Here is a 230,686-nt window from a genome sequence, read left to right as displayed (position 1 = left end):
ATATATGCCTTTTTCGTTCTTATCAAAATATAAACCGGAGGATAGTAGGCCACCGCTATCATTGTCCACATTAGTCCAGATTCCATGCCCAAAACCGCTGCTCAGTTCCTGGATGTCCTGATCATAAACTTCAAAATTAACCGTACGGATATCAATATTCATTTGCCGGGCTACAATGGATCCTGTCTTTAACAGCGATTCTTTTGAGCCGTCGTACCGGACAGGAAAACACTCAGGTGTTGGATATAGCAAGGGCAGGGAAACAATTCCCCCCTCTCCAAATTGCCGGGCCAGCCACAAAAATGCGTTTTCCATCCAGAGACGCGTATCCGGATCTATGGGGCAATCCCCGCTTTTCTTAGGAAAAAGACGAAACATATAAAATAAATAGCTTTAGCAAGATACGATCTTTCATCATTCCATTTTATAATCTTCAAAAGATACCATTCAAATAAAAAATAAAACCTTCAACTCCCCGCAGAAAACTATTTTTGTAGCATGAAGCACCCGAAAATGATCTCCCTTTACTTAACCTGTCTCTTTACCGGTGTTACTATAACAATCGCCTATACCGGTATTGCTCAAACGCCGCCATTTTACAAGGTAACGCCTTTTGAGGAGGAGGGCTATTTTTCCAAAACGGTTTTTCCATTCAACCCGGCGTTTATAAAATCAAAAAAAGTCAAAACCCTTATACTGTACGATCAGGACAAGACCGGACGCGATTATCATTATTCTTTTGATACCAACGGAAGAACAACTGGTTTTATTACCCTGCAGCGGGAGGGCGAACAAACAGATACCGTATTTTATACCGTTTATGGTTATACGGCCACCGGCAATATCGACTATACCGCTCAAATCGATTACCACAACGGGCTCGTAAGAGCCAGTAAATATGCCTACAATGAGGAAGGAACGCTTTCCGTTATCCGGAACTTCACCCTGGACGCAGACATGCCCGGCAGGCCGCAAAAAGGCAGTATCATGAATTACCAAACAGTACCTGGCAGCTATTGGTCCCTTATAAACGGACATGCCCCTGGTGACGCTTTTTACGAAAAGCAAATCGAGGAAAATAATTTTTCATCCCGGCACTACCGGTACTATACGGAAAATGGCGCCAACGCCGTAGAACAGACCGAAATATTTGATTTTAAAAAACAATACCAGGACCGGGACACCTGCAGCAGTCGTAAAACTTTTTATTATAAGAATGGAGTACCGGTACTCCTGTTTCTTCACAGGGACTGCGACGCCAAATTAACGCCTTCCGAATATTATAATTACCAGAATGGTTTACTGACGGGCATACGGGAAAACCCAAACCGGCCGGATCCACGGAATGAGCAATACAGTTACGACAAAAACCAGAACCTGGTCCGGATGGAAAATGAATGGGGCGGACAGATCGTTAGCACATTAACCATGACTTACAATAACGAGGGCTTTTTAACCTCCATCCAGCGCAAGTCGGCATTCGCCAAAGTAGCAGATTATTTTGAAGACCGGTTACTGGAGGTCACGTATACCTTTTATCGCTAAAGCCAGATGCAACATCAAGAATAAAAAGCAGCAAATGCCGGAAATTATGGCTCATTGCATCTGACTGTCACGTATAATCCTGCTCCCTTTGGCCGGGAAACACTATACCGCTGCTCGTTGCGAAAAGAAAGAAAACCGCATAACACTATATTTATATATTTTTTTTATATATTTATACTGCTAATATCCCCCATGAAAAGGCCGTCTCCGGACGGCATCAAATACCTGATCTAAAAAACACCAATATGAAACCAGGAAAACCTTATCTCCAATTTGTACAAACAGTAAAGAAACAGATATTACAAAGCCGCTATCAGGCAGCAAAACTGGTGAATCGCGAGTTACTTTTATTATACTTCAGTATTGGCCGCAGCCTGCACGAAAAATTGACCGCTGCCAGCTGGGGAGATAAAGTGTTGCAGCAAATCGCTGCCGACTTGCAAAAAGAGTTACCAGGTTTGCGCGGTTTTTCTTACAGGAGCCTGAAAAATATGCGGCAGTTTTATGAATGTTATCAGGGGGGTCTAATTGGGCAGTCGTCAACTGCCCAATTACCGGTCTCCTCAAAACAAAAGTCGCGTTCTTCATTAAAAAACACAATTGGGCAGTCGCCAACTGCCCAATTAGATGCTCCGTTTATTGACACCATTTTTACCGCACTTAGCTTCACCCATCATATGCTGGTAATAAACAAATGCAAAGAGTTAAACGAACGGATCTATTATATGCGGCAAGCTGTGGCCCATCACTGGACGGTGATCCTTTTACAACATCATATCGAAAGCCGCCTCTATCACAAGAAAGGGAAGTTGCCTAATAATTTTCAGAAAGCGCTCCCCAAAACAATAGCCGCACGTGCTTTGGATACCTTCAAAGATGAATACCTGCTCGATTTTATTAATATCAGTCCGGAGGATGATGAACGGGTGTTTGAGAGTAAGATCATCAATAATATAAGACAGTTCATCCTGTCCCTGGGAACAGGATTTGCCTTTATGGGCACGCAGTACCGGCTGATGGTTAACGAAGAAGAATTTTTTACTGACCTGCTGTTCTTTAACCGCGTATTGCAGTGCCTGGTGGCGATTGAATTAAAAAAGGGCAGGTTTAAACCTGAATACGCAGGCAAGCTTAATTTTTACCTGAACCTGCTGGACGACCAGGTAAAGCTTCCCCACGAACATAATAGCATTGGCATCATCCTTTGCAAAGAAAAGAATAATAAAGTCCTGGAATATGCCTTTAAAAGCATGCACAATGCAATGGGCGTTGCCACCTACAAAACCAGTAAACAGTTGCCGGCCCGTCTGAGAAAAATATTACCCGACGCTGATGCCTTGAAAAAATTATTGTAGAAAAAACCGGCACCATCTTTATCAAAAGCTAAAAAGCATCCTGACATACTGTTGTCACTTCCCTGTTTTAGCTTCGGTCCTCCAAATAAAACAGCAGCGTTTCGTAACAATTATTTCACACAAATTAAACAAAGTAATTATTTGGTTTATTAGTTTTTTGAATTACTTTTGAGCCGTAGCAAAAAAATCAGGTTACCTTTTTTAAAGAACAGTATTAAGCAATACGCAGGTGCTTTGTCTACAATTACAACACTTTAAGGAAGTAACTACCAACGGGTTGGCACTAACAAACGTTTGAGCTGGAAGCATTTCAAAAAAAATTTGGAAGTAGCTTCAAAACACCGTTAACTTTGCTAACACTGTTAGGTAAATTTATTTTTTATGAGTGTAGCAGAGCGCAAATTGAGAGAAAAAGAAATGATCCGGAAGAAGATCATCGACGCAGCCTTGCAGCTGGTAAAGAATGAAGGCTGGGAATCGTTGTCCATTCGAAAGATCGCAGATGCCATCGAATACAGCGCACCCGTGATCTACGATCATTTCGCCAACAAGGAAGCCATTCTTTTTGAGATTTCGCAGGACGGTTTTAAACTGCTGCTGTCAAATATTCACAAAGCCATCTCAAAAAAGGCGTCGCCACGGGAAGAGCTGAAAGCACTGGTAGATACCTACTGGAAGTTTGCGCTCAAGAACCGGAGCTATTTCAAACTCATGTTTGGCGTAGGCATGCCTTGTTGCGGAGAAGGAAAGATGAAAACAGAATTTGGAGCCTTACAGGATATAATTTATGAAATCATAAAAAAAATAATCGTTGAAAAGAAAACCAATATTGAATCCGCGTGTTATAAAACGCACGCTTTCTGGTCGGCAATACATGGTTTTACTTCAATCATGATCGCAAGAAGCGCTGATGTTCCGCAAACAATGAATGTATCGGTGCTCGATCAAATGGTGGTGAACATTATAGAAAATCTTTAAGCCAAAAAAGACGACAATTCAAATAGTAATTATTTTTTAGTGCATTTCGCTGCGGGATGACAACGGGCAATGGTTGCCACTCCCTAACACGCAGAAATTGCATTATTAGCAGGATCACTGGCCCCGGCAATACCCTGGGCGCCTTTCTCCGGTATGCACCCCGGCAGGATATGTATTTCTTTGACTCAAAAAACAACACTACAGATGAAAGCAAACAACCATACCATCCACACAAGCATTATTGTACCTGCGCTTATTGCGCTTTCCATATCGCTGCACAGCTGCACAAGCGGCTCGGCAAACCCCAGCCCTCAAGACCAGGCACCGGCACTGCCGGTAATGGGCACGCCCGTATCACCCGTAACCGTTTACCAGGAATTTTCGGCTTCGCTGGAAGGAAAGGTAAACGTGGAAGTACGGCCCCAGGTAGACGGCTACCTGGAGAAGATCTACGTAGACGAAGGCGCTTACGTAACCGCAGGGCAACCGTTATTTAAGATCAACGCCCAGTTATATAACGAAGCGCTGAACAACGCACGCGCCAATGTACTGGCTGCACAGGCCAATGTACAAAAGGCACAGGTAGACCTGGACCGTCTGAAACCACTGGTAGATAACGCCGTGATCTCCGACGTACAGCTGAAAACCGCAAAGGCCAACTACAACGCCGCCACCGCCGCACTGGCGCAGGCCAGGGCCATGGTGGGCAACGCGCAGATCAATGTAGGTTATACACTGATCAAGGCGCCCGTAAGCGGTTATATCGGCAGCATCCCGTTCAAAACCGGTAGCCTGGTAGGCCGCGGTGAAACGCAGCCGCTTACCGTGCTGAGTGAAGTGAACACGATGTACGCCTACTTCTCCATGAGTGAGCCCGACTTCATTGCCTTTAAAAACAAGTACGCGGGCGAAACCATTGAGCAGAAACTGAAGAACGTTCCTTCTGTTGAATTGCTGCTGGCCGATAATACCATTTATCCGCAGCAAGGAAAGATCGAACTGGTTCAGGGGCAGTTTGACAAAACCATCGGCGCCATTAACTTCCGCGCGTCCTTCCCCAACCCCAATAAAATATTAAGAAGCGGCAATACCGGCAAGATCCGCCTGCCTCAGCTCTTTAACGAAGTATTGGTGGTACCACAGGAAGCTACGTTCGAGATCCAGGATAAAGTATTTGTATTTACAGTAGACAGCAGCAACAAGGTAACCAGCAAACCCATTGCCGTTTCCGGTAAAACCTCCTACTACTACTTTGTAAACAAAGGACTTTCCAAAGGCGAAAAAATCGTGCTCTCCGGCACCGGTAATTTAAAAGACGGAACGCCGATTCAGCCGCAGATCGTTTCAGCCGACAGCGTGTTAAAGGCGAATCCGATTTAACGGGAAATATTTAGGTTGATCAAAAAGTCTGTTTAATAGAGGTCTGTCATTCTGAACTTGTTTCAGAATCTATTAAGAGACGATTATCAGATGTCGATCCGCCGCGGTGGCCGGCATGACAAACGGGCTTTTTGATCAACCCTTTCAACAAAACTTATTCTTCGCGGCACAGCACACCGCTGTAAAAGCGTCCTGATAAAGCAGCAGCCCCTGCCGCACAGGGATCTTTTACTCCATTATTTACGCACAGCATACTTACAACTCGATATCATGCTAAAGAAATTTATACAACGACCCGTGTTATCCACGGTTATTTCCATTATCCTGCTTTTGCTGGGTATTCTTTCACTCTTTGCGCTTCCTGTTACCCTGTTCCCGGACATTGCGCCGCCCAGCGTACAGGTTACCGCCACCTATCCCGGTGCCAACGGCGAGGTAGTAGCGCGTTCCGTGGCCACTCCGCTGGAAGAAGCCATTAACGGTGTGGAGAACATGACCTACATGACCTCCAACTCCAGCAACGACGGTACCATGACCCTTACGGTATTTTTCAAACAGGGTACCGACCCCGATATTGCTTCGGTAAACGTGCAGAACCGCGTTTCCAAAGCCGTGAATCAGATCCCCCAGGAAGTAGTGCAGTCGGGCATCTCCACCCAAAAGGTGCAGAACAGTTTTATCATGTTCACCGGGCTTTACAGTGAAGACAGTGCCCAGTATGATGAACTGTTCCTGGAAAACTATCTTAAGATCAACGTAATCCCGCAGATACAGCGGATCCCCGGTGTGGCCCAGGCCCAGGTATTTGGCGCCAAGGATTACTCCATGCGGATCTGGCTGAAACCGGACCGCCTGGCGGCCAACAATCTCTCCCCACAGGATGTATTAAGCGCCATCCGGGACCAGAGCCTGGAAGCAGCCCCCGGACGGTTAGGACAGAATAGCGATGAGGTATTTGAATATGTATTGAAATATAAAGGCAAGCTGAACCAGCATGAGGATTACGAAAATATCATCATCAAGGCCAACCCTAATGGTTCCGTGTTAAAGCTGAAAGACCTGGCCCGCGTGGAATTTGGCGCCTTTACCTACAATGCCAATAACCGGCTGAACGGGAAACCCGTTTCCGGTTTTGCGATCTTACAAACCGCCGGGTCCAATGCCAATGAGATCCTTACAGAAGTAGAAAAGCAGCTGGGTGAACTGTATACCACCATGCCCAAAGGCATCAAACCCGTTACCATGTACAACTCCAAGGAGTTCCTGGATGCCTCCATCCACCAGGTACGGGAAACATTGATCATTGCCTTTATACTGGTGTTTATCGTAGTGTTCATCTTCCTGCAGGACTTCCGTTCTACCCTCATACCGGCCATTGCCGTGCCGGTGGCCATCGTGGGTACCTTCTTCTTCCTACAGCTCTTTGGGTTTACCATTAATTTGTTAACGCTCTTTGCGCTGGTACTGGCCATTGGTATTGTGGTGGATGACGCCATTGTGGTAGTGGAGGCCGTGCATGCAAAAATGGAGCATAAAGACATGCCGGTGCGCAAGGCTACGGTGCAGTCCATGAACGAGATCTCCGGCGCCATCATCTCCATTACATTGGTAATGGCCGCAGTATTTGTACCCGTTGGCTTTATGCAGGGCCCGGCGGGTGTATTCTACCGGCAGTTTGCCTTTACACTGGCCATCGCCATCTTAATCTCCGCAGTAAACGCGTTAACGCTCAGCCCGGCGCTTTGTGCCCTGTTCCTTAAAAACCCGCATACACCGGGCGAAAAAGGACATCCGCACGAAAAGAAAGGATTTATGGCCCGCTTCTTTACCGCGTTCAATGCAGGGTTCCGCACCCTCACCAACCGGTATATCGGCAGTTTAAAATTCCTCATCCGCAGAAAGTGGATCGCCATTGCTGGGCTGGTGCTCATCGCCGGGGTTAGTTACTGGCTCATCAAAAAAACGCCTTCCGGCTTTATTCCTACGGAGGACCAGGGCTTTGTGCTGTATGCCGTAAACACACCTCCGGGTAGTTCACTGCACCGCACCCATAAAGCCACCGCGGAAATTGATAAGATCATCAAACAGGAAGAATCGACCAATAACCTTTGGGTTATCGACGGACTGAACTTTATCAGCAGCGCCAGTGCATCTCCTTATGCCGCCGGCTTTATCCGGCTGAAGGATGTGGACAAACGCGGCAAGCTGAAGAACCCGGATGAAATTGCGGCCACCCTTACCCGCAAGGTTACTTCGGTAAAGGACGCCAATACCTTCTTCTTCAACTTCCCTACCGTTCAGGGTTTTGGTAACGTAAGTGGTTTTGAGTTTATGTTGCAGGACCGTACCAATGGTCCGCTGGAAAAGCTGGGCAATACCGCGGGAGCCTTTATCGGCGCGCTGATGCAGCGGAAGGAGATCGCGTATGCATTTACCACGTTTGCCGCCGGCAACCCGCAGTATACCATCGAAACGGATTTTATAAAAGCCAAACAATTAGGTGTATCCGTAAGCGAGCTGATGCAGACCATGCAGATCTATTTTGGCAGCAGCTTCGTATCCGACTTTAACCGTTTTGGTAAATACTACCGCGTAATGGCGCAGGCAGATATTCCCTACCGTAAAGACCCCGCCTCCCTGGATGGTATTTTTGTAAAGAACAACCTGGGCGAAATGGTACCGGTGAAAACACTGGTTACCTTGAAGCGGGTATTTGGTCCGGAAACCGTAACCCGTAACAACCTCTTTAATGCGGTTACGATTAACGGGGTGCCCAAGCCGGGCTTTAGTACGGGGGATGCCATCCGTGCCATTGAGGAAACGGCAAAGACAGCCCTGCCAAGAGGTTACTCGTATGAGTGGACGGGTATTACCCGTGAGGAACGGAGCGCCGGCAGTCAGCAGGTATATATCTTCCTGCTCAGCATCATCTTTGTATACTTCCTCCTGGCGGCCCAGTACGAAAGTTATGTGCTGCCCCTGGCGGTGATCCTTACCGTACCCGCGGGTATACTGGGTGTATTTATGTTCATCGGCTTTGCCGGACTGGAAAATAATATTTATGTACAGATCGGGTTGATCATGCTCATCGGGCTGTTGGCCAAGAACGCCATCCTGATTGTGGAGTACGCGGTACAGCGGCGAAGAAAAGGCATGAGCCTGGTAGCCTCGGCGCTGGAAGCCTCCAGGCTGCGCCTGCGCCCGATATTGATGACCTCCTTTGCCTTTATCGTGGGTATGTTGCCCCTGGTATTTGCAAAAGGCGCCTCCGCCATCGGTAACCACTCCATCGGCTACAGTACCGTAGGGGGTATGCTTACCGGTGTGTTGCTGGGTGTGTTCATCATTCCCGTGCTATACATCATCTTCCAGTATTTGCAGGAAAAGATCGTAGCAAAAAGAGCAGATGATGATGAGGATTGGGAATTGGGATAGTCGTTGCAAACACACTTATGGTCACCCTGAACTTGTTTCAGGGTCCATGTGAGCCGCGCATAGAAGCTGAAACAAGTTCAGCTTGACCCAAATTTTGTTTCGTCACCGTGAGCGCAACGAAGTGGAGCCGAAGGGTCTCACAAATATCGGACGGTATGATAACTCAGAGATGCTTCGGCTACTCCCGCCATGCGGGATTCGCTCAGCATGACGACAGAAAGTAAATAGCATCATAAAAAGTTCTTCAAAAGGATCAAAATCAACTATGAATTATTTAAATATGAAAAGAAGACATACCCTACAATACCTGCTGCCGGTGATCGCATTATTGGTTACGGCGGCATCCTGTAAAGTAGGACAAGCATATAAACGCCCGGAAGTGCCGCTGCCACAGGAATTTCGCGCAGTGGCCACGGCCGATACCAGCAGCATTGCCGATGTGGAGTGGAAGCAGTTCTTTACAGATCCTGCTTTGCAAAGCCTCATCAGCAAGGGTGTTAGCTATAATTACGACCTGCAGATCGCGCTCAAACGCGTAGCCGCATCTGAGCAAACCTTAAAGCAGGCCAAATTGTTGCAGCTGCCCCAGCTTAGCTTTAGCGTAACCGGGCAAACCACCAACCCGTCTAACAACAGTTTAAACGGGTTAAGCATCGGCAGCTTTATCAAAAAGCAGCATGTGGAAGATTTCAATGCCGCCTTTAACCTTACCTGGGAGGCCGATATCTGGGGCAAGATCCGCCGCCAGCAAGAAGCCACCATGGCTGGGTACCTGCAAACCTACGAGGCTTCAAAAGCCGTGCAAACGCAGATCGTATCCAATATTGCACAAGGGTATTATAACCTGCTGATGCTGGATGAGCAGCTGAACATCGCCAAAAAGAACCTGGCATTAACGGATAGTACGCTCCGCTTTACCCAGCTGCAGCGCAACGCCGGTGAGGTAACCACCCTTGCCGTACAACAGGTAGAGGCACAAAAGCAATCCACCGCCCTGCTCATTCCCCAGCTGGAGCAGAACATCGCCATACAGGAAAATGCACTCAGCATTTTAACCGGCAGTCTGCCCGCGGCCGTAGAGCGGGGCAAAGGACTTTTCAGCTCCGATGTGCCGCAATGGTTAACGCCCGGTATCCCTTCCGCTATCGTTAGCCGGAGGCCCGACGTGCGCGCCAGGGAAATGGAGCTCATCACCGCCAATGCAAAAGCCGGTATTGCCCAGGCCAATATGTATCCCAGCCTGTCCATTACCGCGCAGGGCGGGTTAAACTCCTACCTGGCCAATAACTGGTTTAATATACCCGCATCCCTGTTTGGTACCCTGCTGGGGAATGTAACCCAACCTGTGTTTCAGCAGCGCCGGTTAAAGACAGAGCTGGAAACGGCAAAGATCCAGCGGGAGCAATCGGTGCTGGAGTTCCGCCAGTCTGTACTTACGGCCATTGGCGAAGTATCGGATGCCCTGGTGGCCACGGAAAAATTAAAGGAGCAAAAGACCATTGCCAGCAACCAGGCAGATACCTTACAGCTGGCCATAAAAAATGCGCGGCTGCTGTTTAAAAGCGGTATGGCCAATTATATAGAGGTGCTCTCCGCACAATCCAATGTATTGCAGTCGGAGCTCAACCTCGCCAACATACACCGTTTGCAGCTGAGCGCCGCGGTAGATTTGTACCGCTCTCTCGGCGGCGGATGGAAATAGTGCAGCACATCTTCCCTGCCGCCTTGCACCCTTTGCGTAATCATTGCGCCTTTGCGGTAAAAAAGGAAAATGTTTTGCGTTCCAATAAAACAATTGTTTTTATGCAAACAACTGATATTAATAATAAGCGAACAAGGATCGTGCTCATCGCCATCCTTGGCTTACTCACCGCCATTGGTCCGTTTTCCATAGATATGTACCTGCCCGGCTTTCCGGCCATGGCAAAAGACCTGCATACCTCCATCAACACCATTGCCTATTCCCTGTCCAGCTTCTTTATCGGGCTTTGCATCGGGCAGCTGATCAGTGGGCCGTTGCTGGACCGTTATGGCAGAAAGCGCCCGCTCATCATCGGGTTGGTCATTTACATAGCCGCATCCATTGGTTGTGTGCTGGTACGCACACCGGAAGCGTTGATCGTGTTGCGGTTCATCCAGGCCCTGGGTTGCTGCGTATCCATGGTAGCACCACGGGCCATTACCCGCGACCTGTTTCCGCTGGAAGATAATGCCAAGGTATTATCCCTGCTCATTCTTTTATTAGGAGTATCCCCCATCCTGGCGCCCACCTTTGGCAGCTACGTGGTGGCCTATTATCAATGGCAGGATGTATTTATCATCCTGGCGCTGATCGCCGCCGCTACCCTGGCCGCTGTTATTTTCCGGTTCCGGGAAAGCCGCGCGCCGGATGCATCGGTGTCCTTAAAACCGCGGCCCATCCTCAATGCCTTTGGCGGGGTATTAAAAAATCCGCAGTTCTTTACCTATGCCTTCGCGGGTGGCATTTCCTTTGCGGGGCTCTTTGCCTACCTCTCCGGTTCGCCCTATTTGTTTATGGAATATTTTGGCGTATCCAAAACCGCGTATGGTGCCATCTTCGCCATTATAGCGGCGGGGCTTATCGGCAGCAGCCAGTTAAATGCGGTCTTATTAAAAAAATATTCCAGTGAGCAGCTGGTTACCGCATCCATCCTGTTGCAAACGATCATTGGGTTTGTGCTGCTGGCGGGTATTACTAGCGGTATTTTAGGATTGTATGGTACCATCGCCGTTATCTTTCTCCTTTTCTGTACGTTGGGTATCAGTTCTCCCAATACCGCGGCGTTGAGCATCCTGCCTTTTAGCAAGGAGGCGGGCAGTGCTTCGGCTTTATTAGGTGCACTGCAAATGGGACTGGGTGCCCTGGCCGCAGCGCTTACGGGTGTGTTTGATAATAAAACACCAGCCCCCCTGGCCATCATTATTGCCGCCAGCGGGTTGCTGGCGCTGGTGCTATTGCTGGCCGGTCAGCGGTGGGTAAAGCAAACACCTGCGGTGGAGGTGGCAACCTGTTAGGTCTGCCCGCCGCGGTATACAGACCTAACAGGTTTGGCGCATAAAGAGCAGATTTGTTTTTTGAGTGTATCTGTGCAACCAGCGGGATTTATTTCCGCTGGTTTGTTTTTTAGAAACGCGGCTTGGGAGACACCGAATACCAAGGTGCGTGTCCTCACGCACCTGTAAATACTGTTACGAAGGAACACGAACAGCCCTGATTTTTAATAGGCGTCGATTAATATTTGGCTTTTATTTTTTCCACTTTTCTCCCGATCAATCGGGAATGAAAAGTGGAGCAAATCCCGATTGCTATCGGGACTTGTCCGCTCCCGCCCGCCTGTTCTTCGCCAGGTGGCGGGACCAGGAAAATCGGCGCTTCAGGCTTTGGCGACGGGCCACACACATGCCGGGCTATCCGCCGCCGCCATTCCGCTTGATTTTCCTTTTCACTGCCCGGCGGACTATCTTCTAAGAAAGAATACATTCACCTTATTGTTTCTTTTTCATCGGGCGGGTTCTTTCACACGGCTTGGGGGACAGGGAGACCTGGGGGACATGCGGGCTAAACTGATGCTATATGCACCGCAGCTCAAGTGAGTGACACAACGAAGCTGCCATAAGCACTAAAGCCGGGACCATAAAAAATTGCAGACTGGCGCTGACCGCCCCGTCAAGGCTCTGTAAAACCGCAAAGCTCATAAATAACCACTCCCCGGGATTGAATATACGCCGCTTCCAGCAGCTTCATTAAATAATACCATACGGAAAACTCATCCAGCTCCACGCCAACAGCATGCTCCGTTACACCGTTATACAGGACCAGGCTCAGGTCGGACTTCCACTCATCCCAGGTTCGATAGGTAAAAAACTGCTCAATCACCTTGCGGATATCGGCCGGCTCCTCCTCTATAAAATAGGAAGCAAACTGTTGCTGACCGGGTAAGGGCTCGGCTGCAACGGTGCTTAAATCCGGCTGCCGGTCCGGCTCCAGCTCATTTTCATAAATATAATGGGCGGCATCAATGACAGAATCAATGGCCATAAACGCGCAACAGAGGGTAAAGGGCGGCACTTTTGTTTGCCCCTCAAACCGCTCTATAAAAAGGAAGATGTGTAACAGCCATTGGCGAAACTCATGTATATCCCCGGCATGGTAAAAGCAGAGGGCAAATACGCGGTACGGATCGGTGGTGCGCTCCAGGCTCCAGCCCCCGGTGTGAAAGGGATCGGTTGTTTTTAAGGCTTGCATATTATTTTTTTTAGGTGGATGATTCTTTCTTTATGCCGAACTTTCCGTTTGCGAACACCAAATAAATGCAGCACTGACAAACACTTTCGGCAAATCGGAATATATTAAGATCTGTTGCTGTTTTTCTTTTCCACTTTTCCAGTCGATGAAAAGTGGAGCAAAAATCTTGTCCGCCAGGAGGTGAATCCCGCCATTTGTTCTTCGCCGGGGGGCGGGACCAGGGAAACCGGCGCTTCAGGCTTTGGCGACGGGCCATACACTTGCCTCGCTATCCGCCGCCGCCATTTTGCTTGCTTTCCCTTTTCACTGCCCGGCGGACGACCTTCTAAGAGAAAATACGTGCACCTTTTTGATTCTTTTTCATCGGGTGGGCTTTTCTTCCTTTGCTCCGGAACGGGATCACAGCGGCTGTCATCTGCAGGTAACGCAGCATTTCTTTTTTACGTGGCGGATCTTCAGGGCGGCGAAACGGGATTACCCCTCTGCCCCCGCGGATCTACCGTACCCGGAAAAGCCGTTACAATTTCCCCGGCGGCGGTGCTGATGACGGTAAGCACGCTTACCACCCTGCCGGTGGTATCATAGCCCAGCGGTGCGCCCGTATCCCACACGCGTTGCTGCAGGTCGCTATCCGGCATGGGCGCGGGTGGCTGCTGGTAAGCATCCCGTATAGCGGCGGCAATATCGGGTATGGGTAGGGTAAACTTGCTGGCGAGCGGGTGGCGGGGTACTTTATAATAGTGGCGTTCTAAAATATGCGCCAGGGCGGATGCGGTTAGGTACCAGCCTTTGCGCAATAGTTTTTTACGATTCTTTACCGGCAGCTGCCATATAAGCCCCTCCTGCAATTGTTGCAGCCAGCTTTGGGTATCTGCCAGCAGAAACAGTACTTGCAGCCACTGTGCTTCGTTAAAAGGGGTGTTGGTGTTGGGTGCGGGTATAGCAACGGCATTGTTCATAACGATAAGTTTTAGGCCGGGCACCCGCACAAAAAAGGCATGGTGCTCAACTTACCGACTTGAGGCCCTGAGAAGCCTGTACACGGATAAGAGAGCCCACGCCTAGGTCGTGAGCCATTCTGCTTATCATCTCGTGTACTTAGAAATTTCTCAGGTTTCAAGTCGAGATTTAAAGCGAATGCTTCAAATAAGTTTATGAAGTAGTCGCAAAAATATTTTATTCACAACAAATATACATTGTTTTTTCAAATGCGGGGCAAAATCCGCAAAATATTTTTTTATAAGATTTTTATTTGCTTAATGCTTGATCTTAGCGCCGATATATGCAACTACATTAATAAGGAATGGATAGCCCAATGGGAAGGCTCTATGCGTTCTTTTGCAGATGAACATGATGTAGATGAAAAAACAATACGGCAAATAGCAGACTTTAAAAAAACATCATATAAAATCAGCCTTTATACCCTACACAAAATGTGTACGGCAAGAGACTTAACGCTTGAGAGGTTTTTTAGCTTAATTAAGCGGTAGAAAACTGTACCGATATTTATTCTTACGCAGATAATGTAACCAGAAGCCTGCCTCTGCCATTCTTTTAAAACAACCAAACTAAGTATTATGACAGATTATCTAATTCTTGAATATAAAGGAAAGCGATTTACACTTTCCGAATTCATTGAAGACCAGAATAGTTTTGCAGAATCACTATTACAATTCCCTGTTATCAAAAAGGGACAGATTAGTGTCGTTTCGGCAGAAGGAGAAAATCAGGTATCGTTTTCAATAGCAATTACAAAATGTAATCAATTATATCACGCAGGAGGCAGCGCCAAGGCTGCTTTAATCCAATCATATACAAAACTTTTTAAAAGCCCTATTGAATGGAGAGGGGGGTATATTGGGCAACTATATTACAGATCCGAATTTCTTAAAAATGCCATCCTTTCATATAACATCGTGATCGATTATTTGCTTCAAATAATATGGTTTAGCTTCAATTTCTGCGATGAGAATAAAATGATTGATAAAGAAAACTATTCTGCTGAGTTAAGGCGTTGTTCAAAATTGAATGTAAAGACCAAAGCGAAAAAGATCGACAACCTAAAGAGTAGAGATTTTTTAGAAAAGTTTCTAAAAAATTTATATGGCAACAAAGATGTAGACCAGTTAATTAAATGGTCACACAACTTAAAGCATCATGCAAATATTAAAATAAAAGGGCTACAGCCGGACTTGAGTTACAACATAACTTTCCCAAGCGGTATTAAGTTAAGCGATTACATTGGCGAAGACATTGACCTAGATGAAGCTGCTCAAGTATTAAAAAATGTCAACAACCACTTGGCGATGCTCTCAGAATTACTTTTTTCTTGGATTGAGGAAAGATTATAAATTTAAACAACTTAGCAAAGAAGCACGGGAAGCGCATTTCAAAGAGTTGATGGACTTTGAGTTTGAGCTGGAGGAATGATGTTTATTGTCAAGTTATTCTTGAATGTACAAGCTTGAAATAAAAATAATAAAGACCGCTGATAAGAAGCTATCTTTCAAAAGAAGTTAATAGTTACAAAAGCCTAAAATAAAATGAAAGAAAGTACATGGAATGGGTGGGAAGACTTCATTCTTACGTTTATAAACTGGTAAGCCTAAAGAAGGCACAGTAAACCTGTTTAGAGGGCAGCCTTGCGGCCATTAATACCTAAAATTGCCCGATCATTTCCTGACAGGAACACAGAAACGATTGAGAAGAAAATGCTTAATGAACTTAGACTTAGGTGGTCTCGTTTTTTACCGAAAGAGACTATCACAGATCTTGATCTACTGACTATTGCACAACATCACGGCATGGCTATACGTCTACTAGACTCGTCTACCAACGCTTTAGTTGCGCTATAGTTTGCATGTAAAGACAAAGATGAGCGTAATGGACATTTTTATTTTTACAGAGCATATAATGATACCATTTTCGACCCTGTAAAAGATACAAACATTTTCAATCTTCCTTATACAAAAATGCTGAGGCCTAAATTTTCTACACTCATCGAAACTTCAAACTTAAAACCTTTATTTATGATAGGGCATGCTTTAATGTATTCCAGTCAAAGAAATCTTTGTCTCCTATAATTTCAGCTCTAAACTTTTCTTCAGGTTCAATTCCAAAATCTGCGAATGACAATGGCAGATTAATAAGTAACTTATATTCTTTGATGTAGTCTCTTCCTATCCATGCCTCTCCTAATAATGATACTGAATTATAATAAAGAATTATTTGCTCAAAGTTTGATAGCTGAGCTCTTAAAATTTTTATATAAGAATATTTAACACTTTTGCTAAATAAAGGATTTTCCTGATTTGTGACATACCTAACAGTTTGAAATAAATGCCTGAAATAATGCCCTATTTTCGTTCCATGACCAGTAAACGGCTGGTAGACTTGCATAAAAACTGCCCTTTTCCCTTTGTACTCAACTACTAGATCTTCGAGCGAAGGCATAGGTAATCCAGGTCTAGTTCTAGCAATTTCAATTTCAGATGCGATTCTTCTATAATTGCTTTTCTCACGTTCAAGTCTTTCTATCGTTTTAGTAAAAAAATCTTCAGTTATATATCTTGGTGTAATATGAGCGAAAACATCTTGGGTAGTATGACCTATTCCAAAAAAAAATATTAAATATGCAAGATTCGTCAATTCTTCTTTAGTTAATGGAGATACAGGCATATTGGCATCGTGTGTGCTTTCAACAACGAAATAGATATACCTCAACTCAAAATAATATGTTGTAAAAACCTTACGTCCTATTATGATATCTTGAATATTTTGTTCTTCAACATTTTCCCTATGCAATCTAACTAATTCAAAAAATCGATTTTCAAATCTTTCAATTACTGTATCATCAGCTTGCTTAGCGAACTGGCGTCTTTGTTCTTTATTGGCTTCATATTGGATATAAAACGCAGCAAACGTTAATATTGCTGCAATCCATGCTATGACTGGCCCCATAGTCCCTCCAAACGTATCTCCCATTTGACTCCGCACTTCTTGACTAGGCAAATCATAATATCTTGCCTGAATGAACTCGGGTCCAATAAAAAACAGAAGAGAACTTGTAATCAGTAAAAAGACCGCTAATAAAAATAAGATGTTCTTGGATGATAGCTTCATACTAATTTAAATAATGAATGTTGTTTAAAATGATATCCAACGTTTGGGGTATTGCCGAACGCGAAAAATTTTAGCACAAAAGTTCAATCGAAGAACGACGGTAGAATCTTGCACAAATGTCCAATCGAAGCATTTCAGCCCCGCTTTGACAATACCTTGTTAACGACAGGATTTTATAATTCGGAATCTCTTTTTACATTTACCATTTCATCAAAGCCGCCTCTAATTAAAAGTTTTTTCAAAGTTGTTATAAAACGACGCAATTCTCGGTCAAGGATTGAACTATAATCAGGACTTTGTTTATTGAAATCGTTTGGCAGTAGGTTTGAAATTGCGTGATTTATTCCTGTAATAATGGTTGGAAAGTCAATAAATTCAAGTGTGTCATTCTTTATTTGAGTGTCCACACTAATTTGTCTTGGACGTCCTGAGTACTTAAATGATACATTTTCTGTTGTAAATAGTCCTTTTAATTTTTCAAATTGTAAATTCACATCTTGATTAATCCTTTCCGGCACTATTATATTCAGTTTGCATTTTTGATAATGTGTATCGCCTTTTGTAAATCCATTGTTATCAATAATAAAACGGCAAATAGGAACAATTAAATTTTCGTAATAAACAGAGGCTAAAGTCGCTGACGGAAAAAAGTTTATTTCGTCATCGGCACTTGCTAAAAATAAATCCTTTATTGAATTAGCACCTGCGATAACTGTAGCTTCATTTGTCGAATCAAATCTCGCAAGTGTCAAACCATTAAAGTCTGATGGAAGTTTTATTTCCTTGTCTATTAGGAATGCACATTTTGAAGTGCCTAATCTTCCTGTGAATAAACCCAATTCAAATAAAACATTATCTCGCGGCTGAATCATTTCAACCTCTCTGAACATTACTTTGTCATCTTTTGTCCCAATTAGAATCCCGAAGTCGAATTGTAAAGACGCTTTCAGCAGATCTGCTAAAAAATTCTGATTAATTTTAAATACGGCGGTATCCCATACATTGTCATTCCAAATTGTTACTTCAAAGTCTTTCAATAGTACTTCTTTAACAATTTCAGCAGTTTTTAATTCTTCCGAGGAAGAACCGATAAATAATCTTTTTTTTATCATTTGGATAGAATGTTTGTATACAAGTCTAAATAAATTGATTGAAGTTCATTCAAAACTAATTTCAAATTCTTAAGCTTTTCTGAATTATAACGAAATATGTATTCACGCCCATCAACTGAAACAATATTGTCTGAATGAGTTTTATTTTCGCATATACTTTTTAGTTGATTGTATATAACCGGAACTAATTGGTAGAAAGAAAGGCTTTTGTATTTTTCTATTCCTATATCATAACAAACTGCATTAATGTCAAAACTCGACAGTTTTATTTCGTGGTCTGATAATGCTTTTATATTTTTGATAAACCGAATCATTTTTTTAACTCTGCCAGTTGTTTCGTTTCCTCTTTCATTAATTCTCATAATACTTAGGAAAGGAAAGTCGGCGTTTTCTCTTTGGTGTTTTTCTTTATTATAAATTTGAATACCTCTATATTCTCCTTTATCATTAATAACTGATTTCACATCATCATACCAGTTCGCAATAACAATATCAACTTCTCTTTTCAGGCTTAGATTTTCTATTTTTATTGATTTAGGCTTTGATGTATCACAAATACTATAAACCTCAGACAATACTTCTTCGCTTTTAGTTCTATTATATCGTAAATCGTCGAGAGAATTACCTTGATAGGAAGAAGCGTTTAATTCTTTCTCCATTTTGTTTATCGATAATGAATAGTATTTTGCTCTTCGGTCAGAATTTTCAAGTATTTGTCTTATTTCATAATTATCAGCTTGGTAAAATTTTTCTGAAATTGTAAGTAAGTCTATGTCACTATATGCTTTAATGTGCGTATTGGTCATTACTGAGCCTTGATATTTAAAGCTAACCTGCGAAAGCTCTTTCGATAGATGCTCTTTAACTCTTTCTCCCGCATCTTTGCTTTTTTGTGTGTATTCAGGTTCAACACCTTTCATAGCAGTTCTAATAAATACTAGGACATCGCTGTATGATATAGTTGATAGCTCATCGGAGAATGCCTTTGTCAAGGCGCGATGTTCTGGATTTATTCTGTTACGAACAGATTCAGTTAGTTGTCTATAATTCTTTGGCATAGTTGGTTTAAACTTACGGTTAATGGCAGAGTATTATCGGTAGCAAATATTTCGATCTCAAGCTCCTTTATAGGCGATGTTATTGTTGACAGTTGTACATTATATCATCCTAATTGTGAGTTTTGGAAGATAAACCGCTACAGGATTGTCGTCAGATTGGCCACTCGATGATGGATCCAATATTGCCTTAATATGCTCCATCAGTTCATTTTTCGCAGACTCAATCTTGTCCATTACGGTGTACGTGTCAGATATATCAACGGTTATTGTTCGCCCCTGCGAAACATCGAAAGGAATTTTATCACCTTTTCTGATGATTTGAATTGAAGGCTTCTTTATCATATGCCGAATCCCTAATTCATAAAATGCGTTGGGATTACCATAAGAAAGGTCTGCAACACATATTTTACAAGAAACCAAATATTCAAATATTTGCTGACTAATAAGACCTGATTTTTCTATTTTGTCAGCTCTAATAACTTTATAATTAAATTTTGCAAAGGCAGGTTCTATTAAATGTTTCAGCAACATATCGGCATGTCTTCTGACTTCTGTACCCTCATCCCCAATTGGAGTAATATAAAAGCAAATGTTTTCAGAGTCAATCTCTGAACTGCCATTATCAATCTCAGATTGAATTGATATTTCGGGTTGAGATTCGTTCCTTATTGGAGCTCCCTCAAGTCGAATAGTCATCTTTCCAGAGTCATGTTCGATTAGCAAACCACAGTACCTTGCGTTACTAAGAATGATATCCTTTGCTTCGTTAATTCTGTCCTTCGGAATAGAATACCGAGAGTTCAGAATATTGTCAAAAAACTCACCCTCGGGAAGAAATTTTCCATTATAATCTGTATAAAATCGGCTCAGAATTGTGGGTATTGTACTTGCTTTAATTAGGCTCTCTCTCCTTTCGGCTTCTGATTCTGGGGCAAATATTTTTCTTGAAGTTTCCGTAAGCTGGTATGCTTCACCATCTCGAAGTATTAATCCATAAGCCTGTGCCCCCCAAACTAAATATTTAAACGCCGCAGTTTGTGACCCACGACTTAATGCAGCAGCTATTTCGTCCCAAGAAACATTTGAGTCAGCATAGGTTTCATGAATCGGTCTTGCTACATCAAGACATTCCTCTAGGGTCTTTCTTGGCAAGTCTGTATTAGAAATTTGCTTTTTTACCTTTGCAGATTCAATAGCCTTTGTTGCTGTTTTGCTCGCGGCTTTTTTTACAGCGGATTTAGTTCTCTTTGCCATATTAAATACAAATTAGAATAAAGATTGACACGTAGCTACCAACTCATCGTTTACCGCAATTTATAAACGTTTATAATCGCTTGTAAACGCCTAAACACGGCTATTTAATAGCTTTTACTGGTTAAAAAATTATTATTTCCGCAACCGTCGTGGTAGTTGTTCTTTAGCAGTTTTACTTTTCCAAATAGTTGTTTGCTAATATACATATTTTTTTTATTTGACAAAAGCCATCCCCGGCGGTTTGTACAAATATATTCTTCAACAACCGCGCGTTTTTACGGAAAACCGTAAGGGAATTAATTGCTAAGATTTGGAGGAATCGGGCGTGGTGGGCCGGCGTGTACTTGCATTGGGGGACATTAGGACCGGGGGGAAATGGGGCACGCATTTACGTTTGGAGGACGCGGGACACGGGGCGCTAAACTGATGCTCCCGATCGCTATCGGGACACCGCAGCACAAGTGAGTGATCCCGCTTTCAGCGGGATATCGATGCTACCTGTACTACAGCACAAGAGTGCGACGCAAGACCGTTGCCATACGCACTGCAGCCGGGACCATATATATACACCAAGAGAAAAGCATTTTTACGGAAAACCGTAAGGGGGTCGCTGATGGGTAATGCTGATGGCCGTATGGCACTCACATAAAAAATGCAGCCATTTAAAGTCTGCAAAACACACTCAAAAAAAAGTTCCGGAAACCCTTATAAGAACGGCAACCGGAGGTTGTGCGGCGGCGATGCTATGGTGCGGCGATGCGGGGCACCGGGCATTCTATTTTGCTATGAACCGTTTTGTTGAGGCCCTTACCGCTGCGCGCCTGGACGGATCCTATATCAAATTACTCAACCAGCTGTCAAAAACGCCTTTATGGATCTTTGACGATTTTGGACCACCGCCGCTTACCTATGATATGAGGATGACACTGTTACAGATACCGGAAGATCGCTACGCGAATGGCTCGACCACTGTTACTTCCCAATTACCGGTGTTGCCAGCATCTGCCACCACCAGCAACTACTCTTTTGCAATATCCTCCTGTTTTGTTTTTTGCACCACATACAGACGAACTCGAAGAAGTACCTCCATTTTGATCGCTTCCCCCTGGTGAAGTTGACGGTATATAACTTCCAAAACTGGAGGTGCCCTTACCATTAACCGTACTGTAGGTAATCTCTGCACGATTATAGCCAAGATCTCCGTAAACCACCTCCCCATCCTTCAGAATGTATGCCTGAATGGACTGATAGCCCGGCAACGTTGTGACAACACTTAGCTTGAGGTTTGATGGTGTTTTCCCCAGGATATTAAAACTCCATTTACCGGTATTATTTCTTACAGTCCTGCTTTCACCATTTAAATCATTATAAGTTATATGACACAAATCGCAATGAACCTCGTAAGCAAAAACTGTTGGAGTGGGCTCCGGTTGCTTTTGCAAGTCATTGGCTGCTTTCTTACAAGATCCCAGAAAAAACAGCAGCATGAACAGTTTAAAAAACAAGGGCAATGTGCTAACTCTAAATTTCGCGAACATCATAATCATAAGTATTTTTTTTATCGCACGAAACTATGAAATGCGGCAGCTGGCATTTTACGGATTTCCGTAAGGGAGGAGGTATTGCTTTGCAAATGCGGCGGGTGGTGGTGTATATGCATGCATTGATGGGACAGGGAGACCGGGGGGGACGTGCGGGCGATGCTATGGACCGCGCCGAGGGCGCTCCCCCGCTCCGTAGCCGGTTTTGGCTTCCGGAATAAATTCCGGAGTTGTAAAGACGTGGCCAGGCCGATGGCCTTTGATGTGGGTTGTTCCGGTATTGGGGTGCTGGTGCTTAACTGCCGCCATCTGCACTGCAGCACAAGAGTGCGATCCCGCTTTTAGCGGGATACCGCTGCCATCCCGATCGCTGGGACTACAACGGATACAGTAAAAAAAAGCCGTACTACCGGCCCATGTATTTACTTTAGCATTTTTGTTAGTTCTTTTGTAGAAGTAACGGGGAGGATTAGCCTGTTAAAAACAGTGCCCTGGCAACGGGTAAAAATGATTCCCCTTGAAGTGGAATAAGCAATATTTACTACGCTTGTAGCCAGCTCATCATCCACCTGAACATGATCCTCCTGCTCTGTGATTAAGTCCTTAAGATTTTTAACATGAAAGATATATGCAATTTCAAATTTACAGGATGCCTCCATTGAGCTTTGCGCATCCCTGGATTTGGACAACGCTTCACAAACAAATACAAGCAACATTTTTTTTTGATCAATATTAATGCCCGGCTTTAGGGATATATTGATATCAAACTCACTATCACCTGGGGCAGTCGAATGCTGCGGGCTATTGATAGACGCATTTTGTATGCGTATATCTTCAACGCTTAACAGTTCAATATTAAAATTCTTTTCTGTGCTCATCAGATACTCATTTCATCTATCTCTTCATCGGCAAGCGTCATTTTTACTTCTGTAAAACTTAATTGCCTTTCTTCTCTTAACCCGGCTTCAGAAACAAAAACGGTTTTATGAAATGTATTGAATGGAGATTTTACCTGTTCAAAATCAGCATCAACATCACTGGTGCAAACAGCAATGATTGGTGCACCAAATGCTGCCTCAAGTTTGGAAATGGTTTTCATAGTAAAATTATGATTACCATTGATCCACCTGGAAATCTCCGCCTCTTTCTTTCCCATTTTTTCAGCAAGCAGTTTTTGCCTACCTCCAAATTTTTCCTGAAGCAGTTCATGAATGCGATCCAGGATATCTAAGCTATGCTTAGCCTCCCGTTTTGTAAATTCCGGGATGCTTTCTATTCTCTGTTTATAATTTTTTAATTTCATAACTCAACCTCCTTTTTATGAAAACAGTACCTGTCATTTACCAGATCTATTCCCTCCTCAAAAATATATGTCGTTAAAAAGCAGGCAAGTCGTTGGGCAAACAAAAAATGCTTTCTAACGTTTGGACAATCTTTTGGGTCCTGTATAGTTTTTATATCTCCATTTAACAGGATCAATACATTATCTGAAAGACGGATACAATAAAGCCTGATTCCCTGATCATTCTCATTCAACTTTACAATTTCATCAGGAACACCATTTGGTAACGCATCTGCCGGCCCTTCGTTGCGAAAATATCTTCTTAAAGCCCCCCTTTTTCTAATCTCTTCGAGCGCACTATCGATAAAGTCCCGCTCTTCATCATGCTGTACAAATTCCTTCTCATAATATTTTTCATACTCAAAAGCCGCTTCATCATCTATCCTAACAGTATAGACGTCAACGCGTTTACTACATAAGTCTTCAATTAGTTCAAAATAAACGATCAACTTAACTTATAAGTTAAGAACAAATTTAAGGCCATATGGTTAAGATTACCAAAAATTTGTTCATTTTTAATAAATACTAATTTCAATAGCAATCTCAAAGAGAGATCAATTGGCTGCATTGCTAATATACTTATTTTTTATAATTGGTAAAAAATTGATGGTATTTTCTGATACTCAACGGATGCCACCTGCACCGCAGCACAAGAGTGCGATCCCGCTTTTAGCGGGATACCGCTGCTACTGGCACTACAGCCGGGATCATAAAAATTATTTAGCTGCCTGTATATGCTGATTGCTGCCGGGAGTACCTGTAGCCCCTGCCGCATAGCCTAACCCCCGGTTGGGCACTGCAGGTCAGTTTACCAATTCCGTCTGCAATTTGCCGGATATGTATTTTTCAAGTTTTACAATAGCACCTTGGGCATCATAGTAGAACCTGAAACTTTGCAGGTTATTGATTGTTTCGTTAAGCGCCTCAATTTGTCCGTCCTTGTTGTAGGTTACGCTGTAGTTGTAAGGAAGATTTGAACATAAGAAGCAACCTGAATAGGTATAGTTGGTGACACGCCCTAAACGGTCGTAGGTGTACGTGTTTTCCCAATTACCTTTATCCTCCTTTTTGCCATTTGGATTTCGCCAAACGGATACGGTCCTGTTTTTAAGTGCCTCGTCTGTAAACTTACCGGGCAGGTCATAAGGGAAGTTGAAGTGTTTTTTGAAAAAATAAATATCCACAGGCTCCTGGGCTACTTTTATAGTGTCGTAGCTCTGCCGGTAAAAGTTACCATTACTATATTCTGTTTTTTTGAAAATTTTCACCGTTTCCGTCTGGGCAACAGCATGGACGGCCAAAAATGGGATAATTGCCATTAATAAATATCTCATAGTGTGTTGCATAACCTGCGGATTTATTGTAATTGTTAAGGATTTACTGGTTTGTTGTCGCCGTAACAGAATGATCCAATCGCTTTCCTGGTTAAAAATCTTAGGTCTGGTTTTAATTCCTTTTCCAACTAATTTTAGAATGAATTGATCCACGAAAATCATCAACATCCAACCAGTCATAATTTTCATCATTCTTTTTAACAAGAATTAATTTTTCAGTTTTAATACGCTCAATAAAATTTTTCAAATAATTAAAAGCATCTTCAAAATCTTCGTTGTCATAATGATTGAACTCTATATGCGTGTGAATATCAGATTTTCCAAGCGGGTCTCTTAAACCAATTGTAATTTCACAATTATATGTCGCGATCCATATTGAAAATAAATCTGACTCGCTTCTTAGTTCACAATCAAATGAATCATCTTCATAGTACAAAATTTTTCCGGCAAATTCAGGACAACTTCTAATAATAAATTCTTTAACAATATTAGAAAAATCAGACTGGTTCATTTATAGTTCTATTTGTAAATACTGTTACACAAGGTTCAAGGTTTTTATTGTGGCCGAACCGCAAAGCTCATACAAATTTTGCCTCTCTTGTCAGCTCACTTTTATCTAAACCTAAGTCGTTACTGAACCAATCCGTTAATACTTTTTCTATTTCTTTCTTATTAAATGTCCTTGGACTACGTCTTGATTTTAAATAATGCTCCCTTGTCATTTTATCAGCTACCTGTCCAAGCGTTTTTAAGTCAAGTTCGTTGCCGGTTTTATTTGCAAACCAAAATCCTGCAATCGAAAAGACCAATCCTGCAAGTCCTGTTTGCCAATCAAAGAAAAGCGTAACAAAAGCTACCAGAAGTAAAACAGTAAGTATCCCGATCACCCAATATGGCGGCCGCAGGATATTAAGTTTAAACCCTAAATGTGCTTCCAACTTTGTTATTTGTAAGCGTCTGCTTTGTCGTGGGAAAAGATCTGCAAGAGGAAAATTTGTCGGGAGGTTCTTTTTGGCTGTTTGAAGTGTTGATGAAATTGCGTCACGCAATTTATAAAACGCTTGCTGGCTCGTACAATCATCAGTATTGTCAAGTTCAATTTTATTAGCGATGTGGTCACAAAGTTCGCCAAAAGTCGAAATGTGCAATAATTCAGTTTCACCAAACTTAATATCAAATGATTTTTCAACTTTAACGAGTAAATCGCCAATGTCATCCGGGTCGATATTTTTTAGTTTGTAGTCTCTCATGGCATTACCTGGTCGCTTTCCAACTACCGTAACTATTAAACGCTTATAATCGTTTGTAAATACTTAAATACGGATATTCAACACTTACTAAATCCAGTCGCTTTGTAACCGTTCTGGTATCCATGCTTGAGACAACTTTACAAAACGGTTGTTGCGCTAATGTACTTATTTTTTGCAATTGGTGAAAAAGTATCCCGTTGGTTTATATATTCCTTAACAAAGCGTTTTTATGGGGAACAGTAACGGGAAGTATTGCCTTGGCGGGTGGTGTACCTGAGTTGGTGGGACAGGGAGGTTTGCAGACGGCATTTAAGAGATAAAGTAACAAGCAGGCACAGGTCAGAGACCTGCGCCAGTATTGGAACATATGGGCCGTGCCCGTCCGACCGGGTCATCCCCGCCTGAATGAATTCATTCGGGCAGGCGGGCGGACCGATGGATCTCCCCGCTCCGGAGTATGTTTTGGCTCCCGGAATAAATTCCTGAGTTGCAATGATCTGCCGGGTCAATGGCCCTTTATAAAAACCTGTTATTTAGTCCCTATTAGCTCGCTCACAAAGTCCTGCTTATGTTTCCTTATGTAATCCACCTGAATTTGTTGAAGATTTTCTTTTTTATAGAGCGCATAAAAAGCATCATCATAAACATCAAGCGGGTTATTGTCATACGATTTACTAAATCCCTCCGACGATCCATCCTGATATTTCGTTATCCTTGTATTTTCCTTTTGATAGGTATCATTCGCTTTTTGCGTAAGCGCTGCAAATTGGCTGGCCCCCACCCGTCTTAATGCATCCGGCAGGAGTGGGTAAAACTGTCCGCTGGGGTTATAGTAAAACTGGTTATAACCGCCGTTATTCACCTCAGCTTCCAGCAGCCAGATCATATAAATAGCCTGCATCGATTTATTCCAGGTCATAACCGTTTCATATTCTTTTTCATAATCCTTTGGAAGCTGCTCTCCCAGATTATCAAATACTACCTGTAAAAGTCTGTCGTCCGGAACTGTATCAATGATGTTTCCGGTAAGCCCTTTGTAAATGGGCCTATTGTGGAGTGTTTCATAATATTGAAGGATCTGCTTTTCTTCTTCCTTAGACATTTCGTGCCTTCTTTCTTTTGGTTCCGCACACCCAAGCAAGCTAAGCAAAATGCTCATCATTAATACCAGTTTTGATCGCTCCATGTTTATTAGGTTGAAGTTTTTTTGTTTTAAGGCTAAGAGCCCGCGAGCCAGAGTCAGAAAGGCAATACAGCCAGAAATATTGTTTCTAAAAGTCTGCTTCATATCCATGTCCGTTTTTCCCGTAAAATATCAGCCACCGGGCTAATGAATACACAATGTGCAACTTACTTTCCATAGTATCCTCATCTGCATCGGGTGGTAGTCGCTGTTCCTTTAAATGCTTCAATCCATTTTCCTCCGCCAACCTATCAGCAGTAACCATTAACTTATTGCCATAATCCAATGTTTCCGTCGCAAATTTGGAACTCCACGCTTGATATGCAAGGTCTTCGCCCAATATATCAACACAATTCCGAAGAAATTCTCCCCTGAAAACATTCTCATCCTGCCCCATGGCGATGTAAACAGGAACGCCATCCAACTCTTTGGCTAATTCAATTACGTAATATCCTTCATATTCTTTTAAAAAACTTTCCAATAAAGGTTTTTGCTCCAGTTCATCGTATCGACTTCTGATCCAGTTATCAGCTTCTTTATCCCTGCCTACTCTTGGCGCTTTTAAAGCCTCATAACTTGGGATTTGGTTTGCCCGCCACTCCTGTAGCAGTGCTTCTTTGGTTTGCTGCTTTTTGCCTTTTAGCTTATCTATAAGCTTTCGCTTTGGTATTTTATTCTGGGTTACCATTATAAAAACCTCTTCAAATCTTTTTTCAAATCCCGGTTTGGGTTTTCCCATTGGCCGCATGTCCAAGCCCATATTGCAGTGTTTTTTAATGAATGTTTTCGTTTGCTATTTGTTGTCTTGCTAAAATACTATTTTTTGTAATTATATACCGGGATTGGTGGGACGGGGAGACTTGGGAGACAATGGGCAGTGCCTATGGCACTGCCCGCTCCGTAGCGTATTTTGGCATCCGGAATAAATTCCAGCATTGCAATGATCTGCCGGGCCGATGGCCCTGGAATGGGTCGTATGGGTATTGGCATTGGTAGAACAGGGAGGCTTGGGTCCTTGGCGTTACCTATTATTCTTTTACACATTGGCCATTTTAGTATATCCAAATGCATGTTTTTATGGTCTTTTGCATACCAGGTGCTTTTTTGAATATTGATTATTTGTCCTGATTCCGTTCTTTGCAGATAAAATTTGTACGCCTTCTTTTTAAATCCAGGAGGTTTCAAAACCTGGTAAAATACCTTCTTAGACTAGCTTATCAAATTTTTTCTCTGTTGTTGTCTTCATTGTTTACGGGCATTGATCATCATCCTTATTAAGGCTGCCAGCCACCGCTGTAATTACAAAACAATTCAACTGCTATGCAGCAACTTTCTCCTTTATAACAATACCCTATTATCGACCTTTTCTTATCTGGTCCTACTAAACAGTCATCCATTTGCTACCCAATTTCACCCGATCATTTTCTCTTCTCAATTTACCTTGTCGTACTGCCCTGTCAATCACATAACGCAATAAGGTGTCAATCTGTCTCCCCACCTTGGAAAAGCCAAAAGTGCGGGCCAGGTAACGAAGCAGCTCATCTTCTTCAATGCTTAAATTGTTTGTTACAACTTCCTGCAAAGCAACTAAGATTTCTTCAGGGGCTATATCCTCCATATTTCGCTTCTCTATGTCATTGCTACGGTAGTGATCTAACGTTGTGTTGTTGTTCCAATAAAACAGCTGATGATGTGTCGTATGCACTAAATTGATCTCTCTTATAATTTCTTCCAAATACCTGTCCAGCCTTGTACCTGCACGACTGATATTCCATGCCTGTAATACTTTCTTATACAATAAATTCTTACTAATCGGGGCTTCTGCATTAACTAAATATTGTATCTGTTGTTTTATGGTATTACGATTTTGAAACTCAAATATTGTTTCACTACTGGCATTAGGAATAGCAGTTAACGTATAATTTACATAAGGCTTCTGCTTGCTTGCAACATTGATGATTGTCGGTTCCGCTGGCAGAGCTTTAACAGGTTCAAATAAACGCGCTGCAGCCGGTCCGGCGTCAGTTACCTCTTTAATTTCGGCCGCTGTTTGCAACTGCTTTACCCGTTCAACTATTGTATCAATAATTTTACCGGCATTTTCATGCCAGTCAATCGTCCAAATACGATGAAGGTTCCAACCCAATGCCTTTAGTACGGAAGGCATTACCATTTCCCTGTCGTTGGCGGTCTGGGCATTGTAATAGTAATACCCGTCGATTACAATCCCCAGGATATATTGCTGCGGCTTATCGGGATGTACAATACCAATATCTACTTTAAATCCCGAAGTGCCAATATTACATCTAACCTCCAATCCTCTTTCCTGCAGCTTTTTGCTAACAGATACAGATAAATGTTGCTTGCTTAAGGCATCCTGAACATCTTCGGGACGAACCCCTAAATGTCCCTTTTCTGCGAATTGCAAAAATGCTTTCAGTCCCGCTACACCTTCGGCAGATGTACGGTTCATATCAATTTTGTCCGCCTGCAATGTTGCGAACATATGCATTTCATAACGGGCCCGGGTTACAGCTACATTTAACCTGCGCCAGCCTCCATCCCGATTCAATGGTCCAAAATTCATACTCATTTTACCTTCTTCATCAGGTGCATAGCAAACGGAAAACAGAATAATGTCCCGTTCATCCCCCTGCACATTTTCCAGGTTTTTAACAAACAAAGTTTCATCCTTTTCATTTGCGTATTCCTCCAGTTCCGGGTCACTCATAAACAGCTTTTGCAGCTTTTCCTCAATCAGATTTTGCTGTACCTGGCTAAACGTAACAACACCCACACTTAACTTACGTTTTTGCGGGTTGCTGTAATGCGACTGGATGTAGTGTATAATTTCATCTGCCTCAAAGGTATTGGTTCGGGTTTTTCCCTTGTCGTAAAATCCTTCCACATGATGATACTTCACTTTACGGTTTAAATCATCTGACGAAGGGAATGTAAGAAGTTTATTTTCATAATAATTCGCGTTACTAAATGCAATTAAACTTTCGTGTTTGCTGCGATAATGCCGCAATAAATATTTTGAAGGAACAGATAGGGATAAGCAATCATCCAAAATACTTTCCAAATCCTCCACATCCATATTTTCTTCATCCAGTTTTATGGTGCTAAAAAAGGAAGTGGGTGGCATTTGTTTTGGGTCACCAACAATCACTGCCTGTTTTGCTCTTGCCAGGGCACTGACTGCTTCACAGGTTGGAAGCTGTGATGCCTCATCAAAAATTAAAAGATCAAAATGTTTTGTGTTTACGTCAAAATACTGTGCCACTGAAATCGGGCTCATTAGCATACAGGGCGCAATTCGGGGAAGTAACGCGGGTATTTGGTCAAACAGCTTTCTTATACTCAATCCCCTGCCCCTGTTTTTAATAGCTCGTTGTAAAATGCCAACTTCCGAACTTTGCATTGCTTCGGCAGTAGTATCCGGCAGCTGTGCGGCCAATTTTGCCCGCAACTCCTGAATGGTCAGGTATTGAAAGTCTTTCACAATTTTCTTGTACTGCTCAATTTTACTTTCAAACAATGCGGCGTTGAACAAACTTAACGCCTCGTGCTGTGAAATAATTTGTCGTGCAACGGAAGCATGAACCGTAAAATGGAAATAATCTGAAATATCTTCAGCATTGCACCATTGATTTTCGTATGCGTTTATAAGCCATTGCAATTGCAAAGCTTCGCCCTGCTTACAAAGCTGCAGATAGTTCATCCAATTTTTTAAATGCGGGAGGTGCGCCTGTATATGCTGCAGCTGTTTAATAACTTCATTATTCCAGTTTTCTTCCTGCCCGAAACGAATACCCGTAAGTATTTTGTAATTTTCCCTTTGCTCGCTGAAGACTGATGTAAGCCTTATAAAGTCATCAATTGCGGTGCGATTCTTTTGTCGCACCTCATCAGAATAGTGTAAGCCTTTATCCTGCCATGTCTGAACCCATTTATCAAGCGCATTCCGTTCCCAATTGTTTGTTATCCTGCTCAAATGCTTAACTGATGCAGCTTTATTTTCGATATCGGATAGATCTGTTCGTTCATCTTTGTATAAGTTTTTTAACGATTGTTGCACCGTTACAAACCGGCTTTGCTGTAAAAATCGTTTTATTTCCTGCCGCTGGCTATTCAAATCCTGAATGAATGCCGCCTTCTTATCAATATCCGAAACATCCGTCTGCTCCCCTTTGAATAAGTTTTTTAATGCCTTTTGCAGTTCCACGAAGCGGTTTTCCTGTAAGGTTCTTTGCACTTCCTGTAACTGATTATGGCTGACAAAAAACTGATCAACTTCGCTTTTATTGCTAAATGGAGTATTTCGAAAAGCAGATAATTGTTTTTTGATTTTCCTTGTTTGCAACCATTTTGGCAAGAACCAACTTCGCTGGGCCTGTTTCCATTGCATTTCTGCAGCTGAAATGTCTGTATTCAAAATACTGCGGTTATAATCTTGCAAAATCCTATTTAATGCAGATAGATATTGAGCGAATGTCTTGCTCCACTCCTCATATACATTGTAATTTTCACTGTCCGAAAGATAGTGACTAAACTCCGACGGTGTGTCAGGTAAATTATGTATTGTAGCAATCACCTGCGTATATTGCCGGAACGTCTTACTCCACTCCTCGTAAACGCTGTAATTTTCTTTGTCAGATAAATAGCGTATCAGTTCTAAAGGAACGTCAGGCAGTTGTTGAAAAGCCTTTATAACCTCAACAAATTGTTCCCACTCTGTTTTAGACTGGATTGAAAAAGGAAAGTATATTGCCTTAGCCAACGCGGATGATTTACCCTGCACCTCCTGTAAAAGGCTTAATAGTTTTTGTGTCTGCTGTAAGATCGCATCATTTACTGAAGGAGCATACTGCGGTAAAGACAAAGCGGTCAGCGGATTTTCAGAAGGATGAACCAGCAGCTTTAGTATCGATTGAAACTGCGGGAGCCAATCCGTCCATTGCTGCCAGCGTGTTGCGTTTAATTGCTGCAGCGCTGTTTCGGGAATAAAATTATCCGGACTTTTTTTATCGCTGTAATTCTCCAACGCAGTAATACTGTCGTATAAACTCCATCCCGTTTGCTGCTTCTGGTGCAGCACATTTACATATTCACTGATAGATCTTTTTGCAGTATCCAGCCGTTGTGCCTCCTGTTGAAAATCAGCTATCCGGGCATTCTTTACCGTTTCAATTGATGTTGCCAACTGCGCTAATACGTCCGATTTTTTAGATTTATTAGAGTGTAGCTCCAGCGTAAACGGAGCAAGCCCGATCTGCTCCAGTCGCCTGTGTACCACGTCTAAAGCTGCCTTTTTTGCAGCTACAAACAATACTCTTTTTCCACGATACAATGCATCCGCTATAATATTGGTAATGGTTTGAGATTTGCCTGTACCGGGGGGACCGTGTAAAACAAAACTGCTCCCTTGTTGTGCAGTAAGCACGGCCTCCATTTGCGAAATATCAGTTGGTATGGGTAATATTACCGACTGCGATTGAATATTGTCGAAATCACCGGCAGAACGTGGTTCGTGATGCTCATTAAGCTGTAATTTACCATCTACCAAACTCCGCACCATGTCGCTTTTAAGCAGTGCTTCCTGGTGCACTACGATATCTTTCCAAAGTATTAGTTTGCTGAATGAGAAATTACCCAAAACCAACTGCTCCTCTACATCCCAACCCTTCAACTGCATAATGGCCCTGCGCAAAATGCCCATCACTTTTGCCACATCAACCCCTTTTTCATCAGCAGGCAGCTGCTCTAATGCTCCCAGATTCAGTTCGTATTCCTGCCGGAGAAATTCCACGAGCGTAATATTTATCATGGTTTCTTCTTCGCGGCTTTTTAATGTAAACCGGCTATTTACTGATCTCCGGCTTATTTCTACCGGCAATAACAGAATGGGTGCGTATCGCGGTTGTTCCGGCGTTTTTCTGTCAAACCATTTAAGTAGTCCAATTGCCAAATACAAAGTACTTGAACCGTTCTCGTCAATTGCCTGCTTTGCATTTTTATGAATATATATGAGAATGTTATCTAAATCCTGCTGATGATAGTGCGTTAATAAACGACTGTGTTTTAGCTCATCATTTGCTAATTGGTATAATGGCGATGAATGATGAATCGGTTGCGAAAACAAATTATATTTTCGCAATACCTCTGCATTTGGATTAGGAAGAATAGCAAAACTTTTCCCATCGGATAACGTATCTTCCAGGTTATTAATATCTATATCTACCAGCTGAAGCATATTACGGGTCATATGCAAATTCAGCAAATTGTTACGGAGCGATAAATCTAACAGCTTTCGTTCCCATATTTTTTGTTTCGTTTTTGGCATCTTACCCTGCAAGAGCTCGTCCTGATAAATGGTACCGATCTCAAAGTGTTTTTCCATTGCAGCCGTTTCCGTTTGCTTTAACGCCTCCTCATCTAACCGCGTTCCTGTTTCATTTGTCAACAGCGGCAACGGACGTATCCGCAGCGTTCTTGCACGTTTTATATCCACCGAAAGCAAAAAATCCTCTTTTTGAACTAACTGCGCTTCGCCTGCATTGAGCGCATCACTAAATTTGATGTTATTCCCTTTGCACACACTTGTTGCTTCAACAGCTGCCATCTCACGAATGCCTTTTGAAAGCCGCTTGGTAATGGCGGTTTTGTCGTCATTAATAACCTCAGAAAATTTATCATCCTGCAACCAACAACCAACAAAAGCATGTTCACGAACTATTATTAGAATTGGATTTAAGCCAACGGCTTCCAAACAAGCGGCAAATAGCAAACTAAGGTCAATACAGTTTCCGAACTTTTCCTGCTGAATCGTATTCAATAACCGCAACCTTTGCCCGGTTTCCTCATAACCCGGGGGCAATGAGCTGTAAACAATGCCCTCGCGTTGTATTGCGGAATATATAGCCGACATCATCTGCAACACCCGTTCCGGATCATTGCTCTGATAGCCTTCAAAGGCCGTTCTTAATCCCTGCTGCGCTAATATCTCAACCGCTTTTCGCTTGATGTGATAGACGTAGGGATGATTTGGGGTAACATAGGTCGCTATCAATTCGGGCAATACCTGCAACCCGCCAAAATATTCCAGCGGGTGAATATTTATTGCAATCGTTTCTTTGAGCAGGACAACTTCTTTTACAAGCACCTCAATGGCAAGGTTTGCCTTTTCAGTTTCTGAAATCTTGTTGAGAAAATCGCGGTTTACTTTCAACTGCTCAACCGGGATTTTTACATGCTTTTTAGCAGGAACAGATGAAACAGTATAGGTGAAGACTTCAATACAGGGAAGGTCGGCAGTTATTCTTACATCCAATTGAGCAGCGTCTTCATCGGAAGTATTTTCAATTGACAACGACAAAACGGGCTTAATATCGTTCAGATATAACGAGATGTTTAAAAAGGGCAGTGTATGCTTATGTATTAAAAGAGCTGATTGTTCCTGCATGTGTTCTGGCAATTTATTTAAGTTCGTCAAATTTAGATTTCATTGTGGCGTTTCCGTGCGTTAATTTTTTGATGGTCAGATCCTCCGCTTTTTGATTCGCAAGGCGAAGATTGTTATCGGATGAAAGCAAGGCTTCTTTAGTCTTTTCCAAATGCGTAATCGTTTTGTCAATTTCTTCAATAGCTGTTTTGAATTTACGGCTTGCCAGCTCGTAATTTCTTGCAAACCCTTCTTTAAACGTATTTATTTTTTCTTCAAAATTTGCGATATCTATATTTTGATTTCTTATAATTGCAAGTTCCGCTTTGTATTGCAATGAGTTCATGGCGGCATTACGGAGTAATGTAATGATGGGTATGAAAAACTGCGGACGGACAACATACATCTTTTTATATTTATGAGAAACGTCTACAATCCCCGAATTATAATATTCACTCTCTGCCTCTAAAAGCGAAACGAGGATAGCGTATTCGCATTTCTTTTCGCAGCGGTCTTTGTCCAGTTCTTTTAAAAAATCCTCGTTTCTTTTTTTTGTTGCTGTTTCGTCGCCTTCGTTTTTCATTTCAAACATTATTGAAATGATTTCATTGCCTGCTTCATCAGTTTCCCTGTAAATAAAATCACCTTTGCTGCCAGACTTTGAGTCGTTGTCTTTTTCAAAATAAGCGCTTTGAAAAGCTGTTGCACGAAGTTTATTAAATTCGGTCTCACAATGCTGTTCCAGTGTTTCACCTATCATTTTTGTAGATAGCCTTAGCTTCATGTCTTTGACCCGGGCAATCTCATCATCTTTGTATTTGATTATTGCATCCTTATTTTGCAATTCAGTAAAATATTGTTGCTTTAAAGAACTTTCAAGATTTTGTTTTTCCAATTCTTTTGTCTTTAAATCGCTTTTCAAATCATCTCGCTCTTTCTCAACCTTTTGAACAGCTTCGTTCACCGCAAGCTTTTTCTCAACTTCAACATTTTCAATTTTTGATTTTAACTGGGTAATTTCCGCATCTTTCCTGCCTATCTGTTCTGACAACGCCAACTGATTTCTTGCGTTTAATTCAGTGAGCTCTTTGTCTTTCTTTGCAAGTTGTTCCTGTAAAGCATTTCTAACATTGGCTTCGGCTAATTTTACGGCACCTTCTTTTTCCTTTTCAGCAAGCGAAAGCCGGGCTTGTAATTCTTCTTCAAATTGGTGGTTACGGACTTGCTTAATGATATCCGCATATCCTGCTTCATCAACTTTAAAAGCCTTGTTGCAATTCGGGCAAATGATTTCGTTCATGGCGTTAAAAGATTTATTGTTGTTTTGTCCAGACAGCTTAGATACACAGCCATCCATTAAATAAACTGACAACTCGCCGATCGATACAATTATCAAACGCTTATAATCGTTCGTAACTGCTTAAATACAGGTATGCAACAGCTTGTATTAATTAAGAATTTATTCGTTCCGCAACCGTTCTGGTATTTGTTCTTCAGCAGTTACAATTTTCCAAATGGTTACTTTGCTAATATACATACTTTTTTACCTACAAAAAGCCCCTCTCCGGCGGTTTGTACAAATATATTCCTCAGCAGCAGTGCATTTTTACGGAAAACCGTAAGGGAGGTATTGCTTTGCAAATGCAGCGGGTGGTGGTGTATATGCATGCATTGTTGGGACCGGGAGACCAGGGAGACATGCGGGCGCTGCTATGGGCCGCGCCGATGGCACTCCCGCTCCAGAGTATTTTTTGGCTTCCGGAATAAATTTCGGCATGGTAATGATCTGCCGGCCGATGGACCCGGGACGGGTCGTGTGGGTATAGCATTGGTAGAACAGGGAGGTTTGGGGGCGGGCGTTTAAGGAATAGAGTAAAAAGCAGGCACTGATCTGTGATTTGCTTGAATAGAGTTTCCAGATCAGCACTTCAGACATGCCCTATGTTGATTATTCTCTGCCGGATAAGATTTAGTAAATAACCTGCTATATCCTCCGTTTCTTTGTTTGAAAAGACGGGTTTGAAATATTTAATAAACCCAAGCAGTTCATTAAGTTGTAGAATCTTCGCATATTGAAACTCTTCGCTCGGCTTTGAGTTTATCAATACAATAAGATTCCTTAGAGGAATTTTTCTATCACCCCAATGATGCTGATTAACAGGAAAATTATAACTTTCTATGCTCTTGGTAAGTATTTTAAATAGCGCAAAATTTGCTCTTTTTATTTGCTGAACAGGAGAATATAAATTCAAATTATTCAACGATTTTTTACTCCAATTTTTTGTTTCGATGAGAAAAATGCCTGCCGGGGAAACAAGAATATGGTCTATTTGAACTGTATTTATATATTCATTCGTCTGCCGATTATAAATAGGAGCTGAGAATGAAAGAAAACAGTCATTTATCAAAACATACTCGTCTGACAAGCGCTCTAACTCCTTTACGACCTTCTGTTCTCCCATTGCCCCGTAAATAGAAGTATTTATTTCGTCAATGATTCTTTTCTTTCTTTCAAGCTCTTTTAGCGGAATTAAACAGCTTTCATTTACGGCATCCACAAAGCGCGAAAGAATAAATTGATACCTAGCATTTTTTTGCGCATGTACCGAAACTAATTGTCTCATTGAATACGCTATTTTTGAATCAAAGTTGAACTTATTATGATGGATCTTCTTTTTATAATATCGTACTTTTAAGAAATTACGAATCTTTTGAATAAAATTGCTTGGAGTTGAGTTTAATAAATTGTTTACCTTTTGCTCTAACCTCCCAATTTCATTACGCAGCTTATATTCTAATTCATTTTTTTTAGCCTTGATAGACTCATTTAATTGTAAAATGTCCGCGTTGAGAGTGTGTTTTTCCTGCTCTACTAAATATTCGTGATCGGAAATAATCTGTTGTTGGTAAGCAGCATAATTTTTTTGAAAGGTGATTACCTCATTCAAAGAATTAAATTCATTGATATTATTTTGATACAAATGATCTTTGATTGTTGTTAAAGAACCGACTGTATTATAGACCTGACACATTGGGGTTCATCGAGTTTTTATTTACACATGCATTCCCACCTACTTACTCTCAATCGTTTTTAAACATTGAGTTTGAGATAAAATTGCTGCTTGTCCATTGTTTTTTGTTGAAAATGATTTTTTATCCGTAACCGCTCCGGCATCCGTGTGTTGGCTGTTGCTGCTTTCGCTAAATAATTGTTTAGCTAATATAGCTATTTTTCAGAATTATAGCCGGTAGCCGGATGACCGCATTTGCCGCTATTTAGGTTTAGCTTTAGCGCCATGTTCTACCAGTCGCCCGGGTGGCCACAAACAACACTGATGCCGCCTGCACTGCAACATCAATGAGTGTTCCTGTCTACCGGAAGGGTAGGTATGAATAAGGCCGGTCCACACAACACCGGACAGCCGGTTTTGTTGCAATTATTTTCGTTGCAAAAAAATATTGCAACACACAATAGTGCAACAAATAAAATGCAGCAGCGCTACAAACAGCTGTATCAAAAAATGTTGCTGATTCAAGCCATGCTTCCCACCGCGCCGCCAGACTCATTGCAAAAAGCGGCCCTGTTGCATATGGAATTAACCGTAATTGATGCCATGAAACGCTGCTCCCTCACCCAACAGGCATTGACAGCGTACAAACTGGCGGCCTGTGCGGTGCTGGAACAAGCTGCGTTGAGGGCCGGCAAGCTTGTAAAGGGGCTTAATCTGGGAACCTTTTCCCAGACCGGGGCCAATTGGTGAAGCAGATATACTATTTCCCGGTTCCTTCTAAAAGATGGTACGGAAGCACTACCGGCTATTCGCCTATTTTGAATATCCTTGAATAATCGGCAAATTCAGTATTCTTCAAATCGTTTTCGATTACGGCCTTTGCAATATCAAAATCTACAACGCAACAGCCAGCTTCCATTGTTCCGCTACCAATACTGCCGCCATTCACATGCCCGAGTCCGGTCCAACCCAATAACTCATCCAACCGGTTTTCCAACTGGTGTCGCTTATCAAGCTCGGCGTCGGTTCCAAAACCATTAACCCGATACTCAACCTCCAAAGAAATCATTTTGTCATCAGCAAACGCGGCATAGCCTGCTGCTGTTTTTTTATTGATTTCCTTCTGAATTTTCTCCCTGACACCGGAAAAGATTCCCTTTTTAATCAACTTCGTTTGTCCCCGTTGTCCAACTATACCCCAATGAATAATTGCAGCACGCTTACTTTGTTCCCAGGTCTCCCAATAATAAAGCTGATGATCTATAAGTTTATACAGTTTAAGCATATAGTATAAATAGCAGACTTTTATTTCTGAAATTATCTTTCTCTTTGTTTTTTTAAATGGCTTCCATTCGATACAGCCGGCACCAGGCTAATACAATAAATTATCACAAGATAGAAACAAAGAATTTATTTCACCGGATACTTACCAACCGATTCAACACCCTTATCAGTGAATTTTAAAATCTCCGTTGTAATGGGGTACGCGGATTGCCTATATTCTTCTACAACCGTAGGCCCCATCTTCTTTGAAAAAAAGTCAAGATCTTTTTCCGAAAACAGATAGCAAAAATCCCTTACGGGAATCACCGCATAAAAAGGAACTCCAAAATCAGCCCTCAGCTTCTTCTTCATCCCCGAAGCAAAAAGCAAGGCGCCCTTTAAAGTAGTTTGCTCCACATCAATAAAACCCAACTTATGACCTTCCACCATATCTATTTTTATGGATACCCGTTCCAGCAATTTGTTTGCATTTTCATCAGCCTGGGCTGCCAGTAACTCCGATGTTATATTCCATTTATTAAGATCCTCGCCCGACACCCATGTCAGCTCACCAGATTTTCTATGAACATATACTTTGCTAACATTTTCAGTTACCGTTTCATTTAAAAAGTCCTCAAACGCGTAATCGCCGGGGAATAACGAAATATAAATATCATCCTTTACTTCCTCCCAGGAAGCGGGAAGATCCAACGTATACGAGGCCATTGTTTTCACAAAATCTGTTATAACAGCAGTGTCTTTATCCCTGGCGTAGTCCTTCCTCAAATTATCGAGACTGATTTTCAATGTAAGATCATCTTTAGTCACATATACAAGCCCTTCTTCATCAACCGAATCAATTTTCATACCCTGTTTCTCCATTTGTGATTTGAATACTTCAAATACGTCGTCTTTTTTCCTGTTGTGTTTACAGCTAAATAATCCGAATAACATCATTAATAGTATTGTTTTGAAATAGATCATCATAACCAACTCACCTTAGCTTACTGTTAAAAAACATCAACAAAAGGTTATTCATAAGCGGCTGTGTCATTTTTGTTATTATAAATTCCCCGATTCCCAATTCCTCCAACTATTATTCGGAGCCAATACCGGTTCCCAGTAAGAAATATCCTGGTTAGTTAGAACCTTTGCAATCAACTGATAGGTTTCAACGCTACTTGGCGGATTTTCTTTATTATAGGCACTGGAAAAATAGAACTCGTTAATCGTCATCAATTTTGGAATATCGCGCGGAATGTGCCTTCGGATTTCATCATCCGTTACCGCAATGATTGCCGGATCCGTTTCATTAAAATACCGGATAAGATCTCCGAACCCGATCAGTTTTTTGGGATTGTCATAATCTCTTATTTCGATTCCAAATTTTTTATAGTTCCTGTAATCATTATCAAATGGAATGTATCGATCGCGTACTTTTATTTCTCTGGTATTGGGATCAATGAGTTCGAACGTTTCCAAACCATCTCCTTCTTTATTTTGTATTCGCTCATATTCTTCTCCATCTATTAAAACAATTTCGGAAACATTCGATATATAATTCCGCTCGGGATAACGATTAACAGGGTAATCAACACAATTGCCAATATAAGTAAGCTCTGCTCCAGCTACTCCTCCGCGGTTCTGGTAACCATTTTTTTCGAAGACAGCCACCCATCTTGCAGTATCTGCAAACAGATGAATTTTGCTTCCTGCCGTTTCACAATATCCATGTTCAAGGTCGAGAAAGAAGTTGTATTTAATATCCTGCGGGCCGCCTTCCGGAAACCTGCTACTTGGCGTTCCTTCAAAAGCCAGGTCAAATTCTGATAAAATTTCCTCTTCGTTGTATGCCATTAGCGCAGGTTATTTGCTGGTATGCGTAAGCGTTAAGATATGATGCTGAACAGGCTAAAAATCTGAAGGGTGTTTCATGATCGTTCCCACTCAATATGAACTTCGTCTCTACAAAAATAGGCGCTATCATTAAACATATCAGCAAAGTCTTTTTGAACTGCGCTGGAAACAACTGATGGCTGTTGTCCCCGATTGTACAAATCAAAAAAATTTTGATACACATCCTGAAAAGTGTCGTTAGCATCAATCTTGGCGCTCCAGTTTCCCATTAGTTACCAGGTTAAAATTTATTCTATTTTGCTAATATACTGTTTTTATGATTACACATAACTTATTGATTAAATGGTGCTTTGAGTGTATGCTGCAATACCGGAAGGCACCGCCTTTATGAGCAGCCTGCGGCACTCCCTCGCCCGGGAGCCACTTTTGTTCCCGGAATTAATACCGGAGTTGCAATGATCCGCCGGGCCAATGGCACTTTATAAACGGTGATAAGGATACTTACCGGGCGCTCAATGGCCACCAGCCGCCCATATCGTACCAATAAACAGTCGCTCTATGCACCGCAGCACAAGAGTGCGACGCAAGACCGCTGCCATCGGCACTGCAGCAGGGACCATAAAAACAATCCCTCACCCCCGCTAAAAACCGCGTGCGGGTGCTATTTTATTTAATGATACCAAAAAGATGACTTATTTTTAAATACCTGTACAGAACAAGATTGTACCAATAAATCAACACACTAAAATCATTCATAATGAAACGCAGGAAATTCCTTCACTCTTCATTGGCAGCTACTGCCGGTATTGCCACAATGAGCACCACCGCATCAGCCGGTGAGCGACCGGCGGCGCAAAAAGAAATATATGAATGGCGCGAATATGAAATGCGCTTTGGGGTGGACAAGGGCCAGCTGGAGCAATATTTTAAAACGGCGCTGATACCGGCGCTGAACAAATATGGGGTAAAAACAGTGGGCGTTTTTAAGGAATGGAAAGAGACGGAACCGGCGAAATTATATTTGCTGGTTCCCTATGCGTCTATTGACAGCTATTTATTAGTAAACACTAAGCTAAAAGCGGATGCTGATTATATGAAGAACAGTGCAGCGTATAACAGCATACCGGCTGACAAACCGGTATACAGTCGTTTTACCGCTTCCCTGATGACGGCCTTTGATGGCTGGCCTGTGATAGCGGTGCCGCCGGGCGCACCCCGCATATTTGAATTGCGGACCTATGAGGGCTATAGTGAAGACGCGGTAAAAAGAAAAGTGAAGATGTTCCACGACGGAGAGTTCGATATTTTTATGCGGGCAAAACTAAACCCGGTGTTTTTTGGTGAAGTGATTGCTGGCGATAAGCTGCCGCGCATTACTTATATGCTTACCTGCAATAATATGGAGGAACGGGATAAAGGCTGGGGCACCTTTGTGGCGGACCAGGAGTGGAAACGGCTAATCGGAGATGCCCAGTATGCCAATACGATTTCTAAGATCAGCAATGCTTTTTTGGTGCCGACGGCTTACTCGCAGGTGTAGTGGCCTATGCAGGGCAAGGGGCAGGTATAGATCTCTGACTTGTGCCAGGTGGAAACAGGCACCTCCCTTTAAGCAGTATTACTTTTACGCTCTTGAGGCTCGTTCGCAACCAGGCCCACTGCTTTATGCTTAACAGGTCCTGCCAGTACGCATCCCAACAAAAACCCACTCAGAAGACCGCCAATATGTGCAGCATTGTCAATGCCGCCGGTAATACCCATCAATAAATTAAATCCTACAAACACCAGCGTGCTTGTTAAAAATGCTTTCCCAAAATCAGGCGGAAATACTTTTAAAAGCAACAACGCAAGGAAACAGCCATAAAGTCCAAAAATGGCACCTGACGCACCAACGCTAACAGTAGCATCATACCACCAGATACTGGCCATACTACCTATAATGCCTGTTATAAGGTAAACCAACAAAAACTTCGACCGGCCTAAAAGCGGCTCCAAAAAAATGCCGACAAACAATAATCCGTACATATTAGCCAGGATATGCAACAGTCCGCCATGCAAAAAGGTACTGGTAAGTAACCGCCACCACTGCCCATCTGTTGTCAGCGGTCCAAGGTTTGCGCCCCAATGGATCAGGTCCTCAGCTTTGAAAGAAATAAGCCCAAGCCCGGAAAAAACCATAACCAGATAAATCAGAACATTCAGATCAATAATGAGGGGCGTTATAAAAAAACCTTGCCTGGGAATCATTAACTCAAATATATCTCTCAGATCGCTGTCTTTACCTGAGCCGCCGCTTTTAAATTGTTTTAACCGCCGAACGTTGAGCTTGGGAAATAACAGCAATAGCAACCAGACGATTGCTCCTATAGCAAAAGAGCCAAAAACCCAGGGAAGCTTTTTACCGTTCCTGGATGCAAAGGATCCGGTCTTTGCCTCAAAAAAAATATTGTTTCCGGAAGTATTGGAATTTAACTTCTTTAAAGCGTTATTATATTCGTTATGATCATCTGTATTCCCAATCACCTCCAAATAACTAAACTTACTAAAGTCCGTCTGTTCAAAATCGGTTTGCGCCTTTTCCGCAAAAGCCTTGTATTTATCATCCTTCTCCTGCGCACTCAGCCGGTTACTAATGCGCTCGGAATACCTTTTTCCAAGCCAGTATGCATTACCTGGCTTTACAGTATCCGAACCATTTATTAATACCGGCATTGCAACATAGATCAGCATATTAAAATTTTCATTATGTTTCCCCGTTACTGTAGCCGTATTTTGAATGGCGATATGCTCTTTGTCGATATAATAATTCTTAAGCGCATAGTATTTGGTCTTTTCCGATTTTTCGATCTGGCTGATGTTGTCCAGCCGCGTCAGTTTACCGGTTGCTGTAACCAGGTATTGCTGTGCAATAATCGTTGGAAGCGCAATTGCCAATGAAGCCAGGAACTGATAACCAAAGGCAGCGTTATCATTTTTAAAGCTCAAAAGCTTAATCCTCGGTCTTAACCAAATTAAAATGGGTATCCAGGGAAGACCAAAGGGCAGCCAGAATTCGATGATGTCTTCTTTTAACGGTATAGCAGCTTTTATAAATAACAGCCAGTTTAAAAGCGTATATAATAAAATAAACCCGATGCCGATAAATAAAAATGGTTTATAGATGATTCGCAGTTTGTCTGAAAGTCCTTTCATTGATCGTTATAGTTTAATTTTGGGAGTGCGGCTTGACGGCAGAATATGCCAATTCAGTTACAATCACTTATAATCTTCGATAAAATCGTATTTGTTACTGCTGTTATTTGCCGTCACGCTTCTATATTTCAATTGTGCTTCATTCCGTTAAGGTTGATTGCCTTGCTAAAATAGGAATTTTTATGAGACAATAATGAACGACACATCTCTTAATTTTTAAACCTTAGGCACTGCCGATATTTTAAAAGTGATATTTGCTTGGAGCAGCTTCCAGAACAATGATTGCGTGGTTCCGCCCAGTCCCTTCAGTCGCCGGCTCTTCAAAGTAATCAGCAGAACCATCCTATAAATGAACAGCCACTGTATCAAAAACGTACATGTTGTCTTTGCTGTAATTTTGCATTGTTTTGCTTTTCAAACCAATAGATAAATGGCATTTTTGTTGGTACGTTGGTTTGTTGCGCTTACGCTACATATAATATATATATTTACGATGCTGAAAAACTATTTAAAAACCGCCTGGCAAAATTTACGCAATCATAAAGCCTATGTAACCATTAATGCCATCGGGCTGGCAGTGGGCATTGCCGCCTGCCTGCTTGTGTTCTTATTGATCCAATATGAAACCGGCTTTGATAATTTTCATCAAAACAAGGAGCGCATTTACAGGATCGTGTCCGCCATAAAAACCCCGGAGGGGATGAATTATTCACAGGGCAGCGCCTACCCGGTGGCGGGTGCATTACAGCTGGACTTTCCGCAGCTGGAACAGCTGGCCCGGATCTATGCCCGGCGGGATAAGCAGATCACCGTGCTGAACGATGCGGGCAATGCGGCGCAAAAAAAATTTAAGGAACAGGTCTTTTATGCCGACCACGCGTTCTTCAACATGTTCAACTTTCCCTTACTGGCCGGCGATCCCAAAACGGCTTTGTCCGGAACCCATACCGTGGTGCTTTCACAGGCAACGGCAGAAAAATATTTTGGCGACTGGCATACCGCCATCGGCAAATTGATCAAATATGACAACAGTCCCGTTTTTAAAGTAACCGGCATCCTGCAAAATCCACCGGCGAATACTGATTTTCCGCTGCAGGTGGTTTTTTCGTTTAAGTCCGTTTTGCAGGAAGATATTGCTACCGACTGGGCGGCACTGGACGGATCACTGAACACTTTTGTGCTGCTTCCCAAAAGCATGTCGGCCCCGCAGTTTGCTGCCGACCTGAATGCTTTTGTAAAAAGGCATACGCCTGCCGAATATGCCAACCAGGGATATCAGTTACAGCCGCTGGGCAACATCCATTTTGAGCGGGCGTTTGGCACTTTCAGCGGCAAAACCTTTAGCAAAGAACTGATCACGGCTTTAAGTTTGATCGGATTCTTTCTGCTGATCATTGCCTGCATCAATTTTATCAACCTGGCCACAGCACAGGCCGCAAACCGCTCAAAAGAAGTAGGCATCCGCAAGGTGTTGGGCAGCAGTAAAAAGCAACTGATCCTCCAGTTTTTGAGCGAAACCTTCCTGATCACACTGGCTTCGGTGGTCATCGCCATAGGCATTGCGTGGCTGGCATTGCCCTTGCTGAACCAGTTGCTTCAGGTATCTGTAAAGCTCCGGCCGGACCTCTCGTTGATGGCCTTCTTAGGCATTTTGATGGTGAGTGTCACCTTTTTATCGGGCCTCTACCCCGCTATTGTTTTATCAGGGTTTAACCCCATTGCGGTGCTTAAAAATAAAATGACCAGCAAAACGGTGGGCGGTTTTTCCATGCGCCGGGTGCTGGTGGTGTTCCAGTTTGCGATTGCCCAGATCTTAATCATCGGCACACTGATCATCGTAAAGCAGATGGACTTTTTTCAAAACGCCGCTGTGGGTTTTGATAAGGAGGCCATCATTACCGTACCGATGGCCTACGATACCGCAGGCCGCGCCAAAGCGGATGCATTAAAAATACAACTGCAGCAACAGGCCGGTATCAAAAACGTAAGCCAGAGTGCCTTTAGTCCGATGGACCAGGCGGGTTGGGATGATGATTTCATCTTTGACAATGCCACAAAAAAAGCAGGTTTTAAAACCGATTTTAAATGGGCCGATGCGGATTATTTCAACACCTACAACATCCGGTTTATTGCAGGAGCCCCTTACCGCCCGGCCGACTCTATAAACGGGTTTGTGGTCAATGAAATGATGACCAAAAAATTGGGGTTCAAAAATCCGGAAGGCATTATCGGGAAAAAGATCAGTTTCTGGGACGGGGAGATCGCGGCGCCGGTTGTGGGAGTGGTGAAAGACTTTAACGGCTACTCGCTAAAGGAAGCGATGAAACCAATGGTACTGAGCTCCAACAAAATGTTCTACCGGATCTTTAATATAAAAATACAGCCGCAGAACGCCCGGCAAACCCTGGCCACCATCGAGCAGCTCTGGAACCGCACCTACCCGGATTTTATGTATGAATACCAGTTCCTCGATGAAAAGATCGCCGGCTTTTACAAACAGGAACGCCAGATATCCCAGCTGTACCAGTTATTTGCGGGCATTGCCATCTTTATATCCTGCCTGGGTTTGTATGGCTTTGTATCCTTTATGGCGGTGCAGCGCACCAAAGAAGTGGGCGTTCGCAAGGTATTAGGTGCCTCCACGGGCAGCATCATTTACCTCTTCTCAAAAGAATTCACATTGCTGATCGGGATCGCCTTTTTAATAGCGATGCCGGTGGCCTATTACATAATGTACCGTTGGCTGCAAAATTTTGCCTACCGGGTCGATATCGGCGTTGGTATATTTTTATTAACGATCCTGATTGCGGAAATCATTGCCTGGCTTACGGTGGGCTACCGCGCTGTAAAAGCGGCCGTGGTGAATCCCGTGAAGAGTTTGAGAACGGAGTAGGTGATTTTCCGCAGACCGATGCTGCGCTTTTATTCCTGCAGATGGTACAGATGGGTTCCGCTGATAACCGCTGATTTTTCTGTGTGAATCCGTGAGCAATTAAAACAAAGTACATCATCCACCTTTTCTTACAGATCTGCGTAGATAAGTTCGCAGATAACCGCTGATGTTCCTATGAACATCTGTGTAATCCACGAGGAATACACCAAAGAAATGGTTATTGCTTCGCAAGGGCATTCGTCCGCCGCACAGCGAAAGATAAAAGCAAGTGGAATGGCGATTATGACGCCGATGAGCATGCTTCAAAAACAAGACAGAGGGAAGGCGTTCAACCAGGCCTGCAACACAGATTGTATCGGTTCCGCCCAACCATAAATATTCAAACTTTCCAAATTTTTATCGGGCGGAATTCGCCTTGTGGCGGACTTGTTCCGATCGCCATCCCATGTGCGTCAAGTTAAAAGGAGGTCTATTGCCTTACAATGTAGCACGAATACGAGTTTGGGGCCAAAAAAGACCCGATTTTTTGATAGCAAAAGGCGCAGCGCGCCGCGAATCATTGTAACAGGAACGCTCAGAAACTTGCTGTAAGCCGCAGCGCGGCGGGAATCTTTTGGGAGGCGGTGTATATTACCGGTGCGCCGCACCTCCATACATTCCTGTGTTCGGTGCTAATAAATGCAACGCTGCGCTGCAGCTTTCGTATTAGCAAAATAAACTTAACACACATGCGACGCATCGGGATTGCTCCACTTTTGCATCATTGCCGAAAGGATCCGTTCTGTTCTTTTATTGCAAATAAGCCATCAGCGCCATGTGCATAACCAGGGCCTGCTGATTAAGTGCGACTGGTGCTTTAATTTTATTTTCCAGCTTTTGCAATGATGCTACAGTTCCAGGTACTTTGCCGGAACATGCTCCGTTAACCAAACGCCATTATCCGAAAGATAAAATACAAATTCATCCGTATACATTTGCCCGGCAGCTACTTTCAACACAACGGGCTTGCCATGCCGTTGCCCTACTTTAATAGCTGTTTCCATATCGCTGCTCAGGTGCACGTGCTGCCTGTTGCGTTTTTCAAGCCCCGTACTCAGAATGGAAGGAATGGATTGCTTACCCGTACCATGATACAATATTTCCGGTGGTTTTTGATGGCTATAGCCCAGATCAACGGTTATAGAATGCCCCTGGCTTGCCCTTATTTTGTTCATGGCGTCGTTAAAAGCAAGCCGCTTTTTGGAATTGGTTGTTACAACTTCTTTTAGTAGCTCCCTATCAAAAAACATCCCGTAAATACCCGCCTTTTCAATTAATACCTCAACGTCTGCCCAGCCGTTTTCATCCAGCTGAATACCGATGGTTTCCGGTTTATGCCGCAACACCAGGCTCAGGAATTTGCTAACCGTTAAAAGTTGCTTTTCATCGCTCATTGTTCATTGTATTATATGCGATCACCTTCATATTTATCATCAGTTATGCTCAAATTTTTCAAAAAGCCGGGGGCAGATCTTCTTCATACTTTCCGGATCCTCCTCTTTCCATGTAAATTTGAACTGCGGATAATTTCCCTCTTTGGTAGTGAAATGATCGTTATCGATATAATCATATAAATTTTCCCCTGTTTTTTGCCTGAACGCTTCAAGCGCCACATACCAAAAGCTTTCAAATTCATAGTATTCAACATCCTCACGAACCTGGGTAATCAGATTGTCCGGGTTTTGTTTCGCCTTAAGATAGGTATCCTTTCCTCTCGAAATAACCCAGTTTCTAAAATACTCAAACCCGTCATCGGAGCATCCCCCGTTCATAATATAGCCGGCACACCACATTTCAGCGTTATAGGTATCGTAAAGCAGTTTATCCGTTCGCAGGCGAAACCCAATCATTTGCTTTGGCGTTAATTTGCTGATCTCTTTTATCAGGAATTGTTCCTGCTGCTCCTGATTATTTGTGTTTTTTAGTGATTTGTCTATAATGGACCAGTACAGATCCTCATCCAGCATCTCTGCCGTTTTTACCAATTGTGTTGAATCAAAAGATACTATTTGCTGCGCTTGCGCTTCAATTGCGTTTTTGTCTCCCAATGATTGATCTTTCATATTTGTATTATCAGCATTTGCACAACCAGATAGTAGCAAGGGCAGGAATAGGATAACGCTCCGTATAAAATTGCTAAAAGACCGTTTTTTAACGGCACTCTTATTTACAGAGCATTTGAAGGTTGTAGGATTAGCTTTGTTCATATTCGGCAGCTGTTTTTTATTGCGCATTGTTCTTCAATTATTTGGTTACCCCGTATACACAGAATGCGCTAAAATAAGTGTTTTTTACAAAAGGAGAAATTCCGTAGCCGGCAAGTGGTTGTATCGTGCAGCCTGATGCCCACCTACGCAATTTATCATCCCCTGTCCGGCGTTCCGGCTTCCCGTTGCCGCGGAAACACACAAAAAAAACGCTCTATTTAATGTCTCTTTAAAATCTGTTCTGTGCCAGTCTGTGTAAGCAGTGAGCACAGCAGCGCAGGCGCTCTAATATGGATCCGTTGCTTTCCTTATTCATTTCAAGGATTATCCCGCCGGCTCCCACAACTCAATTTTGTTGCCTTCTATATCAAGGATGTGTACAAACTTTCCGTAGTCGTAGGTTTCGATCGCATCCAGCACTGTTACCCCTTCCTTTTTTAATGCTGCTACCAGCGCCTCCAGGTCCTCCACCCGGTAGTTGATCATAAACTCCTTGGCAGAGGGTTCAAAATACTTAGTTTTCTCGGGAAAAGGGCTCCAGAGCGTATACCCCTTTTTCGTAGAATCCGGTTCCTGCAGCCACTCAAATTTTACTCCGTAGGGATCTGTATCAAACCCGAGATGGGTTTGGTACCATTGTTTGACCTTTTACGGGTCTTTGCATTTAAAAAAAATGCCGCCGATGCCTGTTACGCGTTTCATGTTGATGGATTTTTTATTAGATGTTGTAATAACGGAATTGAAGGCAAAGCCCAGGCTGAACGATATCGTCAATACCAGGAATAACCATGTTTTTTTCATTGCTGCTCGTTTAAATCTGTTAAAGACGCTTCCAGTAAGTTTGCTTAATAAAGCCCTTATAGGCAACCCCCACTGCTATATCCCCATACCCCCGGCCCAAACTGCTATGTATCTTTTTAAAATCCGACAATCCATAACCATACCGGGCAAAAACGGAAAAGAACTGAAAGTTTTTGAGCCGGAAGTATTTGTTAAGCGATGTACCCAGCGTTAATCCCCTTGTTTTATCGATATGATAATGCTGGTCCAGTTCCTCTTCATTAATGACCACAAAACAGTTTGACGTAAGTGCGATATAAGGCTCCAGGGAAATATTGTGTTTAAAATTGATGGAGTAACTGAGATCGTAGTCGATCTTATTGGGATTAAGCGTTGCATCTTTTGTTAAGACTACCCCGTTAAACGCCAGCTCCAGCCGGGGCCCTACGGTTGCCGGCTTAAATTTTATACCAAGGTTAAAATCACCATAAGCAATGGCCAATCCAAGCAATGGCCCGTTATGATTGCCCAGCCAATTCCGGGTTTGAGGGTTGTAGCTGTAATGGTTAAAACCCAGCTCTACCCGCAACCCCAGTTTAGAAACCTTCGTACATTCAAAGGCTTTGTACAACCGGCCGCTCATTTTTGGATTGCGGGGTACCATAACTGTATCTGAACTGCAAACAGGGTTTCGCTCATAGTTTTGTGCCCCAGCCCGGGCCGATGTAGTAATAAAAGCAGCAATAAGTAAAAACCGTTTCATTCTCTATGGTTATTTGGCAACCTTATGCCGCATGCGCATTCGTTTGGTTACGGCCCCGGGGGTCGCCTTACTAAGATACTTCATTTTGATAATAGCAAAAATGCGAACCGGTTAAACAACCTATTGCGCGGCCAACTTTAGCAGGCCAGTTCCTCACAATCAAAGCCAGCCTCCCGCAATAACCTGATTACGGAAGGCGCTATTTCCATTGCACTTTCTACCCGTAAAATCTTATCGCAATCATCAAGATCAAAATTCCAGTTTAAAGACGGCAACAGGTCATTTAAAACAGGCTGCAACCGCAGCACATCTTTCCGACGTTGAACTGATGTTTTAAATACATAGATCATCTTGCTGTTTTATCAGGTTTATGATGCCAGCAGGGTAATACCCTTCAGGTCCGCCTTCCCGTTCTTTAAAAATTCATAGGTCATCCGGTCTGCCCGGCAATTTACAAAGCGGATCTTCTTTAAGCTCCTCCCTTTAAAAAAGGTATTGATCAGGGTTGCATCCTGGAAAGTAACCCGTGAAAAGGCACAGTTTTCAAAATAACAATCATCAATGATCCCATCAAAAATAATATCAGCAAGGTAGGTTTCAATAAATGAGGTATGCCTCCAGCCCGCATTTACTATGGTGCTTTTCTCGAGGCCTCCGGATTTAATTGTTGCACCCGAAAAATCAGCACCCGAAAAGTCGCAACCCAGTATATAGCTCCCGGAGAACTCGGCTTCTTTCAAAGAACAGCTTGTAAACTGGTTGTTGGCCAGGTGCGAATGCTGGATACGGCTGCCATTGATATTTGAACCCGAAAAATCGCAATGACGAATATGATTGCTTTTCAGCAGCAGGGCCGACAGATCCGAACCGATGAATTTGCAGCGCTGCATATTGGAGGAACTGAATTTTTCATGCAGGTTTTCCAGGCCTGAAAAATCAGCATCTGACCAGTTACCCCGTGACATGTCCCAATTGCGTTTCTTTTGCTTTTTTCCAGGTTCGCCCGCCCGGGGAACCAGGAATCCGGCAGTTGCCGGCTCTTCGGGTTCTGTGTCCGTATTCATGGATGAGAACTGCTCTGAAAAATAGTTAAGGTCCACCCCTAAAATAACCGCAAGGCGATTCATAGTAATAATATCCGGTACCGATTCTCCGCGCTCCCACTTGCCTACCGCCTGCGGGCTGATGAACAACTGTTCGGCTAGCTGCGCCTGGGAGATATTTATTTTCTTTCTTGCTGTGACTATTTTACCGCCCATGATCTTCGTGTCCATAATTATTCTTGTTTTATTTTTCAACACCACAAAGTTGGCTGCATTCTGCCTCCGTTTCCAAAAAAAAGCCGCTACTTAGGGTAGTAACAACGCTACTTAGGGTTGTTTTTGGCAACGGATGGTGGTTTATATAAAAAAATCGGCCTTCACTGGTTCCACCGCCCTATCACCCGAGGTTTCCCGCCGGTTGGCGGGGATTGTTTACGCGGATCAGTGCGGATGCTCTGTGCCAATCTGTTTAATCGGTGAGCCACCAAGACAAAAACTCCATTCCCGGTTAGCCTGATAGTTCCCCGCACACCTTCGCTGATTAGTTACGCAAATGAGCGCGGATTTCTGTGCCAATCCGTGTAATCGGTGAGCCCTTTTTCTCTCATTGATGCCACAGAGGTACACAGAAAAGACCAGCTCATTCAGCTTTTATACCGCTCCCTTTGCAATTACATTCTACCTCAATCTGCATGACCTGGGATAACCTCACGCACCCGGGCTCATTCCCCCGATCCACACAGGCAGCTCTGCCGGCCGCTAGCACCTGCCGTCTGTGTTTTTCTGTGTAATCTGTGGCTATGGTTTTCCGCATCCAACATTTATTTCGATGCAAAAAATGCAGTAAATTTGCCGCCTTATGGAATTAACAAAGAATTTTGAGCCAGCAGCTATTGAGACCCGGTGGACCGGGCATTGGAAGGAAAAAGGGTATTTTAACAGCACCCCGGATGAACGCCCGGCCTATACCGTGGTCATTCCGCCTCCTAATGTTACCGGTGTGTTGCATATGGGACACACGCTCAATGAAACCGTGCAGGACATTTTGGTGCGCCGTGCCCGCATGAGCGGCTTTAATGCCTGCTGGGTACCCGGCAGCGACCACGCGTCCATTGCCACGGAGGCCAAAGTAGTGCAGATGCTGAAGGAGGAAAAAGGCATTGATAAAAACAGCCTCTCCCGCGAAGAATTCCTCAAATATGCCTTTGAATGGAAAGAAAAATACGGTGGCATCATCTATAACCAGATCGAGCGCCTGGGATGCAGCGTAGACTGGAACCGGGTGAACTTTACCATGGATAACCACTATTACAAAGCCGTTATAAAGGTTTTTGTAGACCTGTATAATAAAGGACTGATCTACCGCGGGGCCCGCATGATCAACTGGGACCCGGCGGCTAAGACCGCCCTCAGCGATGAGGAAGTGGAATACCGCGAGGTACAGAGCAAATTGTATTATGTACAGTACAAGCTGGACGGACAGGATGGCTTTATTACCATTGCCACCACCCGCCCGGAAACCATCCTGGGCGATACGGCCATTTGCGTAAACCCCAATGATGCACGTTACCAGCACCTGAAAGGCGCCTATGCACTGGTACCTCTGCTCAACCGCCGCATCCCCGTTATTTTTGATGATTATGTGGATATGGAGTTTGGTACCGGGGCATTAAAGATTACCCCGGCACATGATATCAACGACTACAACCTGGGATTGAAACATAACCTGGAAGTGATTGACACGCTGAACGAAGACGGTACCCTCAGCGCAGCGGCACAATTGTACGTGGGTGAAGACCGTTTTACCGTACGGAAAAAGATTGTGACAGACCTGGAACAGGCGGGTAACCTGGTGAAGACGGAGGATATTGTGAATAAGAACGGTTTCTCCCAGCGCAGCAATGCCGTGGTAGAGCCCCGCATCTCCACCCAGTGGTTTGTAAAAATGAAGGAGCTGGCCGATCCGGCTTTAAAAGCGGTGGTAGACGGTAACATCAAAATACATCCCGGAGACCGTTTCCTCGCCACCTACAAATACTGGCTGGAGAACGTAAAGGACTGGTGTATCAGCCGCCAGTTGTGGTGGGGCCAGCAGATACCGGCCTGGTATGATGAGGAAGGAAATTGTTATGTAGCGGAAAATGAGGAAGACGCGAAACGCTTAATGCTGAAAGCAAAAGGCGGATCAAGCGTTCAGCATTCAGCATTCGGCCTTCGGCAGGATGAGGATGTACTCGACACCTGGTTCTCCTCCTGGCTCTGGCCCAGTGAGGTATTCCATGGTATTACCAACCCCGGCAATGCCGATATCCGGTACTACTACCCCACTTCTGTACTGGTAACCGGGCAGGATATTATTTTCTTCTGGGTGGCACGTATGGTAATGGCCGGACTGGAATATGAAAAAGAAATTCCGTTTAAAGATGTTTATTTTACCGGTATGGTGCGCGATAAGCAGGGACGTAAGATGAGTAAGTCACTTGGTAACTCTCCTGATTTGCTAAACCTGATTGACACCTATGGAGCCGATGCCGTTCGTTTTGGCATCATGATCTCCGCCCCCGCGGGTAACGACCTGTTGTTTGATGAAAGCTCGCTGGAACAGGGCCGGAATTTTAATAATAAGATCTGGAACGCGCTGAAGCTGGTACGTATGTGGGAAAACAATCCCAACGGCGTTGTTCTTGACGACAGTAGCGGGCCCGACTTTGCTTCTGCCTGGATGCAAAATCGTATTGAACAGGCTAAGGCCGAAATAGAAACCCTTTTCAAAGAGTTTCGCCTTAGTGAAGGATTGAAGACCCTGTATTCATTGATCTGGGACGATTTCTGCTCCTGGTACCTGGAATGGCAGAAGCCCGGACACGGCGCGCCTACCAGCAGCACCAAGCTGCAGGCCACGATTGATTTTTTTGAAGAGCTGCTACAATTGCTGCATCCTTATATGCCGTTTATCACCGAAGATATCTATCACCTCCTGCGTGAGCAAAGCGATGATCTTTCCGTAAAACAATATGCGGCCACACAAGCTACAAACAGTAACATACTGGCGCAGGGCGAGCTGTTGAAGCAGACCATCACCGCCATCCGCGATGCGCGCATAAAGAACAATATTAAGAGTAAGGAACCGGTAAAACTGTTTGTACAAACAGCACAGCCGGATAGCTACACCAGTCTGGCATCGATCCTGGAACGTCAGGCCAATGTGGAAGCGGTTTCGATCACTACAGAAGCCGTTGACAAATGCATCAACGTGCTGGTGGGTAAGGACAAGCTGTTCATTCTTCCGGCAACAGAGCTGGATACCAGTATCCAGAAAGAACAACTGGAAAAAGACCTGGCGTACCTGCAGGGCTTCCTGGCATCAGTGGAAAAGAAACTCGGGAACGAGCGTTTTGTACAAAATGCCAAACCGGAAGTAGTGGAGATCGAGCGCCGGAAGAAAGCCGATGCAGAAGAAAAGATAAAAGCGATCGAAGAAAGTCTGGCGACCTTGTAAGAGTTCCGGCTTCGCGAATACCGGGCTCCAGACCGGTTCAATCCTATTAGAGGTGTATCAAAAATCTTGATACACCTCTTTTGTTTGCCATATACTTAAACCCGCTATTCATATAGCCTTCAGAAAAAATAAAATCCAGCCTGCTATTAAGGATATTCCAGAAATAGAGCTCCTAAAATTGTCTCAAAATCACGCAGGCAGGAGCTGTAGCGGCAAAAAAGGTACAATAATTGCGACCCGGTTGAAGTACTCCATTGTTCACTAAACCCTCGCCCCATGAACAAATTTCGTTTCCTGCTGCTCCTGTTACTGATTTCCGGTAGTTCCCTTCAATTATCGGCACAATGGAAAGGCTTTAGTCTTGGTCCTTATGGGGAATACGCCGTTCCGCAGGGTGAATTTAGCGAAAACTTCAACTGGGGTGTAGGTGTGGGAGGTAATGCCGATATCCGCCTGATCAAAAAGCTGGCTCTTACTGGCTCCGTAGGTTATATGTATTTCCGGGGGGCAGACCGTACCGACGATGCGGGAAATCCCTATCGCGTATATGACCTGAAGGCCGTGCCCATCCGCGCAGGGTTGAAATACCGTTTAATACCGCTCTTATATGTAAAGCTGGAAGCCGGCAGCGCCAAATACAGCGGCAACCATTACGATGGCTCCGCCTTTATCCTGTCGCCCGGTGTTGGCTTACGGGTGTTGGGATTTGATCTTCAGGCCAAATACGAAGCCTGGATGAAAGATGGTACCAAAGGATTTGTAGGATTTAAGGCAGGTTGGAATTTCTGAGGTATCCTCTTCCCGCGTGCATAAGTCATAAAAAACAGTAAATTCAGACCTGAAACGATACCTACGCGCTTCTGCAGACATTTTTATGGTAAAGAATAACAGCTATCCGCTAATCGCTCTGGTACTTATGATTCTTGCAGGGTTATATGCCTGTACCGGCAACCCTGCAAAAAAGAGCATGCTACAGGGGCCTCAATACCCCGGGGATAGTACGAGCACTCAGCTAAAAAATGTCCGGCAATACAATAGCATTGTTTTTAAGAACAAGGCTATAACGCATTGCTCCACTACCAGGCCCAACTGCCTGTCAGACCTTGAATTCATAACCGATGCGCTGAAATTGATCAATCCCACCTACAAGACAACACAACTGGAAGCAACCATTTATCAGGGTACAGCCTTATTCAATAACGCCGGACATGATTCAACAAGGATTACCTGCTACCGGATTAAAACAGAGAATATGGCAGCATTGCAGCAGCTCATTACCCGTTTAGATACAGCGGGCCAGGGCTATGTACGAAAGATGGCGAAAACAGAAGCGCCCATTACCTGTTACTTTACAACGACTCCAAGTCAAATATTACTGATTACCCACATCGGCATTCCGGAATTGCAAAAGCTGAAGAACCAACCACTGGTGACTGCGGTAAAAGAACAGATTGGCAGCCGCTAAAGTGCTCAGAACTTAACTGCTCACTGATTTCCCCGATTTACACAGAAACACTTTGGTATAATACATTTTCTGGGAACATCTGTGTAATCTGTAAGCACCAATAAAAGCGATCATGATCAGATGAAATCCCGCAGTTTCTCATACAAGGTTTTTGTAACACTTTATGCCTTTCGGTTTCCAAGGTTTCAGATACTACGACTCACTGATTTCCCCGATTTACACAGAATACTTTGGTGCTATACACTTTCTGTGAACATCTGTGTAATCTGTAAACACCAATAAAAGTGATCATGATCAGATGAAATCCCGCAGTTTCTCATACAAGGTTTTTGTAACACTTTATGCCTTTCAGTTTCCCAGGTTTCAGATACTACTAAAGTTTCGGATTCTGCTCACTGATTTCCCCGATTTACACAGAAACACTTTGGTATAATACACTTTCTGTGAATATCTGTGTAATCTGTGAACACCAATAGAAGCCCATTTTGCAGCTATAGCCCTTACTTATCAAGACTGAACAAACTATCTACAAACTCGTGCTTATCAAACACCAGCAGGTCTTCCATCTTTTCACCCACCCCAATAAATTTCACCGGTATCTTAAATTGATCGGCAATCGCCAGCACCACGCCGCCTTTTGCCGTTCCATCCAGCTTGGTTATAGCCAGCGCGGTTACGTCGGTAGCAGCTGTAAAATGTTTCGCCTGTTCCAGTGCATTTTGTCCGGTAGAACCATCCAGCACCAGCAATACCTCCTGCGGAGCCGAGGGTATAAATTTCTGGATCACCCGTTTGATCTTGTGCAACTCATCCATCAGGTGCGCCTTGTTATGCAAACGGCCGGCGGTATCAATAATTACCACATCGCTGCCCCTGCTCACCGCGCTTTGAGCGGTATCAAAAGCCACGGCTGCGGGATCGCTGCCCATTCCCTGCTTCACGATCGGCACTCCCACTCGTTCACTCCAGATGGTCAGCTGGTCTACCGCCGCTGCCCGGAAGGTATCCGCAGCCCCCAGCAATACATTCTTGCCAGCCTTTTTAAAATTATAAGCCAGTTTGCCAATGGTGGTGGTTTTGCCCACACCATTTACACCCACTACCAGGATAATATACGGTTTGGCAGGCAGTTCGCTTTCAAAGGTATAGCTGGCACCCGAAGGCGCGTCTACCAGCACGCCCTCGATCTCCTCCTGCAGGATCCGGTTCAGTTCGCCGGTGCCCATGTATTTATCCTTAGCCACCCGCTTTTCCACCCTTTCAATAATACGCACAGTGGTTTCAATACCCACATCTGCGCCTACCAGTGCCTCTTCCAGGCTATCCAGCACCTCTTCATCCACGGTGCTTTTCCCGGCAATGGCCTTACCTATTTTTGAAAGAAAGCCTTCCTTGGTTTTTTGTAATCCCTGGTCTAGTGACTCCTTTTCCTTCTTTCCAAATAATTTTCCAAAAAAACTCATGATTGAAACGTTTATCGCTTGCGGTTTATAGTTTAAAGTTGTTTCTTCAGCAAAGATGCAACATCAAATATAAAACGTCAAACATCAAACAAAAAACAAAAGCCATCCGTTTTAAAAACGAACAGCTTTTAATATTATAATGAAAGCAGGAACTTATTTCTGAGCTAAAAAATCTTTAACTTTCTCTTTGTGCACGATCTGCTCCTTAAAGGTATAGGCACCTGTTTTGGGGCTACGGATCGCACGGATCACCTTCGTCCAGTTTTTAGACTCTGCTGCTGCTTTAGCATCTTTTACCTTCGAGTTCTTTGAAGCTGCTTTTGCCATTTTATATTAATTTGAGAATTTGACAATTTGAAGATCTGAAAATAAATGCACCACATTTCAAATTGGTACACTTTCAAATTTCCAAATTTTATTTAATTTCTTTGTGAACGGTTACTTTCTTCAGAATAGGGTTGTATTTCTTCAACTCTAAACGTTCAGGGTTGTTCTTTTTATTTTTTACGGTAATATACCGACTGGTTCCGGGCCGGCCGCTGGTCTTATGCTCAGTGCATTCCAGAATTACCTGTACCCTGTTTCCTTTTGCTTTCTTCGCCATTGTATAATGCTTTAAACTGCTTTAGTTAGATTTTTTCGCCTCTCGCACGCAATTCTTTCACTACAGCATACAGACCATTTTTGTTGATGGTGCGCAGGGCATCTGTAGATAACTTCAACGAGATCCATTTGTCTTCCTCTACCAGGTAAAATTTCTTCTTTTGCAAATTAGGCAAAAAACGGCGTTTTGTCTTAATATTGGAGTGAGAAACCTTGTGGCCTCCAATTGGGGTTTTACCTGTAACCTGACATACTCTTGCCATAATGAATAAAAATTTAGGAGTGCAAAGGTAAGTATTTCCTGCGGCATTCAGTAACAAAAAGCCAATTATTTTTTAAAAAACTTATATCAAAGCCTTGGAACGGCTTTTTGCACCCTCTTCCGGGTTACCAACTGCCGCCGCAAAGGTAACATCTGTTATCAAAAAGAGCAACTGCAATTGTTTATAAAACTGGGATTCACACAGTTATGCATCATTTTTAGCGTGCTGCATAGATCATCCTTCCAACCGGAAGCCAGGCATGCGCCGCGCCGCACTGCACTGTCGCATTTATGCTCCCGCACAATCCAAAAACGTCCTGCTTACCCGGTACCCGGGGTTTTACAGGAAACCCTTCTCCGAAAAAACCCGGCCCGCCGTTCCCGCAACAAGATGGCTCCTTAATTGTTGTGTTTGTGGCAATTGACTTACAAAAACGATTGCGTATTTGGTTGAAACGGCATTTTGTCCGTTACCGTAATTCAACTAAATTCGCACTCTCACTGATCTTTTAATTTTTTAAATAATACATTTATGGCATACGACGTAATAGTTGTAGGTAGTGGCCCGGGCGGATATGTAGCCGCTATACGCGCTTCCCAACTGGGTTTAAAAACCGCAATTATTGAAAAAGAAAGCCTGGGGGGGATCTGCCTGAACTGGGGATGTATCCCTACCAAAGCCTTACTAAAAAGCGCACAGGTTTTTAATGATATTCAGCATGCACAGGAATATGGCATCGAAGCCTCCGGTACCCCAAATTTTGAAGCCATTGTAAAACGCAGCCGCGGTGTGGCCGATAAAATGAGCAAGGGCGTGCAGTTCCTGATGAAAAAAAATAAAATTGATGTGATCATGGGCTTTGGCACTTTAAAAGCCAAGGGTCAGGTTGAGGTAAAGGGTGCAGACGGAAAAACGACCCTGGTGGAAGGTAAATACATCATCCTGGCTACCGGTGGCCGGAGCCGCGAATTGCCCGCCCTGAAACAGGATGGCAAAAAGATCATCGGTTACCGCGAGGCGATGGTACTGCCCCAGCAACCTAAAAGCATTATTGTGGTAGGAAGCGGCGCCATCGGCGTGGAATTCGGCTATTTCTATAACAGCCTGGGCACAAAAGTGACCATCGTTGAATTTTTACCGCGCATCGTTCCGGTAGAAGATGAGGATATCTCCAAAGAGCTGGAAAAGAACCTGAAAAAGCAGGGCATCACGGTGATGACCAGTGCCGAGGTTACTTCTGTAGATACCTCGGGCAACGGTGTAAAAGCAAAAGTAAAAACGGCAACCGGCGAAGCGATCCTTGAAGCAGATGTGCTGCTGAGCGCTGTAGGTGTGGCTGCCAATATCGAAGGCATCGGACTGGAAACCCTGGGTGTAAAGACGGATAAAGGAAAGATCGTTGTAGACAAATACTACAAAACCAATGTAGAGGGTGTGTATGCCATTGGCGACTGCGTTCCCGGTCAGGCATTGGCGCATGTGGCCTCAAAAGAGGGCATCATCTGTGTAGAGAACATTGCCTTTGGAGAAAAGAAATACAACCACCAGCCGGAAGCCCTGGATTACGGCAACGTTCCGGGTTGTACCTATTGCTATCCCGAAGTAGCCAGCGTAGGCTTTACCGAAAAACAAGCCAAAGATGCCGGTTATGAAGTAAAAGTGGGCAAGTTTCCGTTAAGCGCCAGCGGAAAAGCCAGCGCCGCGGGTCATACCGAAGGTTTTGTAAAAGTGATCTTTGATGCCAAATACGGCGAATGGCTGGGTACCCACATGATCGGCTACAATGTAACCGAGATCATCGTGGAAACCGTTGTAGGCCGCAAGCTGGAAACCACCTACCATGAAGTACTGAACAGCATTCACCCGCACCCCACCATCAGTGAAAGCGTAAAAGACGCTATTGAGGTGGCCTATGGGGAAGCCATTCACTTATAATATTAAAAGATGGGTTTTATGGTCCCGCCCGCTGGCGGGACTTTTTTTATGGGCCGGGCTGCGGTGCAATGCTACGCTGGCCAATGAACAGCCAGTTTGATAATTACTGGGAAGATTGTAACTTTGAAGAACAAACAATAATCGCGATGGACATCTCTTCCTACATAGAAATCCGCCCTGAAATTATGATGGGCAAGCCCGTGATCAAAGGCACCCGCATTACTGTAGAGATGATTCTTGAATCACTTGGCGCAGGCGAATCAGTCGACAATCTTCTTGAATCTTATCCAAGACTGACCAAAGAAGCGATCTCTGCTGCGTTATTTTTTGCAGTTGAAGCATTGAAGACCGAACGCATCTATCCTATTGCGGTATGAAATTCTTAGCTGACGAAGGCGTTGACAGAAGTATCGTAAACTGCCTCCGCAGTTTGAATTTTGATGTATATTATGTCATCGATGAAATACGATCGCTTGATGACGAAACATTGCTGCAAATTGCTGTAGAGGAAGAAAGAATCCTTATTACAAGAGACAAGGACTTTGGCGAGTTAGTATTCCGGCTCAACCAGGTGCACTGCGGTGTTGTCCTATTAAGACTGGAAGGCTGTACAACGCAGGAGCGGGCAAATATAGTATGCTCATTAACAGAAAAACACCAGCATCAATTACCTAATGCTTTTACGGTTATACAAAAAGAGGCGATCCGTATCCGAAAGGTTTAAAATGAGTTTTTTGTCATTTTTATACCCCATCCGCTACAAAAAAAAGCAGGCAAAACCTGCCTGCTTATCCAGTTCACCAATCTAAAAAAAATCAAACTATCTGCCTAAACCAATATTGTAGGCCACCCCTACCCCAATGCTTCCTGCATTGTACTTTTGGGTAGCATTACCAATATTGATCTTCCCGTCATCCCCGGTAAATACCTTGGTGTAATGCGCAAACACATTCCAGTTGCGGTTATGCCATCCTAATTCGGGTTTCAGATAAAACCCGCCATCCGGACGGTTTACATTGCTGTTGCTGGCCACTTTTTCATCGCCGGTAATAAATCCATATCCCAGGTCGGTACCTACATAAATACCCTTTGCCTGTGGATAATAGCGCACCAACGCAGCCACGGGCGCTACTCCGAAACTATTGTTTTGAAGCGTTGTGCCGCCCAGGTCATTGTCTTTACCAAAAAAGTGATTATAACCGGTAGCAATACCCAGGCCCACATGCGGCGTAACCAGGTTCTGATACGATACGTCTACACCCAGGTTTGCCGCAGCATTTTCATTGGGCACTGCTGCGCCTACCATTACACCCACTTTAAGGGTATTCTTCATACTTTGCGCCTGTACAAAACTGATGGATAAGATACCCATCGCTGCTGCTAAAACTACCTTTTTCATAACTATAAGATTTAATCTACATAAATAACAATAAAGCCTCCTGCAGGTTTTCAAAAGAAATGGATCCGGATCAAGTTTTACTGCAGGGCATGTATAGCTATAAGAAAAAACAATACCAACTTTTTATACATACGTATGGCAGTATATTTCTTACTGGTAATTGCAGACTACATGCATCTGTAAATCAAAAGCAACCTGCCGTTGCCCGCTGTTGTAAAGTTTAACCTCCTTTTAGGGCAACCGGCCATAACAATCATTTGTATGCCCTTAAAAATCACCGCATCCCATTTTAAATTTATTTATCTTGTTGGGCAAAAACGAATGATTGTTGCGGATCTTGACCAGCAAAAGCCAGTGAAAAAAAAGAAATGGTACCAGGTGCTCTATTTCCAGGTGATCGTTGCCATCATCATTGGTATTACATTGGGCCATTTTTTCCCAGACACCGGAAAAAAATTAAAGCCCCTGGGTGATGGCTTTATCATGCTCATAAAAATGATCATTGCCCCGGTTATCTTTCTTACCGTAAGCACGGGTATTGCCGGCATGAACGATCTTAAAAAAGTAGGCCGGGTTGCCGGAAAAGCCTTTATCTACTTCCTCACATTTTCAACACTGGCGCTCATCGTAGGATTGATCGTAAGCAATACCGTTCGTCCGGGAGCCGGTATGAATATTGATCACCGTACACTTGATGCCAGCAGCATTGCCAAATACGTATCACAGGCAAAAGACCAAACCCTGGAACATTTTATCTTTGACATCATTCCACAAACCCTCATGAGCCCGCTTTCGGGCAATAACATACTACAGGTATTATTTGCTGCTATTTTGTTTGGCGTGGGGCTGGCATTAACTGCGGAGAAAAGCAAGGTGGTAACCGATTTTTTAAAAGCCGTAACCTATCCCGTTTTTAAGGTAGTAGAAATTTTAATGAAGCTGGCGCCCATCGGAGCTTTGGGAGCCATGGCCTTTACCATCGGTCAGTACGGCATCCGGTCCGTTATGAACCTGGGACTACTGGTTGCCACATTTTACCTTACCTCTGCTTTATTTGTGATCCTGGTGCTGGGAGCCGTAGCCCGATATAACGGCTTCTCCATCTTTAAATTCATACGTTATATCAAAGATGAGCTGTTACTGGTACTGGGCACCAGCTCATCGGAAGCAGCCCTGCCCACACTTATGCAAAAACTGGAAAAAGCCGGCTGCGCTAAACCCGTGGTAGGGCTGGTGATCCCCACTGGTTATTCTTTTAACCTGGATGGCACCAATATTTATATGACCCTCGCAGCCTTGTTTATTGCACAGGCCTGCAATATTCCCCTTACCTGGGAACACCAGGTACTGTTATTGCTGGTCGCCATGCTGAGTTCTAAAGGAGCCGCCGGTGTATCCGGCGCCGGGTTTATAACCCTGGCGGCCACGCTGGCGATTGTACCGGAAGTACCCATCGCCGGTATGACGCTGATCCTGGGCATCGACCGGTTTATGTCGGAATGCCGCGCCCTCACCAACCTTATCGGCAATGGGGTAGCAACCGTGGTAGTAGCCAACTGGGAAAAACAACTGGATAAAGAGCAGTTGCATACAGCACTGAACCCTATGAACACCACCGGTTTTCAGCCGCCCCCGCCCACAGACCTGTAACCCGGGTTTTCGCTGTCCGCCGGGCTTCATCAAATTTTCATAATTGGCCTCTATGTTTGTAACGCAACGCAAGCAGCTGTTGTTCATTAAACAGAGGAAAATGAAAATGAGCCTGGCAATACTGATCCTGCTTCTGACAGCACAATCATTAACGGCACAATCAGGAAAAGTTCATATTCCGGCTAAATCGTTAAAACCGATAAAGCCGGCAGCCTTTCATCATGGATCGGTAGTACGCATGGCAGCGCATACCACGCATGATGGGCGGGTTATCAGCAGCGTAGCATCTTCTAAATCCAATGGGAAAAAGAAGTACCACAAGATTCATTACAAAAGAAAATATTCAGTTGCTCCTAAAAAAGCAACAACATTTGTACCCTAAGATAGCGGGAACAAACAGCCCGATTTCTTTTTAATCAGTACCTTTATATCAGATAGCTTAATTGCTATCTGATATTTTTCTATTATGAAACCCTTTTTTCTTTATCTATTTCTACTGGGAGGTATACTGCCCGTCTTTGCCCGTACAGGAGCGGTCCCCGGCAATAGAACAGAAAAAAGAGCGATCATCATAACAGATACCATTCCACTGCAAAAACAGGATGTTCCGGTTGAAAAAAAAGAGCCACCCGGCCAGCAGAATGTGGCTAAAGGAAAACCCATCAAGGAAGTTCCCAGGGCAAAGAACCAGGCAAAACCCAAAATGGTAACAGCTCCGAAGGTCAAAATGAGGCCCGTGAAGATCATTAAACCAAAAATTAACGGAAAAGGATTAGGCCGATAAAAAGAAACGATACTGTGAAAAAAATATTTATTGCTTTACTATGCTGTACAGGAGCAGGAGCGCTGTTTGCCCAGGATACCACTAAAGTTGGCACGCCGCAGCAGCCCGCCGATACGGCAAAGGAGAAAACAACATTAACGGTTGCCGCGCTCTATGGTTCGGGGATCGACTATTATGGCCAGACCACGGATCAGCGGCTGCCCTACCTGGCGCTCAATGCAACGGTGAGGATCCCCCTCGGGCTTTATCTTTCGGCAACGGGCTTTCATCTATTCGCAGACAGCCTGTTGTTATCCGCTTCGGCCCTGAGCCTGGGATATGGGTTCAATATCACGCCAAAATTATCCGGCGATCTGAGCTTTACCCATAGCTTCTATCCCTCAAAATCTCCCTTCCTGCAGGCTTCCAGTCCCAATATGGCAAGCGGATCACTGGCCTATGATCATTTTCTGAAAACGGCCCTGGAGGCAGATGTGGCTTTTGGTGAGCAGTCCGATTATTTTACCACACTGTCCAATTCCAAATCATTTGACTTCAATCTGTCCGGGGGAAGCGCCATCCTCAGTTTTACGCCGGAGCTGGCCCTTACAGCAGGCACGCAGCAATATTACGAAACCTACCTGACAGAAAAGGAAAACCCGGGCAAGGGAAAAGGAAACGGAAATAGCAATGGAAACGGAAATGGAAATGGAAACGGAAATGGGAACGGAAACGGAAATGGGAACAACAATCCACCCGGCCAAACAACCGAAACCACCATCGATTATCGAAAATACGGGCTGCTCTCTTATAATCTTAAGTTGCCGGTATCCTATAACCGTGCCTCTTACCTTATAGAAGCAGCACTGAAATTATCGCTGCTGGGCAGCAATACCCCTAATAAAGGCAGCACCAACGCTTTTTTTACCTTAAGTGCCTATTACCAGTTTTAAAATAGTTACATGCGTGTACTGATCGTAGAAGACGAACAATCCCTGGCAACGGAAATTGAAGCCGCCCTTCAAAAGAACCATTTTCTTTGCGAAACGGCGCATACGGCAAAAGAAGCATTGGACCGGACGGATACCGGCAGCTTTGATTTTATTTTGCTGGACATAGGCCTGCCCGATAAAGATGGATTCTGGCTCCTGAAAGAGATCCGGAAAGACCACGCCGATACAGCCATCATCATGCTTACGGCACGCGGGGCAGTAGAGGACCGCATCCTCGGACTGGATATGGGCGCGGATGATTACCTCGCAAAGCCCTTCTCCCTGCTGGAGCTGCAATCCAGGATGCAGGCTATTATCCGCCGGAAATTCAAACTCAACGACAGCACCGTGGAACTGGGGGCCTTCACCATTCACCTTAAAAACCGGACCATCCACCACGGGGCTTCAGCAATAACCTTATCCCGGAAAGAGTTCGACCTGCTGAACTACCTGTTGCTTCATAAAAACCGTCCCCTTTCCCGGATGCAGCTCAGCGATCATCTGTGGGGTGATAATGCCGACGATGAATATGATTCCAATTATATTGATGTGCATATTAAGAACATCCGTAAAAAGCTGAATGCTTATGCCGATACCGACTGGCTGGAAACGGTAAGAGGGATCGGCTACAAAATAAAAACCGAAGCATGAGACTGCATACCAAACTTACTTTATTTACCGTAGCGGCCACCATCGCCGTTCTCGGGCTTTTTGTATGGCAGCTTCCCAGGCTTATGCAGAAGATCGCTTCGGATAATACCAACAAGAACCTTCACCAGCAGCGTGAAAAAGTATTGAAAGCCATCGGGCAAAATGGCATCGGTTATTATTTCCAGGGCGACTCGGCCTATGGCAGCTACTCAATGCTCAAAGACGAATATATTTCATTGGAACCTTATACCGAAACAGCCGATCTGACAAAATTGCAAACGGCACAACGTATTATCGATGGCGATACCATCAACTATCGCATATTGATCGATACCTTCGCTGTAAACCATCAGGCCTATCTCCTGGAGATCGGTAAAAAGATCACCTCCATCCAGGAAGACAGTGTAGCCCTGCAAAGAGCGACCATCGGAGTATTGGTCGTGCTCACGCTCATTATGGCATTTATCCAGCTCTTTTACACCCGGTACCTCCTCCAGCCCCTGGGGCGCATCATCCGCACCCGGCTGATCAAAACAAAATTCCCGTTCAGGGAGCCACACCGCCCGCTGGTTACCTCCACCTATGATTTTAAATACCTCGATCAATCCATTTCCCAGCTGATGCAGCAGGTGAACCATGCCTTTGAAAAAGAAAAGGAATTCACCTCCAATGCTTCGCACGAACTGATGACGCCGATCAGCATTATGCAAAGCAAGATCGAGAACATGATGACTGATCCGGAGCTCCCGGCCAACGCCATACCAAAACTGGAAGACACCATGCGGATCATGAAACGGCTCAAAAAGATCGTGAACGCGCTGCTGCTCATCTCCCGTATAGAAAATGAACAGTACGACCGCAACGATATTGTAGCCGTAAAACCGATGATCCGCGAGGTACTGGAAGAACTGCAGCACCGGGCCGATGAAAAAGCGCTGACCGTGGAAGAAAGCCTTACCAACGAAACGATCCTTTACCACGTTAACAAGGACCTCCTCTTTCAACTGTTTTACAACCTCATTCACAACGCCATCCGGTATAACCGGCCCAACGGCCGCATCACGATCAGCGACCGGCATGCAAACGGCGATTATTATCTGTATATTGAAGATACCGGCATCGGTATAGAGGAATCGCAACATGAACGGATCTTTGATCGCTTTAAAAAAAACACTGCGCAACGGGAAGGTTTTGGCCTGGGTCTTTCCATTGTTAAATCCATTGCCGATTACCAGCGCATCAGCATCACCGTGGACTCGGAAAAAGAACGGGGTTCACGATTTGAGCTGCATTTTTCAGCTTCCCACCTTGCACAATAAAACAACGACCGTTTTCATACCGGCACATATCCGCTTTTATGAGCAGCAGTAAATCAGCGTCATAGACGTTATGCATAAAAAGGATATGACTACATTGTAAATACTTCCGGCAGGCGCTTCAAAAAACGGGGCACTCTTTTATGTTCCCCTTCATTTTCCCTTCATCTTGGCCCTTTAGTTTCGTAACCTACAATGTAAATTTCTCAACTATGAAATCCTTATTCTTTATGATGGGGGCAGCTGGCCTGTTGGCATTTGCCTCCTGCTCAAAAAACGGCAGCAGTAATAATGATCAACCCACAAACGGGCAGGCAAAAGTTCAGATGCTGCTAACAGATGCACCCGCTACCTATGATGCCATTTTCCTGGATGTAAAAAGTGTTTCCATCAACAACAGCACCGGTGATGCGGGCTGGGTCAACTACCCGCTGGATCCCAGGTTCAATGCGCCGATCAACATCCTGGATTACCGGAACGGAACCGTGGTTGCCATGGGCGATCCGCTGATCATACCGGCAGGCAAAATTGAACAGATCCGCCTCATACTGGGCGATAACAACAAAGTAGTAGTAGATGGTGTTGAACATGACCTTACAATCCCTTCAGGATCCACCAGCGGATATAAGATCAATTTTCACAAAGAGCTGGCACCCGATGGCGTTTATAAGATCTGGCTGGACTTTGACGCAGCCCGTTCAGTGCATGCGGCGGGTAAAAGCGGCAAATACATGCTGAAGCCTGTCGTAAAAGCCTTTAGCGAAGAAACCAACGGGCAGTTCAGAGGCTATGTAAAACCATTAGAAGCGAAACCCTGGCTTTATGCATTAAAAGGAACGGATACTATTGGAAGCGCCATTCCTGAAGCTGATGGTTTTTTTCATTTCGTGGGGTTAGCAGATGGAGCCTACGCGCTTCATATTGATGCCGACAGCACCAGCGCATACCGGGATACCACCATCAACAATATCAATGTAGTGTTTGGCAAGGTAACGGATATGGGTACGATAACACTTACCAAGTAAACGGTACACACTTAATAGGACCAGGGCTGTGTCATTAGCTGATACAGCCCTTTCTCATTTTTACCACCCTATAGCAGCGCCGGTCTATTGTTCCTTACAACCGCGCTGTATCCTTTCTATTATATTACCCTTTTCATAAAGGATATTATCTTTTTCATTACAGAAACATCCGGCTGGTCAGCCCGGAAGGTGTTTCTTTTGTATTTTTACCGGCAGCGATTGTATACTATTAAATTTACAACAATTACAATGAAAAAGATCTTCCTGGCAATTGCGCTGACAGCAACAACCCTGCTGCACGCACAACCGAAACAATTATTTAAGGAAACGCCCGACCAAAAGGCACAGCGGATGGAATGGTGGACCGATGCCCGTTTTGGGATGTTCATCCACTGGGGCTTATATGCGCTGGCCGCGCGACATGAATGGGTAAAACAATATGAGCGGACCACAACAGAGAACTACCAAAAGTATTTCGATCATTTTAACCCCGATGAGTTTGATCCAAGGAAATGGGCGAAAGAAGCAAAAGCCGCCGGGATGAAATATGCAGTGCTTACCACCAAGCATCATGAAGGCTTTTGCCTGTTCGATTCAAAATACACGGATTATAAAGCCACCAATACACAGGCAAAACGCGACCTGGTAAAAGAATTTGTAGATGCTTTCCGCGCCGAAGGTATTAAGATCGGGTTTTATTATTCCCTTATCGACTGGCACCACCCCGATTTCACTATTGACCGTACCCATCCCCAGCGGCTGGGCGGCGATGCTTCAGAAGCCGACTATGCAGCATTGAACAAGGGTAAGGACATGAGCAAATACCGGCAGTATATGCAAAACCAGATCAAAGAGCTGCTGACCAACTATGGCAAGATCGATATCATGTGGCTCGATTTCTCCTATCCGGGAAAGAACGGCAAAGGTCGTGATGACTGGGGCTCCGCTGAGCTGTTAAAACTGATCCGGAAGCTGCAGCCCGGCATCATTGTAGACAACCGCCTGGATCTTAATGATTACTCAGATGGCTATGATTTTGAAACACCGGAGCAGGTAAAGCCGTCCGAATTGCTCAAGTACAAAGGCAAGTATTGGGAAACCTGCCAGACCTTTTCCGGGTCCTGGGGCTATTACCGGGATGAAAACACCTGGAAAACGCACCGTCAGCTGCTGGACCTGCTGATCACATCCACAGCCAATGGCGGTAACCTGATCCTGAATGTAGGTCCCACTGCCCGTGGCGAGTTCGATTACCGTGCCAACAATGCGCTCGACAGCCTGGCCTACTGGATGCATGCCAATAACAAAGCCATCTACAACTGTACCTATCCTCCGGCGCAATACCAGCTGCCCGAGAGCCTGGATATCAGACAAACTTATAATCCCCGTACCAAAAGGCTTTTCCTGCATCTGTATACCTACCCCTCCAACTACGGCACACTGGTACTGCCCGGTTATGCCGGCAAAGTTGCTTATGCGCAGTTCGCACACGATGCCTCGGAGATCCAATATAAAACAGAGAACGGAGATCTTATTTTAAAACTTCCTAAACAAAAGCCTCCTTACGAAATTCCGGTTGTAGAACTATTCTTAAAGTAAGAACGGGGACAACATATCATGCCTATGGAAAGAGCTGCGTCTTTTTCCATGGGCTTTTTTATACAGTTAACCGTTTGTTCTCACCGTTGTACCTCTCTGACCGGTTGCCGGTACCGCGCTGCCGGAAGAAAGGGCTGGCCACAGAATCCTTCATCCCCGGCATCATCTGTATCCGCTTTGTGATGGTATCACCATCCCTCCCCGTCATCTGCAGATCCAGCAGATCTGTTTTATTGTATATTCTCATACATAAAAGAATATGGTATTTCCGCAGGATTGAACAGCCTCTGAGAAAATAATATTCCTGGACACAGGAGTGTCTCCTGCTCAAAAAAGCGGGGAAGCCCGATACCCGGGTGCCCAATACCGGTAGTTTAAAAAGCGTCTGCAATGGCCAGCGAGATGACCACACGGGTGCCGGCCGGGCGCCCCTCAGCATCTTCAAGATCGATGATCCGCACCGGCTCAAAAACATTATATCCTTTATTAAAAGATTCGATCCGCTTCAGCGTTATGTCAAGCCCATGGGATTTCCGGTTCACCGGCCGCTGTTCTTTCTGTTTTCTTGCAGCCTGCCGCCCCACACCATCGTCCTCGATCACCACCAGAAGCGTGGCCGCATGCTGGCTAACCGCAACCATCAGTGTTCCCGGCCTGTCAGCAGGTAACAGGCCATGCAGGATCGCGTTTTCCACAAAGGGTTGAATGATCATCGACGGTATTTCCACCATATCCGGATCTATCCCCCCGGTTGAAAGGGTATAGGCAAACCGCTGGTCAAACCGCACCTGCTCCAGTTCGATATATATTTTGATCACTTCCAGCTCGTCCCGCAGCAGGATCTTTTTAGCTCTTGAGTTGTCAAGGGTCAATCGCACCAGTTTCGAAAATTTACTGATGTATTGATTAGCGAGGATCCGGTCATTGCAATTGATAAACGAATTGATCGTGTTCAGTGAGTTAAAAATAAAGTGCGGGTTCATTTGCGTACGTAGCGCCTTATGCTCCAGTTCATTGAGCCGGATCTCAAAATCGCTCCGCAGCCGGGCCTCTTTTTTTACCTGCCCGATCCTCCATTTATAGAACAGGCAGGCCAGCGCTGCCAGCAACAACAGTGCGGACAACCGGAACCACCAGGTATTCCAGAAAGCCCGGTTTATCGTAAATACAAGCGGATGAACGGCTTTATACCAGTCTTTACCATTTACCGAGGCCTCCGCTTCAAAACGGTAATCACCGGACGGAAGATTTGTATAACGCGCCAGCCGCTCCTTATATGCATAAATATATGTGGTATCAAACCCCGTGAGCTTATACCGGTACTGCATCGCGCCCGCATGCTCGTAATCCACCGTCAGATAACGGAATACCAGGCTATTTCCCCGGTAGGAAAACCGGAGCCTTCTTCCATCCAGCACATTCAAAACCGAGTCCTCGGCATATACATCCGTAATAAACACCTGCAGGGGATAAGACCGGATCCGAAGTGTTGACGGGTAAAAATGATTAAAGCCGGTTTGTGTGCCTATAAAAAGCTCCCCGTCCCGCGCCCGGTAATATGCAGAAACGCGGTGATTGCTTTGTATAAGGCCGTCTTTTTCATCAAATGAAACCACAGTGCCGGCTCCGGGATGGTAACAGGCCAGGCCCCTGTTGCCGATGATCCAGATATTCCCTTCAAGATCGCGCAAAAGTCCCACAACATACGAGGTTTCGAGACCATCGCTTTTATCAAGCTGTTTTTTTACCTGCAAGGTCTGCGGGTCAATGATATAAACCCCGTAATATCCGCAGGCATAGATATTGCCGTTCAGATCTTCTTCAACGGCAAAGATATTATTATCCCGCTGTGATCCCGGAAGCGCTATAGCATGAACACGGTCCGTTTTTTTATCATAAAAGCTCAGACCACGGCTTTGGGCAAACCACCAGTTATCATTCCTGTCTGCAAAAAAATGTGTGGTATATCCCTGTGTGATGGTACGCAGCTGCGGATGGCCACGAAACGTTTCCAGTTTATTGGTACGCGGATCAAACAGGTAAAATCTTGCGCCCGTTGCCACCAAAAAATTACCATGCCGGTCCGCAACAACGCGGTGAAACTCGCTGCTCACAAGACTATCGCCCCGGCCGGTTATGCTGGTAGGGATCTTATCAAACCCGCCGTCGGGGCGCAGCCGCCCAAACCCGTCGCCAAAAGCCCCGATCCAGATCCGGTTCCTGAAATCCGGCAATACGGCCCGTATGGTACGCATATCCAGGGGGCCTTCATCTTTTCCGTAATAGGAATAAAAACGGCTTACCGGGTCATGCCGGTTCCATTTAATAAGGTAATTGTTGGTACCGATCCACAGCTGTCCTGCAGAATCCTGGTAAAAACAGTTGACCACATTCTGATACTTTATTCTTTTTTCATTGGTAAAACTGCGCACAGCACTGAATGCCGGCTCACTGAGCGTAGTATAGGAAATGCCGTTCCCATGTACCACCAGCGTGCGGTTCCTGGTTACCAGTACCCTGCGCAGGAAGCTGCTATTGACCGAAGTGGCATCACCCGGATCATTGCCGTATTGCTCTACAGACCGGGTTTTCGTATTCAGTATATAAAGGCCATGATAACGGGTTCCCATAGCATAACGGTCCGCATCGATCCGTTCTATTTCGCTCCCATAGCCCACCAGCTTTTTCCCGTTGGCGGTCTTCCAGTTATTCACCAGCTCCATCGTACCGGTATCAATATTCATCAACACCACGCTGTCCCCTGCCAGGCCGCAGGCCAGCCATTCGCTCCCTTTCACCCGGCAGAGGCTCCATGCATTATCATAAGGCAGCTCCCGGATCAGTACCTGCCGGGCAATATCGACCATCAGTGTTTTTGCGCGGATCCCCAGCAACCAGGTATCTCCCTCCACATGGCTGGCGGTAAGCATGTTTGCCCGGGTTGAGATCAGGGAAGAAATACCATACAGCGGCCGCACCCGCTTATGGTGGTCAACCAGAAAGCAGCTGTCTTTTGTGAAAATGAGGATACCCGTACGCGCTTCCCGGATAAGCAGCGCTTTCTCAAGCGGCAGCCGGGAGGGGTTTTCAACGGTGGCAAAACGATTGCTGTTCTCATTTTTATATTGCAGGCCCGCCGGGGTTGCAACCCAGATGGTTCCGGCACTGTCGCATAAGATGGCATTAATGCGGTTATTGAGGAGCCCGCTTTTATTATCCCTTGTGCAGGCAGTCACCGCATATCCGTCAAAGATATTGATCCCCTCATCCGTTGCGATCCAGATACGCCCCATCCGGTCTTCACACAGCTGTATGCCCTGGTCGCTCAGCAATCCGCTGGCAGTATTCAGGTGCCGGAAACTAAGAGGCTGTGCCGTTAACAGTGCAGCAGGGCTGCACAGCAACAGTATAAAAATAAAAAGGCGGAACCTATATATTTTCATGGCAATAAAAGTACTTATTCATTGGAAAAAGAGCAAAAACAGGGGGCCAAATCCGTTAATCCAAATGCACGATCCGTTAAGTCAAAAGCAGGATTTATCGTATTTGTCACATCTTTACATAAATAACGGGAAAATTATGCCCCTTATCAAACAACTGGCATGCTGTTTACTGCTGTTTCTGTGTGTGGGCATTCCTGCTTCGGCGCAACAGGAATCCGCCGACTCCTGGCAAACCGTACGTACCCGCCAGGCCGGTACCATCACGGTATTGTGGGACCGGATTGAACCATTCATTTACCCCGATGCCCGGGGCCGGCTGATGGGGGTAGAATATGAACTGATGGAGGGATTTAAAACATTCCTTAAAAATCATTACCAGGTCAACCTGGAGATCCGGTGGAAAGAGATCGGGAACTTTGCGCAGATCTATCCCCGGATACGGGATACAAAACAAGCCGGGCTCTTCGCCGTTTCTTATTATTCCATTACGGATGAGCGCAAAAAAGAGGTCCGCTTCTCTCCCCCCTATATGCCGGACCTCAACATCCTTGTTACCAACAGCCAGGAGCCAACCTTTGCCACTACCGGGGAATTCAGAAGCCGGATCACCGGCATGCACGGGTATACCCAGCCGGGCACTACCATGGAAACCGACCTGAAAAAGATCCGCGAAAATTATTACCCATCACTCCCTATATCGTATAATACCAAAGATGACTATGCCATCCTGGGCCAGGTATCCGGACAAACCGGGGCCTTTGCCTATGTGCCCGTAAGCATTTATGTAGTGGCCCTGCAAAAGGGATATAAGATAAAACGCCAGCGGCTCTTTGATATTCACCGGGAAGGTTTTGCCGCCATCTATCCCAAAAACAGCGACTGGGAAGAGCCGGTCAGTGAATATTTCAATTCTGCCGAATGTAAATTTTTTGTAAACTCCCTGATCCGGAAATACCTGGGGCCGGAAGTAGCCCCCGTCATCCTTGAGGTTTCGGTACCCCAGGATGACTCGGGCCATACGGCGGATATAGACCTGCTGACCAAGGAACGTGAAATCGTTACACAGCGGCTGACCGATGCAGCCGTAGAGCTGCAACAGCAGCAGTCGATCCGTAATATGACACTGCTGTTGCTGGGCTGCCTCGTCCTTTTTGCCGTGCTGCTATATGGAAGGGTACGGATAAAGCAGCGGATGAACCGGCTCCTAAAGCAGCGCAACCAGCTGATCAGCGTGCAGAACACCCAGATCGAGCAGATGAATCATATGCTGAAACTAAAAGTGCTTCAGACGCGGATGAATCCTCATTTCCTTTTCAACTCCCTCAACTCCATACAATATTTTATTGTAGCCAATGACCGGAAAGTGTCGCTGCAATATATCAAGCGGTTTTCCAGCTTTTTGAGAAAACTGATCCGCTTTGGAGACGAGGTACAGATAACGGTGCAGGATGAAGCAGCCCTTTTAAAAGAATACCTCTGGCTGGAGCAAACCCGGTTTCCCGGGCAACTGGACTATGAAGTCACAACCGATGCGTCCGCAGTAGCGATGCAGGTACTTCCCCTCCTTACGCACAGCCTTGTGGAAAAGGTCCTCTATAACGAGATTATCAGCCACTATGAAAAGGGAACGATCTCCATCATCTTCCGGGCTTCGGACAGCGGCCTGTCTGTAACAGTCAACGGCAAAGGAGCCGGTGCTCCGCGTACTCCTATACCCGGTTCCGAAGATACAACAGGCAGGGCAGACGAAGATACGCTTATCAAACGCGTCCGCCTGTTCAACAAACAGCAAAAACAAAAAATACTGCTTACCCGGGAAGCAGCGGGCAATACCGTAACGGCCCGTATCGAAATACCACAGCCATTGTTCGACCATCCGGAGCTGGCTCAACCCGAAACATAACCAATCTGTAAATCCTGTAAAAATGAAATATAAAGCATTTATTGTGGAAGACGAAGCCCGGAACCGGGAGCTCCTGAAAAGCCTGGCGGCCGAATTCTGCCCGGAAATAACGGTAACCGGCATGGCAGCCACCGTTCCCGAAGCGATCCTGCAAATTGACGAACAGAAGCCCGATATTGTTTTTATGGATATCGAAATGCAGCCCGGTACGGGCTTTGATGTGCTGCAAAAAGTAAGGCACCGGAACTTCCAGGTTATTTTTACCACAGCTTATGACCACTATGCTATAAAGGCTATCAAATTCAGCGCCATCGACTACATCCTGAAGCCCATTGACCTGGAAGAACTGCAGCAGGCCGTGGATAAGGCCGTTCAAGCGATCCGGCGGCAGCAGGAAAACCGGATCGATCTGCTGATGCAGAACCTTAGCCAGCCGGCCGGTGAGAACTTTTCCATCAGCCTGTCTACCGCTGATGGAATCGAGTACGTGCAACTTTCCCGGATCATCCGCCTGGAAGCCAACGGTCCGTATACCACCTTTTTTTTAAAGGATCAGCACAAGATCATGGTAAGCAAGAACCTGAAGGAATATGAACTGCTGCTGAGCGACCATGGTTTTTTCAGGGTTCACAACTCCCATATCATCCACCTGAGGGAAGTGCGCAAAATGATCAAAACCGATGGCGGCTATGCAGTGATGAGCGATGCGTCCATGATTGCTATTTCTCCCAAGAAAAAAGACAATTTCCTCCAACTGATGGCACAACGGCTAGTATAAGCACCACCCGGCGATTCCGTATCTTCGGGGAAACCGGCAGATGAACGGCTTCAACGAACGATTCAGGAGATTGCAATAGTGAAAGAGGCCCGGCATCTCCTCCATCAGGGTGGTGCTATTACCAGCACATCACTCGCCGGAAAGCGCTACTGATCCTTTCTTTACAGGGCCCTTTTCCTTTTCAGCACCACCCGGCGAGCGGAATCGCTTCAGCAACCGGTGGTAATCCCCTGGATTGATCGGCTTAAAGAAATTGTAAAGGATGTTCCTGCCCGCCCAGGTCTTCAAGCCCATATCCTTCATCAATTGGTCCAGGTGCTGAAAATTGAATGGCGCCACACAAAGCCCGCTGAATTCTGATGATATAGGGCGCACTGTTTTTTTCCACCTTTCGATGACCATCTGCTCTTCAACGATGCAGCCCTGTGACGGCAGCTGTATACGGCCACCTACGTACTCTGCCAGCCAGTTAGCCGCAATTTCTGAAGTAAGCGTGGAAAAAAGACTGGAATTAAAACCCACAAAACCAAGCCCCGGAAGCCGCGGGTTAACAATATTCCGGTGCAGCCGGAACTGCCCCCTCTCATCACTGATCAACTGCAGGTATTTTTCATTCAGGAACGGCAGGCTTTGCCGGTACCCGGTTCCCATAACCACCAGGTCCGGCTGTATCCGGGCTCCGTTCTTCAAAACGATCCCATCTGTTGTAAAGCATTCGATTTCCGAATGAATGGCATTGATCCTTCTTGACCGTACTTTTTCATAAAACCCCTCCGGTGCGATCCCCAGGCTGCAGCTGATCTGCTCTTCGATCCGGTGTTCCGGTATCATGCCGCATTTTTTGAGCTGGAACTGTTTCTTTAACAAAAGCTCCACCGCTCTCCACTGTGCCCAAACCAGCGGCCTTCCGATACTATGCAGGATCTTTTGAAAGCCTGTTTTACGGTAAGGAACAAAAAATGCCTCGGAGAAACGGGAAAACAGCAGATACTTAAGATTGATCTTATTGGCAAAAAAACGGGGCACTTTCCACTGAGCTTTGCGATAAAGCAATGTACAGGATGCGCCGGTATCTGCGGCCTGTGTTGCAATGTCGGTAGCCGACTTGGCAAACCCGACTACGGCAACATCTTTACCCTGCAACAATTTGCTGTCCGTAATATCTGAAGAATGCAGGATCGCACCACCCGCGGCAAGGTAATCATCCGTTCCGGGGAATTCCGGAACAAATTTTTCGTGAAAGGTCCCCGTACACACCACCACAAAATCGAAGATATGGGATCCCATGTTCCCTGAACGTTTATCCCTTGTAACCATATGCCACGCTTCTTCTTCATAATGCATGTCTAATACTGTCGTATCACATTGAATGAAAGCATTCAGATCAAAATGCGCCGCATAGTCCAGCAGGTATTGATTCATCTGGTCGCCTGTAGGCCATTCATGATAATGTTCCGGCATAGGAAAGTCTGAATAAGCATATTCATTCTTTGTAGTCTGCGTGGTTACATTGATATAAAAACGGTTCCGGTCCCATACACCGCCAATGGCAGCTGCCTTTTCGAATACCGTTACCTTATATCCTCTTTCTTTAAATGCTTTAGCTGCAGCCAGCCCGCTGATGCCGGCGCCGATGATCCCGATTGTTTGCATATCGTAGTTTTTGCAGGCAGCACTGTTTCCAATGCATATACCCCGTTATAGAATGGATGTAAATTACCCCGCCCGCAACATCGTGCACTGCAGCATTTAACAGAACTGATTTTTGAATTAATAAAACGGCCGCAGCGGACAAGGCACAGGTTGCCGGCGCCCAACGGGCCCGGTCCTATACGCCTTACGCGGAGATCTGTTAAACAGGAACATCGTTTTATTAATTGCAGCTTCTTCCGCCGGCAGGCGCTTCCCATCTTTGTCCTGAAAAATCAATTATTCATATAAAAAAAATCGCATGAAAACGTTCACACATTTTTTTATGACCGCCGTTCTTTTTACTACGCTGGCCCTTGCCGGTTCCTGCCGGAAGGATAAGGAAAGCGCAGCACCTCCCTCACCGGTACTGGGCACCTGGAAGGGATCGGTGACCGGAAAGGGTGACCCAATCCCTATCCGGTTCGACATCCTGGATAACGGAACGGTTATTGCGCAGGCACAATCTGCTCAATTCAGCGGCACCTGGAAATTAACAGCCAATGATTTTGAGGCAGGCTTTGTTGTTGAAAGTATAAAGGCAACTGCAAAAGGAACCCTTTCAGAAGGCAAAAATAAGATAACAGGTACCTGGCTGGAAAACAACAATGGAAAGATCACGGAGCAGCAGCTCACGCTGAGCAAAAACTAACGGTTCCAAACGCAAGCCGGCCCCTTCCGTAAATGCTATATGAGCAGTCTCCGGGCATCGGGAGGGGCCGGCTTCTTTCGTTTTATGAAAGAGGAATTGCCCGGCCTGCCGTTCCGGAAGCAACGCGATGATACGCCTACACTTGCTTCAGTTTCCAGCGCCCCCGCTTAAACAGGATAAAGGATGCCACCGTAATAGCCGCTTCTGATACCGGTATCGCGATGAATACGCCGCGCTCATTCAATCCCAGGTAAATGGCCAGCAGGTAAGCCAGCGGGATCTGGAATAACCAGAAACCGAAGAAATTCACCCAGGTGGGCGTCCAGGTATCCCCCGCCCCGTTGAAGGCATTGATCATGACCATCCCCACTCCATAAAATACAAATCCGCAGGCCATTATATACATTGCCATTTGGGCAATGGACTGTACCTGCGGCTCCGTGGTAAAGAACGATACCAGCCAGTTGCCCAGCAAAAAGAATACAGCGCTTACCAGGAGCATGAATAAGACGTTGAACTTTACCGTGGTCATTACAGAGGCTTCCGCTCTCTTTGCAGCATTGGCACCCAGGTTTTGTCCTACCAATGTAGAAGCGGCATTGCTCATACCCCATGCGGGAAGCATAAAGAACATCATCAGCCGCAGCGCCGTCTGGTATCCTGCAGAGCCTTCATCGCCACCGGTTACGGCAACCAGGCGTGCCAATACGATCCAGCTGCACGATGCGATTACGAACTGAAAGATGCCCGGCACTGCAATTTTTACCAGGGAGCGGATCAACGGAAGGTCCACATAAAAATGAGACAGCCTGATCCTGAACCTGGCTTTACCACCGAAGAGATAATACAATTGATACAGCACCCCCACCGTTCTGCCCGCTGCCGTAGCCATGGCAGCGCCGGTTAACCCAAATGCCGGTATCCATCCCCAGCCGTTGATCAGCAGCGGGCATAAAAGAATATTACAGATATTGGCCACCCAGAGGCTCTTCATGGCAATAGCCGCATTACCCGCGCCTCTGAAAATACCATTGACCAGGAACAACAGCATAATAGAAATGCTGCTGCCCATCATAATAGCCGTAAAATTTTTTCCGTGCTCTGCGGCCGGTCCTGATGCGCCCATCAGCAACAGGATCTCCTTTGCATAAACAATTCCCAACCCGCTTAACAAAGCGGTTATAACCGTAGCGATCAGCAGGGCCTGTGCCCCGGCATGTGCCGCCCTTTCGGGGTCCTTTTCACCAATCCGGCGGGCCACCACAGCCGTTGCCGCCATACTCATCCCGATGGCGATCGAATACATAACAGTGAGCACAGATTCAGTAAGCCCTACTGTTTGTATAGCAAGGCTGCTTTCCTTTAAGTGCCCCACAAAATAAAGGTCCACCAATGCAAAGACCGATTCCATGCTCATTTCAAGCATCATAGGTAGCGCCAGCATCAATACGGCCCTGCGGATGCTGATGGTCGTATAGTCCGCTTCTTCCCCGCTGAACGCCTGTTTCAGAAACAGGAATACACCCGATACCCTGCCGGTATCCTTTTGATCAAAAGCCATAAATTTTTTATTGATTTGAATGAAAACAAAACACCATCCGCAATGACGGAGGTGTCACTTACCAGTATTACAACGGAGATTTCCGACCGTACTTAGTGGAGGAGTACAACAATCGGGGCAGTAACGATTTTCATCAAAGTAGATTTTGAAACGTAAAGATACGTTTTTTGCGGAAATAAGACAGTTATGTAAAACCCGGGCCATCAGCCTTTAACCCATCCCCGGCCTATATTAATGGCTACCCTCCGGCAGGCCGGGTAAAACGCTGAATGCTGATAACAGATGGCTCACATCCAAAAGAAACGGAGGCAGCCCCGGTAACTGCCGGGCCTGCCTCCGTTTGTAAGTCATCAGGTATAGATCAGGAACTGCATTGCCCGTACCCGGGCAAACAGCTCAGCGCATCTTCACCTGAAAAATTTAAATAAACCGATTGATGATATTTTCGTAATACTCCTGCCGGCCGCTGATCACCTCCGGTTCCCCGTTTTGGGCCAGGTCCCTGAGTGCTTCCAGGCTCAGCTTTCCCTCCTCAAAATCTTTACCTGCTCCATTCTCAAAAGAGGCATACCGTGCCGTCCTCAGGCTTCGGTATTCTGATTTTTGCAGGACATTGTCCGCAATGATCAGCGCCCGGGCAAAAGCATCCATACCTCCGATATGCGCGTGAAAAAGATCAGCTGCGTCCGTTGAGTTGCGGCGTATTTTTGCATCAAAATTAATACCGCCCCCGCCAAAGCCACCGGCCTCCAGGATAACCAGCATTGTTTCCGCCAGTTCATTAAGATTGTTCGGGAACTGATCCGTATCCCATCCGTTCTGATAATCGCCCCGGTTGGCGTCTATGGATCCTAAAAGGCCGGCATCTGCTGCCACCTGTAATTCATGCTGAAAAGTATGACCTGCCAGGGTAGCATGGTTAACCTCGATATTTAATTTAAAATCGTTGAGCAGGTCATATTGCCGCAAAAACCCGATCACCGTAGCTGCATCATAATCATATTGATGCTTCGTTGGCTCACAAGGTTTAGGCTCTATAAAGAACACCCCTTTAAATCCCTGCTTCCGGGCATAATCCCTGGCCATATGCAGGAAACGGGCCAGGTGCTCCTGTTCTTTCTTCATGTCAGTGTTCAGCAGGCTCATGTAGCCTTCGCGGCCTCCCCAGAACACATAGTTTTCACCACCCAGTTTTATGGTGGCATCCAGCGCTGCTTTTACCTGCGCACCTGCATGGGCCACCACGCTAAAATCCGGGTTGGTTGCCGCGCCATTCATATACCGCAGATGGGAAAAAAGGTTGGCCGTGCCCCACAATAATTTCACGCCTGTTGCCTGTTGTTTTTCCAGGGCATAACCGGCAATAGCATCCAGCCGACGTTCATTTTCGGCCACATCATTACCGTAGTCTACCAGGTCCACATCATGAAAACAATAGAACGGCAGCGACATCTTGGTCATAAATTCGAAAGCCGCATCCATTTTATCCTTCGCCCTGTCCAGCACGTCTGCCTTCTGGTCCCAGGCAAAAAAATGGGTGGGCCCGCCAAAGGGATCCGCTCCGTTCCCATTAAAAGAATGCCAGTAGGAGCAGGCAAACCGCAGCCACTCCTTTAACGGTTTTCCTGCTACCACGCGGGCCTCATCATACCAGCGAAAAGCCAGGGGATTATCAGATTCCTGCCCTTCGAATTTTATTTGTCCGATACCTTTAAAATACTCGGTCGTTCCTGTAAGTACCTGCATAATGTTTATGATTTATTTTGGAGAATTTGTTGATCCATTTTTTTCAGCCAGTCCTGGTAAATGGTTTCGTAATGCTGGCTTAGTCCCGCTTCGGGGATAATAACTGCGGCCTGGCGGAGGTTTTCAAATGCATTGGCTTCTGTATAAATACCAAACCCGATGCCTGCGCCTATCGCCGCTCCCACGCTGGCATCTGTATGATACAGCTCGAGTGTAAGGCCGGTCACATTCACAAATACTTGCGCAAATACCTGGCTTAAGAACAGGTTGGCTTTTCCTGCCTTGACCACTTTTGCCTGCAGGCCGTTCTGCCGCATAATATCCAATCCGTAGCGGAAGGCAAAAGCAATGCCTTCCTGCACTGCCCGGTATAAATGTGCCGTGGAGTGTTTGTTGAGGTCGATCCCCCCAAAACCCGCCTGAACGATCCTGTTCTCCAGCATCCGTTCGGCACCATTTCCAAAGGGGAAATACAGCAGTCCGTCTGCTCCCGCCGGAACAGTGGCTGCCATTTCATTCATTTGGGCATAAGAATGCTGCGCCCCCGTGCAATCCCGGATCCACCGGTTGCTGATTCCTGCACCATTAATGCACAGCAACAACCCGATGCGCGTTTGACCGGGGAGATGATTTACATGGGCAAAACCGTTGATCCGCGAAAGCGGGTCATAAACCAGCTGATCGGTCACGGCATAGATCACCCCGCTGGTACCCGCCGTAGTGGCAATTTCCCCGGGTTTTAATACATTCAGCGAAAGCGCATTGTTCAGCTGATCGCCCGCTTTATAGGTTATGGGAGTTCCGGCTTTCATGTGAAGCTCCCCTGCTACCGCTGCGCTCAACGTTCCGTGGTTAGAAAACACCGGCTGTGTGGTTCCGAATATACCGGGGTCAAATCCAAAGAAATCAAGGATATCCCGGGAAAGGGCCTGTTCCCTGAAATCCCAGAAAACACCTTCCGACAACATCGAAACAGTGCTGGTAACCGAGTCGCCCAGCCGCAGGGCAATATAGTCGCCCGGAAGCATGATCTTATCGATATGGGCATATACCTCCGGTTCGTGGCGTTTAACCCAGGCCAGTTTGGCGGCGGTGAAATTGCCGGGATAATTCAGCAAATGCTGCAGGCACCGTTCTTTGCCAATGGCTTCCAACGCTGCGGTACCCTCCTGCAGCGCCCGGCTGTCGCACCAGATGATCGCGTCCCGCAACAGGTTTCGCCGGGCATCTGTAATCACCAGCCCGTGCATCTGGTAGGTGATGCCAATGGCTTCCACCGCTTCCAGGCTTTCCCCGGTGCGTTCCCCCAATAGCAGAACGGCAGCTTTTACATCTGCCCACCATTGTTCGGGGTCCTGCTCCGCCCAGCCCTGCCGGGCGGATCGTATTTCACGCTCCACGGTTTCCGGGAAGGAGGCCGAAGCCACTACTTCCCTTGTATCCGCGTCTACAAGGGCTGCTTTTACAGCAGAGGTCCCTATGTCAATCCCCAATAAAAACCGCTTTTTTCTTTCAGCAATCATGGTCCTTTATTTTGCAAACCCTCCCAGACCCGGAAAGGCAGTGCAATATACTATTTTATTTCAAAATGTAATCGATTTCATTTTTATTATAGATTGAAAGAAAAAAAAGTACATTTGCTGGTATGGAGAAACAGGTAACCATTTACGATCTGGCACGTGCGCTCAATCTCTCAACCGCCACCATCAGCCGCGCGCTGGACGACAGCCCGCTGGTAAAATTGCGTACCCGGGAAATGATCCGGGCGATGGCTGAAAAAATGGGCTACCGCCAAAACCTTATTGCCAGCAACCTGCGTAAACAGCAATCCCGTACCATCGGCGTATTGCTGCACGAGGTCAACAGCCATTTTGCCACTTCGGTGCTTTCCGGTATTGAAAAGATCACAACAAAGGAAAGATACGATATCCTCATCGCTCACTCCGGTGAGGACGGAGCACGGGAAATTGCCAATACGCGCAATCTTTTTAACAAACGGGTAGACGGGCTGATCGTATCCCTTGCGATGACCACCTCCTCGATGGATCATTTTAGCCCCTTTTTTGAGCAAGGCATTCCCGTTGTTTTCTTTGACCGTATCATAAAAAAGATGCCCTGCAGCAAAATTGTGATCGACAACCTTAAGGCCGGCTACCAGGCCACGGCCCACCTGCTGGACCAGGGCTACCGGCGCATTGCACATATCACCGCCAGCCTTCAAAGAAATGTTTACGAAGATCGTTTTAAGGGATACAAAAAAGCGCTGGCAGACCACCGGATCCCTTTCGTCCCGGAGCTGGTAGAAACCTGCAGCCTGAACCGGGAAGATACGTTGGAGGCCCTGAACAAATTACTGCTTCAAAAACCGGATGCTTTTTTTATCACGAACGACTTTGCCGCTGCTGTTTGCATGGATGCGCTACAGCAAAAAGGGATCCGCATTCCCGGGGATATGGGGATGATCGGCTTTAACAATGACATCCTCGGCAGCCTGATCAGTCCCAAATTATCAACCATCGACTATCCCGGTTTGTTAATGGGCGAAACAGCTGCCCAGACCCTGATGGAAAAGATCAAAACAAAAAAGAACGGGAAAGCCATCCTGGAAAGCAAGAACATCACTATCCCCAGCACCCTGATCATCCGCGAATCCACGGGAAAAAAGGACCGCCCGGGCAGATCCCGGAAAGCATAGGGTGACGTAACCGGGTGTTCCGGGTACCCCCATCAAAGTTTAAGGCGGGATCGGTTCCCTGCGTGATAACCCCTTAGCCATCTGAACCGATCAATCCCGCAGACCCGCACCTTCCCCGATGGTGTCTGAAAATGACGCGGCATGGCTATCAACCTGTGCAAAAAGATCATTTGTTATACCGGCAGCACGCCACCAAAAAACACACTGCAACCATCCATTTCATGACGCCCAATATGGCAGAAAAACGGGAGATCGGATGTACGCTGTTACCTGGAAGGGGCGGTACTATCTTTTGCAGCTGCACCCGGTAACCTGTTCCGGATGCAGCCCGTAGACATTGGTGTTACGGAGGAAGGCTTTACAGAAATAAGATCAGCACTTCCACCCCCCAAAAATCGCACTGGATAATGCCTGTCCCCTTTTAATGAAAGCAGTGCAAAAAATCACTCCATTGCAATAGTAGTATCGGTTTTCAACAAACGAGCGTAACTGCCGCCGCCCCGCAAAGCCGGAGAAAAGCACTGTGCCCCGCCCGTAGCTCACAGGGGCAAACAATAAGGAGGGCTTAACATATGCCAGCAATATACTCATTGCGCATATCCCGGCAATTTATTAAATTTACGAATCATATATACTAACGCATACTGAAATAATACTTGACAACCCATGTATATAAAACCATTTCCGCTGCTTCTATTCGTTACATTTATGAGTTTATGTGGGGTAAGCAATGCCCAGTTGGCTACCGCTCAAAGAGAAAAGCTGTACCTCCATACCGATAAAAATAACTATCTGCAGGGAGATACGATCTGGTATAAGCTCTATTTAACAGAGGCCCTCTATCATATGCCTTCTGAAAAAAGCGGTGTTGCCTATATCGAGCTGATCAATGCAAATAAAAAGATCGTACAGCGCTATGCGCTTCATGTAACAGACGGCACTGCGTTTGGACAGTTTTCCACTGATAGTCTTTTTGAAGCCGGCAGGTATCTGCTCCGTGCCTATACCCGGTGGATGCGCAATTTTGGAGACAGCCTGCTTTATCAAAGGGAAATTACGCTTAGCAGAAAAAAACAGCAGTGGTTCATTTCCGGTCAGACAGCTGAAATCGAGACCAATGGACGCAAATCGAACATCAGGCTCACCTTTTCATTAAAAGACGCTCAAAACACCCCCCTGCAAAATACCGCTACTCAAATACTGATAACAGATGAAAAAGAGCGCAGCATCCGGCAAAGTACTTTCACAACCGGTAGCGATGCTGCAGCCCGGGTAGATTTTCCCCTTACCCAACAACAGATCCCGCAACGCTTCCATGTCCGCATTGGGGATGATCCAAAGCATCCCTATGCGGCTTTCCGGATTAACCTGAAAAAAGATATCGATCTGCAATTCCTGCCGGAAAGCGGTCACCTTATTGCCGGTGTTGAAAATACCGTTGCGTTCAAAGCCGTGCAGGAAAACGGGAGATCCGCGGCCGTAGCCGGCAGGATTGTTGACCCGTCTAGTACAACCATCACAGAATTCGCCCAGCAATATAAAGGTATGGGTACATTCGGGCTGATCCCTCAGCCCGGAGTGCGCTATACAGCGATACTGGAGAACGGACAAAAATTCCAGCTTCCTGAATCAGAAATCAACGGCACGCTGCTTCACGTTAAAAATAATGCTTCCTCCGGGAATATCGAGTTTATGATAAAAGGGGCCGGAGCAGCGTTGAATAAGCCCTATTTTTTAACCGTTCAGCAAAAGGGGTATGAAATATACAAGACCCGGATCAGCCTTACGGAAACCACACCCGGCGTTTCTATCCAGAGAGCCAGCTTTCTTTCCGGCGTGGCCTCTGCCCGTCTCCTTACGGAAAATGGACAGGTATTGAATGAACGGGCATTTTTTGTGAATCACCAGGACCCGCTCTCCCTGAATATCAGCACCAGCAAAACAGCATACCATAAAAAAGACAGTGTAACATTAAAAATCAACATACGTGATGCTGACCAATCACCGGCAGAAGGCAGCTTTTCCATTGCCGTTACCGACGACCAACAGGTTGAAAAGAACCGGGAAAAAGACCCCAATATCCTGTCCTATCTTTTATTGCAGTCCGACCTGAAAGGCACTATTGAAACCCCGGGCTATTATGTAAGCAATACCAGCGACAGTATTACCCGGGCGGCCGATGCGCTGATGCTGACCCAGGGCTTTATAAAATACAACTGGGACAGTACTACCTTTAAATACGAAGCAGAACCTGAGTTTGTAATCAAAGGCAAGGTGATAAAGGGTATCGGCGGCAAGGCAAAGAACGCCCGGATAGTATTGACCGGTACTCAAAAAGACGGGGAACCGATTATGCTCGTGACCCGGACAAACGAAAAAGGCGAATTTGTATTTAACCAGATACCGCCTTTTGAAGCCTCTTCCTTTGGAGCAATCCTGATGGGAGACGATTTTAAAAAATTTGGAAGAAGTGTTACCTTTTCTAATAAGGCTGATACGGCCAATGTTCAATCCATCATCGTTACCAACAGGGACGCAGACAACGAAGCCACAATTATCAATAATATAAAACTTGCTGCACAGGAAGCGCTTGCCAACTGGGTCAGGGACAGCACCATGATGGAGAACGTAACGGTTACCGCAAAACAGGCGGTGGCTAATTCTCAAAACCGGAATGGCCCGGGAAAGGCAGACCTGGTGATCACTGATGCGGAAATAAAACCTGAATATGGTAAAAAGAAGAACCTGATGGATTTAATTACCGCAAAAGTAAAGGGCTTTCACTATGCCGGAAACGAGCTGTATATGGAGGACCCAACGGGCAGAAAAAGCCGCGTATGGCCCAAGTTCTATATAGACGGGATCGATGCTATGAAAGGGGTTGGAGATGGGTTTGTTTTACTGGATCTTTTAACCAGCTTTACAATGCCGGAAATACGAGGTGTTGAAGTGTTCTTTTCCCGTAACCTGACCGAAGCATATATAAGGCAATCCCTGAACCCAAAAGAACAGATAGATGTCATGAGGGATCTTACTGTTGCTTTTGAGGTTACTACCTATTCGGGCCAGGGGCCTTACCGGAAAGCGGTCATGGGCAAAAGCTACCTGTTTCCGCAACCCTTCCATTACGGCAGAACTTTTTACGCCCCCCGGTACAATACCCCCAGCAAAACAGAGGGCATTACCGACCTGCGCTCCACCATTTACTGGAACGCCAATGTAATGACCAATGAAAAGGGAGAAGCCGTGCTGAGCTTTTACACCGGCGATAACCCCGGCACCTATACCATCTGGATGGAGGGAATGGACTTTAAAGGCAATACAGGCCTGCAAGTACAAAAGATACAGGTGAAGGAATAATAAACCGCTACAGTCCTACATTCAGCTCCTGCCATTTAATAAATCAACCATCAATGCCCTTTCCTTAAGAAGACCGGCGCTTCCACTGGTCTAAGCCCGGGAAGGTGATACCTGATTATGCCCTGTTATCTTAATTGACAGAATGCTCCCCGGTTGAGTATGGCTGATTTCTTCAAAAAAACCCAGAAGACCTGGCCCCGTCACTAATATTAGTGACAGCATTATTACATAAATCATGTTTTTAGATGATTGATGGGCCCTGTCTGTCGATATATTTTTACATCGTTAAATGCATGCAACACAAACGACCTATAATATTTAAGTCCTTAAAACCATCCAGGGCCGCAATAGAATAGGAGTAAAAGTATTTATTATTTAAAAACCATAAAAAGTGAGATATGAAACACGTATCATCTTGTTTATTCCTCGTGCTTGTACTGGTACTATCCAATTGTACCAAACAGAGCCAAACCGATTCAAATTTACCCATTGAAAAAGCGCAACTTGGAAGAACTGCCTTAATATCAAAAGCAACCTTATTTACGGAGCAGAAGGATACGAATGCATCAGTCTCGCCCATACCTCAAAAATTCTTTGATGAAGTAGGCGAGCTTGTAGCCCCTGTTCAGGAAAAATTGAACAGCATTTTAGAGAAAATAGATCCGGAATTAAACAAGGCGTACCAGGAAGATGCAAAAAAACTGGGCACCATAGAACCAGGTGCGGAGAAGGATCGATTGCTCGAGATCATGAATGAAAAATACCATGACTTTATGCTGAAAGGCTGGGCGGAAACAGGAATAGATGAAAAAGCATACAAAGAAAAAATAACCGGTCTGCTGCCTGAAGAACTAAGGGGGTTAATCAGATTTGAAGCTGAATTTTTGATCTTCTATTTTGATATAGCGCGCCCTTATGGTTCGATGACCTGGATGCTACCGCCGGATCATGATAATTACCCTGATCCTGACGAAACGAAACCACCCACCCCACCCACTCCTCCAACCCCACCCTGCACATGGGGAGCAGGAAACATCTATTACCCAAGCATTAATAGTGCAAACGCTTATACCTACAAATTGATGGCATCCTATGCAGCGGCATACGGGATAGGCTCAAATGGCATTTTTTCCAGTGCATTTTCCTACCCTTTGCCATGGGGGCAATCACGCTCTGGCGTTAGTCTTACAGGCAATGTTAACTTTGCAAATGCAGCCTGTACCCAGGTAAAAGTTCATAAAGAAATTATATGGAACGCCGCGGCATATGCCTTCACATTTTATGGGCATGCCAGCGTAGGTACTGCCGAATACAACACGGGGTATAATGCGGAAAATATAACAGTTGTGGTTCCTGTAATCGGGTATTTCAGATTAGAACGCAAAAAGAACATCACAGAAGATTACACCATAACTAAAACCGATTCGAGAGTAAATTTTGGCGCCAGTATAAAAACCACTGCATTTTCTGAAGGCGTGTTTTCCAATGCTGGTGGCAGAAACCAGCTCTATATACCCAAGTGGACGATAACCGAAATGTGCTGCCAATAACCGCATAGAACAAACTGCATATACCGGTAACAAGAGCCCTGAATTTTAGCGGCTCTTGTTGCTTTTTAAAATCCGGGAGCCGGACCGGCTAAATGAGGCCACATTGCTTATATATATACACGGAAAGGGGGTTCGGCGAAAATAAAAAAGAGCAAAGTATCGCTGCTAAGTATTTTCTATTTGGCGGGACCACCAGATTCGAACCAGCGCCCCTCCCGCCCAAAGCGGGATGCACTACCGGCAACAAAAAAAGCCCCTGAAATAAATCAGAAGCTTTTTTATTAAGTCGGGACGACTAGATTCGAACTAGCGACCCCTTGCACCCCATGCAAGTGCGCTACCGGGCTGCGCTACGTCCCGAATTATTTTACCTCCATTATATATGGGGTTACCGGAAGGGCTGCAAATATAATATATTTTCCCATTTTTTGTCAAAAGATGAGCGGAACATTTTTACATTTTCTGTTTTCATTGATTTTTATGACCATGACAGAAGGAATGGGCCCTGTTTTATACCCGAACATGCTAACATATCGTTCATATTCCATTAAAAATCAGAAATTGATCTTATCTTCGCACCTTAATGAAAATGCTCATTAAGCAATCCAAGATCATCGACCCCACCTCTTCTTTTAACGGTCGTACAGCTGATATCCTTATTGTAAACGGAATCATTCAATCCATTGGTAAAAACCTTGTTCAAAGGGGAGCCAGGATACTGGATGCCAAAGGCTTGCATATCAGCCCGGGATGGGTAGATATTTTTGCCGATTTCGCGGACCCGGGGTTTGAATACCGGGAGACACTTGCCAGCGGCGCCCGGGCTGCTGCGGCAGGCGGCTTCACCGATGTTTGCATTGTACCCAACACCAAACCGGCAATCGATCAGAAATCATCTGTTGCGTACATCCGGGCTAAAGCTGCCCATTTGCCGGTAAACATTCACCCGCTGGGAGCCGTTACCCGTAACACAGACGGGAAAGAGCTGGCGGAGATCTACGATATGCGGCAGTCCGGCGCCATCGCCTTTACGGATGGCAAAAACGCGATCCAGTCCTCCGACATTATGGTGAAGGCCCTGCAGTACATTAAGCCGTTTGACGGCGTATTGATCCAGTTGCCAGACAATAAGGATATTCAACCCCATGGGCTGATGAACGAAGGCATTACCTCAACAAGACTGGGCCTGCAGGCCAAACCGGCCATTGCAGAAGAGCTGCTGATCACCCGGGATCTCCGGCTAACTGCATATGCCGGCTCCCGGCTGCACCTCACCGGTGTTACCACCGCAGCTTCATTAAAACTGGTAAAGGAAGCCCGGCAGAAGAAAACAAAAGTAACCGTTTCGGTAACTCCGGCTCATTTGTTTTTTACAGAAGAGGACCTGCAGACCTACGATACGAACCTTAAGCTGAACCCTCCCCTGCGCACAACAGAGGACCGCAAAGCTCTGCAAAAAGGTATCACAGACGGCACTATCGATTGTGTGGCCTCCCACCATATCCCTTACGACACCGATCATAAAATGGTAGAGTTTGAATATGCCAAAAACGGCATGATTGGCCTGCAAACCGCCTATGCGGTACTGAATACCGTATTGCCGGAAGTGCCGCAGCAACGCTGGGTGGAGCTGCTCTCCATCAATCCCCGTAAGATCCTGGGTCTGCCGGTTCCTTCGGTTGAAGAAGGCGCTGCCGCCTCGCTGACCATCTTTAATCCTTCCCTGAAATGGGAGCTGACCGCCGATGCGATCCTTTCGCAAAGCAGGAACTCCGCTTTTACAGGAAGACCGCTCACGGGAAAGCCCCTGGGCATTATTCATAATAACCAGACCAATCTTTTATTTTAGTTCAGAACACATGATTTTAAACGCAACCAGGAAGGGACTCATAACCGGTATTTTAATGATCCTGGCAGGATTGATCCTCCCGGTATTAAAAACGCCGGACAACTCCCCCCTGCATTTTATAGGCTATATTCTTTATGGGACCGGGATCGTTTGGGCCATATATCCTTCCAAAAGCAAAGCCGCATTCGGCTCATTGTTCAACGAAGGATTCCGGTGCTTTATTGTTGCTACCCTGCTGATGGTAATATATACCTGGATATTTTGGACCGCCAACCCAAAGAAAATGGATGAAACGGTAGCAAAACAAAAGGAAGTCCAGCTTAAAACCCCGGGAGACCGGACGCCCCTGGAAATTGACCAGCAGGCAAAAGATACCCGCAAATATTTTATACCGATGGTTATTGCAGGAACGGTTTTTGATTTCCTGCTTATTGGTGTTGTTGTTACGACCGCTGTCGCAGGCACCTTATCTTTGTCAAAGAAAAATTAAAAATGGATATTTCTGTAGTTATACCTTTACTGAACGAAGAGGAATCATTGCCGGAGCTGGCCACGTGGATCGACCGGGTGATGCAGGAAAACCATTTCAGTTACGAGATCGTTTTTGTGGATGACGGCAGTACCGACGACTCCTGGCAGGTGATTGGCGCGCTCCGCGAAAAGAACCCCAACATAAAAGGCATCAAATTCCAGCGCAATTATGGAAAATCTGCTGCGCTGAATGAAGCGTTCCGTGCCACACAGGGCAATGTGGTTATTACCATGGATGCAGACCTCCAGGACAGCCCGGATGAAATTCCCGAGCTGTACCGGATGATCATAGAGGACCGGTATGACCTGGTGAGCGGGTGGAAAAAAGTACGGTACGATAATACAGTTACCAAAAACCTTCCTTCCAAGTTCTTCAACGCCGTTACCCGGAAAGTTTCAAAAATAAAGCTGAACGATTTTAACTGCGGCCTGAAATCCTACAACAAAAAAGTAATAAAGAGCATTGAGGTTTACGGGGAAATGCACCGCTACATACCGGTACTGGCCAAATGGGCGGGCTTTAAAAAGATCGGTGAAAAAGTGGTGGAACACCGTAAACGCAAGTATGGGGTAAGCAAATTCGGATGGGACCGCTTTATTAACGGGTTCCTCGACCTGCTGTCCATTACTTTTGTTGGTAAATTTTCAAAACGGCCCATGCATTTCTTTGGCGTTTGGGGAATGTTGTTTTTCATGATCGGCTTTTTTTCTGCCCTGTACCTGATCATTGCCAAGATCGTCAGCCCGGATTTTTCCATCTCCAACCGCCCTGGCTTTTATATTTCCCTTACAGCTGTCGTTATTGGTGTGCAGCTCTTCATGGCAGGCTTTATCGGGGAACTGATTGCGCGGAATGCACCCGGGCGCAATGCCTATTTAATAGAAGCAAAAACAGGATTGGACTAATATTGTTTCAGGGTTCTCTGTTTAACGTGAGGGGTTTGTTGAACATTGAGCCCCATCCGACCAGGTCACCCGGGCGGGCTTAAACTTTGAACAGGAACTTATGCCGAAAGTAATCATCATAGGGCCAGCACATCCCCTGCGCGGCGGGCTGGCCACCTTCAATCACCGGCTTGCAAAAGCATTTACAGACATGGGGCACGATTGCACGATCTGGTCCTATTCATTGCAATATCCATCCTTTCTCTTCCCCGGCAAAACGCAGTATACCGACGAGCCGGCCCCGGAAAACATTACCATCCATACACGCATCAATTCCGTAAACCCGTTTAACTGGATGCAGGTAGGAAATGCCATTGCCAGGGAGGCCCCACACATCGTAGTGGTGCGCTACTGGCTGCCCGTTATGGGACCCGCGCTGGGAACCATTCTCAGAAGGATCCGGAAAAATAAAAGAACAAAGATCATCTGCATCGCCGACAATATCATCCCCCATGAAAAACGCCCGGGGGATACTCCCTTCACCCGGTACTTTATAAAAGCCTGTGATGGCTTTATCACGATGAGCGAAAAAGTGCTCGCCGACCTGCGGACCTTTACGCAAAAGCCGGCCTTGCAGGTATTGCATCCCCTGTACGACAATTTTGGGGCACCCGTTTCAAAAACAGAAGCCCGCAATCATTTAAACCTGCCCATCGATGAAAAGATCGTCCTGTTCTTCGGGTTCATCCGGAAATATAAGGGGCTGGACCTCTTACTGGAAGCGCTTGCAGACATCAGCCGGCAGCGGTCGGCAGTCGGCAGTCAGCAGCCTCAAATCCCCAATCTTAAATTACTGATCGCCGGCGAGTTTTACGAAGACGAAGCCGGTTATCAAACACTGATCGATACCCTCGGTATCCGCGGACAGCTGATCCTGCGGACCGGTTTTATCCCGGACAGCGAGGTAAGATATTATTTATGCGCCGCCGACCTGCTGGTACAACCCTACCGGAATGCCACTCAAAGCGGGGTAACGCCCCTGGCCTATTATTTTGAAAAGCCGATGATCGTGACCAATGTAGGCGGGTTGCCGGCGCTGGTTCCCCATATGAAAAGCGGGTTGGTGGCGGAACCGGAAGCCGGTTCTATCGCAAACGCCATTATTGAATATTTCCGATTAGGAGAAACCCACTTTATTCCACATCTTCGCAGCGAAAAAGAAAAGTACAGCTGGGATCACCTGGTCAACGCCATTATTGATCTGGCTGATAAATCGACAAAAAAATGATTCACAGAAGTAAAGCGCCTTTGCGGATCGGACTGGCAGGTGGGGGTACCGATGTTAGCCCCTATTGCGATGAATTTGGCGGCGCCATCCTGAACGCCACTATTTCGCTGAATGCCAACGCCACCATTGAGCGGACGACCGATGGCAAAATTACCCTGGAGGCATTGGACCGCAACGAGACCCAAAGCTTTGACCAGGCCCCGGTATTACCGTTAAACGGGCAGCTCGACCTGCTCAAAGGCGTATATAACCGTATACAGAAAGACTATCCCTTTGCAGGCACCGGTTTCCGTTTAAGTACTTACGTAGATGCTCCCGCAGGCTCCGGCCTGGGAACCTCATCCACCCTGGTGGTGGCCATCGTGGGGGCCTTTGTTGAAATGCTGCAGCTGCCGCTGGGCGAATACGATATTGCCCATTATGCCTACGAGATTGAGCGCAGTGATCTGAAACTGGCCGGCGGGCGCCAGGACCAGTACGCTGCCACCTTTGGAGGCGTAAACTATATGGAGTTTTACAGTAATGATAAAGTGATCGTAAACCCGCTGCGCATCCGGCAGCGCTACCTGGATGAGCTGGAAAACAACCTGCTCCTGTACTATACTTCCACCAGCAGGGAATCGGCAAAGATCATTATTGAGCAAAGCAAGAACGTAACGGAAAAGAAAAGTCATTCCATAGAAGCTATGCATCAGCTCAAACAACAGGCCCAGATGATGAAGGAAGCATTACTGAAGGGCCAGCTGGATGAGATCGGCCGGATCCTGGATATCGGCTTTGAGCAAAAGCGGCGTATGGCTGCCGGTATCAACAATGAGCTGATCGATACGATCTATGACACAGCCAAAAAGAACGGAGCCTCCGGGGGAAAGATCAGCGGCGCAGGCGGCGGTGGCTTTATGATCTTTTATTGCCCCGGCAATACCAAATATAAAGTACGGACCAGCCTCGACCAGTTTGGTGGCCAGTATCGCAACTACCAATTTGTAAAGCACGGATTAAAAACCTGGACAGTTTAATTATGAACAATCAAATCAAAGCCCTGGTACAGGCCTCCATCGATGTAAAAAAACAGGTGCTGGAAAGCGAGCCTTTGTTGCAAACCGTGGCCCAGGTGGTCAGCACTATTGTAAACGCTTTCCGGAAGGGCAACAGTGTGTACTTTTGCGGCAACGGGGGAAGTGCGGCAGATGCCCAGCATCTCGCCGCGGAATTCAGCGGCCGTTTTTATAAAGACCGCAAAGCATTACCGGCAGAAGCGTTGCACTGCAATACCTCCTACCTCACGGCAGTTGCCAATGATTATAGTTTTGATGTGATCTATTCCCGGATCATCGATGGCATCGGCAAGAACGGAGACGTACTGATCGGCCTCAGCACATCAGGGAACTCACAAAATATTGTGCGGGCCTTTGAACAGGCAAAGGCCAAGGGCATGACCACCATCGGTTTTACAGGCGCCAGTGGCGGCATCCTGAAAACGACCTCCGATTTCCTGATCAACATCCCGTCTGCTGATACCCCCCGCATACAGGAATGCCATATGCTGCTGGGGCACAGTATTTGTCAATTGGTAGAAGAACAATATTTCGGGTAATCCTGCCTGATTCCTGATGTTCCTTGTTTGATATTCAACTTCAACCCGCTCCCGATGGCTATCGGGATCAAACCTTAAACAGACCGTATGTTACAAAAACGTTTGGAAGGTAACTGGCAAAATGCGCAGGAAGCCATTGTGCTGGCCGGCGGACTGGGCACCCGGCTCCGCGAGGCAGTACCGGACCTGCCTAAGTGCATGGCGCCGGTTGCAGGACATCCCTTCCTGTACTATGTGATCGGTTATCTGCGCCGGCAGGGCGTACAACGGATCATCTTTAGCCTGGGCTACAAACACGAGCTCATTGAAGACTACCTGGAACAGGCCTTCCCGGCATTGCAATACCATTGCTGCATTGAGGAAGCGCCGCTGGGCACAGGCGGCGCTATACAGCTGGCACTGCAGCAGGCCACAGGAGAAAATGTGCTGGTGGTCAACGGCGACAGTTTTTTTGCATTTGACCTGAACGCACTTCAGCAAAACCATATGGCTGCAAAAGCGGTATGCACACTAGCCCTGAAACAGATGCACCACTTCGATCGTTACGGTGTGGTCACCTTAAATGAAACAGGCGCTATTACCAGCTTCAAAGAAAAACAATTCTATGAAACCGGGCTGATCAATGCCGGCACCTACCTCATTAACAGAACGGCATTGCTTCAAAAGCCATTCCCGAAAAAATTTTCCTTTGAAAACGATTTCCTTGAAAAAACGGTCAGCGAAGGCACGCTTTCCGGCACTACCGGCGATGGATATTTTATAGACATCGGTATTCCTCAGGACTACCTCCGGGCGCAATCCGATTTTGCACAAAAGCCCTTCTCACTAAAAAACACAGACAAGAGCTGGACACTATTCCTGGACCGGGATGGTGTGATCAACGAGGAAAAAGATGGCAGTTATATTTTCCATACAGAGGAGTTCCTATTTTACCCCGGCGTACCTGAAGCGATCGGGAAATTTACACAGTATTTTAAACATGTGATCATTATCACCAACCAACGGGGCATTGGCAAGGGACTCATGGATGAAAAGGCGCTGCATGCCATTCATCAATTGCTCAATGAGGAGGTAAAGAAAAACAACGGTCATATACCCGCCATCTATTACGCCACAGCCGTTGACTCCCGGGACTTTTTCCGGAAACCCAACCCCGGCATGGCTTTGGAAGCCGTTAAGGACTTTGCGGACATCGACCTTTCCAGGTCCATTATGGTAGGAAATAATATTTCAGATATGCAGTTCGGAAGAAATGCGGGCATGTATACCGTGTTCCTCACCACTACCAATGAGCCCCGGCCACTCCCCGATTCCCTTATTGACCTGCAGTTACCGGATCTGAAAACCCTGGCGGAACAGCTTCCCTGATCACAGGTGCAGGTAGTACGGTTGCAGGAGTGCTTTAAACTCCGGTGTGTATTCATTTTCTTTGCGGATCACGATCCGTTCCTCCCGGAAACTACGCTTCCTGAGCGCGCCCTCTACCATAATCCGGAACGCCGGGTGCTTTTCTGTCTGGTGCACGTAGCAGCAATGGTTGATGAACAATCCGGATATTTCCAGCCGCCCGAACAGTTCCTGCGCTCTTTTCACCGGCAGCAGCAGGAAAAAACGGCCATCGGCGTCCAGCTGCTTCCGGATAAAAGACAAAAGCTCCGGCAGGGATAATGCGTCACTATGATGGGCGATATTTTTATTCAGCTGCCCGCCCTTAAGGTCACCTTCATAAAACGGCGGATTGCTGACAATAACGTCATAGGTACGGTCAAAGGCATACTCCAGCACATTGCCCTGTATCAGCCGGACCCCGGCATGGAAGCCACTCTGGGCAATATTCTCCCCCGCCTGTTCATGATCGGCTTCCTGTATCTCAATAGCGTCGATCAGCCTGCTCCCCGCCTGCGCAATCATCAATGCCAGTAGTCCTGTTCCCGCCCCAACATCCAACACGGTTTCCGCTGCTTCCGGCATATGGCTCACCACCCAGGCCCCGAAAAGACAGGCGTCCGTGGTCACTTTCATCGCGCAGCGGTCCTGGTAAATCACAAACTGCTTAAAACGGAAATACGGGTTCGGCATACGCAAAGATGAAGAATATTATCTATTATATTTGTGCTTATATTATAAGCACATAAACAGAATTACAAGCAATCTGTTTCTTAAGAAAAAGTTTCCGATAACGAACTCTAAAAATGGAATTTGAACTATTAAAAAGCGATCTCCTTAAATCTTTTGAAAAAAAAGTAACCGTATCCGTTAGCAGATGCTTCAAAGACCTTTCTGAAACCGGTTTCACCATACAGGACTTTAAGCATTACCTGCTGGCAGGCGCCGTGGCCTCTTCTCAAATTGAAGGCAGTACATTAGATCTGGACAGCTTTTTTGTAAGTAAAGCAAATCATAAAAATACCCGGGAAGTCCGGGAAATTGAAAATTTAGTAAAAGCATACCAGTACGCAAAGCGCTACGGGCTTACACAAAAAGGTTTGCTGACCTGCCTTGAAATCCTCTCGGGAAGCTTTACACATATTACAAAAGGACAAAAAGGAAGATACCGGAAAACGCAGGTGGGCATCCGGGGCTGGCAGGGGCTGGTTTACATGGCTATTGAACCCGAAAATGTGCCGGATGAAATGAATAAACTGTTTGCTGACATCTCTGTACTGCTTGAAAAAAACTTAACGTTAAAGCAGGTGCTTTATTATTCGGCCTATATTCATTTTATCTTTGCCAAGATACATCCTTTTGCAGACGGCAACGGCCGGGCAGCCCGCTTACTGGAAAAATGGTTCCTCGCGGCCCATTTAGGTACAGCCATCTGGAGCATCCCCTCTGAAAAATATTACTACGACAACCGGGCAGCCTATTATAACGGATTGAACATTGGTATTGATTACTATGAAACGTTGAAGCAATTGGATCGCATACTACCATTCCTGTCTCTTTTACCAAAAGCTGTTTGTTATAAACCCGTTGATTAATGAAGCGCAGTATACAGAAAGTCATCATCGTTGGCCAGGGCATCAGCGGCACTTTTCTTTCCTGGTTCTGCTACCAGGCAGGCATCGATTTTATCGTCATTGATGAGGCCAATACCCACGCTCCTTCCAGGGTAGCCGCCGGCATCATCAACCCCGTTACCGGGCGACGGGTAGTGAAGGTCTGGCTCGATGACGTGATACTTCCTTTTGCAGAAACAGCCTACAAGGCGATGGGTACATTCCTCAACCTGCCGGCCATCACCCGCACCGTCCTCATCGACTTCTTCCCCAACCCGTTCATGAAGGAAAGCTTCCTGAAAAAGCTCGCTCAAAAAGAAGACTATATTTCGCTGCTGGAAAACGAGGCGCCTTATGCAGCTTCCTTTAACTATGAATTTGGTATCGGGCTTATTGACCCTGCTTATATCGTGCACCTGCAGCAATTGCTCCCAGCCTGGCGTACATTTTTAAAACAGCAGCGCAGGCTGGTGGAAGAGCCGCTCGATTTTGAACAGCTCCGGGCTGAAGCCGGCGCCGTTCATTATAAGGATCATACCGCAGACAGGCTGCTGTTTTGCGATGGCGCAGCAGGGTCGGCCAACCCTTATTTTTCCCGGCTTCCCTTTGCACTCAACAAAGGGGAAGCATTGATCATCGAAGCTCCGGAGTTGCCCGCCGGTCACCTGTATAAAAAATCCATGCTGCTGGCACCCATCGCCGAACCGGGGATCTTTTGGGCCGGCACCAATTATATATGGGATTTTAAAGACGAGGCTCCTACCGCAGATTTCCGGCAATCCGCAACGCATACATTAGAACAATGGCTGAAAGTCCCTTTTAAGATCATCGACCACAAAGCGTCGGTACGCCCGGCTACTGTAGAGCGCCGGCCCTTTGCCGGCTTTCACCCGGTGTATACCAATATCGGCATTCTCAACGGCATGGGCACCAAGGGCTGTTCCCTGGCTCCTTATTTCGCACACCAGCTGATGGAGCATCTCCTATATCAACGTCCGTTGCAACCAGAGGTGGATATCAGCCGTTTTAAGGGCATCCTAAGCCGCCCGCTGCAATAAATAATATGCCGCCGCGTATGGTTATTTCGCAGCAGCCGATGTAAAACCTGGAACAAAACTGCTGCCAATTTTCCGTTTACAGGCAATACCAGCCCTGCCGTTTCCGGAACCTGCCCCATCTGTTCAGCAAACAAGCCGCCTGGCGGTCAAACAAATAGATGACTGCTGATCAGTAAACGAAGTTCCGGAATTAATCATTTGATTAAAAATTTTGTTTAAATTATTTTTTCTTCCCAACTTTGTCCTGAAATGGCAAAAAAGAAACAACAGGAAGCCCTGTCTTCCGAGGAAAAAATAAAGGAAGCTGCCCGTAAAGTATTTATGGAAAAGGGCTATGCGGCAACCCGTACAAGGGATATTGCGGAAGCCGCAGGTATCAACCTCGCCCTGCTGAACTACTATTTCCGCAGCAAAGAGAAGCTATTCGAATTAGTGATGCAGGAAAAACTGAGCAGCTTCTTCGGGTTGCTGCTTCCCGTGCTCCGGGATCCCCAATCCTCGCTCGATGACAAGATCCATACCATTGCAGACCGGTACATCAGTATGCTGGCAGATAACCCAGACCTGCCGCTCTTTGTGCTGAATGCCATGCGCAATGCTCCCAAAAAATTTGCCGCGCTATTAAAAGGGGTTGATCACGTGTTGGACTCTGCATTCGCCAAACAGCTGAAAGAGCGAAACCCGGATGTTGCGCCCGAGCATCTCTTCATCAACATCCTTTCGCTCTGCGTTTTCCCCTTTGCCATGCGCCCGGGCCTGGAAGTGATCTCCCCCGAGATCGGAACACAGTTCCACGTGCTTATGGAAGAGCGGAAAAAGCTGGTGCCAAAGTGGATGCGCGCGATGCTGAAAGTAAAATGATTCAATCAAACCGTAAATATAAAAGCATGAAATGGTGGACATCCTGTCTTATACTGCTGCTCCCCCTGTGGAGCCCGGGGCAGTCGCTCAGTCTGGATGACTGTTACCAGCTGGCAAGGGAAAATTTCCCTGTCATAAAAAAACAGGACCTGCTCCGGCAAAGCACCCGTTACTCCATCGAAAACACGACCCGCTCCTGGCTACCCCAGCTATCTGTCAGCGGACAGGCTACCTATCAGACGGATGTTACAAAGATCCCGGTTGCAATGCCCGGTGTGCCAGAGCTCAGTAAGGATCAGTACCGCATACAGGGCGAGGTAACGCAGGCCCTATACGACGGAGGTGTTGCGAAAACCCAGAAGGCACTTTTAAAAACCGGGGAGGCCCTGCAACTGCAACAAATTGAAATTAGTTTTCAATCGGTAAAGGAACGGGTAACCCAGTTATTCTTTTCCATCCTGTTGCTGGATGCGCAATTGCAGCAGCAGGAAATTTATAAAAACAATATTGTTTCTTCCCTTGAAAAAACAAAAGCGGCTGCCCAAAACGGAACCGCTGCGCCGGTCAGTGTAACCGAATTAAAAGCAGAACTGATCAAAGCGGATATGGGCACAGCCGAGATGATTTCTGATCAGCATGCCATCCGGGAAACACTTGCGCTGTTTATCGGGGCTCCGGTTCCGGCCCGCCTGGTGCCGCCCGATCCTCCGGGTCCTGACACGGCCATTCGCCGCCCTGAGCTCGGACTTTTTGACCTTCAGAAAAAAAATGTTACGCTACAGGAAAAAGCGCTCACAACAGGCTGGGCACCCAGGATCGCTGCTTTTATGCAGGCAGGCTATGGCCGTCCTGCGCTCAATATGTTGAAAAACACATTCGATGCTTTTGCTGTTGGCGGCATCCGGTTCAGTTTTCCCCTGGGTAGTTTATACACCTACCAGAACAATAAAAAAATAATGGAGCTCAACCGCAGAGAGCTGGATGCAGACCGGGAAACATTCCTGTTAAATACAAGGGCTGCTTTAACAAAAGAAACCAATGCGATAAACAAATATACAAAGCTGCTGCAGCAGGATAGCGAGCTCATTGCCTTAAGAACACAGGTCACCCAATCCGCCATGGCCCAGCTGGAGAATGGCGTCATTACCACACATGAGTACATCACCCAGCTTAATGCCGAGCACTTGGCAAGGCAGCTAAAAAATCTGCACCAGGTACAATTGCTGAACGCCCGGATCACTTACCAAACGATTTCCGGGTACTAAATAATACGAATATGAAATTACATTTTCTTTGTAGCTTTCTTTTGATCCTTCTGGCCTGCAACGGCAACAAAAAGGACTTCGACGCGGCGGGCAATTTTGAAGCGGACGAGGTCATTGTATCGGCAGAGCAGGCGGGCACACTTCTTCAATTCGGGATCCGGGAAGGCGAGCCGCTGCTATACCGGCAGGTAGTTGGCCAGATCGATGTGGCCCTGCAGCAGCTCCAGCGCGAACAGACCCAGGCCACCATCCGCGCGCTCCGGCAGCAGGTAGTGTCTCCCGAACAGGAGATCGGGGTAGCACAACGACAGCTGGCCGCACAGGAAGCGCTTTTACAAAACCAGCAGCAAGAACGTCACCGGTTGCAAAACCTTGTAGCTGCGGCCGCCGCACCTCAAAAACAGCTGGACGATATGGAAGCCCAGATCATCCAAACGCAAAAGCAGATGGCCGTTACCCGGCAGCAGATCAGCCTGTACAGCTCCAATGCAGCAACCAGGAACAGGGCCATCCTCAGTGAACGGGCGCCCCTTGAAAAAGCAAAAGCCCAGACAGAACTGCAGGTTGAGCGGGGACAGATCATCAACCCCGTAGCCGGTATGGTACTCACCAAATATGCATTACAGGGAGAAATGACCACGATCGGGAAGCCCCTGTACAAAATTGCCAACCTCGATACGCTGACACTGAGAGCCTATATAACCGGCGATCAGCTGCCGGCCCTTAAAATACAGCAGCCGGTTACCGTTCGTATCGACAATGGAAACAAGTCCTACAAAAGTTATAAAGGCATTGTAAGCTGGATCAGCGACAAAGCGGAGTTCACGCCCAAAACGATCCAGACCAAAAATGAACGTGCCAACCTGGTGTACGCCATAAAAGTGACGGTCAAAAATGACGGGTATCTAAAGATCGGCATGTACGGCGAAGTTCTGTTTCATGAAAAAAAATAATTTATATACCAGCCTGTCACCGGATCCCGGAGATACCCCCATTATAGCCGAGCACATAAGTAAAAGCTATAATAAGGGAACGGCACCGGCATTATCCAACGTATCCCTGACTGTAAAAAAGGGGGAACTCTTTGGCCTGATCGGGCCCGATGGCGCAGGGAAGACAACATTGTTCCGCATTCTTACAACCCTGCTGCTGGCCGACAGCGGACAGGCCCGGATATCCGGGTACGATGTCGTAAAAGATTTTAAACAGATCCGCAGCACCGTGGGGTATATGCCTGGCAAATTTTCACTGTACCAGGATCTGACGGTTCAGGAAAACCTTACATTTTTTGCTGCGCTTTTTGGAACAGAAGTGGCAACACAATACGAACTGATCAGGGACATTTACGACCAGATCGAACCATTCAAAAATCGCAGGGCCGGCAAACTGTCGGGTGGCATGAAGCAAAAGCTGGCACTCTGCTGCGCACTGATCCACAAGCCGTCGGTATTATTCCTTGATGAACCGACAACCGGTGTGGACGTGGTATCGCGAAGAGAGTTTTGGGAAATGCTGCAAAAACTGAAGCGGCAGGGCATTACCATACTCGTATCCACGCCCTATATGGAAGAAGCCGTGTTATGCGATCGTATAGCCCTTATCCAGAACGGGCAGCTCCTTAACATAGATACGCCCTCGCAGATCACCGGCACATTTCCCGCAGCGCTATACGCCGTTAAAGCAGCTTCTATCTATACGCTGTTAAAAGACCTCAGGTCCTGGAACCAGGTAGAAAGCTGTTATGCTTTCGGAGAATGGCTGCATGTAACGCTCCGGCAGCACACCGGGGATGCCCGGGCCCTTATCCGGGAATATGCGGCAGCAAAGGCACATCAGCAAGTAACCGTTCAACTCATTGCGCCCACAATCGAAGATAGTTTTATACGGCTGGCCACAACAAACCCATTACAGCATGGAACTCCTAATCAACCATAAATCAGCATCCCCTGCAGACAACAATGCCGTTATTGAATGCCGGGACCTTACCAAGAAATTTGGAAATTTCCTGGCGGTGGACCGGATCAGCTTCAGTGTGAAGCCGGGTGAGATCTTTGGCTTCCTGGGTGCGAACGGCGCAGGGAAGACCACGGCAATGCGGATGTTATGCGGTCTCTCCTACCCCAGCTCCGGCCACGCCACCGTAGCAGGCTTTGATGTATACAGGCAGCAGGAAAAGATCAAGCGGCACATCGGCTATATGAGCCAGAAGTTTTCCCTGTATGACGATCTTACCCCCCTGGAAAATATACAGTTCTTTGGCGGTATCTATGGTGTTCCGGCCAGGGTCATAAAAGAACGGAGCCGTGAGCTGGTGCGATCGCTGGGCCTGGAAAAGGAAGCCACCAAGCTGGTAAGCGGCCTGCCGCTGGGCTGGAAGCAAAAACTGGCATTTGCCATAGCGTTGTTCCACCAGCCCCGGATCGTTTTTCTGGATGAACCTACCGGGGGCGTCGATCCGGTAACCCGCCGCCAGTTCTGGGATATGATCTATGAAGCGGCCGAAAAAGGGGTAACCATTTTTGTAACCACTCATTACATGGATGAAGCAGCTTATTGCAACCGGGTAACTATTATGGTAGACGGGAAAATAGAGGCGCTGGATACGCCGGCCAGCCTGATGCAGCAGTTTGCCTGCGATAACATGGATGAAGTATTTTACAGACTGGCCCGAACGGCCCGGCGCAAGGATCCTTAAAAGTTACAGGCCCGGCTCCGCAGCAGCCGGTGCCGTTGTTCAATAACAAGAAGATGAAACAGCTACTCGTTTTTATCCGCAAAGAATTCTACCACGTCTTCCGCGACAGGCGCACCCTCCTCATCCTGTTTGGACTGCCCCTGGTACAGATCCTGTTGTTTGGCTATGCGCTTACCAGTGAAGTCAAAAATGTGGACCTTGTTGTTATCAATACTTCCGGCGATCTCCTGGCTCAACAGCTTACTGCCCGGCTACAAGCATCAGCGCTTTTCAATGTGCAGGAAAAACAGCTGTCACCTACTGAAATAGAAAACGAATTCAAAAAAGGACATATCAAAGCCGCCCTGATCTTCCCTTCCGGGTTCAGCAACGATCTCATCAAAATACAGCGGGCCGGGTTCCAGGTACTCACAGACGGGTCCGAACCCAATATTTCAAAAACCATTACCCGGTATCTCAGCACCATTGTACAGGATTTCCGGCAGGAACATTCAACAGCGGCATTGGCCCCGTTTACCATTGTACCGGAGCTGCGCATGCTATACAACGAAGAAGGTAATGGCTCTATCAATTTTGTACCGGGCGTACTGGCACTCATCCTGATGATCGTTTGCACCGCACTGACCTCTGTAGCGGTGGTCCGGGAAAAAGAGACCGGCACGATGGAAATACTGCTGGTATCCCCCTTCAGACCGGCAATGGTACTGGTGGCCAAAGCAGTTCCGTTCCTGTTGCTGTCGCTGGCGAACTTCTCGGTCATTCTCCTGCTGGCCGTTTATGTTTTAAACGTTCCCCTGGCAGGAAGCCTGTTGCTCCTTTTCGTGATCACGCTCCTCTTCATTGCTACCAGCCTCTCCTTCGGACTGCTGATCTCCAATGCCACAAGCTCGCAGCAGGTAGCGCTCCTTATATCCATGATGGGACTGATGCTGCCAACGATCATTTTTACCGGGTTCATTTTCCCGCTGGAGAATATGCCGCTGCCCTTTCAATGGATCTCCAACCTGGTTCCTGCCAAATGGTATTACTCCGCCGTAAAATCAGTAATGCTTAAAGGCCTGGGCTTAGCCTATGTATGGAAGGAGATGAGTGTCCTTTGCCTAATGACCATCCTGCTGTTGACCATTACCGTAAAACGGTTCCAAATCAGATTAACATGAGAACGCTCCGCTTTATATTACAGAAAGAATTTCGCCAGATGTTCCGTGACAAGACCATCCTGGCGATGATGTTTATGCTGCCGGTGATCCAGTTAGGCATCCTGCCGCTTGCCATGAACCTTGATGTAAAGAATATCAACCTTGCAATCGTTGACCAGGACCACAGCACCTATGCGCAAAAGCTGATCTCCAAAATAGGCGCATCCGGATATTTCAGGATCGTAACCGTAGCCCCCGCCTATAAACAGGCCCTGTTTACCCTGGAGAACGGCACTGCTGATATCATCCTGGAAATACCGGCATCCTTTGAGCGCAATCTCGTAAGAGAAGGCCGCCAGCCGCTGAATATAACAGCCGATGCCATTAACGGTACCAAATCCGGGATCGGCTCCTCCTACCTGCTCACCGTTATCAGGGATTTTAACCGGGACATCCGGCTGATGAGCAACGGTCAGCCGGTGGCATCTCCTGCAGGGATCGAGATCGCCTCTACTGCCTGGTTCAACCCCTATGAGCGGTTTACCTGGTACATCGTTCCCGGCGTACTGGTATTATTGCTGACACTGGTAGGCGGATTTCTTTCTTCGCTGAACATCGTACGGGAAAAAGAGATCGGCACCATTGAACAGATCAATGTGACCCCAATAAAAAAATGGCAGTTCATTTTAGGAAAACTGATCCCCTTTTGGGTTGTTGGCATGATCGTACTGACCATCGGGCTGCTGGTGGCCCGGCTTTTTTACGGGATCGTTCCGGTGGGAAGTCTTATCCTGTTGTACCTGCTTGCCGCTGTTTACCTGGTGGCCCTGCTGGGCTTTGGCCTGCTGGTATCCACCATCAGCAACAATCAGCTACAATCGATGTTTATTGCTTTCTTTTTTATTATGATCTTTGTTCTGATGAGCGGCCTCTTCACTTCTGTGGACAGTATGCCGGCATGGGCAAGGTCTGTAGCCGCCTTTCTGCCCATTACCCATTTTATGAAAGCCGTCCGTATGATCATCCTGAAAGGAAGCACCCTCGGCGATATATCCCCGATCCTTATTTATGAGTCATTATTTGCCATTGGCCTCAATGCCCTGGCCATCTGGAATTACCGGAAAACGCAATAGCTCAAAAGCACTACTGCGCCGTGTTGCTGATCCAGATCCTGTTAAAATACAGCGGCCCCATGGTGCCGCTGGCTGTTTTAAAAGAGACCTGGTAAAATCCTGCCTTCGGAAAATGCAGCTGCCCCAGGCGGGTGTCTGCAAATTCATCAGTATAGCTCGAATGCGGTTCTGCCACTACGGTACCGGATGGTTTCAGTTGCTGTTCCAGGTGCTGCCCGCTAACAAGCACCTCGATACCTACGGACTCCTTTGAGTGATTATGATAAGACAGGTCTACCTGGTAATTACCTGCCTGCGGTATATATACTTCCCAGGCCAGGGTGCCTTCCCTGTCCACAACAAGGCGCGTGGGGCGAAGCCCGTCGTAACGGGCCAGTTTAAAACCCGGCGGATGCTCCCATACATTGGTGGCCGTCAGCGCAAAACCGCCAAACGTAGATTCCGGTACCATCTCCCCGTCCAGCGTCACGGGTTCGGGGTACTGCAGCACCACCACGGATACAAAAGGATCCGCAGCCGCTGCCGGTAATTGGATATGCGTTAAAGGCCCATTCTGTGTAAACCGCAGCGGCCTCTTACCCGAGGCAGTAATAAGCTCCGCCTTCTCCGGCCTGGATAAAATACCAGAAACACGCAGTACTTTATCCAGTGGCCAGTTATATACATGCAGGTACACCAATTGTTTATTCTTTACTGTTTTGGTAGTGATCCTTCCCCAGTCGTGCTGCCCCGCCCGCAGCTCCAGTCCCGTGCAACCGTAGATGGCCTCCCCGTTCCTGGAAAGCCACCGGCCCATATCTTCCAGGCGGCGTACCCCTTCGTAAGGAACCGACCCGTCTGCACGCGGTCCTATATTCAGTGTAAAATCGCCGTTGAGGCTTACATTGCCAATTAAAGACTGCAGCAACTGGCTGGTAGACTTCCATTCGTTTTCCTGGCCATAATATCCCCAGGAATGGGCGATGGTACCCGAGGTTTCCCAGGGGTGTGCCGTATAAACAGAACCAAATTCATTATCGCCCTTCGACTCAAAATCCACACCGGGATCAGAAGCCGGCAAACCGATCCGGGAATTGATCAAACAGTTCGGCTGCAGCGTTCTTATCAGGCGAACCACCTGGTCCAGTTGCTCCTTCTTCACCACGGTTTTATCATAACCCATCCACATATCAAACCAGAACATCGCAATATCCCCATAATTGGTCAGCAATTCCCTCAATTGTGGAATTACTTTCTCCTGCCAGTATTTATTGTAGTCCTCATCCCTGATCCCCGTTAGTTCCTTATTATGATCCCATCCGTAGGGATGATCCCAATCTACCCAATGCGAATAATAAAAGCCCAGTTTGATACCATGCTTCTTACAGGCCGCAGCCAGCTCTTTGATCACATCCCGGTTGGTGCCGCTTAGTTTGGTAAGATTATAATCGCTCACCTTACTGTTCCAGAGCGCTACTCCATCATGATGCTTGGAAGTGATGGTGATGTATTTCATCCCGGCTTTTTTTGCCAGCAACACCCATTCTTCAGGATTGATGCGGCTCCAGTCGAACCGTTTGGCAAGGGTACCATACTCTTCTTTTGAAATACGGTTCCGGTAACGGATCCACTCTGCATAATTGTTGCTGTACCGCAGGCGCTCTCCCTTCCACATTCCCTCGGCAGCACTGTACAGCCCCCAGTGAATAAACATTCCGAAGCGGGCATCCGTAAACCATTTGGTTTTGGGTTCAGCAGTACCAGGCTGGGCATGAAGGGTAACAGCAGCCACTACCATCCCTAAAAGAAATACGATCTTTAATTTCATATGTAAACTGATTGCGGCTAAGATACGTAACTTTTAGAGTGCAATAGCTTTATCCCTTTAATCACCGGAACAAATGTATACTATGGAGCACCGGGCAATTTCCGGCGAGGACCTTTCCGCAGATATCCATACAGATGACTGCCGCCCTTCTGCAATTACGCCGGCGCTTATGCGTTATGTTAACACCACGAATTTCAGGCCAAACCGCTGCAGGCAGGTTACTTTTTCAGGAAGCGGGGCCGGATTACAGGGATCGTGCTATTTTGGTTTAATATTTGGAGAATTTCATTTAAAAGCAGGCTTAAACTAAGAAAATCTGTTAGGTTTGCAGAACAGGGCAGCATCGCTTTCTTTCATTATATTAACCCATTGCGCACTTGAACAAAACAGTAAAAAAAAGCATAAGGATCATTGTAAAAATACTCGCAAGCATACTTGTGCTCCTACTCCTGCTTATCCTGTCGCTGAACCTGCCCTTTGTACAAAATTTTATTAAAGATAAAGTTGTCGCCTACCTTAAAAAGAAGACCGACACCGAGATCAGTCTCGAACGCATCCGCATCGGGTTTCCCAAAGACCTGGAGCTGAACAAGCTGTTTGTGGCCGACAAAAAAAAAGATACGCTGCTTTATGCAGAAAAGCTGGGAGTAAACCTGGATATGCTGGCCCTGCTTTCCAACCGCGTGGAGGTAACCAATATTGAGCTGAATACGGTACGTGCAAATGTATACCGCCTGCATCCCGATACGGTATTCAACTACCAGTTCCTCGTAGATTCACTCGTATCCAATGAAAACAAAACACCGGAGGAAGAAAAAAAAGACACCACATCGGCATTAAAATTCCGGCTGGACAAGATCACACTGAATGATATCCGGGTGCAGTTTAAGGATGACGTGGTGGGAAATGATGCGGGGATTTACCTGGGCCGGCTGGATGCCCGTGTAAAAACATTCGACCTGGACAATATGCATTACGGTCTCAGCGCCCTTGCGCTTAAAAACACCCGCCTGCACTATTTCCAGAACAAGCCGCTTACCGTATTGCAGCAAAAGGTGGACTCCGGCATCGACAAAACCGCAACAGCAAAAGGCAGGCTCCCGCTCATCGAATTTGGAAAACTGGCCCTGGATAACGTATCCCTTAACTACGATGACCGGCTGTCGGATACCCGGGCGCTGGCCAACCTGGACGCATTACAACTGGCAGACCTGGCCCTCGATCTTACCAATGGCAGCTACCATTCTTCGGATGTATTGCTGCAGAACTCCCTGATCGATTTCGCCTACCGGCCCACCCCAACCAATCAAAAAGCCATTGAAACCGCTGCCGACAGCGCCTCCGCCTCCTCCTCCTTCGGACTGTTCCTGGGCAAACTGATCCTGGCAAACAACCGGGTACGGTATGATAACCTGGCAGAGAAGCGCACGCCGGGGCACCTGGATTTCAATCACCTCAACATAAAGGAGCTGGGGCTTACCGGCAACAACATTTCCATCGACAGCGCCGGCATTAAAGCCGCCATACGGGGAGGGAAACTCAAAGACACCAGCGGGTTTGTACTTAACGATCTGAAGGGCGATCTTGTATACGATGACCGGCAATTAAAGGTGGATGGGCTTATTTTAAAAACACCGCATACACAGATCGACAATAACAGTTTGCTGAGCTATACATCGCAGGATGATCTGAGCAGGCATCCGGAAAAAGTAAAAATGGATGTACAATTCCGCAATACCATTATCGGGATGCAGGACCTTTATTACCTGCTGCCTTCTGTACCGGACAGCTACAGGAGCCGGCAGCTTCGCCTTGCAGCAGCCTTTACCGGTTATCTGAACAACCTCGATATTGAAAAACTGCAGCTACAGGGTTTGAACAGCACCCGTATTGACATTGCCGGTGGGATCCGGGGATTACCCAACATCGATAAAACCATCTTCAACCTCAACCTGCGCCAGTTGCAGACATCCAAAAGCGACCTGTTTGCATTGATCCCCTCCACATCCATGCCGCAAAGCGTTGAACTTCCCGGCTATCTCTCGGCAACCGGGAAATTCAACGGGAGTCTTACCAATTTCACCACAGCATTGCAATTAAAAACAGATATGGGCGGCGCGAACCTGCAGGCGGCCATGGGCGGCCCCAAAAACCGGGAGACCTACCGCGCCAAGATCCAGCTGCATAACTTTAACCTGGGACGCCTGCTTAAACAGCAGGAGCAACTGGGAACCGTTTCCTTACTGGCTAATATAAGCGGGCAGAGCCTGGATCCTAAAAAGATGCGCGCAAAACTGAACGGCACCATTTATCATGCCCGCTATAACAAGTATGATTATAAAGACATCAGACTGGAAGGCGCCTATGCCGGTAATATCGCAGACCTGAGGGCCGTCAGCAACGACAGCAATGCGCATTTTACGCTGGACACAAAAGCAGATCTTGGTAAAAGCACGCCGGCAATAAAAGGAACGGCCGACCTGAAAAACATCGACCTCCAAAAACTGAATTTCTATTCCGAGCCGTTAAAGCTGGCCGGGCTGGTCGATATGGACTTTAGTTCTTTAGATCCGGATTACCTGAACGGGTCGGCCAGCCTTAAAAGCGTTCAGATCGGTTTTGACGGATCCATTTACAATATAGACACTTTAACGCTCAGCGCGGTGGCGACCAAAGCGCATAATGAGTTATCATTGCAATCAGATTTCATGACGGCTCAGTTTACCGGCAAATACCAGCTGACCCAGATCGGCCAGGCCTTCATTAACCAGATCAATAAATATTATGCATTTGCGCCCACTAAAAAGATCGCCCCGCAGCAGATGCAGTTCCACCTGGCCATTACTGACCCGGAGCTGATTCAAAAATTTGTGCCGGCACTCACCACGCTGGCTCCCGCCACGATCAGCGGCAACATCAACACGCAAAGTGACAGCCTTCATTTAAATGCTTTTTTCCCGCATGTGGTCTATGATAGCTTCGACGTAAAAGACATCGTGTTGAAGGCAGGCAACACCGATTCGGCAAAGCTGGACTATGCGCTGAATATTAAAGAAATCCAAAGCCCGTCCGTCAATCTGTATAATGCGGAGATAAGCGGGGCCGCGCTCAACAACCTGCTGGATGTAAACCTCTTTTTAAGAGACCGCGCCAATAAAGATAAGTACCGCATTGGAGGGCATTTTAAATCCATGGATCAAACCTACCAGTTTACCCTGGATCCGCAAAAACTCCTGCTCAACTATGATCCCTGGAAGGTAGCACCCGATAACCTGATCCAATACGGCAAGGCCGGTGTATACGTACGCAATTTTGAGATCAGCAACAACGGGCAATCACTCGCCATCAACAGCCGGTCTACCCAGCCCAATGCTCCCGTGAATGTGAAATTCACCAACTTTATGCTGGAAACCTTAACCCGGTATGCAGACCAGGATACGGCCCTGGTAGGCGGCAAGCTCAACGGCGTGGTGGATGTAACCGATATTGCCACCAATCCGAAGTTTGAGGCCGACCTCACCATTAACCAGCTCCGGTACCAGAAAGATGCGCTGGGCAACGCTTCCATAAAAGTAAACAACAATACCGCCAATGCCTACCAGGCAGACGTTCGCTTATCCGGCCTGCACGACCTGGCCATCACCGGTTTTTATTATACAGAACCTGCCGGATCGCTTGACCTGGATATTGCAGTAAATAAGATCGACCTGAAGCACATTGAAAGCATCAGCGGCGGCCAGGTAAGGAACGGTAAAGGCATCCTCACCGGCAACCTTACCGCAAAAGGACCCGTAAGCAAACCCGCCATCCTGGGCGCACTCACCTTCAAAGATGCGGGGTTAAATATCGCTCAGCTTAATGGATACTACCAGCTCAAAAATGAAACAGTGCGCTTTACAGAGCCGGGTATTTCCTTTAATAAATTTACCATACGGGACTCCTCCAACCAGCCGCTGACGCTCGATGGAATGATCACGACGCGCGATTTCTCCAATCCCGGTTTCAACCTTACCCTCCGCGCCAATAACTTCAGGGTCATGAACTCCACGGCTGCCGACAATGAGCTGTTTTATGGCACGGTACTGGTCACCCTGAATGCACGGATCACCGGCGATCTAAACAAGCCCAGGGTGAATATGCAAACGCGGATCAATAAGGGAACAAAATTCAACTTCGTGATCCCCGATGATGATCCGCTGGTATCAAGCCAGGAGGGCATTGTTGAATTTATTGACAAAGATGCCCCGCCGCTCAATGGCCGGCAGCCGGTTAACGTTGATAGCCTGACCCGTTCGCCGATCACGGGCATGGATATCTCGGGAGACGTGACCATTGACAAGGAGGCCGAGATCACCATCGTGGTGGACCCGCAAAACGGGGATGCACTGCGCGTAAAAGGCGAAGCCGATCTCAGCCTGCAAATGGATCCCAGCGGCCGCACCACCTTAACCGGCCGGTATGAGATCACCGAAGGCAGCTATAATCTTACCATTGGCGGACTGGCCAAACGGGAATTCAAGATCCAGCAGGGTAGTTCCATACAATGGACCGGCGCACCCACGGAAGCCAATGCCGATATCACGGCCATTTATGAAGTCAACACCTCGCCCATTGACCTCGTTGCTGCACAGCTCGAATCAGAGAGCAGCACCAACCGCACCATGTACCGGCAAAAGCTGCCCTTTTATGTATACCTCAAAATGAGCGGTGAATTATTAAAGCCAAAGATCAGCTTCCAGATCGATATGCGGGAAAGCGAACGCAACGCATTCAACGGCATCGTTTATACGCGACTGCAGCAGATCAATGCCAATGAAAGCGAATTGAATAAACAGGTCTTTGCCCTGCTGGCCCTCAACCGTTTCATTTCCGACAACCCATTTGAAAGCCTTGCCGGCGGTACTTCTGCAGGAGCCCTGGCTCGGCAGAGTGTAAGCAAACTGCTTACGGAACAATTGAATAACCTGGCCTCCGACCTGATCAAAGGAGTAGACATAAACTTCGACCTTACCTCGCAGGAAGACTATTCCACCGGCCAGGAAAAAACAAAGACCGATCTGAATGTAGCGTTTACCAAGCGGTTGCTGAATGACCGCCTCAGCGTTACCGTGGGCAATAACTTTGCGCTGGAGGGGGCTAATACCAACCAGAATGCAGCGCAGCTGGCCAGCAATGTAAATATCGAGTACATGCTTTCCCGCGACGGACGTTACCGCCTGCGGGCCTACCGACGTAACCAGACGGAAGGGATCATTGAAGGACAGATCATCGAAACCGGTGTGGGTTTTATTATCGTGGTCGATTACAATAAATTCGGGGAGGTATTCCGCAGTTTCAGAAAACGGGATCAGCGCAGGGGAAGCGGCAACTTCAGCGGCAGTAACCGAAAAAACAAGGGAGATGAGTAAACGGAATTTTTCATATTTGTTTTTTGCACGGCAGTCAGCGATCAGCTGTCAGCCATCAGACATCAGTCCCGATAGCTATCGGGATCAGGCATCCCTGCCCGTTTATTTCCTATACCTGTTGGGACTTGTATTACTGGTAACCTCTTGCTCCACCACCAGGAAGTTAAAACCGGGAGAGGTGCTTTATACCGGCGCTACCGTAAAACTGAACCCCGATACACCGGCTGTTAAGGATCAGAAAAATTTTCAAAAAGAGCTGGAAGCAAAGGTACGCCCCGCCCCCAATAAGAAGCTGCTCGGCTGGCGTTACAAATTATTCTTCTACAATCTTGTCAGTGAACCCAAAAAGCAAAAGGGATTTAAGTACTGGATAAAATACAAGCTGGGAGAGCCTCCTGTATTGATGAACCAGGTGCGGTTGCAGAATAATGTAAACGTCATGAGCAGCTACCTGGCAAGCAAAGGTTTTTTACAGGCTTCCGGATCCGGTGATACAACGATCAGGGGCAAAACCGGCAAGGCCGCCTACCAGCTCTACTCCGGCCCGCGTTATACCATAAATGCGATTACCTTCCCGGGCGACAGCAGCAGTGCGATCTCCGGCCTCATTTATGCCGCCAGGAACAAAACACTGTTAAAGCAGGGCGACTATTACGACCTGGATATTTTTAAGGCCGAACGCGAACGTATCGACGTTCAACTAAAAGAAAAAGGGTATTTCTACTTCAGCCCTAACTACCTGCTGATACAGGCAGACAGTACCATTGGCGCCAACCAGGTGGACATCGATCTGAAAATCAAAAAAGAAACGCCCGGAGCGGCATTGCAGCCCTACTTCATCCGCAACATCAACATTTACCCCGACTATAGTTTAAGGCGGGATTCTTTCACCAGGGCCTCCGAGCCGGTGCAGTACAAAGATTTCACCATCTATGACCCCAACCACAAGTACAAACCCCGCTTATTTGAGCACCTGATCTTTTTTCAGAAAGGAGATCCTTATAACCGCACTGACCATGCATTAAGCCTGAACCGTTTGGTGAACATCGGGACCTTCCGGTTTGTAAAGGCCGAGTTTACCCCCATGGATACCCTTACCAGCAGCAATATGGATGTGGACTTTATGCTTACTTCCTCAAAGAAGAACGCGCTTTCCCTTTCCGTAACCGGCACCAGCAAATCCAACAACTTTATAGGATCCGAAGTGAAGGTAACCCACACCAATAAAAATACATTCCGGGGAGCGGAGCAACTCAACCTGAGCCTTGCCGGGGGGTTCGAAAAACAATTCAGCGGACAACAGAAGGACCTTACCTCCTACTCCCTGGGGGCAGAAGCCCGCCTGTTGTTTCCCCGCTTCCTGATCCCGGTTGCCGGGTTCAAGACCCATAACGCCTATGTTCCCAAAACCCATATCACCGTCGGGTCGCAGCTATTGAACCGGGCCAACTATTATACCCTGGTTTCGGGGAAAGGAGAGTTCGGTTATTTATGGAAAGGCAATGAGTTCAACGAGCACCAGCTGAACCCGCTTTCCGTAAGCTATATCCGTACGGCCAACACTACGGACAGTTTTAACCGGATGCTGGAAAAAGTGCCTACGCTAAAAAACAACTTTGAGAACCAGTTCATCATCGGCTCCAATTATACCTATACTTACAGCAACCAGGTAAAGCCCGAACTGCGGAATAATTTCCTCTTCATGGGTTCAGTAGAATCTGCCGGTAATCTCATCAATGCCTTCCTGCGTAAGGACGAAAGCGGCAAGAAGCGGCTCTTCCAGACCATCACCAACCAGTTTGTACGCCTCGAAGCCGATTTCCGGGATTATTACAAGATCAACCCGGGGCTGATATGGGCCAACCGCCTTAACCTGGGATATGGTATCCCTTATGGCAACAGCTCCGTATTGCCTTATGTACGCCAGTTCTTTGCCGGGGGAAGCAATGACATCCGCGCATTCCGCTCCCGTTCGCTGGGGCCCGGTACGTTCTATATCAACACAGACAGCCTCGACCTGTTTGCCGACCAGGGGGGCGACGTAAAGCTCATGCTGAATACAGAATTGAGGGCAAAGCTGTTTAGCATCATCCAGGGGGCTGTATTTATCGATGCCGGTAATATCTGGCTGGCAAAAAATGATACCAGCCGCCCGGGAGGCCAGTTCCGCTTTGGGAACGTATTAAGTCAGACCGCCGTTGGGGGCGGCGTTGGCCTAAGAGTGGATGCTTCGATCTTCGTGGTACGGTTCGACCTGGCCATGCCCTTCCGCAAACCCTGGCTGCCGCCGGGAGAACGGTGGGTGATTGACCAGGTCCGGTTCAGTGACCCGGAATGGCGCAAAAAAAACCTTATCTTTAATATCGGTATCGGTTATCCCTTTTAGCCTCCCTGTTCAGAGCCCTTATTACCGTGTCATCAGCAATCGGCAGCATATGAAAAAAAACAGCACTGTTATCGCAAAAGCGGGATTCCTTGTGGGAACCCTGGATCTCCTTTCGGCATTCCTGCACTATTACATAGTAACCGGGAAAGATCCGTTGTTTATACTGAAATATATCACCAGTGCCCTACTCGGGCCGGCGGCTTTTTCGGGTGGTGCGGAAATGTATGTAACCGGGCTCCTGTTGCATTACCTGGTGGCATTCAGCTTCACCGTATTTTTCTTCTGGCTCTATCCGCGGCTAAAAATACTGGGGAAGAACCGGGTAGCCACCGGTATCTTTTATGGTCTTTTTATCTGGACGGTCATGAACCTCATTATGGTCCCTTTATCACGGATCGGGAAGTTCCCGGGCTCTGCTTCGGGCGTTCTTATTAACGCAGCAATACTCATCCTTGCTATTGGGCTTCCCCTTTCCTTTATAGCCAGCCGTTATTACAGGAACGGTAAGAGACTCAGAATTTGAACAGGTGGAGACGTGAAAATGCTTAAAGCCGGATCTGGCATTTGCCAATAGTCGATGGTCAATAGTTCATGGGTAATCGATTGATGGCTATGATGTGAAACCGAACGTGAACCCTGGGACCTGCTCCTGATCCGTGAGCAGTGAAACACGGAGCTAACGTAAGACCTCAAACATCAAACCCCATCCCTACCCTGCCGGGGTAATCTTATAAGCACAGCGCCGGGCTCCTTTCAAAATATGCGCTACCCGTTCCACGTTCACCTTTTTGCCCAGCACCGCCTTAAAGGTCTTTAGTTCTGCTGTACAAAAACCCTGGCAGCTGGCGGCAGCAGCGCAAATGGGGCAATGGTTCTCCACCAGCAGGTACCCATCCCCGTCTTTCTGAACATCCGCCATATATCCCTCCCGGGTCCTGATGGCAGCCAGTCCTTTCAGCCTCGCCTTCAGGTCCGTTTTTTCTTCCAGCTCCTTCAGGTACCGTTCGAGGCCTGCTTTGCCATTGGCAGCCACGATCTTGTCCAGCGCGGGTTGTCCCAGTATATTCCGGACCGAATCGATCAGCTTTACCGTCAGCTCCGCATGCATATCGGGGAAACGGGCATTCCCCAGGTCTGTAAGGGCCCATATCTGCTGCGGACGGCCTCTTCCTTTCGATTCGGTTGTGGCCTGCACTAATCCTTCCTTCGCCAGCTTCAGCAAATGGAAGCGGGCCCCTTCTACCGTGATGTTCATCTCCGCTGCCAGTTCCAGCAGCGTTTGCGGCCCTTTGACCTTGATGATGCCCAGCGCCTTTTCGTTCTCCGGCAACTCATTATGCATAATAAACAAAGTAATTATTTACTTTAAATATCAAATTTAGTACATTTGCGTCAATTCACGGGCAAAAGATACCGTTGTAAAAAGCACTATATTTGGCAGCGGTGATGTCTCATGTTATTTATAAACCAATATCAGTCACAAGATCATGAATATACTTATTTTAAACGGATCACTGGACCAGCGGGAAGCGTCCACTCCTGCAAAACTTTCTGCATACCTGAAGCAGCACCTGGAAGACCAGGGGGCAGCAACCACGGTTTTTAATCTCGTAGAATCCGGCATCCCCTTGTTTGACTATACCCTGCAAAAAGTACCCAATGGAGTTCAGGTAATGCTCAATCTTTTCCGGAACGCGGATGCGCATATATGGCTAACCCCCCTGTATCATGGCAGCATGACCGGGGTGATGAAAAATTGCCTCGACTGGCTGGAGCTGAGTTCCAAAGAAGAGCGCCCCTATTTAATTGACAAGCTCATTGGTATGATCTGCTGGGCGGATGGCGGTCAGGCCATGCAGGGGATCAACGCGATGGATGCCGTAGCCAAATCGCTGCGGGCATGGCCGGTTCCGTTCAGCGTTCCCATTGTCCGCAATGCCTTGTTTACGGCGCCCGATTATACGGAGCTTACCCAGGAATATAAAAATAAAATCAACCTGCTAACCGGCATCATCACCTCCAAAAGGGTGGTAACCATTTAACTTTACATGATTAAATGAAAAACGGCGGTGGCAATTTCTACCGTCTATCCCGGGGTTGATGCTCCGGATGAAGCATCGTGTTGATAGCTATGTTTCATTATTGGGACCGGGCTCCGTAGGATGCCCCGTGTTACGCGGCATCCTACGGAGCCGGTTGCTCTATGATCACGGTTCTATAAACACGTGGTGCCTATGACGCCCTGGTCCTTATATACCCGTTTTATCCCTTTAATCTGAACCCGTTCTTTGAATCCTGTTAAAGTTAACCTGACGCGTATGCGAAGCTTCGGAGCTCAAACAAAAGAATAGCCCGTGAGCAGTGAAACACGGAGCTAACCTGGAATATGGAACGTAAAACCTGGAACCGGGAATCATCCCCGTTTTCCTGCCGACAAATAATAATGCCAGAGGATCATTGTTGCTACCGTGCGATGCGGCGCCCAGCTGGCGGCAATCGCAACCAGTTCATCGCGCGAAACATCTTTATCCAATACCTTTAGCCGCTTTAATGCATTAACAGCGGCAAGATCCCCTGCAGGAAAAATATCGGACCGCTGCAGCACAAACATCAGGTATACATCTGCCGTCCAGTTCCCGATGCCCTTCAGGGCCGTCAGCCGTTCACGGATCACAGGATCGGGCAATTGATGCATTGCCGCAAGATCAATAGATCCGCTGATGATGGCCTCCGCCAGCCCGCGGATATAGATCATCTTTTGCCGGCTGACATAACAGGAACGCATTTCCTCATCACTCATTCTTACTACCGCTGCCGGGGTAAGTTCCCCGCTATACTCCTGCAATTTCCGAAGGGCTGCCAGCGCCGATGCCAGGGACACCTGCTGCTCCAGTATGATATGCACCAGCGATTCAAAGCTGTTGGTACGGGTCCACATCGGCGGATGCCCGTAGCGCTGCAGAACCCCGGCAAGATGAGCATCTTTTTTTGCCAGCTGGTTACAGATACGCTTAAAGGTCTTCTCAGAAAACGAATGGATCATCGGCGGGAACAATTACCACAGGTCCAGCTGTGGTTTTGGATTTTCAAGATTCAATAAAAAGATCTTACGCTGCATTCCCCCACCAAAGCCTACCATCTTCCCATCTGCGCCGATTACCCGGTGACAGGGAACAATGATCGGTACGGGGTTTTTATTCAACGCGCCCCCCACTGCCCGCACGGTTTTCGTGTCGCCCATGCGTCGTGCCATTTCGCCATAGCTGATCGTTTTCCCATAAGGAATCCCTGCAAGCAATTCCCAAACCTTCTTCTGAAAATCACTGCCCTCCAGCATTACCGGCAATGCAAATACCTTTAGCTTCCCTCCAAAATAATCATTCAGCTGGCGTTCTGCCTCCAGCAATAAGGGGTGATTGACATCCTTTAAAAAATGTTCATTACGGCTGTAATCTTCGTTGATCCGCCATTGCACACCAACCAGGTGTGCAGAGGTCGCTACCAGGCGCAGCAGCCCGGTGGGGGATGCCATTTCTTTATAAAAACAGGGCTCCATCTGTCCGCCTAAAATACATCATTCCGGGAAATTGTTTGCAATTACTTATCGCGGCAGCCGGCAAAGTTCCCGTTCTCAAGCATATGTGCCCCGGTGGGCTGTTCCATAAACTCCCCCCCCCTGACATAGGGCTGTCACTCCCTTCCTTTAATTTCGCTTACCAAAAGAATTATTTATGATACAGGAGTACATAGCATCATTTAAAGTGATCGGGATCAGCGTAAGAACCACCAATGAAAACAACCAGGCAGCTACCGATATCCCGGCGCTTTGGGAGCGGTTCATGAAGGAGGAAATTGCAAGGCAGATACCCAACAAAGCGGGGGACGATATCTATTCCATTTACACCTCGTATGAAAAGGATCATACACGGCCGTATACCACTGTGCTCGGATGCAGGGTTACTTCTTTTGACCAGGTTCCCTCGGGTATGGAAGCCCTGGAAATTGCCGCAGGGAATTACGCCTGCTTTACCGCAACCGGCAAAATGAGCGAGGGATTTGTATTTAACGAGTGGCTAAAGATCTGGAGCACTCCCCTGCCCCGGAAATATACAACCGATTTTGAAGTGTACGGAGCAAAAGCACAGGATCCGGAGTACGCAGAAGTCCCTATTTTTATAGCATTGGAAAATGAATGAACGCATTAGATGAGTTTTATGCGAAGCAGGAGGAGCCCGTCAAAAGCTGCCTCCTGGCTTTAAGAACAATGATCCTGTTGCAGGATACCCATCTTACGGCCGCCCGGAAGTATGGAATGCCCTTTTTCTGTTACAAAGGAAAAATGTGCTGTTACCTTTGGATCGATAAAAAACTGGGACAACCTTACCTGGGCATCGTGGAGGGCAAACACATGCATCATCCATTGCTCAAACAGGAGCAGCGGGCCCGGATGAAACCCATCACCTTCGATCCCGGCAAAGACCTTCCGGTAAAGGCCATAACGCAGATCCTGCAGGACATGCTCCGGCTATACCATGAGGGCATCATAAAAACAAAATAGCCCGATCCTACAGCACACACCGGTACGGCGAAAAACGATTCGCCATAAGAGCAGGGCGTTGCGGGTATACCTGGCATGCGCATCTTTTTGCCGACCGGGAACAATAAAACAGATACCTGCTACTGATTACCGGTACTTTCCATCATATTTTTGTTACTTTGCCCTGCCTGCAACGGATACAGGTACAGGCTATACCATCATGCAACAGCTCCGACTTATAAAACTCCGGCCAACAGACGCCCTCCCCTTCGGTTTACTGTTACTGGCGGATGAAACCATCGCAGCCATAGAAAAATATATCTATAGCTCTGCGGTATATACGTTGATGAACGCGCAGGAAATGATCGGCGTTGCCGCTCTATACCCGTTATCCGCCGACGACCTGGAAATAAAAAATATAGCGGTAGCTGCCTCACACCAGAACAGGGGCATTGGCTCTTTCCTGATCCAAAAAATAATAGAGATCGCAGGCCGGCAGCAATACAGAACACTCATTGTGGGCACTTCCGATACGGGATTTCAACAGATCCGCTTTTATGAACGCAACGGTTTTAGAAAATACGCGCTCCGGAAAAACTTTTTTACAACGCACTACCCTCACCCCATTTTTGAAAACGGCATTCAGCTTAAAGATATGGTCCTGCTCCGGCAGTCGTTGTGAGGGCTCATTTCAGAACCCGCAAAAGCAAAAAAATCTTCTGATCAGGAGCTTGTAATAAGGAAAACATCACAGCCGGTCCTTACAAAATTCCATAGTTTTCTTATATTATTTACAGAAATGATAAGTAAATGAGTATCAATTGTTATCAAACTGTTAGAATCTGTTTTTGACCCATTTTTTTTTGCGCAGAAAACAATAAAGTTTAATTTTGCAACATATTCTTCATGCGTTTTATACAATTGATATTGCTTCTGGCCGTTTTTTTTACGGCGCCCGTACTGAAGGCCGGTGCCTGTGAAATGCATCATAAAACTGAAAAAAGCGCAGGAACTGTTAGCCCGGCTTTACATAACACAAAAATGATGGCCCACCCGGCAAACTGTTGTAGCCAGTCGCCGGCAGCACATCAGCAAAAAGGACATTGTACACATGACAACTGTACGGATAACAGTTGTCACCCCGTTTCCATATATAGCCTGCATGCCGTTCATCAGCTGGACATTACGGAGCTCCCGGTTGCTGCAACGGACTACAGCAGCGGGATCAACAAGATGCAGCTTGCTTCCTATACCTATTCCATCTGGCAGCCTCCCCGGTTAAGTTAATCAGTATTTTCAACGCTTTTCATGTCCCTGGTGTAGCGCATACGCGTACCCGGGCGGTATGCACCATTTCGCATACATCATTTTTCAACTGATTAATAATACCTATATGCAATTCATAAAAAATACATCATTGGCCCTTCTGATGGCCCTGATGACCACATCTATTTATGCCGGCGCCGGCATCAAAAATGCAAAAACCATCACCGTATCCATCCAGGGCAGTTCCGCCGCCTGCAAAACCCTTATTGAAAAGGCAGGAGCTCAAAAGAACAGGGCCCGCTTAACATGGGAGCCTTCCACAAAAAAAGCACAGCTTGTTTATGATCCCCATGCCACAACAAAAGATGCCGTGCTGAAGCAGGTAGCCCTTGCGGGGTTCGACAATGAAAGTTACAATGCCCCTGTAGCCGCCTACCAGGCTTTATCAAAAGAATGCCAGTACAAAGGGGCCATAACCGCACTGCACCAGCAAAAGAATGCGGATATACCCGGCGCCGGGCAACATACAGATCACGGCGTTGCTGATGCCGCTGTATCAAAGCTGGATCCCTTATACCAGTCTTACTTTGCGATTCAGCAGGCATTGGTTCAATCGGATGCAAAAGCCGTAGCCCAAAAAGCGAACGAGCTTGCGGGGCAGGTTAAAGCCGTAAAAATGGGGGAGCTTTCTGCAAAGGAGCACAACGTTTGGATGGTGGTAATGAAGAAGCTGGACCAACAGGCAACAGCGCTAAAAACGGCTTCGGGTATCGAAAAGCAGCGGGTCGCATTTGCGTCGCTTACAGAAACACTGTACCCGCTGATAAAAGCTTCCGGATCCGCTTACAAGGTTTATTATAACCATTGCCCGATGTACAACGGCGGCGCCAACTGGCTGAGCAAAGAGCAGGAAATCAAAAACCCCTACTATGGCTCAAAAATGCTCACCTGCGGATCCACAAAGGAAACGCTTCAATAACCGGCATACCTCATTCTAAAACAGCACTCATGAAACAGTTACTTTTATGGGGGTGGATGGCTATTGCTGCAGTGGCCTGCAATACCCCCGGAACCGGGGAGCAACCATCAGCCGCCGATACGGCTTCCAGCCCACAGGTATCCGCCCAGGAGCCTGACACAACAAAACAGCTCTTTTCTGCAACAGCCATACTGGATGCCTACTTTGCATTGGGAACAGCACTTTTTGAGGAGCAGGCCACCGGCATCACGAATGCCGCCAATACTCTCGGAAACAAGCTGCAGGCAGGGCCTGTAACGGAACTTCCGGCAGTACAGCAAAAGGAGGTAAAGGAGATCATCGAAGCCTCCGTTGAAAACGCCGCGCATATTGCCGCCAGCAAAGATCAACCCGGTCATCAGCGCGAGCATTTCCAAATGCTGAGCGAGGACCTGTACGACCTTGTGAAGATAGCAGGCACTAAAACCGTCGTTTATAAATTTACCTGCGCCTCTCTGAACAACGGGAAAGGAGGATCCTGGCTCAGCAATCAGCAAACCCTAAAAAATCCTTATACCGGAGCAGCCCGCAACAACTGTGGTACCATCACCGAAACAGTGAACCCATGAAACCGTTTCGTACCGGAACCGGGATCGTCTTGCTGCTCATAGCCGGGCTGCAATTCGTTCCCCGGCCACCCCGGAACAGGACCACAGCTACGGCCGGCAGTTTTGCAAACCTTTTTGCCCCTCCGCCGGAAGTGCAACAGGTATTGACAGCGGCCTGCCTGGATTGCCACAGCAATAATACCCGCTATCCCTGGTATGCTATGTTACAACCGGTAAATGCATTTATGAACCGGCATATCCAAAAAGGAAAGAAAAAACTGAACTTTGATGAAGTGGCGGGGTACGGAATGCGTAAGCAACGTACCCAATTCAACGGGATCGTCAATGCGCTGAACAAAGGATCCATGCCATTGCGATCCTATACCCTGGTGCATGGCGGTCTTACGGCAGCGGAAAAGGAAATGCTGATCCGTTATTTCACCGCGCTGAAAGACCGCTCCGGAAAACAGAACGGCCCCAACGGGCTATATACTACAGACAAACAGGTAGCCCTACCTGGTAAAGCAGAACAGAAATGAAACAACAAATAAAAACAACAGGGATCCTGGTACTTTTAATAGTGGCGGTACTGCACTCACAGGCCCAGCGTGTAAAGCGGTATGACCTTTATGTAACAGATACCATGGTCAACTACTCCGGCAAACATAAAATGGCCATCGCCGTCAATGGACAGATCCCCATGCCCACCCTCGAATTTACGGAAGGCGATACCGCCGAAATAGTGGTACACAACCGGCTAAAAGAGCCCACCGCATTGCACTGGCATGGAGTCTTCCTCCCCAATAAAGAAGATGGGGTCCCCTATTTAACACAAATGCCTATCGGTTCCGGAACCACTTACACCTACCGGTTCCCCATTATTCAGACGGGCACACACTGGTATCATAGTCATTACGGCTTCCAGGAACAGATCGGTATGTATGGCTCCATGATCTTTCATAAAAAAGCGGGAGACCCCACATTCCGTAAAGGCATCGACGACCTGCCCTCCGTTCCGGTGATCCTAAGTGAGTGGACGGACATCATGCCGCACAACATTCACCGGATGCTGCGCAATGCCAACGACTGGGCGGCCATTAAAAAGAATGCCGTACAGAGCTACGCCGAAGCCATCAAAGCGGGTCATTTTAAAACCAAGCTCGTAAACGAATGGAAGCGGATGCTGGCGATGGATGTGAGCGACGTCTATTACGACAAAATGCTGATCAACGGCAAAAATGAAAGTCAGCTTTCCCAATTCAAAGCCGGCGATAAAGTGCGGTTGCAGCTCTCCAACGGCGGAGCCTCCACCTATTTCTGGATGCACTATGCCGGCGGAAAAATAACCGTGGTAGCCAATGACGGCAATGATGTAGAGCCCGTTGAGGTAGACCGTTTTATCCTGCCGCCATCTGAAACCATCGATATCGTGGTAACCATTCCCGAACAGGGCAGGTCCTATGAACTGCTGGCTACATCGGAGGACCGCACCAACTCCACATCCCTTTTTATCGGGGAAGGGAAAAAGCAACTGGCACAACCGCTGGAACGGCTGAAGTACTTTGAAGGTATGAAGATGATGAATGGCATGATGCGCATGAACGGGAGCATGAATGATATGGGTATGGAGATGAGTCTGCAGCAGATGGATATGAATACCGTTATGTACCCCGAGATCACCGGGCCTGCCGTTTCAAAAAAGGAACACAGGGAGCAGGCTACTACCAGTAATAACAGGGAGCACCATTCCACGATGGAACACAACCACGATGCCATGCCAGCCGGCCCGGCCATGCCGCCGGCGATCGTTACACTGAACTATAATATGCTAAAAGCCCCGCAGAAAACAGTACTGCCGGAAAACGCACCGGTTAAGGAGCTCACTTTTACATTAACGGGCAACATGAACCGCTATGTATGGAGCCTGGATAATAAAGTGGTTTCTGAAACGGACAAGATACTGATCAAAAAAGGCGAGATCGTTCGTATTAAATTATACAATGCCTCCATGATGCGCCACCCCATGCATTTGCACGGACATGATTTCCGCGTGCTCAATGATAAAGGCGATTATGCACCGCTGAAAAACGTGATCGATATTATGCCCATGGAAACCGACGTGATCGAATTCGAGGCCAATGTGGAAGGCGACTGGTTCTTTCATTGTCACATCCTTTATCATATGATGGCGGGCATGGGGCGTATCTTCACTTACAAGGGCCAGGCCCCCAATCCCTATATAACCAACCCGCAGAAAACGATCAAAAAACTATACCGCGACGACCGCATGTTCTTCCTCATGGCCGAAAACGAAGTTGCCTCCAATGGGAATTTCGGATCTGCCCTGTATCACAATACCCGCTGGGCCTTTACGGCCGAGTGGAAACTGGGGTATACTGCAAAAAGAGGACATGAAATAGAAGCCAGTGTGGGGCGCTTCCTGGGACAGATGCAATGGTTCCGCCCGTTTGTTGGAGTTGAATGGGCCTACCGGAAAGACAGTCATGAAGAACAGGATCTTCTAGGACAAAAATTCAAACATGATGGCAAACCCCGCTATACTGCCGGTTTTGCCTATACCCTGCCCTGGCTGGTGCTTTTGCAAACACAGATCGATACAAAGGGACAGGTACGCGTGGAACTGGGCCGGGAAGATATTCCGCTTTCAAAACGTTTAAGAGGCGCTTTCTCACTCGACACCCGAAGGGAATACATGGGCGGACTGCGGTACATCGTTAACCGGAACTTCAGCGTATCCGCCAACTACAATACCGAATATGGCTTTGGCGGCGGATTGGTACTCACTTATTAAGATCAGGTAACGCAGATACAGAATAATTGCTCACAGATTTCTTTGATTCGCACAGATCATACATTGATCAACATCCTTCAAATGCTGTGACGATCGGAGTAATCGGTGCGTGTACAAAAGTCGCTCACGGATTCGCACAGATATCAATACTCACCCCCCTGTGATAATCTGCGAGCGCAAAGGCACACGCCGGAAGCCGCAGGATTGCTCTATGCGGTTGCTCTGGATACGCCTTACATTTCAGGATCATCGTAAAACCATCCTCCCGGATCCCGAACAACATCCCAATCATTTAAATAATCAAAAAACAATAAAAATGAACCAAGTTATAAGAACCGGCTTCGTCATTTGCAGTGCCGTTTTTTTGGCCGCCTGCAGCAGCCCGGCCCAAAAACAGGAAACAACAGCAGCACCCACCCCGGCAGCAGTAACCGCAGCATTGCAACCGGGAACAGCTCACTATAAAAAAGGAGATCCCGTGCCCTCCAACCTTGTATGCATGGTTAACGATGCCTATATGGGGAAAGCACAAATAGCAGTACCCTTTAATGGCAACACCTATTATGGCTGTTGTGAAATGTGTAAGAACCGGATTCCGCAGGATGCTGCCGTACGGACAGCAAAAGACCCCGCTACCGGCAAACTTGTAGATAAGGCATCTGCCTATATTGTCATTACCGGCAATAATGGCGAAGTTTCCTATTTCGAAAATGCAGAGAGTTACAAAAAACTTGCGCAGGATCAATAAAAGGGCATCATTCACCGCTTTGCCCGGTATCAATTGTTATAAAATTGCCATATTTAATGTTTAAACATTGTTTATAGAAAGATCTGTTTAATTTTGCGCGCAATTCTAAAACAAAATAAATATGAAACAACCTATTTCGATCTTCGCCCTGGCATTACTGTTAGCAGCCTGTGGAGGTACTTCCAGCGACCAGGCAAAAACCGAAGAAAAACAAGAAGCAGCGGCAGCTACCGGCAACACCTACGCAATTGACACAGTTACCACAACCGTTGACTGGCGTGCGACCCATAAAGGTGGTTTTGCGCCCCGTTTTGGCATCATCAGTGTAAATGACGGGAATCTTTCTGTTGAGAACGGTGCTGTTACTGCGGGCAGCTTTACCATTGACCTGACCGGTTTAAAAGTAGATACCACTTCAGTTACAGAGCCCGGCAAAAAAGCGGCAGACCTGGAAGCGCATCTGAAAAGTCCCGACTTCTTTGACGCAGCCAAACATCCCACTGCTGCCTTCGTGATCACCAAAGTGGCTCCTTACGACAGCACACAGCAGAAAAGCCTGTTACCCGGCGCCACCAACCTGATCAGTGGTAACCTTACCCTAAAAGACAGTACGCTGAATATCACTTTCCCGGCCCAGGTAACCATTACCGACGGCGAGGTAACAGCACATGCAAAATTCACGATCGACCGCAGTGCATGGGGAATCAGCTATAAAACAGAAGGCAGCCCCGAAAACTGGATGATCAGCAAGGACGTGGAAATCGGGTTTAACCTGAAAGCTGCGAAGAAATAGATCGTGAGATACTTGTATTGAAATGTCAGGAGTGAGCAGTTGTGGATGAAATGCTGTAAGGGCAACCTGAAAAGTTTGTAATGAAGAGCTGTAACTGAAAACAAGGCAACCACGGAACATAGAGGTTAAGGTTAACATGCAGCTTCTTAAATATAACAGACAATTTACCCCCGGCAACCATTTCTTACAAAAAACTTCTCACCAACAACTCCCCCACTACTCCGATACCAAAAAGAGGCAGTCTTAAAAGGCGGCCTCTTTTCTATTCCGGCACCTCCGATAAAGAAAATGAAAACCCGCGGTTGCTCCCCTCCTATTGTTTGGTAATACTAAAAGAGCCGCCACCACTATCCGCATCTCCGTGCCCCCATGTGCCGGTAATTGTATTATTGGTCAGGGTACCTGTAAACGACATCTTTTCATTATAATAATCTGTTACGCTGAAGAACAACTTATTGTTGGAAAGCGTATAACTGCCCTTGCCCTGGTGTTCAGCAGACGCTGTCAGATCGCCAAAAAACAAGGTTGCCTTTTTATTTTCGCTGAATTGAATAGCAAGCGGGTCGGGCCCGTTGTTCTTAACAACAAATGTTCCCTGCCAGGTACTGTTGGTAAGCGCATCATGGGAGGCTACAGGATCCTTTTTGCAGGATATGGCTGCAGCCATCAACACAAAGCCCAGTGTTACGAATAGTCGTTTTTTAAAGTTCATTGTTTAAGGATTTTACAGTTTAATTTATCCGGGGGCGCCGTTTTTTATGGATCCCCTGTTAAAGAAGCTGATGCAAATTATAGCGCTGTAATGCTGTTGCCAGCGGGCTTTAACGAAACTGCTGCCTGGGTTAATAAAACAGTGCTGCCGGTTAAACAAAACTGCTTATCAATTGAGCCATGTATAAAACACCGGCGGGAGCAATCTTTTTAGCTTTTTCTGATCTGCCGGGAATAGCAAAACAGAAAGATCTTACGCTGCCGCCGGCGGGAGCTTTCAGACACTCTTATAAAACAGCCGGTGGATTCTCGCCCCATCGTACTGCCGGCAGGTTTTAGAAACAGCCGGTAGCAGGCATTACGGTATCAGCTTTCCGTTTCGTTAACCCGGAAGAGTTGTTTGTTAATTCTACGGGCCGGATCGCCTTCCGGTAATTCATCTTTACAGGACTAAACTTTAAAAATCAAGAAAAATGAAAAATGTACTAAGAAACTCCTGGGTCGTACTGGGACTTACAGCAATGACGTTCACAGCATGCCAAAAGCCCGGCGGTATTGTGAACAAAGGGTTCGATGCCGCGCTTTTTGCAAAGAACATGCGGGAAAGCCTCGATGGAAAAACGGTGGGCTGGTCCTTCGCCATTTCCCAGAACGGAAAAATCGTTCAGTATGATGCGGGCGGTTCTGCACGCCTCAGTACAAATAACCCTGAAATAAAGTACACGTATACCACCCGCCAGGCCATCGGCAGCTGCAGCAAAACCATTTCGGCCCTGGCGCTCCTGGGCGCGCTGGAAGCAAAAGATCTTGATGAGTATACGTACCTTGCAGACCTCCTTCCTTCATCATGGGATATTGCCCTGGAAAACCGGAAGATCAGGGTTATGGACATGCTTACGCATAAAGCGGGTCTTACCTACTTCGGCAACGACTATGCTTCGCTGCGCAAAACGCTGAAAACACCTACTACCGGCTTCGGTTATTTTACCGAAAAGAAATATGATAACGTCAATTATCTCTTGTGCCGTATTTTAATTCCATGTGTAGTAAACGGCCGGGAAACTTATGCGAACATGACCGATGAGCAGGCCGATGAAGCCGTGTCGCAGGCCCATCGTGATTATGTGCGCGAGAAGATCTTCAAAGTAGCCGGGCTGCCTGACTGGCAGAAGATCAATATTGGCCCCTGGAACGCCGGCGGCTCCATCACCGAAGCCGCTCCCGACCGCCAGATGACGATGTATTATAACTATTCCAAGCCAGCACTCCCGGGGATCATGGCTTATACTACCTATAAGGATGCCGGTGCAGGCGGCTGGTTTATCAACACTCCTGAGATGGCGCAGGTGCTGCTGACGGCCGAGGCCGGAAAATACGTATCGGGGCTGATGCTGGACAAAATGAAGGATCTGCTCATGGGCTATGATGGTTTTGTTTCCGGCAAAAGAGGTGATTACTACTGGAAAAACGGCTACTGGTATGATGATCAGAAGCGTGGTATCTTTACCGTGATCATGCACTTCCCCAACAACGTGCAGATAGCATGGCATACCAATTCTATCCAGACCGATATCGGAGATCCCATGACCATAACAGGCAAAGCATACGATCATGCATGGCGGTAACCGTTAAGGAATATTCTGAAACACTGTTTTTTTATCCTGTCAGTCTTCCCAGTTTCAAATCCGATCGTGAGGTCGGATTTTTTGTATTGACAGGATTACCCGCCCGTCACAGGCCAAGGGTCCTTTGAACAGAACGCTAATGTTGAAACGGCCGTTGACCCGGCAATAAAAGCAATACGGGTAATATCAGGTCTGGTATAAACGGGCTGTTAAGATGGACCACTGAAGCGCCGGCACAGAAAACCCGGTTCTTCCCTGCAATGGCTAAAAAGCACAATCGACGCGGCAGTAATTATGAAAAACAAGCCCGCGTAACACCGGCATCCCTCCACATTTACAGCCGTTTTAACCGCTTCCAAACAGGAAGTAAATGCTACTTCCAACACCCCGCAATGATCAGAGTAATCCTGTTCATAATTTTTAATTTCCGGGGCTGGACAAAGTTCCGCCATGTTCAGGAGCCGCTCCGCTTTAATACCCGCTCTGCCGCATCTGCCGCAACAATAAGCCCCCCTGCCATCATGATGATGTCCTTGAGCACCAATCGCCCTGCTCCGGACAAATAAGGAAAACCATGCTGCGGCGTTGGCCCGTCTCCGCCCAATGCCGGCACATAGACCTCGGGAGTGGTTACCAGGAAGGAGAGCGTTACCAGCGACATCCCAAAGGTGAGCAATCCGCCTGCAACACCGGTCCGGGGCCACCAGATCCCCGCGAGGGTCAAAATCCCGATGAGTACAATAACCGCCCCCAGTCCATAGGAAAACCCATAAGTGCCATTTGCCTGATGCCATTTAATATTGCTGTTGACCACTTTACCCTCAGGATTTTTATGGGCGCTATACTCCGCTGGTTGTTTATAAAAAAAATGCATAAGCGGGCTGTTGGCCACAAACGGAACAATACCATCCGCTTCATACTGAAACGCTTTAAGCCCCCCGATCCAGGCCATTACAATAAATATAGCAATGCGCATGAAATGCACCAGTCCTGCACGGCTACGGACTAAAAGCAAAAGAAGACGGTTCATATTTTTTTAGGATTTTGTTCCCCTCAAAAATAGACCGTCAGCACAATCCGGAACATGGACAAACCCGGTATTCCTATGGATTATTTTGCCACAACAGAAATACCCGTTTGTGCTCTGAACTTTGTTGGCGCACAACCCGTATGTTTTTTAAAATACCTGCTGAAATAAAACACATCTTCAAATTCCAACTGTGCAGCGATCTCCTTAACCGAACGTTGTGTAAGATGCAGCAGTTTTTTTGCTTCCAGGATCACCCGGTCCTGGATCAGCTGCGATGGTGTTTTTCCAAACTGGCGCCGGATCTTTTTGCTAAACGCGTCAACGGATAAAGAATATTGCTCTGCGTAAAAAGAAGGCGTCCGCTCCGTAAGATAATACTGCTCCAGCAATTGCTGAAAATCATGATTACCGATGAATCCCACCGCCCCAGCAGGTTGCCGATCCAGGAGAGCTTTTTTCTCCTTGCTGCACAATGCCAGCACCAGCTGCAGGTATGCTTTCAGTACGGCCGTCGAAAACGCAGCGCACTCTTTTTGTTCTTTTTTAATTTTTGAAAGCACCGCGCATACTTCCGCAAATACAGCCGGTTTCAGCCACACATGCGGCGCCAGGTAAACATTGTTAAACAGCAGCCCATTGCAGGCAACTTCTTCTTTATGATACTCTATGCAATAAAAATCACCATGAAACTCCAGCTGTTGTAGCACCGTTGAGGCAGACCCCTTCCATTTAAAATATTGAAAAGGCGACAAGAATAATACTGTTTTCCCGGCACAGGTGTACTCCGTCAGGTCTACTTCAAAACGGCCCTGTGCCTCCAACACCACCAGCTGGTAACAGGGTGAAGAGAATGGCTGTTGAAAATAGCGCCCCTTCCTTTTGTAAACATTAATCAGTGCCTGCTCTTTTTTCATGATGACTACAGATAATCTGACCTGAACGCAGATGCCGGAGAACCCGGCTATCCGGCTCCCCCGGCTCCCGGTTATTCATCAATGCGATGAAACCACTTTCAACCCTACAATGGAAGCGATCAGGGTAGTTATGAAAAACAATCTCCAGAAAGTAGCCGGCTCTTTAAATACCAGGATGCCCATTAATGCTGCACCTACCGCGCCGATACCCGTCCACACCGCATAAGCCGTTCCGATCGGGAGCCCCTGGATGGCTTTCATCAGCAATAACATACTGGCAGTAAGCGATACAAAAAAACCAGCGTACCACCAGTACATAGCGGCTCCATCCGCTTCCTTTGCCTTACCCAGGCAGGAGGTAAACCCCACTTCACACAAACCTGCAATGATCAGAATAATCCAGTTCATACATTTTTATTTCCGGCAAAGTTCTGCTGAAGCGGGGAAATAAAATTTTACAAATGATAAATAATGGTTCAGCGGATCTCCGACCGGATCCGGCTCAGGCTTACCTGCGTAATACCCAGGTAGGAAGCAATATGGCTTAAAGGTACCCGCTGCAGCAGGCCCGGGCTGTCTGCCAGCAGCTCCTTATACCGCTGGGCCGCTGTTTTAAACTGCCGGGAGATCAGCCGCTCCTCCGTTTTGATCAGCTCCTTTTCCGCAAATTTCCGTCCCCAGTTGGCAATTTGCAGGTCTTCCTGAAAAAGCTGCTGCAGCTCCTCCGCCCGCAGTTCATACAACACACAGGGTTCCAGCAATTCAATATGCTCATACCCGGGCCTGCCCGCCACATAGCTGTTCATAGACACAATGGTCTCCCCCTCGCTGCCAAACCAAAAGGTAATTTCCTGGTCTTCTTTATCTGCATAGGCTCTTACAATGCCACTTTTGATAAAGTACAGGTTCCCCTCAACCCGGCCGGCGCGCATCAGCAAATGATTTTTTCCAAACCGCACTTCCCCTACCCGTCCTATGATCTTTTCCCTGGCTTCCTGCGGTAACGGATATACCTGATCCAGTATCTGTGTAAGTTGCATTGGGATGAATTTTAAAGCGGCTAAATTAAACGTTTTTCAGGCGCCCCCATAACGCCCATAAAAAAAGCTGCACCGTTTTACCGGTACAGCTTTTCAATATCAAAACGGATACGCTTATTCTGATTTACCAGAATTTTCCTGGTCCAGTTTCTTCCGGATATCCGCCAAAGCGCTCAGGTCACCCAGGGTTGCTTTTTCAACCTTGTTCTGGATGTTCTTCACTGCTTTTTTGGTTTTTTCCGCCTCAGCGCGTGCATCTTTCTTCACAGACTCTCTTTCTTCGTATGCAGATTGTTCCCAAACGCGGGTATGAGACAATACAATGCGCTTTTCATTCCGATCGAATTCGATCACCATAAACGGAGCGGTTTCATCCAGGTTCACGGATTTACCATCCTGTGTATTCAGGTGACGGTTGGGAGCAAAACCTTCCAGGCCGTAAGGCAACTGAACGGTAGCACCTTTATCGTCCCTGCGTACAATGGTTCCTTCATGCACACTGCCGATGGCAAAAGTGTCCTGAAGGGTATTCCAGGGATCTTCCTCCAGCTGTTTGTGTCCCAGCTGCAGTTTCCGGTTATCTTTATCGATACCCAGGATCACTACATCAATGTTTTCGCCCACTTTCGTGTACTCGCCCGGATGGTTGAAGCGTTTCAGCCAGCTCAGGTCGCTGATGTGGATCATACCACCAATACCCTGTGCCAGTTCTACAAACACACCGTAGTTGGTGATGTTCTTCACCTCACCGGTATGCTTGGTGCCTTCAGCAAAGCGGGTTTCGATATCGCTCCATGGGTCTTCTGTCAGTTGTTTGATAGACAGGCTCATTTTGCGGGTATCTTTATCCAACGTTACGATCTTCGCTTCGTGCTCATCACCCAGTTTAAAGAAGTCCTTAGCATTTACAGGCGTGTTAGCCCATGTAATTTCACTTACGTGAACCAGACCTTCTACACCCGGAGTGATTTCCAGGAATGCACCGTAATCTTCAATATTTACTACTTTACCTTTCACGGTGTTGCCTTCAACAATAGCTTCGGGCAATACATCCCATGGGTGCGGAGTCAGTTGTTTCAGACCCAGGCTGATCCGTTTTTTCTCGTCGTCGAAGTCCAGTACCACCACGTTCACTTTCTGATCGATCTTCAGTACTTCGTTCGGGTGAGAGATACGTCCCCATGAAATATCAGTGATATACAGTAAACCATCCAGTCCGCCCAGGTCCATGAACGCACCAAAGTCGGTGATGTTTTTAACCGTACCTTCCAGTACCTGGCCTTTTTCCAGTTTACCGATGATCTCAGCACGTTGTGCTTCAATATCGCTTTCGATCAGCGCTTTGTGCGATACCACAGCGTTCTTAATGGTTTCGTTGATCTTAACCACTTTGAATTCCATGGTCTTACCTACAAACTGATCGTAGTCGGTAACCGGTTTCACATCGATCTGAGAACCTGGCAGGAAGGTTTCCATACCAAATACATCTACGATCAAACCACCCTTGGTCTTTGAAGTAACCTGTCCGGTAACCACTTCGCCTGTTTTGTTCACCTCCACAATACGCTCCCATGCACGGGTAGTGCGGGCTTGTTTACGGCTCAGGTTCAGGTGACCATCCCGGTCTTCTTTCTCAACGATCATCACCTCTACTTCATCCCCCACTTTCAGGCCCTGAAGATCGCGGAATTCGTTCAGAGAGATCAAACCATCGCTTTTAAAACCGATGTTCAATACCACATCTGTGTTGGTGATCCCTACAACAGTACCGTTGATCAGCTCACCATCGTTTAACTGTATGAACGTATTTTCATACACTTTGTCATACTTTTCTTTTTCTTCTTTTGAATAAGAAGATACGTTGCGTTTGTCCACGCTCCAGTCGAAATCGTCGTGTGCAGTTTCAACAGCAACAGGTGCTTCTGCCGGTTTAGCAGCTTCTACAGGTGCAGTGGTTGTCGCTGTAGACGCTTCTTCTACCGGTTCTCCGGCAGCGCCCGCAGTCTCCTGTGCATCAGCGTTTAATTGTTTAAAAAATAATTGAAACATAAATAAATCCGAAGGTTTTTAAATTCGGACTGCAAAGTTACAAAATTCCGGGGGAATTGCCTAATCGGGCGCACTATTATAACTAATTGATTTTCATTTAGTCATCAACAATGCTACCATCAGCCTGGTTGCGTCGCACACTTGTGCTGTGGCACATATGGCAGCTGTTTGGTACCTGCCTCCGGGGACAAGGATGACTGGTGGAACGGTGCCCCCTGTCTCTTAGGTCATTCATTCTCTTATTAGAAACATTTTCCCCAAAAAAAGGGGGCGCTGCGGCTAATGAAGAAACGATCAGCTTCCCTTTTTCTTCACCCTTGAAGGCGCATTGGCATACCACTTACGGTCATACCGTACAAAAAAGGAAAGCCAGATGCTACGGGCCATCCGCATCAGCACCGGCTGCATACAAATGAGGAAAACGGCATTAAAGATCAGCCAGTAGATCCAGCGGTCGTCATAAATACTCAACCCTATAAATACCCACCAGGCCACCAGGGTGGATACGCTCAGGGCAACAGCCAGCGCATAACTCACATAACCTGCTCCAAAATAAAAGCCGGTTTCCAGCTCAAAAGGCTGTTTACATACGGGGCACTCCTGGTACATCCGCATGGTTGTTTTCAGTTTATAAGGATTTTTCACTTCAAACATGCTGTGCCGCCGGCACCTGGGGCATTGGGAGGCCACTACATTGAAATAACTGGGTATTTTATCTTTTTCTTTATCGGTAGCTGCTGCTATTGTAGGTACAGGTTCCATATATATATTGCGTTACTTTAAAAATTGTTTTCGGAATTCATCGGGCGTTACGCCCTCGTATTTTTTAAAAAAGCGGTTAAAATAAGAGTTATCCTGGAAATTAAGCTCATAAGCGATCTCTGCCACGGTTTTATTTTCGTTGATCAACAGGCGTTTGGCCTCCAGCAATACCCGGTTCCGGATCAGCTCCCCCGCCGTTTGCCCCAAAAGATCCCTGCACAGCGCATTCAGATGGTTGGGGGTAATGTATAACAGATCGGCATACTCCTTCGGCAGCCGTATGGATCTGTAATGGACATCAATTAACCGCCGCAAGTTATGTAAAATCATTTTCTTTTGTTCCGGGATGGCTTTGGCCGGATGACCGGCAATGGCATTCCCCATCAGCAACAGGATCTGTAACAAAAGCACCCGGTTCATATCCGGTGACGCTGTTGCATCCGGGGCCAATGCAATCAGTTCTTCAAAAAGAGCCGGCACTTTTTCGTGAAGCGGCGCCGGCAGCTGAAAAACGCTCTCCGCGCTGCTGCCGCTAAAAAAAGGGAACCGCTCCAGGTAATAGGGGTTAAACAGGAAATCCCGGAAAAAATGATCAGGAAAATTAGCCACGTACCCCGTTACCGCCGCCGTAAAATGCCAGCTATGCACCTGACCCGGAACCATGCAATATACCTGGAAGGGTTTTACTTCAAAACGGTCAAAATCGATGGTATGGGTTCCTTCTCCGGAAGTAAAAAGTACCATATGATAAAAGGAATGCCGGTGCGGCCGGTGCAAATCCGCATAATGCTTCTCCAGGTACGCCGAAAAGTATTCAGCCTGAAGCGCTGCCTGCGGTATTGGCTCCTGTAACAGGTTACCGATCGAATAAACAGGTATTTTTTCCTTTTGTGCCACAAACGCATTTTGAGAGTGCAAAGGTACAAAATGGTTTTTTCCGCAGCCCGGACCAAACAGCGCTATTTATGGTACTTTTTACGGATCGGCTATTTCCCGGTAGATTCGCGTTTAATCAATACGGAATCCATATTGATCGTTTCGGGCGCGTAACGCGATGGTTTTTCCAGTACCTGGATCAGTTGTTGCACGGCAGCCTGACCGATCTCAAACGCCGGCTGCGTAATGGTTGAAAGCGAAGGCTTCAGCAAATGCGCTGTGGGCATATTACTAAAGCTGAGCAACTTTAACTTCCCGGGCATATCAATGCCGTGTTTCCGGCAAACATCATAGGCAATGAGCGCATGCGTTTCCACCGAGGTAAACAAACCATCGGGAGCATTCTTTTGCAGCAGTGTTTTTTCGATCAGTGTGGTATCATGCTCATAATTTTTATCACTGGTCAGGATCCATTCCGGGCGTACGGCAATGCCGGCATCCTCCAACGCTTTTTTGTACCCCGCAAGCCGGTCAATTCCAATAGATATTTTGTCCGATACCTGGCAATGCGCGATCCGCTTACACCCCTGTTCGATCAGGTAACGGGTGCCGTTATAAGCGCTAGCATAGTTGTTAGTGGTAATAATACTGGTATTGAATCCCTCAGCAACGCGGTCAAAGAACACAACCGGCACGCCTTTTTCCTGCAGGTGTTTCAAATGATCGGTATCATCAATAGGACTTGTAAGGGAAATAACCACCCCGTCTACACGGCCGTTGGTCATATGCCGCACTACATCTTTTTCATATTCCGGGTCTTCATTGGTAATGTAGATCAGCACATGGTATCCTTTTGCATGGGCCGTTTCCTGTATGCCCTTAATAGCAAAAATGAAAAAATTGTTGATGATATCCGGAACTACGACCGCAATGGTCTTGCTTTTGAATTTCCGCAGACTACCGGCATAGGGGTTGGGTTCATAGTTCAGCTCGCGCGCCAGGTCCATCACCCGTTTCTTTGTATCGGCACTGATCTCGTGGCTGTCGCGCAGCGCTTTTGAAACGGTGCTTATAGAAAGATGTAAAAGAGACGCCAGTTTTTTTAAATTGATCGGTTCCATGTTCATCCCTACCTCTTTTTTTATACTCCTTTTCAGGGATGAAGATAAGAAATTAATAATGGTAAACAACTATCCCGGCTGCCACTCATCCAATAATTACGGAATCGCTGCCGGCGCGGGGTCCAGGTTTAACATTAGATCCCGTTTCAGACCTGGAAGGTCTAACGGACGCCTCAAACCACAGCCGCTACGGGTTGTGCTTTTGCCGGCAATTTTACGGCCCTGCTTTTAGACTTCTTTTTTTTCAGCTTATTCAGCCAGATAATAGTACCGGTTACCGGTAAACTGGTAGCTATCAGGCAGCAGATAAAATAAATAATCTTTGAAAAAAGACCATAGATCTCCCCTGTATGGATGGGGCGGATACTGGCCGCTATTTTTTGACCGGCGGTTTTTGACGCAAAGAGCTCTTTTTTAAGCACGGCGCCACTATAGGCATCAATGATGACGCGATCCGTTGCGGCGCTGTTCCAGGAGGCCGCATTGTTTTTGGAAATGCTGAATGTGCCGGCACTGTCGGCAGGAAAGCTCAGGCGGGTAATACCCCTGTAATTCAGCTGGCTATTGCCTGTTTCCAACACTTTATCTGCAGATAACATTGCTGTTCCCGTAATAGCCGATTTTGCCGGTTTTTCCTTTTTGCCGCCAAATACCTCTGCTCCCAATACTTTCGACGCTCCCGTTTTGTACCATTCAAAGGACCAGCACAGGCCGGTAAGCGACATGATCAGTAAAAAGATAAAGGAATAAAATCCCAGCACATTATGCAGATCATGATTAACCCGCTTCCATTTCCCGGAGAACAGGATCACCAGCCCCTGTTTCCAGTAGCGCAACCGCCGGGGCAGCCATAAAATGATCCCCGAAAGCAGCAGCACTACAAAAATGAGGGTAGCTATCCCAACAATGATCCGCCCGGTAGACTGCTCCATCAATAACCAGCGGTGCAGTTTCATCATGGTCATAAAGAACTTACTGCTCCCTGTTTCTGTATCGCCGGTAATGATCCCGGTATAAGGGTTTACCAATACGGTTTTGCCCCTGCCCTTTTCTTTGCCTTTCGGTTTTATAGAAAAAGACCAGGCTTTCTGTGGTGTGGCAGGAATGGTAACGCCCGCAACCGGGCTTCCCTGTCCCTTTGCCACCGCGGCTACCAGCGTTTGCAGGGGCAACGGGCTCATTCCTTCCTTATAGTCAACAAAATAGACCTTTTTATTCAGCCGCTCTTCCACTTCGGTCCGGAACGTATAGATAGTTCCTGAAAGACATACTAAAAAAAGCACGATCCCGCTGGCCAGTCCCAGCCAAAGATGGATATCGTTAAAAAATTTTCTGAATCTACCACGCTGCATAGGCCGCAAAATTATCGGCCTCAGGGCTGCTGTATTTACGAAATCGGGAAAATTTAAAAAATATGGTCTTCACATGGTGAAAAACCGCACGAATGTTTTTCGTGTATCAGGGGCAAGGTTTCCTCCTTGTTGCAGGGTCAATGCGGAAACAATGGGAGCGTCAGCGGGATCCCGGGGCAAGGCGTTTCTGTAGCAGCTTCCTGAAGCCCCGGGGATCACCGGTCAGTAACGATGCGGCATCCACCGCAATGATCCTGCCTTCCGGATCTATAAGAAATGAAGCAGGCAGCGTACCGGCGCCCCACCGGCAGGCAGCGCACCCCGCCTTATTGGTATCATCGAGCAACTGGGGCCAGGCCATTTTATCGGCTGCTATGGCGTTTTTCCATTGCGCCCTGTCAACGTCTACCGAAATGCTCAGGATCTCAAAAGGCAGATCATTGAAGCGCGGGTACTGTTTGACCAGTCTCCGGTTTTCGATCCTGCAGGGCAAACACCAGGATGCCCAAAACTGAACCAGGACCATGCTTTTCCTATATTTTTCCAGCGAAACCGGTGTTCCGTTCTGATCCGGCAGGGAAAAAGGGGGAGCGGCAGCAGGGGTTACTACAGTTTGAGCCGTAGCACCCCCTGCTGCAATCATATATACGAGAAGGGTGAGCCTCCACTTTGTCATCAGGAACTGTCCGGTGATTACTGCTGAACTGCCGTATAGGTCTTTGTGCGCTCATACTGGCAGCAGGCATGCAGCTTTTCGTAGGCTGCGTCCCTGCCCTTCACATCCCGGGTATCGTACCCCGCATCTGCCACAGCGTTTTGAATTTTATTACTGCTTGTTTTTTTAGCATCATATTTCACTAAAAGCTCTTTTGTAGGAATATCCCAAACAGCTTCTTTGGCCCCGGCCGTTTTGGCGGCTTTCTCGATCGTTTTTTTACACATCCCGCAATTACCAGAAACCGATATTTTTTCGGTCTTTGTCTGCGCCTGTACCCCGGTGGCCATCAGCAGCATGATGCCCAGGAGAATGGTTCCCAATTGTTTCATATTTCATTTATTAAAAGTGAATTCCTTTTATGGAGACAACCTTTCTTTTAAACAGGTTGTATGAAAAATAGTTTGCTGCGCTAATTAACAAATCCCCAGAATACGCCCAGGCGGATCAGCAGGCCCGGGTACGGGTAGTCCGTAGCCGCAAAATTATTATTGCTAAAGCCCCAGTTAGTACCCAGTTTCCGGAATGTATTAAGATTTTCTGCCCGCACAAATGCTTTAAAGGAGTTGATCCGGAAATTAAGATAAGCAGCAATATTGGGCAATTTGTACTGTACGGTCTGATCATCCTGGTAAAAGAACTGGCCCAATAGCGGGGAATACCCGTCTCCCTTGTAATTGGTACGGTACTTTGCCTCAAAGCCCATGGCAATATTCAGCTTGGGATAGCCCAGTTTTCCTTCGTAACCAAAACGGTTCCGCGTATAAATAGCAGGAATATGCAGGGGCGCACCGCCAACCACCTGCTGAAAATACACTTCTGTACGCCATTTCCACTGTTTGGTCTTCCCGGTTTCAAATACCTTGTTGGCCCCGATCTGCAGCACATTGAATAAGGAGTTGTACTGGTTGATCTTATAAAAATCGGTGTAATAGGAGTAGTTGGTCATCAGGTAATAATGCCCGGTAAGCCCCAGCTTGAGCAGGGGCTGATAAACCACCGCGTACAGATGGGTGATGTTTTCTTTTTTAAGAGCCGGATCTTCATTCCCCCTGAAATAAAAACTGCTGATGGGATTCTGCATAATAAAAGAAGGGGTCCGGTTCACGTTCTGCGCGCCCAGCAGCAGGCTTCCGATCTTTTTCCCGAGCAGGCTCTGGATGCTGGCCCCCGCCTCGTAATCGCCGGCATTCATTCCTGCAAAATAGATCTTACCATTGGCCATCATATCCCATTTCTGGTTCTTGGTTCGGTTGCGGTACTCGCCATGCCCATAAATATTATAGTAGTTCTTCTTTTCGCGGTTCTGGATCAGCTCCAGCACATTTTCGCGCTGCAGGGTATCAAAAGTGCCCGACAGGTTCTGAACACCTGCACCCAGCTTAATAAACTGCTGGGTATTCTTTTCATCGGGGAACGTATAAATAGAAAAATCATTGACCATCTCCTTCCAGTCGTCCCGCCTTGAAAATATGTTGCTGCCCCCGGCCAATGCCAGGTCATAAAACTCTTTGTAATAATCCGCTGCCGGTGCAGCATCTGTAAACAGGAAGGTATACTTACTATACCGGATGGTGTGTTCAAAACGGACCCTGGGAAAAAACAGGGACACCACCGTGCTGTCCGTTACCAGGGAGTCCTTACGCCCAAAATCATATTGCTGCCGCATAAGCGCGTTAAAATCGGCGTATTTATTTCCCGTGGCAACATTGGTATTGAAAAAATCGGCCGAGTAGCGGGTACCACCACCCAGGCGCACCGGTATATAATCTCTCCGGTCGTAATCAGCACTGTCGATATAAGCACTATTAACGATCCCTCCATTTTCGGTATTCTGCAATTTGTTGGCAACAACTATAAAGTAATTGCGATACCTCCGGTTAACGGACTGTACCCAGTTGGTGATCAGATAACTGTTATGCGCCGATTTCTGGTTCTGGAAAATGCCCGGCGAATTCAGCAAACGATATGAAAAATGTATATTCCAGTTCGGTCCCCTGTTCTGCGTATGCATCAGTTCGATGAACTGCTCCGAGCGGGTACCCAGCAGGTAATTCAGCTCGGAATAAGGACGGGTGGCCGTAAAGAACCGGGCGTTCTCAATAGTATACTTATAATTATCAAAGGCATGAAAACCCGGATCCCATCCGGCTTTCATCCTTGGTGCAAACAGGTATGACTGAGCTGCATTACCAAAGTTCCCCATGTAATTGTATTCTGCCGGTATGGGAAAATAACGGGTAATATCGTTGATCGAAGAATCCAGCCTGTAGGCCCGGGCGGTATCCAGGTAACGGTAGGTAATGGTTATCGAATCCTCAAATTTATCTCTCCGGGCAAGGCTGTCGCTGCCGGAGCCCACGTTTCGCATTCCCCGGAACCGGTTACCAACCCCACCCAACGGATCCTGCGCCTGTGCGCCAACAGCCGTTACCAAAAGAAATAAAACAAAATAAAACCTCATTGATCGAATTTATGCGCGGGCTACCATTTCCGTAAATAAATGTGCCAGCTTGGGTTCCGCCGCCCGGGCGGCTTCCAGCACTTCTTCATGCGTGATCACGTTCTCCTCTTCGCGGATACCCAGGTCGGTAATAATGCTTACCGCAAAAACATCCAGCCCCATATGGTTGGCTACAATGGTTTCCTGCACGGTACTCATTCCTACTGCATCGGCACCCAGCGTATGGATCATCTTATACTCGGCACGGGTTTCAAAAGTAGGACCGGTCACTGCATAATAAACGCCTTCCCTTATATGAATACCTGCCGCTGCGCAGATCTCCTTTGCCCTTGTGACCAGGTATTTCCTGTAGGGCTCGCTCATATCCGGGAACCGGGTTCCCCATTCATCGATATTCTTTCCCACAAGCGGGTTGGGTGTACCAAAACTGATGTGGTCATTAATGATCATGATATCCCCTACGGAAAAACCGGGGTTCACTCCTCCTGCCGCATTACTCAGCAGGAGTTGCCGTATACCCAATAATTTTAATACCCGTATGGGGAAAACCACTTCCTGTGGTGTGTATCCTTCATAAAAATGGAACCGGCCGGCCATTGCCACTACTTTCTTTCCTGCCAGCTCGCCAAAGATCAATTTACCGGAATGCCCTTTTACGGTTGAAACAGGGAAGTTAGGGATGGCTGTATAGGGCACTTCTTTTTCCACGGTAATCGCCGCTGCAAAATTGCCCAGTCCGCTGCCCAGCACGATGCCCACCTCCGGGATTTCCGGGTATTGCTCCTGCAGAAAAGCCACGGTTTCCCGTACCTGTTCCACGATAGATTCTGACATAGATCTTCCAATTAAGTGTGGGCAAATATAATGAAACTAACAGCTACACACACTTCCCGTAAAAGAATCCGGCGTTTCTTCTAAAACTCTTAACATTCAAAATCCCGGGCGGGTCCCCGGCGGCTTCAGCCCCGGCTGCGCAACCCGGCGATCTTCTTTTCCAGGCCGGAGACCTTGTCATTGGTCTTTGAAATATTCCGCTGCAGGGAGGCGAGATTCGTGGTCAGTTTTTCTGCCTTATTATTACTGGATGAAGCATTCTTTGCTGCTTTTTTTGCTTTTTTTGCCAGTTTCTGATCACCCGGATTCCGGGCCATTTTCTGAGAATAATCCTTGCTTTCTGCAGCAGCTTTTGCGGCATCCTTATTGGCTTTTTCCAGGTCGCTCTGAAGCTTTACCAGCTTGTTCTGGTATTCTGCCAGGTTCAGCTTCTGCTTGTTCAGCTCCGTAGTTTGTTTAAGGATTTCTTTATGCAGTTTCAGGGTCTTAATGGAATCTGCTGAAATAGATTGTGCCTGTATGGCGCCTGCTACCAGTAAAAAGGCCAGCAGCAACAGCCCGGGTCTGTTTGTTTTCATTTTCCTCATGATGTTTTTTTAAAGATACGATTTTATAAAAGACCGTCCCGGTATTTTAAAGGTTGCGCAGGTCAAAATTCCCGGGCTGCAGCGCGGTGCAAAAGCTTCCTTAACCGGGATCGGTCCGGCATCAACAGAGGCTACACCGGTCCTTACACAGGTCCGCCTGCCGGCCGGCGGCGCAATGATACCGGCAGCATACGGAGGCGAAAAAACAGTACCGGATCTGCAAACAGTGCCTCCCCGTTTTGAAAGGTCTTTTAAAATTTTAGATGCGTTTGCCCTGACCCGACCATAAAGTTTCCCCTGAATCCTTATCTTCGTGCCAAAGTTTTTTACTAAAATCATTACAGATGAATCTTCACGAATATCAGGCCAAGGAATTATTAAAAAAATACAACGTTCCGGTACAGGAAGGTTATGCCTGCAGCTCTGTGCAGGAAGCTGAAGAAGCTTACCGTAAGATCAAAACAGACACCGGCAGCAAATTTGCTGTTATTAAAGCGCAGATCCATGCCGGCGGACGCGGAAAGGGCGCCATTAAGGAAACCGGTATCAACGGCGTTAAGGTAGCTAAATCCCTGGAAGAGGTTGAGGAGTTTGCCAAAGGCATCCTGGGCGGAACATTGGTAACCGTGCAGACGGGGCCTGCGGGAAAAGTTGTAAACAAGATTTTTGTAGCACAGGACATGTACTATGACGGCCCTTCAGAAAGACAGGAGTTCTATCTTTCCATCCTGCTCGACCGCAGCAAGGGGCAGAACGTGATCATGTACAGTACCGAAGGCGGTATGAGCATCGAAGACGTAGCGCATGAAACCCCGGAGAAGATCTTTAAAGAATGGGTACACCCTTCCGGCCGTTTACTCGGATTCCAGGCGCGCAAGATCGCGTTCAACCTGGGCCTCACCGGCGCCGCTTTTAAGAACTGCGTAAAGTTTGTAACCAACCTGTATGATGCTTATGTTGGACTGGACTGCAGTATGCTGGAGATCAATCCCCTGTTTAAAGCAGCTGACGACAAGATCATTGCGGTTGACTGTAAGATGAACCTGGACGACAATGCCATGATGCGGCACGCTGACCTGGCTTCGCTGCGGGATGTTACCGAAGAAGATCCCACAGAAGTAGAAGCGGGTAAATACAACCTGAATTTTGTAAAATTAGATGGCAACGTGGGCTGTATGGTCAATGGAGCCGGCCTGGCTATGGCAACTATGGATATGATCAAATTAAGCGGCGGAGAGCCGGCCAACTTCCTGGATGTGGGCGGTACGGCCAATGCCCAGACCGTTGAAGCCGGTTTCAAGATCATTATGAAAGACCCGGCGGTAAAAGCTATCCTGATCAATATTTTTGGCGGTATCGTTCGCTGCGACCGTGTGGCAGCCGGCGTTATTGAAGCCTACAAAAACCTGGGCAATATTACGATCCCGATCATTGTACGCCTGCAGGGCACCAATGCAGAGGAAGCAAAAAAACTTATTGACGAGAGCGGTCTGAAAGTAGAATCCGCTATCTTGTTAAGTGAAGCAGCAGACCTTGTGAAGAAAGCCGTAGCATAGTTTATTTTATTTACATTTAATGAGAAAGAGGTTACTTTTAAAAGTGACCTCTTTTTTTATTTTGTTCAACGTTCCGGGTTTAAAGTTTCACGTCAAATCCGCTTACATGCTCGATGAGTTTTCTTTAGTTCAACATTAGAACCGTTTCCTATTCGCTGTTCCATTGACTATTGACACTGCCCCGCCCCAGATTCATGCCTGGTGCATTTCCACATTCCCACATCTTCCCATTTTCAAATTAAACCAACTTTAACGGTTACCGGGCAATCTTTTCCGTCCCGGGTCGTTAAACTTATAATAACCTGAATCCCGATCTGTTTTGCCCAATCAGATCTGATCTATTGTTCTACTAAACCCAAATTCTATTATGATTTGCAGACCTATCCGGCTACTCATCACTGTTATGCTGTGGGGAGCAGTGCTTCCATTACAGGCACAAAACACATCCGCTATTCATGGCAAGGTCATTGGAAGATCCGGTATGGGCCTTTCCAATACCCTGCTCCGGCTTTCTTCTTCAGGAGATTCAGCGCGCACAGATGCCGAAGGGCTTTTTGCAATAAAAGCTGCGGCCGGGGATTCCCTTCAGCTCTATAACGTACTGTTTCCCCAATCCTACACCATTGTTCTTCCGGGTTTTGACAGCCTCCTGATCCGTTTTGAAGGCAACCAGGTTCAGGCAGGGCGATGGAGCAGTAAAGCCGGGGCCCTTAAAGATACCATCACGGAACGATCCACGGCTCCCGCAGATACCCTGCCCAATGCGGTGGCAGGGGCCGGAGACGCCCTCTTTATCAAAGGCAGGATAACCGGCAGTGCCGGCCAGCCACTGCCCAATGCCAGCATTACCTACCCCGATGGAAAATTGTATACCGCCGGTGAGGATGGTGTTTTTTCCATCCCGTTCCGGCAGGGTATAAAAGTGGTGTTCTCCAATGTGGGCAATCCCGATCTTGAAGTAACTTTAACCAACCCCAACAAGCCACTGTCGATCCGTTTGGAAGGTAAAAAATCATCCGAAGAGCTGGAACGGGTAACCGTTACCGCCATGGGCATCTCCAAAAAAAGCCGGTCGGTGGGCTATGCCATTTCGGAAGTAAAGGGATCGGAGATCCAGACCGCCAAGGAGGTCAATTTTGTCAATAACCTGGCGGGAAGGGTTCCCGGTGTGAGCATCACCACCAACAGCGGATCCATGGGTGGTTCCAGCAAGGTTACGATCCGGGGGCCAAAATCCATCCTGGGAGATAATAATGCCCTGTTTGTGGTAGACGGCATCCCCTTCAGCAACCTGAACACCAACTCCTACGGTCAGCAGATCGGTGGCGGCGGGTTCGACTATGGCAGCCCTGTACAGGACATTAATCCTGATGATATCGACCAGGTATCTGTATTGAAAGGGGCCGCTGCCACGGCGCTTTACGGAAGCCGCGGGCAGAACGGTGTGGTATTGGTAACCACGAAGAAAACAAACGGCGGTGGCAAAAAGATCGGTATCAACTACAGTCTGAATGTACAAACCGACAGGGTATATGTATTGCCCGATTACCAGAATAAATACGGAGGCGGCAGTAACGGAACCTTCGACACGCTCATCCGGTATTACCAGGGTAAATGGTTCAACGGAAGAGACACGTTAATTGACAATCGCACTTATTTTAAAAACACGCCCACCTACAATGATCCATTGTTGGGCGGCTACGACCTCCTGCCGGAATTTGCAGTGGATGAATCATGGGGGCCCGCGCTCGATGGGCGCCTGGTACGCCATTACTGGTCTTTTGATCAAAATAAGAACAACCCCTATTTTGGCCAAACCGCCCCCTGGTCGCCGCAACCCGATAATATTAAGGATTTCTTCCAGACCGGGGTAACGGTTACCAACAGTGTAAGCGCAGGAGGCAGCAGTGATAAGGGTTCCATCCGCATTGGCCTGGCAGATACCCGCCAGCGCTTTGTATTGCCCAACTCCCGCCTCTCAAGAACCAACGTGGGGATCAACGGCTCCTATAAAATAACCGGGCAGTTAACCGCCAGCGCCGGGGCAAGGTACTCCTATACGAAGGCAAAAGGGCGACCAGGAACCGGCTTCACCGGGCAAAATGTAATGAACCTGTTTAGTGAATACGGCCAGCGGCAATGGGATATGAGCCGGATGCAGGAGTACCGGTATGCCGACGGAACACAGATCAGCTGGAACCGGAAAACCTTTGACGACCCCACTCCCAACTTTGCCAACAATCCCTACTGGACCCGCTATATGGAATACCAGAACGATGACCGGAGTCGCCTGTTTGGTTCCGTAGGCCTGGAATATAAACCACTCGACTGGCTTTCCTTTAACGCGCAGGCCTTTATGGACAGCTATCACACACTACAGGAAGAGCGAACGGCCAAAGATTATTTCCTGGGAAGCTATGCCCGCAATACCATCGACTTCCGGGAAATGAATTATATGCTGACGGCCAATATTAAAAAGGATATTGGCCGGCTGTTCAACATTGGCGCTACCATTGGCGGTAATATGATGAAACAAAATGTAAGCCTTTTTACAGGCACCACACCTGCAGGAGCCGGCCTTATTACCCCCGGTGTATATACGCTGCCCAATATTTCTGCACCACCTACCATTACCGAAGCCCGTCCGCGCAAGCAGATCAATTCCCTGTTTGGAACGGCCACTATTGGGTATAACAACAATATTTTCCTTGAACTGAGCGGGAGGAACGACTGGTCCTCTACCCTGCCTGCTGCCAACCGCTCTTATTTTTATCCATCGGCCTCCACATCGGTCGTTTTTTCAGACTGGCTTCAACATGCTAAATGGCTGAGCTTTGGCAAGGTGCGGGCAGGCATTGCGCAGGTAGGCAGTGATACCGATCCCTACAATATTTACCTCACCTACCTGTTGCCCCAACTCTTTAACGGTGTACCGTATGTATCGGTAGACGATCTGAAGAGGAACCCATTGTTGCTGCCCGAAAAAACCACCGAAAAAGAAGCCGGTATCGAACTAAAACTATTCGGCAACCGGGTGGGCATCGACTTTACCTACTATGACCGTGTTACGAAGAACCAGATCATCCCGGTGAACGTTTCACCCACCAACGGGTACACACAATACCTGCTCAATGCCGGCAGTGTCCGCAACAGGGGAATCGAGCTCCGGCTCGACGGAACACCGGTACAATCGGAAAACTTTAAATGGAACATCGGTTTCAACTTTTCAAAAAACAAAAACAAAGTACTCGACCTGGCGCAAAATGGCAACGAGGTGATCGACCGGATCAATATCGGTACCGAAAGAAGGTTGAACCAGGTATCTGTAGTAGCCGTTAAAGGGCAACCATTAGGAACACTGTATGGTTTTGATTACACCTATTTAAATGGTCAAAAACTCATTGATGAATCCGGCCATTATATTAAAACGGCAACTGTTGTTCCGTTGGGCAGTGTGTATCCCGATTATGTGGGAGGTATCACCAATAACCTTACCTACAAAAATATCACATTAGGTGCCCTGATCGACTACAGCAAGGGAGGTAAGTTCTTTTCCTATACCAATATGTACGGACTGGCTTCGGGACTGCTGGCGGAAACCGCAGAAGGCGATATAAGGGAGAACGGTGTGGAAGTATCCGGCGTATTACCGGATGGAACGTCCTTTTCGAAGACCCTTACTGCTATGGATCATTTCAAGAACAACTTTGGAAAGAACATCAACGCGGCTAATGTGTACGATGCCAGCTATGTTTACCTGCGCGAAGTAACACTGGGGTACCAGCTCCCCCATACCTGGGCTCAAAAAATAAGTGCCGACAATATCACATTTTCACTATACGGACGTAACCTGTGGCTGATCAGGTCCAATGCGCCCAATGTTGACCCCTCCAATATTGCCAACGGAACGGGGAACATACAGGGCCTCGAAGGCGGTGCCCTGCCATCCGTCCGTTCCTTTGGTTTAAACCTCAATATCGGATTTTAAAAACATACGAAATGAAACTCCTTATCAATACATCAGTCCTTTTATTGCTGGTCCTATACCTGTTCTCCTGCAGCAAATTTGACCAGCTGAACACCGACCCTGTAAAACCCTCCACGGTAACACCGGAACAGTTATTGCTTTCTGCAGAAAAGAGCGCCATGGATATCTTATACAATTCTTTTGTAAATAACCGCATCGGGATGCACTATGCGCAATACTGGGCCGCATCGGACAAGGAAGAAGACAGCCGCTATAGTCTTGGTGAAGCCGGCAACTCCTCTTTATGGTCGCTTTACAGCCGCCCGTTGAAAGATCTTCAAACACTGACCGACCTCAACCGGGGCGCGGCTATCCAGGATCCTGTTCCCAATCAAAATGCGATCGCCGGCATCCTGCAGGTATGGCTTTATCAAACGCTTGCTGACGCTTACGGTAATATTCCTTATTCCAGCGCTTTATCGGACAGCATTCCCACTCCGGTTTATGATGATGCCGCAGGTATGTATGCCGATTTTCTAAAAAGGCTGAATGAATACCAGGGCGCACTGGATGTTTCCAAAGAAAGCTACGGATCCGGAGATGTCATTTACAATGGCGACGTACTGAAATGGAAAAAGCTGGCCAATTCCCTTATCCTGCGTATTGCCATGCGCATGAGCAAAGCAACACCTGCAGAAGCAAAATCGGCCATTGAAACAGCCGCCAAAAACGGGGTAATCACTACCAATGCCGACAATGCCCTGTTCCCATATACCAGCCAGGCACCCAATCAGAACCCGTACAACGACTTTGGAAGAGAGCAGGTAGAATTTGTAGTCAGTGAAACGATGGTCAACTTTATGCAGGCATTAAACGATCCGCGTTTAAAGCTATACGCCCGGCCGGCAAAAAATTCAAAAGCCATTCTGGGCAAACCCTATGGGCTCGGAACCAACTCCGCGGCCGATGCCCAGAAGTACTCCACGCCCGGTGTGCGCGTGTATGCACCGGATTTTCCAGGTATATTAATGACGGCTTCAGAAGTACAGTTCCTGCTGACAGAAGCAGCAGCAAGAGGTATGAACGTAGGAAGCCCCGCAGCTGTATCCTATGAAGCCGGGATCCGGACCAGTATGGATTTCTGGAGGGTTCCGGAAGCCGCTGCCACCACCTATATCAACTCCGTTCCGTACCATAGCGCCAACTGGAAAAACCAGGTCGGCTCACAAAAATGGATCGCGTTGTATATGCAGGGATTACAATCATGGTACGAGCGGCTCCGCCTGCAGTTTACAAAACCGGATGGAACGCCCCTGTTTATAGCTCCTGTGGCCGGCTCGCTGGACCCCAATGTAACCATGGTTCCCAGCCGGTTGACCTACCCCGTTGTGGAAACGAATACCAATAATAAAAATAAAGAAGCCGCTGCGGCAGCTATCGGCGGCGATACCAAGGGCACAAAACTTTGGTGGCAGTAACGGGGATATCAGCCATCAGATCCCGAAAATTCGGCAGTGGGAATGTGAAGGTATGTAAATGAGAATTCAGGATTAAGGATAAGATTGGGGCTGATCGGTGTCAATGGGCAATAGTCGATAGTCAATGTTCAATAGTTCATGGAACATCAAGCATGAAGCCGATCTTTAACCTGGAACTTCAAACATGAAACCTGCCCGTGATTCGTGAGCCGTGACACACGGATCTGGCGTGAAACGCTGAACTTTAAACCGGGAACATCTCCGGCGTCTCCGGCAAATGCTTCAGCATATCCTCCGTCATAGCCGGCAGATCGTACTCGTGTTTCCATCCCCAGTCATTACGGGCAACCGTGTCATCAATGCTCTGTGGCCAGCTGTCTGCGATCCCCTGGCGGTAGTCCGGGGAATAGGCCATCTCAAATTCCGGCATATGTTTTTTGATCTCCGCAGCAATCTCTTTTGGCGAAAAACTGATGCCTGTTACATTATAAGAGGTCCTTATAGAGATCTTCTCCGCCGGGGCCTCCATCAGTTCTATGGTAGCCCGGATCGCATCCGGCATATACATCATAGGCAGGTAGGTATCTTCACTTAAAAAGCAGGTGTACTTTTTATCTTCCAGGGCATCATGAAAAATTTCAACCGCATAGTCAGTGGTGCCTCCGCCCGGGGCCGATTTATAGGAGATCAGGCCCGGGTAGCGGATACTTCTTATATCCACCCCATATTTCATATGATAGTAATTACACCAGAATTCCCCGGCATATTTACTGATCCCGTATACAGTGGTTGGTTCTATAATGGTTTGCTGCGGACAATGCTGCTTGGGTGATGTAGGCCCGAATACGGCAATAGAGGAAGGCCAGTACACTTTATGAATATGTTCTTCGCGGGCAATATCCAGCACATTCAGGAGCCCCTGCATATTCAGGTGCCAGGCCAGGCCGGGGTTCTTTTCGCCGGTGGCGGAAAGGATCGCCGCCAGGAGGTAAATCTGCGTAATGTTCTGGCGGATCACCTGTACATGCAGCATTTCCTTATTCATTACATCCAGGCTTACGTAGGGGCCGGAGCCTTTTAAAAGGGGATTCTCTTCCCGAAGGTCAGAAGCCACCACGTTATTGTTTCCATAGATCTCCCTTAAAGCCAGGGTCAGTTCCACACCGATCTGACCGGAAGCACCGATCACCAGGATCTTTTCTTTTGTCATGCCGCAATATTTTGAAATGCAAATATAAAGGCAGAATAATCAGGTTTGAAATACTGTGCAATCGTTTGAAATAAGCTTTTTTTTGTGCAAAATGGATTGTGCAAAGGCAGTGACCCTCTTTTCAGAAGCTGCAAACCCATTTGGGTCAACTGCCCGTTACCGGTTATATTTGCACTTATGGAGCATTTTTTAACAGATCTTTTTGCCGGACAACAGTACGATCCCGGTCATTTTTTCCTGCTGGCAGGGCCCTGCGTGGTGGAGAGCGAGCCTTTGGTGATGGAAGTGGCCGAAAGGGTATCGGCCATCTGTAAAAACCTTGGGATACCCTACGTGTTCAAATCCTCTTACAGGAAGGCCAACCGTACCAGCGCCCATTCGTTTACCGGCATTGGCGATGAAACAGCGCTGAAGCTTTTAAAAGCAGTAAAAGACCGTTTTCATGTTCCTACTGTCAGCGATATCCACGCGCATGAAGAAGCCGCCATTGCTGCAGAATATGTAGACATGCTGCAGATACCTGCTTTTTTAAGCCGTCAGACCGACCTGCTGGAGGCTGCTGCTCAAACAGGAAAGGTCGTGAACATAAAAAAAGGGCAGTTCCTCAGCGGCCCCTCTATGAAATTTGCTGCCGATAAGGTAAAACAGGCCGGCAACGAAAAAGTGATCCTGACCGAGCGGGGGAACAGTTTTGGCTACCAGGACCTCGTGGTTGATTTCAGGAATATTCCCTGGATGAAGGAGCACCGGGTACCCGTGGTAATGGATTGTACGCATAGCCTGCAGCAGCCCAACCAGACCAGTGGCGTAACGGGCGGTAACCCGGAGCTGATCGGGACTATCGCAAAAGCAGCCATTGCCACCGGCGCCGACGGGCTTTTTATTGAAACCCATCCCAACCCGGCCGTTGCCAAAAGCGATGGGGCCAATATGCTGCAACTGGATCACCTGGAGCCCCTGCTGGAGCAGCTGGTCCGGATCCGCAAAGCCATTATTCCTGCTTAAACAAATAACGCATGAAGTTGAACCTGTCATTACCCATCTGGACGCTGCTGACGCCCGTTGTTGCCTGGATCGCCTATTTTACCATGGGCTCCATGACAGGAACGCTGCCCCTGATCCTGCTTTGTATTATACTCATCGCCGGGGTGCTGGCGGCCGTGCATCACGCTGAAGTGGTGGCACATCGCGTGGGAGAACCCTTTGGGACCATTATCCTTGCATTGGCCGTAACGGTTATCGAGGTTTCGCTCCTGGTATCGCTGATGTCGTCCGGGGGCGAGAACACCGCTACCCTGGCCCGGGATACCGTTTTTGCAGCGATCATGATCATCCTGACCTTTATTATCGGTATCTGTATCCTCATTGGCAGCGCCAAGTACCGGGAACAATTTGTTACCAAACATGCCGCCACATCGGCATTAGTGGCACTTACCGCCATCCTGGTACTGACCCTGGTACTCCCCAACTACACCGTTAGCCAGCCCGGTCCACAGTATACCCAGCCGCAGCTGATCTTTGCCGCCGTGGTAAGCCTCATCATTTATGCCAGTTTTATCATGATCCAGTCCATCCGGCACCGCGACTATTTTTTACCGGCCGATCCGGAGCGCAAGGAAAACGAAGACGCCCATGCGGCACCGCCCTCCAACAAAACTACTTTTACCAGCCTGGGGTTGCTCATCGCCAGCCTGGGAGCCGTGGTGCTGCTGGCAAAAATGCTTTCGCCGGCCATAGAAGCCGGGGTGGCCTCTATTGGGGCGCCTGCTTCGCTGGTAGGGATCATCATTGCAATGGTGGTTTTGCTGCCGGAATGTATTGCCGCCATACAGGCCGCCCGGAGGAACCGGCTGCAGACCAGTATGAACCTGGCCCTGGGGTCGGCGCTGGCCAGTATCGGTCTTACGATTCCCGCTGTAGCCATTTACACGCTGTTTAGCCACACACCCGTTTTGCTGGGGATCGATACCACATCGGTAGTGCTGCTGATCCTTTCGATCTTTACCGTAATGCTTTCCCTGGTAACCGGCAAAACCAACATCCTGTATGGTGTGGTATTGCTGGTCATTTTTGCCGCATACCTGTTCCTGACCATCTTTCCTTAAACACCGCTACCCTTTAAGGCAATGAAGTATTCGGAGTTGATGTTTCCCGCTGTGGCAGCTTTTTATTACAGGCTTATTAGTTGCAAAAATACCGGTCATTTATAAACCGGGCCGGTCTTATAAAGTGCCGTGTAACGCAGTGCAGGCACTATACCCCGCTAAAGATGGAAAATCCTCCATCCACATTGATTACTGTTCCGGTTACGAAACGGGACGCATCGCTGAGCAGCCAGATCAATGCCCCGTTTAGTTCCGGGGGGGTTCCCAGCCGCTTAAAAGGAGTATGCTGCACCACAGCAGCGCCGCGTTCGGTCATGCCGCCCTCCGGCGTGGTAAGCAGATCCCTGTTTTGCTCTGTAAGAAAAAAGCCGGGCGCAATGGCATTCATTCGCACAGCGTCGCCGTAGCGGTTGCCCAGCTCCATGGCAAACCATTTGGTATAGGCGTCTATGGCGCTTTTGGCAAGGCTGTACCCCAGCACCCGCGTGATGGCCCGCTGAGAAGCCATGGATGATATATTTACAATGCTGCCGCCGCCGTTCTCTGCGATCACTTTGCCAAAGACCTGCGTCGGCAATACCGTTCCCATCAAATTCAGATCCATCACCTGCCGCAAAGCGGCGATGTCCAGGTCAAACAGCCCCATATCTTTTTGTATGATGGCGTTCTTGATATTTCCTCCTGCAGCATTTACCAGCCCATCGATACGGCCAAACCGGTCCAGGATCTTATCCCTGCCGGCCGCCAGGTCATCCTCCTTTGTTACATCTGCAATGATCGAAAGCGCCTGCCCTCCCTTTGCGTTTACCTGTTCCTCCCGCTCTTTTGCTATCTTTTCATTTCTGCCTGCGATGACTACCGCCCCTCCGGCCGCTGCAATTCCTTCTACAAACGCCTTTCCCAGAATGCCCGTGGCACCTGTGATCACAATAACTTTCCCCTTAAGGTCAAACGTTGTCATACACCATTTATTTATATCGTAAAGATCAAAACCAGGCAAAAGTTAGTCCGCATTTTCTCTGGTATTGCAATAGATCCAAGTGGTTCAGCATCTTAAATCTGCACGAATATATCATTTTAAAAACCTGTTTTCAAAGATGGTTCCGGTAAAAGCCTGCTAATTCAGAATTACAACGTTTGAACAAAAAAACTTTATTTTGAAAATCACGTTTTTTTTAGAACATTTGATGAAATAGCCAGGGGGTAATTATTGTGAAAAAGGGCGTTACCATAAAAGACATTGCCATAAAACTCAACATGTCCGTTTCCACTGTTTCAAAAGCACTGAACAACAATTCCAGTATCAGTACTTTCACAAAAGAACGGGTGGTTAAACTGGCAAACGAGTGGAATTATATCCCCAATGAAGCGGCGCGGCACTTTAAACAAAGTAAATCCTTTACCCTGGGCCTGGTGATCCCGGACCTGATGGACCAGTTTTACATACAGGCCATTAACGGAGTAGAGGCGGTAGCCGGCCATAATAAATACCAGGTGATCGTAGCCCAGTCTCACGAAGACGCAGAAAAAGAAGCGCAGATCATCCAGAACCTTATCAGCAGCCGTGTAGACGGGGTGATCATTGCGATCTCAAAAAGTACAAAGAAAACAGAACTTTTTCAGCGGCTGGAGCAAACAGGCATACCGGTTGTCTTTTTATCGCGGTCGCTCAATGATTCGGCATTCGATGCCGTAGCTACAGATAATGAGAACGGAGCGGAGCTCGCAATTGACTATCTCGTTAAAAAACAGCATCGCCGCATTGCCCATCTTATGGGCCCCCGGGCCCTGCGCACCAGCCATCTCCGGCTCCAGGGATACCGTTGCGCACTCGAAAAGAGAGGGATCCCCTTTGATCCGGCATTGGTAAAGGAGATCGATTTTTCGGCACCGCAAACCAACAAGGTCATGAAGGCGTTGTTTGCGCTTCCCGACCCTCCTACCGCATTCTTTACATTCAAAAGCTATGTAAGCCTCGATGCCCTGCGTTTTATCAAAGACCGGTACCCGCAGCAATTACAGAAAGTGGATATCGTTGGTTTCGGCAACCTCCCGCTGATCCGGTACCTGGATCATAAGCCCAGTGCCTCTATCGACGAAAATTCTTTTGACATGGGCACTGCTGCAGCCCAGTTACTGCTAAAGCATATAGACAACCAGGAGGAGCAGGCATTGCCGGTTTCCACGGTGCGGATCCCCTGCAAGCTGATCGTGCATCATTAATAACCATATACGCCGTTTTTGTTGCCGTATTTTAAACATATATACCGGGCGGTACCCTTAAGTTGTGCGAACCCCGCAATGTTACATCTTATTTTAAAACGCCGCGAAACCCTCGGTGATGCCTGTCCGCCGGCACCAGGCAGGTCTTTGGGATGCCCCACGTACCCTCTTGCCACCACTATAGATAAGCGGATGCCAGCGCACTGACGCGGCTGCAAACAGGAAACGCGACAAGCAAAAACAGACTCAATTTCTTTATAACGATGCGCTTGTGAAGCCGCTCAAATTTGCGCATCTCAATTGGTAGTTTTGTTTCCTCTATGCCCGAAATAAGCATATCCATTCCCCGCATGATAATAAAAACGGCCACCTGACAATTGATCCATCAACATCTTGTGATGCTTCTTCAGGTCTATAAATTTATCAGCTATGGTTAATAATTCCTGGGCCTGCAGCCTGATGGGATTCTTTTCCCGGGGGCCGCTGCCAAGGGGCGCTATTGCATCAAAAGAACAGGTCCGCTCCGGCGTACCCGTTTTTATATGGAACGTTACGCCATCTTCATCCAAGAAACCGATACTGCGGCAGGCACTATCGCTTTGACAGTCTTTAATCGTTGCAATGCCCGCTTTCTCAAGTAGGTTCATAACCTGCCTGACCGTATCCGATGGAATATTTTTTGTTTTTAATATTTCTTTATTGCCCCCGGGACCAAAGCGATTCCAAAGTCGTTTAAGGCCATTGCCGGAAGTTGCCTTTCCTTTATAAAATACAGCCGTGTATGTACCCGCATACCGGGAGTTGCGGTATTCTGTTAAACAGATATCCTGTTGCCCGTAGCTTAAAGAGATTTTGTATGCCCGTACAATATCATCACCGGTCTGGGCACCGGCGATCCGACTATGTACTACAAAAAGGGTGAGCAATACCAGGCACTTCATCTTTAAATGTATTAGGTTGGGCTTCTAAAACCTTCCGCAAACCCATCCGCCAACAGGCAGGCTGCGCAGCCCCAACCCGCCAGCATACCCGATCAGCGAAGGTCTACCACTTCAACACCGGGATACTTTGCCTGGTCAAAAGAAAATTGTGCATCCGCAAGTGGCGGGTTCGCTTTCAGGCTACCTACGCTGTACACCGTTCTGTTGCCATTCTTTTCCACAATAGTAGCGCTGGCGATGGTCTTGGCGGCTTTATCCACTGCAAGATATAGGCGGCTAAAGGCCTTGTTCTTATCAATCGGCTGCATAATAATAATGTGCACCGGCTTGCCTGCCACCTTGGAATCATTGCCCATTACATACATAAAGTCCTTGCTGTAAAAATCGGTAAACAACTTCTGCGGAGTGATCGTGCTCTCCGATTTATTGGCATTGTTCACGGTCACCTCTTTACTGGAGGGATCGTAGTTCCATACGGTTTTACCATCGCTGAAGATCTTATTATTGCCGAAACTGATGTTGAACTTATCGCCCTTCATGTTGATGGTCCCGTTTTTCTTTGCCATTACCTTACCCTGGGCATTCTGACTGGCATAAGCAAAGGTTGCTGTTACTGTCTGATAGGACTTAAACTTTTCACTTGCCGCATCCAGGATGGCTTTTGCCTTTGGATCTCTTTGTTGTGCAAATGAAAAAAGCCCCATAAAAAGCAAAGCAGTGCCTATACATAATTTCTTCATACGATATTTTCTTAGAATTTGTTTACGAATTTTATATTTTATCTTTTAGACGACAAGATTGATACCGGGTTGCGGCGTTTAACATTTTTTAACAGATCTTAGCCCAGCATATCCAGGTGCTGCTGCAGCTCCATCTCTGTTTTGATGAGCACTTCCCTTGCCTTACTTCCCTGGTTGGGGCCCACAATACCCGCCTGTTCCAGCTGATCCATCAGACGGCCGGCCCGGTTGTATCCAAGCTTCATGCGGCGCTGCAGCAATGAAGTAGACCCGATCTGGTTGGCTACGATAAGGCGGGCCGCATCTTCAAACAGCGAATCCCGGTCATCCAGGTCAAAGTCGCCGCTTTCCAGGTCCTTTTCATCAATATATTCCGGCAGCAGGAAGGGCTGCGGATACCCTTCCTGGTAGGCAATAAAGTCAACCACCTTGTCTACCTCCGGCGTGTCAACAAACGCGCATTGAAGCCTTGAGATCTCACCGTTCAGACTAATCAGCATATCTCCCTTCCCGATCAGCTGGTCTGCGCCACCCGCATCCAGGATGGTACGGCTGTCGATCTTACTGCTTACCTTAAAGGCAATACGGGCAGGGAAGTTGGCTTTAATGATACCGGTAATGATATTTACAGACGGGCGCTGGGTGGCAATGATCAGGTGGATACCGATGGCTCGGGCCAGCTGCGCCAGCCGGGCGATGGGCATTTCCACCTCCTTACCGGCGGTCATAATAAGATCCGCAAACTCATCCACCACCAGCACAATAAAAGGAAGGAACTGGTGGCCCTTTTCCGGGTTGAGCTTACGCGCCGTGAATTTGGCATTATACTCTTTAATATTCCGGCAACCGGCATCTTTTAACAGGTCGTAACGGTTATCCATCTCAATACACAGGGCATTGAGGGTATTGATCACTTTTTTTGTATCCGTGATAATGGCATCTTCTTCATTGGGCAGGCGCGCCAGGAAGTGATTTACGATCTGGCTGTAAACACTCAACTCTACTTTTTTGGGATCGACCAGTACAAATTTTAATTGTGACGGGTGTTTACTGTATAGCAATGATACCAGGATGGCATTGATCCCAACGGATTTACCCTGGCCCGTAGCCCCTGCCATCAGCAGGTGCGGCATAGTGGCCAGGTCTACAATAAAGTTTTCATTATCGATCCTTTTTCCCAGTGCGATCGGCAGTGAAAAATGGCTGTTGCTGAATTTATCGGAAGCCAGCAAAGTTTTCATGCTAACGATGGTCTTACGGGCATTGGGTACCTCTATACCGATGGTTCCCCGCCCGGGGATGGGTGCAATGATCCGGATGCCCAGCGCCGACAAGCTCAGCGCTATATCATCCTCCAGGTTTTTGATCTTGGAGATACGGACTCCGGCCGCCGGAACAATTTCATAAAGGGTTACCGTAGGGCCAACCGTAGCGCTTATTTTTTGTATCTCGATATCATAGTTAGCCAGGGTTTTGATGATCTGGTTCTTATTATTTTCCAGCTCCGCCGGGTCCTGTACCACCCGTTCACTGCCATGTGATTCTAACAGATCGGGCGAGGGCTTTTTATAATGTTTCAGATCCAGTGTGGGTTCATATGCTTTACCCTTTTCTGCCGGCGCCGTTGCAGCTGCCGTAGCGGGTGCAGGGGCTATGGGGCCGGAATTGATCTCCAGTTTGAGATCATCTTCCGATACAGGTTTCACCGGTTTAGCCGGTTTGCTGGCTACCGGCAATTCCAGTTCCTGCGCATCCCCTTCTACCGGGGTTTCTTTTGTTTCGGCCGGTAAGGGCTTCCGGGCCTCCGGCTTCAGCACAGTGATCCGCTCATACCCGGCCTCTTCCTCTTTTGCCTGCACTACAGGTTCTTTGTTGATGAGCTTAATATCGTATTTATTTTTTTCAGCGCCGGTATCGATCACCAGTTTGGCTCCATTCATTTCGGGAACCTCAACACGCTTCTTTTCCGCTACCGCATCCTCCGCAATTGCCGGGGCTTCTTCATCTGCCGAACCGGTATCTCCTGCCAGCGGCCGCTTCAGCTTTTTGGGAAAATTAAAGGCGGGGTTAAACTGCCAGATGAAATATGCGATCACGATCAGCGCCAATACGGCACCGGCCCCGATCATGCCCAGGGAACCGGTAAGCCAGCCTGCGATCATATTGCCAACGCCACCACCCCAGCGGAACTCCTCATTGGGTAAGAGATAGGATAGAATGGCAGATACCACCAGCATTCCCAGGGTAACATACTTCAGGTTACGCCAAACAGAAAACACCCTGCGCCTCCACAAAAGGTTTACGCCCACTACAAAAAAGAAGGTACAAACAAGGATAGCCGCCACCCCGAATAACCGGTAAATAAAATAATGCGCGGTCAGCGCTCCCAGCTTTCCGAGCAGGTTCAGGATCTTAACATCGGGATCCCAGAGGATCTCACTTCCACGGGAGATCTGTGTATAATCCTGTCTCCAGGTAAAAAAATAGGAAATAAAGGAAATGATCAAAAAAAAGGAGATCAGCAGAAAGGTCGTTCCGGCAATTTTCCAGGTGCGTTCGTCTTTGGCCAACTCTTTCAGCTGAACTTTTTCTTCCTTTTCAACTTTCCAGGTACCTGTCGTATTCTTATTCCGCGCTATTGGTTTTTTATTCTTCGGTTTACTCTTAGTCGCCATAAGAGCAAAGATACTATTACTGTTGAAAGAATGGAGATTCGGGAATTGAGAATTAAGACATCAGTTTTCGGCCTTCAGCGATAAGCCGGCCCTGTTCAACACCATTTACCAGGTATCAAACCGGAAGCCAATATCATACCGGCAGCCACCAGCCCCCACTATACTTCTAACTATTTGCTATTAAGCACACTAAGCACAAAAAATACCCACCCTGCAATAAAGAACAATCCGCCTATGGGGGTAAGGATGCCTACACCGCCAAGACCTACCTTGCCCGTGGCTTTCAGGGCGGCAAGTGCATAAAGCGAACCTGAAAAAAGGATGATCCCCATCAGGAAAGCGGCCCCCGCCCAGGTCATAAATTTTACGGGATATTTCTCAAGAAGAATGGCGATAAAAATCAATGCAATGGCATGGTACATCTGGTACTGCACCCCTGTTTGAAAAGTGGGGACCGAATCCGGTGCTATTTCCTTTAACTTATGGGCACCAAACGCACCCAATATAACCCCCAGGCCCGATAAAACAGCGCCTGACAAAAGAAAGAATCTATGCATTGATGATCTTTTTTACAAATTCCTCCGGCCCGATATGGCAGTCGTCCACTTTCAGTTTCGCCTGGTCATAGTAGATACGCCGGTCGTTGTTCTTTTTAACAATGTAGGCCCGCAATTGTTCATCATCGAGGTCCTTTAACAACGGGCGGTGGGCTTTTTGCTGCCGCAGCCTCCCCAGCAGGATATCAAAAGGGGTATTCAGCCAAACGGTGGTCCCGTGCTGGTTCATATAATCAATATTATTAAAATAGCAGGGTGCACCGCCGCCGCAGGAAAGCAGGAGGCCGGGATGACTGTCCGTGATCATATACAGGATCTCTTTTTCCTTCATCCGGAAATACTCCTCCCCGTCCTCCTCAAAGATCCGGGTGATGGGCCTCCCTTCCGATGCTACAATGAGGTCATCCAGGTCATAAAAAGGCAGCTCCAGCTTTTTGCTGAGAATCTTTCCCCAATGTGTTTTTCCGGCACCCATAAAACCGATCAGGTATACACGCATAACGGCAGTAAATTCTAAATGTCAAATACTAAATATTAAAATTCCGAATTTCAATATAGCTCCTGGCAAATATCCGGTATTCGGGGGGGATTGTGAAATGTTTTGGGGGAGATGTTTTTTGTGAGACGTTGTTGGTGAGATGTTGTTAGTGAGACGTTTTTTGTAATGTTGTTAGTGAGATGTTGTTGGTGCCCTAAAACCCGGAATAAATACCACTATAATAAAGCGCCCTATTCCAGGACCTGATGTTACGAGCTCCTATGTTTGCTTAAAGTTTAAGGTTCAACGCTAAATCCGTTTAATGTGGTTGAACATTCTTGAATGTATTTGAATATTGTTTAAGATGACGCTGATAACTGACTCCTGGTGACTCCTGTGTTTGTTCCTCGTTTGTTATTTGAAGCTTTTGGTTGGATTCCATTCTTATACCTGGTGTTTCCTGAATTTGTTGGGGTTCAAATCCAAACTGAAAACATGACACCGACCGCTAACAACTGATAGCTGAAGACTGACGGCTTATTTAAACGCATTGATCCCGGTAATGTCCATGCCGGTAATGAGTAAATGAATGTCGTGGGTTCCCTCGTAGGTAATCACACTCTCCAGGTTCATCATATGCCGCATTACGGGGTATTCCCCGGTAATACCCATCCCGCCAAGGATCTGCCGGGCATCCCTGCAGATCTGTGTGGCAACGGCACAGGAATTCCTCTTGGCCATACTCACCTGCTGGGCGGAGGCTTTACCTTCATTCATTAACACGCCCAACCGCCAGTTGAGCAGCTGGGCCTTTGTGATCTCGGTGATCATCTCGGCCAGTTTTTTTTGCTGGAGCTGGAAAGCAGCTATTGGCTTTCCGAACTGACTCCGCTCCTTTGCATAGCGCAATGCCGTATCGTAACAATCCATAGCAGCGCCGATAACACCCCAGGCAATCCCGAAACGGGCTTTATTAAGACAGCTCAGCGGTCCCTTCATTCCCTGTACCCCGGGCAGGATATTTGTTTTAGGGATCCGCACATTATCAAAAACCAATTCGCCGGTAGCAGACGCTCTCAGGCTCCATTTATTATGCGTTGCCGGGGTGGAAAAGCCTTCCATACCTCTTTCAACAATGATTCCATATACTATGCCGGCCGGGTCCTTTGCCCAAACCACGGCTACCTGTGCAAAGGGTGCATTGCTGATCCACATTTTAGCGCCATTTAAAATAATATGGTCGCCCTCTTCCTCAAAACGGGTTGTCATACTGGAAGGGTCGCTGCCATGGTCCGGTTCCGTAAGCCCGAAACAGCCCAGCCACTCCCCACTGGCCAGGGGAGGCAGGAAGCGTTGTTTCTGCTCCTCGCTTCCATAGGCAAAAATGGGAAACATCACCAGCGATCCCTGCACCGATGCGGTAGAGCGTACACCACTGTCGCCCCTTTCCAGCTCCTGCATCATCAACCCGTAGCTGATATAATCCAATCCTCCACCGCCATATTGCACGGGTATGGTCGGGCCAAAACACCCCAACGCTCCCAACTGCTTTACAATATGCTCCGGGAAAGCCCCCTGCTGGGCATACTTTTCAATAACAGGTGTGATCTCTTTTTTTACATACGCGCGCACCGCATCGCGGATCATCCGATGCTCTTCGGTAAAAAGTGCATCCACTTCAAAATAATCCGGGCTTTGAAACAAATCAGCTTTTACAGGCATAAGAAAAGTTTGATGCGATCAAAGGTAGCAGATTTCCGAGCTATTGCCGCTGAACGGCCGGCGATCGGCCGCTGTCCGCAACCAGCTTTGGCTATGAGCTGCAAAGCCCCGGGGAGACCGGGGATTTCAAAGGGGTGCCTCAGCCGGCCCAGCAATAACCTTCAACAATTTTCAGCAGCCTTCAATTCTTTAGTGGTCAGCGAGAAGTGCTATGCATTGCCCCAGTAAATTTATCAGCGGGTAAAATTTCCCCCTACACGGTCCAGAACTTTGTGCTTATTTTAACTTTTTATTTATCTTTCGCCCGTTTACTAAATTCCATGGGTTATTCAAATCGATCATATGATATCACATGAATTGCTGAGGCTGGTTGCAGCCGGCGATGAAAGGTCCTTCCGTGTGTTATTTGAAGAATATAAAGACCGGTTTTATGCCGTTGCATTAAAAATGACTGCTTCTGATGTTATTGCAGAAGAAATGGTCCAGGATATCTTTATCAAAATATGGCAGAAAAGAGCAGAGCTGGCAACGATTGAGCATCTGGATGCCTATTTCTTTACCACCCTTTACCGCCAGGTGTACAAATATTATAAAAAGCTGGCATTGGACCGTAAACTGCTGAAACTGATCGCCGAATCGCCCCGTTTTCATAATATCACCGAGGAAACACTGTTGCTGCGTGAGAGCGAAAGGCTTATTAATGAAGCCGTAACCAAATTGCCGCAGCAACAGCAAAAGGTATTCCGGCTATCCCGGCAGGACGGTTTTTCCCGGGAACAGATAGCCGAACAGCTGCATATATCCCCTAATACCGTGCGCAACCACCTTGCAGATGCCACCCGGTTTATCCGGACTTATTTAGACAAGGCTGCCCTTGTTTATATGTTGATGATTTTCAACAATATAGGAAAATAATAAAAAAAATTTAAGAACCGGGTAGTACAAGATCGTTTTCCAGGGATCTTTTATAGATCCTTGTTAAAGACGGTTCACAAACTGCTTTTCAATTTGAATTGTATGCCATTATCCAAAGAGCGGATCATTTATTTACTGGATGCCTATACGGCTCAAAAAGCTACTTCACAGGAAGAAGAGGAACTTTTGGAGTGGTTGCAGCACTCGCAGGAGGATGTCGTATTGAAGGACTATGTGCAAAAACTCTGGAACGGGCATACTCTCGACCAGACATTTGACCAGGTAAACTGGGACAGGATATTTGATACGGTCATTTCCCCGGGCGGGGCCGCGCCGGCAGCTCCCCGGGGCAGGCGCCTGTTGATGCACTGGCGGGGGGTGGCTGCAGCCGTTGCTATCCTGGCGATATTGTCAACCGGTTTTTATTTTGCCTTTTTTAAAAAAGACACAGGTCCGCAGCCGGTCGCCCTGCTTCATGATGTAAAAGCGCCCCAAACAAACCGGGCAACCCTTACCCTTTCAAACGGGCAACAGGTTTACCTGGATAGTTTGACCAAAGGAGCCCTTGTTAACCAGGGCGGTGTGCATGTGCTCAAGCTCGCCGATGGCAGGATCATTTATAAAGGCGCCGCTTCCGAAGTGCTCTATAACACACTGACCAACCCCCGCGGCAGCAAAGTGATCGATATGATCCTGAGCGATGGCACACATATATGGCTCAACTCAGGATCTTCCATCCGCTATCCGGCGGCCTTTGTAGGCAATGAAAGAAAAGTTTCGATTACCGGGGAGGCCTATTTTGAGGTAGCGCATGATCCGGAGAAGCCTTTTAAAGTAGTGCTCCCGTCCTTCAGCGGGGTGCAGGGCGGCGAAATAACGGTATTGGGCACCCACTTTAATGTGAACGCCTACGATGATGAAAACGCGATCCGGACCACGCTTCTGGAAGGAAGTGTGCTTCTGAACCTTCCTTCCTCATCGCCGGTAAAACCGGCCGCGCGGTTACGGCCCGGCCAGCAGGCCCGGATCACCGATAACCTGGTTATTTCCAATAATTCAAACCTGGAGGAAGTGATGGCCTGGAAAAATGACCGGTTTGACTTTGGGGAAAAAACCGATATCGAAACCCTTATGCGGCAGCTGGCAAGATGGTATGATATAGATGTGCATTATGCCGGAAAGATCACTGCACATTTCGGCGGCTCTATATCAAGGCAGGTAAATGTGTCCGGGGTGCTGAAGCTTTTAGAGGCCACCGGTGGCGCAAAATTCAGGATAGAAGGAAAAACAGTAACGATTATGCCCTGATCATCACTTTCAATTGACTAAAAATAAATGACCGGTGGCGCGGCAACGCCCCGGTCGTTAAGAGGTTAACTTTTTACCCGTCCCGGCTTGGAGGCATGGGCGGTAAACAACAATCAATAATGACTGATTGCTATTTTTTTATTTTTTAACGCTCAAATCAGAACAAAGGTATGGTATTAAAATCGTACGGCCAGATGTGCAGCTGCTCCTGCAGTTCTTTTGCGAATGAAGCAAAACGCCTGTTGCCGGAAAAGGAATCAACTCAAAAAATCTCAATTAAACAACTGTTGCGTGTTATGAAATTAACAACGATCCTACTGCTGTTTACGTGCCTGGCTGCGAGCGCTACGGGTTTTTCACAAATAACCCTTTCGGAAAAAAACGTGTCCCTGTCCAATGTACTGAAGCAGATCCAGCGGCAAAGCGGCTATGATGTTTTGTATAACTACGAGCTGACACAACAAGTGGGTGCCGTAACCGTGAACGTAAAGAATGTTTCTTTAAAAGAGGCATTGGCAGCCTGCCTGAACGGGAAAGGCCTCGATTATAAAATTGTTGGCAAAACCATTGTAGTTTCAAAAAGCGATAAAATTCCGGATGTTGCGCCCGCGGTAAAACCCGTGAGCAAAGAACCGGCCCCGCCGCCACGCATTGATGTAGTGGGTACCGTAAAGGATTCGGCAGGGAGCCCGCTTGCCGGGGCTACTGTAGCGCTGAGAGGAACGAATATCGCCACCAAAACCGATGCCAATGGTAACTATTCCCTGGCTGTTCCTGACGAAGGAGGTACACTTGAAATATCTTATACGGGGTATAACACCGTAACCATCCCGGTCAGCAAATCAGGCGTTATTGACGCTGTTTTAAGCCTGGCTGATACCAGGGCAGAAGAGATCGTGATCACTGCATACGGTGAAAAGAAGATGCGTGAGGCTGTTACCGGGTCGGTTACTACCGTTAACCCCGACAACCTGCGCATCCCTTCCAGCAATCTAACCACTTCCCTCGCCGGGCAAGTTGCCGGCATCATCGCCTACCAGCCGGGCGGACAGCCAGGATACGACAATGCGCAATTTTTCATACGCGGCGTAACTACCTTTGGCTATTCCAGCAGCCCGCTGATCATTATCGATAACCTGGAGTCCAGCACCAATGACCTGGCGCGCCTGCAGGTGAATGATATCGAATCCTTTTCTATATTGAAAGATGCAGGGGCTACCGCCCTGTATGGATCCCGCGGCGCCAATGGCGTGGTCCTGGTAATGACCAAAAGAGGAAAGATCGGAACCCCTGTAGTAAGCGGCCAGTTTGATAACTCCATGTCGCAGCCTACCAAAAACCTTCAGCTTGCAGACCCCATTACTTTTATGAAGATGTATAATGAGGCTTCTGTAACCCGCGATCCCTATGCCGGGGAACGGTATACCGCAGACAAGATCTATTTTACCCAGCAAACCATTGATAAAGCGCCCGGGTATAACCCTTATGTTTACCCGGTAAACGACTGGGCAGACCTCCTGTTTAAAAAGTATACCAATAACCAGCGGGCCAATATCAATATCCGGGGCGGCAGTAACCTCGCAAAATATTTTGTATCGGGTTCGTACAATGTAGATAACGGGATCCTTAAAGTGGACCCTGTAAACAACTTTAACAACAATGTGAAGCTAAAGAGTTACCAGCTGCGGTCAAACATTGATATGAACCTCACCAAATCAACGGTTTTGTCCGTATTGCTGGGCGGTATCTTTGACCAGTACAACGGTCCTATAACCAGCGATCCAAGCGGAGCTTCCGATCTGTGGAATGTGGTGATGCATACGGACCCCATTGCATTTCCTGCTTATTTTTTACCGGATCAGGCTAACATATACACAAAGCATATCCTGTTTGGCAATACCAACGGGGGGCTTTCCGTTAACCCTTATGCGAACCTGATGAGGGGATACTCCCAGTTTTACCGTTCTACCATTAACGCGCAGCTTAATATTGCGCAGGATCTGAGGATGCTGTTGCCGGGGCTAAAATTTTCGGGAATGATATCCACAACCCGGTTTTCTAACTACAGTATCAACAGGACCTATAATCCCTTTTACTATGCCGTGCAAAACTACGATGCGGTTAAAGACCAGTACAGCTTATTGTGGCTGAACAATGTTACGGATGGCAGCAAGCCAACGGAATACCTGGATTTCAGCAGGTCTCCCAATATCGTCACCTCACAGGTGTATATGCAGGGGGTGCTGAGTTACGACAAGACCTTTGCCATTGATCATAATATCAGCGCAAAAGTAATCGGTGCCCGCCAGGAAAGGGTTTTGAGCACTTCTGCCAACGGAGCTTTCGACGGGTCTTTACAGGGTACGCTCCCCTACAGGAACCTGAACTACTCCGGTAGTGTCACTTATACGTATGCAAAAAGATATATCACCGATTTCAGCTTTGGATACAATGGTTCGGAGCGCTTTTCGGAAGAAAAACGATTTGGCTTTTTTCCAACGGTTGGTGCTGCCTGGGTACTTTCCCGTGAAAAGTTCTGGCAGGAATCTTTCCTGGCTGATGTGATCAACTCCTTTAAGCTACGCGGCTCTTATGGCTTTGCCGGTAACGATAATATTTCGGGCAACCGGTTCTTCTATCTTTCCAATGTTGACCTGACGGGTGGCAACGGAGCCTCCTTTGGCGTTACCAATGGTTATACCCGGCCCGGGGTTGCCATATCCAACTATCCCAACCCGCTTGTGAGCTGGGAGCGGTCCAACCAGCTAAGCCTGGGCGCGGAATTAACGATCCTGAAGGATCTGAAAACCGTTATCGAGGTTTACAAACAAAAACGCGATAATATTTACCAGACAAGACTTCCGATCGCATCCATGGGTTTGGAAACAGGTATCGGAGCCAATCTCGGGAAGGCCGAATCCAGGGGGCTGGATCTTTCCCTGGATTACAGTACCATGGTAGCCAAGGATATTATGATCGCCGGCAGGGCCAACCTTACAGCAACACAGTCAAAATATATATTTAACGAAGAGCCCGATTATCCGGGAGAGCCCTGGCGTCGCAAAACGGGGGCCCTCATTAACCAGCGGTACGGCTATATTGCTGAGCGATTGTTTGTGGATGACCAGGAGGTAGCCAATTCCCCCTCCCAGTTTGCAGGAACCATGGGCGGCGACATCAAGTATCGTGATGTGAACGGCGATGGGCAAATAACAACAGCCGATATGGTGCCGATCGGCGATCCCACAACACCCCAGGTCACTTACGGTTTTGGCTTAAGCAGCAGGATCAAACAGTTTGATATCGCCTTCTTTTTCCAGGGGAATGCCAAGACAAGTCTCTTTATAAACCCCGGCGCCGTTAGCCCGTTTATGGGAGGAGGAGCGCCGGCCAGCACCACGCTCCTGTTAGAAGCTTTTGCCGATGATCACTGGTCAGAGTCGGACAGGAACCTGTATGCCTTATATCCCCGCTTTGGAACCTCCTCCAATCAAATCACCAACAACCTGCAAACCAGTACCTGGTGGATGCGTAATGGTTCATTCTTAAGATTAAAAAGTGTAGAAGCCGGATACTCCTTACCGGGTAACCTGTTACAAAGGCTCCGGATCAAAAGTTGCAGGCTGTATGCCAGCGGCATGAATTTATTCACGATCAGCGGGTTTAAGCTGTGGGATGTGGAACAGGGAGGTAACGGCTTTGCCTACCCCATTCAGAAAGTATTAAATATTGGTGCACAAATAAGTATAAACTAATTTATAGTCAGTGTATGAAAAAATATATTATCGCCTGCCTGGTGATCTCTATAGCAGCCTCCTGCAAAAAGTACCTGGATATTATACCAGACAACGTGGCTACGATCGAATATGCATTCAGGAACAGAAATGAAACGGAAAACTATTTATTCTCCTGTTACCAGCGCATGCAGAACCTGCAGGCGCCGGAAAATAACCCGGGATGGACGAGCTCAGGAGAACTGATCATGCGGAACAATCTTACCGGGATCAACTTCGGAAGTGAATACAACGTAAATGGCTTCTGGGTGCTGTACGGCAACTTATCGCCCTATGGCACAGCTGCCAATACCAATATCCAAAACGATTTTTCTGGTATTTACGTGGCCATAAGAAGATGCAATACGTTCCTGGAAAACGTAAATATTGCGCCGGACCTAGGGCTGGATGAAAAAACCCGGTGGATCTCCGAGGTCAAAACCCTTAAGGCCTTTTATTATTACTGGCTGGTAAGAAAATACGGACCCGTTCCTTTAGTAAAAGTAAATCAGCCTATATACACGCCAACAGAAGAAGCACGTGTGCCCAGGGCACCAAGCGACTCGGTATTCGCGTATATCTACTCGTTAATAGATGAAGCACTTCCCGGTTTGCCACCCGCTGTTTACGATGTTTCGACCGAATACGGCCGGTTTACCCAGGTAATGGCCGCCACGCTTAAAGCAAAGGCAGCCGTATTGCAGGCAAGTCCTTTATTTAACGGGGATAACGATTTTAAAACGCTGGCCAATAAAGATGGCACCCGGCTTTTCCCCCAGGAGTACGACGCATCCAAATGGAGCGCTGCGGCCGAAGCCTGCCGCAAGGCGCTCGATATCTGCGAAGACCAGGGAGCCACACTGTATAAATATGTAAAGCCTACCAACAATACGAATTATATCCCTGATTCGATCATGCGATTGCTTTCCATCCAGGGGCCCGTTAATTTCGACCGGTCCGTTAATGCCATCATCCCGGAAGTGATCTGGCCGGGGAACGTTATCAACAGGCATCAGCGCTATTTTGCTTCCCTGGCTTCAACAAGCGCCACCCGGAGTGTTGATGGGGATGCGGTAGTGGCTGTTCCCTTAAATATGGCTGAGCTGTTTTATACCAATAACGGTGTTCCTATTGATGAAGACGAGACCTACGATTATGCAGGCCGGTACACTACCGCAACTGCCGGTGCAGATCATAAATACTATATCAGCGCCAGTGGCCCCACTGCCAGGCTTCATTTTAACAGGGAACCCCGGTTCTATGCCGACCTGGCTTTTGACCGCGGTATCTGGTATGGAATGGGCGTAGAGAACGCTGCCAATGCCAGTGGCCTCAATTATGCAAAGGGATACCCGGGCCTGGTGTCCAGCTACACCGGTTACTGGCCCAAAAAACTGGTCAATTATAAAACCACTTTTAACGGAAACTCACTCACAGAAGTAGCCTATTATCCTCCCGTTATCCGTTTGGCAGACCTGCAGTTATTGTATGCGGAAGCATTGAATGAGGCCCAGGGCCCCAATGCCGAAGCATACCGCTATATTGATTCGGTGCGGTTCAGAGCCGGCCTGCAGGGCGTTGTGCAGTCATGGGCCACCTACTCCTCCAACGCGGCAAAACCTTTTTCAAAAGACGGGCTGAGAAGTATTATACACCAGGAGCGAAGAATTGAGCTCTGCTTTGAGGGAGAGATTGGATGGGACCTGAAACGGTGGAAAGAATACCTTTCCGTGAATGCGCTCCCATACCAGGGCTGGAATTACCGGGGCACGACCACTGCATCCGATTTTTACAGACTAACCAATCTCTTCTCACCCAATATAACGGAGAAGAACTATTTCTGGCCATTTGACGAAACGGTTATTTTAAACAACCCGCTCATTGTGCAAAATCTATACTGGTAATCACACTGTCCGAAAAAAATCTGGTTTAAAAATTACAAAAGAATGAAAAAGATATTCAATATAATATGGATTATGTTAACGGTGGCTTTTTTGCCGGTAGCCTGCACCAAGCCCGTTAGCTATAACGAGATCGTAGCTGCGGACAAAACCCCTCCCGGCCCCGTATCGGATGTACAGGTGCAAAATGATGCCGGCACCGCTACCCTTACCTATACCCTCCCCCACTCCAATAATATTTTGTATGTAGAAGCTACCTACGAAATACGGCCCGGTGTTAAGCGGCAATCCGTTTCCAGTTATTACTCCAACAAAATAGTGGTGGATGGTTTTTCCAAGGATGCCGATTATAAGGTAGAACTGGTTACCGTAAGCAGGGCCAATGTACGTTCTGAGCCTGTAAGCGCCACCGTAAGCCCCACCAGGCCTCCTTATTTGCTGGTAAAAGAGGACATGATGATCCGGAGCACTTTTGGCGGGGTTAACGTGGTGCTGAATAACCAGAACCGGTCTAACGTGGGTATTGCTATTTTAAAATATGATTCCGCCTACCAGGTAATGAAGCCCGTTACCCAACATTTTGGCAAAGACTCGTTGCTTTCGACCACGGTGCGCGGATACGATTCCCTTAACTATTACTGGGGTTTTGTAACGATGGATCAGTTCGGCAACCACTCGGACACCATTTATCAATGGATAAAACCCATATTTGAGATACAATTACCGAAATATCCTACCATGCAGTCCTATGCTTTAACTACAGATGCCAATCCCGCCTGGCCGGTAGTTAACCTGGTAAACAATACGTTTGCCAATAATAATGATGCGGCCAACTGCTGGCGTGGTACGGGCGCTCCTGCATTCCCCGTTTCCTGCACCATTGACCTGGGAGGTAAGAGAACCCTAAGCCGGTACCTGTTATATACCAGGAACGGAGCTTCAAATCAATTTGCCTGGACCAACCAAAACCCGATGGAATGGACGATCTGGGGCTGCAGCGATGTAGTACCACAGGATGTGCCGTTGCCATTGGGTGCTGAAAAAGGTACCGTTACAGGTAACTGGGTGTGCCTGGGGCGGTTCCTTCACCCTCCCAAGCCTTCAGGACAGGCCACAGGAGTTACGGCAGCAGACGTAGCATTCCTCAATGCAGGCTTCCCATTCGATTTTGACCTTGATATTCCTGATGTCCGGTATATCCGCTTCTCCTGCGAACAAAATTTTGACGGAACAATGGGAGAATGTCTTTTTAACGAGCTGATATTCTTCGGGCAGGTTGTAAAATAAAAGCAGGAGCATACATTCTTAACAATACTATTAAAAGAAAATAAAATGAGAGGTAAATATATATTGCTGGGCACAGTAATGATCATGGCTGTTATCTATGCCTGTAATAAACCTACGGAATACAGGAAATACCTGGGTAATGATGAGATCAATTACCCGGGGGCGCCCCAGAACGTGGTCATTCAGCCGCAATATCACCAGGTCACCTTCAGGTTTAACCCCAGCCCCGATCCCCGGGTTACGGAATACGTGGTTTACTGGAACAATAAAGCCGATTCCTTACGGTTTCCGGCAACATCCAATGACCCCGGGTCATTTATAAAACTGACCATTCCCAATATCCCGGATTATATGGTAAATAATTTCACCATCCAGTCCGTTTACAGCAACGGTACTTATTCCAAAGCCATTTATTTAAGCAACGTGCGCAGTATCGGCGATGTATACCTGGCAGGGCTCAATAACAGGCCCGTAACGGGCGTTGCAGCTGCTGCCAAGGTTTCCAATAAGATACCGATGGACTCGGTTTACCTGGCCTTTAAAGGAATTGTTGATACGGTAAATGTAAAGACCGAGATCTACTGGACCGACCTGTCGGGCAATGCCCGCATCACTGAGATTGACAACAGGAATGCAAAAATGCTCCTGCCCGGTTTCAAAATCAATACATGGGTATATTATCTTTCTTTTTATAAACCCAACAGGTATACTGATGAAATGTATACCCCCGTACGCGGTAAGGACTCATTAAAAATTGTACAGGCCGCAAACGGAAGCCTTTCGATTGCCCTGCAATAATGAAGCCCGGGGCAATATTGATCCATTGAAATCGTTTATAAAGAACCCTTGCAGATGAAGTATAGAAACCTTGCCGTGTTTGCCGTTATCCTTTTTTTATTTGTAAAAGCGGCAGCCCAAACAACAACACCGGAAACGCCCGAAGCCCGGGAAAAGCGGATGCAATGGTGGACGGACGCCCGGTTTGGTATATTTTTACACTGGGGACTCTATTCCGAAGCCGGAGGCGACTGGAAGGGGAAGCCGTACCGGGGCAATGAGCATTTTATGCTGTACGAAAAAATCCCCTGGAGAGAATACGGCTCCGTACTGGGCAGCCGCTTTGACCCGCAAAAATTTGATGCAGACGCCTGGGTGCGCATGGCCAGGGATGCGGGTATGAAGTACGTGGTCATTACGGCCAAACACCATGATGGTTTTGCCATGTACAACTCCCCTTCAAGCGATTATAATATTGTAAAGCAAACCCCTTTTGCCAGAGATCCGCTCAAAGATATTGCCGCGGCCTGCCGGAAGTACGATCTGAAGTTTTGCGTATACTATTCGCTTGGCAGGGACTGGCAGGATCCTGATGTACCCACCAACTGGCCGGTAAAAGGCGGCAGGAGCAATACCTGGGATTATCCTGATGAAGCGGCCAAAGTATTAAGCCGCTATATTGAACGGAAGGTAAAGCCACAGCTGCGGGAATTACTGACACAGTATGGCGACATAGGGATCGTCTGGTTTGATACGTATGAGCTGGTTACTCCCAGGCAAAGTGAAGAACTAAAAAAGCTGGTACTGTCCATTCAGCCACATTGTATCGTAAACAACAGGATCGGGGGCGGCTTTGGCGATTATGCAGTAATGGAGCAGGAGATCGGTAATACCATCCGTACCCGGCCCTGGGAGTCCTGTATTACCATGAGCGGTATGTGGGGCTATAACAGGTATGATTCTGTATGGAAAAGCCCCGAGCTGCTCGTGCGCCAGCTAACAGAGATCGTGAGCAAGGGAGGCAATTATTTGCTGAATGTAGGCCCCAAAGGCGATGGCAGCTTTCCGGACCATGCGATCAAAAGGTTATCCGTATTAGGAAAATGGATGCGGATAAACGGCGAAGCTATTTATGGGACGAAGCCGTGGAAAACAGCAGGCGAAATCCCGGATACCATTACTTTCACCGGGCCTACAGCCGCCGGCAGTTCCATGCAGGATGTGCTGAACGACGCCACATCGAAACGCATATTTCCCGAAATACGGTTTACCGCAAAAAAAGATATCGTCTATATCTTTGCCAATAGCATTACCGGGAAAAAAATGGCTGTAAAAGCCCTGGGAAAGATATCGGGGCAAAAAATAAGCGCAGTTTCATTACTGGGCTCGGGTAAAAAAATAAAATGGAACCAAAAAGCAGAAGCATTGGTCCTGCCTTTGCCGGGGCTAAAAAATGAAGCGGTTAATGTACGCGTGTTCAAAGTGGTCTTAAAGAGTTAATACAGTCCCGAAACAAGCGCTTTTACCACCTGTAAAAGAGGCGTTATCAAAAGTGATCCTGATAACGCCTCTTTTTACTTTATGCCCATTCAACATGCACTTTATAAAGGAAACGCTGTAAGCGACGCCGGCATTACACACGCGCATAATGGGAAGCAAAATGTTCGCCGAAAGACCCGCCGGGATCTCTGCGGCTATTTCCCCGGAACCAACCCCCTGTTTTCCAGCAAGGGAGTAATACTGGGATCTTTGCCCCGGAATGCCTTATACATCGCAGCCAGGTCTTCAGAATTCCCTTTGGAAAGCACCATATCACGGAACCGTTGCCCGTTCTCTCTTTTTAAGCCGCCGTTCTCTTTAAACCAGGCATAGGCATCATGATCCAGCATCTCGGCCCAGCTGTAGGCGTAGTAGCCCGCAGAATAGCCGTTGGCCCAGATATGCAAAAAGTAAGAGGAGCGGTAACGTGGCGGAACATACGAAACATAGATCCCGTTTTTCCGGAGGGCTTCCTGCTCAAAGCGGTCCACATCAGTAACCGCGCTATCCCCGGAAGAAAGCAGGTGCCATTGCATATCCAGCTTTGCAGCGGCCAGCAGCTCGGTCATGGCATACCCCTGGTTAAAGGTTGCAGCGCTCCTGATCTTATCGACCAGGGCCTGCGGAATCGTTTCGCCGGTCTTATAGTTCCGGGCGTAGTTCTTTAACACCGTTGAATCCAGTGCCCAGTGTTCGTTGAATTGCGAAGGCATTTCCACGAAATCCCGGGATACGCTTGTTCCGGAAAGGGAGGGATATGTTTGACTTGCAAACAGGCCGTGCAGGGCGTGACCAAACTCATGGAACATGGTTGTAACATCATCAAAACTCAATAAAGCCGGCTGTCCCTGAACCGGTTTGGCAAAGTTGCATACGTTCACGATCACCGGCTTTGTATGAAAGAGCCTGGACTGGGTTACAAAATTATCCATCCAGGCCCCGCCATTCTTATTATCGCGTTTGAAGTAATCGCAGTAAAACAGGGCCATGGGGGTACCATCCTTGTCAAACACCTCGTACACTTTTACATCCTCCTGGTATACCGGCAGGTCTTTCCTTTCTTTAAAAGTAATGCCGTACAACTGTGTAGCGGCATAGAATACGCCGTTCTTCAAAACGCTGTCCAGCACAAAATAGGGTTTTACCGCTGACTCGTCCAGGTCATATTTTGCTTTCCGTACTTTTTCGGAGTAAAAATCCCAATCATACGGAGCCAGTGCAGCCGTATCTTTTTCCCCCGTCTTTACGGCCTTGATATCTTCCGCCTCAGCAGCAGCCTTCGCCAGCGCCACCGGGATCAGCCTGCTTAAAAATGCGTTCACGGCCTCGGGTGTCTTGGCCATCTGGTCCTGCAATTTCCACGCAGCATAGTCGGGGAAGCCCAGTATCCGGGCTTTTTCCTTCCTTATGGCTGCTATTCGCAGGATATTTTTACGGGTGTCATTGGAATCCCCTTTTTCGGCCCTTGTCCAGGACGCTTCAAACAGCCGTTGCCGGGTTGCCCGGTTGCTGAGGGATTGAAGCGCGGGTTGCTGGGTAGTATTGATCAATGCTATCTGGTATTTGCCTTCCTGGTTATTACGCTTTGCGGCCTCACCGGCGGCCTGGATCTCCGCATCCGGCAACCCGGCCAGCTCTTCCCGGCTATCCACCACCAAGGCACCCGCTTTTGCTGCTGCCAGTAACTGGTTGCTGAACTTTGTGCTTAAGGTAGCTTCTTCCTCATTCAGCTTCTTCAGCTGTGTTTTACCGGAATCAGGAAGAGCAGCCCCGTTCATTACAAACTTTTGATGATAGTATTCCACCAGCCGTTTGGATTCCGGGTCAAGCGGCAGCTTGTTCAGCTGTTTGTAGATAGCAGCTACCTTTTCGTATAACCGGGCATTCATAAAAACAGAGTCCGAGTGCGCGGAAAGCCGGGGAGCCATGGCTTCCTGGATCTGCTGGAGATGATCGTTGGTATTAGCGCTGGTGAGCGCATTAAAAGCCGCATTGGTCCGATCCAGCAGCCGCCCGGACCGCTCCAGGGCCACCAGGGTATTCTCAAAGGTCGGGGCCGCGGGGTTATTAACAATGCTGTCCACCTCCTCCATCTCCTGCCGCATCCCCATTTCAAAAGCGGGCTCAAAATCGCTCTCTTTTATTTTATCAAAAGGAATGGTCTGGTATGGAAGTGTACTCTCTTCCAACAGCGGGTTTCCGCCGTTTGCAGTGTCTGTTTTGTCGGGTGCTTTGCCGGGCATATTACAGGAGATCAGGATTAAAAGGATAAAAAGTACGATGGAGTGCTGCTTCATAAAATTCATTTAAAACAAAAATGCTGTTTAAAAATAATGCTTATATGCACCTCCAAAATTAAGCATCCCCCGCTCAAAAATCAGGATCATTTACCCGTTATTTTCCGGGTTATTGGGAACATGGACTTCAAACCGGGATCCCTCTCCCCTGATGGAGTGCACCGTTACCGTGCCATTCAGCTTTTCCAGGGCCTCCTGCAGGATGTATAGCCCCAGCCCCAAACCGCCGGGCTGTGCTCCTTTAAAGAAGGGATCAAAGATCCTTGCCTGCTCTGCCGCTTCCATGCCAACGCCATTGTCTGCTACAATAATACGGGCGTCCTCACTGCCTGCGGTGATCCGGATCTCCACTTTTTTATCCGGCTCTTCCGGGCGCTGGCATTTGATCGCGTTCGAGAGCAGGTTGGCGATCACTATTTCGATCCGGAATTTATCACCGTAAAACTCCCCGGCTTCATCTACCTCTACCTTAAAATTGATATTTTTGGTGCCGTTGGAGGTCCGGTAAAGGTCAATGAGGGAACGCACCAGGGCTTCAAAATGGATCTGCTCCTGCGCTGCTTTAAAGCGGGCCGTTTTGTAAAACTGAACGGTCTGGGAAATATAGTAATCCAGCTTCTGAACACAGGCATCCATCAGTTTCCAGTATCCACCGGATTCTTCGGTCCGGCCTTCCATTTTTACCAGGTCCAGGATACCCATTGCGGAAGCGATGGGCGCCCGCAGTTCGTGCGAAAGACTGTAAACAAACCGGTTTAGTCCGTCGTTAGCCTTTTGCAGCTCAATGATCTTCTCGCTGAGATCCCGGTTTGCTTTGTAGTGGTCATAAGCATTGAGCACGCTGTTGTGCAGTTCCAGCTCATCCCAGGGCTTGGTAATATACCGGTAGATATCGCCTTTGTTTACCGCTTCTGCCAGTACTTCAACATCGGTATATCCGGTAAGCAGTACCCTTGGGATATGGGGATACCGCTCTTTTGTCATTTTAAAAAATTCGACCCCCGTTATCTCAGGCATCCGCTGATCAGATATCAGCACATGAATCTCCTCCCGATCCAGTATCTCCAGTGCGGCCGCTACGGAAATGGCCGTAAAGATCCGGTACCGGGTACGAAAACCGGCTTTAAAGGAGTTGAGGTTCTGCTGCTCATCATCTACATAAAGTACGTTAATTTCGGGCATCAATGCTGTATTTTAGCGAACGGGTAAACTGATTACAAAGGTAGTGCCTCTTCCGGTTTCTGTGAATACCTGAATAGAGCCATTGTGTTTTTCGATAATGCCCTGAACAATGGATAAGCCCAACCCCGTTCCCTCTCCTACATCCTTGGTCGTAAAGAATGGGTCAAAGATCTTGTTCCGGACCTCCTCCGGCATCCCCTTTCCGTTATCCCCAATGCTCACTTTTACGGTATCATCCTGCTCCCAGGTCTTTATGGTTAACAACCCCTGCTGCCCGTCCTCGAGGATGCGTTCCTGTATGGCCTGAACCGCGTTGGTAACAATATTCATGATCACCTGGTTGATCTTTCCCGGTTCACATTCGATCCTGGGCAGGGTCCCCAGCTCCTTGATCAGCTGAAAATTTTGCGGAAATGTATTTTTGACCAGCAGCAGGGTTGAATCAATGCCCTCGTTGATATCGACCCGCTTCCAGTTGGCTTCGTCAACCCTTGCAAAGCTCTTCAGCCCCTTTACAATTTCGGAAGTACGGTTTGCCCCTTCCCTGATGCCGGAAAGAAGGATCGCGATCTCTTCATACACATACTCCAGGTCGATCTCCTTTTTATACTTTTCTATATCGGCCAGCTGTGGCGGCAGGTCCTTTGCCAGGTCCAGCGTTTCGTACTTATGGATCACCTGCTGCAGATCCGTTACATCTGCTTCCAGGGGCCGGATGTTGGAGGTTACAAAATTGATGGGGTTGTTGATCTCATGGGCGATGCCCGCAGTAAGCTGACCCAGTGAGGCCATCTTTTCATTTTCAACCAGCTTGGCCTGCGTATGCTGTATCTGGTTCATGGCTTCCTTGAGTTCTTCGTTGGTGTGCTGTAATTCTTCCGTACGGTTCCTTACTTCGTTTTCGAGGATGATGTTCTGCTCTTTTATCAATTGCTCATTTTCCCTCGAAACCCTCAAGGCCTCCTTGCGGGCCAGTTCCTCCTCGCGGCGATAGGTATTGATCTTATCTGCCAGGGCCAGGGAAAGCAACATGGCCTCTGCTGCCGATCCGACCTGCAGGGCATAATAGGTAAAATCGTTATAAGGAAGTAAACCGGCATTCCTCAATACGAAAATAATAACGCTGCACAAAAAAACCGTCCACGCCAGCAACAGGAATTTTGCAACCCTTATTTTCCGGTAGCTCAGGTTACTCAGCATAACCAATACGTAGGCAGATCCTGCTGCTGCAACAAATTGCACCACCACCTGGGCCTCCTGCCTGAATTTTAAAATACAGAGTACAAAAGCTACGCAATAGGCCAGTTCAATGATCAGCATACGCCGGTTGAGCTTTGCCGACAATTGTTTAAGACTCAGAAAATGCCGGATAAATTCCGCCGCGGCAATACCATTGAGGAACGGGATCAGCACATTGGCATACCCGTTCAAACCCGGGAAGCCGGGCCACAAAAACCGGAAGGCATATCCCTGGAGCATGGCCTGGCTTAATCCAACAAAAAGCACATAGAGAATATAATAAAAATAGCTTTTATCATTGGTGGAAAAAAGCAGGAAAAAGTTATACAGGAACATGGCCATGATCAACCCGGTGTACAAGCCAAAAACAAGGTCTTTTAATGCAAGCCCTTCCTGGATGGATTTAATAGTACCCACTTCTATGGGCACCAGTATCTGCTCAGACGCATACAGTTTAATATAAACGGTCTGTTCGCTGCCCGTTTCCATGGTAAGATTAAACAGGTAGTTCTGGTTCTTATTGACCCGGCTGCCGAACGGCTCCTTTTCGGAAATCAGGACCGAGTCCACCAACGTTCCATCTCCTTTTACGGCATAAAACACCACTTCATCCAGGGTGGGATGGCTGAGCGCGACCAATAAACGGGAAAAAGCTGTATTGTTGCGTACCCTGATCCTTAACCAGAACACGGAGTGGCTTATAAAGAAATTGGGAACCTGCCCTTTATAGGACCGGAAAGGCTGCCTGGTTACGGCCGGGAAGCTATACTGGCCTTTCTGATCCTCCAGGTATTCGATCTGTGCATGCGTAGCCAGGTACGTTTTCTTGCTGTCATCAACGCTGGTCAGCTGCTGCCCCTGGGCACGGATCAAAAAAAGCGAGAAAAGGAATATAGTTATCAGCTTATACATCACATTAGCCGGTTATGTCCAGTTGATAGTCGATCATCAGCTGCCCTTTGGGACCATCTTCCGGCGCCCGCTGTACCGGGCGCTCAACGATGCTAAGGATCCGGTTCCGCTCTTTTTCATCGGCCTTTGAAAGAACAGGGCAATCGTTGATGGCCATAGCCGTAGCGATAAAGTCATCTTTTGGATAAAAGAAGTTACCATTGTTGCCCAGGGAGGTCTCAATTTCTGCACCCATTCTTTTACCCATTCTTACGGTAATGGGAGCCGCCAGAAAGAGAACTTTTGTAGATTTCAGCATACAGGCTACCGCCACGCCTGCCCGGCTCATAAAGAAGCTTCCGATACCCCAACCGACAACTTCCGTCGAATTCCATAACCCGCAAATTTCTGAAACGCCGGGCTGGCCGGCCATTGTATGTACAGAGGGATCATACTTGCTGATAGCAGTTTCGATGGGCAGCTGCAATTTCCCATCAGCCATTTGCACCCTTGCGCCGCCATATACCTTGGTCCTTTCCTTGTCTTCCGCAACGATCACAAATGTATTATCATGATACATCCAGTCCTGATTACTTGAAGTAATTGCAACAATACCAAAATGTAATTCAAGCAGCCGACGATGACCTTCAATAAAATTCAAACACGTGCCAGGGTCTGTAGTAGCTCTAAACGCTCTTATTACAATTTCCAATGGTCAGTTTCTTAATTGATTAAATCATTAAAATCTATGTAATACCTGCCGGAACTGTGTATCTCTGATAACAGGATCCTTCTGCAGGTATCCGTAACCATGGCTCCCCCCAAAACAACGGAGGACGCAAGTTGTGGCCACGCATTGATTGTTTTGTTCATTTCTCCAAGCGACCTTTTCATCCGGTCGGAGATTTTTGAAAGATCAAATATCTTGCCCAGAATGATAATTTTTTCCTCATTTGTCAATCCTTTTAGTTTTTCTGTATTCATGCCTTCATCAATACTCCCATGAAATATTGCCCGGTCCGGCTCCAGGTCAAACCGCTCGATATCCAGCATCCCCCTGTCATTGGTGTCCATTACTACCGGAACGCCCAGTTCCCGGGCCTTTAACCTGCTGGAGATCTTTACATCAATCCCATCACATTCTTCTACAAGGATATCAATTTTCCCGTTTTCTAAGAAGAACGCGTCTAAATTTTGTGCGGTGATCCCTTCCTCAAAACATAATACCTCCAGGAAGGGGTCCAGCTCCGCGATCCTGCGCGCAGCCAAAACGGCCTTGTTGAGCCCGATATCCTGCACACCCACGTTCAGCCGGTTCATATTGCTCAGTTCAATCGTATCAAAATCGGCCAGGTGCAGCGCCCCGCAAACCCGCTCCATGGCCAGGGTAATGGCAATAGACTGTCCTACAGACAGCCCGATAACTCCAATCTTTTTTGACCGGAGGAGCTCCCGTTCCTCCGGGGTGATCTTGTAGGTATTCCTGCTTGTCCTCAGGGCCACAAACTCCTCCTCATCCAGCAGGTGCACCAGTCTCTTCGACCAGGGGTAGTACACCCAAACCCCGTATTCCTCCTGCCTGCGGTTGCCCAGCAGCTCGTTTACGAACGGCTGCAGGTCATCGCCGGGCTTTAGTTTCGTAAGATAACAAATCTTCACATATTCACGAAGCTGGCTTAAAATTTGATCATAAATAACCAGGTCCTTTACCGTTTCCTGCAGTTTCAGGAACAATTGTTTATCATCATCATTATATATTCTAAAAAATAAGGGCTTATAGACGTGCCCGGGATCCGACAACGCCTGCAACAACGCTGATTCCTTAGCAGTTGCGTTTTTTTCCATAAATATTAAGTAATTTTGAAGTTACGCATAAAAGCATCTAAACACAAACTTACACAAATATTAATTCCAAATAAACTATGGAGCAAAGTCTTCAGTATTCAAATGTCTTGTATGTCGATGACGAAATTCATAACCTGAACTCCTTTAAAGCCTGTTTCCGAAGAGATTTTTCCGTTTTTACTGCCCCGGGGGTAGCCGAGGCCCTGCAGGTATTAAAAGAACAGGAGATACACCTGATCATCACCGATCAGCGGATGCCGGAAACTACGGGCATTGAATTTCTGGAATCAATTATAAAGGACTACCCGGATACGATCCGGATGTTGCTTACGGGCTATGCAGATATCAATGCAGTTGTTGATGCAATTAACAAGGGCCGGGTTTTTAAATATATACAAAAACCCTGGGAAGAAGCCCTGCTCAGACAAACCATAAAGGAGGGGCTTGCCCTCTATGCCACCAACCGCTCTAAAAAACAAATTGCCGAGAAGCTGGAAGAAAATAACCGGCAGATGGAATTCCTGTTGCGCCAGTCCCTCCTTTCCTGAGTTTCCCCGATTCCCTCTTTTTTAGTATTTTCGCCCCTAAATTGCTGATTTCCAGCCCTACCATAATAAGCTCACCTGTCTGTGTTCCTCACAAAGGCCAATTTGGCTGGTTATTTGTGTTTTTCCTGAACAGCAGGAGACGGTTGTTTTCAGGATGGTGCTGCTGCAGATCTGCTGATGGATGGCTATTTTAAAACTATAAATGAACGTGATGAAAAAATTTGCACTGCTGATAGGACTTTTTTATGCGCTTTCTTCCGCCCGGGCACAGGATCCTTCTGTGGCTGGCGCCCAGTCGCTGAGAGATAAGGTTCTTGATGATATTCAGAAAAATTTTACTTCAAAAACAAGATCTTTTGACTCCACCGTAACACAGCTGGATCAGCGCATGTCGGCTCTCGACAAATCCATCAATGAATCCAAAGATGTAAAAGATAAAGCGGATAAACTGGTCTTAAGGGTTCAGGCAGTTGAAGAAAAACAAAAAGCCATCGAGCAGAATGAACTGAATATCTTCCAGGCCAACTACCAGTCTGCAATGGTCAACCTGATCTCTATGGAACGGGAGATCAAGCCCCTGGTGCTTTTCAATTCCACAAAAGCGTTCTTTAACTCTTTGAGCGAAACCGGTAATCCGATGAATTACGATGGCTATACCAAGTGGTATAATTCCTACGCCGCTTTCGTAAAAGAGAAAAAAGCGGAAAGCCCGGTCCTGAATGTCACCAGCAACCTTTTAAGTTTTGCCAGCGGTTTCAGCAAAGGGGTTCCGGTTACCGGTCCGATCACATCCGCTTTGTTTTCGAGCATGACCACCTACATCGACAATATCGGCAAAAAAGAAAAAGCGTTGAAAACACAAAGCGAAGAAATGCTGACGCTTACCATGAAGATCAGCCAGTTTAATTTTGACAACGGGCAAATCGAAAATGAATGGGAGGCCATTACCGCCGAGCTGCAGGATCTTCAGAAAAAATACGACAAGTCGCTGAAGGAAAACCTCGGTATTATAAAAGTATCACAAGCCGATTTTAACGACAATTTTTCCCGCCAGAATGATGCTGAAAGACGCTACCAATACCTTACCCGCGTAAGAGATGAAGCGGCAAAGTTTGTAGCCAACGAAAAAAAGAGCAACCCCAAAGAATGGCGGCAGGCGGCTTATGTGCAAATGAACGACGTACAATCCCTGAAACAACGCTTTGGCCAGGTCACCTTCCGCATCAGCCAGAATCTTTTAAAATACAAAGAGCTGTTTGATAAATACCGTACAGATCCGCAGCTGGGAAGCCGCATCAAAGACCTGGAGATCAAAATGAAGGAACTGCAGGAGTCATTTGACAAGACCTTTGACCCGCTGGAGTATATTAATTCTGCCAACAGGATGTATAAGGTTTGACGTTAGATTCGTGTTTCACTGCTTCAGATCATTCTTTTGTTCAAGGTTTCAGGTCAGATCCGTGTTTCACTGCTTACGAATCATTCGGATTTCTGGTTTTACGTTTGGGATTCGAGGTCTGATGTTGGATCTGTGTGCTTGCTTGATGTTCCATTAACTATTGACCATTGACCATTGACCATTGACTATTGATTATTGACCATTGACCATTGACCATTGACTATTGACCATTGACTATTGACCATTGACCATTGACTATTGACTATTGACCATTGACTATTGACCATTGACCATTGACATTTCCGGCTCTTATAGTTTGATGCAGATTTCGTTCCGGAGGAAAGGTCATAGAGCAACAAAGGATTCCTCATTGTTACATTTAAAATTTTCCATTCTCCCATTTTCAAATTTTCAAATCCAACCGCTCAATCACCCAGTGCCTCCAGCAGCCGCTTTCTTACTTTTCTGAAATAAAGAATGCTGTTGTCATAATCATTAAAATTCAGGATCAGTTCATTTGCCAGCCCCTTTGCTTTTGCCGCATCCTTCTGCTCCAGCATTTTCAACAACTCATAATCGTAAATGCCATCGCGCATTGCTTCAAAACGAATGGAGGTATACAGTTTTTTATACCCCGGGTATACAATATTGGCATCGCCTGCCGGAAGCTTGCCCCTGTCGCGGGAAGCGTCATCCCGTAAAGGGTCCCGGCCACCCCAGTAATTTAATCCCCAATGTAAATAACCGGTAGCCCCGTATTTATAATTGATCCAGTGCAGGTACCGGGTCTGGATCAACGGCTGCTCAATAAACCGGTTGGCATAATTGCCCCGCGGGCCCACACAGGTATAGAACCACACTTCCCTGCCATTCTTTTTCAGCTCCTGGTAAAAGGCATAATCCTTATGATATACATCCAGTACCGGTATCCATACATCAATGCCCTCTTTTAGTTCTTTTGATGTAAGTACCGCATCCATGATCTTTACACCCGGCAAATACTTTTTTACATAGCTGCTGATCGCTACATAGGATGGAGCATTCTTTGCGGTTGGCTCATCTGATATATGCTGCATGTACCTGCCCAGCCATCCCTTCTGTTCGAGGTGCGCTTTTAAAGCAGGCAGGAACTGGTTGAGAAAATTCTGCGTGCGGCTATCATCCACAGGCAGCAGCACGGAGCGCATGCCATATAATTTTATAGAGGGATTTGGGGCCTGTTTCAGCTTTCTTGTTGCTTCATTATCCTCCAGCGGCACTTCTACAAAGAACGGATCATCCCATGCTCCGGATCTCCAGGCCAGGTGTCCGCCCTCGATCCGTTTCAAAGCGCCGGCCCTGTCAAACAGCTCCGCTTCCTTATCGAAGTTGGTAAAGTCAAAACTGTATTTCCCGTCCCGCAATGTATACTTTGTGTTCCAGGCAGCATAGATCCGGTGTACATTCTGATTATGGGATGCCATCATGTCCGCATGTACCTTCAGCAGCTCCCAGTACAGTGGTGAATATAATTCCACTTTATTGCCCCTGTTCAGCAATTCCAGCGACACCGGGTTAAAATGAGCCGACCAGTTGGTGATCCACAACGAGGTTTCGGGCACTTTCACCGGGTATACTTTCACCGCAACCGTACGATGGAACTGTTCTTTCTTCCCATTTACCAACCCGTTTACACGTACCTGTATCCGGTAAACGCCGGCAGCCGTGCTTACGGGTATGGGCACAGAGACCCACAGCGGATTGATCTCTCCCGGAGACAGCGTCAGCAACGTATCATCTACGATCGGATCGGGAAAGTACCCGGAAACAGAGCGCAGCAGGTCTTTGGACGCCGGTGTATAGCTCCGCCCTACCGGAACATAGGTTACCCAGCCGGTTTTGCCGGTGAGCTTTGACGTATTGCCGGGCAGGCAAACAGCAGTAGCCGACAACCCGGTCAGCATCCGGTTAGCCCGGATGACCAGCTGTATGGATGCTGTTTCTCCTGCCGCGGCCCGGATCGTATCGTCCTGTAACGGGGGAAAATACGCCCGCTCCTTAAACACTTTCTCCAGGGCATCCACCTGGTACAGATCGGCACTGTTTTGCGCAGATCCCTTCACAAAAGAAAAAACAAGCGCCAGCAGGAAAAATTTCCGGATGCACAACATTTTTTGATCTCTTATTGCTTTTGCCACGCAAACAGGCCGGGTATTACCGGGAAGGACGCAGCGCTGCAGGAAAAATGCCAGGTGTCCTGATTGTCTGATCATGATCTTTTAATTTGACAGGTTTATATTGAACCTCTTTTTATCGTTTAAAATAATCGTTTATCTTCAGCTTCGGTGATCTGCTTCACCAATTGCCGGTACAGTGCCAGGTCCGGTTTGCCGGTATCCAGGGGCTCGTCCAGGAAGCGTTTTCCCCACTGTACCTTGCCGGCATCTTTCTGGCCGGAGGCCCATTTCCCAAACAGGGCATCGGCCGCTGTTTTCTGGTCTAACGCGGCAAGTGCGGCAACCTGCACCAATGCATTTATGGAACCGGCAGATCTGTTTGAGCCCGCCACCTGCTTTAGTAACTGTTGTCCCTCCTCTCCACGTTTCATTGCCATTTTGGTTACGCCTTCCAAAAACTGCTCCAACCGGTTATCAACAAGGTCATCATAGGGTTTTCCCACTCCCATATTCCGGGGCCATACGGCTGCTTCCCTGATATACCCCAGAGCAGCGGCATATTTTTTTTGCTGCAACGCATCCAGCGCCAATACCAGCTTTATTTCTTCATAAAGCCTTCTTCCCTCCCCTGCTCCTTCAAAGGGCAGGATCTTCAGCCGTTCCAGCACTTCATTGGCCTGCGGGTAACGGCCGTTCCGCATCAGGGCACGCACGTAAAGCATCCCGTTGATATAATCTTCCGGATGCGCGCGGCAATAGGGTTCAATTACCTGCAGTGCAACACTGTAGGCACCGGCAGCAAGGTAATAACGTATGAGATAGTTTTTATACCGCCATCCTTTGCCGGCTTTGTCCGCCAGCTCCAGGTCGCGGCGCTGCAAAGCCGTATCTTCATTCAGGGATGCCCGCACCATATAAAACGGTGCAAAACCGGGGGATTCACGAACACCATTCAGTAATAACCGGGCTTCATTCCGGTTGTTCTTTGCCAGCTGCAACAAAGAAAGCAGGTAGACCGGCTTCCAGCTTTTTGTTTGCGTAAGCACCCAATCAAACACCGGCTTTGTTTCCTCTCTGAACGGGAAAACAAAATCCGGGTCCGCAGCAAGGGCCTGCTTCAGATAGGTGGCACCCATGGCCTGATCGCGGTTTAAATAGGCCCGCCAATACTGCAATTCATTATGATCCGGCGATATTGCCAAAACCTGCTTTGCCTCTTCCACACAGCCCAGCTGGTTGTACCAAATGGCCAGCTCCAGGTATGTCTGGTAGGGAAATTCATTCTGAATAGGTGCTGCCGGCATTTTTGCAGCCGCGGGCGCCTGGCCCCCGCGGTATGTTTCAAACAACAGGAACAGGTTCAGCGGCTCGGCTGCCGCGATCATTTTTTCCACCGCTGCGTTCTCCCTTCCCATTACCCGGTTGGCCAGGTACTGTAACTGTAGCCCCTCTACATTCTGCCGGTTATTGAGCACCGATTTTTCTGCGTACTGCAATGAACGGGTGTAATCCTTCTGTATAAAAAAGATCCGGCCCAATTCAGTATAAGCAGCGCTCCTGAATCCGGTAGTGAGGGCAGCCACATTGAACCCGTCTATGGCATCATTGATCCGGCCCGTTTTATACGCCGCTAACGCATAGTAATAGTTGGCAGCTGCATCGTAGGTATCCACACTCAAGGCATGCCTGGCCACATCAAAGGCTGAATCGTATTGCATACGGTTATAAAGCAGCTGCGACAGCAAGGCAAGGGACGGCACATAATTTTTATTTTTACCAAGTGCCTGCCGCACTTTTATTTCTGCTTCGGGATAGTTCCTCAGCCCGGCCAGGTCCCTTGCATACACATACCATCCATAGGCGGTGTTCCAGTCAAAATCGGCCGGGGCGGTAAGCGGCCGCTGCAATTCCCTGTCGCCTACCGTCCAGGTATACCCCGCCAGCCGGATGGTTGCCTGCTCCCACTGACCGGGAGACAATCCCGTTTGAATAATCTTCGTATTCAATGGCTGCAGCGCTACCCATTGCGCATAGAGAACACGTCCTTTCTGATCGCTTACATACAAGGTATCTTTTATAAACATCAGGGGAGAAAGCCGGAGCGCGGCCCCGCTGACCGCCGCAACACCGGCCTCATTCGCATCCGTAACGCCACCCGTTCCGGCAAAGGGATACCAGTATTCCGTCCATTGATCCGTGCCATACGGAATGAATTGCGTTTGTTTAAATGGTGTAAGGCTGCTGGGGATCGAATTCTGGTTAAACAACCGGCCGCTCTGCATTTCCACATACTGCCCGTCCTTATCGGTCAGCAGCTCTTTCCAGATATCGCCCTGGTCGCTCAGGGCCCAGGAAAACATCTTCCGGCCCAGTTTTTCATCCCCGGCGGTATAGTGCAGCATTCCAAAATCCTCCGATTTCCAATGCGCTCCAAAGTAGGGTTTGCCGCTATTGATAATATGAAAAGACTTGGAGCCTCCGTAATTATTCTCCTTCCACTGTGCTATATCTTTTCCTGCAACAGAATCATAAGGCCACCGGATCACTTCCCCGGAATGCCCGATGGCTGCGGTTCCGGGGTAGATCAGCTGCAGATCATTTTTGGCATATACCGCCGAATTGGACCACTGGTAGTAGGGCTGCTCCGTAGCAGTGGCATTGAACCAGGTAGAGCGGGTTGTAAAAAAGGCTTTATCCTTTTCCAGCTTTATTTCCACATTCCAACGGGTACGGGTGAGCAGCTCCAGGCAGCCGATGATACAGCTTACACTGCCCTCTTTGCCGGTGCGCAGCTGATAATCAACCGGGGTTGCCGTATTGGGAGTATGGCCGATCACCCCATAGTTAAATTCCACCCCGCCGCTCGTCCAGGGGCCACGCATGGCAATATCCCTGAACTTTACCACGCTGTTATTGTACAGGAAATAGCGCCGATGAACCTTATCATAAGCCGACCATACCTTTCCCCCGATCTCCGGGAATATTGCTACCCGGATAAAATCATTCTCCAGCTCCACCACTTTCCATTCTTTATGTACAGGAGTAGCCGTAAAGCCATCAAACCGGAAATAAGGATATATTTTACCAAAGGAAGGGATCGGGTTCGGATCTGAAAAAGGATAAGTGATATAGCTCTTTTTCAACTCCCGGATCACTGCATTCTTTTGCGCTGCCGGGGACAGGCAAAGAAACAGCAGGTATAACATGCAGAAGCAACCTTTTTTCATTGTTATTTTTTATCGAATTTACTCCATCCGGACCGGCAACATACCTGCACCGGCTGCACACCGGGGTACAGCGGCAAGCGCTCTTTTTCCTTAATACCCCTGCAAAATAATCATATTGCAGACAGGAATGCTCAAAAATATAAAGATCTGTTCTCCTTACGGACGGATGCTGTCAAACTATATAAACGCACAGCAAAATGCCCGGATTTATCAATAAACCCGGGCAAACATCATTAAAAAACTCGTTAAAGACAGGTGTATCTTATCCTGCCACGCGGAGAACCCGCATGCACATTAATCAGGTCACCAACCGTTACAAAACGGGTATCAGGCCCCGGTGCAGGGTGGCACCGGTATGTGCAGGGTCCAGCTTCAATACCCGGCCCAGATACTGACCGGCTTCAGCCCAGGCACCCAGGCCCAGGTGCCCCAACCCCATCAGGTAATAACAGTGGATCCTGTTACGCAGGTCCAGATCATCGTCAAAGATCATCAGGTCCGGAAGGGATACCGCAAAAAAGTCGATCGCGACCGTATCATTCAAATGTGCTTCACCATAGCGGATCAGGTTGCGGAACCGCTGTTCTGCTTCTTCCTGCCTTCCTGCTTTCCGCAATGCCATCCCCTGGTAAAAGATCTGATCCGGCTGCTGATCGTTGTAAAAGATGGCCGGTGCAGGTTCTGAAAGACCTACTGCAGCTTTCTCCCAATAAGCCTGTGCCGCAGCCCGGTTGCCGCCAGCTTCCGCCACGCATCCCAGCCAGTAAAGGATGTCGTTCTCCTGGGCGCCATACAGCTTTCCTTCTCCCAGGTTTGCCGGGTATGCGCGGGCCTTAAGCAACAAATCACCGGCACTCTCCAGGTCATTTTTTGCCAGTGATTGTTTGGCGCGCGCTACGTGGATCAGTACATGCTGCCCGGAGGTTTTGCCCTCTCCTCCTTCCCAGGGGTGAAAGTTACGGGCACTCAGCAGCCGGCCGGCCTCTTCAAACCGGCCCAGCAGGGAATGCAAGCCAATGTATTCAATATAAAGATCATCGCGGTCCCGCACCAGACCCGGGTATTGGTTCAAGTATGACAGGCGCGTTCCGGGATGAATGTTAAACCGCTTCTTTAACTGGTCCAGTTCAAACAACACCCTCGAATCCGAAGGGTCGGCATCAAATGCCTTTTGGAACAGATGAAGTGCGGCTTCCTTTTTACCAAATTTATTATAGTAAGCGATCCCGAGGTTCCTGTTCGTGGTGGCAAAATCAGGGTTAATGGCTAGTGACTGCTCCCAGCAGGTACGGGCCTGCTCATAGAGACGTTTCCCATAATAAAAATTACCGAGGTAATAGAATGCCTTGTAATCACCGGGATTCAGCTCCACTGCGGTTCTCAGCACTGCAATGTCCTCAATCCGGTTAGGAAATACGCCATCCGGCTTCATACCGAACGCTTGCCGCAACCATTCCGCCGCCCGCTCACCGTTGCCGGATAAATGGCTAAAATACCCCCGGTAATAACTGACCATCGGATCGGTTGTTTCCGCCGCTGTCATTGCTAAAAACGCAATGGCCTCCTCATAGAGGCCGGCGGCAGCATATTGCAGGGCCATTTCAATAAAGGAGTAGGAACGGTTACGCAGCTGCCGTTGCAGCTGCTGTAATGCTTCCCCAGCAGCCGCTGCGCCCCGGTGCTGCTGCAGGTAGCCGCACCATTCATACCGTGCTGCAAAATCAAATGCATCAATCCGCAATGTCTCTTCCAGCAAAGCGGCCGCTTCATCATCCCGGTTCAGTTTCCGCAACGCAATTGCCTTTATATGCCGGGCCTTCAGGCTGTGATAGTTTCTTAAAACCGATTTCTCGGCAAACCCGGAGCAGGCCTCCCAGTCATTTTGAAGCGCGCTGATGTAGGCGAGCTGCAGGTAAGCATTATCCTGCTGGGCTGCATTCCACGTACTTTTATACAGCCAGTCTTTCGCTTCGTTTAACCGGTTCTGGTACTGCAGGCAAAGACCCAGGTTATACAGCGGTTCACCGTCGTAGGGATTAGGGTTCTTTGCCATAAGTTTCTCCACTGCGGTGCGGAGATAAGGTTCTGCGGTTTCAAACTGGCCACGGCGCAGGTACCACAGCCCCATGGCATTGTTACACCGCACATCGGTTGCGTCCCGCACTAATGCCTCGCGGTAATAATCCAGAGGCGAATAGGTGGCATGCCGGTATTGCTCCAGATGCAGACCGGCCAGGTATAGTTCCTCGCTGGTAGAAAGCGCTTCCGGCCGCAGTATGGGTTTTGCAGGGTCCGGTATGGCCTCCGTATTGCGTTCTACCGGCGTATAGGCAATCAGCAGTTTCCCGTTCCCGTCCAGCACTTCTGCTTTTAGCTGGCAGCTACCCGGTGCACCGGTGATGGAAACCTGCTTCTCAAAACTTTCCAGTGGTGACAGTACCACTGTTTCAGAAAAGAGCTCCTGTCCTGCCTGCTTCAATTTTATGGTTACCGGCTGCTCTTTTGTTATGTATACCTGCACCCTGGCTGTAAGGTCCGTTGTTTCCAGGTTTATCATCGCATCTGCAGAAGCATTCTTTACATACCCAATGTTCTTATACGGCATGAAGTATTGTTTGAAGGTCCGTACTTCATTAGGCATGATCCAGCTAAAGTCCGGCTGGTTATCGGTGTACACGCCGCACATCAGTTCAAAGTAAGGGCCATCCTCGTCGGTAAGCTGGCGATCCCATGCCTTGCCAAATTCGCCGCAACCCCAGGTCCACTGTTTTTTTCCCGGGCTAACATGATGATTCGCCACATGCATGATACCCGCCCTTTTCTGATGATGGTACCCGCCCACAAAATTGAAGGCACTGTTCACCGCCATATAAGAAGTAGGCACCGGGATATTGGTGTAAATGGAAATATCGGTACCGGGCGCATAGTCTACCTTATAGTAAGTGCCGGTTGCAATCGGAAATGAGCTTACATCCCGTTTTCCATGATCAAAAACGGCATTTACATCCGGCGGAAATACACTTTGATAATGTTCATCCACGGCAACTGCCGGGTTCGCCCACCACAAAAAGGTTTGCGGAAAAGGCGTACGGTTATACAGTTTTGCCTCCAGTTCTATGTAAGCCTTATCTGCATACAGGGTAAAGCCCAGGGCACACTTGGTCCCAAACATTTGCTCGTACTCGTTTACCCATACGGTTTTACTGCCATCTTTATTTTCAACGATCTGAAAATCGGTGGCATCAAAAGTGGTGGGACGATGGTGCTGCGGCCAGTTAAATTCGATGCCACCGCTGATCCAGGGCCCCAACAAGCCCACCAATGCAGGTTTGATGACCCTGTTGTGATATACGAAATGATAGTCATTGGTTTTATCATAGGCCATCTGTATCCGTCCGCCCAGCTCCGGAAGGATCATTACTTTCAGGTAATCGTTCTCCAGGTATAAGGCGGTCCACTCCTTCTCTTCTTTTTCATCATATACTTTATCGATCACCTGGTAAGGATATACGACCCCGCTGCTACCCTGGTACACCCGTTTTTCCAGGAACATCGGGTTCTTGTCGGGTTGCCCGGTTTTATAGGTAGGGATCTTCACCACTTCCTGCCAGGCCTGCACTTCCATCATCTTCGTTTATAATTTAATTTAGTTATCGTGATCAATGGCCGGAAAAAACAGTGTCCATTTCTTCCAGCGATTTCCCTTTGGTTTCCTTCACCCGGAACTTCACAAATACAAAGCCGATCACACAGATTCCTGCGTAAATATAGAATGGTGTGTAGGTACCCAATTTTTTTGCCAGTATGGGGAAGGTAAAGGTCAATACCGCATAGGAAGCCCAGAGCGCCAGCACGGCAATGGATGTAGCGGCCCCTCGTACCTTATTGGGAAAGATCTCTGATATAAGCACCCAGGTAACCGGAGCCAACGTCATAGCATACAAGCCGATGGCGGCCAACAACGACCAGGAAGCTGCCGGTGACTTTTGTTTCAGTAGTACCGCGCTTACAATATACAGCAGGGTGAGCCCGACGGCCCCCAGCAACATCAGCGGCTTCCTGCCCAGCTTGTCTACCTGCCACATCGCCACCAGGGTACAGATCATATTCACCAACCCGATAAATACGGTTTGTTTTAACTGATCATCCTGGCTGAACCCTACGCTTTCAAAAATGTTTGCCGTATAGTTAAACACCACGTTGATGCCGCAAAGCTGCTGAAATACGGCGAGTCCGATACCGATCAATACCACCGGGAAAACGGAGCGCTGGAATACATCCTTATAACGGACCACGGTATCACCGGCTACCGATTTGCGGATCGCCTCCAGCGTGTGGGCTGCATAGTCCCCGCCACCGATCTTTTTTAATATCTTTTCTGCAGGAGAAAGTGCTCCTGCCTTGGCCAGCCAGCGCGGACTCTCAGGCAGCCAGCAAACACCCAGTAAAAAAAGCGCGGCGGGCACGGCACCCAGTCCCACCATCCAGCGCCAGGCATCTGCCCCTTCATTCCGTAAACTGTAGTTGACCAGGTTGGTAACAAAGATGCCGATCACAATGGTCAGCTGGTTGATGGCCACCATACGACCGCGCATATTGGTGGGCGCTACTTCGGCAATATACATCGGCGACAGCACTGAGGCCATCCCCACACCGATACCCGCCGCAAAACGGGCTGCTATGAATGTTGCGCTGTTATGCGAAAATGCCATTGCCAGGGAAGAAACAAAAAATATTGCTGCCGCCAGCATCAGCCCCCTGCGACGCCCCCAGCGATCGGAGATCCGGCCGGCCAGCAGGCATCCGACGATGCAGCCAAGCGCCAGCGAAGCCGTGGCAAATCCTTCCTGCACTTCGTCAAAACCGAATTGCTCTTTCAGGAACGGAAGCGCCCCGGCGATCACCGCAAAGTCGAACCCGAACAAATAACCACCCAGTGCAGATATAAAGGAAATGCCGATGATATAGGACGTATTGAATGAATACTGACTTTTCATACTGAAGCGATTTTAGGAGCACAAAGATGCGTACATAAAAAGGTAAATAGAATGGATATCCTTACGAAAAAAAAGGATGATCTTATGAAGCAGGCATGGCATGCCATTCATCGATCCTCCCGGTTGCCTCCTTCCATAAACCGTAAAAAGACGGCTGTTATACGTTCCCGCAACAATTGCTGCGCCTGTTGCAGGGCGTTTCTTTGCCCCCCGGAACCCGGGGGCTTATTGATCATTTTCCCGTTAACCCCAGCTTATTTTGTCTGAAACCATTGCATGATACGATCTGCGATCAGCCGGTGCCCTTTCTCATTGGGATGGTTGCTTTGCGCCATGTAATCGCGAACGTCTTTGCCACTCCGGGCCTGCTCATAGAACGCGGCATAGCTGTCTGCAAGACCGATCCTGTATTTTGCGGCCAGCCGGATCAGCTGCTGACTGAATTGGTTTAGTATATTATCCTGTTTGAGGAGATCCACCGCCAGGTCCGGGGAAGCTGTCATCAGGATGACCTTTATTTTCTTTTTCAATGCCTGCCGGATCATCTTTTCCATAGCGATACGGGATGCTTCCAGGCCAATGGCCCGGTCGTTAAGGGCATAGTCGATGAACAATACATCGGGGCAATGCGGCAGCACATCCTTCTTCAACCGTTTCCGTCCCTGTACGGAGTTTTCACCTCCAATGGAAGTGGTGATCACATTAATGACGGCGTAGGGGTACAGCTCCTTCAGTTGCTGCAATACCTGGTGCGGATAGGCCTCAAGCGTATGCACAGCAGGCGTTTGAAAATAGCCACTGGGAACAGAATGCCCGTGAAACACCAGGTTAATGGTGCGGTTTGCCGGCCATTTTTTTCCCAGTGCGGCCTTCAGTTCTCCCAGGTAGGTTTGCGGATCCGCCTGGGCCCGGACGGCCATGATTGCCGGTAAGGTAAAAAGGAGCAGCAATAAATGAGCGATCCCGTTTTTCATTCCCTGTTTTTTATTCGTTGATATAAGGCTGCCGCCATCATAAAACTGCCCGGCATGGCTAAGAGATACCAGCTGTTCAATGATCCCAGCTGTTCATACGGCAGTGATGGCAGCTACGCAAAGATGCGCAGATAAAAGGTAAACGGGATGGATCCGTAACATTTTTTACCTTTTCACTTTTTTTTACGCCGGAACTCCAGGCTGCTCCGCAGGGAACGCAATGCAGTAGAAAAATACCAGGGGCCCAGCAGAATGGATATCCTTATCAAAAATATGGATACATTTACACCACTATTACCCGGGCGGTTGTTCCGCAATAAAAAACGGTTCGTTCCATGAAGCCAGTCAACACAAGCAGTGCTCAAAAAAAAAAGGAAGGCTTTGAAGGCCAGCTGGCCTGTATTCTTCCGCAGGTGAAAGTAAGATTTTGCGCTCAGCATGTTTTCTGCAAAAACCTCTACATTACAGATATGGGGTATTACCCGCTTGCCGCACACCACGAGCGGGAGCGCCCAAAGGGCTGCACCCAGTATATTTTAATTCATTGCGTAAAGGGAAAAGGCTGGTATTCGATAGCAAACAAACGATACGAAGTAAAGTCCAATGAATTTTTTATTATTCCCCCGGGAACCGCACATTACTATGGCGCACACGAAAAGGATCCCTGGAGCATTTACTGGCTCCACTTTTGCGGCGCTGATGCCGGGTTTTATTACCAGCTGCTTACAAAAATACAGGGGAAGGCTCCGGTGAGTGCCGCAGTCAGTACTTCACGGCACCTGATATTCTATGATATCCTCCAGCACCTGGAGCTGCCGGACAATGCGGACAACCTTATTTACGGCTGCAGTTGCGTACATGCATATCTTTCTTCTTTCCTGAATACCCAAATAAAGTTATCGGTTAATGAAAACGACGTCATTCAGCAGTGTATTACATTTATGAAACAGAACCTGGACAAGCCCCTCCGTTTGGATGAGATCAGCGCGGCAGTAGGGCTTTCATCCTCGCATCTTTCTTCATTATTTAAAAAACAGGTCAAATCCAGCCCTATTCATCTGTTTACCTCTCTTAAGATACAGAAGGCCTGCCAGATGCTGATGGACCGTTCGCACAATATTAAAACCATCTCTTACAGCCTGGGCTATGAAGACCAGTATCATTTTTCAAGGGTTTTTAAAAAGATCATGGGCATCTCACCCAAACACTTTAAGAATAAATAGCACCAAAGAGCCCTTGCCGCTGTAAAAGAGGCGGGGCGCAACAGTGCCAATCACCCGCAGAATTAACAAATTGCTATATAAAAAAAGAAGCCGTATCTGCATTTGCCCCGTACATTTGATATACGGATGAGGCTTCTACTATGATAAAAAAACTAATGCTATTGGGTTTGCTTATCGGAACCTGGAGTATGGTATATACCCAGCCCCGGCCGGTATTATTAGACCCGGCAAAAGCCAAAGATACTACCCGCTCCGGCATTTTTGATGAAACTGAGTTCATTCCACTGGAAACAAGCCATCAATCGATTTTCGGGATCATCAAACAACTGGTGGTAACGGATAAATATTTCATCATCCTGGATACGGATACAGATGCGATCCTTTTCTTTGATAAGCAGGGGAAATTTATTACAAAATATAAAAACGCCCCCAAACGTTACCGTATTCATTTCATTCAGCAGGACAAGTCCCGTAATGCCCTGCTTATTTTTAGCCAGCATAAAAATTACAATCTTACACTTACAAAACTACAGGCACACCTGGCAAAGGACCAGGGATCAAAACCCTCCACACTGGTAAGCGCTACCCGGCTTTATCTCAACGATCTGCCTGCGCTACGCACTGAAATCGTACCCGCACCGGCATACCTGCTTGCCAATCCCGTTTCTTTAGGCAGCCGCAAATTTATATTCAGCTTTATCCGGTCCGATGCCCAGAACACAGAAATGCAGGATCATGAGTTAAAAGTGATGAATGAAGACAGCGTCGTCCGGGAGTATTTCCCGTACCACACAAAGACCGATTCAGTTTTTTATGGCCGTACAGCCCACCAGTGCAGCTTTTTTCCTACTTTAAATGACTCGGTGCTTTTTATATCACGCCCCTTTCAACCTTTCATTTACAGGCTCACGCCGGACTCGATAGCCGCAATGTATGAAATAGCCGGATCTAAAATGCGGCCCGCGGCATCTATGCCGAACGCGTTTTCCTTTGCCCCGGTTGACCAGATCTCTTTTGGCAGTATCACCATTAGCACCAGGGCCGGCAGCGGTGGAAGTCTTTTGGGAAGCAATATGAATACCGTCAACAATTTTGCGAACCTGGAACGGTTCCTTTTTTTTAATGTGCGGCAACCTTTTGGCAATTACAATTACTATGTTTTCGACAAAAAAGAAAATCGACTTTACGACCGCAGCAAATTAAAAGCGGACAGCAGCAGTTTTCTGTTCCCCCTGCAGGGGCCGGTACTGGCATTTGACGAAAAAAACATTTACCAGGGCCTTTCGGCAAGAGCACTTTTTAATTTGAAAAAGGGCGCTGCAAAAATGAACCCGCAATACGAAAAAACCCTGGCCCGGTTCTATAAAACCGGTAAGCCGGCAGATAACCCGGTCATTCTTCGCTTAAAACCCAAAGAAGATTAATGCGCCTATGAAACTGCTGCCTGTTATCCTGTTACTGTTTCTTCAGCTGGCATCCCCTGCCCAAAACAAAGGTATTATTAACGGCAGGGTGCTTAGTTCCATTGACAGCAGCGGTCTTCCTGCTGCAACCGTTACTGTTTTTAAAAAAGCCGACTCCGCCGCCATCAATTACCAGGTAACCGGAGAACAAGGGCTCTTTGAAATAAAAGAGCTGCCCCTGAAAACACCCTTGTATATTTCCGTCAGCCATACCGGCTTTGTATCCCATATAGCAGATCTTTACCTGGATTCTGCAAAAAGCGGTCTCAACCTCCGCACTATAAGCCTGGTAAGAGATACCGGCCAGGTATTGGAAGAAGTGATTGTAAAGACCATAGCCCCGGTAACCCTCAATGGCGACACCCTGGAAATCAACCCGGCCGGCATCCGGCTGGATTCCACTGAGGTTGCAGAGGAAATCCTGTTAAGAACACCCGGGGTAGCCCGCTGGCAGGATAGCACCATTACCGTAAACGGCAAAAAGGTAAAGAAGCTGTATGTAGATGGTAAGCCCTTTTTTGACGGTAGCTTTAATATGGCGCTGAAGAACCTGCCAAAGCATGCCATTGATAAAATACAGGTATACCAGGAGCGCGATTTCTATAAACAGAAAATCGAAGATATGCAGAAGGATACCGCGGTAGTAATGAATATAAAGCTAAAACCAGATAAACGTAAAGGCCATTTCGGCAACACGACTGCCAGGGCCGGAACCAACAAAAGCTATGGCGCGGATATGTCTATGCAGGTGTATAATAAAGGATCGAACCTTGGTTTCAATGCTACCGTCAGCAATACCCGGAAAGCACTGGGCAACATAGAACCTGTACTGCAAAACAAAGACCTGAACATCCAAAACAACTGGAATACGGGAGTCGATTACCGGAAAAACCTTAAAGAAGTAACCGATTTTTATAATGAAAAATCATTGACCGGGCAGTACTTAATAACCGGAGACAGGAATAGCTCCGTAAACAACCGCACTACTGTAAGGAACCTGGGCAACACTAAATTCACCGACCTCAACAACGGTTACAGCCTCTCGCGCTCGCTATCCCAATCACTAAGGGGGGCGTATAATTCCCGCAAAAAAGAAAGATCTTTTTCAACCAATGTTTCCTATCGCCGTACCCATTCCAGTTCGGAAACTGAAGGAACCGGCATTTCATACAGGAACGATTCAATACCGGCAAGCCGCTCATCCAACCGATCGCAGGCCGATAGCTATCGCAACGATCTTAATCTCAGTGGAAACTATAGCAACACCTCAATAAATGAGGATCCGGGACCGAAAAACTTTTCAGCCAATTACGCCATCGGTTACGGCACTACCCTGAGCAACAGTAATACCTATAGCCGTTTCGATGCACTGACGGACAGTATTTATACAGACCTCTACGACAGGAAATATGTTAACAGGAACTCAAACCTGAACGGCAACCTGGGACTGAATTATGGCGGGCTGCGGCAACTGCTGTTAAAGGATCATAATTTCTGGAATATCAACATGGGCCTCAATAATAATACCCAGTACTCCGGATCAGAAATAAACGCCGATGTCGCCGACCGGGATACGGTTACCCATACCTATAACCGGAACAACAACCTTTCCAACCTCAGCAGCACCACAAATATTAACAACAGGACCGGCCTGCAGCTGGCAAAAACGTTCACCAAAAACATTACCGACCGGTTCAGGCGTACCATACAGATCAGCACCAACCTGCAGAACCAGTTGCTGTACCAGCGGAATGTTTCTACACTCAGCTATCGCAACCGTACATTTATTTATAACTTTTTTACACCGGCATCCGGTATTTCCTATAACTATTACAAAACAGAAGGTGCCAATATCAATATGAACCTGACACATAACAGTTCAGCAACAGCTCCTACCATTGATCAGCTATATCCCATACAGGACAGTGCAGCCAACCGGTATCGCATGATTGTGGGTAACCCCAACTTAAAATCAAGGTTCAACAATGTCTATAACTTTAGCTTCGCTTATAATAAAAACGGCGGCTTTGAAAGAAAGAACTCGTACAACGCGGCATTAAACCTGGGTTATAATAAAGAACGGAACGGCATATCAGACAGTACGATCTATGACGGCAATGGAGGCACTACTACCTATTTTATTAATACCCCGGGATCAAAAATGTTTAACACGGGTTTCAATGCGGGTCTGTCGCTGATGTTCAACAAAACGACCATCCAGGCAAACACCAGCGGCGGCTATGCCACAGGCAGTGTTTATTACGCTGCCGGTGCCGGCGTCAGCAACTCCTTTAACGGAGGTACAAATCTGAATATATCGCACCCGGTACGAAAAAATATTTATCAGCTCAGCTATAACGGGAATTGGGGGAGTGCGCGCGGGCCGCAATATATCGATGGCGACCTGTTAACCTACAAAAATGACCGGCTCAATCACAATATTACGCTTTCCTTTAATGCACCTGGAATAATCGACGTATCCATACAGCAGTCCATTTCAAAAACAAATGCCGAGCAGCACGGTGATCGCAGCGCCTATACCCCTACCAGGACTCAATCGTATAATACTGCAGCAAGGTTTACCCTCAAAGTACCCAAAAATTTCACCTTAAGCAACAGCTTCCGTTACAACAAAAATATTTCAGTAAACCAGCAGCCCATCCGGAATATCAATTGGGACGCTTTTGCGGGTTACGTCTTTCCCAAAAAGAAAAAAATGTTTGAAACCCGGGTATCCGTATTCAATATCCTGGGACAAAACCAGACGGTGAATAGCTATTCAAGCGGAAGCACAACAACTACTACCGTGTCGCAGGGATTGCAACGCTACTTTCAATTTACGCTTTCCTATTTTCCCAGGCAATTTGGAGGCAGGGCTAAAAGGGCGGGTTAATCTGTGTCAGTCAGGGGCAGCCGGGCCTTTAGCAGGGCGCCGCCGTTATAACCTTTAACGGAAATATCCGGGTGCATTGGTTTTGCTGATGAATATATACCCATCAAATAATTCCTCCAGTTTTATAGCATCGCTATAAGAAATACGCTGGGGAGGGCCATAGCCAATAAGGCGCAGCGGGAGTGACCTTGTCCCTTTCTCAGCATTGCGGAGGTCCGCAAAAAAAGCGGGGAGTTTCATATTGAAAAAATATTCATCCCAGCTGGGATGTTTTACATCTGGCAGAACAAACCTTTTCATGACGTTCGTCCGCGTATCAAACCGGTCATCAAATCCCCCATATTTTCCAGCTGCCGTCCCCATGCCCAGGGAATAATATTCAGGTACCTCCTGTTTTATATAGCCCCCACACCCACCAACGCTATTATCTTTAAACGGGGACTTCAGCGCAAGATGTACCGAATGTGCCCATATGATCATTTTACTATTTTTAGCGATCTGCACAGCCATCAGTGCCATACTCCGGTCCCTGCCTCTCTCTCCGGTGCTCCAGGCCCTTACACTCAATACCGCGGTTTGAAGCAGCTCCGAAACAGGGAGTTTATCCACTTTGATTGAGCTGTCAATTTGTTGCAGGATGGATCGTATACTTTTTAGCTGCCCCCCCCACCGGGATCTGTCTAACCCTTTCATTTGGGCGTCCCAGGCAGCATCGTATTGCAATGCTTCCCTATAAAGATCGTTTGCTAATGATGCTAATGGGTATAAGTTTGCTTTTTTTGATTCATTGATTATAATCCCTGCAGCGTTTGCGAGGTAATTAAAATCCATTCCTGAAACGGAAACTTTTTCTGAATGACTTCGATTATATTCCCTTATCCACTCAAAAAGGGTTTCAATTTCTTCATTTTGCCATAACGAGAGCAAATATTTCTTCATCCCCTCTTTTATAGACCCGGATGAATTAACGATCTCATTAAAATAATAAGCATCCCCAAAGGCGTTCTCAAAGCAAATGATCCGAAACCCTTTGTTTTCTATCAGTTCTTTGATAAGGCTGATCCGGAGATCATTAAACTCTTTTGTTCCATGTGTACCCTCTCCCAGCCCCACAATCCTGTTGGCGCCCATTTCATTGATCATTGGCTGAAGCTGCGTAATCGATATCTTACGTTCGTCCAATCTTAAAGGGAATATATGCTTCTCCGGCCCGCTTTGCGCAAGTACCCGGATCACAGAAAAGAAAAGGACTACTAAAACGGATGCTTTTTTCATTCTTTCAAAAATACCATTAATAAAACACATCCTGCCCGGAAAGGTCCTCGTTATCAGGGCAAACGCATCTAATTTCAGCATTGTTCAGCTCCTGAGGAGCAGCGTGTTTATAGTACGCTGCTGTTTTATCAACCCGGCTCCCGTAGGAGCCGCGTGTTTGTTGGGTCGGAAATTTTACGCGGCTCCTACAGGAGCCGGCTTTTCTCTTCAATACCTTGCTATAAACACGCGGCACTTACAGTGCCAGAAAATGCTCCGGGTGTGCTCTTTTTACCCAATTTAGATGCGTTTGCCCTATCCTCGTTATTGCAAACCGGGTAGATCGTGCCCGTATAGGACCTGTTTACTGCATAGCATTTTTCTGCCTGCCGGTACTTCATTTTTCAAAGAATGCTCCCAAAACAGCCATACAGGTGTGGTAATAATCCAACACCGGGTCAGGAATTTCTCATTTCATCCTGCTCCCAAAAATGTACTACAACCCGGGAGGAGCCACCAATGACTCCGGGCGCTAATGCAACAGCATCAACCGCAGCGCCCGGCCTTGTTACGGCACTACATACCGGCAGCAGGCTTTTCCTTCATCCAGATAGCACCGTTTTTGGTCGTTCGCTTTTCTACAGATCCTTTTGCGACCAGTTCATTCAGCAGGGTTTCACTTTCCATCCGCGGCGTACCCGAAAGCTCAGAGAACTCTTTTGCCGTAAGCGAGGGGTAAATGGAAAAAAGGGTTTCCCAGTCTTTGCCGTACGTTTCCCTGGCAGCCCGGGGATCAAGTTTTAAGATCGCCGTTTCATAAAAAGGATAGGGCTTTGTACCATATACGATTTCCTTATTGCCTGATGGATCTATAAAGAACATAGTGGGAAACCCTCTTACGCCCAATGTGCCGGCAAGGTTCAGATCTTCTTCAAAAAGCAGTTTTGCATTGCCTTCAAAATCAGTTTTCAGCTGTGCCGCATTTAGCCCGGCCTTTTGCGCTGCCGTTTCCAGGTGTTCCCACCGGGTGATATTCTTTTTTTGAAGGAAGACCATCTCGCGGATCGTCCGTAAAAACAAAACAGCTTTTTCGCTACTTTGCATTTGTGCGGCTTTAAATGCGATGGAAGGCGGGTAAGACGACGGCAGCGGATCCTCCAGCCAAACGTCCCCGTCAATCGGCATATCATAATAAACGCTTACCTCATCCCAATGGTGGGCTACATCCGATGGTTTGCTGATGCCGCCGCTGTTATAGCTCCAATCGGGCAGCAAGCCGCCCATCCGGTATTCTATTTCTATATTGCCTCCATATTCCAGCTTCAGCTTCCGGAGCTGGGGTTCTATCCCCCAGCAGGAAGAGCAGATCGGGTCTGTAAAATAAATAACCTTAACCGGTTTCTTTGTGCCGGGAATAACAACATCCTTTTTAAGGGTTCCGGCAGGTATGCCGCAAACGCCTTCAGCCGGATCACATAAAAGCGGATTATTCTGATCTTGCATCACTCAATTTAATTTTATATTTGTGCAAAGATGCACCGGATAAAATTCTTTTGCAATAAGTCAGAAATTTATGACCACCAGGAATTTGACACAAGACGCGGGAACCTGCCCTGTGCAGGGGCTTCTGAAACTGCTGTCCGGCAAGTGGAAACCCGAAATCTTCCGCCTGGCCGTTGAAGCACCCTTACGATTCAGTGGACTGTTGCGTCAAATCCACGGTTCAAACAGGCAAACATTGTCCCTTGCTTTAAAAGAACTGGAAGAAATAGGTTTGCTGGAAAAGGTGGTCATCAAACCAAAGCCCTTACACATCGAGTACCATTTAACCGAAAAAGGAAGGGCCCTGGTGCCTGTCTTTTTACAATTGGAAACCATATTATAGACAGGGTAATCCTGTGGAAGGATCTCGCGCCCCCAGCGCTCCCATCTGAGATCTGAAGGCAGGGCCGCCGCAAATCTATTGTGCATTTTCTTTTGCGGGCAGGACCGGTATGCCTACTGCATAAACACTACGAGCTGAAGGCTGCCGCGCTATCCCCCGGAAATAAGAACCGCAAAAAGGGGAAAGAGTCAACTCCCCCAAATCGGGGCAACCGTTGATCCACCCCTAAAAATACCGGATCCGGAAAAAGCCGAAAGCCGCGGGGCCGGTCCCCTGCTGCAGCAGCCCGGGCCTGGAACTCCTGTCCCAGGGTGGCAAAAATTGCGAGATACCGGCGTCTGCAACGCGCACTTCATTCCAGCTACGCTGGTTGCCGCTCCAATAAAATCCGAGCCGTTGCCCGTCCGTAACCGTCATTTTTAAATAACAGGTAGGCAGCCCGTTTACTTTAACCCTGCCCAATACCCGGCGGATATTATCTTTTACACACCAGACCTCGATGCTGTCATTTTTAATGCCAATACCAACGGCCTGGTCTGCATCGGCATAAACAGTGAGCCCTTTCAACGCACTGTTGCGGTTGAGGACTGCCGTTGTCATTTCATAGTTTCCATAATAAGGTCTTACTGTAAGGGCGGTACCTGTCCTGTTTTCCAGGCCCGCCGTTCCTGACAGGTAAAGCCTTCCTTTCCCCGGCCTGACCAGGGGTTGTGTATGCCTGAAATCCCATTGCCATTCCGGGCCCAGGGATCCCTTGGAAAAATCATCTGAAAAGTCCCTGACCGGCTCACCCGCAACAGGATCAAAAGAAGGCCATCCCGTCTTCGTATCCCAGTTCAGCCGGGCCAGCATCCCCTGCCTCCCGGTATGCACATCTGTCCTGTTATTGTAAGCATGAAAAAGATAATAATCAGCCCCGTTCTTACCCGTTACCACCGTACCATGCCCGGTACATTTCCAGCCATCAAAAGCAGCCATTACAGGATTCCCTTCAAACCGGGTGTAAGGGCCTTTTAAAGTCCGGGACCTTGCCACATTTACATGATAACTGCATTGCAGCCCGCAACAGCCGCCGGCAGAATACAACAAATAGTAATAATTATTGCGCCGCACAATACACTGCCCCTCCATGCCTTTCCGGTCGTCATCCCGCAACAGCATAAAAGCCTGACCTACGGTCTTCAATCCATCCTCAGATAGTTGATACCCCAACAATTCTATCGGCCGGTTATCCAGTCCGTATGCCTTAAACGTAATATACCATACCCCGTTTTCCTCCACCATAAAAGCATCGATTGCTTCTTTGCCAAACTCCACTATAATACCCCGGTCTGTAAAACCCTTTTCCGGGTCATCGGATGTGGCCACGCCGATACAGGAGATGCCATCCGATTTTTTCCGCGCCGTATAATACACGTAATAAGTGCCCTTTCTATACAATAACTCAGGAGCCCAGAAAGATGATGATGTCCAGTCCGGAGCCTTATTGAAAATATAGCCCGACTGTTTCCAGTGAACAAGATCTCCGGATCTGAACAGCGGGTAATGCGGTGCCCATTCCGACGAAGTGCCTGTAGCATAGTAGATGTTGCCAACCCGGATCACCGAGGGATCTGCAAAATCTCCATGAATAACCGGCTCAACAGTATCCTTTACGGCCCGGGAACAGGGAGCAAACGGCAAGGCAGGGCGGGCTGCAGCGCAAATATTTAAAACGGCAGCTAAAACTATCAGGCACAGCAAACGGGTAATATACATAGCGTAAAATTAAGGAACGGATGTTATAATCGCCGGAGCAATTCAGATCTTGCCTCCCCACCTGTGCGCCCGGGCATACGCAGGCGAAGTAGTTCTTAAACCCATTTAACTTTTTTCAGGTCCGCAACGTTCAACTTTGTATCGTCTATCATAAGATTCATATGAACAAAAAGACGGTACCGGTTTCACAACTCTTTTTAAGGATAACGATCAGCACACATCATCAAACAGAGCATTAAACGATATGCAGGTTCAGGGAATAAATTTGCACGCTTTTCAAATGTCAAAGCCGGCCAATTGCCTTCCCTTTACCCTTTTGCGTTCTTCATTCCTTTCTCTATTAAAAGATGCATTGATCCTGTTCGCCAAAAGATCGGGGTTCTCCAATTTGCGGGACCAGGAAAATGGGCGCTCTTCACGACAGGCTGTTACAGAGATATCAATACACGGCGGTTTACGCGCCTTCAAATAGCATGATCTTATAAACCTGACAGGGCCGGAAAAGCAAACAGCCCAAAGCATTGCATTGCGGGGCTGTCTTTTATGATTTGAACCGCACCCATTATACAGGTTGTACCAGCTATGGGCACAAACAAAAAATGCTCCCGGAGGGAGCACTTGTTTTGTTTGCGGTGAGGGCGGGATTCGAACCCGCGGTACAGTTTAACCCGTACGGCAGTTTAGCAAACTACTGATTTCAGCCACTCATCCACCTCACCAATAATATAAGAGCTTTTGTTCCGGTCTCTTGCCGTTTCCCTTACAGGGGCTGCAAAAATAGAGAAACTCAACTATATAAACTAAAATTTATACGCAATTTCACTAAAAATATATGAAAAAGTTTCCTGCAGAATTACATGGCAGCCAGCTGCACCTTCTGGTGCAGTTCCAGCACGTTTTCACGGAAAACGGCATCGGTATCCATCAGGTCCTTCACAGTCTGGCAGGAATGGATAACCGTTGTATGATCCCGCCCGCCAAAATGTTCTCCTATTGTTTTGAGGCTGTTCTTGGTAAAGGACTTGGCCAGGTACATGGTGATCTGTCTTGCCTGCACGATCTCCCTCTTCCGGGTTTTCTGCAGGAGCTTATCGTAGGGTACATTAAAGTAGTCGCAAACCATCTTTTGAATGGTATCGATCGTGATCTCCTTGCTGGATGATTTGATAAAGTTCCGGAGCACTTTCTTAGCCAGGTCCAGATCAATCTCCCTCCTGTTTAATGATGATTGTGCCAGTAAAGAGATCAATGCGCCCTCGAGTTCGCGTACGTTACTGTTAATATTATAAGCAATGTATTTTACTACCTCCTTTGGCATTTCCAACCCGTCCGTTTTCATTTTCCGCTCCAGGATCTCGATACGGGTTTCATAATCCGGGATCTGAAGATCTGCGCTCAGGCCCCAGCGAAAGCGGCTCAGCAGGCGTTCCTGCACTCCTTCCAGGTCTTTGGGTGATTTGTCTGAAGTAAGGATCAGCTGTTTGCCCGACTGATGCAAATGGTTGAATATCGCAAAAAAGGCATCCTGTGATTTTTCTGCTTTGCTGAAGAACTGCACATCATCCACGATCAGCACATCGATCAGCTGGTAAAAATGAATGAAATCGTTGATGGCATTGTTCCGGCTGTGGTCCATAAACTGGTTAATGAACTTTTCGGAACTTACATAAAGTACGATTTTGTGGGGATGGGTTTTCTTAACTTCATTACCAATAGCCTGCACCAGGTGGGTTTTTCCGAGGCCTACCCCGCCATACACCACCAACGGGTTGAATGAATTAGCGCCCGGCTTTTCCGCCACCGTTTTCCCGGCGCGACGGGCCACACGGTTACAATCGCCCTCAATATAAGCATCAAATGTATAATTGATGTTCAACTGCGGATCGATTTGCATCTTTTTAATGCCCGGGATGACAAAAGGATTCTTTACAGGGTTGTTGATCACGAGCGGAAAATCCATTTCGTTATTTGAATAGGTTTTATATCCCGTTCCTGTAACATCCATAGTGAGCGGTTTGTTCTTACTATTGCCGCTGTCTACCATAATGCGATACTCAAGACGGGCCTCCTTTCCCAACTCACGCTTCAATGTCTTAGCCAATAAATTTACGTAATGTTCCTCAAGATACTCAAAAAAGAATTGGCTGGGGACCTGGATCACCAACACATTATTTTTTAATGAAATTGCTTTTATAGGTTCAAACCAGGTTTTATAGTGCTGCCACTCAACAATGTCTTTTATAATCTTTAAACAATTAGACCAGATTTTTTCGACATTTTTCTCCATCAGAAGTTACCAAGTTTATTGATGCATTTACGATAATGTTTCTCCTAAAAGTCCAGCAAGAAACCATCTTCTCATAACGATAAAAAAAGTTTCGCGGGACAGCGAATATCCACATTTATTCAACATAAAAAAAATTTAATCTCCTGTTTTTTTTACGTATGGTACAAAAACGATTTTTTCTGATTGTTTCTTGAATTTTTTTCAATCAAACCACAGGATTCATAAATAACGCTGTCTTCTTAATAACCTGCAAGCCCCCAGGGTGCTGCTTAACAGTTAAGCGGAAAGCCTGACAGCCTGAACGGCCGAAACTCTTTACAGTAAAGGGTTTCGGCCGTTCAGCTTCTTTTTTTCCGTCCTTTCTCCGGTAGCGGGGGACAACGATCAATAACGTAAAAAATTCCGAAAGACGGGAAGTATATTAAAAAAAATTATTTTGTTTTTACCTTTGTTTTTACCGGGGCCTTGGCGCTTTCTTTAGGTTTTGCTTTGGCCTTGTCTGCGGGCTTTTTCTTCACTCCTTTTAAGGCCTCATCAATAGCCTGGCTTAACAGCGCATACGTGGTTTTTCCCTTTACAACCTGCCCGTTCACAAAAAAAGTCGGCACTTCTTTTACCCCCAGGTCAAGACCATATTTGAGATCGTCCTGCACCTGCCATCCATAGGTTCCGTTTACCAGGTCTTCCAGGAAATTCTTATTATTAACACCTGCTTCTTTTGAGTGCAGCTTTAAACTGGTAGTACCCAAATTGCGCCTGTTTTGGAACAGTACATTATGCATTTCCCAGAACTTGCCTTCCTGCGCAGCAGCAATAGCTGATTCGGCAGCTTTTAAACTCCGCTGATGAATTCTTGTTTGAGGAAAATGGCGGAAATTAAGTTTAACCTGACCGTCGTAATTTTCAAGAATCTGTTTTACAACTTCGTTGGCCTTTGCGCATTCTTCACTCTCATACTCTCCAAATTCCATCAAAGTTACGGGCGCATCCTTCTTACCTACAAAGATGTCCTTAGGCTCAATAATTTCCTCAGCTTCTTTCTTCAGACTCATACAATTAAAAAATTTATCTGGTTTAGATAGGCGGTTCGATTTTTAAACTTTTAAAAATCAACACATAAATACAACAAATATCTCAAAAAAGCGGTTGAAGATAATTTTTTTTTTCATCTTACAAATTTTTTCTTTTCGGCAGAAAAAGGGCTTACGTAAAAAGCTGGCTATCAAATAAAAACAGAACTTTCCAGGTGCTCAGGCAAAAAAAATCCCCGCGAAATGCGGGGATCTGTTTTGCTTTTTATCTAGCTGCTCTTATTATCGTTTCTGAAAACAACGGTATTGTCAAAAACATCCACCAATACCGGCCGCGACCGGTCCAGATCGCCCTGCAGGATCCGCTTACTTAGCTGGTTAACGATCTCTTTCTGGATCAGCCTTTTCAGCGGCCTTGCACCAAACTGGGGATCATAGCCCTGCTCCGCAAGGAACTCCAGGGCATAATCGCTGAATTCGAGCTGGATACCGTTCTGGGCTACCAGTTTCTTCAACGCTTCCAGCTGTATCTTCACAATATCCACAATGTCTCTTTTCAGCAGCGGATGGAACATAATGATTTCGTCAACCCGGTTCAGGAACTCGGGGCGGATGGTTTCGCGCAATAAGCTCATCACTTCAACCTTTGCTTTTTCCGCGGCTTCATCTACATTTTTTTCATTCACATCCTCAAATGCATTTTGAATGAGATGACTGCCGATATTGCTGGTCATTATAATAATGGTGTTCTTGAAATTAACGACCCGGCCCTTGTTATCGGTTAACCGGCCATCATCCAGCACCTGTAATAATACATTCCACACATCCGGGTGCGCTTTCTCGATCTCATCCAGCAGCACCACACTGTAGGGTTTCCGGCGTACGGCCTCGGTCAGCTGCCCTCCTTCTTCGTAACCTATATATCCCGGAGGCGCCCCTACCAAACGGCTGACCGTATGTTTTTCCTGGTATTCGCTCATGTCGATCCGCGTCATCATACCTTCGTCATCAAAGAGGAATTCTGCCAGTGCTTTTGCCAGTTCTGTTTTACCCACGCCGGTGGTACCCAGGAAAATAAAAGACCCGATGGGCCTGCGCGGATCCTGCAACCCGGCACGGCTTCTGCGCACTGCGTCTGCCACCGCCGTTATAGCCTCATCCTGGCCTACTACACGCTGGTGCAAATGCGCTTCGAGCTGTAACAGGCGTTCCTTATCACTTTGCAACATCTTTGTTACGGGGATGCCGGTTGTTTTTGCCACACTTTCTGCGATGTCTTCCGCATCCACCTCTTCTTTTAACAGACGGCTTTCCGCTGAATTATTGAGTTCTGTGGTAAGCCGGATGATATGGGCTTCTTCTTCTTTTATTTTACCATACCGGATCTCTGCTACTTTCCCATAATCCCCGTTCCGCTCTGCCCTTTCCGCTTCCACCTTATAGTCTTCGATATTTGCCTTACCCGCCTGGATCTTCTCTACCAGTTCCTTTTCCTCCTGCCATTTGGCTTTGAGGGTATCGCGTTCAACGGAAAGATTGGCAATATCCGTGTTGAGCTGTTTTAATTTTTCCTCATCATTTTCCCGTTTAATGGCCTCCCGTTCGATCTCCAGTTGCCGGATATGCCTGTTCAGGCGATCCAGCTCTTCGGGCATGGAGTTCATCTCCAGCCGCAATTTAGCGGCACTTTCATCCACCAGGTCAATGGCCTTGTCCGGCAGGTACCGGTCAGTAATATACCGGTGCGAAAGTTCCACTGCTGCTATAATGGCTTCGTCCTTGATACGGACATGATGGTGGGTTTCATATTTATCCTTTAATCCCCGCAGGATCGAAATAGCATCATCCACGGAGGGCTCGTCTACCAATACCTTCTGAAAGCGCCGCTCCAGGGCTTTGTCCTTTTCAAAGAATTTCTGGTATTCATTCAGCGTGGTAGCCCCAACTGCTCTTAATTCACCCCGGGCCAATGCCGGCTTCAGGATATTGGCTGCATCCATGGCCCCCTCACCTCCGCCTGCGCCTACCAGCGTGTGGATCTCATCAATAAAAAGGATGATCTCCCCATCGCTGCCGCTGACCTCTTTTACCACGGCCTTTAACCGCTCTTCAAACTCTCCCTTATATTTGGCCCCGGCTATCAGCAACCCCATATCCAGCGCATAAATGATCTTCGATTTAAGATTCTCCGGTACATCCCCGTTGATGATCCGGTGCGCCAGCCCTTCCACAATTGCCGTTTTACCAACACCCGGCTCACCTACCAGGATGGGATTGTTCTTGGTACGGCGGCTTAAAATATGCAACGTGCGCCGGATCTCCTCATCGCGGCCGATTACAGGATCCAGCTTCCCCTGCCGGGCCAGTTCATTCAGGTTCTTGGCATATTTATTTAACGCATTGAACTCCTGCGATTGCGTTTGTGAGGATACAGTGCCCCCCTTCCGCAGATCTTTGATGGCCGTTACCAGTCCTTTTTGCGTAAGCCCTGCATCCTTAAGCAGTTTGGCAACCGCATCATTGCCCTCTACAATTGCCAGAAGCAGGTGCTCCGGAGTGATAAATTCATCGTTGAATTGCTTTAGGGCAGCACCGGCCCTCAAAACCACGCTATTGGCATCCCTGCTGATCTGCTGGGCCGGCTCTCCATTGGTTGTGGGCAGCTTGGCCAGCAGCTCATCGAGCTTGGCATGCACCAGGTTGATGGTCACATTATTTTTTTTGAGCAGAAAATCGACCGGCGAATCTTCCTGGTCCAGGATCGCCTTTAATATATGCTCTACCTCTATGTTCGGATTTTTAGCATTAAAGGCCAATTGCTGGGCCTGTTGAAATGCCTCTGCTGCTTTAATTGTAAAATTTCCTAAGTTCATAATTTGTTGTTGTTAATGGTTACAGGTTCCCCTGATCTTACCCCGGAACTTCGGGGTGGATGTGTTCAGACATCCGGGATCAGCGACCTGCTGCCGGTACCAACATAGCAAATCAAAATCCAAGCCGGTTTTAGCGGAAATTTTGTCAGGAAGCACCCCTTCAAACTGACTATAATTCAGTCAGAATAAATACTTTATGCAATTATTGCAGGAAAATTAGTTACCCGCCGGAAGAGCGTTCTTTTCTACTTTCCGGGATCGAACAGCCAGCCGGTGCTTTCCCGGTTTAGTTCCCCCTGCGTTTTTTTTAAGGGAATAACGGTAAACATAAGTTTGGGAGGCACCTGCCAGTCCTTTAACGGGTCAAACTGGTCTACGGGAAGTTTCACCAGAATGCTGTTCCACCCTTTATGAACCACTATTTTCCGGGGCGGGCGGATATAGAACATTTCATCTACAAGCGGGTCTTCAAGCAGCCCGCTTTTTCGCCCGGCAAATTGGAATACCGGCGGATCGATCCGCTGCCGGTTGATCCAGATTTTGCTTTTATTATAGTCCCATTCCCCCTTCGGAGGCGTTGCATCCGCGCCGGATTTTGACTGGTCCTTGGTGTCGAGCCAGAAATCGACCGTTCCTGAAACCGGGCTGAGGAAACAGGTATAGGCATACCAGGTAGTCTGGGTTCGGGGATCCTGCACCCAGGCGCCTGTAAGCGGATAGTGCGTATGCCAGAGCCAAACCGTACCGCCGGTAACCGGTATCCCGGCCGAATCTTTTAATGAAGCGCCCCCTTGCTCCGGCCAGAACGACTGCCCCAGGTCCCCGTTATTTTTAAACGGCCCTAAAAGCTTCCAGCGGATACCCGTTTGCTTTACATAGTTAAATGGCAATGCGGCAAAATGTTCCCGTTTATGATCCAGCAGGCGCTGCTCAAAGTCTTCAAAATCCTTTATACGTTCCGGCTTACCGGCTCCAATGGCAAAAGAAACTCCATCATAACCTCCCCCGCGCCAGCTCCGCTCGGCAAATGTAAGCATTGCAGGATAGAGGGTATTCTGTATCAAAAGATCCTTTTGATCTGCTACCCTCCGGTCATTCCATAAGCAGATCTCGGCGCCCAGCAAATTTTTATTCCCATGATCCTGCTCAAAAAATTTACGGTTAAAAATCGTGACCACCGTATTCTCCGGGTCCATATCACTGATGTAAAGGAACCGGGAGTCGATGTATTTTCCAATCGTATCATTTTTATAATGCCGGTCTTCCGCCTTCCACAAATGCTGCATCGTTTTGCTGCTTTTGGCCTCCCCCGGGTTCCAGGCGATGACCTTTTTTCCACAGGAATCCAGCAATGCTTCAGCTCCCGGAACAAAATTTTTATTGGTGATGGACACCTCATCGGCACCGATATGTATATAGGGCACATCATAAGTTGCACAGACCTCTCTTAAAATATCCTGCATGATCGCAGCCCCACGGTCGCTTTGCATATTTGTGCCCATGGACCGGGTAAATGCCTCGCTATGACCCGGCATATCAATTTCCGGAACCAGCGTTATAAACCGCTCCCGGCAATAGCGGATGAGTTCCTTCATATCCGCTACGGTATAATAATCCCCTTTATTGCGCGTCATATTCGCTGCTGCCGTTAATGCGGAATATTTCCGGATCTGTAGTCTCCACGCCACATTCTCAGTAAGATGAAAATGAAAGATATTGAGCTTATATGCCGCCATTTTATCGATCTGCTGTTTCAGCTGATCCACCGACTGAAAATTACGCCCCACATCCACCATGTATCCCCTCCAGGAAAAAGCCGGGTAATCTTTAATGATACAACCAGGGATCCGATTGTTGCTGATCAGCTGCCCCAGTGTCTGCAAGCCATTAAAGACGCCGTGTGTGGTATTGGCTATCAGCCGTACACTACTTTCTGAGCTCCGGATCTGGTAGGCTTCTTCTGCATGATAAGGTGCCTGCAGCTCATCCAGTCCTATCAAGATATAGCCGGTCTCCTTTGCACCCGGATGTCCCTGTTTGACCGTAAGCTTTTTTAATGCCGCCGGCCGGAACCGGGCTACAACGGACGCCAGCGCTTTCTGCGGCACATAGATCGTTTGGGCTTTGGACAGATCAAAGCGGTCCTGCGTCCATTGCAGTTCCTGCGGAAGCGGGATGAGGGCCGGCGGGCCGCTCCGGGCAATAGAAGAAAAGGAACAAAAAAGCACATAAAACAGGAAGACCGTACGCCTGCCAAAGCAAACAAGGTACCAGCACCGCGTACGGGCTTCTCCTGTCCGGCCGCTGCTGCGGGCCTTTATCCTGATATAATGGTTCATGGCCAATCCTGTGATATTGCTGAGGTAAGGGTGCGGGCAAACCCCTTCCATCTAAAGAAGCTTTTTAACAATGCCCTGCTGAATGTAACTCAAAATCATCAATTGCCTGTCCTGAACATTCATGAACACCTCTTTTTAGGGGAAGACCGGTTCTGTTCCGGAAGGGATGCTATAAAACTACACGCAGCGCTTCCCGCATCATTTGCCGGTTGCAATACCATTCGCAGAAGCGGTACCAGGGAAACGCCATCTCCGCTGATCCCTCAGAACCCATAAACACTCACCTCGCCCAGCACCATATAAGCCTGGGGACCGGACAAACCAACAAATTTGAAATACCTGGACTTCGGTGCATTTGCAATATTATACATTTGTTCCCCATCAACAAACCGGTTAAAATTAAAAACACCCAGGTCTGTCCAGCTTGTGTTATCATTGCTGACCAGGAGCTGAAATTTATCGGGGCCCCGTTCATCACCATTAGGCGCGTCTTTATTGGTTCTTTCCACGCTGAATTTGGAGATCGTTATCATGGAGCCCATATCCACCACAATAAAATGCGGATAGGAGGAGCCCGACGCCAGGGTATGCCAGCGGGTTGTAAAAGTACCGTCGATCAGGTTGGTTGCTGCATTGTCTGCCCCCGGGTGCTGGGTAGAGAATGCCACTACTTTCCACAACGATTTATCCATTTTGATATCTGCTATTGCCGACATGGGGGTATAAATAGTGTCGATGGCCGATGTGTCCGCTTTATAAAGCGTTGTATACCTGAAACCCGTAGTATCGCTGTAATCACTGATAATAGTATTCGTTTCATCGTTAGGAACAAATTTTTCCTTTGCCTTACCTGCCACGTCGGTATAAAAGATCTTTACCCCTACCGCGCCGTTATATACAGCCGCGGCTCCCCACTTTGCATTAAATGTTCCCGAACGGTAAAAGGCGGATTGCAGGAAGCGCTGCGAAAGGCCCGACAGGTAGGTATCGCCAATAGAGCGACCGGTGATCTCCACCGGTACGGAAGTGTTTCCGTTCTTATCAAAAGTCTGGATCACAAATGTATAATACTGCTCCAGTAATCCATTGATGACGGTACGGACCGTATCCTGCTGCGGATTTACGGTTATCATCACAGAATCGGCATAGTTGTTCCAGTAGATCTTTGCTCCTGAAACATTGGGGTCCGAAGCCTTTACCCAGGCTATCTGAACTTTATGATACCCTGCATAAGCGGCTGCATTCCTGGGTTTTTCCACATAAACCCTTCCCCCGGGTACTACAAAATCTTTATAGCTGTTGTCTATTTTGGTACAAGCGGCGCTCAGCAATAATAATAACACGCCTATTGAGAGCTGGTACTTATGATTCATTGTTACTACAATTTTAGCCTTTGTTAATTTATTGAATAACGCCCCAGAAGCTGATCTCCGGTAGTACTACCTGGCCGATAGGCCCCGAGCTGGCATAGGTGGCAACGGTTTTAAAACGGACATAACGGTAGGTTCCCTGCAGATCCACCGGGAAATCAAAATCGCCCCCGTTGGTTACCGAATAGTTGATATCATCTGCCGTTACCTGTCCCTGCGGCAACCCGGAAGGCTTTACAAATTCAAAGCTGCTCAGTTTGGTCCAGCTATCCCAGCTGCCGTCTGCCGCCGGGTTATTGGAGCCCCATATCTCAAAAGCTCTTACGCTGGCGCCTGCAAAGGGCGACTCAAAATAGTGCCATACCTTCATCCGGCTAAACCGGATGGTAACCCCCAGGTCCAGTGTGATCCACTGCGGAATATCGAGCGTGTGACGGGAGGCAAATATTCCGTCGTACCGGCCGCTGCCCCAAATGCCGTCATACACATGCGGCAGGCTAAAGCTTTCCACATACTGGTATCCGTCGTTGGGCAGGTACAGGGCTTTCCAGGTATTCTTGGGAATGAACTGTTCAAACAGTGGTGTAATCATTTTTTGCAGGCTATCGGAATGGTTGTTCCATCGGTCGCGCAGGTATACGGCAAACCGGTGAGGCGTTGCATCAAATCCCCTGACAGAAAAAACACCGGTGGTAGCTGCCGAATAATAGGAGCGTACTTCCTTCCAGGTTCCGTTGCCGGTACTATCATAGAGCAGCGTTGTAACCAGGTTGGTACCAGTTGGGTTTTCATATTTTACCGACACCCCGCCGAAGGCCGGCGCCACTACAAGCGAATTAAAAACGGAAGCTACCGGTGGTGTCAGCGGCGTAAGATGAACAGTAACCGGCTCGGATCTCTTTTCATTCTTTCCCACGCTGTAAACCGATATGGTGCGCTCCCGCGTATCGCCAAACCCTGTTATTTTGAGCGTATCATTAAAAATCGAGGTCTTCGTCTCGCTTTTAACACCCGGCTGCAATTCATACTCTGCTTTTACATAAGACAGGTTGGGGTCTACCGGCAGCTTATAGAGGATGTACCCCCCGCCCGGAGTAGGCACCACTTGTATATCTGTAATAGGGGCCGGTGCCGGGGCGCCCGGATCTGTGTAGTTGTAAACGGCTTCTTTGCCGCATCCTGCCAGGATCAGCAACGCCAGCAATGCCTGTACCCAATATTTTCTTCTCATATGATATTAATTGAAATGAATATTTTTACCAGCCAAGATTTTGAACCAGGTTCCTGTTTGCCGTTAGTTCCGCTTCGGCAATCGGCCAGAAGTAGTCCCTTAAGGTAAATTTCTGTGTAAACAGGGTTACCGGGTTATAATAAGCCGCAGCCTGCTGCTGGCTTATATCCCAGCCGCGCAGGTCGCCGTTGTATTCCCGGATGGCGTCGTCCTTCCACCTGCGTGTGTCCCAGAACTTATGCCCTTCAAAAGCCAGCTCCAGGTTGCGCTCGCGATGAATGATACTGCGCATGCCGTCTTTCGTGGTGAACTTTGCGGAGTTCCTGGAAAAATTGGTCCATGCTGTTTGTACGTCCGGGATGCCGGCCCTTTGTCTTACGAGGTTCACATACTGGTAAACATCGGCCGTCGGTCCTTCTACTTCATTTAGTGCTTCCGCATACAACAGGTACAGATCGGCCAGCCGGATCATTGGCCAGGGGTAGGAAAGCACGGTATAAGTACCGGTATTCCCGATCACATTTTCGAAGTTGATGCATTTTTTAAAAGTATACCCCGTAACAGGACCATAGGCCGGGTTGGCCAGTCCGTTGAATTGGCCTTTTTTGCCCTGGATGTAAAACAGGTTGAGGGGGTTGCTGTCATCAAAACGGCCCTGCCCGTACCAGATCCCGCCATCAAAGGCCAGGTCGGCATAAAAGCGCGGCTCCCGGTCAAAATTCAGTCCTGCTGTAACATAGCCCTGGCGTACATACAGTCCTTCCTCTTTTGTTGCCGTCCGCAGGTCGTACCGGCTGTTGTAATTATAGGTTTTGTCTTCCTCGATCGGGACGCCGTTCCTGCTGTAAAAGGACTCTGCTATTTTTAACGGTGCATCCAGGATATTTTGTACCGCCGTGTTGTCGCTGAAAGCAGGATCCCACCGCAACCCGGCTGCGGCCTGCACGTAGCCGGCCAGGCTTTGTGTATTGGCCCAGATGATCTCGCTGTTCCATTTGACCGCCATGCTGTTGCGAAGGCTGAGCTGGGTTTGAATGGTACTGGTCAGTTTCACTCCTTTGTAAACCGGGTCCATCGTGTAGAGTTTATACCCCAGGGAAGTACACAGGTCCACAGCCTCTTTACAGGCGGCAGCCGCTTTTTCCCATTTTGCCGGATCAGCTGCCTGGGTAAACAATGGCCCTCCATCCCTGTTTTTAAGACCGGCCTGATCGGTATTGCCGTTGAACAACGGGCTGGCTGCAGTGACCAGTACTTTTGCCCTGAAGGCATAAGCCACGGGACGGGAGATCTTGCCCAGCAGGTCCTGCCGTTCAATAGCATCGGGCAGGGAATCCCTGGCTTCATCCAGCAGCTGGGCAATATACCCGAAACAGGAATCCACCGGCATGCGCTTTACCTTTGTTTGTTCCATGGGCGCATCTACCGGAAGGTTTTCTTTTACCAGCGGAATGGGACCATAGGCCCGCACCAGGAGAAAATGATAGTATGCTTTCAGGAATTTCACTTCTGCGATCCAGTTGGTCCGCTCCCAGGGGCGCATACCCGGCACGCTGCCGATATGTTCCAGGAATATATTGCAATCGCGGAGCGCTCTGAACATGGCCCCCCAATACTGGTCATTCCCAATGGGCGTTACAAAATTCTGGTTGCCCCGCGCAATCCCAAACATATATCCAACGGAGCCCCAGCGGGACTGAAGCGGTATCAGCTCATCGCCCCCGGTAAGACCGGGATTCACGTTCACTTCGGCGTCCCTGGGCATATAGGAGTAACAGGTGAACAAAAATTTTTCTGCCTGCTGCCTGCTGGTAAAAGCATTCTCAATGGTTGCAATCTTATCGGGCACTATGTCCACATATTTTTTGCAGGACGCTGCTGCTATGATCAAAAGTATTGTGCTGTAGAACAAAATTCTTTTCATATATCTGTTGAATTTATCTGCCGGAAGAATTAATTAAATGTTAGCTGTATACCCGCATTGTACACTTTCTGGATCGGGTAACCAAGACCATTTCCGCCCATCTCCGGATCCCATAATTTAAAGTTGCTGAAGGTAAGCGGGTTCATGGCATTTACGTAAATCCGTAAGGTAGAGGCGCTGAGCTTTTTTAATATGTTCCTGGGCATGGTATACCCCAGCTCTACCTGTTTCAGCCGCAGGAAAGCACCGTTCCGCATAAACCAGGTACTGATCTTTGTATTATTGGCGTGAATATTTTCGCTGAGGCGGGGCCAGATGGCATAAACATTCTGGTTCTCTTCCGACCAGTAACTGTCGGCATAGGCCTTCAGCACCTGTGTGCCAGCCACAAAAGGTGCCGTTCCTGCATACCGCCCGTTATTATCAAAACCAGCCACATTGATCCAGAAGGATTCGCGTGCAATACCATTAAAGAAAACAGAAAAATCGATGCCCTTATACCCGGAGGAAATACCAAACCCGTAGTTGATCTCGGGGTTGGTGGGGTAGCCAATAGGTACCTGGTCGGCCTCGGTTATCTGACCATCTTTATTCACATCAAGGTATTTGATATCACCCCCAAGTACCGGGTCTGTAGAATTCTGCCGGGGCGCATTGGCGGCCTCCGCATCATCGATAAACAACCGCTCCGCTATATATCCGTATACCTGGCCAATGGACTGCCCTACGTGAGAGCGGTACTTATCCTTATAGTCCGGCTCCTCGTATACATCATAGCGGCTTTTTGCATAGGTAAAATTGGCCAGGCCCGATATCCAGAAATTGTCACCGATGTTCTTTTTATAATCCAGGGAGGCATCAATTCCTTTTGAAGAGGCCTTACCTACATTGGCCATGGTAGCGGCTGCAAGTCCCATGCTGGCCGGTACATAGCGTGTCATAAGGATATTGGTACGCTCTTGCTTAAAGAAGTCGGCCTTCAGATTCAGGTCTTCCAGGATCCCCATTTCTATCCCCAGGTTTTGCTGTTTCGATTTTTCCCAGGTGATGTTATCATTGGCATACCGGTTTACCTGTACCCCGCTCAACGCATAAGTGGTGGAGGCACCATCGCCAAATCCGAAGCTCGCTGCGCGGGAACCGCTGTTCATGTTCACGTTGGAAAGATAAAAGAAACGGTCCTGCGGACTGCCGATGGCATCGTTGCCCACCAGTCCATAGGTATAGCGCAGCTTGAAGTTATTGACCACCTTTTTGATGGGCTCAAAAAACGTTTCGTTGGAGATATTCCAGGCGATCCCCGCCGATGGGAAAAACCCGAAGCGCTTATCCGTAGAAAAACGCTCGGAACCGTTATAGCCAAAATTAAATTCCGCATAATACCGCTCATTGTACCCATAAGTAGCCCGGCCGGATACCCCAACATTCCGGAAGGGCAGGGAGAGCTGCAGATCGCCGGCATTGCCGTTGAGCCGCTGGTTCATCATGTATACCAACAACCCGCTGATATTATGTTTACCGCCAAAAGTACGGTTGTAGTTGAGGGCAGACTCCAGGTAAAAGAAGGTCTGCACCGTTTTGGGGCCTTCACTATAGCCGAGATATTCCGTACCGGTTTGCTCATTGATCGGCAAAAGCGAATAGGTATTATTTAAAAGGTCATACCCGCCCACTTCGTAATAATAGGGATTGTAAAACCGCGACACATCAAAGTAGGACAGGCGGTTGGTGTTCATCATAGTGCGCCAGTTCAATCCCTTGGTGATAGCGCCCAGGTCCTGCTTTAATTCCAGCTGTGCCAGCATAAGCGACCGGGAATAATCCTTATACCCTCTTACCATTTCTGCGTAAGGGTTCAGCATACCGGTTTTGGTAGTTCCGCCAAACAGGATATGATTGGCGTACTGGTTGGCAGAATCCGGAGCAAAAAAAGCCGGGTACATGGCGGGGTTGGCATGCATCACCGCGTAGTACATGGCATCGCCTCCAAGGACCGGACCGGTATAGTCGTCAAAATTGCCATTCAGACGCACCGTAAGCAGGGTGGATTTGGTAACATCAATATCAATATTGGAGCGCAGGGAATAGCTTTTCAGGCTGATATTATTATTAAAATTATTCCGGTTATCCACTTTCAGCACCCCGTTATCCCGGGTCATTGAGCCCGATACAAAATAACGGGCCACCCCACCGCCACCACTCACATTCAGATAGTAGCGCTGGTTCATCGTCTGCTTTTTGAATAGCATCTCCCGCCAGTCTACGGCCGGAAAAATATAGGGATTGGCACCGGGCTGCGCCGTGCGCTCAATTTTCTCCTGCGAGTACAGCAATTGCAGGTTGCCCCGGGTAGCTCTTGCTTCATTGGCCATTTTCATATAGGTAACAGGGTCTGCCAGCTCCAGGTCCCTGGTAGGCATGGATACGGAGTTCTCTGCATTCAGCGATATCTTCGCTTTACCCACTCCCCCCCTCTTGGTGGCGATCAATATGACCCCGTTGGCTCCCCTGGCACCATAAACCGCCGTGGAAGTGGCGTCCTTCAAAATAGAAAATGAAGCAATATCTTCCACCCGCAGGCGGGCCAGGTCTGTTGTGGTCACTTCAATTCCGTCGATGAGGATCAGCGGGTCTTTTTTATACCCGAACGTGGTAACGCCCCTTATAAAGAACTGTGCATTATCATTGCCCGGTTCTCCGGACCGCTGAAAGGCGATCAGGCCGGCGATACGGCCGGCCAGTGCCGTAGTGAGGTTGCTGGCCGGGATCTTTAAATCGGACGGAGTTACGGAAGTGACGGCCCCCACCATGTCCTTTTTCTTTTGCGTGCCAAAACCGACAATCACCACTTCTTCGATCTTTTGCTTTTCAAGATCCACCTCCAGGGTAATGGTGATATCCTTTGCCGTCCCCACAGCGATGGTTTTCTGTTTGTATCCCACATAGGTGATCATCAGCGAGTCTGTTTCGGCATCCACTTCAATCATAAACTTACCATTCAGATCAGTAGAAGCGCCCCGGTTCGAGTTCTTAACGGAAACAGAAGCCCCGGCAACCGGCTCCCCCTTTTCATTGATCACTTTACCGTTCAGCACCCAGGAAAGCGGCACTACATATTGTTTGCGGCTGGTGATCAGGATCGTTTTATCCATCAGCTGATAGCTGAAGGGCTGATCGGCAAAACAGACTTCCAACGCCTGTTTTAAAGGAACGTTTTTCAGGCTGAGTGACAGGTTCCGGGCATTGTTCAACTCCTTCACATCAGCTAGGATCGAATACCCGCTCTGCTGGCCGATCTGTTCCATTACTTTTTTAAACGGCTCATTCCTTGCTTTAATGGTTATCTGCTGTGACCAGGCCGATGCACCTGCCTTCAGGCAGAATGCCACCAGTAGCAAAACGGTCAGTTTCATCACTAAGAAAGTTTTAGATTTAATTGCTCCGCAAGGAAGAAGTAAACGGACAATCCTGCGCAGCACATTGCCCCCGCTATGAATGTTAAAATTCATACATTTGTATTTGTTATGGTTTTAGATAATATGACTACAACGTTCTGTTTTATCTTGACCTGACGCCGCCGGAGGTGTTCCCGCACTTCCGGTTTTGTATTAATAGGTTCTTTGTTCTATTCTGTTACATATATTTTTCTCCCTTCTGTTTTAAAGTGAATATTGCCCACGATCTCCAGCATTTTGAGCACTTTGGCCAGTTCGGTCTTTCTTTCGATGGTACCATAGAGTAACTTATCGGGCCGGTGGTCATAGACAAACTCGACATCATACCATTTACTCAACTGATCCTCCACCGTTTTAAAATCGGTATTGTCAAAAATAAAATAACCATCTTTCCAGGCCACTGCAGCCTCCGCATTCCGCTTTGCTTCAACAGCAATATCCTGCTCATCCTGAGCGGTTCTTGATTCCTGGCCAGGCTTTAAGATCTTTGTTGTTTTCCCATTGGAAAGGCGGATAGACCCCTCCAGCAACGTAGTTCTGATTACCGTATTATCTGTATTGGTGTGTACCACAAAATGCGTTCCGAGTACCTCTATCACCTGGCCACCGGAAAATACTTTAAATGGCTGCCGGGCATTCTTTGCCACTTCAAAATACACTTCTCCCCTGGCCTGCACCCGGCGCTCCTGTTTTGAAAACATTACGGGAAATCTCACCTCTGAAAGGGCGTTAAGCCAAAGCCGGGAACCATCCGGGAGTACGACCCTGCATTCTCCGCCAACCGGGGTACTAAGGGCTGTTTTTAATGCTTCCGGCACTGTACGATCCTGCGTCCCGGGCAACAGCGCATACCGGATAGCCCCGTCTGCCATTCTTGAAATAACAAGCCCGTCCTTTTGATATAAGACGCCCTTAGCATCCTCATCCAGGTTGCGCACGGTCCCGTCCGGGAAGGTAAGTGTTGCCTTTTCTGTTCCCGGTTTGATCAGTCTTGCCTCCGGGCGGCCCTGTTTTTCCATTTGAACAGGCTCCTGTGTATAAAACCAATACAATCCTGTGCAGACCAACAGTACCGCAGCAGCAGCCCAAACGAAGTTCCTAATCCTGAAGAGCCCATGCGCCGGCTTTTCTGCTGCCGCTGTTTGCAGCAGCAGTTCCCTGATCCGCCGGCTCTGGTGTTCTGTGATCTTCAGGTTTCCCGTTTGCTCACCTTCATTGTACCTGCTCCGGATTTCGGCCAGCAGCAGGCGGTTAGACTCCCGGCCATGTAAAAAGTCCATTAGCTGTGCTATCTCTTCCGGAGAGCACTCATCGTTCGTATACCTCTTAAGGAGGTCTTTATAATAGCGAATATCCTTCTCCATTGGCAATGTGGATTTAGCCGTTATTTATTATAATATCCCTGGAATATAAAACCGGGTGGGTCCTCTACCTGTTTTTTTTGGAATGAGGGGCTACATGCAGGAAAGGACCAGGAAGAGCAGCAGCGACTGAAAGTCAACATACTTGCTTATATGCAATTTTATAGCTCTTGTTGCCAGTACCATATGTTCTTTCACGGTGTTTTTAGAAATGCCCAGCTCAGCGGCAACGCCATCATAGGTCTTCCCCTCGTCCCTGCACAGTTTAAACACTTTCCGGCGCTGTACCGGCAGTGCATCAATCGCGTCGGTCAGGATGTTTTCGTATTCCTTCCAGGTCAGCCGCTCTTCATCAGACGCCGTTTTTGCGCCGGCACCCGATGCGGCCATAATTCGTTCCCGGAACTGTTGCTGCCGGGCATTCTTTTTAAGCGCTTTAAATACGCAATTCCTGGAAATCTTATACAAATAGGCCTGCAGCGACTGCTCACTGTCTACCCGCTCCCGTACTTTCCACAACGTAAGAAATACTTCCTGCAAAATATCTTCTGCGAGTTCAGGAACTTTTACAAAGCGGATCACAAAGGAATACAGGCGCTCATGATACAGATCATAGATCCTGGTATAAGCCAGTGTTTCTCCATTTTTTAGTCCTTTAATAAATGTAATTTCTTCCGTTTTCATCTGACGCTATATAAGACAAGCATTGGTATATTTTTTCCGGGTAGGGATCCTGCTAAAGTTAGTTAAAAAGTACAGCTATCCATCCTGTACTGTCATGGCTCTTGCTCAAAAATCATTCAAAGCTGTTGGCTCCCCGTTCTGTCCTGAAAAAAAGTATACTCCTGCCGCGTAAAATCAGGAGGAAAATAAATTTTAGGCCCTGTTACAAGGGAAGCCAGTAATTTTACCCGGTGAATCCGGCCGCAGCACATACCCACCTTATTAAGCAGTACAGCAGGGAACTCGGTTTCAGTTATTGTGGCATTGCAAAAGCGGTGCAGCTGGATGAAGATGCACGAAGGCTGGAGCAATGGCTATCCAAAGGCATGCATGGCAGCATGCAGTATATGGAGAACTACTTCGATCTGAGGATCGACCCGGCAAAGCTGGTCCCGGGCGCCCGGTCTGTGATCACCCTGCTGATGAATTATTTTCCGCAGCAGCAACAGCAAACAGACGGACCCCGTATTTCCAAATACGCCTACGGTCATGACTACCATGAAGTGATCCGCGCGCGGCTGAACATCCTTCTCCAATACATCAGGGAACAGGTTGGTGAGATCAATGGCAGGGGTTTTGTAGACTCTGCTCCGGTGCTGGAACGCAGCTGGGCCCGGCAAAGCGGGTTGGGCTGGATCGGTAAGAACGGGAACCTGCTGGTAAAAGGGGCCGGCTCTTTTTACTTTATTGCGACCCTCATCACGGATCTTCCGCTACAGTACGACGACCCTTACAGTGCTGATTTTTGCGGCAGCTGCACAAAATGCCTCGATGCCTGCCCCACGGGGGCCATCCTGCCCGGCAGGGTCGTTAACGGCAGCCAATGCATCTCCTATTTTACGATTGAGTTAAAAGATGCGCTGATACCCGACGCGGTTAAAGGGCAGTTTCAAAACTGGGCCTTTGGCTGCGATATCTGCCAGGATGTATGTCCCTGGAACCGGTTCAGCAAACCGAACCAGCAGCAGGAGTTCACCCCCTTGCCGGAGATCCTCAATTTATCCACCACGGAATGGGAACAGTTTTCGGAAGAGCAGTTCCGGAAGATCTTCAAACATTCGCCTATCAAACGCACAAAGCTAAAAGGCATCCAGCGGAATCTCAAATTTATTAACAGCCACTGAAATTCCGGGGAATTTGAGCCCCGAAACTTCTCTGACATCAAACCCGGAACCGGCTCTTGATCCGCCTGGCGACATTGAGCCATTGCGGCCATTCCTGAATCCATCATTCCTGCATCTGCTCTTTCAGGCGCTTCAGCCCCGCTTCCATAAGCTGCCCGTAAGACCGGTCGACCAGCAGTCCGGCAAAGCGTTCCCAGGGGTACCATTTAAAATCAAAATCCATGTAGTTCTGAAGGGTCAGCGAGTCTGAATGGGCATAACGGATGAGCTTCCAGTTATTGAATACCGGCTGCGCTCCTTTTTTCATTTCAACGGTAACAAGCGAGTCGGTATCGGTTGTTACCTGCAGTTGCACATTCTTTACCGAAGCTTTCACGATCCGCCCGTTTTCGGTTACCGCCGCTTTCAGCTCGAGTGTGTCAAACCCCGGATACCAGCGCTCCCATTTCGACAGATCGCTCACCAGGTTCAATACGGAATCAGCTCCTGCATTCAGGTTTACAGCCCTGGATACCCGTACATGGGAAGGCAGCAGCAAGGTAACCCCGGTAAGGACCAGTAAAAGAACGACACCACTAAAAAACAACAGTTTAATATATTTCATGTTTTAATCAGATGACAGGAGACTTTAGACGATAGCCATTCGATATTAGACATCGAGGATCCGGAACTTTGAACCTGAAACTTTGAACAGCCCTCCACCCTCACTCCCACCGCATCGTTTTTGAAGTAACAAAATAAATGATCACGATCCATATGCCCAGGTATCCCAGCTCCCTCCAGCAGTCGTAAAGATGCAATCCTTCAAAAGATACTTTGCGCATGGCATCATTGAACTGGGTCAGCGGCAATAACCCGCACAGCTGCTGCATCCATTTAGGGAAAACATCAATGGGGAAAAAAGTACCGGAAAGCAGTATCTGCGGGAACCCGAAAACGTTGATCATGAGGGGAATTACTGTGTCATTTTTTGCAATACTGCTGATGATCAGCCCCACGCCCATCAGCAGGAACAGCATCACTACTGACAGCAACAGCATTTCAAAAAAAGTCAATACGCCGTGCACCAATGTAAAGTTCAGGAAGAAATGGCCAAACAGGATCAGCACCACTACGTTGATCAGCTGAAAAAAAAGCCGGCTCACACCAATGCCCACCAGTATATTCAGCTTCTTTACCGGCGAAGCATAAAATCGTTTCAATACCAGCTGTTCCCTGAGATTGAAAAAGATAAACGCGATCCCGAACAACGTAGAGAACAACACCGAAAAACCGAGCTGCCCCGGCAGCACAAAATCAATAGAACGGTATTTTTTGCCCGGAACGATCTGCGTCCGGATCGTATATGCCTTCCTTAGATGGGCCTGGTTTAACTGGATGCGAAGGCCCGTATAATCAATCGCCCGCACCAATGCCGGCAATGCGGCGGCTCCGGCCTCGCTGGTCCTCAACAGCACGGTGCTGCTTCCGGAGGAGTCCTTCGCATTCCTGATGAGCAGCACCGCATCCAGTTTACCTTTGCCCAGGTCGGCGTTCCGGGCTGCAGTGTCTGTATAATGCACCAGGTTCATAAGCCCGCTCTTCAAAAGACTATCGTAAAAAATGCCGGTGGTATCCCCGGCTGGGTCGATCGCCACCCTTCTTGCTGCCGGTGGCCGGTCGGTAAAAGCTCCGAAAATCAGGATAAAAACAATCGGGAAAAGCAAACTGAAAAAAATAGAGGATGGCTGGCTGAAAATTGCTTTAAAACTTGCCTTTGTAATGGCCCAGAGCGCCCGTGACTGACGATACTTCATTTCCATTCGTTGATGCGCGATTTATTCAGTTTACTATTTAAAATTCCCGCTCTTATTCTTTTACAGGATTCCTTCACCACTGACCATTGACTATGGACCATTGACTATGAACTATTGACTATGGACTATGGACTATGGACTATTGAACAAAAAACTCGAACGGCAGCCGGGCCTGTATACTGTTTATCATCTGTTTTACGGATCGCAGCTGCTGGTATACCCTGGCATATTCCGGGCCCAGTTCCTGTTTTACCATTGTTTCGGAACTATTGCTTTTGTTAAGCCCCAGGATGCGTTCCAGCAGACTCCCGTACCGGGGATATTCCTTTACGGAAAATTCCTTCAGACCGGCCTTTTTTGCTGCTGCATCGATCGCATCCTGCAGACCGCCGTAACGATCGATCAACCCGATCTCTTTTGCACGCAGCCCTGTCCACACACGTCCCTGCGCAATGGTTTCTATATAGGCGGTATCTCTTTTACGGCCTTCTGCCACGCGTTGTTTAAACTGCTCATAGATGCGCTCAATACTGCCCTGTACGATCTTCCGCTCCTGCTCCGTCATAGGATGGTCGATGGAGCCGGCATTTGCCAGAGGGCCGGTGCTCACGCCATCAAAGGTTACGCCCAGTTTGTTTTTCAGAAATGCGCTCATATCCGGGATCACACCAAATACCCCGATCGATCCCGTCAGTGTACCAGGCAATGCAAAAATACTGTCTGCCGCACAGGACATATAATACCCCCCGGAAGCCGCAACATCGCCAAAGCTCACCACCAGGGGCTTTACGGCTTTTGCCATTTTCATTTCCCTCCAGATATGATCGCTCGCCAGCGCACTGCCCCCTCCCGAATTAACGCGTACCACAATGGCCTTTATTGATTGATCCAGGCGGGCCTTGCGCAACAGCTCCACGTATGCGCCATCACTGATCACCCCCTCTTCTTCTTTACCATCTACAATATTGCCTGCTGCATAGATCAGTGCAATTTTTTCACCACTACCACCCAGGTCCTTATTCACCTGGGCATACTGGCCAACGGTCACAAAATTGATCCTGCCGGTACTGTCTATTTTCAACCGGCGTTTTAATTCTGCCTGCAGCTCGTCATCATAGCGGACCCCATCGATCAGGTTACGCGCTGCGGCGATCTGAGGTGTAACCACCACTCCTTCATTGGCCCATTGATGAAGGAGTGCCGTATCCAGCTTCCTGGCAACAGCTGTTTTCTGTAACAGGTCTGCATACAAATCATTCAGCCAGGCACGGGTCTGCAGCTGGTTTGCTTCGGTCATTTTTTCTGCGCGAAGCGGCTCGGTAGCGCTTTTGAACTTTCCTGCATAAAAGATCTGCGGGTTGATCTGCAGTTTATCCAGCGCGCCCTTTAAAAAGAGGTAGCTTACCCGGTACCCCACCCACTCAAAATCACCGGAGGGGCTTACATAGACCTTGTTGGCAATATTTGCCACGGAATAAGCCTTTTGTGTCATCGTATTTCCGAAAGCAATGATCTCCTTGCCGGAACCTTTAAAATCCGCCAGTGCCGTCCGGATCTCATCACTGGAGGCAAACCCGTTTGCATTGCCGTTTGCCACCAGGTAGATCGCTTTGATCCGGTCATCGGTCTTCGCCTTTTTGATCAAACGGAGCACATCATAAAGGGAGGGTGTTTCTGCCAGTGATTTTTCCTGCACCATCGATTGTATGTCACTGGAAGGCAGCTCCACATATGCCTCTCCCAGGTCTATCTTCAATACTGATTTATCGGAGATCACCGGGATGGCGCTTGAAACCGCACTGCCGGCCATTCCCATAAAAAAGAAAAACGCAACAGCGCAGAACACGAGGATCGCCAGGAAGGAGGCCAGGAATATTTTAAAAAAGGAACGCATATAATAATTTTAAGACCATCTTCTTTTGATGAAATGTCAAAATTAAAGATATTTGGCTTGCAGCGTCTTATGAAGTCATTTAAACTTATTTTTAACCACATAGATATATAGCCCATGCTGACAAAAAAATATCTGGGCAGCCTGGCCCATGAAATAACAGGTTACGCCATTGAAGTGCACAAAATCAAGGGTAGAGGGCTGCTGGAAAGTGTTTATCATCAATGCTTGAAAGAGGAGCTTTTGCATAGGAAAATACCCCGATGGCTATCGGGAGCGCGTCAGGATAAAAAACAGGTCTATTACCATAAAATGTAGTATGAATAAGCCTTTGGAAGCTAAAAAAGACCTGATCTTTTGATAGCAGGCGCAGCGCGCCGCAAATAATGGTAACAAGAACTTCCAGGGACTTACCCGTAGCCGCAACGCGGCGGGAATCTTTTCGGGGGAGACTTATATTACCTGTGCGCTGCACCTCCATTCCATCTCCTGTTCGTTGCTAATAAAAGCAACGCTGCACTGCAGCTTTTGCCTTTAACCACTATTC

General features: G+C 47.4%; 184 protein-coding genes, 2 tRNA genes and 2 pseudogenes (1 of these 188 cut by a window edge). 88 read left to right on the top strand and 100 right to left on the bottom strand.

Annotation, left to right across the window (positions count from 1 at the left end; translation table 11 throughout):
* A protein-coding gene (locus BLS44_RS05215) for a hypothetical protein (protein ID WP_090388975.1) crosses the window boundary here: on the bottom strand, window positions 1–378 show its 5' end (the start). Its footprint begins 405 nt before the window's first position; only the first 378 of its 783 coding nucleotides appear in the window; its start codon is at window positions 376–378; the stop codon falls past the left edge of the window.
* Between the two features lie 120 nt (window positions 379–498).
* Here BLS44_RS05215 and BLS44_RS05210 point away from each other — a divergent pair, with 120 nt between their 5' ends.
* The 7 genes from BLS44_RS05210 (at window position 499) to BLS44_RS05180 (ending at window position 11,729) form a co-directional block, all read left to right on the top strand.
* Window positions 499–1,545: a hypothetical protein gene (locus BLS44_RS05210; RefSeq protein ID WP_090388974.1), complete on the top strand. Its 1,047-nt coding sequence runs from the start codon at window positions 499–501 to the stop codon at window positions 1,543–1,545.
* A gap of 245 nt (window positions 1,546–1,790) precedes the next feature.
* Entirely contained in the window at window positions 1,791–2,900 is a 1,110-nt protein-coding gene (locus tag BLS44_RS05205) for a PDDEXK nuclease domain-containing protein (protein WP_090388973.1), read from the top strand.
* A gap of 381 nt (window positions 2,901–3,281) precedes the next feature.
* On the top strand, window positions 3,282–3,878 hold the full coding sequence (locus BLS44_RS05200; protein WP_090388972.1) for a TetR/AcrR family transcriptional regulator: 597 nt from the start codon (window positions 3,282–3,284) through the stop codon (window positions 3,876–3,878).
* Between the two features lie 204 nt (window positions 3,879–4,082).
* Window positions 4,083–5,258, top strand: coding sequence for an efflux RND transporter periplasmic adaptor subunit (locus tag BLS44_RS05195; RefSeq protein ID WP_090388971.1), 1,176 nt, complete (start codon window positions 4,083–4,085; stop codon window positions 5,256–5,258).
* A 270-nt stretch (window positions 5,259–5,528) separates the two neighbouring features.
* Window positions 5,529–8,693, top strand: a complete 3,165-nt coding sequence (locus tag BLS44_RS05190) for an efflux RND transporter permease subunit (protein ID WP_090388970.1) — start codon at window positions 5,529–5,531, stop codon at window positions 8,691–8,693.
* 265 nt (window positions 8,694–8,958) lie between these two features.
* On the top strand, window positions 8,959–10,395 hold the full coding sequence (locus BLS44_RS05185) for an efflux transporter outer membrane subunit (RefSeq protein WP_090388969.1): 1,437 nt from the start codon (window positions 8,959–8,961) through the stop codon (window positions 10,393–10,395).
* A gap of 101 nt (window positions 10,396–10,496) precedes the next feature.
* Window positions 10,497–11,729: a multidrug effflux MFS transporter gene (locus BLS44_RS05180; RefSeq protein ID WP_090389180.1), complete on the top strand. Its 1,233-nt coding sequence runs from the start codon at window positions 10,497–10,499 to the stop codon at window positions 11,727–11,729.
* Between the two features lie 652 nt (window positions 11,730–12,381).
* Here BLS44_RS05180 and BLS44_RS05175 read toward each other — a convergent pair.
* Window positions 12,382–12,960 (bottom strand): hypothetical protein, encoded by a 579-nt coding sequence (locus BLS44_RS05175; RefSeq protein WP_090388968.1) that lies wholly within the window; start codon window positions 12,958–12,960, stop codon window positions 12,382–12,384.
* A gap of 455 nt (window positions 12,961–13,415) precedes the next feature.
* Window positions 13,416–13,919, bottom strand: coding sequence for a hypothetical protein (locus BLS44_RS05170; protein ID WP_090388967.1), 504 nt, complete (start codon window positions 13,917–13,919; stop codon window positions 13,416–13,418).
* Window positions 13,920–14,537: 618 nt separating this feature from the next.
* Here BLS44_RS05170 and BLS44_RS05160 point away from each other — a divergent pair.
* Window positions 14,538–15,311 (top strand): hypothetical protein, encoded by a 774-nt coding sequence (locus tag BLS44_RS05160; RefSeq protein ID WP_090388965.1) that lies wholly within the window; start codon window positions 14,538–14,540, stop codon window positions 15,309–15,311.
* Between the two features lie 291 nt (window positions 15,312–15,602).
* The gene (locus BLS44_RS27120) at window positions 15,603–15,815 is read left to right on the top strand and encodes an FRG domain-containing protein (RefSeq protein ID WP_090388964.1); all 213 of its coding nucleotides are present in this window, start codon (window positions 15,603–15,605) and stop codon (window positions 15,813–15,815) included.
* A 172-nt stretch (window positions 15,816–15,987) separates the two neighbouring features.
* Here BLS44_RS27120 and BLS44_RS05150 read toward each other — a convergent pair whose 3' ends face one another.
* From BLS44_RS05150 to BLS44_RS05135, 4 genes are all read right to left on the bottom strand, one after another.
* Window positions 15,988–17,082: a putative phage abortive infection protein gene (locus tag BLS44_RS05150; protein ID WP_090388963.1), complete on the bottom strand. Its 1,095-nt coding sequence runs from the start codon at window positions 17,080–17,082 to the stop codon at window positions 15,988–15,990.
* A 173-nt stretch (window positions 17,083–17,255) separates the two neighbouring features.
* The gene (gene cap12 / locus BLS44_RS05145; RefSeq protein WP_090388962.1) at window positions 17,256–18,194 is read right to left on the bottom strand and encodes a CBASS system CD-NTase-associated NAD(+) hydrolase Cap12; all 939 of its coding nucleotides are present in this window, start codon (window positions 18,192–18,194) and stop codon (window positions 17,256–17,258) included.
* Window positions 18,191–19,252, bottom strand: a complete 1,062-nt coding sequence (locus tag BLS44_RS05140; RefSeq protein ID WP_090388961.1) for a nucleotidyltransferase-like protein — start codon at window positions 19,250–19,252, stop codon at window positions 18,191–18,193. Before BLS44_RS05140 ends, cap12 begins: the two co-directional genes overlap by 4 nt.
* Before the next feature lie 99 nt (window positions 19,253–19,351).
* Entirely contained in the window at window positions 19,352–20,506 is a 1,155-nt protein-coding gene (locus BLS44_RS05135; protein WP_090388960.1) for a hypothetical protein, read from the bottom strand.
* 620 nt (window positions 20,507–21,126) lie between these two features.
* Between BLS44_RS05135 and BLS44_RS27115 the strand changes: the two are divergent.
* Window positions 21,127–21,438 (top strand): annotated as a pseudogene (locus tag BLS44_RS27115) (ATP-binding protein); the annotation flags it as partial.
* Window positions 21,439–21,489: 51 nt separating this feature from the next.
* On the opposite strand, the gene BLS44_RS26910 reads toward BLS44_RS27115, so the two are convergent.
* Complete coding sequence (locus tag BLS44_RS26910) at window positions 21,490–22,053, bottom strand: hypothetical protein (RefSeq protein WP_245729104.1); 564 nt, start codon at window positions 22,051–22,053, stop codon at window positions 21,490–21,492.
* Window positions 22,054–22,079: 26 nt separating this feature from the next.
* Here BLS44_RS26910 and BLS44_RS05120 point away from each other — a divergent pair, with 26 nt between their 5' ends.
* Entirely contained in the window at window positions 22,080–22,268 is a 189-nt protein-coding gene (locus BLS44_RS05120; protein WP_090388957.1) for a hypothetical protein, read from the top strand.
* A 201-nt stretch (window positions 22,269–22,469) separates the two neighbouring features.
* On the opposite strand, the gene BLS44_RS05115 is transcribed toward BLS44_RS05120, so the two are convergent.
* The 13 genes from BLS44_RS05115 to BLS44_RS05060 form a co-directional block, all read right to left on the bottom strand.
* Window positions 22,470–22,925, bottom strand: a complete 456-nt coding sequence (locus BLS44_RS05115) for a hypothetical protein (protein WP_090388956.1) — start codon at window positions 22,923–22,925, stop codon at window positions 22,470–22,472.
* Window positions 22,925–23,350, bottom strand: coding sequence for a helix-turn-helix domain-containing protein (locus BLS44_RS05110; protein ID WP_090388955.1), 426 nt, complete (start codon window positions 23,348–23,350; stop codon window positions 22,925–22,927). The genes BLS44_RS05115 and BLS44_RS05110 overlap by 1 nt, the downstream gene beginning before the upstream one ends.
* A complete protein-coding gene (locus BLS44_RS05105; protein ID WP_090388954.1) occupies window positions 23,347–23,838 on the bottom strand; it encodes a hypothetical protein in 492 nt (163 codons plus the stop codon). Before BLS44_RS05105 ends, BLS44_RS05110 begins: the two co-directional genes overlap by 4 nt.
* Window positions 23,839–24,192: 354 nt before the next feature.
* Complete coding sequence (locus BLS44_RS05100) at window positions 24,193–24,903, bottom strand: hypothetical protein (RefSeq protein ID WP_143019664.1); 711 nt, start codon at window positions 24,901–24,903, stop codon at window positions 24,193–24,195.
* Window positions 24,836–25,234 carry a hypothetical protein gene (locus BLS44_RS05095; RefSeq protein WP_090388952.1) on the bottom strand — a complete coding sequence of 133 codons (399 nt, stop codon included), beginning with the start codon at window positions 25,232–25,234 and terminating at the stop codon, window positions 24,836–24,838. Before BLS44_RS05095 ends, BLS44_RS05100 begins: the two co-directional genes overlap by 68 nt.
* Before the next feature lie 67 nt (window positions 25,235–25,301).
* A complete protein-coding gene (locus BLS44_RS05090; RefSeq protein ID WP_090388951.1) occupies window positions 25,302–25,973 on the bottom strand; it encodes an acyl carrier protein in 672 nt (223 codons plus the stop codon).
* 529 nt (window positions 25,974–26,502) lie between these two features.
* Window positions 26,503–27,261, bottom strand: a complete 759-nt coding sequence (locus tag BLS44_RS05085; RefSeq protein WP_218127694.1) for a DMP19 family protein — start codon at window positions 27,259–27,261, stop codon at window positions 26,503–26,505.
* Window positions 27,245–27,916: a hypothetical protein gene (locus BLS44_RS05080; protein WP_090388950.1), complete on the bottom strand. Its 672-nt coding sequence runs from the start codon at window positions 27,914–27,916 to the stop codon at window positions 27,245–27,247. The genes BLS44_RS05085 and BLS44_RS05080 overlap by 17 nt, the downstream gene beginning before the upstream one ends.
* 56 nt (window positions 27,917–27,972) lie before the next feature.
* Window positions 27,973–28,341, bottom strand: a complete 369-nt coding sequence (locus tag BLS44_RS27110) for a DUF4304 domain-containing protein (protein ID WP_090388949.1) — start codon at window positions 28,339–28,341, stop codon at window positions 27,973–27,975.
* Window positions 28,342–28,537: 196 nt separating this feature from the next.
* Window positions 28,538–34,621, bottom strand: coding sequence for a DUF3320 domain-containing protein (locus tag BLS44_RS05070; protein ID WP_090388948.1), 6,084 nt, complete (start codon window positions 34,619–34,621; stop codon window positions 28,538–28,540).
* A gap of 13 nt (window positions 34,622–34,634) precedes the next feature.
* Window positions 34,635–35,900, bottom strand: coding sequence for a DUF2130 domain-containing protein (locus tag BLS44_RS05065; protein WP_090389178.1), 1,266 nt, complete (start codon window positions 35,898–35,900; stop codon window positions 34,635–34,637).
* Between the two features lie 306 nt (window positions 35,901–36,206).
* The gene (locus tag BLS44_RS26195) at window positions 36,207–36,536 is read right to left on the bottom strand and encodes a hypothetical protein (RefSeq protein WP_143019663.1); all 330 of its coding nucleotides are present in this window, start codon (window positions 36,534–36,536) and stop codon (window positions 36,207–36,209) included.
* Window positions 36,529–37,632, bottom strand: a complete 1,104-nt coding sequence (locus BLS44_RS05060) for a nuclease-related domain-containing protein (RefSeq protein ID WP_090388947.1) — start codon at window positions 37,630–37,632, stop codon at window positions 36,529–36,531. Before BLS44_RS05060 ends, BLS44_RS26195 begins: the two co-directional genes overlap by 8 nt.
* A 414-nt stretch (window positions 37,633–38,046) precedes the next feature.
* Between BLS44_RS05060 and BLS44_RS05055 the strand changes: the two genes are divergently transcribed.
* Window positions 38,047–38,361, top strand: coding sequence for a hypothetical protein (locus BLS44_RS05055; protein ID WP_143019662.1), 315 nt, complete (start codon window positions 38,047–38,049; stop codon window positions 38,359–38,361).
* Between the two features lie 55 nt (window positions 38,362–38,416).
* Here the strand turns inward: BLS44_RS05055 and BLS44_RS05050 are convergent, their stop codons facing one another.
* From BLS44_RS05050 to BLS44_RS05035, 4 genes are all read right to left on the bottom strand, one after another.
* On the bottom strand, window positions 38,417–38,896 hold the full coding sequence (locus BLS44_RS05050; RefSeq protein WP_090388945.1) for a hypothetical protein: 480 nt from the start codon (window positions 38,894–38,896) through the stop codon (window positions 38,417–38,419).
* Window positions 38,897–39,021: 125 nt separating this feature from the next.
* Window positions 39,022–39,831, bottom strand: coding sequence for a hypothetical protein (locus tag BLS44_RS05045; RefSeq protein ID WP_143019661.1), 810 nt, complete (start codon window positions 39,829–39,831; stop codon window positions 39,022–39,024).
* 105 nt (window positions 39,832–39,936) lie between these two features.
* Window positions 39,937–40,731 (bottom strand): DUF7003 family protein, encoded by a 795-nt coding sequence (locus BLS44_RS05040; protein ID WP_090388943.1) that lies wholly within the window; start codon window positions 40,729–40,731, stop codon window positions 39,937–39,939.
* A 74-nt stretch (window positions 40,732–40,805) separates the two neighbouring features.
* On the bottom strand, window positions 40,806–41,000 hold the full coding sequence (locus BLS44_RS05035; protein WP_090388942.1) for a hypothetical protein: 195 nt from the start codon (window positions 40,998–41,000) through the stop codon (window positions 40,806–40,808).
* Between the two features lie 488 nt (window positions 41,001–41,488).
* Between BLS44_RS05035 and BLS44_RS05030 the strand changes: the two genes are divergently transcribed.
* Complete coding sequence (locus BLS44_RS05030) at window positions 41,489–42,271, top strand: NIPSNAP family protein (protein ID WP_090388941.1); 783 nt, start codon at window positions 41,489–41,491, stop codon at window positions 42,269–42,271.
* A gap of 68 nt (window positions 42,272–42,339) precedes the next feature.
* Here the strand turns inward: BLS44_RS05030 and BLS44_RS05025 are convergent, their stop codons facing one another.
* Complete coding sequence (locus tag BLS44_RS05025) at window positions 42,340–43,923, bottom strand: rhomboid family intramembrane serine protease (RefSeq protein ID WP_090388940.1); 1,584 nt, start codon at window positions 43,921–43,923, stop codon at window positions 42,340–42,342.
* Window positions 43,924–44,416: 493 nt separating this feature from the next.
* Here BLS44_RS05025 and BLS44_RS05020 point away from each other — a divergent pair, with 493 nt between their 5' ends.
* The gene (locus BLS44_RS05020; protein ID WP_090389177.1) at window positions 44,417–46,816 is read left to right on the top strand and encodes an ABC transporter permease; all 2,400 of its coding nucleotides are present in this window, start codon (window positions 44,417–44,419) and stop codon (window positions 46,814–46,816) included.
* A 174-nt stretch (window positions 46,817–46,990) separates the two neighbouring features.
* Entirely contained in the window at window positions 46,991–47,191 is a 201-nt protein-coding gene (locus tag BLS44_RS05015; RefSeq protein WP_090388939.1) for a hypothetical protein, read from the top strand.
* Between the two features lie 512 nt (window positions 47,192–47,703).
* Here the strand turns inward: BLS44_RS05015 and BLS44_RS05010 are convergent.
* The 7 genes and pseudogenes from BLS44_RS05010 to BLS44_RS04985 all read right to left on the bottom strand — a co-directional run bounded on the left by BLS44_RS05010 (window position 47,704) and on the right by BLS44_RS04985 (window position 51,879).
* A complete protein-coding gene (locus BLS44_RS05010; protein WP_090388938.1) occupies window positions 47,704–48,249 on the bottom strand; it encodes an RNA 2'-phosphotransferase in 546 nt (181 codons plus the stop codon).
* A gap of 39 nt (window positions 48,250–48,288) precedes the next feature.
* Window positions 48,289–48,918 carry a DUF4240 domain-containing protein gene (locus tag BLS44_RS05005; RefSeq protein ID WP_090389176.1) on the bottom strand — a complete coding sequence of 210 codons (630 nt, stop codon included), beginning with the start codon at window positions 48,916–48,918 and terminating at the stop codon, window positions 48,289–48,291.
* A 468-nt stretch (window positions 48,919–49,386) separates the two neighbouring features.
* Window positions 49,387–49,692 (bottom strand): annotated as a pseudogene (locus tag BLS44_RS27105) (VOC family protein); the annotation flags it as partial.
* Window positions 49,693–49,710: 18 nt separating this feature from the next.
* Window positions 49,711–49,863, bottom strand: coding sequence for a hypothetical protein (locus BLS44_RS26770; RefSeq protein ID WP_218127692.1), 153 nt, complete (start codon window positions 49,861–49,863; stop codon window positions 49,711–49,713).
* A gap of 19 nt (window positions 49,864–49,882) precedes the next feature.
* Window positions 49,883–50,605, bottom strand: coding sequence for a hypothetical protein (locus BLS44_RS04995; RefSeq protein WP_090388937.1), 723 nt, complete (start codon window positions 50,603–50,605; stop codon window positions 49,883–49,885).
* Window positions 50,606–50,742: 137 nt separating this feature from the next.
* Window positions 50,743–50,955: a hypothetical protein gene (locus BLS44_RS04990; protein ID WP_090388936.1), complete on the bottom strand. Its 213-nt coding sequence runs from the start codon at window positions 50,953–50,955 to the stop codon at window positions 50,743–50,745.
* An 18-nt stretch (window positions 50,956–50,973) separates the two neighbouring features.
* Window positions 50,974–51,879 (bottom strand): pentapeptide repeat-containing protein, encoded by a 906-nt coding sequence (locus BLS44_RS04985; protein ID WP_218127691.1) that lies wholly within the window; start codon window positions 51,877–51,879, stop codon window positions 50,974–50,976.
* Window positions 51,880–52,507: 628 nt separating this feature from the next.
* On the opposite strand from BLS44_RS04985, the gene BLS44_RS04980 reads away from it, so the two are divergent.
* The 3 genes from BLS44_RS04980 (at window position 52,508) to BLS44_RS04970 (ending at window position 56,612) form a co-directional block, all read left to right on the top strand.
* Window positions 52,508–55,147, top strand: coding sequence for a valine--tRNA ligase (locus BLS44_RS04980; protein ID WP_090388935.1), 2,640 nt, complete (start codon window positions 52,508–52,510; stop codon window positions 55,145–55,147).
* A 276-nt stretch (window positions 55,148–55,423) separates the two neighbouring features.
* On the top strand, window positions 55,424–55,936 hold the full coding sequence (locus BLS44_RS04975) for an outer membrane beta-barrel protein (protein ID WP_090388934.1): 513 nt from the start codon (window positions 55,424–55,426) through the stop codon (window positions 55,934–55,936).
* A 127-nt stretch (window positions 55,937–56,063) separates the two neighbouring features.
* Window positions 56,064–56,612: a hypothetical protein gene (locus tag BLS44_RS04970; RefSeq protein WP_143019660.1), complete on the top strand. Its 549-nt coding sequence runs from the start codon at window positions 56,064–56,066 to the stop codon at window positions 56,610–56,612.
* Between the two features lie 500 nt (window positions 56,613–57,112).
* On the opposite strand, the gene ftsY is transcribed toward BLS44_RS04970, so the two are convergent.
* The 4 genes from ftsY to rpmB form a co-directional block, all read right to left on the bottom strand.
* A complete protein-coding gene (gene ftsY / locus BLS44_RS04965; RefSeq protein ID WP_090388932.1) occupies window positions 57,113–58,075 on the bottom strand; it encodes a signal recognition particle-docking protein FtsY in 963 nt (320 codons plus the stop codon).
* Window positions 58,076–58,228: 153 nt separating this feature from the next.
* Entirely contained in the window at window positions 58,229–58,402 is a 174-nt protein-coding gene (locus BLS44_RS04960) for a DUF4295 domain-containing protein (RefSeq protein WP_090388931.1), read from the bottom strand.
* Between the two features lie 88 nt (window positions 58,403–58,490).
* Complete coding sequence (rpmG, locus tag BLS44_RS04955) at window positions 58,491–58,679, bottom strand: 50S ribosomal protein L33 (RefSeq protein WP_090388930.1); 189 nt, start codon at window positions 58,677–58,679, stop codon at window positions 58,491–58,493.
* A gap of 25 nt (window positions 58,680–58,704) precedes the next feature.
* Entirely contained in the window at window positions 58,705–58,941 is a 237-nt protein-coding gene (gene rpmB / locus BLS44_RS04950; RefSeq protein WP_090389174.1) for a 50S ribosomal protein L28, read from the bottom strand.
* Window positions 58,942–59,472: 531 nt separating this feature from the next.
* Here rpmB and lpdA point away from each other — a divergent pair.
* The 3 genes from lpdA to BLS44_RS04930 all read left to right on the top strand — a co-directional run bounded on the left by lpdA (window position 59,473) and on the right by BLS44_RS04930 (window position 61,600).
* Window positions 59,473–60,876 (top strand): dihydrolipoyl dehydrogenase, encoded by a 1,404-nt coding sequence (gene lpdA / locus BLS44_RS04940; RefSeq protein WP_090388928.1) that lies wholly within the window; start codon window positions 59,473–59,475, stop codon window positions 60,874–60,876.
* Between the two features lie 83 nt (window positions 60,877–60,959).
* The gene (locus BLS44_RS04935) at window positions 60,960–61,253 is read left to right on the top strand and encodes a DUF433 domain-containing protein (RefSeq protein ID WP_218127690.1); all 294 of its coding nucleotides are present in this window, start codon (window positions 60,960–60,962) and stop codon (window positions 61,251–61,253) included.
* A complete protein-coding gene (locus BLS44_RS04930; RefSeq protein ID WP_090388927.1) occupies window positions 61,250–61,600 on the top strand; it encodes a DUF5615 family PIN-like protein in 351 nt (116 codons plus the stop codon). The genes BLS44_RS04935 and BLS44_RS04930 overlap by 4 nt, the downstream gene beginning before the upstream one ends.
* Before the next feature lie 96 nt (window positions 61,601–61,696).
* On the opposite strand, the gene BLS44_RS04925 is transcribed toward BLS44_RS04930, so the two are convergent.
* The gene (locus tag BLS44_RS04925; protein ID WP_090388926.1) at window positions 61,697–62,275 is read right to left on the bottom strand and encodes a hypothetical protein; all 579 of its coding nucleotides are present in this window, start codon (window positions 62,273–62,275) and stop codon (window positions 61,697–61,699) included.
* A gap of 261 nt (window positions 62,276–62,536) precedes the next feature.
* On the opposite strand from BLS44_RS04925, the gene BLS44_RS04920 reads away from it, so the two are divergent.
* The 8 genes from BLS44_RS04920 (at window position 62,537) to BLS44_RS04885 (ending at window position 70,271) form a co-directional block, all read left to right on the top strand.
* A complete protein-coding gene (locus tag BLS44_RS04920; protein ID WP_317039700.1) occupies window positions 62,537–63,925 on the top strand; it encodes a dicarboxylate/amino acid:cation symporter in 1,389 nt (462 codons plus the stop codon).
* Window positions 63,926–64,025: 100 nt separating this feature from the next.
* Entirely contained in the window at window positions 64,026–64,307 is a 282-nt protein-coding gene (locus BLS44_RS04915) for a hypothetical protein (RefSeq protein WP_143019659.1), read from the top strand.
* Between the two features lie 84 nt (window positions 64,308–64,391).
* Window positions 64,392–64,709, top strand: coding sequence for a hypothetical protein (locus BLS44_RS04910; RefSeq protein ID WP_090388924.1), 318 nt, complete (start codon window positions 64,392–64,394; stop codon window positions 64,707–64,709).
* A gap of 14 nt (window positions 64,710–64,723) precedes the next feature.
* On the top strand, window positions 64,724–65,641 hold the full coding sequence (locus BLS44_RS04905; protein ID WP_090388923.1) for a hypothetical protein: 918 nt from the start codon (window positions 64,724–64,726) through the stop codon (window positions 65,639–65,641).
* A gap of 9 nt (window positions 65,642–65,650) precedes the next feature.
* The gene (locus tag BLS44_RS04900) at window positions 65,651–66,331 is read left to right on the top strand and encodes a response regulator transcription factor (protein ID WP_090388922.1); all 681 of its coding nucleotides are present in this window, start codon (window positions 65,651–65,653) and stop codon (window positions 66,329–66,331) included.
* Entirely contained in the window at window positions 66,328–67,650 is a 1,323-nt protein-coding gene (locus tag BLS44_RS04895; RefSeq protein ID WP_090388921.1) for a sensor histidine kinase, read from the top strand. Before BLS44_RS04900 ends, BLS44_RS04895 begins: the two co-directional genes overlap by 4 nt.
* A gap of 209 nt (window positions 67,651–67,859) precedes the next feature.
* The gene (locus BLS44_RS04890) at window positions 67,860–68,672 is read left to right on the top strand and encodes a DUF4382 domain-containing protein (protein ID WP_176954317.1); all 813 of its coding nucleotides are present in this window, start codon (window positions 67,860–67,862) and stop codon (window positions 68,670–68,672) included.
* A gap of 249 nt (window positions 68,673–68,921) precedes the next feature.
* A complete protein-coding gene (locus BLS44_RS04885; protein WP_090389171.1) occupies window positions 68,922–70,271 on the top strand; it encodes an alpha-L-fucosidase in 1,350 nt (449 codons plus the stop codon).
* A 58-nt stretch (window positions 70,272–70,329) separates the two neighbouring features.
* Here BLS44_RS04885 and BLS44_RS04880 read toward each other — a convergent pair whose 3' ends face one another.
* Together BLS44_RS04880 and BLS44_RS04875 are read right to left on the bottom strand one after the other, a co-directional pair.
* Window positions 70,330–70,518 carry a hypothetical protein gene (locus BLS44_RS04880; RefSeq protein WP_090388919.1) on the bottom strand — a complete coding sequence of 63 codons (189 nt, stop codon included), beginning with the start codon at window positions 70,516–70,518 and terminating at the stop codon, window positions 70,330–70,332.
* Between the two features lie 127 nt (window positions 70,519–70,645).
* Window positions 70,646–73,714: a ligand-binding sensor domain-containing protein gene (locus BLS44_RS04875; protein ID WP_090388918.1), complete on the bottom strand. Its 3,069-nt coding sequence runs from the start codon at window positions 73,712–73,714 to the stop codon at window positions 70,646–70,648.
* Window positions 73,715–73,850: 136 nt separating this feature from the next.
* On the opposite strand from BLS44_RS04875, the gene BLS44_RS04870 reads away from it, so the two are divergent.
* Complete coding sequence (locus BLS44_RS04870; RefSeq protein ID WP_176954316.1) at window positions 73,851–75,617, top strand: histidine kinase; 1,767 nt, start codon at window positions 73,851–73,853, stop codon at window positions 75,615–75,617.
* A 22-nt stretch (window positions 75,618–75,639) separates the two neighbouring features.
* Window positions 75,640–76,395 (top strand): LytR/AlgR family response regulator transcription factor, encoded by a 756-nt coding sequence (locus tag BLS44_RS04865; RefSeq protein WP_090388916.1) that lies wholly within the window; start codon window positions 75,640–75,642, stop codon window positions 76,393–76,395.
* A 129-nt stretch (window positions 76,396–76,524) separates the two neighbouring features.
* Here BLS44_RS04865 and BLS44_RS04860 read toward each other — a convergent pair whose 3' ends face one another.
* Window positions 76,525–78,048 (bottom strand): flavin-containing monooxygenase, encoded by a 1,524-nt coding sequence (locus BLS44_RS04860; RefSeq protein WP_090388915.1) that lies wholly within the window; start codon window positions 78,046–78,048, stop codon window positions 76,525–76,527.
* 298 nt (window positions 78,049–78,346) lie between these two features.
* Here BLS44_RS04860 and BLS44_RS04855 point away from each other — a divergent pair, with 298 nt between their 5' ends.
* A complete protein-coding gene (locus BLS44_RS04855; protein WP_090388914.1) occupies window positions 78,347–78,736 on the top strand; it encodes a hypothetical protein in 390 nt (129 codons plus the stop codon).
* Between the two features lie 136 nt (window positions 78,737–78,872).
* Here the strand turns inward: BLS44_RS04855 and BLS44_RS04850 are convergent, their stop codons facing one another.
* The 3 genes from BLS44_RS04850 to BLS44_RS04840 form a co-directional block, all read right to left on the bottom strand.
* Window positions 78,873–80,297 carry an MATE family efflux transporter gene (locus BLS44_RS04850; RefSeq protein ID WP_090388913.1) on the bottom strand — a complete coding sequence of 475 codons (1,425 nt, stop codon included), beginning with the start codon at window positions 80,295–80,297 and terminating at the stop codon, window positions 78,873–78,875.
* Between the two features lie 420 nt (window positions 80,298–80,717).
* Window positions 80,718–82,043 (bottom strand): xylose isomerase, encoded by a 1,326-nt coding sequence (xylA, locus tag BLS44_RS04845; RefSeq protein ID WP_090388912.1) that lies wholly within the window; start codon window positions 82,041–82,043, stop codon window positions 80,718–80,720.
* Window positions 82,044–82,048: 5 nt separating this feature from the next.
* Window positions 82,049–83,566: a xylulokinase gene (locus BLS44_RS04840; protein WP_090388911.1), complete on the bottom strand. Its 1,518-nt coding sequence runs from the start codon at window positions 83,564–83,566 to the stop codon at window positions 82,049–82,051.
* Between the two features lie 122 nt (window positions 83,567–83,688).
* Between BLS44_RS04840 and BLS44_RS04835 the strand changes: the two genes are divergently transcribed.
* From BLS44_RS04835 to BLS44_RS04820, 3 genes are all read left to right on the top strand, one after another.
* Window positions 83,689–84,738, top strand: coding sequence for a LacI family DNA-binding transcriptional regulator (locus tag BLS44_RS04835; RefSeq protein WP_090388910.1), 1,050 nt, complete (start codon window positions 83,689–83,691; stop codon window positions 84,736–84,738).
* A 708-nt stretch (window positions 84,739–85,446) separates the two neighbouring features.
* Complete coding sequence (locus BLS44_RS04825) at window positions 85,447–88,098, top strand: hypothetical protein (RefSeq protein WP_090388908.1); 2,652 nt, start codon at window positions 85,447–85,449, stop codon at window positions 88,096–88,098.
* A 398-nt stretch (window positions 88,099–88,496) separates the two neighbouring features.
* Window positions 88,497–89,648, top strand: a complete 1,152-nt coding sequence (locus tag BLS44_RS04820; protein ID WP_143019658.1) for a hypothetical protein — start codon at window positions 88,497–88,499, stop codon at window positions 89,646–89,648.
* 286 nt (window positions 89,649–89,934) lie between these two features.
* On the opposite strand, the gene BLS44_RS04815 is transcribed toward BLS44_RS04820, so the two are convergent.
* Window positions 89,935–90,008 (bottom strand) — tRNA-Pro (locus tag BLS44_RS04815).
* Between the two features lie 223 nt (window positions 90,009–90,231).
* Between BLS44_RS04815 and BLS44_RS04805 the strand changes: the two genes are divergently transcribed.
* The 7 genes from BLS44_RS04805 (at window position 90,232) to BLS44_RS04775 (ending at window position 97,166) form a co-directional block, all read left to right on the top strand.
* Window positions 90,232–91,497, top strand: a complete 1,266-nt coding sequence (locus tag BLS44_RS04805) for a dihydroorotase (RefSeq protein WP_090388905.1) — start codon at window positions 90,232–90,234, stop codon at window positions 91,495–91,497.
* A 10-nt stretch (window positions 91,498–91,507) separates the two neighbouring features.
* A complete protein-coding gene (locus BLS44_RS04800; RefSeq protein WP_090388904.1) occupies window positions 91,508–91,987 on the top strand; it encodes a DUF4199 domain-containing protein in 480 nt (159 codons plus the stop codon).
* Window positions 91,988–91,989: 2 nt separating this feature from the next.
* Complete coding sequence (locus BLS44_RS04795; RefSeq protein WP_090388903.1) at window positions 91,990–92,934, top strand: glycosyltransferase family 2 protein; 945 nt, start codon at window positions 91,990–91,992, stop codon at window positions 92,932–92,934.
* A 100-nt stretch (window positions 92,935–93,034) separates the two neighbouring features.
* The gene (locus tag BLS44_RS04790; protein WP_090388902.1) at window positions 93,035–94,201 is read left to right on the top strand and encodes a glycosyltransferase; all 1,167 of its coding nucleotides are present in this window, start codon (window positions 93,035–93,037) and stop codon (window positions 94,199–94,201) included.
* Complete coding sequence (locus tag BLS44_RS04785; protein ID WP_090388901.1) at window positions 94,198–95,220, top strand: GHMP family kinase ATP-binding protein; 1,023 nt, start codon at window positions 94,198–94,200, stop codon at window positions 95,218–95,220. Before BLS44_RS04790 ends, BLS44_RS04785 begins: the two co-directional genes overlap by 4 nt.
* Before the next feature lie 2 nt (window positions 95,221–95,222).
* The gene (locus tag BLS44_RS04780) at window positions 95,223–95,798 is read left to right on the top strand and encodes a D-sedoheptulose-7-phosphate isomerase (protein ID WP_090388900.1); all 576 of its coding nucleotides are present in this window, start codon (window positions 95,223–95,225) and stop codon (window positions 95,796–95,798) included.
* 87 nt (window positions 95,799–95,885) lie between these two features.
* Window positions 95,886–97,166, top strand: a complete 1,281-nt coding sequence (locus BLS44_RS04775) for an HAD-IIIA family hydrolase (protein ID WP_090388899.1) — start codon at window positions 95,886–95,888, stop codon at window positions 97,164–97,166.
* Here the strand turns inward: BLS44_RS04775 and BLS44_RS04770 are convergent, their stop codons facing one another.
* The gene (locus BLS44_RS04770; protein ID WP_090388898.1) at window positions 97,167–97,877 is read right to left on the bottom strand and encodes a tRNA1(Val) (adenine(37)-N6)-methyltransferase; all 711 of its coding nucleotides are present in this window, start codon (window positions 97,875–97,877) and stop codon (window positions 97,167–97,169) included.
* 113 nt (window positions 97,878–97,990) lie between these two features.
* On the opposite strand from BLS44_RS04770, the gene BLS44_RS04765 reads away from it, so the two are divergent.
* From BLS44_RS04765 to BLS44_RS04725, 9 genes are all read left to right on the top strand, one after another.
* On the top strand, window positions 97,991–98,779 hold the full coding sequence (locus BLS44_RS04765; protein WP_090388897.1) for a Fic family protein: 789 nt from the start codon (window positions 97,991–97,993) through the stop codon (window positions 98,777–98,779).
* Entirely contained in the window at window positions 98,779–99,855 is a 1,077-nt protein-coding gene (locus tag BLS44_RS04760; RefSeq protein ID WP_090388896.1) for an NAD(P)/FAD-dependent oxidoreductase, read from the top strand. Before BLS44_RS04765 ends, BLS44_RS04760 begins: the two co-directional genes overlap by 1 nt.
* Before the next feature lie 249 nt (window positions 99,856–100,104).
* Window positions 100,105–100,716 (top strand): TetR/AcrR family transcriptional regulator, encoded by a 612-nt coding sequence (locus tag BLS44_RS04755; RefSeq protein ID WP_090388895.1) that lies wholly within the window; start codon window positions 100,105–100,107, stop codon window positions 100,714–100,716.
* 26 nt (window positions 100,717–100,742) lie between these two features.
* Window positions 100,743–101,981: a TolC family protein gene (locus BLS44_RS04750; RefSeq protein ID WP_176954315.1), complete on the top strand. Its 1,239-nt coding sequence runs from the start codon at window positions 100,743–100,745 to the stop codon at window positions 101,979–101,981.
* Window positions 101,982–101,992: 11 nt separating this feature from the next.
* Window positions 101,993–102,934, top strand: coding sequence for an HlyD family secretion protein (locus tag BLS44_RS04745; RefSeq protein ID WP_090388893.1), 942 nt, complete (start codon window positions 101,993–101,995; stop codon window positions 102,932–102,934).
* Window positions 102,921–103,916 carry an ABC transporter ATP-binding protein gene (locus tag BLS44_RS04740; protein WP_090388892.1) on the top strand — a complete coding sequence of 332 codons (996 nt, stop codon included), beginning with the start codon at window positions 102,921–102,923 and terminating at the stop codon, window positions 103,914–103,916. The genes BLS44_RS04745 and BLS44_RS04740 overlap by 14 nt, the downstream gene beginning before the upstream one ends.
* A complete protein-coding gene (locus tag BLS44_RS04735) occupies window positions 103,894–104,676 on the top strand; it encodes an ABC transporter ATP-binding protein (protein ID WP_090388891.1) in 783 nt (260 codons plus the stop codon). Before BLS44_RS04740 ends, BLS44_RS04735 begins: the two co-directional genes overlap by 23 nt.
* Before the next feature lie 53 nt (window positions 104,677–104,729).
* Window positions 104,730–105,836, top strand: coding sequence for an ABC transporter permease (locus tag BLS44_RS04730; protein WP_090388890.1), 1,107 nt, complete (start codon window positions 104,730–104,732; stop codon window positions 105,834–105,836).
* Window positions 105,833–106,948 carry an ABC transporter permease gene (locus tag BLS44_RS04725; protein WP_090388889.1) on the top strand — a complete coding sequence of 372 codons (1,116 nt, stop codon included), beginning with the start codon at window positions 105,833–105,835 and terminating at the stop codon, window positions 106,946–106,948. The genes BLS44_RS04730 and BLS44_RS04725 overlap by 4 nt, the downstream gene beginning before the upstream one ends.
* 10 nt (window positions 106,949–106,958) lie before the next feature.
* Here BLS44_RS04725 and BLS44_RS04720 read toward each other — a convergent pair whose 3' ends face one another.
* The gene (locus tag BLS44_RS04720) at window positions 106,959–108,755 is read right to left on the bottom strand and encodes an alpha-L-fucosidase (protein ID WP_090388888.1); all 1,797 of its coding nucleotides are present in this window, start codon (window positions 108,753–108,755) and stop codon (window positions 106,959–106,961) included.
* Window positions 108,756–109,132: 377 nt separating this feature from the next.
* Here BLS44_RS04720 and BLS44_RS04710 point away from each other — a divergent pair, with 377 nt between their 5' ends.
* From BLS44_RS04710 to BLS44_RS04700, 3 genes are read left to right on the top strand one after another with little or no spacing between them, the layout of a single operon-like run.
* Complete coding sequence (locus tag BLS44_RS04710; RefSeq protein ID WP_090388886.1) at window positions 109,133–114,163, top strand: translocation/assembly module TamB domain-containing protein; 5,031 nt, start codon at window positions 109,133–109,135, stop codon at window positions 114,161–114,163.
* Entirely contained in the window at window positions 114,156–116,549 is a 2,394-nt protein-coding gene (gene tamL, locus BLS44_RS04705) for a translocation and assembly module lipoprotein TamL (RefSeq protein ID WP_245729103.1), read from the top strand. The genes BLS44_RS04710 and tamL overlap by 8 nt, the downstream gene beginning before the upstream one ends.
* 49 nt (window positions 116,550–116,598) lie before the next feature.
* Entirely contained in the window at window positions 116,599–117,072 is a 474-nt protein-coding gene (locus BLS44_RS04700) for a hypothetical protein (protein ID WP_090388885.1), read from the top strand.
* Between the two features lie 186 nt (window positions 117,073–117,258).
* Here the strand turns inward: BLS44_RS04700 and BLS44_RS04695 are convergent, their stop codons facing one another.
* On the bottom strand, window positions 117,259–117,891 hold the full coding sequence (locus tag BLS44_RS04695; protein WP_090388884.1) for a helix-turn-helix transcriptional regulator: 633 nt from the start codon (window positions 117,889–117,891) through the stop codon (window positions 117,259–117,261).
* 145 nt (window positions 117,892–118,036) lie between these two features.
* Here BLS44_RS04695 and BLS44_RS04690 point away from each other — a divergent pair, with 145 nt between their 5' ends.
* Window positions 118,037–118,591 (top strand): NADPH-dependent FMN reductase, encoded by a 555-nt coding sequence (locus BLS44_RS04690; RefSeq protein ID WP_090388883.1) that lies wholly within the window; start codon window positions 118,037–118,039, stop codon window positions 118,589–118,591.
* Window positions 118,592–118,962: 371 nt separating this feature from the next.
* Here BLS44_RS04690 and BLS44_RS04685 read toward each other — a convergent pair whose 3' ends face one another.
* Together BLS44_RS04685 and BLS44_RS04680 are read right to left on the bottom strand one after the other, a co-directional pair.
* The gene (locus tag BLS44_RS04685; RefSeq protein ID WP_090388882.1) at window positions 118,963–119,592 is read right to left on the bottom strand and encodes a DNA-3-methyladenine glycosylase family protein; all 630 of its coding nucleotides are present in this window, start codon (window positions 119,590–119,592) and stop codon (window positions 118,963–118,965) included.
* Window positions 119,593–119,604: 12 nt separating this feature from the next.
* Window positions 119,605–120,105 carry a methylated-DNA--[protein]-cysteine S-methyltransferase gene (locus BLS44_RS04680; protein WP_090388881.1) on the bottom strand — a complete coding sequence of 167 codons (501 nt, stop codon included), beginning with the start codon at window positions 120,103–120,105 and terminating at the stop codon, window positions 119,605–119,607.
* 175 nt (window positions 120,106–120,280) lie between these two features.
* Between BLS44_RS04680 and BLS44_RS04675 the strand changes: the two genes are divergently transcribed.
* The 10 genes from BLS44_RS04675 to BLS44_RS04625 all read left to right on the top strand — a co-directional run bounded on the left by BLS44_RS04675 (window position 120,281) and on the right by BLS44_RS04625 (window position 128,271).
* Window positions 120,281–120,745 carry a GyrI-like domain-containing protein gene (locus BLS44_RS04675; protein WP_090388880.1) on the top strand — a complete coding sequence of 155 codons (465 nt, stop codon included), beginning with the start codon at window positions 120,281–120,283 and terminating at the stop codon, window positions 120,743–120,745.
* Window positions 120,742–121,107: a DUF1801 domain-containing protein gene (locus BLS44_RS04670; protein ID WP_090388879.1), complete on the top strand. Its 366-nt coding sequence runs from the start codon at window positions 120,742–120,744 to the stop codon at window positions 121,105–121,107. The genes BLS44_RS04675 and BLS44_RS04670 overlap by 4 nt, the downstream gene beginning before the upstream one ends.
* Before the next feature lie 199 nt (window positions 121,108–121,306).
* Window positions 121,307–121,768, top strand: coding sequence for a GNAT family N-acetyltransferase (locus tag BLS44_RS04665; RefSeq protein WP_090389169.1), 462 nt, complete (start codon window positions 121,307–121,309; stop codon window positions 121,766–121,768).
* A gap of 224 nt (window positions 121,769–121,992) precedes the next feature.
* Window positions 121,993–122,373, top strand: coding sequence for a hypothetical protein (locus BLS44_RS04655; RefSeq protein WP_143019657.1), 381 nt, complete (start codon window positions 121,993–121,995; stop codon window positions 122,371–122,373).
* Window positions 122,374–122,479: 106 nt separating this feature from the next.
* Window positions 122,480–123,331 (top strand): DUF3347 domain-containing protein, encoded by an 852-nt coding sequence (locus BLS44_RS04650; RefSeq protein ID WP_245729102.1) that lies wholly within the window; start codon window positions 122,480–122,482, stop codon window positions 123,329–123,331.
* A gap of 29 nt (window positions 123,332–123,360) precedes the next feature.
* Window positions 123,361–123,939, top strand: a complete 579-nt coding sequence (locus tag BLS44_RS04645; protein WP_090388876.1) for a DUF3347 domain-containing protein — start codon at window positions 123,361–123,363, stop codon at window positions 123,937–123,939.
* Window positions 123,936–124,457, top strand: a complete 522-nt coding sequence (locus BLS44_RS04640; protein ID WP_090388875.1) for a heme-binding domain-containing protein — start codon at window positions 123,936–123,938, stop codon at window positions 124,455–124,457. The genes BLS44_RS04645 and BLS44_RS04640 overlap by 4 nt, the downstream gene beginning before the upstream one ends.
* Window positions 124,454–126,730 (top strand): multicopper oxidase domain-containing protein, encoded by a 2,277-nt coding sequence (locus tag BLS44_RS04635; RefSeq protein ID WP_090388874.1) that lies wholly within the window; start codon window positions 124,454–124,456, stop codon window positions 126,728–126,730. The genes BLS44_RS04640 and BLS44_RS04635 overlap by 4 nt, the downstream gene beginning before the upstream one ends.
* Before the next feature lie 316 nt (window positions 126,731–127,046).
* A complete protein-coding gene (locus BLS44_RS04630) occupies window positions 127,047–127,478 on the top strand; it encodes a hypothetical protein (RefSeq protein WP_090389167.1) in 432 nt (143 codons plus the stop codon).
* A gap of 121 nt (window positions 127,479–127,599) precedes the next feature.
* A complete protein-coding gene (locus tag BLS44_RS04625) occupies window positions 127,600–128,271 on the top strand; it encodes a YceI family protein (RefSeq protein ID WP_090388873.1) in 672 nt (223 codons plus the stop codon).
* A gap of 313 nt (window positions 128,272–128,584) precedes the next feature.
* Here BLS44_RS04625 and BLS44_RS04620 read toward each other — a convergent pair whose 3' ends face one another.
* Window positions 128,585–128,983: a hypothetical protein gene (locus tag BLS44_RS04620; protein WP_143019656.1), complete on the bottom strand. Its 399-nt coding sequence runs from the start codon at window positions 128,981–128,983 to the stop codon at window positions 128,585–128,587.
* A gap of 472 nt (window positions 128,984–129,455) precedes the next feature.
* Between BLS44_RS04620 and BLS44_RS04615 the strand changes: the two genes are divergently transcribed.
* Entirely contained in the window at window positions 129,456–130,607 is a 1,152-nt protein-coding gene (locus BLS44_RS04615) for a serine hydrolase (RefSeq protein ID WP_090388871.1), read from the top strand.
* Between the two features lie 454 nt (window positions 130,608–131,061).
* Here BLS44_RS04615 and rclC read toward each other — a convergent pair whose 3' ends face one another.
* From rclC to BLS44_RS04545, 14 genes are all read right to left on the bottom strand, one after another.
* A complete protein-coding gene (gene rclC / locus BLS44_RS04610) occupies window positions 131,062–131,637 on the bottom strand; it encodes a reactive chlorine resistance membrane protein RclC (protein ID WP_090388870.1) in 576 nt (191 codons plus the stop codon).
* An 80-nt stretch (window positions 131,638–131,717) separates the two neighbouring features.
* Window positions 131,718–132,551, bottom strand: coding sequence for a helix-turn-helix domain-containing protein (locus BLS44_RS04605; protein WP_090388869.1), 834 nt, complete (start codon window positions 132,549–132,551; stop codon window positions 131,718–131,720).
* A gap of 78 nt (window positions 132,552–132,629) precedes the next feature.
* Entirely contained in the window at window positions 132,630–132,959 is a 330-nt protein-coding gene (locus BLS44_RS04600; protein ID WP_090388868.1) for a DMT family transporter, read from the bottom strand.
* 68 nt (window positions 132,960–133,027) lie between these two features.
* On the bottom strand, window positions 133,028–133,591 hold the full coding sequence (locus BLS44_RS04595) for a Crp/Fnr family transcriptional regulator (RefSeq protein WP_090388867.1): 564 nt from the start codon (window positions 133,589–133,591) through the stop codon (window positions 133,028–133,030).
* Window positions 133,592–133,705: 114 nt separating this feature from the next.
* Window positions 133,706–135,640 carry a 30S ribosomal protein S1 gene (rpsA, locus tag BLS44_RS04590; protein ID WP_090388866.1) on the bottom strand — a complete coding sequence of 645 codons (1,935 nt, stop codon included), beginning with the start codon at window positions 135,638–135,640 and terminating at the stop codon, window positions 133,706–133,708.
* A 294-nt stretch (window positions 135,641–135,934) separates the two neighbouring features.
* On the bottom strand, window positions 135,935–136,402 hold the full coding sequence (locus BLS44_RS04585; protein WP_090388865.1) for a DUF983 domain-containing protein: 468 nt from the start codon (window positions 136,400–136,402) through the stop codon (window positions 135,935–135,937).
* A gap of 12 nt (window positions 136,403–136,414) precedes the next feature.
* On the bottom strand, window positions 136,415–137,299 hold the full coding sequence (locus tag BLS44_RS04580; RefSeq protein ID WP_245729101.1) for an AraC family transcriptional regulator: 885 nt from the start codon (window positions 137,297–137,299) through the stop codon (window positions 136,415–136,417).
* A gap of 89 nt (window positions 137,300–137,388) precedes the next feature.
* Window positions 137,389–138,405, bottom strand: a complete 1,017-nt coding sequence (locus BLS44_RS04575) for a LacI family DNA-binding transcriptional regulator (protein ID WP_245729100.1) — start codon at window positions 138,403–138,405, stop codon at window positions 137,389–137,391.
* Window positions 138,406–138,572: 167 nt separating this feature from the next.
* Window positions 138,573–139,751, bottom strand: a complete 1,179-nt coding sequence (locus BLS44_RS04570) for a PepSY-associated TM helix domain-containing protein (protein WP_090388863.1) — start codon at window positions 139,749–139,751, stop codon at window positions 138,573–138,575.
* Window positions 139,752–139,911: 160 nt separating this feature from the next.
* Window positions 139,912–140,427, bottom strand: coding sequence for a peroxiredoxin family protein (locus BLS44_RS04565; protein ID WP_090388862.1), 516 nt, complete (start codon window positions 140,425–140,427; stop codon window positions 139,912–139,914).
* A gap of 17 nt (window positions 140,428–140,444) precedes the next feature.
* A complete protein-coding gene (locus tag BLS44_RS04560) occupies window positions 140,445–140,798 on the bottom strand; it encodes a heavy-metal-associated domain-containing protein (protein ID WP_245729099.1) in 354 nt (117 codons plus the stop codon).
* 80 nt (window positions 140,799–140,878) lie between these two features.
* On the bottom strand, window positions 140,879–142,930 hold the full coding sequence (locus BLS44_RS04555) for a putative porin (protein WP_090388861.1): 2,052 nt from the start codon (window positions 142,928–142,930) through the stop codon (window positions 140,879–140,881).
* Window positions 142,931–142,939: 9 nt separating this feature from the next.
* Entirely contained in the window at window positions 142,940–143,764 is an 825-nt protein-coding gene (locus BLS44_RS04550) for a purine-nucleoside phosphorylase (protein ID WP_218127689.1), read from the bottom strand.
* 125 nt (window positions 143,765–143,889) lie between these two features.
* Window positions 143,890–144,342, bottom strand: coding sequence for a hypothetical protein (locus BLS44_RS04545; protein ID WP_090388860.1), 453 nt, complete (start codon window positions 144,340–144,342; stop codon window positions 143,890–143,892).
* A gap of 353 nt (window positions 144,343–144,695) precedes the next feature.
* Here BLS44_RS04545 and sucC point away from each other — a divergent pair, with 353 nt between their 5' ends.
* From sucC to BLS44_RS04525, 3 genes are all read left to right on the top strand, one after another.
* Window positions 144,696–145,907 carry an ADP-forming succinate--CoA ligase subunit beta gene (gene sucC / locus BLS44_RS04535; protein WP_090388858.1) on the top strand — a complete coding sequence of 404 codons (1,212 nt, stop codon included), beginning with the start codon at window positions 144,696–144,698 and terminating at the stop codon, window positions 145,905–145,907.
* Window positions 145,908–146,274: 367 nt separating this feature from the next.
* On the top strand, window positions 146,275–149,895 hold the full coding sequence (locus tag BLS44_RS04530; RefSeq protein WP_090388857.1) for a SusC/RagA family TonB-linked outer membrane protein: 3,621 nt from the start codon (window positions 146,275–146,277) through the stop codon (window positions 149,893–149,895).
* 11 nt (window positions 149,896–149,906) lie between these two features.
* Window positions 149,907–151,352, top strand: coding sequence for a SusD/RagB family nutrient-binding outer membrane lipoprotein (locus BLS44_RS04525; RefSeq protein WP_090388856.1), 1,446 nt, complete (start codon window positions 149,907–149,909; stop codon window positions 151,350–151,352).
* A 244-nt stretch (window positions 151,353–151,596) separates the two neighbouring features.
* Here BLS44_RS04525 and BLS44_RS04520 read toward each other — a convergent pair whose 3' ends face one another.
* Window positions 151,597–152,562: an NAD-dependent epimerase/dehydratase family protein gene (locus BLS44_RS04520; protein WP_090388855.1), complete on the bottom strand. Its 966-nt coding sequence runs from the start codon at window positions 152,560–152,562 to the stop codon at window positions 151,597–151,599.
* Between the two features lie 177 nt (window positions 152,563–152,739).
* Between BLS44_RS04520 and kdsA the strand changes: the two genes are divergently transcribed.
* Entirely contained in the window at window positions 152,740–153,567 is an 828-nt protein-coding gene (gene kdsA / locus BLS44_RS04515) for a 3-deoxy-8-phosphooctulonate synthase (RefSeq protein ID WP_090388854.1), read from the top strand.
* Between the two features lie 11 nt (window positions 153,568–153,578).
* Window positions 153,579–154,667: a calcium:cation antiporter gene (locus tag BLS44_RS04510; protein WP_090388853.1), complete on the top strand. Its 1,089-nt coding sequence runs from the start codon at window positions 153,579–153,581 to the stop codon at window positions 154,665–154,667.
* 148 nt (window positions 154,668–154,815) lie between these two features.
* On the opposite strand, the gene BLS44_RS04505 is transcribed toward BLS44_RS04510, so the two are convergent.
* Window positions 154,816–155,628: an SDR family oxidoreductase gene (locus BLS44_RS04505; protein WP_090388852.1), complete on the bottom strand. Its 813-nt coding sequence runs from the start codon at window positions 155,626–155,628 to the stop codon at window positions 154,816–154,818.
* A gap of 251 nt (window positions 155,629–155,879) precedes the next feature.
* Between BLS44_RS04505 and BLS44_RS04500 the strand changes: the two genes are divergently transcribed.
* Window positions 155,880–156,890: a LacI family DNA-binding transcriptional regulator gene (locus tag BLS44_RS04500; protein WP_090388851.1), complete on the top strand. Its 1,011-nt coding sequence runs from the start codon at window positions 155,880–155,882 to the stop codon at window positions 156,888–156,890.
* Between the two features lie 296 nt (window positions 156,891–157,186).
* On the opposite strand, the gene BLS44_RS04490 is transcribed toward BLS44_RS04500, so the two are convergent.
* The 6 genes from BLS44_RS04490 to BLS44_RS04465 form a co-directional block, all read right to left on the bottom strand.
* Window positions 157,187–157,831, bottom strand: coding sequence for a hypothetical protein (locus BLS44_RS04490; protein WP_090388849.1), 645 nt, complete (start codon window positions 157,829–157,831; stop codon window positions 157,187–157,189).
* A 92-nt stretch (window positions 157,832–157,923) separates the two neighbouring features.
* A complete protein-coding gene (locus tag BLS44_RS04485; protein ID WP_090388848.1) occupies window positions 157,924–158,571 on the bottom strand; it encodes an outer membrane lipoprotein periplasmic chaperone LolA1 in 648 nt (215 codons plus the stop codon).
* A 98-nt stretch (window positions 158,572–158,669) separates the two neighbouring features.
* Window positions 158,670–161,246, bottom strand: a complete 2,577-nt coding sequence (locus BLS44_RS04480; RefSeq protein ID WP_090388847.1) for an FtsK/SpoIIIE family DNA translocase — start codon at window positions 161,244–161,246, stop codon at window positions 158,670–158,672.
* A gap of 170 nt (window positions 161,247–161,416) precedes the next feature.
* Complete coding sequence (locus BLS44_RS04475) at window positions 161,417–161,803, bottom strand: DUF423 domain-containing protein (RefSeq protein ID WP_090388846.1); 387 nt, start codon at window positions 161,801–161,803, stop codon at window positions 161,417–161,419.
* Complete coding sequence (locus BLS44_RS04470) at window positions 161,796–162,302, bottom strand: shikimate kinase (protein WP_090388845.1); 507 nt, start codon at window positions 162,300–162,302, stop codon at window positions 161,796–161,798. Before BLS44_RS04470 ends, BLS44_RS04475 begins: the two co-directional genes overlap by 8 nt.
* Window positions 162,303–162,818: 516 nt before the next feature.
* Entirely contained in the window at window positions 162,819–164,003 is a 1,185-nt protein-coding gene (locus tag BLS44_RS04465) for an acyl-CoA dehydrogenase family protein (protein ID WP_090388844.1), read from the bottom strand.
* A 342-nt stretch (window positions 164,004–164,345) separates the two neighbouring features.
* Here BLS44_RS04465 and BLS44_RS04460 point away from each other — a divergent pair, with 342 nt between their 5' ends.
* The 7 genes from BLS44_RS04460 (at window position 164,346) to BLS44_RS04430 (ending at window position 175,464) form a co-directional block, all read left to right on the top strand.
* Window positions 164,346–164,918 carry an RNA polymerase sigma factor gene (locus tag BLS44_RS04460; protein WP_090388843.1) on the top strand — a complete coding sequence of 191 codons (573 nt, stop codon included), beginning with the start codon at window positions 164,346–164,348 and terminating at the stop codon, window positions 164,916–164,918.
* 102 nt (window positions 164,919–165,020) lie between these two features.
* On the top strand, window positions 165,021–166,226 hold the full coding sequence (locus BLS44_RS04455; protein ID WP_090388842.1) for a FecR family protein: 1,206 nt from the start codon (window positions 165,021–165,023) through the stop codon (window positions 166,224–166,226).
* Between the two features lie 296 nt (window positions 166,227–166,522).
* Complete coding sequence (locus tag BLS44_RS04450) at window positions 166,523–169,981, top strand: TonB-dependent receptor (RefSeq protein WP_090389164.1); 3,459 nt, start codon at window positions 166,523–166,525, stop codon at window positions 169,979–169,981.
* A 14-nt stretch (window positions 169,982–169,995) separates the two neighbouring features.
* Entirely contained in the window at window positions 169,996–171,903 is a 1,908-nt protein-coding gene (locus tag BLS44_RS04445) for a RagB/SusD family nutrient uptake outer membrane protein (RefSeq protein ID WP_090388841.1), read from the top strand.
* A gap of 42 nt (window positions 171,904–171,945) precedes the next feature.
* Window positions 171,946–173,187 carry a DUF4959 domain-containing protein gene (locus BLS44_RS04440; RefSeq protein ID WP_090388840.1) on the top strand — a complete coding sequence of 414 codons (1,242 nt, stop codon included), beginning with the start codon at window positions 171,946–171,948 and terminating at the stop codon, window positions 173,185–173,187.
* A 45-nt stretch (window positions 173,188–173,232) separates the two neighbouring features.
* A complete protein-coding gene (locus tag BLS44_RS04435) occupies window positions 173,233–173,985 on the top strand; it encodes a DUF4998 domain-containing protein (RefSeq protein WP_090388839.1) in 753 nt (250 codons plus the stop codon).
* 54 nt (window positions 173,986–174,039) lie between these two features.
* Entirely contained in the window at window positions 174,040–175,464 is a 1,425-nt protein-coding gene (locus tag BLS44_RS04430) for an alpha-L-fucosidase (protein WP_090388838.1), read from the top strand.
* A 194-nt stretch (window positions 175,465–175,658) separates the two neighbouring features.
* Here the strand turns inward: BLS44_RS04430 and BLS44_RS04425 are convergent, their stop codons facing one another.
* The 5 genes from BLS44_RS04425 to BLS44_RS04405 all read right to left on the bottom strand — a co-directional run bounded on the left by BLS44_RS04425 (window position 175,659) and on the right by BLS44_RS04405 (window position 182,957).
* Window positions 175,659–177,800, bottom strand: coding sequence for a M3 family metallopeptidase (locus BLS44_RS04425; protein WP_090389163.1), 2,142 nt, complete (start codon window positions 177,798–177,800; stop codon window positions 175,659–175,661).
* A 90-nt stretch (window positions 177,801–177,890) separates the two neighbouring features.
* Window positions 177,891–178,982 (bottom strand): hybrid sensor histidine kinase/response regulator, encoded by a 1,092-nt coding sequence (locus tag BLS44_RS04420; RefSeq protein ID WP_176954314.1) that lies wholly within the window; start codon window positions 178,980–178,982, stop codon window positions 177,891–177,893.
* Between the two features lie 12 nt (window positions 178,983–178,994).
* Entirely contained in the window at window positions 178,995–181,133 is a 2,139-nt protein-coding gene (locus BLS44_RS04415) for a sensor histidine kinase (RefSeq protein ID WP_090388836.1), read from the bottom strand.
* A 4-nt stretch (window positions 181,134–181,137) separates the two neighbouring features.
* On the bottom strand, window positions 181,138–181,692 hold the full coding sequence (locus BLS44_RS04410) for a hypothetical protein (protein ID WP_245729098.1): 555 nt from the start codon (window positions 181,690–181,692) through the stop codon (window positions 181,138–181,140).
* A gap of 143 nt (window positions 181,693–181,835) precedes the next feature.
* Window positions 181,836–182,957 (bottom strand): ThiF family adenylyltransferase, encoded by a 1,122-nt coding sequence (locus tag BLS44_RS04405; RefSeq protein ID WP_090388834.1) that lies wholly within the window; start codon window positions 182,955–182,957, stop codon window positions 181,836–181,838.
* Window positions 182,958–183,034: 77 nt separating this feature from the next.
* Here BLS44_RS04405 and BLS44_RS04400 point away from each other — a divergent pair, with 77 nt between their 5' ends.
* On the top strand, window positions 183,035–183,505 hold the full coding sequence (locus BLS44_RS04400) for a response regulator (protein WP_090388833.1): 471 nt from the start codon (window positions 183,035–183,037) through the stop codon (window positions 183,503–183,505).
* 211 nt (window positions 183,506–183,716) lie between these two features.
* Entirely contained in the window at window positions 183,717–184,904 is a 1,188-nt protein-coding gene (locus BLS44_RS04395) for a hypothetical protein (protein ID WP_245729097.1), read from the top strand.
* Window positions 184,905–185,329: 425 nt separating this feature from the next.
* Here the strand turns inward: BLS44_RS04395 and BLS44_RS04385 are convergent, their stop codons facing one another.
* From BLS44_RS04385 to BLS44_RS04365, 5 genes are all read right to left on the bottom strand, one after another.
* Complete coding sequence (locus BLS44_RS04385; RefSeq protein WP_090388831.1) at window positions 185,330–187,156, bottom strand: glycoside hydrolase domain-containing protein; 1,827 nt, start codon at window positions 187,154–187,156, stop codon at window positions 185,330–185,332.
* Window positions 187,157–187,200: 44 nt separating this feature from the next.
* On the bottom strand, window positions 187,201–190,287 hold the full coding sequence (locus tag BLS44_RS04380; protein WP_090388830.1) for a DUF5107 domain-containing protein: 3,087 nt from the start codon (window positions 190,285–190,287) through the stop codon (window positions 187,201–187,203).
* Between the two features lie 313 nt (window positions 190,288–190,600).
* Window positions 190,601–193,915, bottom strand: a complete 3,315-nt coding sequence (locus tag BLS44_RS04375; RefSeq protein WP_245729096.1) for a DUF5107 domain-containing protein — start codon at window positions 193,913–193,915, stop codon at window positions 190,601–190,603.
* 31 nt (window positions 193,916–193,946) lie between these two features.
* A complete protein-coding gene (locus BLS44_RS04370) occupies window positions 193,947–195,284 on the bottom strand; it encodes a sugar porter family MFS transporter (RefSeq protein WP_090388829.1) in 1,338 nt (445 codons plus the stop codon).
* A gap of 254 nt (window positions 195,285–195,538) precedes the next feature.
* The gene (locus BLS44_RS04365) at window positions 195,539–196,258 is read right to left on the bottom strand and encodes an SGNH/GDSL hydrolase family protein (RefSeq protein WP_090388828.1); all 720 of its coding nucleotides are present in this window, start codon (window positions 196,256–196,258) and stop codon (window positions 195,539–195,541) included.
* 335 nt (window positions 196,259–196,593) lie between these two features.
* Between BLS44_RS04365 and BLS44_RS04360 the strand changes: the two genes are divergently transcribed.
* The 3 genes from BLS44_RS04360 (at window position 196,594) to BLS44_RS04350 (ending at window position 201,837) form a co-directional block, all read left to right on the top strand.
* A complete protein-coding gene (locus BLS44_RS04360; RefSeq protein ID WP_090388827.1) occupies window positions 196,594–197,481 on the top strand; it encodes an AraC family transcriptional regulator in 888 nt (295 codons plus the stop codon).
* 140 nt (window positions 197,482–197,621) lie between these two features.
* Entirely contained in the window at window positions 197,622–198,905 is a 1,284-nt protein-coding gene (locus BLS44_RS04355; protein WP_090388826.1) for a 6-bladed beta-propeller, read from the top strand.
* 7 nt (window positions 198,906–198,912) lie between these two features.
* Window positions 198,913–201,837: a porin family protein gene (locus BLS44_RS04350; protein ID WP_090388825.1), complete on the top strand. Its 2,925-nt coding sequence runs from the start codon at window positions 198,913–198,915 to the stop codon at window positions 201,835–201,837.
* A gap of 54 nt (window positions 201,838–201,891) precedes the next feature.
* On the opposite strand, the gene BLS44_RS04345 is transcribed toward BLS44_RS04350, so the two are convergent.
* Window positions 201,892–203,112: an erythromycin esterase family protein gene (locus tag BLS44_RS04345; protein ID WP_176954313.1), complete on the bottom strand. Its 1,221-nt coding sequence runs from the start codon at window positions 203,110–203,112 to the stop codon at window positions 201,892–201,894.
* A 555-nt stretch (window positions 203,113–203,667) separates the two neighbouring features.
* On the bottom strand, window positions 203,668–204,594 hold the full coding sequence (locus BLS44_RS04340; protein ID WP_176954330.1) for a ClpXP adapter SpxH family protein: 927 nt from the start codon (window positions 204,592–204,594) through the stop codon (window positions 203,668–203,670).
* Window positions 204,595–204,664: 70 nt separating this feature from the next.
* Between BLS44_RS04340 and BLS44_RS04335 the strand changes: the two genes are divergently transcribed.
* Complete coding sequence (locus BLS44_RS04335) at window positions 204,665–204,976, top strand: winged helix-turn-helix transcriptional regulator (RefSeq protein WP_090388822.1); 312 nt, start codon at window positions 204,665–204,667, stop codon at window positions 204,974–204,976.
* A 225-nt stretch (window positions 204,977–205,201) separates the two neighbouring features.
* Here the strand turns inward: BLS44_RS04335 and BLS44_RS04330 are convergent, their stop codons facing one another.
* From BLS44_RS04330 to BLS44_RS04300, 6 genes are all read right to left on the bottom strand, one after another.
* On the bottom strand, window positions 205,202–206,734 hold the full coding sequence (locus BLS44_RS04330) for a family 43 glycosylhydrolase (RefSeq protein ID WP_090388821.1): 1,533 nt from the start codon (window positions 206,732–206,734) through the stop codon (window positions 205,202–205,204).
* A 630-nt stretch (window positions 206,735–207,364) separates the two neighbouring features.
* Window positions 207,365–207,453 (bottom strand) — tRNA-Ser (locus BLS44_RS04325).
* Between the two features lie 134 nt (window positions 207,454–207,587).
* The gene (gene dnaA, locus BLS44_RS04320) at window positions 207,588–209,021 is read right to left on the bottom strand and encodes a chromosomal replication initiator protein DnaA (RefSeq protein ID WP_090388820.1); all 1,434 of its coding nucleotides are present in this window, start codon (window positions 209,019–209,021) and stop codon (window positions 207,588–207,590) included.
* A 431-nt stretch (window positions 209,022–209,452) separates the two neighbouring features.
* On the bottom strand, window positions 209,453–210,073 hold the full coding sequence (locus BLS44_RS04310) for a DsbA family protein (RefSeq protein WP_090388818.1): 621 nt from the start codon (window positions 210,071–210,073) through the stop codon (window positions 209,453–209,455).
* 248 nt (window positions 210,074–210,321) lie between these two features.
* Window positions 210,322–212,925 (bottom strand): ATP-dependent chaperone ClpB, encoded by a 2,604-nt coding sequence (gene clpB / locus BLS44_RS04305; RefSeq protein WP_090388817.1) that lies wholly within the window; start codon window positions 212,923–212,925, stop codon window positions 210,322–210,324.
* A gap of 245 nt (window positions 212,926–213,170) precedes the next feature.
* On the bottom strand, window positions 213,171–215,264 hold the full coding sequence (locus BLS44_RS04300) for a family 20 glycosylhydrolase (RefSeq protein WP_176954312.1): 2,094 nt from the start codon (window positions 215,262–215,264) through the stop codon (window positions 213,171–213,173).
* On the opposite strand from BLS44_RS04300, the gene BLS44_RS26450 reads away from it, so the two are divergent.
* Window positions 215,256–215,540: a hypothetical protein gene (locus BLS44_RS26450; protein ID WP_176954311.1), complete on the top strand. Its 285-nt coding sequence runs from the start codon at window positions 215,256–215,258 to the stop codon at window positions 215,538–215,540. The two genes, BLS44_RS04300 and BLS44_RS26450, sit on opposite strands and share 9 nt — an antisense overlap.
* Here the strand turns inward: BLS44_RS26450 and BLS44_RS04295 are convergent.
* The 6 genes from BLS44_RS04295 to BLS44_RS04270 form a co-directional block, all read right to left on the bottom strand.
* A complete protein-coding gene (locus BLS44_RS04295; RefSeq protein ID WP_090388815.1) occupies window positions 215,528–216,637 on the bottom strand; it encodes a DUF4998 domain-containing protein in 1,110 nt (369 codons plus the stop codon). The genes BLS44_RS26450 and BLS44_RS04295 overlap by 13 nt on opposite strands.
* A gap of 28 nt (window positions 216,638–216,665) precedes the next feature.
* Window positions 216,666–217,865: a DUF4959 domain-containing protein gene (locus BLS44_RS04290; RefSeq protein WP_090388814.1), complete on the bottom strand. Its 1,200-nt coding sequence runs from the start codon at window positions 217,863–217,865 to the stop codon at window positions 216,666–216,668.
* A gap of 25 nt (window positions 217,866–217,890) precedes the next feature.
* Complete coding sequence (locus BLS44_RS04285; RefSeq protein ID WP_090388813.1) at window positions 217,891–219,789, bottom strand: RagB/SusD family nutrient uptake outer membrane protein; 1,899 nt, start codon at window positions 219,787–219,789, stop codon at window positions 217,891–217,893.
* Window positions 219,790–219,818: 29 nt separating this feature from the next.
* Complete coding sequence (locus tag BLS44_RS04280) at window positions 219,819–223,202, bottom strand: TonB-dependent receptor (RefSeq protein ID WP_245729095.1); 3,384 nt, start codon at window positions 223,200–223,202, stop codon at window positions 219,819–219,821.
* A gap of 212 nt (window positions 223,203–223,414) precedes the next feature.
* Complete coding sequence (locus BLS44_RS04275) at window positions 223,415–224,608, bottom strand: FecR family protein (protein WP_090388811.1); 1,194 nt, start codon at window positions 224,606–224,608, stop codon at window positions 223,415–223,417.
* A 90-nt stretch (window positions 224,609–224,698) separates the two neighbouring features.
* A complete protein-coding gene (locus tag BLS44_RS04270) occupies window positions 224,699–225,289 on the bottom strand; it encodes an RNA polymerase sigma-70 factor (protein ID WP_090388810.1) in 591 nt (196 codons plus the stop codon).
* Between the two features lie 230 nt (window positions 225,290–225,519).
* Here BLS44_RS04270 and queG point away from each other — a divergent pair, with 230 nt between their 5' ends.
* Window positions 225,520–226,452, top strand: a complete 933-nt coding sequence (queG, locus tag BLS44_RS04265; protein ID WP_090388809.1) for a tRNA epoxyqueuosine(34) reductase QueG — start codon at window positions 225,520–225,522, stop codon at window positions 226,450–226,452.
* Window positions 226,453–226,555: 103 nt separating this feature from the next.
* On the opposite strand, the gene BLS44_RS04260 is transcribed toward queG, so the two are convergent.
* The 3 genes from BLS44_RS04260 to sppA form a co-directional block, all read right to left on the bottom strand.
* Complete coding sequence (locus BLS44_RS04260) at window positions 226,556–227,056, bottom strand: SRPBCC family protein (protein WP_090388808.1); 501 nt, start codon at window positions 227,054–227,056, stop codon at window positions 226,556–226,558.
* A 100-nt stretch (window positions 227,057–227,156) separates the two neighbouring features.
* Entirely contained in the window at window positions 227,157–228,254 is a 1,098-nt protein-coding gene (locus BLS44_RS04255) for an ABC transporter permease (RefSeq protein WP_245729094.1), read from the bottom strand.
* A gap of 133 nt (window positions 228,255–228,387) precedes the next feature.
* The gene (sppA, locus tag BLS44_RS04250) at window positions 228,388–230,142 is read right to left on the bottom strand and encodes a signal peptide peptidase SppA (protein ID WP_090388807.1); all 1,755 of its coding nucleotides are present in this window, start codon (window positions 230,140–230,142) and stop codon (window positions 228,388–228,390) included.
* Between the two features lie 114 nt (window positions 230,143–230,256).
* Between sppA and BLS44_RS27100 the strand changes: the two genes are divergently transcribed.
* Window positions 230,257–230,457, top strand: a complete 201-nt coding sequence (locus tag BLS44_RS27100) for a GxxExxY protein (RefSeq protein ID WP_090388806.1) — start codon at window positions 230,257–230,259, stop codon at window positions 230,455–230,457.
* Window positions 230,458–230,686 lie beyond the last annotated feature (229 nt).

Source organism: Niabella drilacis (assembly GCF_900101395.1).
In the GTDB taxonomy this organism is placed as follows: Bacteria; Bacteroidota; Bacteroidia; order Chitinophagales; family Chitinophagaceae; genus Niabella; species Niabella drilacis.
This window is presented reverse-complemented; position numbering and strand designations above follow the sequence as displayed.

Bases quoted from the DNA above. Each gene is read 5' to 3' on its own strand.
- BLS44_RS05210 (WP_090388974.1), top strand. From the start codon at position 499: ATGAAGCACCCGAAAATGATCTCCCTTTACTTAACCTGTCTCTTTACC.
- BLS44_RS05205 (WP_090388973.1), top strand. From the start codon at position 1,791: ATGAAACCAGGAAAACCTTATCTCCAATTTGTACAAACAGTAAAGAAA.
- BLS44_RS05200 (WP_090388972.1), top strand. From the start codon at position 3,282: ATGAGTGTAGCAGAGCGCAAATTGAGAGAAAAAGAAATGATCCGGAAG.
- BLS44_RS05195 (WP_090388971.1), top strand. From the start codon at position 4,083: ATGAAAGCAAACAACCATACCATCCACACAAGCATTATTGTACCTGCG.
- BLS44_RS05190 (WP_090388970.1), top strand. From the start codon at position 5,529: ATGCTAAAGAAATTTATACAACGACCCGTGTTATCCACGGTTATTTCC.
- BLS44_RS05185 (WP_090388969.1), top strand. From the start codon at position 8,959: ATGAATTATTTAAATATGAAAAGAAGACATACCCTACAATACCTGCTG.
- BLS44_RS05180 (WP_090389180.1), top strand. From the start codon at position 10,497: ATGCAAACAACTGATATTAATAATAAGCGAACAAGGATCGTGCTCATC.
- BLS44_RS05175 (WP_090388968.1), bottom strand. From the start codon at position 12,960: ATGCAAGCCTTAAAAACAACCGATCCCTTTCACACCGGGGGCTGGAGC.
- BLS44_RS05170 (WP_090388967.1), bottom strand. From the start codon at position 13,919: ATGAACAATGCCGTTGCTATACCCGCACCCAACACCAACACCCCTTTT.
- BLS44_RS05160 (WP_090388965.1), top strand. From the start codon at position 14,538: ATGACAGATTATCTAATTCTTGAATATAAAGGAAAGCGATTTACACTT.
- BLS44_RS05150 (WP_090388963.1), bottom strand. From the start codon at position 17,082: ATGAAGCTATCATCCAAGAACATCTTATTTTTATTAGCGGTCTTTTTA.
- cap12 (WP_090388962.1), bottom strand. From the start codon at position 18,194: ATGATAAAAAAAAGATTATTTATCGGTTCTTCCTCGGAAGAATTAAAA.
- BLS44_RS05140 (WP_090388961.1), bottom strand. From the start codon at position 19,252: ATGCCAAAGAATTATAGACAACTAACTGAATCTGTTCGTAACAGAATA.
- BLS44_RS05135 (WP_090388960.1), bottom strand. From the start codon at position 20,506: ATGGCAAAGAGAACTAAATCCGCTGTAAAAAAAGCCGCGAGCAAAACA.
- BLS44_RS26910 (WP_245729104.1), bottom strand. From the start codon at position 22,053: ATGATTATGATGTTCGCGAAATTTAGAGTTAGCACATTGCCCTTGTTT.
- BLS44_RS05120 (WP_090388957.1), top strand. From the start codon at position 22,080: ATGAAATGCGGCAGCTGGCATTTTACGGATTTCCGTAAGGGAGGAGGT.
- BLS44_RS05115 (WP_090388956.1), bottom strand. From the start codon at position 22,925: ATGAGCACAGAAAAGAATTTTAATATTGAACTGTTAAGCGTTGAAGAT.
- BLS44_RS05110 (WP_090388955.1), bottom strand. From the start codon at position 23,350: ATGAAATTAAAAAATTATAAACAGAGAATAGAAAGCATCCCGGAATTT.
- BLS44_RS05100 (WP_143019664.1), bottom strand. From the start codon at position 24,903: ATGACTGGTTGGATGTTGATGATTTTCGTGGATCAATTCATTCTAAAA.
- BLS44_RS05095 (WP_090388952.1), bottom strand. From the start codon at position 25,234: ATGAACCAGTCTGATTTTTCTAATATTGTTAAAGAATTTATTATTAGA.
- BLS44_RS05090 (WP_090388951.1), bottom strand. From the start codon at position 25,973: ATGAGAGACTACAAACTAAAAAATATCGACCCGGATGACATTGGCGAT.
- BLS44_RS05085 (WP_218127694.1), bottom strand. From the start codon at position 27,261: ATGAAGCAGACTTTTAGAAACAATATTTCTGGCTGTATTGCCTTTCTG.
- BLS44_RS05080 (WP_090388950.1), bottom strand. From the start codon at position 27,916: ATGGGCTTGGACATGCGGCCAATGGGAAAACCCAAACCGGGATTTGAA.
- BLS44_RS05070 (WP_090388948.1), bottom strand. From the start codon at position 34,621: ATGCAGGAACAATCAGCTCTTTTAATACATAAGCATACACTGCCCTTT.
- BLS44_RS05065 (WP_090389178.1), bottom strand. From the start codon at position 35,900: ATGAACGAAATCATTTGCCCGAATTGCAACAAGGCTTTTAAAGTTGAT.
- BLS44_RS26195 (WP_143019663.1), bottom strand. From the start codon at position 36,536: ATGTCTGAAGTGCTGATCTGGAAACTCTATTCAAGCAAATCACAGATC.
- BLS44_RS05060 (WP_090388947.1), bottom strand. From the start codon at position 37,632: ATGTGTCAGGTCTATAATACAGTCGGTTCTTTAACAACAATCAAAGAT.
- BLS44_RS05050 (WP_090388945.1), bottom strand. From the start codon at position 38,896: ATGCTTAAACTGTATAAACTTATAGATCATCAGCTTTATTATTGGGAG.
- BLS44_RS05045 (WP_143019661.1), bottom strand. From the start codon at position 39,831: ATGATGTTATTCGGATTATTTAGCTGTAAACACAACAGGAAAAAAGAC.
- BLS44_RS05040 (WP_090388943.1), bottom strand. From the start codon at position 40,731: ATGGCATACAACGAAGAGGAAATTTTATCAGAATTTGACCTGGCTTTT.
- BLS44_RS05035 (WP_090388942.1), bottom strand. From the start codon at position 41,000: ATGGGAAACTGGAGCGCCAAGATTGATGCTAACGACACTTTTCAGGAT.
- BLS44_RS05030 (WP_090388941.1), top strand. From the start codon at position 41,489: ATGAAACGCAGGAAATTCCTTCACTCTTCATTGGCAGCTACTGCCGGT.
- BLS44_RS05025 (WP_090388940.1), bottom strand. From the start codon at position 43,923: ATGAAAGGACTTTCAGACAAACTGCGAATCATCTATAAACCATTTTTA.
- BLS44_RS05020 (WP_090389177.1), top strand. From the start codon at position 44,417: ATGCTGAAAAACTATTTAAAAACCGCCTGGCAAAATTTACGCAATCAT.
- BLS44_RS05015 (WP_090388939.1), top strand. From the start codon at position 46,991: ATGAACATCTGTGTAATCCACGAGGAATACACCAAAGAAATGGTTATT.
- BLS44_RS05010 (WP_090388938.1), bottom strand. From the start codon at position 48,249: ATGAGCGATGAAAAGCAACTTTTAACGGTTAGCAAATTCCTGAGCCTG.
- BLS44_RS05005 (WP_090389176.1), bottom strand. From the start codon at position 48,918: ATGAAAGATCAATCATTGGGAGACAAAAACGCAATTGAAGCGCAAGCG.
- BLS44_RS26770 (WP_218127692.1), bottom strand. From the start codon at position 49,863: ATGAAAAAAACATGGTTATTCCTGGTATTGACGATATCGTTCAGCCTG.
- BLS44_RS04995 (WP_090388937.1), bottom strand. From the start codon at position 50,605: ATGAAACGGTTTTTACTTATTGCTGCTTTTATTACTACATCGGCCCGG.
- BLS44_RS04990 (WP_090388936.1), bottom strand. From the start codon at position 50,955: ATGATCTATGTATTTAAAACATCAGTTCAACGTCGGAAAGATGTGCTG.
- BLS44_RS04985 (WP_218127691.1), bottom strand. From the start codon at position 51,879: ATGGACACGAAGATCATGGGCGGTAAAATAGTCACAGCAAGAAAGAAA.
- BLS44_RS04980 (WP_090388935.1), top strand. From the start codon at position 52,508: ATGGAATTAACAAAGAATTTTGAGCCAGCAGCTATTGAGACCCGGTGG.
- BLS44_RS04975 (WP_090388934.1), top strand. From the start codon at position 55,424: ATGAACAAATTTCGTTTCCTGCTGCTCCTGTTACTGATTTCCGGTAGT.
- BLS44_RS04970 (WP_143019660.1), top strand. From the start codon at position 56,064: ATGATTCTTGCAGGGTTATATGCCTGTACCGGCAACCCTGCAAAAAAG.
- ftsY (WP_090388932.1), bottom strand. From the start codon at position 58,075: ATGAGTTTTTTTGGAAAATTATTTGGAAAGAAGGAAAAGGAGTCACTA.
- BLS44_RS04960 (WP_090388931.1), bottom strand. From the start codon at position 58,402: ATGGCAAAAGCAGCTTCAAAGAACTCGAAGGTAAAAGATGCTAAAGCA.
- rpmG (WP_090388930.1), bottom strand. From the start codon at position 58,679: ATGGCGAAGAAAGCAAAAGGAAACAGGGTACAGGTAATTCTGGAATGC.
- rpmB (WP_090389174.1), bottom strand. From the start codon at position 58,941: ATGGCAAGAGTATGTCAGGTTACAGGTAAAACCCCAATTGGAGGCCAC.
- lpdA (WP_090388928.1), top strand. From the start codon at position 59,473: ATGGCATACGACGTAATAGTTGTAGGTAGTGGCCCGGGCGGATATGTA.
- BLS44_RS04935 (WP_218127690.1), top strand. From the start codon at position 60,960: ATGAACAGCCAGTTTGATAATTACTGGGAAGATTGTAACTTTGAAGAA.
- BLS44_RS04930 (WP_090388927.1), top strand. From the start codon at position 61,250: ATGAAATTCTTAGCTGACGAAGGCGTTGACAGAAGTATCGTAAACTGC.
- BLS44_RS04925 (WP_090388926.1), bottom strand. From the start codon at position 62,275: ATGAAAAAGGTAGTTTTAGCAGCAGCGATGGGTATCTTATCCATCAGT.
- BLS44_RS04920 (WP_317039700.1), top strand. From the start codon at position 62,537: ATGCCCTTAAAAATCACCGCATCCCATTTTAAATTTATTTATCTTGTT.
- BLS44_RS04915 (WP_143019659.1), top strand. From the start codon at position 64,026: ATGAAAATGAGCCTGGCAATACTGATCCTGCTTCTGACAGCACAATCA.
- BLS44_RS04910 (WP_090388924.1), top strand. From the start codon at position 64,392: ATGAAACCCTTTTTTCTTTATCTATTTCTACTGGGAGGTATACTGCCC.
- BLS44_RS04900 (WP_090388922.1), top strand. From the start codon at position 65,651: ATGCGTGTACTGATCGTAGAAGACGAACAATCCCTGGCAACGGAAATT.
- BLS44_RS04895 (WP_090388921.1), top strand. From the start codon at position 66,328: ATGAGACTGCATACCAAACTTACTTTATTTACCGTAGCGGCCACCATC.
- BLS44_RS04890 (WP_176954317.1), top strand. From the start codon at position 67,860: ATGAAATCCTTATTCTTTATGATGGGGGCAGCTGGCCTGTTGGCATTT.
- BLS44_RS04885 (WP_090389171.1), top strand. From the start codon at position 68,922: ATGAAAAAGATCTTCCTGGCAATTGCGCTGACAGCAACAACCCTGCTG.
- BLS44_RS04880 (WP_090388919.1), bottom strand. From the start codon at position 70,518: ATGAGAATATACAATAAAACAGATCTGCTGGATCTGCAGATGACGGGG.
- BLS44_RS04875 (WP_090388918.1), bottom strand. From the start codon at position 73,714: ATGAAAATATATAGGTTCCGCCTTTTTATTTTTATACTGTTGCTGTGC.
- BLS44_RS04870 (WP_176954316.1), top strand. From the start codon at position 73,851: ATGCCCCTTATCAAACAACTGGCATGCTGTTTACTGCTGTTTCTGTGT.
- BLS44_RS04865 (WP_090388916.1), top strand. From the start codon at position 75,640: ATGAAATATAAAGCATTTATTGTGGAAGACGAAGCCCGGAACCGGGAG.
- BLS44_RS04860 (WP_090388915.1), bottom strand. From the start codon at position 78,048: ATGCAAACAATCGGGATCATCGGCGCCGGCATCAGCGGGCTGGCTGCA.
- BLS44_RS04855 (WP_090388914.1), top strand. From the start codon at position 78,347: ATGAAAACGTTCACACATTTTTTTATGACCGCCGTTCTTTTTACTACG.
- BLS44_RS04850 (WP_090388913.1), bottom strand. From the start codon at position 80,297: ATGGCTTTTGATCAAAAGGATACCGGCAGGGTATCGGGTGTATTCCTG.
- xylA (WP_090388912.1), bottom strand. From the start codon at position 82,043: ATGCAGGTACTTACAGGAACGACCGAGTATTTTAAAGGTATCGGACAA.
- BLS44_RS04840 (WP_090388911.1), bottom strand. From the start codon at position 83,566: ATGATTGCTGAAAGAAAAAAGCGGTTTTTATTGGGGATTGACATAGGG.
- BLS44_RS04835 (WP_090388910.1), top strand. From the start codon at position 83,689: ATGGAGAAACAGGTAACCATTTACGATCTGGCACGTGCGCTCAATCTC.
- BLS44_RS04825 (WP_090388908.1), top strand. From the start codon at position 85,447: ATGAGTTTATGTGGGGTAAGCAATGCCCAGTTGGCTACCGCTCAAAGA.
- BLS44_RS04820 (WP_143019658.1), top strand. From the start codon at position 88,497: ATGAAACACGTATCATCTTGTTTATTCCTCGTGCTTGTACTGGTACTA.
- BLS44_RS04805 (WP_090388905.1), top strand. From the start codon at position 90,232: ATGAAAATGCTCATTAAGCAATCCAAGATCATCGACCCCACCTCTTCT.
- BLS44_RS04800 (WP_090388904.1), top strand. From the start codon at position 91,508: ATGATTTTAAACGCAACCAGGAAGGGACTCATAACCGGTATTTTAATG.
- BLS44_RS04795 (WP_090388903.1), top strand. From the start codon at position 91,990: ATGGATATTTCTGTAGTTATACCTTTACTGAACGAAGAGGAATCATTG.
- BLS44_RS04790 (WP_090388902.1), top strand. From the start codon at position 93,035: ATGCCGAAAGTAATCATCATAGGGCCAGCACATCCCCTGCGCGGCGGG.
- BLS44_RS04785 (WP_090388901.1), top strand. From the start codon at position 94,198: ATGATTCACAGAAGTAAAGCGCCTTTGCGGATCGGACTGGCAGGTGGG.
- BLS44_RS04780 (WP_090388900.1), top strand. From the start codon at position 95,223: ATGAACAATCAAATCAAAGCCCTGGTACAGGCCTCCATCGATGTAAAA.
- BLS44_RS04775 (WP_090388899.1), top strand. From the start codon at position 95,886: ATGTTACAAAAACGTTTGGAAGGTAACTGGCAAAATGCGCAGGAAGCC.
- BLS44_RS04770 (WP_090388898.1), bottom strand. From the start codon at position 97,877: ATGCCGAACCCGTATTTCCGTTTTAAGCAGTTTGTGATTTACCAGGAC.
- BLS44_RS04765 (WP_090388897.1), top strand. From the start codon at position 97,991: ATGGAATTTGAACTATTAAAAAGCGATCTCCTTAAATCTTTTGAAAAA.
- BLS44_RS04760 (WP_090388896.1), top strand. From the start codon at position 98,779: ATGAAGCGCAGTATACAGAAAGTCATCATCGTTGGCCAGGGCATCAGC.
- BLS44_RS04755 (WP_090388895.1), top strand. From the start codon at position 100,105: ATGGCAAAAAAGAAACAACAGGAAGCCCTGTCTTCCGAGGAAAAAATA.
- BLS44_RS04750 (WP_176954315.1), top strand. From the start codon at position 100,743: ATGAAATGGTGGACATCCTGTCTTATACTGCTGCTCCCCCTGTGGAGC.
- BLS44_RS04745 (WP_090388893.1), top strand. From the start codon at position 101,993: ATGAAATTACATTTTCTTTGTAGCTTTCTTTTGATCCTTCTGGCCTGC.
- BLS44_RS04740 (WP_090388892.1), top strand. From the start codon at position 102,921: ATGAAAAAAAATAATTTATATACCAGCCTGTCACCGGATCCCGGAGAT.
- BLS44_RS04735 (WP_090388891.1), top strand. From the start codon at position 103,894: ATGGAACTCCTAATCAACCATAAATCAGCATCCCCTGCAGACAACAAT.
- BLS44_RS04730 (WP_090388890.1), top strand. From the start codon at position 104,730: ATGAAACAGCTACTCGTTTTTATCCGCAAAGAATTCTACCACGTCTTC.
- BLS44_RS04725 (WP_090388889.1), top strand. From the start codon at position 105,833: ATGAGAACGCTCCGCTTTATATTACAGAAAGAATTTCGCCAGATGTTC.
- BLS44_RS04720 (WP_090388888.1), bottom strand. From the start codon at position 108,755: ATGAAATTAAAGATCGTATTTCTTTTAGGGATGGTAGTGGCTGCTGTT.
- tamL (WP_245729103.1), top strand. From the start codon at position 114,156: ATGAGTAAACGGAATTTTTCATATTTGTTTTTTGCACGGCAGTCAGCG.
- BLS44_RS04700 (WP_090388885.1), top strand. From the start codon at position 116,599: ATGAAAAAAAACAGCACTGTTATCGCAAAAGCGGGATTCCTTGTGGGA.
- BLS44_RS04695 (WP_090388884.1), bottom strand. From the start codon at position 117,891: ATGCATAATGAGTTGCCGGAGAACGAAAAGGCGCTGGGCATCATCAAG.
- BLS44_RS04690 (WP_090388883.1), top strand. From the start codon at position 118,037: ATGAATATACTTATTTTAAACGGATCACTGGACCAGCGGGAAGCGTCC.
- BLS44_RS04685 (WP_090388882.1), bottom strand. From the start codon at position 119,592: ATGATCCATTCGTTTTCTGAGAAGACCTTTAAGCGTATCTGTAACCAG.
- BLS44_RS04680 (WP_090388881.1), bottom strand. From the start codon at position 120,105: ATGGAGCCCTGTTTTTATAAAGAAATGGCATCCCCCACCGGGCTGCTG.
- BLS44_RS04675 (WP_090388880.1), top strand. From the start codon at position 120,281: ATGATACAGGAGTACATAGCATCATTTAAAGTGATCGGGATCAGCGTA.
- BLS44_RS04670 (WP_090388879.1), top strand. From the start codon at position 120,742: ATGAACGCATTAGATGAGTTTTATGCGAAGCAGGAGGAGCCCGTCAAA.
- BLS44_RS04665 (WP_090389169.1), top strand. From the start codon at position 121,307: ATGCAACAGCTCCGACTTATAAAACTCCGGCCAACAGACGCCCTCCCC.
- BLS44_RS04655 (WP_143019657.1), top strand. From the start codon at position 121,993: ATGCGTTTTATACAATTGATATTGCTTCTGGCCGTTTTTTTTACGGCG.
- BLS44_RS04650 (WP_245729102.1), top strand. From the start codon at position 122,480: ATGCAATTCATAAAAAATACATCATTGGCCCTTCTGATGGCCCTGATG.
- BLS44_RS04645 (WP_090388876.1), top strand. From the start codon at position 123,361: ATGAAACAGTTACTTTTATGGGGGTGGATGGCTATTGCTGCAGTGGCC.
- BLS44_RS04640 (WP_090388875.1), top strand. From the start codon at position 123,936: ATGAAACCGTTTCGTACCGGAACCGGGATCGTCTTGCTGCTCATAGCC.
- BLS44_RS04635 (WP_090388874.1), top strand. From the start codon at position 124,454: ATGAAACAACAAATAAAAACAACAGGGATCCTGGTACTTTTAATAGTG.
- BLS44_RS04630 (WP_090389167.1), top strand. From the start codon at position 127,047: ATGAACCAAGTTATAAGAACCGGCTTCGTCATTTGCAGTGCCGTTTTT.
- BLS44_RS04625 (WP_090388873.1), top strand. From the start codon at position 127,600: ATGAAACAACCTATTTCGATCTTCGCCCTGGCATTACTGTTAGCAGCC.
- BLS44_RS04620 (WP_143019656.1), bottom strand. From the start codon at position 128,983: ATGAACTTTAAAAAACGACTATTCGTAACACTGGGCTTTGTGTTGATG.
- BLS44_RS04615 (WP_090388871.1), top strand. From the start codon at position 129,456: ATGAAAAATGTACTAAGAAACTCCTGGGTCGTACTGGGACTTACAGCA.
- rclC (WP_090388870.1), bottom strand. From the start codon at position 131,637: ATGAACCGTCTTCTTTTGCTTTTAGTCCGTAGCCGTGCAGGACTGGTG.
- BLS44_RS04605 (WP_090388869.1), bottom strand. From the start codon at position 132,551: ATGAAAAAAGAGCAGGCACTGATTAATGTTTACAAAAGGAAGGGGCGC.
- BLS44_RS04600 (WP_090388868.1), bottom strand. From the start codon at position 132,959: ATGAACTGGATTATTCTGATCATTGCAGGTTTGTGTGAAGTGGGGTTT.
- BLS44_RS04595 (WP_090388867.1), bottom strand. From the start codon at position 133,591: ATGCAACTTACACAGATACTGGATCAGGTATATCCGTTACCGCAGGAA.
- rpsA (WP_090388866.1), bottom strand. From the start codon at position 135,640: ATGTTTCAATTATTTTTTAAACAATTAAACGCTGATGCACAGGAGACT.
- BLS44_RS04585 (WP_090388865.1), bottom strand. From the start codon at position 136,402: ATGGAACCTGTACCTACAATAGCAGCAGCTACCGATAAAGAAAAAGAT.
- BLS44_RS04575 (WP_245729100.1), bottom strand. From the start codon at position 138,405: ATGAACATGGAACCGATCAATTTAAAAAAACTGGCGTCTCTTTTACAT.
- BLS44_RS04570 (WP_090388863.1), bottom strand. From the start codon at position 139,751: ATGCAGCGTGGTAGATTCAGAAAATTTTTTAACGATATCCATCTTTGG.
- BLS44_RS04565 (WP_090388862.1), bottom strand. From the start codon at position 140,427: ATGACAAAGTGGAGGCTCACCCTTCTCGTATATATGATTGCAGCAGGG.
- BLS44_RS04560 (WP_245729099.1), bottom strand. From the start codon at position 140,798: ATGAAACAATTGGGAACCATTCTCCTGGGCATCATGCTGCTGATGGCC.
- BLS44_RS04555 (WP_090388861.1), bottom strand. From the start codon at position 142,930: ATGAGGTTTTATTTTGTTTTATTTCTTTTGGTAACGGCTGTTGGCGCA.
- BLS44_RS04550 (WP_218127689.1), bottom strand. From the start codon at position 143,764: ATGTCAGAATCTATCGTGGAACAGGTACGGGAAACCGTGGCTTTTCTG.
- BLS44_RS04545 (WP_090388860.1), bottom strand. From the start codon at position 144,342: ATGAAAACAAACAGACCCGGGCTGTTGCTGCTGGCCTTTTTACTGGTA.
- sucC (WP_090388858.1), top strand. From the start codon at position 144,696: ATGAATCTTCACGAATATCAGGCCAAGGAATTATTAAAAAAATACAAC.
- BLS44_RS04530 (WP_090388857.1), top strand. From the start codon at position 146,275: ATGATTTGCAGACCTATCCGGCTACTCATCACTGTTATGCTGTGGGGA.
- BLS44_RS04525 (WP_090388856.1), top strand. From the start codon at position 149,907: ATGAAACTCCTTATCAATACATCAGTCCTTTTATTGCTGGTCCTATAC.
- BLS44_RS04520 (WP_090388855.1), bottom strand. From the start codon at position 152,562: ATGACAAAAGAAAAGATCCTGGTGATCGGTGCTTCCGGTCAGATCGGT.
- kdsA (WP_090388854.1), top strand. From the start codon at position 152,740: ATGGAGCATTTTTTAACAGATCTTTTTGCCGGACAACAGTACGATCCC.
- BLS44_RS04510 (WP_090388853.1), top strand. From the start codon at position 153,579: ATGAAGTTGAACCTGTCATTACCCATCTGGACGCTGCTGACGCCCGTT.
- BLS44_RS04505 (WP_090388852.1), bottom strand. From the start codon at position 155,628: ATGACAACGTTTGACCTTAAGGGGAAAGTTATTGTGATCACAGGTGCC.
- BLS44_RS04490 (WP_090388849.1), bottom strand. From the start codon at position 157,831: ATGAAGTGCCTGGTATTGCTCACCCTTTTTGTAGTACATAGTCGGATC.
- BLS44_RS04485 (WP_090388848.1), bottom strand. From the start codon at position 158,571: ATGAAGAAATTATGTATAGGCACTGCTTTGCTTTTTATGGGGCTTTTT.
- BLS44_RS04480 (WP_090388847.1), bottom strand. From the start codon at position 161,246: ATGGCGACTAAGAGTAAACCGAAGAATAAAAAACCAATAGCGCGGAAT.
- BLS44_RS04475 (WP_090388846.1), bottom strand. From the start codon at position 161,803: ATGCATAGATTCTTTCTTTTGTCAGGCGCTGTTTTATCGGGCCTGGGG.
- BLS44_RS04470 (WP_090388845.1), bottom strand. From the start codon at position 162,302: ATGCGTGTATACCTGATCGGTTTTATGGGTGCCGGAAAAACACATTGG.
- BLS44_RS04465 (WP_090388844.1), bottom strand. From the start codon at position 164,003: ATGCCTGTAAAAGCTGATTTGTTTCAAAGCCCGGATTATTTTGAAGTG.
- BLS44_RS04460 (WP_090388843.1), top strand. From the start codon at position 164,346: ATGATATCACATGAATTGCTGAGGCTGGTTGCAGCCGGCGATGAAAGG.
- BLS44_RS04455 (WP_090388842.1), top strand. From the start codon at position 165,021: ATGCCATTATCCAAAGAGCGGATCATTTATTTACTGGATGCCTATACG.
- BLS44_RS04450 (WP_090389164.1), top strand. From the start codon at position 166,523: ATGAAATTAACAACGATCCTACTGCTGTTTACGTGCCTGGCTGCGAGC.
- BLS44_RS04445 (WP_090388841.1), top strand. From the start codon at position 169,996: ATGAAAAAATATATTATCGCCTGCCTGGTGATCTCTATAGCAGCCTCC.
- BLS44_RS04440 (WP_090388840.1), top strand. From the start codon at position 171,946: ATGAAAAAGATATTCAATATAATATGGATTATGTTAACGGTGGCTTTT.
- BLS44_RS04435 (WP_090388839.1), top strand. From the start codon at position 173,233: ATGAGAGGTAAATATATATTGCTGGGCACAGTAATGATCATGGCTGTT.
- BLS44_RS04430 (WP_090388838.1), top strand. From the start codon at position 174,040: ATGAAGTATAGAAACCTTGCCGTGTTTGCCGTTATCCTTTTTTTATTT.
- BLS44_RS04425 (WP_090389163.1), bottom strand. From the start codon at position 177,800: ATGAAGCAGCACTCCATCGTACTTTTTATCCTTTTAATCCTGATCTCC.
- BLS44_RS04420 (WP_176954314.1), bottom strand. From the start codon at position 178,982: ATGCCCGAAATTAACGTACTTTATGTAGATGATGAGCAGCAGAACCTC.
- BLS44_RS04415 (WP_090388836.1), bottom strand. From the start codon at position 181,133: ATGTATAAGCTGATAACTATATTCCTTTTCTCGCTTTTTTTGATCCGT.
- BLS44_RS04410 (WP_245729098.1), bottom strand. From the start codon at position 181,692: ATGTATCATGATAATACATTTGTGATCGTTGCGGAAGACAAGGAAAGG.
- BLS44_RS04405 (WP_090388834.1), bottom strand. From the start codon at position 182,957: ATGGAAAAAAACGCAACTGCTAAGGAATCAGCGTTGTTGCAGGCGTTG.
- BLS44_RS04400 (WP_090388833.1), top strand. From the start codon at position 183,035: ATGGAGCAAAGTCTTCAGTATTCAAATGTCTTGTATGTCGATGACGAA.
- BLS44_RS04395 (WP_245729097.1), top strand. From the start codon at position 183,717: ATGAAAAAATTTGCACTGCTGATAGGACTTTTTTATGCGCTTTCTTCC.
- BLS44_RS04385 (WP_090388831.1), bottom strand. From the start codon at position 187,156: ATGATCAGACAATCAGGACACCTGGCATTTTTCCTGCAGCGCTGCGTC.
- BLS44_RS04380 (WP_090388830.1), bottom strand. From the start codon at position 190,287: ATGAAAAAAGGTTGCTTCTGCATGTTATACCTGCTGTTTCTTTGCCTG.
- BLS44_RS04375 (WP_245729096.1), bottom strand. From the start codon at position 193,915: ATGATGGAAGTGCAGGCCTGGCAGGAAGTGGTGAAGATCCCTACCTAT.
- BLS44_RS04370 (WP_090388829.1), bottom strand. From the start codon at position 195,284: ATGAAAAGTCAGTATTCATTCAATACGTCCTATATCATCGGCATTTCC.
- BLS44_RS04365 (WP_090388828.1), bottom strand. From the start codon at position 196,258: ATGAAAAACGGGATCGCTCATTTATTGCTGCTCCTTTTTACCTTACCG.
- BLS44_RS04360 (WP_090388827.1), top strand. From the start codon at position 196,594: ATGAAGCCAGTCAACACAAGCAGTGCTCAAAAAAAAAAGGAAGGCTTT.
- BLS44_RS04355 (WP_090388826.1), top strand. From the start codon at position 197,622: ATGATAAAAAAACTAATGCTATTGGGTTTGCTTATCGGAACCTGGAGT.
- BLS44_RS04350 (WP_090388825.1), top strand. From the start codon at position 198,913: ATGAAACTGCTGCCTGTTATCCTGTTACTGTTTCTTCAGCTGGCATCC.
- BLS44_RS04345 (WP_176954313.1), bottom strand. From the start codon at position 203,112: ATGAAAAAAGCATCCGTTTTAGTAGTCCTTTTCTTTTCTGTGATCCGG.
- BLS44_RS04340 (WP_176954330.1), bottom strand. From the start codon at position 204,594: ATGCAAGATCAGAATAATCCGCTTTTATGTGATCCGGCTGAAGGCGTT.
- BLS44_RS04335 (WP_090388822.1), top strand. From the start codon at position 204,665: ATGACCACCAGGAATTTGACACAAGACGCGGGAACCTGCCCTGTGCAG.
- BLS44_RS04330 (WP_090388821.1), bottom strand. From the start codon at position 206,734: ATGTATATTACCCGTTTGCTGTGCCTGATAGTTTTAGCTGCCGTTTTA.
- dnaA (WP_090388820.1), bottom strand. From the start codon at position 209,021: ATGGAGAAAAATGTCGAAAAAATCTGGTCTAATTGTTTAAAGATTATA.
- BLS44_RS04310 (WP_090388818.1), bottom strand. From the start codon at position 210,073: ATGAGTCTGAAGAAAGAAGCTGAGGAAATTATTGAGCCTAAGGACATC.
- clpB (WP_090388817.1), bottom strand. From the start codon at position 212,925: ATGAACTTAGGAAATTTTACAATTAAAGCAGCAGAGGCATTTCAACAG.
- BLS44_RS26450 (WP_176954311.1), top strand. From the start codon at position 215,256: ATGGTTCATGGCCAATCCTGTGATATTGCTGAGGTAAGGGTGCGGGCA.
- BLS44_RS04300 (WP_176954312.1), bottom strand. From the start codon at position 215,264: ATGAACCATTATATCAGGATAAAGGCCCGCAGCAGCGGCCGGACAGGA.
- BLS44_RS04295 (WP_090388815.1), bottom strand. From the start codon at position 216,637: ATGAATCATAAGTACCAGCTCTCAATAGGCGTGTTATTATTATTGCTG.
- BLS44_RS04290 (WP_090388814.1), bottom strand. From the start codon at position 217,865: ATGAGAAGAAAATATTGGGTACAGGCATTGCTGGCGTTGCTGATCCTG.
- BLS44_RS04285 (WP_090388813.1), bottom strand. From the start codon at position 219,789: ATGAAAAGAATTTTGTTCTACAGCACAATACTTTTGATCATAGCAGCA.
- BLS44_RS04280 (WP_245729095.1), bottom strand. From the start codon at position 223,202: ATGAAACTGACCGTTTTGCTACTGGTGGCATTCTGCCTGAAGGCAGGT.
- BLS44_RS04275 (WP_090388811.1), bottom strand. From the start codon at position 224,608: ATGGAGAAGGATATTCGCTATTATAAAGACCTCCTTAAGAGGTATACG.
- BLS44_RS04270 (WP_090388810.1), bottom strand. From the start codon at position 225,289: ATGAAAACGGAAGAAATTACATTTATTAAAGGACTAAAAAATGGAGAA.
- BLS44_RS04260 (WP_090388808.1), bottom strand. From the start codon at position 227,056: ATGAAATATATTAAACTGTTGTTTTTTAGTGGTGTCGTTCTTTTACTG.
- BLS44_RS04255 (WP_245729094.1), bottom strand. From the start codon at position 228,254: ATGGAAATGAAGTATCGTCAGTCACGGGCGCTCTGGGCCATTACAAAG.
- sppA (WP_090388807.1), bottom strand. From the start codon at position 230,142: ATGCGTTCCTTTTTTAAAATATTCCTGGCCTCCTTCCTGGCGATCCTC.
- BLS44_RS27100 (WP_090388806.1), top strand. From the start codon at position 230,257: ATGCTGACAAAAAAATATCTGGGCAGCCTGGCCCATGAAATAACAGGT.